Origin of the sequence: Allorhizobium pseudoryzae, from assembly GCF_011046245.1 — a bacterium.
Taxonomy (GTDB): Bacteria; Pseudomonadota; Alphaproteobacteria; order Rhizobiales; family Rhizobiaceae; genus Neorhizobium; species Neorhizobium pseudoryzae.
On record NZ_CP049244.1, the window covers coordinates 1036371 to 1267056 of the forward strand.

Sequence of the window (230686 nt, forward strand, 5' to 3'; positions counted from 1 at the left end):
CGCGCGTTGAACGGCGCCCTGCACGGGCTGGGACCTGGTACCAACGATACCGTCTTCGAGGTGATCCATCCGCGCGGACACCATGCGGTGGCCGTCGGCATCGACAGCCCCGTCACCGTCGAGGTGCGGGGATCGGTCGGCTATTATTGCGCCGGCATGAATGATGGCGGCACCGTCACCATTCATGGCTCCGCAGGGCCGGGGGTGGCGGAAAACATGATGTCCGGCACGGTCATCATCGAAGGCGACGCCTCGCAATATGCCGGGGCAACCGGACGCGGCGGACTGCTCGTCGTCAAGGGCAATGCGGCCTCACGCTGCGGCATCTCGATGAAGGGTATCGATATCGTCGTGCATGGCTCGATCGGTCACATGTCGGCCTTCATGGGCCAATCTGGCCATCTCGTCGTCTGCGGCGATGCCGGCGAGGCGCTGGGCGACAGTCTTTACGAAGCCAAGCTTTTCGTGCGCGGTTCGGTCAAGAGCCTCGGCACCGACTGCGTGGAAAAGCAGATGCGCCCGAAACACCTGAAGAAACTGGCGGAGCTTCTGGAAAAGGCCGGTGTCACGGATGCAAAGCCCGAAGAGTTCCGGCGCTATGGGTCCGCCCGCAAGCTCTATAATTTCCACATCGACAATGCCGACGCGTACTGAGGCGAGGATTTTTCATGAGCTATCACAATCCTCTCACCCCGCCGCGCAAATCCGCCACCTTTGACGATCATACGCTTGCCGAAATCCGCCGCGCGGCGGCGACCGGCATCTACGATATCCGCGGCGGCGGCACCAAACGCAAGGTGCCGCATTTCGATGACCTCCTGTTTCTCGGTGCCTCGATCTCCCGCTATCCGCTCGAGGGCTACAGGGAGCGGTGCGATACCTCCGTCACGCTTGGCACCCGCTTTGCGAAGAAGCCGATCGAACTGAAGATCCCGATTACGATTGCCGGCATGAGCTTTGGTGCCCTGTCGGGGAATGCCAAGGAGGCGCTCGGCCGCGGGGCGACGCTCGCCGGCACCTCTACGACGACCGGTGACGGCGGCATGACGGACGAGGAGCGTGGCCATTCGGAAAAGCTCGTCTACCAGTATCTGCCCTCGCGTTACGGCATGAACCCGAAGGATCTGCGGCGGGCCGATGCGATCGAGATCGTCGTCGGCCAGGGCGCCAAGCCCGGCGGCGGCGGCATGCTGCTCGGCCAGAAGATTTCGGATCGCGTCGCCGAGATGCGCACCCTGCCGAAGGGTATCGACCAGCGCTCCGCCTGCCGACATCCGGACTGGACCGGCCCCGATGATCTCGAAATCAAGATCCTCGAACTGCGCGAGATCACCGACTGGGAAAAACCGATCTATGTGAAGGTCGGCGGTGCGCGCCCCTATTACGACACCGCCCTTGCGGTGAAGGCCGGGGCCGATGTGGTGGTGCTCGACGGCATGCAGGGCGGCACGGCTGCCACCCAGGACGTCTTCATCGAACATGTCGGCATGCCGACGCTCGCCTGCATCCGGCCTGCCGTCCAGGCTCTGCAGGATCTCGGCCTGCACCGCAAGGTGCAGCTGGTGATTTCCGGCGGCATCCGCTCCGGTGCGGATGTCGCAAAGGCACTGGCGCTCGGCGCCGATGCCGTCTCGATCGGCACGGCGGCGCTGGTTGCGATCGGCGACAATGATCCGAAATGGGAGGAGGAATACAGACAACTCGGAACCACCGCCGGTGCCTATGACGACTGGCACGAGGGCAAGGATCCCGCGGGCATTACCACGCAGGACCCCGAGCTTGCCGCACGGCTCGATCCGGTGCTCGCGGGGCGGCGGCTTGCCAATTACCTGAAGGTCATGACGCTTGAGGCGCAAACGATCGCGCGCGCCTGCGGCAAGAACAAACTGCACAACCTGGAACCGGAAGACCTCTGCGCTTTGACGATGGAGGCCGCCGCCATGGCGCAGGTGCCGCTGGCCGGCACCAGCTGGTATCCGGGCAAGGGAGGATTTTGACGCTAAGGACGTCGCTCTCCAGCCGGAGCGGCATTCTGGACAAAAACATCGCTGATTGTGTCTCAAATCCATAAAAACAGGGGAACGGCGTGACACAGGATCTTGCAGGCTTCGCGCACGAGCGGGGCATTCGATATTTCATGATCAGTTATACCGACCTGTTTGGTGCCCAGCGCGCCAAGCTGGTTCCGGCGCAGGCGATCGCCGACATGCAGAGGGATGGCGCAGGGTTTGCCGGCTTCGCCACCTGGCTCGACATGACACCAGCGCATCCGGATCTCTTTGCCATGCCGGACGCGTCTTCGGTGATCCAGCTTCCCTGGAAGCGGGATGTGGCCTGGGTTGCCGCCGACTGCGCCATGGATGGCCAAGCGGTCGAGCAGGCGCCGCGCGTCGTCCTGAAACGGCAGGTGGCCAAAGCCGCCGCCGCCGGATTGCGGGTGAAGACGGGCGTCGAGGCCGAGTTCTTCCTGATCAACGCCGACGGCGATCGCATCTCCGATGACGCGGACATCGCGGAAAAGCCCTGTTACGACCAGCAGGCGCTGATGCGGCGTTACGACGTCATCGCCGAAATCTGCGATTACATGCTGGAGCTCGGCTGGAAGCCCTACCAGAACGACCATGAGGATGCGAACGGCCAGTTCGAGATGAACTGGGAGTTCGACGATGCGCTGGCGACTGCCGACAAACATTCCTTCTTCAAGTTCATGGTCAAGTCGGTGGCGGAAAAGCATGGACTTCGCGCCACCTTCATGCCGAAACCCTTCCAGGGGTTGACCGGCAATGGCTGCCATTGCCACATTTCCGTCTGGGATCTGGATGGCAAGACCAATGCCTTTGCCGATCCCGCCATGCCCTTCGGATTGTCTGCCAAGGGCAAGACCTTCCTCGGCGGCATCATGGCCCACGCGGCGGCCCTCGCCGCCATCACCAATCCGACGGTCAATTCGTACAAACGCATCAATGCGCCGCGCACCGTTTCCGGCGCCACCTGGTCGCCCAACACCGTCACCTGGACCGGCAACAACCGCACGCACATGGTGCGCGTGCCGGGGCCGGGACGGTTCGAACTGCGCCTGCCGGATGGCGCGGTGAACCCCTACCTGCTGCAGTCCGTCATCATCGCCGCCGGTCTCCGCGGCCTGGAAACGGATGCCGATCCGGGGCCGCACCACGATATCGACATGTATGCGGAGGGCCATCTGGTGAAGGATGCTCCGCGCCTGCCCTTGAACCTTCTGGATGCGCTGAGGGCCTATGCGGCGGACGATGCGCTGCAGGCGGCGATGGGCCGCGACTTCTCGGACGCCTATCTGAAGCTGAAGCACGGCGAATGGGATTCCTATTGTGCCCATTTCTCCCGCTGGGAGCGGCAGGCGACCCTCGACGTCTGAAAACCTCTTGCTGTTTCGATCACGAATTTTTTGGGAACAACAAAGTTCTTGCGGGCCTCCGTCAGGATCATTTTTTTGCCACGCGCGTTAACGATGAAGTTTCTGCAGGCTGTCGTCAGACTCGCCAGTCCGGCAGCGACAGCATCAAAGGAGTATTTCCATGAAGAAGATTCTTGCCGTGGCGCTTGCTACGCTCCCCGTTCTCTCCAGCGTTGGTGCAGCCTCTGCCGCTGACGTGATCTCGAGACGCGACGCCGTTCCGACCTATACGGAAAGCGATCAGCGCGGCGGCGTGCGCATCGGTTATCTCGATTGCAGCATCGGCGGTGGCGTGGGTTACGTTCTCGGTTCGGCCAAGGAAGCGGATTGCGTCTTCACCTCCACCATCGGCTCCGAACCGCTGGATCGATATACGGGCGTTGTCCGCAAGATGGGCGTCGATATCGGCTTCACCACCCGCAGCCGCATGATCTGGGCCGTGCTGGCGCCGACCGCCGGTTACCACCACGGTTCGCTCGCCGGCCTCTATCAGGGTGCCAGCGCCGAAGTGACGGTTGCGGCCGGTGCCGGCGTCAACGTGCTGATCGGCGGGACTGCCGGCTCGATCCATCTGCAGACCGTCAGCGTCACCGGCCAGCTTGGCCTGAACCTGGCTGCCACGGGCACTTCCATGACACTCACCCCCGCCTGATCCTCCAAACTTAGGCCCGGTCTTACCGCCTCGCCATCTTGGCGGGGCGGTCAAAGAGATGGCGGAGTGTGCTTGCCAGTTTCCGAGGAACGCAGGTTGTCCGCCGCGTCCCGCACGATCTCTGCAACCGCATTCAACTGCCGGGCAATCGCGCTCGACCGACGCCAGACCATGCCGATCCGGCGAGATGGCTGCGGCTCCTTGAAGCGGGCGACACAGACCCGCGCTGAGCGCGTTTCTACCGGGACCGCGATCTCCGGAATGAGCGTCACGCCAATGCCCGCCCCCACCATCTGCACGAGCGTCGAGAGCGAACTGCCATCCAGCAGTTCGCGCGGCTTCTGGCTTCCGCTGCCGACCTGGCAGAAAGACAGTGCCTGCTCGCGGAAACAATGCCCCTCCTCCAGCAGAAGCAGCCGCATTTCCTGAAGCTGTTCGCGTTCCGGCACCGGTTTTTCCTGATCCTCCCAGGCGCGGACCAGCAGGAAATGCTCATCGAACAGAGGCACTTCTTCCAGCGAGGCTTCGGAGACGGGCAGGGCGACGATGGCCGTATCGAGCCGCCCTTCCGAAAGCTCGTCGAGAAGTTTCGGTGTCACCGTTTCGCGCACATGGATGTCGAGAGCGGGGTTTTCGCGCGTCAACCTGCCGATCATGGCCGGCAGAAGATAGGGCGCAACCGTTGGAATGACGCCGATCCGAAGCCGCCCCGTCAGCATCTCCCGTGAAGCACGAGCGAGATCCCCCAATTCATCGACCGAACGCAGGATCTCCCGCACCCGGAGCACAAATTCCTCGCCAAAGGTGCTGAGACGCACCTGACGGGCCCCGCGTTCGAGCAGTTCCACACCCAGCGTCTCCTCCAGTTCCTTGACCTGCACCGACAATGCCGGCTGCGAGATGGAACAGGCCTCGGCGGCGCGCCCGAAATGGCCGTGCCGGGCCAGCGCGTCGAAATAGCGAAGCTGCCGCAGCGTCAGGTTCATGATAACCTTACCTTATCGATATCATCAGTTTATAATAATTACATTAATGGAACTTTTTTGCTAGAGCAGTTCTAGACAGCAACTGGCGCAGGGATCGGACAAGATTTCGCGGCGCGGATGCCGGATATTCAGCGGGGCGACCGTCGCAAAGACGTCGCAAACCCGGTTGATGATGAAGCTGAACCAGGCAAGGTTTCTAGGAGGATAAAATGGACGTGACGAAGCAGGCAGCCGGCAAATGTCCGGTGGCGCATGGCGCAACGAGCGTGAGCATGCGCGGCAATCGTGACTGGTGGCCGAACCAGTTGAACCTGAAGATCCTGCACCAGAACACGGCTCTGTCGAACCCGATGGACCCGACGTTCAACTATGCCGAGGCCTTCAAGTCGCTCGATCTCAAGGCCGTCAAGCAGGACCTCTATGCCCTGATGACCGAAAGCCAGGACTGGTGGCCGGCCGACTACGGTCATTACGGCCCGTTCTTCATCCGCATGGCGTGGCACAGCGCCGGCACCTACCGCACGGCCGATGGTCGTGGTGGCGCCTGCTCGGGTACCCAGCGCTTCGCGCCGCTGAATAGCTGGCCGGACAACGGCAACCTCGACAAGGCCCGCCGCCTGCTGTGGCCGATCAAGCAGAAATACGGCAATGCGCTCTCCTGGGCCGACCTGATGATCCTCGCCGGCAATTGCGCGATGGAATCCATGGGGTTCAAGACCTTCGGGTTCGGCGGCGGCCGCGCCGATGTCTGGGAACCGGAAGAAGACATCTACTGGGGTGCCGAAACCGAGTGGCTGGCGACCAGCGACAAGGAGCGCAGCCGCTATACCGGTGACCGTGTTCTGGAAAACCCGCTCGCTGCCGTTCAGATGGGTCTCATCTACGTCAACCCGGAAGGCCCGGACGGCAAACCGGATCCGCTTGCTTCCGGCCGTGACGTGCGCGAAACCTTCGCCCGCATGGCGATGAACGACGAGGAAACCGTGGCACTCGTGGCCGGCGGCCACACCTTCGGCAAGATGCATGGTGCTGGCGATGCCGCCCATGTCGGTCCTGAGCCGGAAGCCGCCGGTATTGCCGAAATGGGCCTCGGCTGGATCAGCACCTACAAGAGCGGCAAGGGTTCCGACACCATCACCAGCGGTCTCGAAGGTGCCTGGACGCCGAACCCGACCCAGTGGGACATGGGCTATTTCGACGTTCTCTTCGGTTATGAGTGGGAACTGGTGAAGAGCCCGGCCGGTGCCTGGCAGTGGCATGCGAAGGATCTGGCCGAGAAGGACCATGCTCCGGATGCCGAAAACCCGGCAAAGAAGGTTCCGATCGTCATGAACACCGCGGACATCGCGATGCGCATGGACCCGGCCTATGAGAAGATCTCTCGCCGCTTCCACCAGAACCCTGCGGAATTCGCCGATGCCTTCGCGCGGGCCTGGTTCAAGCTGACCCACCGCGACATGGGGCCGAAGGTTCTCTACCTCGGTCCGGAAGTGCCGGCGGAAGAGCTGATCTGGCAGGATCCGGTCCCGGCCGTCGATCATCCGCTGGTCGATGCCGCCGATCTCGTCAGCCTGAAGACGAAGCTGCTCAACGCCGGCCTGACGCCGGAAGAGCTGATCCAGACCGCCTGGGCGTCCGCCTCCACCTTCCGTGGTTCCGACAAGCGCGGCGGTGCCAACGGTGCCCGTATCCGTCTTGCACCGCAGAAGGACTGGGCCGCAAACCAGCCGCAGCAGCTCGCCAAGGTTCTCGGCGTGCTGGAAGCCATCAAGGCTGAGTTCGATGCGTCGGCGACAGGCGGCAAGAAGATCTCGCTGGCCGACCTGGTCGTGCTCGGTGGTTCCGCTGCGGTGGAGCAGGCTGCGCGGGCTGCCGGCCATGACGTCGAGGTTCCCTTCGCGCCGGGCCGCACCGATGCGACACAGGAGCAGACGGACGCTGCGTCCTTCGAGCCTCTGGAGCCGGAAGCCGATGGTTTCCGCAACTACCAGAAGACCGAGTTCACCATCTCGTCCGAAGAGATGCTGATCGACAAGGCGCAGCTTCTGACGCTGACGGCTCCGGAAATGACCGTGCTTGTGGGCGGCCTTCGGGTTCTCGGCAACACTGTCGGCGGTTCCATGCACGGTGTGCTGACCCGCCGTCCGGGTCTGTTGACGAACGACTTCTTCATCAACCTCATGGACATGAATGTTGCCTGGAAGCCTGTGACGCCGGCCGAAAACCTGTTCGAGGCACGCGACCGGAAGACCGGTGAGGTCAAGTGGACGGCAACCCGTGTCGATCTCGTCTTCGGCTCCAACTCGCAGCTGCGGGCTTTGGCCGAAGTCTATGCACAGGCCGATAACGGGAAGAAGTTCGTCAACGACTTCGTCGCCGCCTGGGTCAAGGTCATGAACGCCGATCGCTTCGATCTCGCCAAGGCCTGATCGCGCGAATGCGTGGTGGCCGGCACGTCCGGCCGCCGATGTGCTTTCCTGAAATGCACAAAGGCCGCGGGTTTGATCCGCGGCCTTTGTGCATGTCTCGATCGGGTCTGAGCTTCAGCTGGCGGGTGCATGCTCGCGGCTGCGCGCCAGCGATAGTTCCATCGTCGTGTGGTTCAGGCGGTCGGCCAAAACGCGCATGATCTCGACCGCCATGTCCGGGAAATCGTTCATCAGGTCGAGGAAGCTGTCCTTGCTGATCTTCAGCACTTCCAGCCGGGTCGTGGCGCGCACCGTCGCCGTCCTCGAGACGTCGCACAGGATGGCGATTTCGCCGACGATCGAATTCTGCTCGACCTCCGCCACCTTGATCTCGCTCTCGCCCGAATCGACAAGCACATCCGCCGTTCCCGACAGCACCACATAGGCCGCGTCGCCGGCATCGCCCTGGCGGAAAAGGTTCTGGCCTTCCCGGCACGTCAACCGTTCAGAGGCGAAGGCCAGAAGCTTCAGCTTGGCCGGCGCGATCTTGGCGAAGAGCGGCACGCGCCGCAACATTTCCACTTCGTCCTTCAACAGCATCGGCAGACCTTTCATGACCTGGCAAAAGATTAATACGAGACGAGTTGCTTGAACATACTCTTTTGATCGGCGAACTCGGCAAACGTCCCATTTTCGACAAGATTGCCATTCTGGAAAACCATGATCCGGTCAAAAAGTTCGCTCATCCGTGCGTTCGGCAGAACCCAGAGGATGGCCGGCTTGTGTCCCTCCTCGTGCAGATCGGTCATGATGTTGCGCGTGATGGCTTCCTGGGATCGCTGATCGAGCGCCGGCAGCGGCCGGTTGAAGATGAAATAGTCGGATCGTTTGAGAAGCGCGCGGGCGAGATTCAGCTTCTGTCGCTGGACATTCGTCAGCCGCCGTCCCTGCGCGCCAACCTGGAAATCCAGCCCGATCGACAGGACGTAGTCCTCAAGCTCCAGTTCGCGGAAAATGGACTGGATGATGCTGCGGATCTTGTCGCTCGTTTCCGCGTCCTGCAGGCTGATGCGCCCAAACAGAACATTGTCCATCAGCGATGCGGACGCCATGAAATGTTCGGGATCGTAGCGCTCGATGGCTTCGGCCAGTTCCGGCGGAATATCGGCGTAGAACTGCGTGCGGGCCTCGACGATCATCGCCATCAGATCGGCCGTCAGCAGGCCGAAGCGATGCCGGGGTTCGATATAGGCAAAGCTCAGGCGGATGATGTTGGCCCGTTCTTCCCCGCTGGCCTTTTCGAAGGAATGTTCCTTCAGTTTCGGCAGCAGCGACTCGTAGGCCGGAATGTCTTCCGCCTTCATGAAGGTCAGCTGCTGGAAGAACGGATGGCCGGGGGGAAGGTCGCGGAACAGTTCGACCATGTTCTCCGCAATCTCGAGCCCCATGTCGTAGAGCTTGGCGACCAGCCCGGTCTGGCGCAGGACCTGCCGGAAATAGGGATGTTCCGCAAGGTCCTGGCTGGTCATCAGTCCGGGTTTCATGACACCGAACAGGATGTTCTCACCGACGCTGGCCAGACTGTTGTAACTGCCGTCTTCGAAACTCTCGACCACGCCGTCCAGATCTTCGGCCACCAGGCGGTCGCGCAGTGCCGCGCGGACCATGACGATCTGGTCGGTCATGACGCCGTGGGTGTCGATATCCACCTGCGAGCGCAGGGCGAGGTAGAACAGATCCTGTGAAATGGTCACCGCATCGAGAACCGGACGGATGACCTTCAAGAGATCGTCCGGTCCGCTTGCGCCCGCGGCGCGATAATCGATCCAATCGCTGTTGAGGTCGAGGACCGGGTTTCCGGCACTGATCGTCTCGCCGATTTTTCTGCGGAAGGTGCGGGCATCGGCGCCCTCGTAGGTCACGTCCGTCAGCGGTGCATGTTTGAGCACATAGAGAAGGTTGTCGCGAAGCGTGCCGTGGAAGAAATAGGTGTCGGACGAGACGTAGGAGATGCGGCGTCCGGTAATCGCTTCCGGCACCTTGCGGATATCCTTTCCGTCGATCGTGATCTCGCCCGATGCCGGCCAGACGATACGACCCAGCGCTTCGGCCAACGCGTCGCCGCCCGAGCCGGGATCGCCGAGGATCGCCACGGTCTCGTCGGGGGCGATCTCCAGCGAGACATGGTGGAGGATCGGCGCATTGCTGTCGTCGGTCAGCACCAGGCCGGTGATCACCAGGGGCGAGAGAAGCCGCGGTACCGGCTCGCGGAACACCTCCTGGATTGTCCGGTCGCTCAACCCGTCCACATCGAATTGTTCGCTCACCTGCGCGTATTTGATCTGCACGTCCTGACGTGCCTGATCCCAGTCGATCAGCTCCTTGAGGGGGCCCGGAAGATCCTTGTAGGCGGCGATCACCGCCACCAGCTGGCCGATGTCGATCCGGCCCTGGAGCGCCAGATAGCCGCCGATGGCGTAGAACAGAAAAGGCGTCACCTGGGCCAGGAAGTTGTTGATGAACTTGACCAGGAATTTCCACTGGTAGAGATCGTAGCGGATCGCAAAGATCCGGCCCAACCGGTCGGCGATGTCGGCGCGCTCGAGGTTGGATGTGTCGTGGCCGCGGATGGTGTGGATGCCGTCGACGATCTCGCTGACGCGCCCGGACAGCTCGCGCGCGGTCAGCTGGCGCTCGCGCCCGAGGATCAGGAGACGCTTGCGCATTCTGGGGATAATGATCGCCTGCACCATCACGATTGCGAAGGCGATCATGCCCAGCCAGAAGTTCTGCATCAAGATGAAGGCGAGCGCCGTCAGCGCCTGGCCGCCCAGAAGCGCCGGCTGCACGAAGGCATCACCGGTAAAACCGCCGAGCGGCTCCACCTCGTCCTTGACCATGGTGGCGATCTCGGCCGCGCGCACGCGTTTGAAGTGCGAGGGCGGGAAGCGCAGCACACGGTCAACCAGTTCGAAGCGAATACGCCGCAACATCCGTTCGCCAAGCCTACCCTTGTAGGTGTTGATGTAGAACTTGAAGAGACCGTTCAGCACCACAAGGCCGAGAAAGACGCCGCTCAGCGCCATCAGCATCTGGACGCGATCAAGCTCCACCCCCTCGAAGAGCTGGATGTGACCGATCAGCGGCAGGTCGAAGGCAATCGGCATGAACAGCTGGGTGGCATCGGGAGCGCCAAAGCCGTCACCCTGGATCGGGCCGTTGACGATGCGTTTGGGCAGGTCGAAGGAGAGGAAATACGGGATCATCGACGCGGCGACGACCAGCAGGATCCACAGTTGCTGCTTGTAGGTGTTGACCCAGATGTAACGCGTGAGGCTTTTTTCCATCGTGCTCTTCATGTCGGCCATCAACGTTGGGGTAAACCGTCGATAGCGTCCGTCCCCTCTGCCTCGAACTGCTGCAGCTGAATATTACGGGGGAAGTGCCGAATGGCAATCGCGGGGTCAGCGTGAGGTGACATCCAGCGCAAACACGGCTGGAAAACCTCAGCCGGTGCGGGCTGTCTGTTCGGCGTCGAGCTTCATTGCAAGGTCGCGGGCAGCCAGAGCATACCCGCCATTGCCGCCATCGATGAAGTGCACGTGGTCCTTCGACATCGGGGTCAGCACGAAACAGGTCATCAGTGCACTGTCCTGGCGATGCATGCCGTAGTGGCAGATGCCCTTGGCCTCCGCATCGGCAAGCAGGACCTCAAGACGCCAACGATGAGCATCATCCACATCCACCGTCATCTTCAGTCCGTCGTCGAACTTGCGGAAATCGGAGTTTTCCGCCACTTCGCGGGCATAATCGCGCGCGTTAAAGCGGCCCATTGACAGGTTGAACTTGTAGAGCAGGACGGCAAGAAGGGCCTGCGTGAGGCCAGAAAGCCGCGCGCGCAACCGTTGTCCGGGCGGTGCGGCGGCGGTCTCCGCGTCGATGTTGCCCGCCCTGAAACGAAGGGGCGGTCCCTCGACCGGCACGGGATGGCCGTCCCGGTTCTGTTCGGCGGTCACGGCAATGATGGCGGCCACCAGCGCCCGAAACTCCGGCATCGTCGCTTCGGATACGGGTTTGGCGATAATGGAGACAACGTCGCCATTCTGCGCCGCGATCGGGTCCCAACGGCAGGAGAGGCCGGTCAAATCCGGGTGTGTGTCGGCTTTCCGGTCGATCCTGTAGCGGCCGGACTTCATCTGCTCTTCGGCCCAGCTTACGCCCCCGCCGCTGAACATCGCGTAGGAGACATGATCGCTGGCGCCGAACCGGGCCACGCGCACATCGAGGCCGGCCTCGCGAATGTCGATGAGCGGCACGAGCGCCACCCGCAGCTCGAGCTGTAGCTCCGCCGAGACCCAGTCCCGCACCGCCGCAAGGATCTGTGTGGCCTGCTCCTCCAGGGCGCCGGGCAGGGCAACAATCGCCCCGTCGCCGCCGAAGACGAACGGGTAGTCCTTCATGTCCATGCCGTTGAGAAGCGCCGAGATCACGCTGGCGCCGGCCATGTTGACCGTTTTGTAGCGGCCTTCCGCAATCGCCTTGGTGGAGCCGACGATATCGGCAACGGCCAGCACCCAGCCCTCCGGCAGCGGCGTATAGCTTGCCGTCTCCGCAACGCCTTCGAAGCGGGTGAGCAGCGGAAGCTGCTGGAAGAAACTGCCGGCTGCGTTGCGAGTATCCATGGCGGAGACGCTAGCATGGTTTGCGGGGCTTGGCATCAGGCCGTTCGCGTCTTCAGGGCTCTTCCCGGCGCCGTCGTCTGCAGCAGCATGCCGGTCATGGATTTGCCGAAGACGAAAATACGTAGCGGAATGGTCCGGCCGCGCACCACGATCTTGCGGGTCTCCGCCATGGTGACATCGACGTTGGACAATGTCGCAACCGGCTCCGACATCACGAGTGGCATGTCGATTTCCTTCGCAGTCGTTTCCAGGCGGCTCGCGACGTTCACGGTATCGCCGATTGCCGTCAGGTTGCGGGCGTTGCCGTAGCCGAGCGTGCCGACAACGGCGGAGCCCGCATGGATCCCGATCGCCACTCGAAGCGGTATCGTCAAGTCCTGCGACAGCTGCCGGTTCAGCTCGTCGATCCCTTCGATGATCCCGGCTGCGGCGCGAACCGCCTGACGGCAGCCATCCTCAAGAGATCCGTTGATGCCGAAGAGCGCCATCGCGCCATCGCCGATGAACTTATCGACGCGTCCGCCGGCGGCTTCCACCGCCGCGCCGACCACCGCGAAGTAGCGGTTCAACAGAAAAACAATATCGAAGGGCAAGCGTGCTTCCGAAATCGTCGTGAAGTTGCGGATGTCACAGAAGAGAACCGCGATCTCGCGTTCCCGTCCCGGAACCGCCTCGTAGGATTCCGAAACGCCTTGCGGGTCGGGAAATGCCACAAGCAGCGGCGACAAGGTGACACTGCCCGTCGGTCGAAGCTGGCAGGCGAGGCGCACGCCGGGCCCCGCCTCGATCCTGTCCAGTGTCCTTTGCTCGGCTGGGTCCGCGGCCGGCAGATGCTCTTCGCCGTCGATGATCTGCACGCGGCAGGTGGAGCATCGGCCCTTGCCGCCGCAAACGGCGTAATGGGGCTTGCCGGCAATCCGGCTCGCTTCCAGGACCGTGAAGCCGCGCGGCACGCTGATCGCCTCGCCTGTGACATAACGGATCGTGACGAGGTGGGCGCGCTCCCGGATCCAGCGGATGCCGCGCGCCGCAAAGATCAGGACGACGGCGGACACGAACACGCCATAGAGGATCACGCGCAGGTCTTGCAGTTGCTCCACGGCGCCCACCGGCAGGATCGTCGGGTCATAGGTTCCGCCCGGAAAGCCGCTCAACGGAAAGGTCGGGTTGGCGATCGTGCGGCCCATCTGCACGAAGCCGAGCAGCGACAGGATCGGAAGCAGGATCGCCAGCGTCAGCGCCCAGGGCCAGATGCCGGCATACCAGGAGCGATAGCGCAGCCAGAAATGGATCCCGATGCAGCCATGCGCCCAGATCACGATCAAAGCGAGGGACTGCTTGAAACCGTCTGCCGGGGATTTCGTCCACAGGCTGTGAACGATGGTTTCGTAGCTGTCCCGCAGATGGAAGAGATGCGAGGCGACGCGGGTCCCGAGGATATGGTCGATCAGCAGCAGCGGAACGGAAAGCCCGAGCACGACCTGCATCGCCTCGGACTTCGGCATGGCCAGGCTTCTTCGCACAAACAGCGTCCGGAGCACGAGAATGACGTGCACCAGGAAAGAGCCATAAAGCAGTGTCGTTCCGATCGGATGGCGCCAGATGGCGAGAAGCGCGGGGCGGGCATGATCTGCGGCCTGAACCGAAATGAGGCCGATACTGTGGTTGATGATATGCATCAGCAGGAACAGAAAGATGATCAGGCCCGACAGCAGGCGCGCACGACGCAGCTGCCGCTCCGAAAAAAGCCCCTTCAGGATATCCGCCGCCATGTTCCGCCGTTCTTGTTTGCCGCGGACTGTCCTCCGTCGGCTTCACGCGTCTTCCGTTTAACGGATATCGAGCACCATTCCGTCGAAGGCCGCCACGGTGTTCGGGAAGGCCTCCTGCGCCAGCCGTTCCAGCAGCGCCATTTCGCCGTCGGTGCGGGTGGGAGAGTGATGGAAAAGAACCAGCTTTTTCGCGTCGGCAGCCTGCATCAGTTTCACCCCTTGTTCCCAGGTGGAGTGGCCAAAGCCGCGGTAGCGCTGCATCTCCGCTTCGGTGAAGGCGGAATCGTAGACGACGACATCGGCGCCCTCCATCAGGGCAAGGGCTGTCGGATCCAGTTTTCCCGGTTCATGCTCGATGTCGAACACCAGTGCCAGAGCCTTCCCCTCCCATTCCACGCGGTAGCCGATGCAGCCACCCGGGTGATTGAGCGCAAAGGTCTTGATGACGATGCCGGGCTTTGGTGTGATGATCTCGCCGGCACGGAAATCTGAAAACCGTAACGTGGCATTGCAGATTTCGACGTTGATCGGAAAAAATGGCGGGCTAATGAACTTCTTGATCATCTCGCCCGTCGTCATGGCGCCGCACAGATGGCCGGACCAGAAGGTCACGGTGATGGCCGGGTTGTAGATCGGCTTGAAAAACGGCAGGCCGATGATGTGGTCGTAATGACAGTGCGTGAAGAAGACATTGATGTCGTCCACGCTCTGTCCGAGCAGCGACTGGCCGGCGCCCATGATACCGGACCCTGCATCGAAGATCAAAATATGCTCGCCGCACCGGACTTCGAGACACGGCGTATTGCCGCCGTATCGAACGAAGTCGTCGCCCGACACCGGAATGCTGCCGCGCGTACCCCAGAATTTCACGTAGAACCGCTGATCCGTCATCTGCCCAACACGCACACTCTTGTTGTATAAGATAGTGTGCAAACCTTACCGTTTCACGCAGCCAAGAGTGTTTTGCCCCGAAAGGCAAGCCCCTCACTGGACCTCCCGGCAAAAGCGCCTGCCGTTTCACAGGCAAACTCTTGCCGGCGGATCATCAGGCTGTCATCGGAAGTGCCTATTTGATGTCGCAATGCCGGATTTGGTCCGGCGCCTTCAATTCCAATCACGAGTACGAGATGAGCTCTTTGATCGCCGCTGGATTTGCCGTCGAAGCCGCCGATGGTCGGTTGTCCTCCCTGTCTGCAGATCTGCGAGCGGTCGTCGATCTCGGTGCGGATGCGGTGGAGCTGACGCTGACCAGTCTCGATCTGATCGCCGGCGGGCGCATGATCGAGGAGCGTGTCGCACCGCTCCTTGCGCTCACCCGGCAGTTCGACGTGACCTATACGGCCCACGGTCTTGTTTCGTCCAACTTCATGGATCCGGACACGCTGCCCTCCCAGTTGCAGGCCGCCAAGGCACTGGTGGAACTCTGCGACCGGATTGGCGCCAGGGTCCTGGTGCAGCATGGCGGTTTTCTTCGGGCGGACCAGATCCACCAGCGCGCTGATGCCGTGGACCGCGAGCGCGAGGCGCTTCACGAGCTCTGCGCATATGCCGCCCGGCACGGCGTGCGCATCGCGCTGGAAAACATCTTCAGCACGGCGCCCGGCCAGTATCGGCAAACGCCGGCAGAAATCGCCGGGACGGTGAAGGCCGTCAATCATCCCGCCCTTGTTGCGCTGATCGATTTCAGCCACGCCTATCTGGAAGCCACCTATCGCGGGCTCGACTTCATGGCCGAGATCGCCGCCATGGCGCCGGTGGCCGGCCATCTGCACGTGCATGACAGCTTTGGCCGGCCCAAGGGTTTCTACGAGGCCTTTTTCCCGCAGGAGGCCGTCGCGCTTGGCATCGGCGATCTTCACCTGCCGCTCGGCTGGGGCGATATCGCCTGGGAGCGGATCTTCTCCGAACTGCGTTTTCTGCCCGGAACGGTGCTGATGATGGAGATCGGCGAACGCTATCGGCAGGAACAGCCGGCAAGCCTTGCCTTTGCCCGGCAGTTGATGAGCCTAAGCGCCAAGGCCTGAGCAGGCTCACGGCTGCGACAGGGCCTCGGTCAACAGCGCTTTCACGGCACTCATCGGAACCTCACCCGCTGCGGGTGGATGCAGACCGTCCGCAAATCCCCGGCTTCTAAAGCGGTCCAGAAGTGCGGCGTCGCGGGTAATGACGTGCATCGGAACGGCGCGGGACGCATCCGGCCCGGTGACGATCGAAGCTGGCTGGTGGTCGCCGATGACGATGAACAGGTCGTCGTCGCCATAGGTTTCGATATAACTGCCGATCGTCTGCAGCGAATAATCGATGGTGCGGATATAGTGCTGGCGCACCCGTTCCGGGTCGGCCCAGACCTCTTGCGGAGTTGGCCCGCTCTGTGCCTCGGTGTCGAAGATCCGCCCATCGCCCACCGCGGCCCAGTCCACGAGAGAGGCGACCGGCGTCCAGGGCGCATGGCTGGAAATCAGCGCCACCTCCGCCATCACCGGCTTGCGGCCCGGCTTTTCCCGCACCATGCTTTGCAACGCCGATAGGGTATACTGGTCCGGCATCGTCACCCAGTTGTAGGGTTTGCCCCGGTAACCGAGATCCTTGGCGGCCAGCACCCGGTCGTAGCCGTAATAGGCGGCTTCCGGCCAGTCCATGGTGATGGCCGGCATCACCCCGACGCTCTGCCAGCCGGCCTCGGAGAACTGCCTGTTCAGCGTCGGCCAGTCGCTCATCATCAGCCGGTCATAGCGGGCCTGATTGTCAACCCAGAGGCCGGAGAGGAACGTGCCATGCGCCAGCCAACTGAGGCCGGCGACCGTGGGCGATGTGATCCAGCGGCTGGCTGAGCCAAAGCCCTTCGCCGCCAGTTTCTCCTCCAGTTCTGTCAGGCGCGGGCTGATGAGCGGCGCGTAGCGAGGGTCTTCCACGGCGCTGCGCCCATAGGATTCGACAAAGATGAGGATCACGTCGCGGCCTGCCACCTGTGCAAAGTCCGGCGCTGCCGGCGATGTGGGGGCCGGATCAGACAGCGTCCGCTCGAACGCCGCCATGTCGGCAATCGAGGTCGCGATCAGTGTGGTGCGGGCCTGCAGATAGGGCAGTGCACCCGCTTCTATGGCGAATGGCAGGCGCAGCGGCAGCGCCAGCGCGATCAAGGCTGCGACCGAAACGGCGGCGGATATGGGCCGCATTCCATCCCGTGCGGGAGGTGGTGTCGCGGCAACCCCGCGCAGGCTGCGGGCATAAAGGGCGAGAAAAACGAGAAAGGACAACAGGATGGCGATAATGCCGGCCGCTGCAATGCCGGTGCCGATCGCGCCCGAAAGAAGGTTCCAGCCGTCCAGCAGCATCTTGCCGTCGAGATAGGGATTGAACGGTCGCTGGAAGGCGCTCTGCGTTCCGATGTCGGCAAGCTTCAGAAACAGGATGAGGCCGAGTAGCAGCGTCACGATCCACCGGAAGACTGTGCCGATCCGGCCTTGAAAGACCATCAGAAACAGCGCGATCACTGGTACTTCCACCGGCAGGCGGAGGAAGGCGGCAAACCGCACGGCGTCCGGATGATCCGGCAGGTTGAGAATGACGGTCGTGAGCGTCAGAACGGTGATCCACGCAAGGATCGTGGGCAACAGCGCGCGATGAGCGCGCTGCCCGGTGCCCTCAATTCCGCGTCGACTGGTCTGCACCTTGTCATCCACCGTAGGTTCTCCTTACAACCATCCTGTCGCATCGCCTGATGAGCGGCAAACCCGAAAGTCATACCCTTGCGCTACATGCATCTGGCAGGAAGCCTTGCCGCTCTCGTCCTGGTTCCGGTTCTGATCGCCCATATCGATCGGGGTCCGCTGCTGAAAGCGCTGTCGGACGTCTCGCTGGTCGAGATCGCCATCGGTCTCCTGATCGTCCAGGCGCAGATCATCCTGTCCGCGCTTCGCTGGCGTTTTACCGCCCAACGGCTCGGCCAGGACATGCCGCTCGGCTGGGCCGTGCGGGAATATTACATTGCCACAGCGCTCAATCAGACGCTGCCGGGCGGCGTGGCCGGCGATGCGTTGCGTGCCTATCGAAGCCGCACCTCCGCCCCGTCGGGCATCAGGCTCGCGGCGAAAAGCGTGATTATTGAGAGGCTGTCCGGTCAGATGGCCTTCTTTGTCGTCTGTGCCTGCGGGCTGTTCTTCTGGCCCGGCCTGCTGGCGAGCGTCTTTCCCGTCGGGCTTCTTCCCGTTGCCCTGCTGAGTGCGGCCGCCCTCATCGTGATCCTCGTCCTCGCCTGGAAAAAGCTTGCCCCACTCCGCGACGATCTTGCCCAGGTCTTCGTGCGTGACGGCGCCTGGAAACGGCAGGCCGGTCTCAGCCTGTCGGCGGTTGGGTCCTATATCCTGCTCTTCTGGTTTGCTGCGCATGCCACAGGCGGCACGTTGCCGCTTTCCGGGCTCGTCACCGTCGTGCCGCTCTGTCTTCTCTCGATGCTGATTCCCACCGGTTTCGGCGGCTGGGGAACGCGCGAGGCGGCGGCTGCCGCGCTCTGGCCGCTGATCGGCCTCGCCAGTGCGCAAGGGGTTGCGGCGAGCGTCACCTATGGGGCTCTGGCCCTGATCGGCGCGCTTCCAGGGCTTCTGCTTCTCCTCGTCAGTCATCGCACGGCAGCAAAAGAGGCTCACCGGGAAAGCCGGGCATAGATGTCACCCGATGGGGCGTCGGGCGCAAGATGCTGGATCTTTGCCTGCAAGTCCGCAAGGCCGGTCCACTCCGGTTCGACAAACCGGTGGCTTTCCCCCACGACCCGGTTGAAACGGTAATCTCCCCGGCTCGCAAGCGCTGCCAGAGCCGCGTCCGTCAGGTGCGGCATGGAGGGAATATATTCGAACGCGACGAGCGGCAGCGGCTCGTCCACGCCGTTCAGAATATCGGCTTCGGCACCCTCGACATCGATCTTGCAGAAATCGGGCATTCCATAACGCTGAACGAGGTCCGCAAGCGTCACCATCGGTACCTTCAGCGTGCGGTCCCATTCGACAGAGGCAAAACCCGGCGTCTTGGCAGCCGTCTCGACGAAACTCGTGGAAATACTGGTCACGGTCGGGTGCCGGCTTGAAATATGAAGGTCGATCTCGCCGCTCTCGCGCCCGACGGCGACGCGTTCCAGCGCCACCAGATCCTTCTCCAGATGCTTGTGCAGGAAGTCGGCGAACAGCGGCTGCGGTTCGACCGCCACGACCCGTGCGCCGAGCTGCAGCAGGGTCCGACTGCGGCTTCCCACATGAGCGCCGATGTCGAAGACGAGATCGCCGGGCTTCACCAGTGCGCGATAGAAACGCTTCAGGCTGCTCCGCCGCCAGGGCATGCCGTAATAGATCGCAATGGAACGGGCGAGACCGAACGAGGCGGCGAGGTTTCCGGTCACGGAGCGCTGTCCTTGCGGGTGAGAAGCCAGATCGTATCGACGGCGAACGAATAGACGAGAAGCGCCAGGCACAGGGCAGAGAGCATGCCCGATGCCGGTTGCCCGAAGCCGGGCAGGATGACGAGACAGAGGGCCGCCACCTGCACCACACAGATGATCTTGCGCCGCAGGGAGGGGAAAAGCTCCTGGCGCAATTTTGGCAGCAGCCACTGGGCCAGGATGAAACCGTAGCGCATCAGGCCGATCAGCACCACCCAGAGCCCCGCCTTTCCGAGCACGGCGCAACCGATGGACAACATCAGGATCAGGAAGGCATCCACTTCCATGTCGAAGCGGGCGCCGAGGCGCGACTGCTGCCGGAAGCGTCGTGCGAGATAGCCGTCCACCCCGTCGAGCGACAGCGCAAGCACGGTCGCGCCGAAGACGGACCACAGGAGCAGGTTCACCTCATGCGCGGCAAACACGGAAGAGGAGAGGATGGTGGCGGCGATCAGGCTCACCAGACCCGCCCGGATCGCCGTCACGAGGTTGGCGTAACCGAAGCGCGGATGGTCGTGGTTCGGCAACCCGTAGAGCACGAAACCGAACATCACCGCCAGAATGAGCGCGGCCAGCAGGGGCACGTGCAGCTCGATCGGCAGATGCAGCGCCGCAACGGCCCAAACCGCAACCGACAAGCCATAGGCGCAGCACAGCGCCTTCAACGTGCTGGCCAGCAGCTTGCCCGCGTCTGGCCGCAGGCCCGGCGACTGCTCGCTCATCTCCGGCAGGGCTGCCATTGTTAAGTCCTCCCGGCCGTCATTCGGCGGCGATCAGCGTTTCGAGATCCATCATGTGGCCGGCCCGCAGTGTCTTGGTCCGCAGGTAGTTCTCGTTTTCGCGGGTCACGCGACCGAGCACAGCGGTTCTCTGATGCACCTTAATTCCGGCACGGCGCAGGCTGTCAATCTTCGTCGGGTTGTTGGTGAACACCGTCACCTCCGCAATGTCGAGCAGCTTCAGCATGGCAACGGCAGCCTCGTATCTCCGATGGTCCTCGGCAAAGCCGAGTTCCGCGTCGGCATCGATCGTGTCGAGGCCGCGGTGCTGATAGCCGTAAGCGCGCATCTTGGCGCCGATCCCGGTGCCGCGACCCTCCTGGTCGAGGTACAGCAGAACCCCGCCACCGGCCTGCTGCAGGAGATCAAGACCGTTGCGCAACTGGTCGCCGCAATCGCATTTCAGCGAGCCGCACAGATCGCCGGTGATGCAGGAGGAATGGATGCGGATCGGCACCGGCTTGGAAACGTCCGGCTTGCCGACGATGATCGCCACCTGATCCTTCTGAGCCACGCCGCCACGGAAGACGACGAAATCGGCATCGCCATACTCTTCCAGCGGTACCCGCGTGCGCACGACCTTCTGAAAATTGCCGCGCGCCGGCCTGTAGGTCGTCAGCGTGTTTGCGTGCAGGCTGCAGCAGCCGGAGAACAGGTCCTGGCGGCTGGTCACATCCGACACTATCATGGCTGGCAAAAGCAGCGAGACATGCGCCAGCTCGACGCTGTCCGAGCCAAGCTTCGGCGCCTTCACCCAGCGCTTCGGCCGTTCGACATCAAGCGCATAAGACAGTCTCGACGCCCGATCGAAGTCGAGGCCGGCAAGCGGCACCAGCACGTCTGACGTCGTCTTCAGGCCGAGGCGGGCGGCGCGTTTGCCGGTCAGCAGCAGGTGATGATCATTGTCCGTCACACGGGCAAATTCGTCGTAGACTTTAGGCTGCACGGCATCCAGCGCCAGAACCGCCAGGGTCTGCGCCTCGTTTCGCAGCAAAACCGGGCGGCCGTATCGAAGTTCGGACACGGCGCGTTCCACCTCGACGGCAGAATCAAACAGGGCGGTGGAAAATGGGCTTGGTGCTGTCATGCTAGCCTCCTGATGTCTTTAGCTGCGATTACGCGGGCACGTCCTCGACGGATCGTTGGAAACGGGTAAAAGAATTTTGATGGACAGAGGGCGTTCATTTTGCAGACGCTGCCCTATCTGATGCCAGTCAAGGCTTACCCAGTTGCAGGATGTCGTATGACGCTCTCCCATTTTCGCCACGAACCGAAAGAGGACATAACGCCGTCACGGGCCTTATGGTTCGAGGCGCCGGGAAAAGCAGTGTTGTGCGATGGGTCGGTCCCGGCGCCCGCGGCGGGGGAGGTTCTCGTGCGCACCAGCTTTTCCAGCATCAGCCGGGGGACGGAAGCGACGGTCTTTCAAGGCCTTGTCCCGGAAAGCGAGCGCGAACGCATGCGCGTGCCGTTCATGGATGGCGAATTCGGGTTTCCGGTGAAATATGGCTACTGCGCCATCGGCACGGTGGAAGAAGGCGAGCCGGATCTCATCGGGCGGTCAGTGTTCTGCCTGCATCCGCATCAGGAGCTGTTCGTCGTACCGGCCGCGGCCGTCACGCCGCTACCGCAGGATCTGCCGGCGAGCCGCGCTGTGCTGGCGGCCAACATGGAAACGGCGCTGAACATCATCTGGGATGCCGCCATCCTGCCCGGCGAGCGGATTGCCGTCTTCGGTGCGGGCGTGGTCGGCAGTCTCGTTGCCTATCTTGCGACCCGCATCACCGGCACGGAGGTCGTGCTGACCGATCCCAATCTGGAGCGTGCCAGCCTCGCCGAAGCGCTTGGGGTCGCCTTTGCCGTGCCGAACAGCCTGGAGGGCGAATTCGACGCCCTGATCAATGCCTCCGGCGCCTCCGCCGCCCTGTCGCAGGCAATCGACCTTGCGGGGCTGGAGGCGCGCATCGTCGAAGCCAGCTGGTATGGCGAACGGCCGGTCAGCCTGTCGCTGGGGGGTGCCTTTCATTCGCGGCGGCTATCGATCGTGTCGTCGCAGGTGGGGCATGTCTCTGGACGGATGCGTGCCCGCTGGAGCCATGCGCGCCGATTGGCCAAGGTCATGGACCTGTTGCGCGACGATCGACTGGAGGCGCTGATCTCGGGCGAAACCGCCTTTGCTGATCTGGCGGAGGATTATCCCCGTATCCTCCAGTCATCTGCCACGCTTCTCCACCGAATCCGATACTGAAAAAGGAATAGAATACGAATGTTTGCCGTCGAAGTCCGGGACCACATCATGATCGCCCACAGCCTGCCACGCCCGGTCTTCGGGCCGGCGCAAGGCATGCACGGCGCCACCTTCGTCGTCGATGCGGCCTTCTTCACGAAGGAGCTGGACGAGGATGGGCTGGCGGTGGATATCGGCCTTGCCACGCAGACGCTCTCCGAAGTGCTGAAGCCGCTGAACTACCAGAACCTCGATGAACTGGAAATCTTCAAGGGGCGGGTTACCACCACCGAGGTTCTGTCGAAACACATTTTCGACCGGCTGGCGGAGGCGGTGGCCGAAAAGAAACTCGGTCCCGGCAGCCACCGCATCTGCCGCCTTCGTGTTCTCCTGCATGAAAGCCATGCGGCGCGTGGCTGGTACGAGGCGGATCTTTGAACCGCCATCTGGTTTTTGCCTATCCGGGCTGCCTTGAGACCAAGACCGGCGGCTACGGCTATGACCGGCACCTGATCCGCGACCTGACCGATCTCGGCTGGTCGATCCAGACGATGAGCCTCGGCTCAGGATTCCCGGCGCCTTCCGCCTTGGTTCTGGCCGAGGCCGAACGGCAGCTTTCGGCGCTTGCGGATGGCACGCTGGTTCTGATCGACGGTCTTGCCTTCGGCGTGATGGCGGACTGGGCTTCACGAGAGGCAAGCCGTCTGCGGCTTGTCGCGCTGGTCCATCATCCCCTCGGCCTCGAAACGGGCGTCACCGCCGAGCAAAGCGAGCGGCTTCTGGCAGGCGAGGCACGGGCGCTGTCTGCGGTGCGCCACGTCTTCGTCACCTCGCACGCGACGGCGCGGCAGGTCTCTGCTCTTCTTTCGGTGCCGTCGGAAAAGGTCACCGCCGCCTTGCCGGGGACGGAACCGGGAGCCCCTGCCGCATCGGGGGAGGCCCAGCCGCACATTCTCTCCGTCGGGTCGCTGACGCGGCGCAAGGGCCACGACGTGCTTCTTCAGGCGCTTTCCCGCCTTACGCATCTCGCCTGGCGCGCCACCATCATCGGAAGCCCCGATCTTGATCCTTCGACGGCGAGGCAACTTGCGGCTCTCACTGAAGAGCTCGGGCTGACGGATCGGGTCACGCTGGCCGGCGAACGGCCGGACGTGCGTGCCGAGATGGCCAAGGCCGATCTCTTTGTGCTGGCCAGCCGTTACGAAGGTTACGGCATGGTGTTTGCCGAGGCTCTCGCGCACGGACTTCCCATTGTCGGTTGCCATGCCGGCGCCGTGCCGGATGTGGTGCCACAGGATGCCGGGCGTCTCGTCGGCGTGGATGATGTCAATGCCCTCGCGGACGCCATCGCAACGCTGGTGGCCGACGGGGAGCTGCGCCGGCAGATGGCTGCGGCATCGAGGAGGGCAGGCCTTGCCCTGCCACGCTGGCGGGATACCGCCATCACCGTTTCGAACAGGCTGGAGGAGATTTGAATGAGCGGCTTCGACACATCCTGGCTTAGCCTGCGCGAACCGGCGGATCGGGCTGCCCGCAACCCCGTTCTGCTGCGCAGGCTCGCGGCGGTGCTTGCCGAAGGCGAGCGCGCGCCCCACGTCATGGATATCGGCTGTGGCACCGGCTCGACCTATCGCACTCTCAGTGCCCGTTTGCCGCAGGCGACCGATTGGTTGCTGGTCGATTACGATCCCGCCCTTCTTGGCGAAGCCTCGCGGCTGATCGGCCGACCGGAGGTGAAAACCCTTCAGCAGGATCTCACCGATCTCGAGAGCCTGACCCTGGATGGCATCGATCTTTTGACCGCCTCTGCCTTCTTCGATCTCTGTTCGCTGTCGTTCTGTGAAGATCTGGCCGCACGGCTGGCGAAGCATAATGTCGCGCTCTATGCCGCGCTGAATTACGATGGCCGCATCATCTGGACCAACCGGCATGTGCTGGACATCCAGATCGTGCGCAGTTTCAACCGACACCAGGCGACAGACAAGGGGTTCGGCGAAGCGCTCGGCCCCATGGCGACACCGCATCTGAAAAGTGTGTTTCAGGGGTTAGGCTACGAAGTGTTGACGGGGGATAGTCCCTGGCGGATCGGCCCCGGCGAGGAGGCGCTGCATCGCGCCTTCGTCGAGGGCATGGTTGCCCCGGTTCTGGAGATGGGGGACGTGGATCGGGCCTCTGTCGAGTCCTGGCGCGACCAGCGTCTAGCCGATATCGACCAGGGCGGAAGCTGCCTGGTCGGTCACCTGGACCTTCTGGCTCTGCCGCCGCGCTGAGGCCACCGGCTGCTCGCGCAGTCTGCAGTCGAAGAGAACATCACTGCCGAGGCTGAAGACATTCGCGGAGGGGCGATGCGCTTCGGACAGGGTGCGGATCGGTGGCAGCGAAATGCCCTGCGGCCCCGACCCGATGATCAGCGGCGCGATCGACACGTGCAGATGATCGACCAGTCCGTGGTCGACGAAGCGGGCGATCGTCCGGGCCCCGCCTTCCACCAGGATGCGCTCCAGGTTCCGGTCCTCCAGTGCTTCCAGGATCTCGTTCGGACAAAGACCGTTCTCGCCGCGCGGCAGGCGGATCACATCGGCCGGATAATCCCGCTGTGGCGCCTTGTCCGACTGGATGAGGATGATCTGTGCTCCGCCGTCGTGAAACAGACCTTCCTCGCCGGTGAGCTCCGCATGGCAATCGATCACCACGCGCACCGGGTCCGGCCCCGTCACGGCGCGCACGGAGAGACGCGGATTGTCCGCTTTCACCGTGCCGATCCCGATGATCACCGCGTCCACAAGGGCGCGGCAGCGGTGCAGGTGTGCGATGCCGTCGGGGCCGGAAATGTCACGGGCGTCGCCGAACGGCGTTGCCACCCGCCCGTCAAGCGATTGTCCGACCTGCGCCAGCACAAAACGACCGCGGGCCGCGGCAATCGGTCCGTACAGCGCCAGCGCCGGTTCCGGCGCGCGGGCGGGCAGGGCCTGTTTCCGCTGCCGGATCGCCAGCAGGCGTGACCAGAGCATGTCGTTCATGTCGATACGGCGCATGGGGCAATCACATCCGTCAGAGTATTCGGTAAAGGGTGCCATCGCGACGGATCACGTGGTGAAAGATCACGCCAGCGATGTGTAACGCAAAAAGGCCAAGAAGGATCCACGAACTCCATTCATGGATCGCCGAAAAGACCGGCGCGATCTCCGGCGCCTTGCCGATCGGGCTCCAGATGGGAACGAGGTTGAACCAGTGCAGCGGAAAGCCGTGGGCATTGGTGGCAAGGAAACCGGACAAAGGCATCACGATCAGGAAAAGGTAGAGGAGGACATGCACGACATTGGCCACATGACGTTCGATCCCGTCTGTGAGAGCTGACGGCGCGCAGCTTGTCAGTCGCGCACCGATCCGCACCAGCATCAGCCACAACACGATGAAGCCAAGCGATTCGTGCAGCATGTAGAAATCGAGCTTCACCTCGTCGCGCACGAACTTGATCATGAACCCAAGCGGCCAGACCGATAGCACGAGCGTCGCCACCAGCCAATGCAGCAGGCGTAAGGTCGGCGCATATGCCGAGGCTTCCATTCAATTCTCCTCCCGGTGCTGCTTTTACGGAGCAGCTTAAGTCGCGGATTTCCCCACGTCCGCCGTGCTCCCGCGATTCCGACCATAGGCTGTGCCAAAATCAGAGAATACTCACATTTTAACGATCATTGATAATCATCGGTAATAGCTTTTGCCCTAGGGTCTGTCGAACCGGACGAGGATGCGTCTTGGCCTCCCAAGCGTATGGCTCCGACTGACGGACACATTTCAGTGATGACGACATCCATGCAGCAGGCGGACCTCCGTTCGGACCGTCTTCCCTCGACGACAGCCGGGCGCTCTCGCGCTCTTCGGCCCCCCATGCCAGGGCAGTTGCCTGCTGCCGAGCCCGTCGCCTTCGGTTTGTGCGCCGGCCGCTTCATGCCCGCGGGTGATCCGGAGGCTGCGAAAAAAACGGTCGTGCTGTTTGCCGCGCCCTGGGGGCTGGAGGAATTGTCGACCCGCAAGTTTTTCCGTGTCATTGCTGAGCGTCTCTCCGCCTTGGGTATCCCCAGCCTGCGGTTCGATTATCCCGGAACGGGGGATTCGCTCGATCCTGTATCCTTCGCAAGCGGCCTTGCCGGCTGGCGGGAGAGCCTTGTTCAGGCTGCCGCCTGGCTGAACAAAAGAGGGGTTGGCCGGATCATTCTGATCGGACAGGGCCTCGGCGCCTCGCTTGCGCTCCAGGCGTCGCCGGAGATCACCGACCTTGCCGGGCTCGCACTGTTGGCGCCGGTCCTCTCGGGGCGTGGCTATCTGCGTGAACTGTCTGTCTGGGCAAAGGTCGTGGACGACAGCCTGAACCTGAAAGCCGAAGACCGCCAGCCTTCGGGTGTGACCGCCATCGCAAGCCTTGTGATGCCGGCCGAAATCGCAAGCGAGGTCGGACGAATGAAGCTGACGGCGCCGGTGCCGCCGGCTGCCGTTCCGTGCCTGGTGTTGGAGCGACCAGGGCAGGTCGGCACCGATGGCTTTGCCGAAGACCTGGAAAGAAACGGCCTTGGCGTCGAACGTCATGCCTTTGATGGCTACGAGGCTCTGATCCCCGGTCCGATCAACGCCCGGATTCCGCAGGACACCGTCGATAGGCTGGTCGCGTGGATCGAGACCGAGGCGGCGGAGGATGCCGGTGCAACGGGACCGGCTCCCTCGATACCGCCACCCTCGACACCGCCAGCGGTGCTCCAGTCCGCCGCCTTTGTCGAGACGGGAGTGCGCTTTGGGGATGGTCACCGTCTTGCCGGCGTTCTGTGCCAGCCGAAACAGGCGACGAACAAGCCCGTGGTGCTGTTCTTCGGCTCGGCCTACGACCGTCACGCTGGCTGGGGGAGGTTGACGACTGAGACCGCTCGGCAGCTGGCTGCGGCCGGGATCCCCTCTCTGCGCTTCGATTGCGCCGGCGTGGCTGACAGCCCGCCGGCGATCGGCGCACCTCACCAGGTTCTGTATTCCCCGACGCAGGAGAATGATGCACGGGAGGCCTTGGATTTTCTCGGCACCTCGCTCCCGAACGCTCCGATCCTCGCCGTCGGACGTTGCAGCGGCGCCTATCTCGCCTTCCGAACCGGGCTTCATGACGATCGGCTGCGCGGCCTCGTTCTCGTCAATCCCTATTGTTTCGTCTGGGACGAGGACCGTCCCTTGCAGGAGGATTTGCGTGCCATGCCGCAGAGCCTTGCGACCTATCGTCGGAAGCTGCTCAACCCGAAGACCGTCCTGCGCGTCGTGCGCGGCGAGATCGACTTGGCAGGCTCTGCAAAGAATCTTGCTGCCACGCTTCTCCGCAAGGTCGAGGAGCAGGTGTCGTCGCGGACCGGCATCACCTTCCGCCGTCGAGCAGAACGCCGGGCGGTGCACGGCGCATTCGAATGCTTGGCCGCGCGCGAGGTGCCAGTCTCCTTGCTCTACAGCCGCGGCGATGTCGGGACGGACCATCTCCAGTATCATTTCGGCCCGGAGGGGCGCGATCTAGGCCGGTATCCAGAAGTCAGCCTCACCTTTCTTGAAGAGACCGACCACAACCTGACGCCCAGTGCCGCCCGCGCGATCTATGCCGACACGATCGTCCGCATGGTGCAGCGCCTGATGCCTGAAAAGTTGTAAATCCGCACAGATACGTTACGGGAGGTTAACCTTCTTCTTGCGATGAGAGCACAACCGTCATAGTTTCGGCATCGCTTGACAAGGGCTGCGTCAAATGAGGCGATGGGCCTCTCGGGCCGGGGGGGAGATCATGAGGAGACGCCTCGCTGCAGTGACGTTGACCGCCCTTTTGCCGGCCTTGGGCATGCTCGGATACAATGAGTTCAAGGTTCGCCAGGAACGTCACGACGAGGTGCATGAGCAGGCGATTCGCGCATCGCAGCAGGTTGCACTCGAACTCGAGACGGTGCTGGAAGGTGTCCGTGGTCTGCTGGTTGCCACCGCGGCCATTCCTGCCTTGACGGCAGGCCAGGGCGGCGATTGCCATGAGGCCTTGCTTGCGGTGTCGGAAAAGCTCGGCGCTTTCGTCGGCAACATCATCGTGCTGGACGAGAAGGGCCGGCTGACCTGCGATACGCTGAACTGGCAGCCCGGCACGGATTTCTCCGATCGAGACTACATCATGAGCGCCATGACATCCGATGACGTCGTCGTCGGCGGCTATACCATTGCGCGTGTTTCGAGCCAGCCCATCGTGCCGGTCGCCTTCCGTCTGACGCGTGACGGCAATACGGTAGGGGTCATTGCCACCGGTCTGCGGTTGAGTTGGCTGCAGCAGAGGATCACCGCGCGCACCATTCCGGAGGGCGCGTCGGTGACGATTGCCGATCGTCAGGGTGTCGTCATCGCCCGCAATCCCCATCCGGACAGTTTTGTCGGCACGACCATTCCGGAACGCTACCGCTATCTCGTCACGGCCGCGGCGCCCGGGAGCCTGGAAGTTACCAGCCAGGACGGAACGGTGCGGATCCTCGGCTATCAGCCGATCACGGCACACAACCCGCTTTATGCCAGCGTCGGGATTTCCAAGGACAGGGCGCTTGCTCCGGTGAACAGGGCGACGGTCACCGGCATTCTGATGATGCTCGCCGGCATTCTGCTCGCCTTCATGGCGGCCAGCCTGGTCGGCCGCCGGGTCATCCTGGAGCCGATCCAGAATATTGTAGAGGTCGTCGGGCGCTGGCGCGAAGGCGACAACAGCGCGCGGACTCGCATGGAAGGCAGCCACGGCGAGCTTGGGCTTGTGGGCGCTGCGGTGGACGGTTTGCTGGACGAGATCGAGGTGCGCCGCCAAGCCTCGGTCGCGGCGGACGAAAAACGTCGTCTGATGGCGCGGGAGCTTTCCCACCGGGTGAAAAACACCTTGTCCGTCATCCAGGCGATCGTGAGGCAGACCTTTCGCGGCCAGGATCAGCAGATCGTCTCCTTCCAGCGGCGCGTCGCAGCACTTGCCGGCGGTTATGATGCGTTGCTCTCGGACGACTGGAACAATGCCTCCATTCGCGAAGTGGCGGAACGGGTGATGCAACCGCTGCGCGCCGAGGACGACGGCACGATCACTCTGTCCGGTCCCCATTGCCTGTTGCAGCCGGATGTCGCGGTCGCGCTGTCGCTGGTGCTGCACGAGCTCGGAACCAATGCCCTGAAATATGGCTGTCTTTCTGTTCCGGAAGGTCGCCTGTCCATCTCCTGGGTCGAAGAGAACAGGCGATTATCGTTGATCTGGCGGGAACGCGGTGGCCCGCCCGTCACTGTTCCGGCGCGCGAAGGTTTCGGCTCGAAGCTCATCCGGCTTGCCTTCCCCGTTGCGTATGATCCGGAGGTGACCTCCGACTTCGCAGCGGAAGGCCTGGAGTTCAAGCTCAGCTTCCGCATGTCGCCTCAGGTCGAGGCAGACAAGGCGGCGGCCAGCTGATGGCTGGCCAGCCGCTCCGTCGTGGCGCCAAAGTATGTCCAAGCCTCGCGGTCAGCTCTCCGCGCTTCCGCCGGTGTTCTTCCGGCCCATCAGCTGGCGCGCCGCAATCGGTGCGACCAGCAGCAGTCCGATGATCGTTGCCGTCAGGTCCGGGGCCACAAGCAGGATGGCCGAAAAGACGAGCGCGATGCGTTCGAACCAGTAGAGCGGCGCAAACAGCCAGTTGGACACGGCCGCCGCAAGCGCGATGATGCCAAGCACGGTACCGCCGAACGCGAGGAAGAAATTGCCCCAGGTGAAGTCCGCCGTCACCAGCAGCAGCGCCGGCTGGAAGGCGAAGACGAAAGGCACCAGCGCCTTGCCCATGCTGAGCCGGAACGCCGTGTTGCCGGCCTTGAAGGCGTTGGCTCCGGCAATGCCGGCGCCGGCATAGGCCGCCATGGCGACGGGCGGAGTGACATCCGCCAGAACACCGTAATAGAAAACGAAGAAGTGGGCGACCAGCTGCTCGACGCCGAGCAGGCCGAGGATCGGTGCCGCCACCGCCACCATGATGATGTAGTTGGCGGTTGTCGGAATGCCGCAGCCCATCAGGATGCAGACGATGGCCGTCAGGATCAGCGTGAAGAGCAGGGTCAGAGTCGGGACGCCCATCACCTCGAAGGGCAGGACGCTCAGCAGGCCATGCACCGATCCCGCCCAATCCTGCGCAACGGTGGTGACCATGTAGGCAATCTTGAAGCCGACGCCGGTGAGCGTCACGACGCCGATGACGACGCCGACGAGGGCTGCCGCTGCCGTCACCGACAGCGACTGCTTGGCGCCCAGAACGAACCCTTCCCAGATCCCGTGCGCGGTTCCGGCCAGGCCGCCGAGCAGGCCTTGTGCACGCACCTGCTGGATCAGCAGCACGCAGGCGCAGGCGGTGATGGACCAGAACGCGGCGGCAAACGGCGTGCGTCCGGAGAGGAGCACCGCCACCAGGATGATCAGCGGAATGACCGTCAGCCAGCCTTCCTTCAGCACCTTCCAGGCATTGGGCAGTTCCGCGGCGGAAAGACCACGCAGGCCCAGGCGCTTGGCTTCGAGATGCACCTGCACCAGCACGCCGAAGAAATGCATGAAGGCTGGAACGAGGGCCGCCGTGAGAATGGTGGTCAGCGGCAGGCCGAGATATTCGATCATCAGGAAGGCGACGGCGCCCATGACCGGCGGCGTGATCTGCCCACCGGTAGAGGCGGCCGCCTCCACCGCAGCGGCGAAATGGCGGGGATACCCGATGCGGATCATCGCCGGAATGGTGAGCGCGCCGGTGGTCACGGTATTGGCGATCGAGGAGCCCGAGATCGAGCCCAGCAAGGCCGACGACAGCACGGACACCTTGGCCGGGCCGCCGGCATAACGGCCGGCGAGCGCCGAGGCGATGTCGATGAACAACTGTCCGAGGCCGATGCGCGTCGCCATCACGCCGAACAGCACGAAATGGAAGACATAGGTGGCGATGACGCCGAGCGCAGTTCCGTAGATGCCCTGCGAGGTGAGGTAGAGGTGGTTGACGATATTCGCCCAGCTCGCGCCCGGATGCACGAGAATGCCCGGCATCGACTTGCCGTAATAGGCATAGGCGATGAACAGGATCGCGATCACCGGCAGCGGCCAGCCCATGGAGCGGCGCACGGCTTCGAGCAGCGCCACGATCAGCACCGTTCCCATGATGATGTCGATCGGCAGCGGATTGCCGACGCGGAAGGCAAGCTCGCTGTAGATCCACGGCACATAGAGCGCGGTGACAAGACCGGCGATGCCGAGCAGCCAGTCGATCAGCGGCAGGCCGAACGGAGCGAGGGCGCCCGGCCGGATCTCCTTCTTGCCGAACGCGGAAAAGCTCAGGAACACGACGAGCAGGGTGACGCCGAGATGCAGACCCCGGTGAACCGTCGCCTGGGGAATGCCGAAGCCGGCTGTGTAGAAATGATAGCAGGACAGAAGGAACAGGATTGCCGCCGTCACGATGGTCAGTGGCCAGGCCAGTACCCGAAACCGCAGTTCGGGATCATAGGTCTCCTCGATCGCCTGCAGCTCGTCCGCCGACAGGTGACGGACCTCGTCCGCGGTCTCAACCTTGCTTCTATCGTTCGTCATGAGACCCATCTCCTGCTATCCAAAGACAAGCAGGGCCGCGCAGTTGCTGCACGACCCCATTTCCGTGAGATGCCGTTGCGGCATGCCTCATTGATTACTTGAGAAGCCCGGCTTCCTTGTAGAACTTCTCGGCGCCCGGATGCAGCGGAATGCCGACGCCGTTGAGCGCCGTTTCCTTGGTGATGGCCTTGCCCTTGGCATGGCCGGCGTCCAGCTGCTTGCGGGTGCTGTCGTTCCACAGCGCCTTGGTGATGCCGTAGATCAGCTCTTCCGGCTGGTCGGCGCTGGTGATCCACTGGGCGCCGACGGACAGGGTCTTTACCGCATCCGGATTGCCTTCATAGGTGCCGCCCGGCACCGTGTCGGAGGCGAAGAAGGTGTATTTTTCGCAGATCGACGGAGCTTCCTCGCAGGTGATCGGCACCAGCTTGACCTTGTGCTGGCTCGCCAGTTCGGCAATCGCGCCGGCGGGGAAGCCGCCCACGAAGAAGAAGGCATCCATGGCGCCGTCGCGCATGCGGTCGGCAGCCTGGTCCGGCTTCAGGAATTCGGCCGTGACGTCCTGCTCCTTGAGGCCATAGCCTTCGAGGATGATGCGCGCATCGACGAGCGTGCCGGAGCCCGGTTCGTCCAGCGAAACCCGCTTGCCCTTCAGATCCTTCACGCTGCTGATGCCGGACGCGGCGCTGGCCACGAGATGGATGCTTTCCGGATAGAGGTTGGCAATTGCGCGCAGCTTTTCAACGGCAGGCTTGCCTTCCCAGATGCCGGTGCCTGAATGGGCCCAGGTGGCCACGTCCGACTGGGCAAAACCGGATTCCAGCGTGCCGCCGGCGATGGCGTTGATGTTGGCAACGGAACCGTTGGAGGAGAGCGCCGAGGCGACCAGGCCCGGAACGCCGCAGGAACCGCCCTTGTCGCAGCTGCGCGAACCGGGCGGGCTGGAGATCGCGTTCGCCAGAAGCCCGCCGATCGGATAATAGGTGCCGGCCGTGCCGCCCGTGCCGATCCGGAAGAAGGACATCTCCTGTGCACTGGCCGACGCCGCCAGGCCGAGAGCGAGCACAGCGCCCGCGAGGAATTTAACGTGTTTCATGACCGTTCCTTCTCCTTGGATTGTTTGTTATGGGCGCAAAGTAGAACGTCCTGCTAGTTTCGGCAACCTTTTGAACATAATTTTGCCGAAATCCCAAACGCTGACGAAGTCTGATCTTGACCCGCCGTTCCGGTCTCCATGCTCGCTTCCGTGCCGTTCGACTATTCCCAGTGAACATCGCCGAGGAAGATATAGCCCGCACCGTAGATCGTCTTGATCAGCGCCGGGTTCTTCGGGTCCTCGCCAAGCTTGGTGCGCAGGCGGGAAATGCGCACATCCATGGCGCGATCAAAGCTGTCGCCGGCCGCGCCGCCCAGCGCCTCCTGCATCTGGGTCCTGGAAATCAGCCGGCGTGGACGCTCCAGAAACAGCCGCAGCACCTGGCCTTCCGCATTGGAGAAGGACACCTGCTCGCCTGTATCGGAAAGCAGCGTGTAGCTGTCGAAGAGGGCCGTCCAGCCGTCGAAGCGGGCGACCTGCGTCGTCCGTTCCGCGACCGGGCGGCCCTTGCGCAGCCGCGCCCGCACCCGCGCGACGATTTCTGCCGGTTCGAAGGGCTTGATGATGTAGTCGTCGGCGCCGAGCTCCAGGCCCATCACCCGGTCCTGCACCTGGGCTCTGCCGGAGATGATGATGATCGCCGCGCCGGAATCGAGTGCCAGGCGATGCACGAGCAGCAGCCCGTCGCGATCCGGCAGGCCGAGATCGACCAGGCAGACATCCGGAACGCAGCGTTTCAGCGAGGCCTCGAATTCGCTGGCGCGGCCAAAGGTCATGGTGCGAAAGCCGGCTTCGGCGAGCGCCTCCGAGAGCACTGCCCGGATCTGTGGTTCATCATCGAGGATCGCGACGAGCGGTTCGGTCATCCGTTCACTCCGGCCAGGAAATGGGCCAGCGCCCGGTCATCGAAGGGCTTGGGCAGAAGCGGGAAACGGTCTCCTGCAGCCTTGCGCAGCGGTGCAGCGGCGGGAAGCGAGGTCATGACGCCGACCGGCAGATTCTGGCGCATGCTGAGGCTTTGTGCGAGTTCCAGTCCATTGCGTGCTCCCTTGAGGTGAAGATCGGTCAGCACAAGATCGAGTTCCGGCAGGTCCGCGAGGCTTTCCGCCTCATCGGCATTCGCTGCCTCGACGACCGAATGACCGAGTGCGCGCAGCATGTCGCGCACGCTTTCGCGGATGTCGTCATTGTCTTCCACGAGAAGGACGAGCTGCGGTCGATCGGCGAGAATCGCTTCGCGGTAGGGCAGGCGAAGCTCGATCCTTGCGCCTCCTTCCGGCCGGTTCTCCAGCCGCACGGTGCCACCCGCGATCGTCGCCTGATCGTACACCATCGACAGCCCGAGCCCGGAACCCTCGCCCCCCTTGGTCGTGAAGAACGGATCGAAGGCATGGGTGAGCGCTTGAGGGGAAAAACCGGAGCCGGTATCCGAGACCGTGAACTCCACCCAGGTATCGTGAACCGTGCGGGCACGGATGCTGATCGTGCCGGGTGCAGCACCGATCGCATCCTTGGCGTTGAGGATGAGGTTCAGCAGCGAATCCTGCAACGCGCCGGCATCGAGAACCAGCGGTTTGGCGATCTCCGCGCTCTCGATGTCGAGTGAGATATGATCCGGCAAAGCGGGGCCGGCCAGCAGGCTAAGATCCTCGAGGAACCGCGGCACGTCCACCGGTCCGGGGCGCTGTACCTTCTGGCCGGACATTGAGGCGATGCGATCGATCAGCGTGCCGCCCCGGCGTGCGGCGGCAAGCGTCGAGGTGACGAGATCGGCGGCACCCGGCGGCAGGGTCATCTGCTCCAGCCGCGATTGCAGGCCGAGGATGACCGTCAGCAGATTGGCGAAATCATGCGCAAGTCCCGAGGTCAGCTGCGCGGCCAGTTCCCGCTTGCGCGTCTGCAGAACGGCGGTCCGCGCCTGGCTTTCCTCGGTAATGTCCGTCGAGAGGATATAGACGCCGTTGATCGGCCCGTCGCCGATCCGGTCGGGATTGAACGCGGTGCGGATGCGGCGGCCGGAATGTTCGTCGGTGAACTCGCAGACCGAGGATTCACCCTGAAGCGCCCGCAAAAGGTGCGGCTTGATCCTGGCGAAGGAGGCCTCGCCCAGCGCCTCGTAGCCGGTGAGCCCGATGATCTGCGATGGCCGTCCCGGAATGACGGAGGAAAGGCGCCGGTTGGTATAGGTGTAGCGCAGGTTGGTATCGACATGGGCGATATGCGCCGGCATCATTTCCGTGGTCAGGCGGGTGCGCGCCTCCATCTCCGCCAGCTGGGTCTTTGCCGCCTGCAGCGCCGTGTTGGCAGCGGAGAGCTCGCGAATGGTCTCGGAAAGATGTTCGGTGTTCGACAGCAGCTGTTCGGAGAGTTCCGCCGAACGAGTGCGCAGCATCTGCTGCTGGGTCCTCACCTCGGTGATGTCGGTATAGACCGTCACCCAACCGCCCTGCGGCAGGGGAAAGCCTTCCACCGAGACCCAGCGCCCGTTGGAGCGCAGCCGCTCCATATAGTGCGGCGCAAAGGCCTGAGCGGTCCGCACACGCAGGCGCACGGCCTCGTCCTCGTCATCCACCGGGCCATATTCGCCGCGCTGCACCAGAAGACGGATCGTCTTTTCGAAGCTCACCCCCGGCGTCACGTAATCGTTCGGCAGGTCGAACATCACCTGGTATCGCCGGTTGCAGACCGCAAGTTTGAGTTCGCTGTCGAAGATCGACAGCGCCTGATTGATCAGGTCCAGCCCCGTACGCATGAGGCCGTTATGTTCCTCCTCGGATAGCGGCATCCGAACTCTCCCTGACCCATCGCTAGCATTCGGGAACTCGCCGGGGAAGAGCCAATCCAAGACTGTTACAATTCGTTAGGTTTTGGAAAAACTGGCGAAACGCTTCGCCGTGAAGCTCCCCGCCATGAACGAAGACCGGCGCTAAGACCGGACACGCTCAGCCCGAACATCACGGGCTCCTGGGGAGGATAGTCATGATCGATCGAGCGCCCGTGGCGGGCCTTGTCTCCATTCCGGCCTTGATGGCCCGCAATGCGCGAAGTCTGCCAAACCGGGCGGCCTACCGCGAAAAGGAATTCGGCATCTGGCAGGTCTGGAGCTGGCAGGAGGCGCATGCCGAAACGCGGGCGATCGCCATGGGTTTTCTGGCGCTCGGCCTGAAGCGGGGCGATTTCGTCGCGGTCGTCGGTCGTAACCGCCCTTCGCTCTATTGGTCGATCGTCGCCGCCCAGATGTGCGGTGCCGTGCCTGTGCCGCTCTACCAGGATGCGGTCGCCGAAGAGGCGGAATATGTGCTCGAACATTGCGGCGCCCGCTTTGTCGTCTGCGGCGACCAGGAACAGGTCGACAAGGTCATCGAGGTGCAGGCGCGCATCAAATGCATCGACCAGGTTGTCTATGTCGATAAGCGCGGCATGCGCAAATACGACCATGCACGGATGAATGCGCTGTCCGACGTGCGGACCGAAGGCAAGGCGGCGCATCACCGTTTCGAGGCCGAACTCGATGCCCGCATCGCCGCTCTCACCTATGACGATCCTTGCGTCATGCTCTACACCTCGGGCACGACGGGCAAGCCGAAGGGCGTCGTTCTCTCCAACCGCAACATCATCGAGACCTCGCGCAACACCTGCGATTTCGACGGACTCACCTCGTCGGAGGAGATTCTTGCCTATCTGCCCATGGCCTGGGTCGGCGATTTCATCTTCTCCATGGGGCAGGCCATGTGGGCGGGTTTCTGCGTCAACTGCCCGGAAAGCGCCGCCACCATGATGACGGACCTTCGGGAAATCGGGCCGAGCTATTTCTTCGCGCCGCCCCGGGTCTTCGAAGGACAGCTCACCAACGTGATGATCCGCATGGAGGATGCCGCCCCCTTCAAGCAATGGCTGTTTCGCACCTTCATGGCGCATGCGCGCAAGGTCGGGCCGGCGATCCTCGACGGAAAGACCGTCTCGTTCACCGACCGGCTGCTTTACCGGCTGGGGGATCTGATGGTCTACGGGCCGCTGAAGAACACGCTCGGCTACAGCCGCATCCGCGTCGGTTACACGGCGGGCGAGGCGATCGGGCCGGAAATCTTCGATTTCTACCGGGCGCTCGGCATCAACCTGAAGCAGCTGTACGGCCAGACGGAGGCCAGCGTCTTCATCACCCAGCAGCCGGATGGCGAGGTGCGCTCGGATACGGTCGGCGTGCCGTCGCCGGGCGTCGAGGTGAAGATCGCCGAGAGCGGCGAGGTCTTCTACCGCAGCCCCGGCACCTTCGTCGAATATTTCAAGAACCCGGACAGCACCGCCTCCACCAAGGATCCGGAGGGCTGGGTGGCGACGGGTGACGCCGGCTTCTTCGAGCCGCAGACAGGGCACCTGCGCATCATCGATCGCGCCAAGGATGTCGGCCGCATGGCGGACGGCAACCTGTTTGCCCCGAAATACGTCGAGAACAAGCTGAAATTCTATCCCAACATCCTGGAGGCCGTGGTGTTCGGCGCCGGTCGCGACCGCTGCTGCGCCTTCATCAACATCGACCTGACGGCGGTCGGCAACTGGGCGGAGCGCAACAACATCGCCTATTCGAGCTATCAGGAACTCGCCGGCCACCCACAGGTCTACGAGATGATCCGCGGTCATGTGGAGGAGGTGAACCGCTCGGTCGCCGCCGACAGCATGCTGGCCGGCTGCCAGATCCATCGTTTCCTCATCCTGCACAAGGAACTGGATGCCGATGACGGCGAACTGACCCGCACCCGCAAGGTCCGCCGCAACATCATCGCCGACAAGTATGCCGACCTGATCGCCGCTCTCTACGACGGGTCCACCACCATCAGCACGGAAACCGAGGTTACCTACGAGGATGGCCGCAAGGGCGTTTTGAAGGCGACCCTGAAGATTGCCGATGCCGCAACCCTTGCCACCGTCGAGCGGAGGGCGGCCGCATGAACGCGCAGATCCCGCTTTCGAGCTACACCATGACCGCGGACGGTCGCAAGATCGGCGATGTCCTGATGGAGATGAAGAACATCACGCTGCGCTTCGGCGGCGTCAAAGCCATCACCAATATCAGCTTCGACATTCGCGAGGGCGAAATCCGCTCGATCATCGGCCCGAACGGCGCGGGCAAGTCCTCGATGCTCAACGTCATTTCCGGCTTCTACGTGCCGCAGGAGGGCGAAGTCTGGTTCCGCGGCGCACGCCGCCCGCAAATGAAACCGTATGAGGTGGCGCGCCAGGGCATTGCCCGCACCTTCCAGAACATCGCGCTGTTCGATGGCATGAGCGTGCTGGACAACATCATGACCGGCCGCCTGACGCTGATGAAGACCGGCCTCGTCGCGCAATCCTTCTGGTGGGGATCGGCCCAGCGCGAAGAGACAGAACACCGCGAGAAGGTCGAGAAGATCATCGATTTCCTCGAGATCCAGGCGATCCGCAAGACCCCGGTCGGTCGGCTTCCCTACGGTCTGAAGAAACGCGTCGAACTGGCGCGCGCGCTCGCTGCCGAACCGAAACTCCTGCTTCTGGATGAGCCGATGGCCGGCATGAATGTCGAGGAGAAGGAGGACATGTGCCGCTTCATCCTCGACGTCAATGACGAGTTCGGCACCACGATCGCGCTCATCGAGCACGACATGGGCGTCGTCATGGACCTGTCGGACCGGGTGGTGGTCATGGATTACGGCAAGAAGATCGGCGACGGCACGCCGGACGAGGTGCGCAACAACCAGGCGGTCATCGATGCCTATCTGGGGGTGTCGCATGAGTAAGCGGGGAATTGCACAGGGAGAATGGGTCCATGCCTGATACGGTCTTCTTCGCCCTCGAAGTGATGCTGAACGGCCTGATGGCCGGCATCATGTATGCGCTTGTTGCCCTCGGCTTCGTGCTGATCTTCAAGGCAAGCGGCATCTTCAACTATGCGCAAGGCGTGCTGGCGCTGTTTGCAGCGCTGACGCTGGTCGGCATCATGGAAGGCCAGGTGCCCTTCGCGCATCTGATCAATGCCATTTTCGGCACCAGTTTCCACACCTTCGGCTTTAAGGTGCCGGCGCTTGTCGCGATCCTGCTGACCGCCGCCGTGATGACGCTGCTCGCCGTGCTGGTGGAACGCTACATCCTGAAACACCTGGTCAACCAGGAGCCGATCATTCTGTTCATGGCCACGATCGGGCTCGCCTATTTCCTCGAAGGCTTCGGCGACGTGATGTGGGGGTCGGATCTGAAGTCGCTCGATGTCGGGCTTCCGAAGGGCATTGACGAGACCGTCGAGAACCTCACCGGTGAATGGTTCGGCTACGGCTTCTTCATCGACCGGCTGGACATCGTGGCGGCGATCGTCGCGGCCCTGCTGGTCACGGCGCTGACCCTCTTCTCGCAATATTCCAAGCAGGGCCGCGCCTTGCGCGCCGTGGCGGATGATCACCAGGCGGCGCTTTCCGTCGGCATCTCGCTGCGCTTCATCTGGGTGCTCGTCTGGTCGATCGCCGGCATCGTGGCGCTGGTCGCCGGCATCATGTGGGGCTCGAAATCCGGCGTGCAGTTCAGCCTGTCGCTGATTGCGCTCAAAGCCCTGCCGGTCCTGATGCTCGGCGGCTTCACCTCGATCCCCGGCGCCATCGTCGGCGGCCTGATCATCGGCATGGGCGAAAAACTCTTCGAATTCCTCATCGGCCCGCTCGTCGGCGGCGCCACCGAAAACTGGTTCGCCTACGTGCTGGCGCTCGTCTTCCTCGTCTTCCGGCCGCAGGGCCTGTTCGGCGAACGCATCATCGAAAGGGTGTGAGATCATGCTGTACCGTGAGGCCGGCGACTTCAAGACAAGCTATGTGGCCGACAGCCAGACCTTTCCGATCAAGTTCGACCGCATCCGCTATTACCTCGTGCTGGCGATCGCCTTCGGCGTGGTGCCTTTCCTCATCAACGACTACTGGGCGAACGCGGTCTTCGTGCCCTTCCTGATCTATGCGATTGCGGCGATCGGGCTCAACATCCTCACCGGCTATTGCGGCCAGGTGAGCCTTGGCACCGGCGGGTTCATGGCGGTCGGCGCCTATGCCTGCTATAAGCTGATGACCGCCATGCCGGATGTTCCCTTCGTCATCCATGTGGTTCTCGCGGGCTTCGTCACCGCAGGCGTCGGCGTGCTGTTCGGCCTGCCGAGCCTCAGGATCAAGGGCTTCTATCTGGCCGTTGCGACGCTTGCCGCGCAGTTCTTCCTGGTCTGGCTGTTCAACAAGGTGCCGTGGTTCTACAACTATTCGGCATCCGGCCAGATCACCGCTCCGGAACGCACGATGTTCGGCATCGCGGTCACGGGGGCCGGCACGCCCGCCTGGGCCAAATATCTCTTCTGCCTGATCATCCTCTTTGCGCTTGCCTGGCTTGCCCGCAATCTCACGCGCGGCTCGGTCGGTCGCCGCTGGATGGCGATCCGCGACATGGATATCGCCGCCGAAATCATCGGGGTGAACCCGCTCACGGCAAAACTGTCGGCCTTCGCCGTCTCGTCCTTCTATATCGGCATTGCCGGCGCGCTGTTCTTCTCCGTCTATCTCGGCGCGGTCGAAGTGGGCGAGGCCTTCGGCATCCAGAAGAGCTTTCTCGTGCTGTTCATGATCATCATCGGCGGTCTCGGCTCGATCTTCGGCAGTTTCGCCGGTGCCGCTTTCCTGGTGCTGCTGCCGGTGCTCCTGAAGAATATCCTGGTCGGCCAGTTCGGCTGGGCGACGGACCTTGCCGCCCATATCGAGCTGATGATCGTCGGCGGCCTCATCATCGTCTTCCTGATCGTTGAGCCGCACGGGCTGAACCAGCTCTGGCGGGTGGCGAAGGAAAAACTGCGTCTTTGGCCCTTCCCGCATTGAGCGGGGGCCGGATGGGAATGCCGCGGCTCGAGGGGCCACGGAATGGAATGTGAATTCATCTTTGTCTGGGAGGAAATGAGATGAAGAAAGCGCTTGCAGCCCTGGCGACCGCCACCATGCTGATGACCAGCGTGCCGGCCTCTGCCGATCTGATCGTACCCAACCTGTCGTACCGCACGGGACCCTATGCGCCCGGCGGCATTCCCTATGCCGATGGCTTCAACGACTATTTCACTCTGCTCAACCAGCGCGACGGTGGCATTGGCGGCGAGAAGGTGGTGATCCGCGAATGCGAAACGGCCTACAACACCGAAAAGGGCGTCGAATGCTATGAGGCGACCAAGGGCGGCGGCGCGCTCGTCTACAATCCGCTGTCGACCGGCATCACCTACCAGCTGATCCCGAAGATGGCCGCTGACGGCATCCCGCTCTATACGCCGGGCTATGGCCGCACCTCGGCGGCCAACGGCAAGGTGTTCGAATGGGTGTTCAACTACCCGTCCAACTACTGGGACGCGGCAAGCGTCGCCATCCGCTACCTGCTGACCGAGAACAAGGGGGACCTGAAGGGCAAGAAGATCGCGCTCGTCTACCACAACTCGGCCTATGGCAAGGAGCCGATCCGCACCCTGACGGAACTGTCCAAGAAGCACGGCTTCACCCTGACGCAGGTTCCGGTCGATCATCCGGGCCAGGAGCAGAAGAGCCAGTGGCTGCAGATCCGCCGTGAAAAGCCGGATTACGTCATCATGTGGGGCTGGGGCGTGATGAATGCCGTGGCGATCCAGGAAGCGGCCAACATCAACTTTCCGATGAAGAATTTCATTGGTGTCTGGTGGTCCGGTTCGGAAAACGACGTGCTGCCGGCGGGCATGGGCGCGGATGGCTACAAGTCGCTCGCCATGCACGGCACGGGCATGGAATACCCCGTCTACAAGGACATCAAGAAATACGTCCTCGACGCCGGCAAGGCGAGCGGCGCGGGGGATCAGGTCGGTTCCGTTCTCTATTCGCGCGGCATGTATGCGGCGCTGGTGATTTCGGAGGCGATCCGCAAGGCGCAGGCGATCGCCGGCAAGGCTTCGATCACCGCTGCCGACCTGCGCAACGGTTTCGAACAGCTGGAAATCACCGAGGCGCGCATGGCCGAACTCGGCCTGCCGAAGTTCGGCCAGCCGTTCAAGGCGACCTGCGCCGACCATGGCGGACCGGGAGCGGCGCTGATCCAGCAATGGGATGCCAAGGCCAAGAAGTGGAACCTGGTGACCGATTTCATCGCGCCGGACGACGATGTGCTGACGCCGCTGATCATGGAGGATTCCGCAGCCTACGCGAAGGAAAACAACATCGCCGAGCGCTGCAAGTAAGCGGCGCGCAAGCCATGACCGCCCCGGACATGTCTCCGGGGCGGTGTCTAGAACCTCTCGCCGGGACGACAGCCATGCTGAATGCCACCACCACCGACCAGACGCTTCTGGAGGTCAACAATATCGAGGTGATCTACAACCACGTCATCCTCGTGCTGAAGGGCGTCAGCCTGTCCGTGCCCAAGCGCGGCATCACGGCGCTTCTCGGCGGCAATGGCGCCGGCAAGACGACGACGCTGAAGGCGATTTCGAACCTGTTGAAATCCGAGCGCGGCGAGGTGACCAAGGGCTCGATCGTCTATCGCGGCGACCGCGTGCAGGACCTGTCGCCAGCCGATCTCGTCAGCCGCGGCGTCATCCAGGTCATGGAAGGGCGCCACTGCTTCGAGCATCTGACCGTCGAGGAAAACCTGCTGACCGGCGCCTATACCCGCCGGGATGGTAGCGCCGCGGTAAGGCGCGACCTCGACATGGTCTACACCTATTTCCCGCGGCTGAAGGAGCGACGCAAATCGCAGGCCGGTTACACCTCCGGCGGCGAGCAGCAGATGACGGCGATCGGCCGGGCGCTGATGAGCCGGCCGGAAACCATCCTTCTCGATGAACCCAGCATGGGGCTCGCCCCGCAACTGGTCGAGCAGATCTTCGAGATCGTCAAGGCGGTGAATGAAGGCGAGGGCGTTACCTTCCTGCTCGCCGAGCAGAACACAAATGTCGCGCTGCGCTATGCGCATTACGGCTACATCCTGGAAAGCGGTCGCGTCGTCATGGACGGGCCGGCGAAGGATCTGCGCGAGAACCCGGACGTCAAGGAATTCTATCTCGGCATGTCGGACAAGGGACGCAACAGCTTCCGCGATGTCCGAAGCTACCGTCGCCGCAAGCGGTGGCTGGCATGAGGACGGCAGAGGCAAGGACACTGACCATGAGCCATTTCGATCACCTCGAGACCCGTTCGCAGGATGAGCGCGAAGCCGATCAGCTGACGGCGCTGAACACGCTTTTGTCCCGTCACGGGCAGGCACCGCTGGCGGCGCTGTCGGAACTGTCGAACCTTCCGGTCCTCCGCAAGGCCGATATCTCGCAGCGGCAGAAGGCCAAGCCGCCCTTCGGCAACCTGCCCGTCGGCAATGTCGTGCATTATTTCCAGTCGCCGGGCCCAATCTATGAGCCGGGCGGCGTCAGCCATGACTGGTGGCGCATGGGCCGTTTCCTGCATGCGCTGGGTGTCGGCCCGGGCGATATCGTCCACAACTGCTTCGGCTATCATCTGACGCCCGCCGGCATGATCTTCGAAAACGGCGCGCGGGCGGTGGGGGCGGCGATCCTGCCCGCAGGGACCGGCCAGACGGAACTGCAGGTGCGCGCCGCCGCCGATATCGGCACCACCGTCTACGCCGGCACGCCCGATTACCTGAAGGTGATCCTGGAAAAGGCCGAGGAACTGGGCGAGACCCTGAAGATCCGCCGTGCTGCGGTCTCCGGCGGGGCGCTTTTCCCGAGCCTCCGGCAATATTACGCCGATCGCGGCATCACCTGCCTGCAGGTCTATGCGACAGCAGATCTCGGCAACATCGCCTATGAATCGCCCGCCATGGAGGGCCTCATCCTGGATGAGGGCGTGATCGTCGAGATCGTGCGACCCGGTTCCGATCGTCCGGTGCCGGATGGCGAGGTGGGAGAAGTGGTCGTCACCTCGCTCAACCCGGATTACCCGCTGGTGCGGTTTGCGACAGGGGATCTCTCCGCCATCCTCCCGGGAGCAAGTCCGTGCGGGCGCACCAACCGCCGCATCAAGGGCTGGATGGGGCGCGCCGACCAGACAACGAAGATCAAGGGCATGTTCGTGCGCCCCGAGCAGGTTGCGCAACTGGTCGCCCGCCATGACGAGATCGCCCGGGCCCGGGTGGTGGCGAGCCGCGAGGGCGAGATGGACATCATGACGGTACAGATCGAAACGCGGGCGACGAACCCGGCGCTCTACGAGCAGAGCATCGTCGCGACGCTCAAGATGCGCGGCCAGGTGGAGCTTCTGCCGCCCGGCGCGCTGCCCAATGACGGCAAGGTGATCGAAGACCGCCGCAGCTATGATTGAGCCGGTTTCTCGTGAGGGGAGGGGAGCGGCATTGCGCCGCCCCCCTGTTCGCATCGCTCAAAGGGGCATAGATCTGTCATCGGGAGATGAGACATGAGGCCTTCGGCGCTCATGGCAGGAGGAGAAGACCATGCGGCATGACGTGGTGATCGTCGGCGCGGCGAGAACCCCGATGGGCGGGTTCCAGGGCGCGCTCGGATCGAAAACGGCGGCGGAACTCGGCGCGGTTGCGATTTCGGCGGCGCTGGAGCGGGCTGGTGTCGAGACTTCCGGCGTCGATGAAGTCCTGATGGGCTGCGTCCTGCTCGCCGGCCAGGGCCAGGCGCCGGCGCGCCAGGCAGCACTCGGTGCCGGTCTGCCGGTCTCCACGCCCGCCTCCACCGTCAACAAGATGTGCGGCTCCGGCATGAAGACGGTGATGATGGCGCATGACGCGATCCTCGCCGGCCAGGCGGATGTGATGGTCGCCGGCGGCATGGAAAGCATGTCGAATGCGCCCTACCTGCTCGACCGGGCGCGCGGCGGCTATCGCATGGGCCATGGCCGGGTGATCGACCACATGTTCCTCGACGGGCTGGAAGACGCCTATGACCGTGGCCGGCTGATGGGCACGTTTGCGGAGGATTGCGCCGAGGCCTATCAGTTCACCCGCGAGGCACAGGATGCCTATGCGCTCCGGTCCCTCTCACGCGCAAAGGCTGCGATCAACGAAGGCCGGTTTGCTGGCGAGGTTGCCGCCGTGCCGGTGTTCGGCAAGGGCAGCGGCACCACGGTCTCCGTGGATGAACAGCCCGGCAATGCAAGGCCCGACAAGATTCCGCAGCTGAAGCCCGCCTTTCGAGCGGATGGCACGGTAACAGCAGCCAACTCCTCCTCGATCAGCGATGGCGCGGCGGCGTTGGTGCTGATGACGGCGGACGAGACGGAGCGCCGGGGCTTGTCGCCGCTTGCCCGCATCATTGGCCATGCCAGCTATGCCAACGAGCCGCGGCTTTTCCCGACGGCGCCGATCGGCGCGATGAACAGGCTTTTTGAACGCACCGGATGGTCGGCGGGTGAGGTGGACCTGTTTGAGATCAACGAGGCCTTTGCGGTGGTGGCCATGGCCGCAATGCGCGATCTCGATCTGCCCGCCGACCGGGTGAACGTGAATGGCGGCGCCTGCGCGCTTGGCCACCCGATCGGTGCGTCGGGTGCCCGTATCCTCGTGACGCTGCTCGCTGCCCTGAAGGCAAGCGGTGGCCGGCGCGGTGTCGCGAGCGTGTGCATCGGCGGCGGCGAGGCCACGGCCCTTGCCCTTGAGACAATGGATTGAGCCCAGGATAGACCCCATGGATTTTTCACTCACCGAAGAACAAGCCGCCATCCGCGAGATGGCCGAAAACTTTGCGCGTGACGAGATCGCGCCGCAGGCGCTGGAATGGGACCAGACGCGGCATTTCCCCGTCGATGTGATCCGCAATGCCGCAGCGCTGGGGCTTGGCGGCATCATGGTCTCGGAAGAACATGGCGGATCGGGTCTGGGCCGCATTGAGGCGGTGCTGATCTATGAGGCGCTGGCCAAGGGGTGCGCGGCGATTTCCGCCTATCTTTCGATCCACAACATGGTGGCGACCATGATCGACAAGCACGGCAGCGCGGCGCAGAAGACAAGCTATCTGCCGCGCCTCTGTGCCGGCGAGATTCTCGCCTCCTACTGCCTGACCGAGCCCGCCTGCGGCTCGGACGCGGCAGCGCTCACGACGCGCGCCGAACGGGATGGCGATGAATACGTGCTGACCGGCCAGAAGATGTTCATCTCCGGCGCCGGCGCCACCGATCTCTACGTGGTGATGGCCCGAACCGGCGGGCCGGGGCCGAAGGGCATTTCGGCCTTCCTGGTCGAGAAGGGCGCGGATGGCCTCACCTTCGGCGCGAACGAGAAGAAGATGGGCTGGAACGCCCAGCCGACCCGCACCGTGATGCTGGACCGCGTGCGGGTGAAGGCGGAGGCGATGCTGGGGCCGGAGGGCGCCGGCTTCAAGCTTGCGATGGAGGCGCTCGACGGCGGGCGCACCTCGATTGCCGCCTGCTCGCTGGGTGGCGCGCAATCGGCGCTCGACAAGGCGGTCGCCTACACCGCCGAACGCAAGGCCTTCGGCCAGAAGCTCAACGAGTTCCAGGCCCTGCAGTTTGCCATTGCCGACATGGCGACCGAGCTTGAAGTCTCGCGCACCTTCCTGTGGCGGGCGGCCGCGGCGCTCGACGCCAAACTGCCGGAGGCAACGCGGCTTTGCGCCATGGCGAAGAAGCATGTGACGGATGCCGGTTTCGAGGTTGCGAACCGCGCGCTGCAATTGCACGGTGGCTACGGGTATCTGGCGGATTACGGCGTGGAAAAGATCGTCCGCGACCTGCGCGTCCACCAGATCCTGGAAGGCACGAACGAAATCATGCGCCTCATCATCGCGCGCTCGGTCCTGTCCGAAGCGTGAGGAAGGCGGCAGAGGAGATCCCCATGACCTACGAGACCATTTTGACCGAACGGCGCGACCGCGTGCTGCTGATCCGCCTCAACCGGCCGGAAGCGCTGAATGCGCTGAACGCCAAGGTGACGCAGGAACTGATTGCACTGACTGCGGAGGCGGATGCCGATCAGGAGATCGGCTGCCTGGTGCTGACCGGCTCGGAAAAGGCCTTTGCCGCCGGCGCCGACATCAAGGAAATGCAGGCGCTGAGCTTCCAGGACGTGGCCGTGGCGGACCGTTTTGCCGAATGGTCGCTGTTTACCGGTCGTCGCAAGCCGATCATTGCGGCTGTTTCCGGTTTTGCGCTCGGCGGCGGCTGCGAGCTTGCCATGATGTGCGATTTCATCCTGGCCGGTGACACGGCCAAGTTCGGCCAGCCGGAAATCAAGCTCGGCACCATTCCCGGCATGGGCGGCTCGCAGCGGCTCACCCGTTTCGTTGGCAAGTCGAAGGCGATGGATATGGTGCTGACGGGCCGCATGATGGATGCGGCGGAAGCCGAGCGGTGCGGGCTGGTCAGCCGCGTTTTCCCGGCTGCCGATCTCATCGAGGAGGCGGTTAAGGTCGCGGCTGTCATCGCCGGCATGTCGCAGCCGGTGGCCGCCATGGCGAAGGAAGCCGTCAACCGCGCCTTCGAGACGACGCTCGCCGAAGGCCTGCTTCTGGAGCGCCGGCTGTTCCAGTCCACCTTTGCCTTGGATGACCGCGCGGAAGGTATGAAGGCCTTCGTCGAGCGCCGTCCGGCCGAGTTCAGGAACAGGTGATCCATGGAGATCGCGGGGAGGACATTCATCGTCACCGGCGCGGCCTCCGGGCTCGGCGCTGCCACGACGGAGATGCTGGTCGCATCCGGCGCCCGGGTGGTGATCGCCGACCGGGATGAGGCCGGGGGTGCGGCAGCGGCTGCCCGGCTGGGGGAGGCGGTGCGCTTTTCCCCGACCGACGTGACCCGCGAGGAGGATGGCCAGGCGGCAGTGGCGCTGGCACTCAGCGCCTTCGGCTCCCTGCAGGGCCTCGTCAATTGCGCCGGTGTCGCGCCCGGCGAGAAGGTGCTGGGCCGCGATGGCCCGCACCGGCTGGAAAGTTTTGCCCGCGCCGTCTCCATCAACCTCATCGGCACCTTCAACATGGCGCGGCTGGCGGCAGACGCGATGACGAAATCCGCGCCCAATACCGGCGGGGAACGCGGCGTCATCATCAACACCGCCTCGATTGCCGCCTTTGACGGCCAGGTGGGCCAGGCGGCCTATGCCGCGTCCAAGGCAGGCGTTGCCGGCCTGACGCTGCCGATGGCACGCGAGCTCGCCCGCCATGGCATTCGGGTCATGACCATCGCGCCCGGCATCTTCAAGACACCGATGATGGCCGGCATGCCGCAGGAGGTGCAGGATTCGCTCGGCGCCTCGGTGCCCTTTCCCTCGCGGCTGGGAGAGCCGTCGGAATATGCGGCGCTGGTGCGGCACATCATCGAAAATGCCATGCTGAACGGGGAGGTCATCCGCCTGGATGGAGCGCTCCGCATGGCGCCAAAATGAGGAGGATCTCATGTTTCACGCCACGATGCGCTTCGATCTCGGGGAGGATGTCGCAGCGCTTAGGGAGACCGTTCATGCCTGGGCGCAGGAGAGGCTGAAGCCGATCGCCGCCGAGGTGGATCGTTCCAACAGCTTTCCCAACAGCCTTTGGAAGGAAATGGGGGAGCTCGGCCTGCTCGGCATCACCGTCAGCGAGGCCTATGGCGGTTCCGGCATGGGCTATCTTGCCCATACGGTCGCGGTCGAGGAACTTGCCCGCGCCTCCGCCTCCGTCAGCCTGTCCTATGGTGCCCATTCCAATCTCTGCGTCAACCAGATCAAGCTGAACGGGTCTGAGGCCCAGAAGCAGAAATACCTGCCCGGTCTCGTCTCCGGAGATCATGTCGGGGCGCTGGCGATGTCGGAACCCGGCGCCGGCTCGGATGTCGTCTCCATGAAGCTGCGGGCCACCAAGCGCAACGGCTATTACGTGCTGAAGGGCAACAAATACTGGATCACCAATGGCCCGGATGCCGATACGCTGGTGGTCTACGCCAAGACCGATCCGGACGCCGGCTCGAAGGGGATTACCGCCTTCATCGTCGAAAAGAGCATGAAGGGCTTTTCTACCAGCCCGCATTTCGACAAGCTCGGCATGCGCGGCTCGAACACCGCCGAACTGATTTTCGACGATGTCGAAGTGCCGTTCGAAAACGTGCTCGGCGAAGAGGGCCGGGGCGTGCGCGTGCTGATGTCCGGGCTGGACTTCGAGCGCGTCGTGCTGGCCGGCATCGGGCTTGGCATCATGGCCGCCTGCCTGGACGAGGTCATGCCCTATGTCGCGACCCGCGAGCAGTTCGGCCAGCCGGTCGGCAGTTTTCAGCTGATGCAGGGCAAGATTGCCGACATGTACGTGGCGCTCAACACCGCGCGGTCTTACGTCTACGAAGTCGCCAAGGCCTGCGATCGCGGCGAGGTGACGCGGCAGGATGCGGCGGGCGCCGTGCTCTATGCCAGCGAACAGGCCATGGTGCAGGCGCATCAGGCCGTGCAGGCGCTGGGTGGCGCGGGTTTTCTTGCCGACAGCGTGGTGAGCCGCCTGTTCCGCGATGCCAAGCTGATGGAAATCGGCGCCGGCACATCCGAAATCCGCCGCATGCTGATCGGTCGTGAATTGATGGCCGCCATGGCCTGATAAGCGTCCGACATCCTTGCGTGCAACGGCTGGAGGAGCCGCATGAAACTGACATCCCATCATCTGGCCGGCTCCGACAGCGCCAAAGAGAATCGTGCCGCGCATCTGGCCATGCTGGACACGATTCGCACCGCCGCAGCGCTGGCCGCGGAGGGCGGCGGCGAAGAGGCCAGACGCCGTCACGCCGCGCGCGGAAAAATGCTGCCACGCGAGCGTGTGGCGAACCTCATCGATCCGGGCTCGCCGTTTCTCGAAATCGGCGCCACGGCGGCGCATGACATGTATGACGGCGCGGCCCCCGCCGCCGGCATGATTGCCGGCATCGGCCGTGTCGAAGGCCAGGAGGTGATGATCGTCGCCAATGATGCGACGGTGAAGGGCGGCACCTATTACCCAATGACGGTGAAGAAGCACCTGCGCGCCCAGGAGATTGCCGAGGCCTCGCATCTGCCTTGCGTTTATCTGGTCGATAGCGGCGGCGCCAATCTGCCGAACCAGGACGAGGTGTTTCCCGATCGCGATCATTTCGGTCGCATTTTCTTCAATCAGGCGCAGATGAGCGCCAAGGGTATTGCCCAGATCGCCGTCGTCATGGGCTCCTGCACGGCGGGCGGCGCCTATGTGCCGGCCATGTCGGATGTGTCGATCATCGTGCGCGACCAGGGCACGATCTTTCTCGCCGGCCCGCCGCTGGTGAAGGCGGCGACCGGCGAGGTGGTGAGCGCCGAGGATCTCGGCGGCGGTGACGTGCACACCAGGCTTTCCGGCGTGGCGGATTATCTCGCCGAAGACGATGCCCATGCACTGGCGCTGGCGAGACGGGCCGTCTCCCATCTCAACCGGCAGAAACCCCAGACGGTGACATGGCAGGCGCCGGAAGATCCGGCCTATGATCCCGACGAACTGCTGGCCGTCGTTCCGACAGACCTGCGCACGCCCTACGATATCCGCGAGGTGATTGCCCGCGTGGTGGATGGCAGCCGGTTCGACGAGTTCAAGGCGCGCTTCGGCGAAACGCTGGTCTGCGGTTTCGCGCATATTATGGGTTGCCCGGTCGGCATCGTTGCCAACAACGGCGTCCTGTTTTCCGAAAGCGCGCAGAAGGGCGCGCATTTCGTCGAACTCTGCTCGCAGCGCGGCATTCCGCTCGTTTTTCTGCAGAACATCACCGGTTTCATGGTCGGCCGCAAATACGAGAACGAAGGCATTGCCCGGCACGGGGCCAAGATGGTGACGGCGGTCGCCACCACCGCCGTTCCGAAGATCACCATGCTGGTTGGCGGCTCGTTCGGCGCCGGCAATTACGGCATGGCGGGGCGTGCCTTTTCGCCGCGTTTCTTGTGGAGCTGGCCGAATTCCCGCATCTCCGTGATGGGCGGCGAACAGGCCGCCGGCGTTCTCGCCACCGTCCGCCGCGAAGGGATCGAACGCAAGGGCGGTACTTGGAGCGCGGAGGAGGAGGCGGACTTCAAGCGCCCGACGCTTCAGATGTTCGAGCGCCAGAGCCATCCGCTCTATGCCTCCGCAAGGCTATGGGATGACGGGATCGTCGATCCGCGCAAGACGCGCGAGGTGCTTGCGCTGTCCCTCTCCGCCAGCCTCAACGCGCCGATCGGGGATACCCGTTTCGGCCTGTTCCGCATGTAACCGGGATCGGAGGACAAGACGATGTTTCGCAAGATCCTGATTGCCAATCGCGGCGAGATCGCCTGCCGGATCATCAAGACCGCCCGCAAGCTGGGTGTGGCGACGGTCGCCGTCCATTCGGATGCGGATCGCAACGCGCTGCATGTCACCCTCGCCGATCAGGCGGTGGCGATCGGCGGTGCTGCGCCGAAGGACAGCTATCTGAAGGGCGATGCCATCATTGCCGCAGCCCTTCAGACGGGCGCCGAGGCCATTCATCCGGGCTATGGGTTCCTCTCGGAAAATCCGGATTTCGTCGATGCGGTGGAAAAGGCCGGACTTGTCTTCATCGGCCCTTCGGCCAAAGCCATCCGCGCCATGGGGCTGAAGGATGCCGCCAAGGCGCTGATGGAGGAGGCGGGCGTGCCCGTCGTGCCCGGTTACCACGGCGACAACCAGGATGGTGGCTTCCTCGCGCAGCAGGCGGAAGCGATCGGCTATCCGGTGCTGATCAAGGCGGTGGCCGGCGGCGGCGGCAAGGGCATGCGCCGCGTGGAAAGCGCCGCGGAGTTTGCGGATGCGTTGCGGGCCGCCAAGGCCGAAGCGGCCAATGCTTTCGGCAATAATGCGGTGCTTATCGAGAAATACGTGGCCTCGCCGCGCCATATCGAGGTGCAGGTGTTCGGCGACGGGCAGGATGCCGTGCATCTCTTCGAGCGGGATTGTTCGCTGCAGCGCCGCCACCAGAAGGTGATCGAGGAAGCGCCGGCGCCGGGCATGACAGTGGAAATGCGGGAGGCAATGGGCTCGGCTGCGGTCCGCGCCGCCAAGGCCATCGGCTATTCCGGTGCGGGCACGATCGAGTTCATCGTCGATGGTTCCGACGGGCTGCATGCCGATCGCTTCTGGTTCATGGAAATGAACACGCGGCTGCAGGTGGAACATCCGGTCACCGAAGCCGTCACGGGTCTGGATCTGGTCGAATGGCAGTTGCGCGTGGCAGGCTGGGAGCCCCTGCCGCTCAAACAGGAGGAGATCCGCCTCTCCGGTCACGCCTTCGAGGCACGGCTCTATGCCGAGGATGTGGCAGCCGGTTTCCTACCGGCCACCGGCAGGCTGTCGCATCTTGCCTTTCCGGACGATTGCCGTGCCGATACGGGTGTGCGCAGCGGCGACGAGATCTCGCCCTGGTACGATCCGATGATCGCCAAGATCATCACCCACGGCCCGACCCGCGCCGTTGCCTTGTCAAAACTCGGCCGGGCGCTCGATGAAACGCAGGTGGCCGGCACCGTGACGAACCTTGCCTTCCTGTCGGCCCTGGCGCGGCATTCCGGTTTTGCCCGCGGCGCGGTGGACACGGGCCTGATTGCCCGCGATCTCGCCAGCCTGATAGAGCCGCCGGTGAATGACAGCCCGGTTGCCGCCATGGCGGCGGCCGCTGCCCTGCATGTCGCGGCACTGCCGGCAGATCCGCTCGCCGGCTTCTCGCTCTGGTCACCGCTCACCCAGCGCCTCACGCTGGAGACGGGAGCGGACCGCATCGACGTCGATCTGACGGTAGAGGGTCCAAAGACGGCGCGTCTCCGCGTCCGCGATCGCGACTGGCAGGCGGTGCGCGGGAAAGACGGCTGGCGGCTGGCGGGTGCGGTATCCATGACCGTCGTGGAAGCCGACGGCATTCATGTCTTTGCGCCGGGCGCGACGGTGAGCTTTCAGCGGCATGATCCCTTGAACCGTGATGCCTCTGCCGGCCTTGGCAGCGATGTGACGCTCGCCCCCATGCCGGGTCTGGTACGCGCTCTATTCGTGGCGGCCGGAGAAGATGTCGAAGCGGGCCAGCCGCTCTGCGTGCTGGAAGCCATGAAGATGGAGCATACGCTGAAGGCGGCGCGCGCCGGCCGTGTGGCGGAGGTCTTCGTGCAGGAAGGCGTGCAGATCGCCGCCGGTGACCCGCTGGTCCAGCTCGAGCCGCAGGATGTCCCCCATGGCTGAGGACGTGGAGATCTACGAGGTCGGCCCGCGTGACGGGCTGCAGAACGAAAAGCAGCTGATTGCCACGGCAGACAAGCTCGCGCTGATCGCAAAGCTAGCGGCCTGCGGTTTTCGCCGGATCGAAGCGACCAGTTTCGTCAGCCCGAAATGGGTGCCGCAGATGGCCGATGCGGCAGAGGTGATGGCGAGCCTGCCGCGTCGCGCGGGCCTTTCCTATGCCGTGCTGGCGCCCAATCTGAAAGGCTACGAGGCGGCGAAAGCCGCCGGGGCGGATGAGGTGGCGATCTTCGTCTCCGCCTCGGAAGGTTTCAGCCGTGCTAATCTAAACGCCACGATCGTCGAGAGCTTCGAACGGCTGGCACCTGTCGCGGAGGTGGCGCTGGCGGATGGGCTTCGCCTGCGCGGTTATGTCTCCGTTGTCACCGATTGCCCGTTTGACGGTAAGGTCGCGCCGTCTCAGGTGGCCCGGGTGGTGTGCGATCTTGCGGCGCTCGGCTGCCATGAAATTTCGCTCGGCGAAACGCTTGGCCGCGGCACGCCGGAAGCCGTGCGGGCCATGCTGGACGCAGTGCTCCAAGAGGTTCCGGCAACAAGACTTGCCGGTCATTTTCATGATACGGGTGGTCTGGCGCTGAAGAATATCGATGTGGCGCTCGACCGGGGCTTGCGGGTCTTCGATGCGGCGATCGGCGGGCTCGGCGGCTGCCCCTATGCGCCGGGTGCGGCCGGCAACGTGGCAACGGAACTGGTGGCCCGGCATCTGGCGGCGCAAGGAATTTCCACCGGCCTCGATCTCGCCGCGCTGGAGGAGGCGGCCCGGTTTGCTGAGGGCCTGAGGAGGGGCGCATGACGAACACGATCAAGGTCGAGGCGGATTCGCGCGGCATCGTCCAGCTTCGGCTCAACCGGCGGGAAAAACGCAATGCGCTCTCGGCGGAGATGATTGCCGACCTGACGGCCTTTGCCAGCATGGCGAACGAGCGGCGCGACTGGCGGGCGATCATTCTCTCCGGCGAAGGGGCTGCCTTCTGTGCCGGGGGCGATCTCGACTGGATGCGCCAGCAGATGGCGGCGGACCGTGCAACGCGGATCACCGAAGCGCGCAAGCTCGCCCATATGCTGGGGGCCTTGAACAGCCTGCCGCAGCCGTTGATCGGCGCCATTCACGGCAGCGCGTTTGGCGGCGGGGTGGGCATGGCCTGCATCTGCGATCTGGTCCTTGCCACCCCCGATACCCTGTTCGGCTTGACGGAGACGCGGCTCGGCCTGATCCCCGCCACCGTCGGCCCCTATGTGGTGGCGCGGATGGGCGAAGGATCTGCGCGGCGTGTCTTCATGTCGGGCAAGCGCTTTGCGGCGCCGGAAGCCGTTGAGCTTGGTCTCGTTTCGCGGGTGGTGGGTGATGGAACGCTGATGGCGGAGGCAATCGCGGAAGCGGAACTGTATCTCGCGACGGCCCCCGGTGCGGTGGCCTCCGCAAAAGCTCTGGTTCGCGCCTTGTCCGGCAGTGTTGATTCTGGAAAGATCGAAGAAAGTATTATTGCACTTGCCGACACCTGGGAACAGGATGAAGCCCGGGAGGGCGTTGCGGCATTCTTTGAAAAGCGCAAGCCCCGTTGGGATAGATTGACGTAAGAGATCACGGAGGGAGGACAAGGTGGTTGTGGCGGAAGAGGACTTGCGCGCGCGCGTCGAAGGCCGTGTTGGCTATATCACATTGACGCGGGGAAAGGTGCTCAATGCCGTTAACCGCACGATCGTGGACCGAATGACGGAGGTGCTTGCCGCCTGGGCCGAAGATCCGACCGTTGCCTTGGTCATGATCGATGCCGACAGCGAGAAGGCGTTTTCCGCCGGCGGCGATCTCTCCGCCATGTACCATTTCGGCAAGAGCGGCGACTACCAGTCCGGCAACGATTTCTGGCGCGACGAATACCGTCTGAACGCCATGATCGATCGCTTCCCGAAACCCTATGTGCCGTTCATGGATGGCATCGTCATGGGCGGCGGCGTCGGCATCTCGGCGCATGGATCGCACCGCATCGTTACCGAACATTCTGTGGTCGCCATGCCGGAATGCGCGATCGGCCTCATCCCGGATGTCGGCGGAAGCTATCTCCTGCGCCAAGCGCCCGGACGCCTGGGGGAATATCTGGGCCTCACCGGCACCCGGATGAACGGCGCCGATGCCGTCTATGCCAAATTTGCCGATCACTACGTTCCGCGCGAGCGGCTGGCCGACCTGAAGGCGCGGCTGATCGAGACCGGCGATGTCGGTGAAATCAGTCGCTTCGAGGTCGCCGCGCCGGCGTCTGACCTCGAAGCGCGGCTTTTCGACATTGCGCGCATCTTCTCCGGCCCGACGGTCGAAGCCATCCGCGATATGCTGGCCGAAGACGAGGCGGAGTGGGCGCTGAAGGCCCATGAGGCCATCAGCAAGGCCTCGCCCATCTCGCTGCTGTGCACCCTCTGGGCCGTCCGGGGAGGGCGAAGCCTGCCCGAAGCGCTGCGCAATGAATACCGGTTCGTCTCGAGGGTGCTGGAGCACGGCGATTTCGTGGAAGGTATCCGCGCCGTCATCATCGACAAGGATCGCAACCCGAAATGGCGTTATGCCGCGCTGGAGGCCGTGCCCCAGTGCACGCTCTGTCAGATGACCGCCGAAGCCGAGGGCGGCGATCCGGATTTCGGTTGATCAGAGCACAGGGCTTTCCAGCAGCCTGCCCGTCACCACGTCGGCAATGCCGCGATCGGTCTGGTGCGGGCCGGCATTGCAGGCGAGCGTGGCACCGAAACAGGCCTTGAACACCAGATAGGGCGGCTGCCAATCGACGACCGCATCCATGGCCGAGCGCAGTTCGGCAAAGCCGGCCGCCACCTCCTCCAGGGAGGCCTCGGAGACAAGGCCCGAAAGTGGCAGCGGCAGGCACGCCTGAACCTTGCCCTGCGCGGCGACCGCCATGCCGCCCCCGGCTTCAATCACCGCATTGGCCGCCACCGCCATGTCGTGCGGGTTGCCGCCAAAGACCGTGAGGTTGTGGCTGTCATGCGAAACGGAGGTGGCAAAGGCGCCGCGCCACTCTCCCCAGCCACGGAGGAACCCGACCCGCGGCCGGCTGTCGGCGCGTCCATGGCGATGGGCAACCGCAATCAGCGTCGTCTCCTCGGGTGGGACAACGAAACCGTCTGCGACCGAGGCGTCCATTTCGCCCCACTGCGTAAAGCGGGGCCGATCGATCGTTGCGATCCTGACGCGCTGCCCGATGGCGGGCACGCGGAAATCTTTTGCTGACACTGCGGCGATCTTCATCGATCCGGTGAGCGAGGATGTGTCCGCCGCCGGCAGGGGACGCAGCAAGGCGCCCTCCCGGGCGACGGGTACACCATTGACAATCACCATCGTCGCCCGAAAATCTGTCAGATCGGAGAAGATCGCAAGATCGGCGCGCCGCCCGACGGCCACCAGCCCCAGATCCTCGCGGCCCAGCCGACGGGCAGCATTCAGCGTTGCCGCCTGCAGCGCCCAGGCCGGCTTCAGGCCGTAACGCACCAGCCGCCGCACCACGTCATCCAGCCCGCCGCCATGGAGGAGGTCGTCCGGAAACACGTCGTCGGTGCAGAGCGTCACGGTCTGCGGCAGATGGCCGAGCCGGTTCAGAACCTCTACGAACTCGGGCAACAGGTGGTCGTGCGAGCCGCGCAGCTCGATCGTCAGTCCTGCACGCAGCTTTTCCATCAGGTCGTCGCCGGAGGTCAGTTCGTGGTCGGAGGTGATGCCCGCCGCCATGAAGGCCGCCAGCCGCTCGCCCGCCAATCCGCGCGCATGGCCGCAGACGAGCTTTTCTGCCGCGAGCCCAGCCTGCAGGATGCCGCTGATGCGCGGTTCCCGATCGATCACGCCCTGCATGGTCATGACCTCCGCAATGCCGCCGATCTCCGGCCAGGAGAGAAGCTCTGCGATGACGGAGGCGTCGAAATCGGCGCCGTTCAGTTCTAATCCGGGTGCAGATGGCACGCAGGAGGGGGCGAGCAGCACCATCCGCAAAGGCAGGCTGCGCGCCGCCTCCGCTGCAAACCGCACGCCGTCGATGCCATGCACATTGCCGAATTCATGCGGGTCCCAGACGATGGTCGTCACCCCGCGCGGCAATACGGCGGCGGCATAGTTCGCCGGTGTCACCATCGAGCTTTCGATGTGCATATGGGTGTCGATCAGACCGGGCGTGATGAAGCCGTCTTCGGCGTCGATCGTCTCTTCGGCGTCGCTTCGGCTGCCGGGCGCATGCACGCTCGCGATCAGCGGGCCAACGAGCCCGATATCGGCCTTGCGGCATTCGCCGGTCACCATATCGACGAGCGTGCCGTTGACGATCAGCCGGTCGAAAGCTCCGTCGCCACGTGCAGCGGCCACGGCGCGGCTGCGGAGGTTTTCATTGTTGAGGTCGGCCGGTTCGGTCCGGTTACTATGGCTCATCGCGCTGCCTCCTGGCGCAAAGCCTCAAGGATGGTGGCGCGCACGGCGGTCGCATCACAGTCGGCTGCAAATTCGGCATTGAAGCTGCCGTGGGTGGCGCGTGTTTCCACCACGGTTCTGCCGCGGGTCAGCGTGCCGCCACATTCGATGTCGATCCGCGCCTTCTGGAAGCGGACGAGTTCGGGATGAGCAAAGGCAACGGCGGCTGCGGGATCATAGAGAGCCATGGACGGTCGTCCTCGCGAAATGGCGATGTCGATGAAACCGCCCAGCATGTCGGCGATCAGGCCGGCATTCCGTCCACCGGCGCTGCGGACCGGCACCACGTCGGCGGGTGCGGCCAGAACTTTCCGGCAGAGGTCGAGATCGACCATGCGCAGTGGCAGGCCGTGTGCCAGGCAGATCGCCACGGCTTCCGGGTCGGCCAGCGCATTGAACTCCGCCGACGCCGTATGGTTGCCGCGGGTCAGGCCGCCGCCCATCCAGGTCAGATCATCGATGCGGGCGGCAAGATCCGGCCGCGCCAGCGCCAGCGCCGCAATGTTGGTGAGGGGACCAAGCGCCAGGATGCGGCGCGGCGCGTCGCTCTGTTCCAGCCAGTCGGAGAGCGCCGCAAAGGCCGGACCGTCCGAGGCAGGCTCGGTGTGCGGCAGGGTCAGGCCCAGCGTCGGAATGCCGGTCTCGCCGAGAATTGCCTGCGCCGTTTCGAGGTGGCCCATCACCGGCTGCGCCCGTCCGACATAGGTCTTGTCGTCCCAACGGAAGGTCTCAGCCGCGCCGGCGGCATTGCGGCACACCTGCTCCAGCGGCGTATTGCCGAAGACGAGCGAGATGCCGTCGATCTGAAGGCCGGCATGTTTGATCACCAGGATGGCCGCGATGTCATCGAAGCCCATGTCGGTGTCGATCCACACTCCCATCGGCCTCACCCGACCCTGTGGAGGGGAGCGGCCGACGAGACCGGCAGGTCGAAGGCCACGTCTTCGCCGAGCGCATAGGTCGGGCGCGTTGCATCGACTTCCGCGCGAAGGGTGCCAAGCGGGCTTCCGAGAACGTAACCCCTGATGTTGCCGGCAAAGGAGACGCCCTGAACCGTACCGGTGAACGGCCCCTCTCCGAGCGTCACCATGCCGGGGCGCCAGGCAAGACCGGGAGCGTCCGGAACAGTGCCGGAAAGCGCGAATTCGCCGCCATCGGCGACCAGATTTCCACCCCGCAGTTTGAAGATGTTCTCGAAGCCGACGAAATCGGCAACGAAATCCGTGGCAGGCCGATTGTAGATGTCCTCCGGCGTGCCGATCTGCTCGATCGCGCCGTTACGCATCACGACGATCTTGTCGGCCAGCGCCAGCGCCTCGACCTGGTCGTGCGTGACGAAGATCATCGTCATGCCCGTCTCCTTCTGCAGGCGCTGCAACTCGCTGCGCATGTCGAGCCTCAGACGCGCGTCGAGGTTCGACAGCGGCTCGTCCAGCATCAGGAGCTTCGGCTGCACCACCATCGAACGCGCCAGCGAGACACGCTGCTGCTGGCCGCCGGAGAGATCGGTCGCCTTGCGCTCGGCAAAGGAGAGGAGGCCGACGGATGTGAGGCCCGCCTCGACCTTCTGCCGCAGCTCCTGGCCGTGCACGCCCTTCATGCGCAGGCCGAAGGCGACGTTTTCGAACACCGTCAGGTGCGGAAAGAGCGCATAGGACTGGAAGACGAGGCCGATTTCGCGCTTGTTTGCCGCGACATGGGTGATGTCGCGCCCATCGAGAACGATTTTGCCGCCGACCGGGTTCATCAGCCCGGCAATGGCCCGCATGGTGGTGGTCTTGCCGCAACCGGACGGGCCGAGGAGCGCAAGCAGTTCGCCCTTCCTGATCGTCAGGTTGAGATCCTTGACGGCGATCGACTTGCCATAGGCAAGCGACAGGTTTTCGAGCGAGAGATAGGTCTGGTCAGACATAGCGGGAGAACCCCAGGAAACGTTCGGCGGCAAAAACGATGCCGATGGACAGGAAGGCGAGAAGCGAGGAGAGCGCGGCAATCGACGGGTCGAACACGTTTTCCATGTAACCCAGCATGTCGATCGGCAGTGTCCGCACACCCGGGCCCGACAGGAAGAGCGAGACCGGCACCTGGTTGAAGCTGGTGACGAAACCGAGGATGAAGGCCGAGAGGATGCCGCCGCGGATATTCGGTAGTACCACCCGGAAGAAGGCGCCGAGGCGCGACGACCCGAGAATGACGGCGGCCTCCTCGATATCGGCGCGCAGATTGGCAAGGCTCGCCGAGACGACCCGCACCGCATAGGGCAGGATCAGCGCGGTATGGGCAACGAAGAGCGCCAGCGTTACCGGCATGCCGACGGGGATGACGAAGTAGCGCAGGAGCGCCAGGCCGACGATGATGCCGGGCACTATGATCGGCATCGAGACGAGAAAACGCACCGTTTCGGCAAAGGGCAGGCGGTAGCGCGCCATGGCATAGGAAGCCGGAATGCCGAGGATGAGGGCGGCAAGCGTGCCGCCGATCGCGAGAAACATCGAAACGCCAAAACTCTGGCGGAAACTCTCGATGGTGAAGACTTTGACGATCCAGCGGAAAGAAAAGCCCTGCGGCGGGAAAGCCAGCGTCTCCCCGGCGGAGAAGGAGGCCGCGACGATGATGATGAACGGCCCGATGAGGAAGAGCATCACCAGGAAGAGCGTGAGAGGCGTGAACAGGCGACGGATCATTTGCCGCTCCTTCTGGCGCTGGCGATGCGTTTCAGCAGGATGTTGGCGGCAAAGCTCATGACGATCAGGATGAAGGCAATAACACTGGCGGCGACGAAATTGTTGGACACGGTGACCTGCTGGTAGAGCAGGGTCTCCAGCATCAGCACCTTGGAGCCGCCGAGAATGGCGGGCGTGATATAGGCGGTCATCGAACCGGTGAAGACCAGCGTGCCGCCGATGACGAGACCTTCCTTGGTGAGCGGCAGGATGATTTTCCAGAAGACGCTGAACCAGCCGGCGCCCAGCACCCGGGCGGCGGGCACCACGTCGCGCGGCAGGTTTTCCAGCGCCGAGATCAGCGAGATGATCATCAGCGGCAGGAACAGCTGCAGAAGGCCGATGAAGATCGCCGTTTCGGAAAACAGGATGCGGATCGGCTCGTCCGTCAGGCCGATCGCCTGCAGCGCCTGGTTGATGATGCCGGTGCGGCCAAGGATGACGATCCAGGCATAGGTGCGGGCGACCGGCGAGATCATCAGCGGCAGCACAACGAGACCGACCATGCGGCCCTTGGCGCCCGGTGGTAAGGAGACGATCGCATAGGCCGCCGCGTAGCCGATCACGGCCGCGACAAGGGTCACCAGCGCGGAGAGCTTCAGCGTGCGCAGGAACACCGCGCGGTTCAGCGGCTGCGAGAAGAAATCGACATAGGCCGAGATCGTCCACTGGTCGGCGTTTCGAAATCCTTCCGACAGCAAGAGCACGACGGGGACGAGGAAGACGAGCGCCGCAAACAGCGCTGCCGGCAAAGCCAGCGCCAGTCCTTCCGCGCGGTTCTGGAACATGGGGGTGCCTCAATGTGCGCAAGACGCGGGCTTTCGCACCGTCAGAGCTTGCGCGGATCGGGTTCAAATCACGCCATCCGCAGGGCTGCGGATGGCCGTCTTTCGGGGCAGCGCCGGGGTGCCGCTGCGGGGTCCCTTGCGGGACACAGCGAAGGCATTTGCGCTCTCACCGCGTCCCCAGCCTTGGGAGGCATTCGGGAAGGGACGTTGTCCCGCTTACTGGCCGACCTTGCTGTTCCATTCGGACAGCCACTTGTCACGGTAATCGAGCGCGACGTCGGACGGGATGAGCTTCAGGGCCTTGGCGGTGTCTGCGCCGAAGGTGATGTTGTTCGCCACGTCGTCCGACACCTTCACCTCGGCATTCGCCGGGCTGTCGATCAGCTTTTCGGCAAGCTTGGTCTGCACTTCGGTCGAGAGCCAGAAATCCATGAATTCAAGCGCCAGATCGCGGTTCTTCGAATTCTTGGTGACGACCATGACGTTCATGCCGCCGGTCTGGCCTTCCTTCGGGGTGGCCCATGCGATCGGCAGACCGAGCTTGGTGAACGGCGCCCAGGAGAAGCGGCCGACCGGGGCGGCCCAGATCTCTTCCTGCTGCATCAGCTGCACGAGCTGCGAGGATTTCACGTAGAAGGTCACGATCTTGTCCTTCTTGGCGCCGAGCGCCTCGATCGGCGCCTTCAGGTCCGGCGCGTCCGTGCCAAGCGCCTGGCCGAGCATGTAAAGCGCCGGCGGGCCCTGGTTCGTCGTCACGTTCGGGAAGGCGACGTGGGACACGATGTCGTCCTTCAGCAGGTCGCCCCAGGAGTCGATCTTCATCTTGTCGGTGCGGTAGACGATCGAGGTGGCGTAAAAGGTATAGCCAACGCTCATGCCGTCGCCGTTCGGGTCCTTGGCGATGTCATAGAGCTTGTTGAAGCTGGAAAGCTTGGCGGTATCGATCTTGTCGATCAGGCCCTTGCGCGAAGCGGCCAGCGCGTCGGCCATCGAGACCACAGCCATGTCGACGACAGGGCTTGCCTTGTGCTCTTCCATCTTGGCGAGGCGCTCGACGCTGTTGCCGGTCTCGACCACCAGCTTGCAGCCGCATTTCTTCTCGAAAGGTTCGTAGACGATCGACTTGAACTCGTCCTGGGCAAAGGCATAGACGGAGATCGTCAGCGTCTTGTCTTCGGCCTGCGCAACGCCACTCGCCAGCATGAGAGCGGAGGCGGTGGTCAGCAATGTCTTTTTCATGGGTGTTCTCCTTCTGGAAGCAGATCCATCGTGTGCGGTTTCAATCTTGTGCGCCCGGAGGTCTGACGGACGACAAGCGCCATCGGCACGCTTTTTTTCTCCGCGGTGACAAGCGTGCCTGATGTCGTCCGCAGTTGTTCGGTGGAAGCTTTGCTCTCGGTCTCGATGGCGCGCACAAGCGCGGCAATGGCGATGTCGGCAATCGTGCCCATGTCCATGCGCACCGTCGTCAGGCCAGGTGTGATCACCGAGGAAAACACGAGATCGTCAAAGCCGGTGACGCTCACCTGGTCGGGAACCGTAATGCCGGCGCCCTGCAGCTCGGTGAGCGCTCTCAGCGCCGGAAGATCCGAGACGGCGCAGACCGCCGTGACGCCCTGCTGGACCCTGTCCTTCAAGCCCAAAGGTGCGCCCTTGCCGTGATCCCTGTCATGGGTTTCGATCCAGAGAACCTCTGCGCGCCCATCGGTGGGCAGGCGCGATTTCATGCCGCCGATCCGGTCGTTCTGGACGTTGGAATCCGGGTTGTTGCCGATCAGCAGGAAGTGACGGTGGCCGAGCCCGACCAGATGCTCGACGATCGCCTGGCCGCCCTGCCAATGGTCTGCGGATACGGTATTGCCGGGCGTGGATGGACTGTCGATCACGGCGACGGGTCTGCCGATATCGGCAACGCGGGTGCCGCGCCGCGGCACGACCACGATGCCGTCCACCGCGCGCTCGACCAGCCGGCTGATGGCGGCCGTCTGAGCGGCGATGTCGCCATGCGAGTCGGCGATCAGTACGCCATATCCGGCCTTCGCCGCCGCCTGCTCGATCGCCTGGGCAATCTGGGGGAAGAGCGGGTTGGCGATGTTCGGCAGGACAAGGCCCAGAACCTGCGTGCGCCCGGTGCGCAGGGCCCGGCCCGTCAGACTCGGCGTATAGCCGAGCGAAGCGGCCGTTGATCGGATCTTGTCCGCCAGTTCCGCTGAAACGCGACCCTTCCCGGCCAGCGCATTCGACACCGTCGCCGACGAGACGCCGAGCAGAGTGGCGATTTCGTTGAGACTGGAGCCGGGGCGGCTGACGGACATAGATGACCTGTTGCTTAATCGTTTAAGCATTTTGGTACTGTATCAGGAGGCGTTTGTCGAGAGCCAGTGGCGAAAATTGCTTAATCTCTGGGCGCGCTCATATTCTGTGCGTATTCCCGTATTGTATGATTTTACCCAGGCCGCCTCCAAGTAAACGCCGTGCCTTTGCCGCGTCTTGCTGCAATTTACATTCCTATATTAGAAGATAGGTAACCAGCGTCGCCTAGTATTGGCGGAAGGGATGGCCTTTCTCGCACGCGCCAATCCTCTTCCGTCAAGAAAAGGAAAAGTGGAGCATGGACGGAAATATCTCATCTCCGCGTCAAAGAGGGGCTGCAACCGATGCCTCCGCGCTGAAGGCGGAGAATGCGATAATCCGGCAGCAATCAGGCACGCGTCTGGAGACAGAGCTTCTCCGCCTTGCCTACAAGAGCAGCCTCTCCAGCGTCTTCGTCAATCTCTTCACAGCGATCGGAGCGACACTCCTGGCCTGGCCGGTCATTGAGATCCCGTTGCTGTTACTCGCCTGGTTGTCGGCCCATGCCCTGGTGTGCGCCGGAAGGCTGACCAACTTCATGCAGAGCCGTCCGCTCTTCGCCTCTCATCTCGTCCTGCCGTCCGACATGGTTCGGAAGCTGCGCATCAGGCACACGATTGGACAGTCGCTTTCCTTCATCCTCTGGACCACCTTCACCTTCTGGGCCGTGCATCACGGGACGGATACCGTTCGATATGCGGGACTGGTCATCATATCGGCGCTTGCGGCCGGAGCCACGGGCACGTTGGCTGCCGAAATCCGGCTTGGACGATTTTATATTGCCGGCATGCTGCTGCAGGGGGCGGTCGCCCTGATGCTCGCAAGCAGACCGGATCCGGTGATGGCCTTTCTCGGGCTCGTTTTCACGCTGGCCATGCTGACGGTTCACCGCAGCAATCACCGCGTCCTCGCCGAATCGCTGACGTTGCGTTTTGCCAACCATGATCTCGTCGAGAACCTCCAGGCGGAGCAGCACGCTCTGGCGGAACTGAATGCGACGCTCGAAGCGCGCGTCAACCAGCGAACGACGGAATTGAAGACGCTCGCCGAACATGATGCGCTCACCAACGTGCTGAACCGCACCGGGCTTTTGCGCTGGTGCGAAAACCGCAAGGATCACCTGGGGCATAACGATGCCTTTGCCGCGATGTTCATCGATCTTGATCGCTTCAAGCAGATCAACGACGGTCTGGGGCACACCTTCGGCGATCGTGTCCTGGCCGATGTCGCCCGTCGTCTGATGCAAGGTGTGTCCGACGATGTTGCCGTGTGCCGTTGGGGTGGCGATGAATTCGTCATTGTGCTCAGCGGACCCGAGGCTGCGTTGAGAGAGACGACCGCGACTGTCGCCGACCATATCCGCTCTCTCGTCGAAATGCCGATGGACATTGCCGGACATGATCTGACCATCAGCTTCAGTGCCGGTATCGCCTTTGCGGCGCACACGGACGACGACATCAGCGAGGCCATCCATTGTGCGGATCTCGCCGCCGGGGCTGCCAAACGCCGGGGTCGGGGCATCACCGAACGGTATGACTGCGCGCTGCTGACGGAGCAGGAACGCAATCTCACGATCGCCCAGTCCTTCAAGAACGCGCTGGAACGCCGTGAGTTCAGCGTCGCCTTCCAGCCGATCGTCTCGGCTGGTTCCCATCGGGTCGAATGTTACGAGGCGCTCTGCCGCTGGGTCAGTCCCAAGCTCGGCCGCGTCAATCCCGACGAATTCATTGCCGTTGCAGAGGAGACGGGAGATATCGTCCGGCTTGGCGCGTTTGTGCTGAAGGAGGCGCTGGCGCGGGTCGTGTCGGAGGATCTGGTGCGCCGGGGCGTCAAGGTCGCCGTTAACGTCTCCGTCCGGCAGCTGGTGGCCCCCGGCTTTGTCGAGGAGGTCCACTCGGCCCTCGTCGCACACAGGGCGCCGCCCAGCTGCCTCGTGCTGGAAGTCACCGAATCCGTCTTTGACCCGCGCAACAGGTCGGTGATCCTGACGGTTCTGACGGCCTTGCGTGGGCTCGGCATCGAAATCCATGTCGACGACTTCGGGACCGGGTACTCGTCGCTGTCGCGGTTGCACGAAATGCCGATCAGTGCGTTGAAAATCGACAAGTCGTTCGTCCAGGCGCTGGACAGTCACGGGCGGGCGATTATCAGCGGCACCACGGTGATCGCGCGCGACCTCGGCATCGAGATCGTTGCCGAAGGCGTCGAGACCGAACGGCAGGCCGCACAGCTGGAAGAACTCGGCATCAATTCCCTGCAGGGGTACCTCTTCGGCAAACCCAGTGCTGAGATCGGCGCGCCAACAGAGGCGATGCCGCAGGCAAAGGCGGTTTAGGCAGCACCACTGTCCGGACGATGGGTTAGCGGATTGCGCTGAGCTCGGCCCGATGGCGCTGCATCATCAGAAAGCGCCGGTAGTCGCGATCATAATGGGCCCGGGCATCCGGATTGGGGACAAGGCGCCTGCCGCCCTGGTCCATGTCCGCCGCTGCGGCCAGCAGGTTCGGATGGATGCCTGCAGCGGTCGCAGCCGCCATCGCCGTTCCGAGCAGCACGGCATCGCGCGCTGCGGGTATCCGGACCGGCAGGCCGGTCACATCGGCATAGAGTTCCACCAGAAGCGGATTGAGCACATGGCCGCCCGCGGCATGCAGGGTGCTGACCGGATAGCCGCTCGCCTGCATCGTTTCCAAGATTTGACGGATGCCGAGAGCGAGCGCCACGCAGGCCCGCCAGTACAGGCGGCAAAGCCCGTCGAAAGACGTGTCGAGGGTCAGGCCAGAGATTGCCCCCGTCGCGCGCGGATCGGCCAGCGGCGCCCGGTTGCCGTGGAAATCCGGCAGGATGTTCAGGCCTTCGCCCAGGTGAAAGGGTGTCTCTCGCCGCAGCAGGCTGATGCGTTCGATGATCCGCTGGTGCATGGCAGGAACAGGCTCACCGCCCGCGGCATGCATGCGCACCACGTGGTCAAGCAGCGCACCGGCTGCGGACTGGCTTCCCTCGACCAGCCACAGGTCCGGCTGGAGCGCGCCGGAAAACGGTCCCCAGAGGCTCTTTGCCGTGATCGGTTCTGGCGACAGGGCGACAATGCAGCTCGACGTGCCGCCGATGAGGGCGAGATCGCCGGAGTGACCCGCTCCCCTCGCAGTGGCCCCCAGTGCGCCCAGAGCACCGGCATAGGCATCGATGATGCCGGGCGAGACGATGCAGGCCCTCGTCAGTCCGAGATCGGTTGCGGCGCTCTCTGTCAATCGTCCGAGTGCGGCGCCCACAGGACAGGACGTCTCCGGCAGGCCGGCGCGGTCCAGGAGATCCTCCAATCTGGCGGCTGCCAGGAAGTCCGCGCGCCATCCGCTGTCCTCGTGCGCCAGGTAGTTCCACTTGGCCGTCAGCGTGGAGCGCGATCTGGCGCTCGATCCCGTCGCACGCCAGGTCATGAAATCGGCAAGATCGAAGGCATGTCCCATGGCCTGCCAGAGGTCGGACCTGTGCCGCTTTAGCCACATCAGCTTCGGCATCTGCATTTCCGGCGAGACGCTGCCGCCGCAATAGTCGAGCACGGGATGGCCGGTGGCGTTCAGCGCCTCCGCTTCGTTGACCGCCCGGTGATCGAGCCAGACGATGGTGTCGAAGCGGCCTTCATCCGTGGCGGTCAGCGGAAGTGGGTTTCCCTTAAGGTCGCGCAGCACCAGCGAGCAGGTGGCATCGAAACCAAGGCCCGCCACCTCCTGCGGCTTGGCATTCGCTTCTGCCATCGCGGCCTTCACGGCCTGGCAGGCGGCGCGCCAGATGTCGTCGGAATCGTGTTCGGCAATGGCGTCGCCGTCGCGGCGCATGCGGATGGGGTGGCTGGACTTGGCAAGCAGCTCTCCGCCTGCGGTAAACACGCCTGCGCGGGCGCTGGCCGTTCCCACATCGACCGCCACCACAAGCTTGCGCATCAGGTACGTCTTCCCATCCTGTCGGACCGTCTTTGCGTCAGCCTCATCCGTCGCGTCACGGCGCAGGAGAGGACGAGCGGACAGCCGGTTGACTGCTCAGTTTTCGCACAAAGTGGAGCAAATCCGACATCGCGTCAAACGTCACGTCCGGAGAAAGTGCTGCAACCTCGTGACGGTACTCCTCCCGGTCCGCATGCGAGCCGCCGACAAAGGCAAACACCGTCATGCCGGCGCGCTTGGCGGCCAGGATGCCGGCAGGGCTGTCTTCGATGACGATGCAGTGTGCGGGATCGGTGGCCATCTGCTGGGCTGCGTGCAGAAAGAGATCCGGCGCCGGCTTTCCATTGTCGACCATGGTGGCGCTGAAGATGTTCGGCTCGAAGAAGGACAGCAGACCGGTCAGCTTCAGCGACAGCCGGATGCGTTCCGGCTGGCTGGAGGACGCGACGCAGCGGCGGAAGGGAAGGGTGGCCAGCGCGTCCGCAACCCCGTTTACCGGCAGCAACTCCCTCTCGAAGCGGTGATAAAGATCACGGCGCATCCGCTCCAGAAATCCTGCATCGGCGGCGATGCCATATTCGGAGCCGAGCACGCTCACCAGATTGGACAGACTGCGGCCGAGGAACTTTCGGTAGGCTTCCGCCTCGTCGAGATCCGCGCCGTGCATCCGCACGATATCGATCAGCACGCGGATCGACAGCGGCTCGCTGTCCACGAGAACCCCGTCGCAGTCGAAAATCACCAGAGGGTCGACAACCTGTTCCATCGCATCAGTCTAAACCGCCAGACGGTCGTCAAGATAGAGCTGCAGGGTCTTGGCGGTGCCTTCCGTCCACAGGGTTTGCAGAGCATGGGCAAAACGAGCGCGGAAATGCTCCGAGCCGGACACCGCGCCAAATATCTCGTCGAAGGCAAGGAAGGCCATCGGGTCGTCCTTGGCTTTCAGCGCCGCGGCCTGCAGTTTCTCGGCACTGGCGTCGTTGAAGGTGATCGTCTTGCCGCTGTCGGAGGTGCCGGCGAAATAACGGCACCAGAGCGCCGAGACCAGCGACAGGCCGATGACGTCCTCGCCCTTCGCCAGCCGGTCGGCGGTGGACGGCAGGATGAATTTCGGCTGCCGGTTCGAACCGTCCTGCGCCAGCCTCGGGATCGTATCGCCTATCTTCGGGTTCAGGAACCGGCGCTCGATCAGCTGGAAATAGGCGTCGAGATCGGTGTCCGGCACGGGCGGAACGATCGGGATGATCTCCTCCCGTTCCAGCTTGGCGAGAAACGCCCGGATCAGCGGGTGCTCCATGGCCTCATGCACGAAATGGATGTCGAGGAGGGCCGCCGGGTAGGCAATCGCTGCGTGGCCACCGTTGAGGATGCGGATCTTCATCAGTTCATAGGGCGCGACGTCCGTCACGAACTGCACGCCCGCCCGTTCGAGCAGCGGCCGGCCGGCGGGGAAGCGGTCCTCCATCACCCACTGCTTGAACTCCTCGCAGAAGACCGGCCAGTTATCCTCTATGCCGAAGTCATTCGCCAGAATGTCGATCTCGCGGCTGCCGGTTGCCGGCGTGATGCGGTCGACCATGGAGTTCGGAAAAGAGACGTTCTGATGGATCCAGTCGGCGAATGCCGCATCGGACAGGCGGGCAAGCCCGCAGATGGTGTTTTCGGTCACATGCCCGTTGCCCGGGATGTTGTCGCAGGACATGACCGTGAAGGGTGCAACAGCGCGCTCCCGGCGAAGCTTCAGGCCGGCAATGATCAGTCCGAAAACCGTCTTCGGCTCGGCAGGATTGGCGGCATCGGCTTCAATCGCCGGATGGACCGGGTTGAAATCGCCGTTGGCATCGATGAAATACCCGCCTTCGGTAATCGTGAGCGAGACGATGCGGATTTTGGGATTGGCGAGCGCCTCGATGATCGCCGCGGTATCGCCAACCGGCAGGATGTCGACCATCGGCGCCGTCACGCGAGCCGCCGTTCTGTTATTGTCCTGCTCCACGACGGTCGTCAGGAAATCCTGAGCGGCGAGCTTGTCGCGCATCGCCTGGTCGGACGGCAGGACGCCGGCGCCGATGATGCCCCAGTCGTGGTCGAGCCCCTCGTTGAACAGGTCATCCAGGTAAACCGCCTGATGCGCGCGGTGAAAGTTGCCGACGCCGAAATGGAGGATGCCCGGGATGAGGCGCTGCGGATCGTAATGCGGCACGGCCGCCGTCTTGGCCACTTCCGGCAGATTGGAGCGCGAGAGTTTGATCGTCATGGTCTGAGGTCCTCGAAGGGTCCAGGTCATTGAAATGGTTTCGGGTGGCTGGGCCGCGCCAAGGCAGCCCGGTCCATCAGGCGGTGCTGTCGCCGGCCAGCGAGAGCCCGCTGTCGTCGAAACGGTGCAGCTTGTCCTCGTCCGGTGTCAGGAACACCCGGTCGCCATGCCGGCAGGAAAATTCGCCGCCGGCCCGTGCCGTCAGCGAACCGATGCCCTTCACCTCGACATGCAGGAAGGTGTCGGAGCCGAGATGTTCCGCGACCGTCACCACCCCTTCCCAGGTGCCGGCCTCGCGCGACAGCGTCATGTGCTCCGGCCGGATGCCGACGGTCTTTGCTCCCTTCGACCGGGCGAATTCCCCCTCGATGAGGTTCATCCGCGGCGAACCGATGAAACCGGCGACGAAAAGATTGGCCGGACGGCGGTAGAGCTCGAGCGGCGAGCCGACCTGCTCGATGCGTCCGCGATTCAAAACGACGATCTTGTCGGCCATGGTCATGGCCTCCACCTGGTCGTGCGTCACATAGATCATGGTCGTCTTCAGCGTCTGGTGCAGCTCGCTGATCTCGAGACGCATGTTGACGCGCAGTGCCGCGTCGAGGTTGGACAGCGGCTCATCGAACAGGAAGGCCTTCGGCTGGCGCACGATCGCCCGGCCGATCGCGACGCGCTGGCGCTGGCCGCCCGACAACTGGCGCGGCTTGCGGTCGAGATAATCGGTGAGGTTCAGCACGCGGGCGGCATCGGTCACCTTCCGGTCGATCTCCGCCTTGTCGATGTTGGCCATCTTCAGCGGGAAGGCGATGTTGGAGCGCACGCTCATATGCGGGTAGAGCGCGTAGGACTGGAAGACCATGGCAAGCCCGCGCTGCGCGGGTGCCGCCTCGGTCGCATCCTTGCCGTCGATGATGATCTCGCCGCCGGAGACATCCTCCAGCCCGGCAATCAGCCTAAGCAGCGTGGACTTGCCGCAGCCGGACGGCCCGACGAAGACGACGAACTCGCCATCGTTGATATCGAGATCGATCGAGGGGATGACTTTGGCTTCGCCGAAAACCTTGGAAACCTTGCGCAGGGTGATGCTGCCCATTTTCGTGTTCCTTTATAAGCCCGTTATTTCACGGCGCCGAAGGTCAGACCGCGCACCAGCTGCTTCTGGCTGAACCAGCCGAGGATCAGGATGGGGGCGATCGCCATGGTCGAGGCGGCCGAGAGTTTTGCGTAGAAAAGACCTTCCGGGCTCGAATACGAGGCGATGAAGGTGGTGAGCGGTGCGGCCCTCGAGGTCGTGAGGTTCAGCGTCCAGAAGGCCTCGTTCCAGGCGAGGATGATGTTGAGCAACAGCGTCGAGGCAATGCCCGGGACCGCCATCGGCGTCAGCACGTAGACGATCTCCTTGGCCAGCGATGCGCCGTCCATGCGGGCCGCTTCCAGGATCTCGCCGGGGATCTCCTTGAAGTAGGTGTAGAGCATCCAGACGATGATCGGCAGGTTGATCAGCGTCAGCACGATCACGAGGCCGATGCGGCTGTCGAGAAGGCCCACGTCGCGGAAGATCAGGTAGACCGGGATCAGCGCGCCGACCGGCGGCATCATCTTGGTGGAAAGCATCCACATCAACACGTCCTTCGTCCGCTTGGTCGGCGAAAAGGCCATGGCCCAGGCAGACGGAATGGCGATCAGAAGCCCGAGGAAGGTCGAGCCGAGCGACATGATCACCGAGTTCCAGAAGTGCAGGAAGTAATCCGAACGGCTCTGGACCTCAGTGTAGTTCTCGGTCGTCCAGTGGAAGAACAGGAAGACGGGCGGCGAGGCGATCGCATCGCCTTCCGACTTGAAGCTGGTGAGGAAGGTCCAGAGGATCGGGAAGAAGATCAGGAAACCGATCGTCCAGGCAATCGCCGTCATGATGAGCTTGCGTTGGGTGGAAACCTTGCGTGCCATGGTGTCAGGCCTCCAGATTTTTGCCGATGAGGCGCACGAGGAAGATGGCGACGATATTGGCGAGGATGACCGCAACGATGCCGCCGGCCGAGGCTCCGCCGATGTCGAACTGCAGCAGTGCCTGCGCATAGACGAGGTAGGTGAGGTTCGTGCTTTCCGTGCCCGGCCCGCCATTGGTTGTGACGAGGATCTCGGCAAACACCGACAGCAGGAAGATCGTCTCGATCAGGATGACGACGGTCATCGCGCGGGCCATGTGCGGCAAAACGATGTAGATGAAGCGCGAGACGAAGCCGGCGCCATCCATCTCGGCCGCTTCCTTCTGCTCCTCGTCGAGCGATTGCAGCGCGGTCAGCATGATCAGCGTCGCAAAAGGCAGCCACTGCCAGGCGACGATGATGATGACGGAGAGCAACGGAATGGTCGCGAGAAAATCGATCGGGGCAAAACCGAGGCTGCGGGCGATCCAGGCGAACAGGCCGTTCACCGGGTTCATGAACATGTTCTTCCAGACGAGCGCCGAGACCGTCGGCATCACGAAGAACGGCGCGATCACCAGGATGCGCACGATCCCCTGGCCGAACATCGGCTGGTCGAGCAGAAGCGCAAAGGCAATGCCGCCGATTACGGTGATCAGGAGCACGCCGAGAACCAGCAGCAGCGTGTTCGTCAGCGCCGCAAAGAAGGCGGGGTCGCTGAGGAAGAACTGGTAGTTCAGGAATCCGGTGAACTCCTCCATGCCCGGCATCAGCAGGTTGTAGCGCAGGAAGGAGAAATAAATGGTCATGCCGAGCGGCACGATCATCCAGGCAAACAGCAGGATGACGGACGGCGCCATCATCAGGCGTGCTGCCGAACGGGTGTGGGTCGTCGCCATGGAAGCCCGCCTCTTGTTCTGTTGAACTTAGTCAGAACCTCCCCCTCTGGCTGCCGCCATCTCCCCCACAAGGGGGGAGAAACCTCACGGCATCCTCCTGCCCGAACGAGGGGCGCGGTGAGTGCTGCGGGTTAAGCCCCTCCCCCTTGTGGGGAGGGGTTGGGGAGGGGTCTTGTCTGCAAAATCAGGATCTTGCCGGTTCCCTCTCCCCGTTTGCGGAGAGAGGGCTAGAGTGAGCCGCATGGACTGCGGCTCATCAAGTACGCGAAGTCTTACTTCTTCGGATAACCGGCCTTGGCCATTTCACGCTCGGTCAGCTGCTGGGCGTTCTTCAGTGCCTGATCGACCGACACCTGGCCGGCCAGGGCCGCGGAGAACTGCTGGCCGACGGCCGTGCCGATGCCCTGGAATTCCGGGATCGCCACATACTGGACGCCTTCATACGGCACCGGCTTCACCGTCGGCTTCTTCGGGTCTGCCGCGTTGATGGAGTCGAGCGTCATCTTCGCGAAGGCTGCGGCCTTCTGGTATTCCGGGTTCTGGTAGAGCGAGGTGCGCGTGCCCGGAGGAACGTTGGCCCAGCCTTCCTTTTCCGCAACCAGGTTCAGGTAGTCCTTGCTGGTTGCCCAGGCGATGAACTTTTCCGCTGCTTCGACCTTCTTGGAGCCAGCCGGAATGGCGAGGTTCCACGACCACAGCCAGTTGCCGCGCTTGCCGAGACCGTTGTCCGGCGCCAGCGCAAAGCCGACCTGGTCGGCCACCTTGGATTCCTTCGGATTGGTGACGAACGAGGCCGCAACGGTCGCATCAATCCACATGCCGCATTTGCCGGTCTGGAACAGCGCCAGGTTTTCGTTGAAGCCGTTCGAGGAAGCGCCCGGAGGGCCGGCGTCCTTCATCAGCTTGACGTAGAACTCGAGCGTGTTCTTCCACTCGGGCTGGTCGAACTGCGGCTTCCAGTTCTCGTCGAACCAGCGGGCGCCGAAGGAATTGGCGGTCGCCGTCAGGAAGGCCATATTCTCGCCCCAGCCGGCCTTGCCGCGCAGGCAGATGCCGTAGGTTTCAGAACCCTTGTCGGTGATCTTGCGGGCAGCGTCGGCGATGAAGTCCCAGGTCGGCGCGTCCGGCATCTTCAGGCCGGCCTTGTCGAACAGGTCCTTGCGGTACATCACCATCGAGCTTTCGCCGTAGAAAGGCGCGGCGTAGAGCTTGCCGTCCACCGTCAGGCCGGAGCGGATCGGCGGCAGAAGGTCGTTGGCATCGTATTTGGCGTCGCTGGTCAACTTGTCGAGCGGCGCGAGCCAGCCCTGCTTGCCCCAGATCGGCGTCTCGTAGATGCCGATGGTCATCACGTCATACTGACCGCTCTTGGTGGCAATGTCGGTGGTGACGCGCTGGCGCAGGACGTTTTCTTCCAGCGTCACCCATTCCAGGTCAATGCCCGGGTTCTTCGCCTTGAAGTCATCCGTCAGCTTCTGCATGCGGATCATGTCGCCGTTGTTGACGGTGGCGATGGTGAGGGTCTCGGCGGAGGCAGCGCCGGAAAAAGCCAGCGCAGACACCGCGCCGAGCAGAATGGTTCTCAATGTCATGTCTTCCTCCCAGAAGAACTTAAAAACGAGCATTCGCCTTGCTCATGGGCAATTACTCATTTTATGCCGGCAAATGTCAAGCGGCATTCGTCGCTGCAGCGCAGCGGCACCGAGCTAGCTAATTGATATTATTGAGAAAATAATTTGCTCAGACGGCGAGCATATGCTCAGCTGTCTTCTCGTCGGTAATCAGGCCGTTGATCATGCCGCCCCTTAAGGCGGCCGCCATCGAGCGTTCCTTGCGTCGCCCGAGTGCCACGCCGATCACCGTTCCCCGCTCGCGCGGCGGAATGGGCACGCTCGCCACCCGGTCATTGACCGGGTCGGCGAGCAATGTGCCGTTCTTGTCGAACATCCAGCCGCAGATCTCGCCGACGGCGCCGCGGCCCATCAGAGCCGCCATGTCCTCCGGCGCCAGGAACCCATCGACGCAGAGCGGCGCATCTTCGCCCAGCTCACCGATGCCGACGAAGGTCACGTCCGCGGCCGCACCCAGCGTGAGGGTGGATTGAACGATCGGCTGGCCGTGCAGCAGAACCCGCTCTTCCGAAGAGGAGCACAGAACCGGAAGCGGCATCGGAAAATGCCGTGCCTTGATGGCGTCCGCCATCGAGAAGATGACGTTGTAATAGGCAGCCGAACCGTCCGGCGTGATATTGCCGGTCAGCGACACGATTCGGTGCTGCGGGCATTCCATGTAGGGCAACTGGTCCACCGCCGCCTTCAATGTGCGCCCGGTCCCGATGGCCAGCACGATCGGCTCCGGCTTTTTCAGCCAGCGTTCGATTTCGGCGGCTGCCGCCTCGGCAATGCCGACCGTGGACGACGTACCGACCGGATCGGAGGGCACGACATCAATATACCGCAGGTTGAATTTGTCACGCAACGCGTTGGAGAGTTCCAGGCAGGCGGAGATCGGATGGTCCAGGCGGACCTTGATCAGCCGTTCGGCGACGGCAAGCGAGACAAGCCGCTGGGCCGATTGGCGGGATATGCCCATGGCCGCGGCAATCTCGTCCTGCGTGCGACCGGCGACGTAATAGAGCCATCCCGCACGCGCCGCGTCATCCAATCTTCCCTGCGAATCAGACCGTCTTGCCATGTCGTTTCCTGAATGCTCTGCCACCGTGGTTGCTGACATGAATGGAATTGTGATGTCAATTTCAGGGACTGGAAAGGCAATTTGTCAGCATTCCGGTTCGCCGGCGCCGATTGCAGGTCCATAAATCCGCCGACCGGCAAGTGCGGCGCTCATTCGCCCGCCATGGAGATGCGCGGCGTAAAGGCCACGACCCGTTCCAGGGTCGGGCGCTCCTCGGTCATCGCCTGCAGGGCAAGGCGCGCCGCCGTCTCGCCCATCTGCCGCCGGGGCGAATGGGAGGTGGCGATGCTGAACGGCAGGGCCTGGGCGATGTCGAGCCCGTTGAAGCCTGCAAGCAGGATACGCTCCGGCACCGCGATGCCCTTTTCCATACAGGCAAAGGCGCCGCCCGCCGCCATGTCGTCATTGGAATAATAGAGGCAGTCGATCTCAGGTTCCCGCGCCAGAAGCCGCTGCGTCAGACGTTTGCCAAGGCCGAGCGAAGAAAGCTCCGGTGCGGTTTCTTTCGCAACAAAGGCCAGGCCAGCATCCTGGAGCGCCGCTTCGAAACCCGCCTTGCGTTTGGCGGCGCGCAAATCCCGGCCAAGGCCGCTTCCGACATAGCCGAACCGTGTCCGCCCGGCGGCAACCAGTGCCCGTGCCATCTCTTCGCCCGCCATCGTGTGAGACAGTCCGACACTGAATTCGACGGGTTCGCCATCGAGATCCATCACCTGGATGATCGGCACGGCCGCCTGCCGCAACAGGCGGATCGTCTCCTCCGGCTGGTCGAGACCCGTGACGATCATCGCCGCCGGTCGCCAGGAGAGCATGTTGCGGATGATATCCCGTTCCTTCGCCGCATCATATTCGGACAGCCCGAAGACCGCCTGCATGCCGGTGCCTTCCAACACGGCGCTGATTCCCGACAGGACTTCCGGAAAGACGACGTTGGACATGGTCGGCACCACGACGCCGATCAGGTTCGTATGCTGCGCCGACAAGGAGAGCGCCAGCTGATTGCCGACATAACCGATGCGTTCGGCGGCTGCGCGCACCTTCAAGATGTTATCCTTGGAGACGTCCCGCGCGCCCCGGAGCGCACGCGATGCCGTCATCTTGCTGACGCCGGCGGCGGATGCGACTTCTTCCAACGTGGGGCGGCGCATGGCTTTCTCATCCTGCGGGCACTTTCGGGCTTTTCACTCAGTGTATGGTTGCTGAGGAACGATTGACAAACCCGCATTCACCCTTTTACGTTACCGATACCGGTATCGATACCGGATTTTTAGCGCAACGACCAGAGGGAGGAATGGGAGTGGCGTTACAACAATCGGCAACCGTCATCGGGCTCGGTTCGATGGGGTGGGGTGCAGCGGTGTCCTTGCTGCGGGCAGGCTTCCGGGTGAGCGGCGTCGATATCCGTCCGGATGTGCTGGCGCGCTTCGAAGGCGAAGGCGGGCAAGCCTTCGCCCGTGCGAAGGACGTTCCGCCCAGCGACGTCGTCTTCGTCTTCGTCGTGAATTCCGATCAGGCCAAACAGGTGCTGTTCGGCGAGGACGGGGCGGTGGCGACAGCGAAACCCGGAACCGTGTTCCTGCTCTGCGTGACGATGGCGCCGAGCGTGACGGTCGACATTGCCGAGAGGCTTCTCGCGGCTCACATGCAGGTGATCGATGCGCCGGTCTCCGGCGGGCATCTGAAGGCCCTTTCCGGTGAGATCACCGTGATGGGCTCCGGCCCGAGTGCCGCTTTCGATGCGGCACAGGCGGCACTTGATGCCGTCTCCGCCAAGGTGTTCCGCCTCGGCGAGGAGATCGGCCTCGGCTCCAAGGTCAAGATGATCAACCAGTTGCTTGCCGGCGTGCATATCGCGGCCGCAGCGGAGGCGCTGACGCTGGCGGCAAAGGCCGGGCTCGACCTGCAGACGGTGTTCGACGTGATCCGGGTGTCCGCCGGCTCCTCCTGGATGTTCGAAAATCGCGGGCCGCATATCGTCGAGGGGGATTATACCCCGCGCTCCGCCGTCAACATTTTTGTCAAGGATCTCGGCATCGTCACCGACGAGGCGAAACGCGAGGGGGGTGAAACGCCCTTGAGTGCCACGGCTCTGGCTCTGTTCAAGGAAGCATCCGCAGCCGGTTTCGGCCTGGAGGACGATGCGGCCGTGGCAAAGATCCTGGCGCAGAAGAGCGGCCTCGTGCTGCCGGGCATGGAGTAGGCGGATGGGGATCGCGGTGGGCGCCATTGCCGACGATTTTACGGGAGCGACCGACCTTGCCGGGCTTCTCGCCCGCAGCGGTTATCCCGTCTCGCTGCGCATCGGCCTGCCGCGCGAAGGCGAGGATGCCGGCGAAATCTCACCCTTCGAGATCATCGCGCTCAAGTGCCGCACGACCGCCGTTAAGTCCGCCGTTTCCGAAACCCGGCAGGCGCTCGCCTGGCTGCGCGCTCACGGTGCGGACAGGATCTACTGGAAATACTGCTCCACCTTCGACAGCACACAGAAGGGCAATATCGGCCCGGTGGCGGAAGCCTTGATGGCGGATCTGGGCGCGACGCAGACGATCTATTGCCCCGCCTTTCCGGAGAATGGCCGTGCCATCTTCATGGGCCATCTCTTCGTTGGCGAACAGCCGCTCGATGAAAGCCCGATGAAGGATCATCCGCTCACCCCGATGCGGGATTCGAGCCTCGTGCGGCTTCTCGCCCCACAGGTGAAGGGCAAGGTCGGCCTTGCCAACCGGCTCGTCGTCGCCCGCGGCGTCGCGGCGCTGAAGGCGCGGCTTTCAGCTCTTCAGGCCGAGGGGACGTCCCACGTGATCGTCGATGCGGTGGCGGACGAGGATCTGGCCGTCATTGCCGAGGCGGTGCTTGACCTGCCGCTGATCACCGGCGGCAGTGCGCTCGCCATGCCTTTGCCGCGCCTTCTGGCCGCGGCCGGTCGGTTGACGGCTGAAAACGGGGAATTTTCCGCACCCCGGGTGGCCGGCGGACAGATCGTGCTCTCCGGCAGTTGTTCGGCGATGACGCGCAAACAGGTGGCGTCTTACAGCGAGAGCGCCACGAGTTTCCGCCTCGATCCCCTGCAGCTGTCCTCCGAGGGGATCGCCGAAGCCAGCGCTTGGCTGAAGACACAGGCGCCGGATGCGCCCAAACTGATCTATGCGACCGCCGAGCCGGAGGATGTGCGCCGCGCGCAGGAGGTGCTCGGCGTCCAGCAGGCAGGCGAGGTGGTGGAACAGGCGCTGGCAGCCCTGGCGCGCGAGGCTTTCGATCTCGGCATTCGCCGGTTTGTCGTCGCTGGCGGCGAAACGGCTGGTGCGGTCACCAGCGCACTTGGCGTTCACCGGCTGTCGGTCGGGCGCGAGATTGCGCCGGGCGTGCCGTGGACCTTCGCGCAGATCGACGGCGAGGCGGTGGCGATGGCGCTCAAATCCGGGAACTTCGGGGTTGAAACCTTCTTTGGCGATGCCTTCCGGCAGCTGGAGGGCGCATGAGCGAAGAGGCAAGACTGCGCGAAGATATCTGCCGGATGGCCAGGTCGATCTTCGACCGCGGCCTCACCGGCGGTTCGTCCGGCAACATTTCCGCACTTCTCTCGGATGGCCGGTTGCTCGTCACGCCCACCGGCAGCTCCTTCGGCACGCTCGATCCGGCACGTCTGTCGCTCTTTGACCCGCAAGGCCGGCTGATCGGCGGCGACAAACCGACCAAGGAGATGCCGCTGCATCTCGCCTTTTACGAAACCCGCCCGGTGAAAACCGGCGCCGTCGTGCACCTGCATTCCTGCCATTCGGTGGCGCTGTCCATGCTGCCGGAGGTCGATCCGGACAACATGCTGCCGCCGCTCACCGCCTATTCGATCATGAAGCTCGGCAAGGTGAAGCTCTTGCCGTATTTCATCCCCGGCGATCCGGCGATGGGGGATGCGATCCGCGGCCTTGCCGGCAAGCGCTCGGCGGTGATGCTCGCCAATCACGGGCCGGTCGTGGCCGGCAAGGATCTGGAAGCGGCGGTCTATGCGGTGGAGGAACTGGAAGAGACGGCCAAGCTCGCGCTTCTCACCCATGGCCGGAAACCGAAAGTCCTGACCGATGCGCAAGTTGGCGAGATCGTCCGAAGCTTTGATGTGGAGTGGGATTGAGATGACGCTGTTTTCCGCCAATCTCGGTTTCCTCTGGCAGGAACTCTCGCTGCCGGATGCGGTGCGCGCCGCCAAGGCCGCCGGGTTTGACGCTGTCGAATGCCACTGGCCATACGCCGTGGCGGTCGATGATCTGCGCCTCGCCCTGCAGGAGACGGGCCTCGTCATGCTGGGGCTCAACACCTCGCGCGGCAATCCGTCCGCCGGCGATAACGGTCTCTGCGCCATTCCGGAGCGGGTGGACGAGGCCCGCGCCGTGATCCGCCAGGCCATCGACTACGCGGTGGCGATCGGCACGCCGAACATCCACGTGATGGCCGGCAAGGCGGAAGGGGAGGCGGCACACCGCACCTTCCTCGATAACCTCGATTTCGCCTGTGGACTGGCCGCGGAGCAGGGCAAAACCATCCTCATCGAGCCGCTCAACACGCGCGATGCGCCGGGCTATTTCCTCAACACCTCGACCCAGGCCTGCGCGATCATCGAGGCGGTCGGTCGCGACAATCTGAAGCTGATGTTCGACTGCTACCATCTGCAGATCATGGAGGGCGATCTGACGCGCCGTTTGGAACGGCTGCTGCCGGTGATCGGCCATATCCAGATCGCCGCCGTGCCGGATCGTGGCGAGCCGGATCAGGGCGAAGTCGATTATCGTTTTGTGCTCAAGGCACTGGATGGGCTTGGCTATACGGCGCCGATCGGTGCCGAATACCGGCCGCGCAGCACCACCAATGCCGGCCTCGGCTGGATGGAGGCGCTGCGATGAGATCGTCTGCCGCAATGCAGCGACGAATTGCCATTGACGGTTTCGCCAAGGCTGGCTACCAACATATCCGCTGGTCCGTCCAGCAGACCAGTTGCGGGGAGGCAACGGCTGCGAAGCGACGGATAGGAGGGGGATGGCGGGGCATGAAGACCGACGGCATTCTGACTGAAGTTCCGAAACTCGGGCGGTCCATTACCCGCCAGACGGCCCGCGATGCCGTGGCCGACAAGCTGACGACGCTGATTGCGACGGGCATGCTGCGGCCGGGTGACGAACTGCCGGGTGAACGCGAGTTGGCAGGCGTCCTGCATGTCAGCCGCGAGACGGTGCGAGGCGCCATCCAGATCCTTGCTGCCAAGGGCTTCATCGAGGTGTCGCAGGGCAGCCGCAGCCGCGTTGCCGCCGTCGATCTCAGCCATCTGCCGATCACCATTGCCGCACCGAGCGCCATCGACCGCTACGATCTGGAAGCCGTGCACGGCGCACGCCTGCTCGTCGAACTGCATGTGGTCGACCAGGCCGTCGATCACGTGACGGACGAACTGCTCGCCAAGCTCGATGCGCTCCTGGAGGCGCAGCGCCAGGTGGGTGAGGATACGATGCGCTTCCTCATCTGCGACCGCGAATTCCATCTCGCCATCTACCGCGCCTGCGGCAATCCGCTTCTGACGGATTTCGTCGTCGATCTCTACGGTTACCTGATGGAGCAGCGTCGCCATGCGATGGCGGTGCCGGGCGCGACCGACAACAGTTACGCCGACCATGTGGCGATCGTCGATGCGCTGCGCCGCCGCGATCGGAACGCCGTGGTCGAGGCTTTCCGCGGTCATCTGACCCGCATTTACGAGACGACACGGGAGATGCGGGCACGATCGTCGCCGGAGGAGCGGCGGACGGTGCACAACGGACGCTAAGGCTCCGCTCAGGCGGAGAAAAAGGAACGGCAAGGAGGACAGCCGCACATGCATGTATTGGTCATCGGTGCCGCCGGAATGGTGGGCCGCAAGCTGGTGGAAAAGATCGCGGCAGAGCCGGCGATCCTCGGAGGCGACATTCACCGCCTGACGCTGGCGGATGCCTTCGAACCAGCCGTGCCGCAAAGCCTGCAGGGGGTCGCAACGGCGTTGACCATCGATCTCGCCGCTCCTGGCACGGCGGACAAGCTGGTCGCCGGGCGTCCGGATGTGATCATTCATCTCGCCGCCATCGTCTCGGGCGAAGCGGAAGCCGATTTCGACAAGGGTTATGCCGTCAATCTCGACGGAACACGTTGGCTCTTCGAGGCCATCCGCCAGGAGGGGCTTCGCGAGCCTTACGTGCCGCGCGTCATCTTCGCCTCATCCATCGCTGTCTTCGGTGCGCCCTTCCACGACGTGATCGGCGAGGAATTCTTCACCACGCCGCTCACCAGCTATGGCACGCAGAAGGCGATCGCCGAACTGCTGCTGGCGGACTATTCGCGCCGTGGCATTTTCGATGGCGTCGGCATCCGCCTGCCCACCATCTGCATCCGCCCCGGCACGCCCAACAAGGCGGCCTCAGGTTTCTTCTCCAACATCCTGCGCGAGCCACTGTCCGGCAAGGAAGCCGTGCTGCCGGTCAGCGAGGATGTCCGCCACTGGTTTGCCAGCCCGCGCGCCGCCGTCGGCTTCTTTGTCCATGCGGCCACCATGGATACGAGCCTCATCGGCCCGCGGCGCAACCTCACCATGCCGGGTCTTTCGGCCCTCGTCGGTGAAGAGATCGAGGCGCTGCGGCGTGTCGCCGGAAACAAGGCGGTGTCTCTGATCCGTCGCCAGTCCGATCCGGTGATCGAGAAGATCGTCGCCGGCTGGCCGACGAATTTCGATGCCCGGCGTGCCGAAAGCCTCGGTTTCAAGGCGGAAAAGACCTTTGACGAGATCATCCGCATCCATATCGAGGACGAACTCGGAGGGACGCTGGCATGACCGGTTCAGTCAATAAGTCCGGCAGTGTCGCGCTCGTCACGGGGGGCGGCACGGGCGTCGGGAAAGCCATCGCGCAGGCGCTGTCGGCTGCCGGCCATGCCGTGGTGATCTCCGGTCGCCGCGCCGATGTGCTGGAACAGGCAGCCCGGGAAATCGCCGCCGCAACCGGCGGGCGCGTCGAGGCGGTGGCAGCCGATGTCGGCGATCCGGCGTCGGTCAGGGCGCTGTTTGATGCCGTCATCGAGAAATTCGGCCGCCTGGATCTGCTCGTCAACAATGCCGGCATCAGCGCGCCGGGCGTGCCGATGGAAGAGCTGACCTTCGAGCAGTGGAACGCAGTCGTCGGTGCCAATCTCACCGGTGCCTTCCTCTGCACGCAGCAGGCGCTGCGCATCATGAAGGCGCAGACGCCGCGCGGCGGGCGCATCATCAACAACGGCTCGATTTCGGCCACCACGCCCCGACCGAATTCGGCGCCCTATACCGCGACGAAACATGCGATCACGGGGCTGACCAAATCGACCGCGCTCGATGGCCGTCCCTTCGATATCGCCTGCGGCCAGATCGATATCGGCAATGCCGGCACCGAGATGACGCAGAAGATCGCGACGGGCGTCATCCAGGCGAACGGCTCGATTGCCGCCGAGCCGACGATCGATCCGATGCATATTGCCAATGCCGTTGTCTACATGGCGAGCCTTCCGCTCGATGCGAATGTGCTGACCATGACGGTGATGGCGACCAAGATGCCGTTTGTCGGTCGCGGATAGCGGCCGAATGTCCGGTCCTGCCTTAAGTTTGTCGTGCGGAGGAGCACGCCAGACCGGCAGGGGACGGACCTGAAGTTTTACTGGATTGCACTCTGGGAGGAGACGCATGGCCACTGTTCAATTTGCCGAGGTGAAGAAATCCTTCGGCGCCTTTCCCGTCATCAAGGGCGTGAATATCGATATCCAGGATGGCGAATTCGTCATTCTTGTCGGCCCGTCCGGCTGCGGAAAATCGACCCTTCTGCGCATGCTGGCGGGACTGGAAAACATTTCCGGCGGCGAAATCCGCATCGGCGGCAAGACGGTCAATACCCTGCCGCCGAAGGAACGCGACATCGCCATGGTGTTCCAGAACTATGCGCTTTACCCGCATATGACGGTTGCCAAGAACATGGCGTTTTCGCTGATGCTGGCGTCCGCCTCGCAGGCGGAAATCGACAAGCGGGTGAACTATGCCGCCGGTATTCTCGGGCTCACCAATCTGCTCGACCGCTATCCGCGGCAATTGTCCGGCGGCCAGCGCCAGCGTGTCGCCATGGGCCGCGCCATCGTGCGCGATCCTCAGGTCTTCCTGTTCGACGAGCCGCTGTCGAACCTCGATGCGAAGCTGCGTGTCGCCATGCGCGCCGAGATCAAGGAACTGCATCACCGGCTGAAGACCACCACGGTCTATGTCACCCACGACCAGATTGAGGCCATGACCATGGCCGACAAGATCGTCGTCATGCATGACGGTCGCGTCGAGCAGGTCGGCACGCCGCTCGAACTTTACGACAACCCCAACAATCTCTTCGTCGCGGGTTTCATCGGTTCGCCGGCGATGAACATGATCAAGGGCCGCATCGATCCGGACAACCCGCAGGTCTTCCTCGCCGAGGACGGCAATCGCCTGCCGCTCGCCCGGGGCTTTCCGGGGGCGGTCGGCAAGGACCTGATCTATGGGCTCCGGCCCGAATATATCCGGCTGGATGGCACCGGCTATCCGGCGGAGGTCGTGGTGATCGAACCTACCGGCTACGAGACGCAGATCGTCGTCAATTTCGGCGGCGCGGAAGTCACCTGCGTCTTCCGCGAGCGTGTCGATGTGCGTCCGGGTGAAAAGATCACCATCGCCATTGATCCGGTGAACGTCCACCTCTTCGAGCAGAAGAGCGGGGAGCGGATCTCCGGCTGACGTAAGTGCAGGCGTGCCGGCGGAAGAGGAGCCGCCGGAGCGCAGACTTCAAGTGCAAGTGCGTGAAAACCGGCATTCGCCGCTCGGGACAGCGGATGCTTCGAAGGAGGGTCCCGATTTTGGAGGAGGAAAATCATGACCATCAAGAGAAGAACATTCCTGGCCGGCACCGCCGGCCTCGTCGGCGCCAGCGGCCTCACCGGGTTTGGCCTGTCGCCGGTCCAGGCGGCAGAGCCGACCTACAAGCCGGAAGCCGGCGCCAGCCTTCGCCTGCTGCGCTGGTCGCCCTTCGTCAAGGGTGACGAGGAAGCCTGGCTTGCCAACACCAAGAAGTTCACGGAAGCGACCGGCGTCGAAGTGCGCATCGACAAGGAAAGCTGGGAAGACATCCGTCCGAAGGCGGCCGTTGCCGCAAACGTCGGCTCCGGTCCGGATCTCGTCATGTGCTGGTTCGACGATGCGCACCAGTATCCGGACAAGCTGGTCGATCTTACCGAACTCGGCACCTATCTCGACGGCAAGTATGGCGGCTTCTATGACGGCGTGAAGGGCTATGCCACGCGCGAGGGCAAGTTCATCGCCATGCCGCTGACCGCGATCGGCAACGCCGTCGTCTACCGCGACAGCCACATGAAGGCCGCCGGTTTCAGCGAGTTCCCGAAGGATACGGCGGGCTTCCTGGAACTTGCCAAGGCAATGAAGGCCAAGGGCACGCCCGCCGGCTTCCCGCACGGCAAGGCCGTCGGCGACGGCAACAACTACGCCCACTGGCTGCTCTGGAGCCATGGCGGCAAGATGGTGGATGAAAGCGGCAAGGTGACGATCAACTCGCCGGAAACCATGGCCGCCATCAAATACGCCAAGGAGCTCTACGCGACCTTCATTCCGGGCACCGAAAGCTGGCTCGACATCAACAACAACCGCGCCTTCCTGGCCGGCCAGGTGTCGCTGACGGCAAACGGCGTCTCCATCTACTACGCGGCGAAGAACGATCCGAAGCTGGCGGAAATTGCGGCTGACATGCGCAGCACCAACTTCCCCGTCGGCCCGGTCGGCAAGAGCATCGAACTGCACCAGACCAGTTCGCTGCTTCTCTTCAAGCACACGAAGTATCCGGAAGCCGCCAAGGCCTACATCAAGTTCATGATGGAAGCCGACCAGATGAATGCCTGGATCAAGGGCTCCAGCGCCTATTGCTGCCAGCCGCTGAAGGCGTTCGCCAGCAACCCGGTCTGGACGGAAAACCCGATCCACGCGCCTTATGCGAAAGCCTCCGAGACCCTGCGTCCGAACGGTTATGCCGGCCCGCTGGGCTACGCCTCTGCTGCCGTGATGGCCGATTACGTGCTGGTCGACATGTTCGCCGCAGCCGTCACCGGTGCTGCCACGCCGGAAGATGCCATGGCCCAGGCGGAAAAGCGCGCCAACCGCTACTACCGCGTCTGACGTCCACGACATCGGGGCTGCGCGGGCAAATCCTCGCGCAGCTCCTTCAGGCCCTTCATTCTTGGAGTTCGGATGTCCATGACGATGACACCCATGACGGATTCTGCCCTGCCGGAGCGCTCGCTCTGGTCCCGGCTGACCAACAACCGCGACGTGCTCGGCTTTCTGTTCATGCTGCCGGCAGCCGTCTTCCTTTTGTGTTTCCTCACCTATCCGCTCGGGCTCGGCGTCTGGCTCGGTTTCACCGATACGACGATCGGCCGCGATGGCGTCTTCGTCGGGCTCGAAAACTACGGCTTCCTGTGGAGCGACCAGGTCTTCTGGCTCTCGGTGTTCAACACCATCCTTTATACGACGGTGGCCTCGGTCGCGAAGTTCGCGCTTGGCCTCTGGCTGGCGCTGCTCCTCAACCAGCACCTGCCGTTCAAATCCTTCTTCCGCGCCATCGTGCTGTTGCCCTGGGTCGTGCCGACGGTTCTCTCCGCGCTTGCCTTCTGGTGGATCTACGACTCGCAGTTTTCGATCGTCTCCTGGTCGCTGATCAAGATGGGGCTCATCGATACGCCGATCAACTTCCTGGGCGACCCGAACACGGCGCGCGCCTCCGTCATCGCTGCCAATGTCTGGCGCGGCATTCCCTTTGTGGCGATCTCGCTGCTCGCCGGTCTGCAGACCATTCCCGCGTCGCTGCAGGAGGCCGCCTCGCTCGACGGCGCCACCAGCTGGCAGCGCTTCCGCTACGTGACACTGCCGATGCTGACCCCGATCATCGCCGTCGTCATGACCTTTTCGGTGCTCTTCACCTTCACCGATTTCCAGCTGATCTATGTTCTCACCAAGGGCGGTCCGGTCAATGCCACGCATCTGATGGCGACCCTCTCCTTCCAGCGCGCCATTCCGGGCGGCCAGCTGGGCGAAGGTGCGGCGATCGCCGTGGCCATGATTCCCTTCCTGCTTGCCGCAATCATGTTCTCGTTCTTCGGGCTGCAGCGCCGCAAATGGCAGCAGGGCGGAGGTGACTGAGATGGAGACGTCCATGACCTCGAAGATGAAGCCTGAGAATACCGTCCTGACCGATGACAGCCAGGGCATGTCCTATCTCAACAGCCTGCCGCGCCAGGTGGTGACCATTTATCTGCCGATGGCGATCTTCGTCTTCGTGCTGCTCTTTCCCTTCTACTGGATGGCGATCACCTCGGTGAAGCCGAATTCGCAGCTGACGGATTACGACAATTACAGCCCGTTCTGGGTGGTGGGTGCTACGCTCGACCACATCAAGTATCTGCTGTTCGAGACCTCCTATCCGGGCTGGCTGTGGAACACCATGCTGGTGGCGGTCGCCTCCACCTTCCTGTCGCTGTTTGCCTCCGTGCTCGGCGCCTATGCCATCGAACGCATCCGCTTCACCGGCTCGCGTTCGGTCGGCCTTCTGATCTTCCTCGCCTATCTGGTGCCGCCGTCGATCCTCTTCATTCCGCTCGCCTTCATCGTCTTCAAGATCGGCATCTATGACAGCCGCATGGCGCTGATCTTCACCTATCCGACCTTCCTCATTCCCTTCTGCACCTGGCTGCTGATGGGCTACTTCCGCTCGATCCCCTTCGAACTGGAAGAAAGCGCGCTGGTGGATGGCGCAAGCCGGCTGCAGATCCTGACGAAGATCATCCTGCCGCTTGCGGTTCCAGGCCTGATCTCCGCCGGCATCTTCGCCTTCACGCTCTCCTGGAACGAGTTCATCTACGCGCTGACCTTCATTCAGTCGTCGGAGAACAAGACGGTTCCGGTCGGCGTGCTGACCGAACTGGTGCGCGGCGATATCTTCGAATGGGGATCGCTGATGGCCGGTGCGCTCTTCGGCTCTCTGCCTGTGGTCATCCTCTACTCGTTCTTTGTGGATTATTACGTCTCGTCGATGACCGGTGCGGTCAAGGAATAACACTATGAATCACTACGATCTGTCGGGCCAGCACGCCGTCGTCACCGGCGGCGCGCAAGGCCTCGGTTTCGCCATGGCAAAACGCTTCGTCGAATCCGGCGCCACGGTGACCCTCTGGGACATGAATGCCGGTCTTCTGGAGGAAGCGCGTTCGGCACTCGGCAGCGCTTCGCGCATCTGCATGGTCGATATCACCGATTACGCCGCGGTCGAGGCGGCCCATGCCGCCACGGTGGCGGAAAGCGGGCCGGTGTTGATCCTTGTCAATTCGGCGGGGATTGCCGGGCCTGCCGCACCGCTCGACACCTATGACATTGCGATGTTCCGCCAGATCATCGACATCAATCTGATCGGCACCTTTCATGTGAACCGGGTGGTGGTGCCCGGCATGAAGGCGCAGAATTACGGTCGCATCGTCAACATCGCCTCGATCGCCGGCAAGGAAGGTAACCCGAATGCCTCCGCCTATTCGGCCTCCAAGGCCGGTGTCATCGGGCTCACCAAGTCGCTCGGCAAGGAGCTGGCGGGGTTCGACATCGCCGTCAACTGCATCACGCCGGCGACCGCGCAAACCCGCATCCTCGAACAGCTGTCGGAGGAATTCATCGACTACATGCGCGGAAAGATCCCGCGTGGCCGGTTCCTGAAGGTGGAAGAGGCGGCCTCCATGGTGGCCTGGCTGGTCTCCGCGGAAAACAGCTTTACCACCGGCGCCGTCTTCGATCTCTCGGGAGGGCGCGCCACCTATTGATCTGGACGGGTGGGGGTGCGCACTCTATCTGTCACCGTCTGCAGTTCAGACCCGTGTCATCAGAGAATAAGTCCCTATGCAAAACCAAGCCGCCGCTCATCCTGCAACAGATCGCGCGGCGCGCCTGAAGGCCGAGACGCGGGAGGTGCATGAACGCCTGGACCAGGCGATCATGGCGCTCGACCCGTTCGGCAGCCGCGACAACTATGGCCGTTTTTTGAATGTGCAGTGGGCGTTCCATGCGATGATTGCGCCGCTCTACGCCGATGAAGATCTTGCTCGCCTGCTGCCGGATCTTGGCGAACGGTGCCGGTTTGCCTCGATCAAGGCCGACCTCGCCGATCTCGGCATAACCGCTCCTGCAGCCTTGTCTGGGGCCGGCCCGGTAGCTGCTCACACGGCGGAGGCTCTCGGCTGGCTCTATGTGGCGGAGGGTTCCAATCTGGGGGCCGCCTTCCTGCTGAAGGCGGCGCAGAAATCGCTCGGCCTTCGCGAAGATTTCGGTGCCCGGCATCTGGCGGGCCATCCGGAAGGCCGGGCGCTGCATTGGCGGCAGTTCACGGCAGCGCTCGATGCGGCAGACCTTGCGCCGGAGGATGAAGAGACCGTGACCGAGGGAGCTCGAAAGGCCTTTGCCTTCGTTCGCGCTCAGGTCGAAGCGGAAGCGTCCACCGCAGGGCCCGCGGCGAGATCCAGCGCCGGCATCTGAGGCAGCACGACGATCGGCGTGTAGACGTCGATCGTCTGCGACAAACCTCTCAGCGGAAAACTGCCCGTGCGTTCAACCCGGTCCTCGAACCCGCCCGAGCGCACGAAGGCTTCCGACAAAAGCACCGGCTGGTGGACCGTCTTCGTCAGCGCTTCCAGCCGCGAGGCGATGTTGACCGTCGGGCCGATCACGGTGAAATCCAGCCGCTTCTTCGAGCCAATATTGCCGTACATGACGTCGCCGCAGTGAACGCCGACACCGTAGCCGAGCTGCGCTTGACCGCTTTCGCGCCGCCTTTCGTTCAGGTCCGCCATGGCGCGCTCGACCTCCAGGATCGCGTCGAAGGCCTGTGCCGGCGCTTGTCCGTTTTCCATCGGAAACACCGCCAAAAGCCCGTCGCCCATGAATTTCAGGATCTCGCCGCCATGGCTCTCGATCGGGTCCGCCAGCGCGTCAAAACATTGGTTCAGCATCTCGATCACATCGTCGCGCGGCCACAGGTCGGAGATCTGGGTGAAATCGCGCACGTCAAAAATCATCACCACGGCCGACAGCGTCACGCCGCTGCCGCGCCGGGTGGCGCCGGCCAGGATCTTTTCGCCCGCATGCGGACCGACATAGGTCTGCAGCAGGGTGCGGGCGAGAATGTTCTTGATCCGCACCTCGCTCACCAGCGACAGCAGCGGCACGAGCGATTTCAGTCCCTCGACCTCGTGCTCGGAAAAGCCGCCCGGCGCATCGCTGGCAAAGGTCACGATGTGCCGTTTGCCGAGCGTGTGCAGCATCGGCCAGGCGACGTATTCGGTGAAACCCTCGGCGCGAAGATCCGCAAGGATCGGATAGGCGAGGGTATCTTCGGGGCGCAGCAGTTTCCGGCGCACCTCGTCTGCCCCGTTCATGATCTCGTACATGGGGCTCAACTGGTAGGATGTGCTGTCCTCGACACCGTGCTCGAAGAGCTCGATATCGGACTCGGCAAAGCCGGCGCGCCAGAGAATGCGGGCACCGCGCCATTGCGGATTGTTGATCCGGAAATGCAGCGTGCAGCGGGCAATGCTGACGCCATCCGCCCGCAGCCTTTCGCACAGTTCGACGACGAGGTTGTCGATATAGCGCTGTTCGTGGGTGTCTTCGATCAGGAAGCGCCGGGCCGCCGCAAACGCGCGTTGGCAAGGGTTGTCGCTGAGGTCGCTCGCCTCGGTCATGGTGCCTCTCCTTGATCGGCGTCGGCGCGTCCCCGTGCGGCGGCGCATGCGGCACTTAGATGTGTCTTCTCCCGCGCGGTTGCAATGCTCGTTTCGCGACATCTTCAACGGTGGCAGGAGGCTTTCCGCAGAGGCCATAAATCCGTCAGTTGCACACCATTTGTGCAGCGGGAAAAATGCCTAAGAGCTCGGCTTGACAAGGCGCAATTTTGGCGAAAAGATGAACCAATCGTCACAATGGTTCACCTTATGGTTCCTGATCGTACCCACCCGGACAATGCCAACTACGCGCTAGAAAAGCTGCGTGAGGTGCTGCGTGAGAGTGGCTTGGGAGCCGAGGGAAAGTTGCCGACGGAGCGGGAGCTTGCCGAACGTCTCGGTGTTGGCCGTCGTGCCGTGCGCCGCGCGCTGGAAGTTCTGGAGGGTGAGGGTGAAGTCTGGCGCCGGCAGGGGGCTGGAACCTTTGTCGGAAGGCGCCCTGGCGCGCTGGCCGCCGATGTCGGCGCGATTGTCGCCGGCACTGATTTCATGGAGATCATGGAGGTGCGCCTGCGCATCGAGCCGCAGCTCGCGCAACTGGCGGCCCTGCGCGCCAAACCGTCCGAATTGGTTCGCATGCGCGATCTCGCCCACAAGATCCGCGAAAGTGTCGATGCGGATGCGCGCGAGCTGTGGGATGGTGCGCTGCACCGCCAGATCGCCCAGAGTGCCCGCAACCAGCTGTTTCTCACCATCTTCGATGTCATCAACCATGTCCGACAGGATGAGGCCTGGCAGGCCATCCGCGAACGGGCCCGCAGCGGTGACGGCGTTTCCGTCGCCTATGCCCAGCACGAAGACATCATCGATGCCATTGCCGCGCGCGATCCTGCGCGTGCGGCCGAAGCCATGCGCCGTCACCTGCTGATGCTGCAGGAACGGTTGATCCGCGAAACCTCGCATGATGGTCCGCAGATCGCAGTGATGCCGGAGGAGGATGTTTCCCCGGCCTGAAACGCGGACGGGTGATGTCACCCGCCAAGGGAAAGCCGGAGGTCACAAGCCGGCGCCCATCAAGCAAAACCAGAGGATCAGAGGAGAATGATCATGAACCGATTGCTGCGCCTTTCCACGGCGCTTGCCCTTGGCGTGCTGACCGCCATGCCCGCCATGGCGGCCGAACTGAAGATCGGCCTGCAGGACGACGCCGATGTGCTCGATCCCGCCCAGTCGCGCACCTTCGTCGGCCGTATCGTCTATACGGCCATGTGCGACAAGCTGGTCGACGTCTCGCCCGAGCTGAAGATCGTGCCGCAGCTGGCCACCGCCTGGAAGTGGTCGGATGACGGCATGAAGCTGACGATGACGCTGCGCGACGGCGTCAAGTTCCACGATGAGACGCCGATGGATGCCGCAGCGGTCGTCGCCACCATCGAACGCAACATGACGCTGCCGGAATCGCGCCGCAAGAGCGAGCTGTCGTCGGTCGAGAAGGTCGAGGCAACCGGCCCGCTGGAAGTCACCTTCACGCTGAAGAAGCCGGATGTCACGCTTCTCGCGCAATTGTCCGACCGCGCGGGCATGATCGTGTCGCCGAAGGCCGCCAAGGAACTCGGCGCCAATTTCGGCTCCAAGCCCGTCTGCGCCGGCCCCTTCAAGTTCGTCGAGCGCGTCCAGCAGGACCGCATCGTGCTCGAAAAGTTCCAGGACTACTGGAACAAGGACAATGTCTTCATCGACAAGGTCACTTACCTGCCGATCCCGGATACGACCGTGCGTCTTGCCAACCTGCGCTCGGGCGATCTCGACATGATCGAGCGTCTGGCGGCCACCGATGCGGCAGCGGTGAAGGCGGATTCCAAGCTGAAATACGAGGCCGTCGTCAACATCGGCTACATGGCGCTCTACGCCAACATCGCCAACGGCCCGCGTGCCGACAATCCGTTCGGCAAGGACAAGCGCCTGCGCCAGGCCTTCTCGCTTGCGATTGACCGCGATGCGCTGAACCAGATCGTCTATGAAGGCACGGCCGTTGGCGGCAACCAGCCCTTCCCGCCGAACAGCCCCTGGTACAACAAGGCGATCCCGGTCCCGGCCCGCGATGTCGAAAAGGCCAAGGCGCTGGTCAAGGAAGCCGGTTTCGACCGCGTGCCGGTCGAAATGCAGATCCCGAACAACCCCGTTGCCCAGCAGATGATGCAGATCGTCCAGTCGATGGTGGCCGAGGCCGGTTTCGATGTCAGCCTGAAGTCGACGGAATTTGCGACGCTTCTCGATGAACAGACGCGCGGCAACTACCAGCTCAGCCGTTCCGACTGGTCCGGCCGTGTCGATCCGGATGGCAACATCCACCAGTTCATCACCTGCAAGGGCGGCATCAACGATACGAAGTATTGCAACCCGGACGTCGACAAGCTGCTCAACGAAGCGCGCGCCTCGACGGATGATGCGGTCCGCAAGCAGAAATATGATGCGGCAAGCGTGATCCTCAACGACGACATGCCGATCATCTATCTCGGCCATCAGTCGTGGATCTGGGCGCTCAACAAGTCCATCACCGGCTTCGTGCCTGCCCCGGACGGCATGATCCGCCTGGTTGGAATGAAGAAGGGCGGCTAAGGCCGTCCCGGCGCCGCAGAGTTCAGCCTGCGGCGCCTCCCTCGCTCAGTCCCCGAAAAGGATGGCGCAATGCCTGTATTCATCGGAAAGCGTCTGCTGGTCGCGATCCCGACGCTGTTGATCATTTCGATCTTCGTCTTTTCGCTGCAGAAGCTGCTGCCTGGCGATCCCGTGCTTGCCATGGCCGGTGAGGAGCGGGACCCGGCCGTTCTCGAAATGCTGCGGGAGAAATACCGCCTCAATGATCCCATTCCGGTTCAGTACGTGAACTGGCTTGGCGGCGTGCTCAAGGGTGATCTCGGCATTTCGCTGCGCACCAACCAGCCGGTCCTGGAACTGATCGGCGAAAAGCTGCCGGTCACCATCCAGCTTGCCGTCATGTCGATGATCTTCGCCTTCGTCATCGGCGTGCCGATGGGGATCCTCGCGGCGGTCAAGAAGAACACGGTTTTCGATTATGTCGCGAGCATCGTGGCGCTGTCCGGTCTGTCCGTGCCGAACTTCTGGCTCGGCATCATGCTGATCCTGCTGGTTTCGGTGAACCTCGGCTGGCTGCCGGCTTCGGGCTACGAGTCGATCTTCGTTGATCCGGTCCGCTCGCTGCAGACCATGATCATGCCCGCCTTCGTTCTCGGCACGGCGCTGGCCGCAACGCTGATGCGCCATACTCGCTCTGCCATGTTGAGCGTGCTGTCTGCGGACTATATCCGCACGGCACGTGCCAAGGGGCTTTCGCCGCGCGAGGTCATTCTCAGCCACAGTTTTCGCAATGCGCTTCTGCCGGTCGTCACATTGAGCGCGCTTCTGTTCGGGGAGCTTCTGGCGGGTGCGGTGCTGACGGAACAGATCTTCACCATTCCAGGCTTCGGCAAGCTCATCGTCGATGCCGTCTTCAACCGCGATTATGCGGTGGTGCAGGGCGTCGTCATGTGCACCGCCGTCGGCTTCATCCTGATGAACCTGATTGCCGATATCCTCTATGTTCTTCTCAATCCGCGTCTGAGGGCCAGCCTATGACCGTCATCGAACAGACCGCCGGCGCGGAGCAGCGCGAGAAGAGCAGGGCCTGGGGCAAGCTCAAAAAGAGCCGCAGTGCGCTGGCCGGGCTTGCCATCATTCTCTTCTTCACCGTGCTGGCCATCGCGGCCCCCATTCTGCCGATTCCCGATCCGGTGGCGACCAGCTGGTCGGCGATCCGCAAGGCGCCCTCCGCCGCCCATTGGCTCGGAACCGATGATCTCGGCCGCGACATCCTCTCGCGCATGATTTGGGGCGCCCAGGCCTCCCTGATGGCCGGCATCTTTTCCGTCGCGATCGCCATCGTCATCGGCGTTCCCTTCGGCATCCTCGCCGGTTATTTCGGCGGCTGGGTGGATCTCGTCATCTCACGCGTCACCGAGGCGCTGCTCGCCATGCCCTTCCTGATCATGGCGATCGCGCTCGCTGCCTTCCTTGGCCCGAGCCTCACCAATGCGATGATCGCCATCGGCCTCACCGCCATGCCCATCTTCGTGCGGTTGACGCGCGGCCAGGTGCTGGCGGTCAAGCAGGAGGATTATGTCGAAGGCGCACGCTCGGTCGGGCTCGGCCACGTCGATATCATGGTCCGCTACATCCTGCCGAACGTCACGGCGCCGATCATCGTCCAGGCGACGCTGACGGTCGCGACCGCCATCATCGCGGAAGCCAGCCTCTCCTTTCTCGGCCTTGGCCAGCAGCCGCCGGCCGCCAGCTGGGGCTCGATGCTCAACGTGGCGAAGAATTTCCTCTCCCAGGCACCCTGGATGGCCATGTGGCCGGGTGCGGCGATCTTCCTCGTGGTGATCGGTTTCAATCTTCTCGGCGACGGCCTGCGCGATGCGCTCGATCCGCGCGAACACTAGACAGCTATGACAAAGGCCTGACTTATGAGCGAATTTACAACGCGTCCCGAAATCCTCGGCACCTTCGGCGTCGTTACCTCCACCCACTGGATCGCCTCTGCCGTCGGCATGAGCATCCTTGAAAAGGGCGGCAACGCCTTTGATGCCGCCGTTGCGACCGGCTTCGTGCTGCAGGTGGTCGAACCGCATCTGTGTGGTCCGGGCGGCGATATGCCCGCCATCATCTATTCGAAGAAGACCGACAAGGTAGAGGTCATCTGTGCCCAGGGACCGGCGCCTGCCGGCGCCACCATCGAGCATTACACCGCGGAAGGCCTGAAGCTGATCCCCGGCGATGGACTTTTGTCCACCGTCATCCCCGGCGCCTTCGATGGCTGGATGCTGATGCTGCTGGAATACGGCACCATGTCGGTGCGCGAGGTTCTGGAGCCCGCCATCTATTACGCAGAACACGGTCATCCGGTCCTGCCGCGGGTCTCCGCCACCATCAAGGGATTGGCGGATTTCTTCGCGAAGGAATGGCCGACCTCGCACGAGACCTGGCTGCCGGGTGGTTCCGCTCCCGAACCGCATTCCAACTTCCGCAATCCGGTTCTGGCCGAAACCTGGAAGCGCATCATCAGCGAAGCGGAAGCCGTCACCGGCCGCGACAACCAGGTTCAGGCCGCGCGCGATGCCTTTTATCGCGGCTTCGTGGCGGAAGCCATCGACACCTACCTGAAGACCGCCGAGGTGATGGATGCCAGCGGACAGAAGCACAAGGGGGTTCTGACCGCCGACGACATGGCGAACTGGAGCGCCACCATCGAGGCGCCGCAGACCTTCGACTACCATGACTGGACCGTTGCCAAGACGCCCGCCTGGGGCCAGGGGCCGGTCCTCCTGCAGTCTCTGGCGCTGTTGAAAGGCTTCGATCTCGGCGCCATGGATCAGGCCGGCCCGGATTTCATCCATCACGTCGTTGAGGCGATGAAGCTCGCCTATGCCGACCGCGAGGTCTATTACGGCGATCCGGAATTCGGCCAGATCCCGACCGAAGTCTTGCTGTCGGAAAGCTACAATGCCGAGCGGCGCAAGCTGATCGGCGCGAACGCCTCGATGGAACTGCGCCCCGGCACCATTCCGGGTTACGAACGCCAGGTCGATGCGACGATGGCCATGCTTTCCGAATTCTCCGGCAAGGGCTCCGTCTACGAGCCGACCATGGCGCATCTCACCGAAAAGAAGGGCGATACCGTCCATATCGACGTCATCGACCGCTGGGGCAACATGGTTTCCACGACGCCGTCGGGTGGCTGGCTGCAGTCCTCGCCCATCGTGCCGGGGCTCGGTTTTGCACTCAATTCCCGTGCGCAGATGTTCTGGCTGAAGGACGGCCTGCCGACGTCGCTCGCACCGGGAAAACGTCCGCGCACCACGCTCACCCCGTCGCTGGCGCTCTACCAGGGCCGGCCGACGCTCGCCTTCGGCACGCCGGGCGGTGACCAGCAGGACCAGTGGCAGCTGCCCTTCTTCCTGCGGTATGTCCATCACGGCAAGAACCTGCAGGCGTCGATCGATGCGCCGCTGTTCCACACCACGCATTTCCCCGGCTCCTTCTATCCGCGCACATCCGAGCCTGGCCACATCATGGTGGAAGCCGGCTTCGGTGAAGCGACGATTGCCGATCTGCGCCGCCGCGGCCATCAGGTGACGGTGGCGGACCACTGGACGGTCGGGCGGCTCACGGCGGCACGGCGGGATGCGGATGGCCTGCTGCGGGCGGCGGCCACGCCGCGCCTGATGCAGGCCTATGCGGTGGGGCGCTGAGCCATGACCTGGTCCATCGTCGCCCGTGATCCTGACACCGGCCATCTCGGCATTGCCGTTGCCAGCCGCTTCTTCGCCGTCGGCTCCGCCGTCCCTTACATGCGCGGCGGCATCGGCGCCGTCGCCACCCAGGCCTTCGTCAGTCCTCTCTACGGAGTCGATGGACTGTCGATGCTGGGTGAAGGCAAAGCGCCTGACGAGATCATCGCTGCCCTGACGGGCCGCGATGACGGCGCGGAGCAGCGGCAGATGCATCTCATCGACGCGAAGGGCCGCAACGCCGCCTTCACCGGCGCCAAATGCATCGACTGGGCCGGCCATCTCGTCGATGACCAGGTCTCCGTCGCCGGCAACATGCTGGCCGGACCGCAGGTCCTGGATGCGACGCTCGCCGCCTACAAAAGCCTGTCACAGGCGCCGTTTGCCGAACGGCTTCTCGCCGCCATGGAAGCCGGTGAGGGGGCCGGTGGCGACAAGCGCGGCAAGCAGTCGGCGGCGCTCGTCATCTACCGCGACCAGGACTATGCCTGGCTCAGCATTCGCGCCGACGATCACGCCGACCCGCTGCAGGAGTTGTGGCGCCTCTACCGGGTGGCGCAGGAGCGTTACCTGCATGTGGCGGAAACCATGCCGACCCGCGCCAACCCGCATGGCCTGATCGACCGTCGCGAGATCGACCAGACAATCGCCAGCCTCGAGGCCGACCGCATCGCCAGCGGTCGCAAGAGCGCCTCCTTTGCCACGCCCTGGATCCCGACATGACCGATTCCCCCGTCCTCTCCGTCCGTAACCTCACCACCTCCTTCCGCTCCGATGGCGGCTGGAAATCCGTGGTGCGCAACGTCTCCTTCGATGTGGCGGCCGGTGAGACGGTGGCGATCGTCGGCGAATCCGGCTCCGGCAAGAGCGTGACTTCACTATCGATCATGCGCCTGCTCGCCGAAGGCAGCAGCCGGATCGAAGGCAACATCCGGCTGAACGGTCGCAATCTCCTGTCGCTTTCGGAAAAGGAGATGCGCGGCGTGCGCGGCAACGAGGTCGCGATGATCTTCCAGGAGCCGATGACGAGCCTCAACCCGATCTTCACGATCGGCCGGCAGATCTCCGAGGTGCTGACGCGCCACAAGGGCATGAGCCAGGCAGAGGCGCGCGCCGAAACCATCCGCATGCTGGAGCGCGTGCGCATTCCGAATGCCGCCAGCCGCTTCGATGAATACCCGCACCAGTTCTCCGGCGGCATGCGCCAGCGCGTGATGATCGCCATGGCGCTCGCCTCGCGCCCGAAGCTCCTTATCGCCGACGAGCCGACGACCGCGCTTGACGTGACGATCCAGGGCCAGATCCTCGAACTCATCAAGAGCCTGCAGGAAGAGGAGAACATGGCGGTTCTCTTCATCACCCACGATATGGGCGTCGTCGCCGAAATCGCCGATCGCACCGTGGTGATGTTCCGGGGTGACGCGGTGGAGGCCGGCCCGACGGAGGAGATTTTTCACCGCGGTGAGCATCCCTATACGCGCGCCCTTCTGTCTGCCGTGCCGAAGCTCGGCTCGATGACGGGCGAAGAGACCCCGCGTCGCTTTCCGGTCGTCGATACGGCAACCGGCATCACCACCCAGCCGGCGGCCTCCGAGCATTCGAAGGTGCAGTCCTCGCCGATCCTCGAAGTGCGCAACCTCGTCACCCGTTTTCCCGTCCGCTCCGGCCTGTTCAACCGGCAGACCGGCTCTGTGCATGCGGTGGAAAACGTCTCCTTCGATCTGAGGCAGGGCGAGACGCTGTCACTCGTCGGCGAATCCGGCTGCGGCAAGTCGACCACCGGTCGCTCGATCATGCGGCTGATCGAGCCGACCTCCGGCGAGATCCAGCTCGATGGCTTCAACGTGCGCAATCTCGGGACGCTCGAACTGCAGCGGATGCGCAAGAGCATCCAGATGATCTTCCAGGACCCGTTTTCCAGCCTCAATCCGCGCATGACGGTGGGTCAGGCGATCGCCGAACCCTTCCTCAAGCACAAGATGGGCACGACCCGCCAGGCGCGGGACAAGACCGCCGATCTCCTGGACAAGGTCGGCCTCTCCGCAGCGGTGATGAACCGCTATCCGCACGAGTTCTCCGGCGGCCAGCGCCAGCGCGTCGCGATTGCCCGGGCGCTCTCGCTCGACCCGAAAGTGATCGTCGCGGATGAAAGCGTCTCGGCGCTCGACGTCTCGATCAAGGCGCAGGTCTGCAACCTGTTGCTCGACCTGCAGGAAAGCCTGGACCTCGCCTTCCTCTTCATCAGCCATGACATGGCGGTGGTCGAACGCGTCAGCCACCGGGTGGCGGTGATGTATCTCGGCGAGATCGTTGAGATCGGCCCGCGCGCCGCCGTCTTCGAAAACCCGCAGCATCCCTATACGAAGAAGCTGATGGCCGCCGTGCCCGTGCCGGATCCGGCCCGGCGCGGCATCCGTCGCGGCATTTCGAACGACGAACTGAAAAGCCCGGTCCGCCCGCTCGATTACCGTCCGCCGCAGCGGCAGTACCGCGAGGTCTCGGCCGGCCACCTGGTGCAGGTGGCCTGAGGCAACCTTAAGGCTGGTGCGCGTGCAGGATAGCCCGGAGCGCGCGCACGTTCCCGGCATCCGTCTTCAGCATGTCGCGGGCTGCGAAGGAAAGCTCTATCAACTGGCTGTCGCTTTCGATGAAGCGTGCGGAACAGGAGGCGTGCAGTTCCGTCACGCCGAGCCTTGCCAAAAGTTCGGCGGCATTGCCGGGCCTGACGCCGGAGCCCGGCAGGATGGTGATCCGGTTTCCAGCGCGCTCGACGAGATGCGCCAGCCTCTCGATACCCTCGAGCGCCGTCGGTCGTCCGCCGGAAGTAAGAACACGCGAAAAGCCGAGCCGGATTGCCGCCTCCAGCGCCGCATCCATGTCCGGCACCACATCGAAGGCGCGGTGCAGGGTGCGGTCCAGCCCCGCCGCGTGCTGGGAAAGCGTCGTCAGCGTCGCGATGTCGAGCGGTCCTTCGGGAAGCGTTGCGCCGATCACGACCCCGGCCAGCCCTGCGGCGCGGGCGGTGTCGATGTCGCTTTTCATCATTTCCACCTCTTCCGGCGAAAAGACGAAGCTGCCGGGCCGAGGGCGGATCATCGCATAGACGGGCACGGCCTGGCGCCCCGCCAGCTCCATGAAACCGCGCGAGGGGGTAAGCCCCCCGACGGAGAGCGCCGAACAGAGTTCGATCCGGTCCGCCCCGCCTTCGATCGCGGCAAACAGGCCCTCTGCATTGTCGACGCAGATTTCCAGAACGGGCGAACCCTTTGAAAGCCTTCGGTTAGCGCCTGCCATGCGGTGTCCTTTTGCCGGTTTCGAGCACGAGAAGCAGAATGATGCCGAGGCAGCCGACCACGGCGCCGAGAATCGAGGCAAAGCTGTAATCGCCAATCCTTGTGCCAAGCGCAAAGATGCCGGCGCTCAAGCCCGCACTCAGGAAAATGTTGACCGCGATCAGCGAGCTGCCAAGGCCGGGGCGATCTGCGATCAGGTCCTGCAGATAGGTGATGGGCAGGCTGATGATGGCCGCCGCCGCAAAACCGCTGATCAGCGTCTGGGCGTAGACATGCCAGCGCTCCGTCGCCAGCCCCTGCAGGATCAGGTAGATGGCATAGAGCCCGGCGCCGATGGCCAGAGCGCGAACCGGCGTCAGCCAGCGCTCCGCCTTGCCCCAGAACAGGATGAAGACGATCTCGAGTGCTGCGACGATGCCGACGATGATGCCGAGATCGGCCACCGTGCCCTTGGCCTTGCCGGTGACGATCAGCGGCCGCACGGCATCGCTGATATGCAGCATCGAGCAGATCAGCGCGATGGCGGTGACGCGGAGCGCAACGCGGGGTTCGATCACTTCGCCGAGCGAAGCAAGGAAACGCGCCCGTTGCGCACCGCCCTCGATCTCAAGTTTCGGCGCGACCGGCAGGAAAAAGGCGCCGAGCACGAAACAGACGAGCGCGGCCACCGTGGCGATCAGATAGGCCGGCAGCATCGAGCTTGCACCCGCCAGCATCACCCCAACGATGCCCGGCATCAGCACCCAGGAGAGCGAGATGGTGGCCCGGATGGTGGAATTGACGCTGACGAGTTGCGCGGCGCTGAGCTTCCCGGAGCTCGCACGCACATTGGCAAAGATCAACGAGTTGAGCGCGCCGAAGACAGGAAGCAGCAAAAGCTTCGCCACCACGAAGGCCGGCACGTTCGCCGCCAAATAGATCAGTGCATAACCCGCGACCCCGACGAGCGACACGTAGATGATCGAGGTGCGGTAATCGCCCATCCGGTCGGCGAGAATACCCATCAGCACGCTCGCGGTAACATTGATCACGGCTGCGGCAAACATCAGCGTTGCATAACCGGAATTGGAAAGTCCCAGTTCCTGGATGCCGATCAGCGACTGGTAGGGGGACGTCGCCGCCCCCGTCGTGCCGAAGAAGAAGATGGCCAGCGCCGACACCCGAATGGACGGATTGGCAAGGGTCGCCTTGAGGGCGCTTGTCACGTTTCGCTCACCCATCGGCTGGAGAAGAAGACCTCGGGCGCGAAGTCGAAATCCTTGTCGAACGGAAAGCTCGGGCGCTTGCGCCGTGTGTTGGGAATGCGTTCGATATCCTGGTTGATCACGCCGTCGGTCAGCGCCATCAGGTTGGGATTGGCGATCGGCGCCAGTTCCGGCGACAGATAACCGGATTTCACCACCAGCAGCCGCACGGTCTTCGGATCGATGCCATGCCGGGTGAAGTCTGCAATGTTATGGTAGGGGCGCCGGCGCGCCGCGAGGATCAGCGTGATGCCGCCGATCCGGACGACCGCCTGCCGCTCGGCCTCCGCACCCGGATCGTCGAGGCTCAGGACATCGGCCTCCGTCTCGACGCTCGGGCTGTTCGGGTCGAGCGAACCGCCGATCGTCAGCCGCAACGTGGCGCCAACGCCGGCCTTAAAACAGGCCTCCACCGCCGTCCGGTCGGTGATGCCGCCAATCACGGCACCCTCGAACCCGCGCTCGATCAGCGCCTTCAGCACATCGGCGCGGTCGCCCACACCGCCGCCCGTCGGGTTGTCGCCGGAATCGGCGAGGATCACCGGCCGCGTCTCGGCCTTTTCCGCAAGATCCAGAACCTCATCAAGGGGGGCTGTCACCGAACCGAACTGGAAGTCGTTGCGCGCATCCCAGTAGGATTGCGCGATGGCTTCGGCAGCACGCCTGGCTGCCGCCTTGTCGGTCGCCGTCACCACGGCGCAGGCCGTGCCGCGTGGCTCGTCCGCCCAGACATAGCCCACCATCAGATTGGCATCCCAGATGCCGTCCACCGTGTCATGATCGGGAAGTTTTGCGTAGAGGCTTTTTGCCGGCTCGTCCTCGGTGGAGGTCCGCTCTCCCGGCAGCAGCACCGGAACCGGCGCCCAGGCCACTCCCGGCGTTGCGCCGGTCGTGAGCGTCTTCACCAGCATCGACCAGGCACGTACCATCGTCTCGCGCACGTCGATATGCGGCGCGGTGCGGTAACCGGCAAAGATGTCGAGTTGGTCGATGATCTTCTGGGTCACGTTGCCGTGCAGGTCATAGCTGGCGGCAACCGGAACATCCGGTCCCACGATGGCGCGGGCGGCGGCAATCCAGTCGCCCTCGGCATCGTCCATGCCCTCCACATTCATTGCGCCATGCATGGCGAGATAAAGCCCGTCGAGCGGCAGGCTGGCCTTCAGGAGATCGAGAAACTCCGCCTTGAACGCCTCGTAGGTGTGGCGCGCCACGGGACCGCCCGGCACGGCGCGGGCATGCAGCAACGGCAGATGCTCCACGCCATCCGCTTCAAGGAAGTTGAAATATTCGGCGCCCAGCAGGTCCGGCCCCCGCAGCACGCGAAAATCCTCGGGCTGCATCAAAACGGGGGAGGAGGTGGAGCACTCGGTATGGATACCGCTGACGGCAATGCGCAATGTCATGGTGTCAGGTCCTCAAAGCTTCGGCATCAGCGGGCTGATGGCGGCAAAACGCAGCCAGTCCTTGTTGTCCTTCGGTGTCCAGGCCGCCTCGGCAATGGCGCCGAGACGGGGGAAGACGAGATGGTTGAAATAGTCGCGGTTGAGGAAATGTTCGGACCAGATGCAGGCCTGCACGCCGCGCATCCGCGGCTTCAGGTCTTCCGGGAATTCGCCGACCGCCTCGTAGGTGTAGGTGTGTTTCGGCGGCACGGTGCCTGCCCAGCTGGCGCCCGGCTCCTGAAAGGCCTCGTCCTGCACCATGTCGAGATAGTAGGCTTGGCCTGGCGTCATCACCACGTCATAACCCTGACGCGCCAGCTCGACGCCCACCTCAGGCTTCTGCCAGGCCATCAGCAGCGTGCCGTCGGGATCGACGCCGCCGCCATGGCTGACCTCGTCCCAGCCGGCAAGCTTCCTTCCCCGCTCCAGAAGCATGGTCTGGATGCGTTTCATGAAATAGCTCTGCAGGCCGAACGTGCCCTCAATGCCTTGCTCGTCCATCCGTTTGCGGGCGAGCGGCGAGGCCATCCAGGTATTGGCCGCCACCTCGTCGCCGCCGATATGGATGAGTTTTGACGGGAACAGCTCGACCATCTCGTCGAACACCTTGCCCAGAAACTCGTAAGTCAGCTCGATCGCCGGATTGAGCGCATTGTTGGGATATCCCTGCACGGAACGATAGCTGTCCGGCGCCTCCTGGCCATCCACCAGCTCCGGCAGTGCCACCAGCGTTGCCGTGCTGTGGCCGGGAATGTCGATCTCCGGCACCACCTCGACATTCAGCTGTGCCGCGTGGGCGACGATCGCCTTCACCTCGTCCTGGCTGTAGAACCCGCCGACGGGTTCCGCGCCGTTACCAAGCTGCGGCAGCATCGGCTCGTCCGGCCCGCGCAGCACGCCCTTGGTGGTGAGTGTCGGATAGGCCTTGATCTCCAGCCGCCACGCTTCATCGTCGCTCAGGTGCCAGTGGAAGATGTTGAGCCGCATCCAGGCCATGATGTCGATGAGACGGGTGATGTCGGCGGTCGGATAGAACTGCCGCGACACATCCAGATGGCAGCCGCGCCAGCCATACCGCGGCGCATCCTCAATCGTGCCTGCGGCAGGAAAACGAAAAGTCTGCGATTCGGTCCGCGCACCGTGCAGCAGATGTGCCAGCGCCGTCAGGCCATATTGCCGGCCGGCGGGACCGGAGAAGGTCAGCGTCACCTGTTCTCCGAAATGCAGCTGAAATGCCTCGGCGGCAAGGCTGGTGTCGGAGACGAAGCGGATCGCCTTGCCCGCATGCACCGGCGTCAGCGCAAACGGCTGGTGGCCGATCTGGAATAGGCGGCGATAGAGCGCACCCACGGATTGCATGGCCTGCTTGTCGGCAAGCGCCGTGCCCTCTGCCGGGTAAAGTGCCACCGGCACACTCTCGCCCGCCTCTAGCTTGGCCGGAACCGGCCAGGGCAGCAGCGAAAAGGGCTCGTCCACCTCGCCCTTCGGCATCAGAACGGGCGCCGGTTCGGGTGCGCGACCGGCGAGCAACGTGTCATCGACGCTGACCGGATGATGGCTGCCGTCCGACAGGGTCACGTAAGCGGATTTCGCGCCGTCCGTGCGGTGACGAGCCGGGCGCCAGAGGGGAGCGACTGTGAAGCGCCAAGCCTCTCCCGGGGCCAGAATGAAATCGGCCGGCGGCGCATATTGGTGGAAATTGGCGTTGCGGATAAGGAAGGTGGCGTTCTCGCAGCGCGGCTCCTCGGCATCCTTGATGCGGGTGAGCGAGGTATAGGCGAGCTTGAAGCCGCTCTGCGGCACGTCGGACAGGTTCACCAGCGTGAAGACGAAGCGGCCGCACGGATCGCCCTCCACCGGTTCCCAGGAATTTTCGAGACGAAAAACAGCATCGGCCATCATGGTTCCCCTTCGGCTCTTGTCTTTGGAAGGCTCAGTAGTGTTCGGATTGCGAGAAGGTGCGGGCAAGCTCCGCCTGTCCGGCGGTCAGTCCGCAATCGACAGGCAGGCATACGCCGGTAATGGCGGCAGCCTGGTCGCTCGAAAGGAAAAAGACCGCATTCGCCACGTCCTCGGCGGTCGCGATGCGGCGCAGCGCATACCAGCGTTTCGCTTCCTCGAAGACCTGCGGATTGGCGGCGGCGCGCGCCTCCCAGGCCTGCGTGCGCACCGTGCCGGGCGCCACTGCATTGGCGCGAATGCCGAATTTTCCGTATTCCACGGCAATCAGTTTGGTGAAATGGATGAGGCCCGCCTTGGCAGCGCTGTAGGCCGGGTGGCCGAACACCGCCATGCCGTTCACCGAAGCGATGTTGATCACGCTGCCCTGTGAGGTTTTCAGGCCATCCTCCAGCGCCCGGAAGGTGAGGAAGGCCGCTTCGAGATTCAGCGCCGAATCCTGCCGCCAGATCTCCGCCGTCGTATCATGCAGCGAGACCGCGCGGGCGGCGCCGGCATTGTTGACGAGTGTCCTCGCTGTTCCGAGTGCCGCGACCTGGCCCGCCATGGCAGCGACGCTAACCACATCCGTGACATCACAAGCGATCGTCGCATAGCGCCCGGACCCTTCCAGATCCGCGAGGCTCTTCTCCAGCGCCGCCTCATCAATGTCGATGAGCGCCACCACGTCATGCGACTGCGCAAGGCGCTTGGCAATGGCGCGGCCAATATCGCCGGCGGCTCCGGTCACGACGGCAACGGAGGAGGGCATGGGATCAGTCTCCGAGGATCTGCCGGTCGTCGGCGCCATCGCGGTGCTCGACCAGCTGCTGTTTGATATGGCGAAGGGTGACGGTGGAAAGCTTGCGGTTGCGATAGGCAACGAGGCTGGCCAGCACATCGACCACGGCGAGGAAGGCAAACCGCGTCGAGGTCGGGCGGTAGATGTTGTCGCCCTCGGGCAGGTCGATCCCGATGACGACTTCCGCGGCGTCTGCCACCGGGCTTTCGCTTTGGGTCAGCGCAATCGTGCTGATGCCGTTTTCGGCCGCCAGCTTGAAGCAGCGCACCAGTTCCTGATTGCGGCCGGAAAAGGAGGAACCGATCAGCACGTCGTTGGAATGGGCACCGGCGGTGAACATCAACTGCATGTTGTGGTCGCTGCTGGCCGTCACGCGGGAGCCCAGCCGGAACAGCCGGTTCTGGAATTCTGCCGCGATCATCGAGGAATTGCCCCCCGAACCGAAGGCATAGATCATGTCGGCGCGCGACAGCCGGTCGGCTGCCTTTTCCAGCACAATTGGATCAAGTGCCCGGTGGATCTGGTAGAGCGCGTTCTGCGCCTTGGTGATGACGTCTTCCGCCACATCGGCGGGTTCGGTGCTCTTTGCCTCCGGATTGAGGTAGCGCAGGCCGACAAACCCGGTCTTGGCAAGGCGTACCTTGAAATCCGCAAAATTCTGGCAGCCCAATCTCCGGCAGAAGCGCGTCACCGTCGGCGGCGAGACGTCTGCCTTGTCCGCCAGCTCGATGATCGAGGCCTTCACCGCAAAGTCGAAGTCGCCGAGCAGGATGTCGGCAATCTTCTGTTCGGCGGTGGAAAACTGGCTGCGCTCGTCCTGCAGGATCGCGAAGATGTCCATCAGCGTCTCCGCTCACCCCTTCGGCTTGTAGGCGATGCAGTCGATCTCGACCTTGCAGTCCACCATCATGCTGGCCTGCACGCAGGCGCGCGCCGGCGGGTGTTCGCCGAAATAGCCCTGGTAGATCTTGTTGAAGCTCCAGAAATCGCGCGGATCATCCAGCCAGACGCCGCAGCGCACCACATGTTCCACGCCGTAGCCCGCCTCGTGCAGAATGGCGATCAGGTTCTCGATCGCCTTGTGGCTCTGTTCCACGATGCCGCCGGAAATGATCTCGCCATTCTCCATCGCCACCTGGCCCGAGACATGCAGCCAGCCATCGGCTTCGACCGCTCTTGCAAAGGGCAGGCGCTGACCGCCGGCACCGGCCTTTTCGGCCCCGTAACGTTTGATCGACATGACACTCCATGGAAATTATTTTCTTGGATCGTTGACATTCGACCATAGTCGCGGGAATTTGACCAGAGTTTTTCCGTGATCATGAAAAGAATTTAGACGAGTGCCCGCCCATGCGTGATCCCTACCGTAATCCCTTCCCCGAAAGTGATGCCGCCCGCCACGCCATCTGGGACATGCTGGTGACGCGCGACATCGACGCCTTCCTCGCCGCCGACTGGGGCATGGTGGAAGGCGACTTCATCGAGGATGGTTTTCTGGGCATTTCCGGCAACCGCGATCCCAACCCGGACAAATGGAGCCTCGCCTTTCCGACGCTTGCCGCCTACCGCGACGAATGGCTCTCCCAGGCACGCGATTTTCAGTCCCAGCCCTATGGCGAGGACCCGCGCAACGCGATCTTCACCACCACCCGGCTGGAAGAGATCGAGATTGCCGGCGACACCGCGCTGGTGCGCAAAAAATTCGACGGCGGCATCATGAAGCGCGACGGCACGCTGGACGTCATGAAGTGGCAGACGCTCTATTACTGCCGCCTCAACGAGGGGCGCTGGAAGATATCCGGCTTCACCGGTTACCTGCCGAACCCGATGGGCTGAGCGCCCCTTCCGACCAGACGAAAGCAGACCCGCCTTGCGCATTTTCACCGCCGCCCTTGCCACCGAAACCAACACGTTCTCGCCGATCTGCATCGACCGCCGCGCCTTCGAGGAATCGCTCTACGCGCCGCCGGGCGAGCATCCGGAGACGCCGACGCTCTGCACCGCGCCAATCACCGTCGGCCGCAAGGTGTGCCGGGAGAAGGGCTGGACGCTGATCGAGGGCACCGCCGCCTGGGCAGATCCCGCCGGCCTCATCAACCGTCAGGCCTATGAAAGCCTGCGCGACGAGATCCTCGACCAGCTGAAAGCCGCGCTGCCGGTGGATGCGGTGGTGATGGGCCTGCACGGCGCCATGGTGGCGGATGGCTATCTCGATCCGGAAGGCGATCTGCTCACCCGCATCCGCGACATCGTGGGTCCCGACGTGCTCGTCTGTGCCGAACTCGATCCGCACAGCCACCTGACGGCAAAACGTGTCGCGGCGGCGAATTTCTTCGTCGTCTTCAAGGAATTTCCGCATACCGATTTCGTCGATCGTGCCGAGGATCTGTGGGCGATCGCGGTCGATACCCTGGAGGGCCGAGTTCAGCCGGTCATGTCCGTGTTCGACTGCCGCATGATCGACGTCTTTCCCACCTCGCGCGAGCCGATGCGCTCCTTCGTCGATAAACTGAAGGCGATCGAGGTAAGCGATCCGGACGTGCTGTCGCTTTCCGTCATCCACGGCTTCATGGCCGGCGATGTGCCGGAGATGGGCACGAAGACGATTGCCATCACGAATGGCAAGCGGGAAAAGGGCGAACAGCTGGCGCAAAGCCTCGGCCTCGAGCTTTATGCCAAGCGCGGCACCTTCATGATGCCCTCGATCGATGAGAAACAAGCCGTCTCGCAGGCGCTCGGTCTCGTCCGCTCCGGCGCAAGCGGTCCGGTCGTGATTGCCGATATGTGGGACAATCCGGGCGGCGGCACGGCGGGGGATGCGACCGTCATCCTCGAAGAACTGCTCGCCCGCGGTGCCACCCATGTCGCCGTCGGCATGATCTGGGATCCGATTGCCGTGCAGATCTGTTTTGCCGCGGGCGAGGGGGCGGAAATCCCCTTGCGCTTCGGTGCCAAATCCGCACCCGGCACCGGAAACCCGGTGGATGGTCTGGTGACGGTCGTCAAGCTCACGCCGAATGCCGAGATGCGGTTTGGCGATAGCATCGCCCCCTTTGGCGATGCCGCGCATATCCGGCTTTCCGGCATCGATATCATCCTCAGTTCGGTCCGGGTGCAGAGCTACGATCCCTCGCTGTTTACCGCGCTCGGGCTTGATCCGCTGGAAAAGGATATCCTGGTCATCAAGTCGACCAATCATTTTTATGCTGCCTTTTCGAAGATCGCCTCCGAAATCCTTTACTGCTCGGCCGGCACGCCCTATCCCAATCAGCCGGCGACCAATCCCTATCGGCGGGTGCGGCGCGATATCTGGCCGATCATGGCCGATCCGCATGGCATAGAGGCAGCCTGAGTGATGGACTTTGCAAGCATTCCCCCGTTGAGCCTGCCGAAGCCCGGCGACCGGCTGGAGCAGCTGTCGACGCCGCTGCCGGTGATCGACGAGGATCGGCTTGCGGCCAATATCGCCCGCGTGCAGTCCTATATGGACAGCCATAACCTCGCCTTCCGCCCGCATATCAAGACGCACAAGATCCCGGCGCTCGCGAAAGCCCAGGTCGAGGCCGGCGCCAAGGGCATCAACTGCCAGAAGATCACCGAGGCGGAAGTCTTTGCCGCAGCCGGCTTCGATGACATCCTGATCACCTTCAACATCTTGGGCGAAGACAAGCTCGCCCGACTGGCGGCGCTGAACGAGCGCATCGCCGGCCTGAAGGTGGTGGCGGACAGCATCGTCACGGTCACCGGCCTTGCCGCCTTCTTCACGGGCAGAAAGCCGCTCACCGTGCTGGTGGAATGCGATACCGGCGGCGGGCGCTGCGGCGTGCAGAGCCCGGATGAAGCGGCAGCGCTCGCCCGCAGCATCGTCGCCAGCAAAAGCCTCACCTTCGGCGGGTTGATGACCTATCCGAAGGCGCACACGGAAGCGGCGGTCGATCACTTCTTCCTCGCGGCCATGGCCTATCTCGCAGTCGATGGCATCGATTGCCCGATCCGCTCGAATGGCGGCACGCCCAGCCTCTTTTCCGCCCATCTGGTGCCGAACGCCACGGAACACCGGGCTGGCACCTATATCTATAACGACCGCGCCATGGTGCGCGCCGGACATTGCGGGCTCGACGATTGCGCCATGCACATCCTCGCCACCGTCGTCTCGCGCCCGACGCCCGACCGCGCCGTCCTGGACGCCGGTTCGAAGGCGCTCACCTCCGACCTCCTCGGCCTTGCCGATTTCGGCCACATCGTCGAATATCCGGACGCCCGCATCACCTCGCTGTCGGAAGAACACGGCACCGTGGATCTCAGCCATGTCGAAGGCCCCCGCCCGGAGATCGGAGAACGCCTGCGCATCATTCCGAACCACACCTGCGTGGTCTCCAACCTCTTCGACACGATGACCTTTCACCGCGCAGGCGTGGTGACGCGGGTGGAAGAGGTTGCCGCACGCGGACTGGTGTGGTGAGGCGGCAGGTGGTTTGAGGGCGGCTTCACGCCGTCTCTCTCTCCAGCACCGAACGCCGATCTCGCATCCTGCCTCATCGGCAAGGTCGAAGGACGTCGCGCCATAGACGTCGGATCGGGCGTCTCGTTGGACTTTTTCGAAGCGGCGCCTATGTCTCGTCAAAAGTGGCAGGATCAGGGCACGAAGACGTGCCTCCCTGATCCGCCGGTACGAGCGTAGGAGGACACATCCGAGCGATGAAAAGCTTTGTCATCAACCCCCCGGTGTTTTACGGATCCATCATTCTCATTGGCCTGTTTCTGGCCGTCGGCGTGGTGATCCCTGGTCAGGCGGGCGCTCTTTTTGGCGCCATGCAGGCCTCGATCCTGGGTGCGTTCGGCTGGTTCTACCTGCTTTCGGTCGGCATCTTCCTCGTATCGGTGCTGTTGCTCTGTTTCGGCCGCTTCGGACAGCTCAAACTTGGTCCGGACGATTCTGTTCCTGATTTCCGCTTCGTGTCCTGGATCGCCATGCTGTTTGCCGCTGGCATGGGGATCGGACTGATGTTCTATGCCGTCGGCGAACCGATGACGCATTTCATGGCGCCGCCGACTGCCGAGCCGCGCTCGGTCGCAGCCATGCGGGAGGCAATGACCGTCACCTTTTTCCATTGGGGAATTCATGCCTGGGCAATCTATGCCGTGGTCGGCCTGTCGCTTGCCTATTTCGGCTATCGCTATAACCTGCCGCTGACGATCCGTTCCGGCCTCTATCCGCTGCTCAAGAGCCGTATCGACGGTCCGATCGGTCACGCGGTGGATATTTTCGCGATTGTCGGCACCATGTTCGGCATTGCCACGTCGCTCGGTGTCGGCGTCTCGCAGATCAATGCGGGTCTCAACCATCTCCTCGGCGTCCCGATCGGCGTCGCCGTGCAGTTGCCGTTGATCGCCGTCGTCACCGCCATGGCGACCGTCTCGGTCGTGACCGGCCTCGACAAGGGCGTCCGCATCCTGTCGGAAACCAACCTGATCGTTGCCATCCTGTTGATGATCTTCGTTCTCGTGATTGGCCCGACCAGCCAGTTGTTCCGGGATTTCGTACAGAACCTTGGTCTCTATTTCGACACGCTCGTGCTTCGCACCTTCAACATCTACGCCTATGAACCGACCCCCTGGGTGGATGCCTGGACCCTGTTCTACTGGGCCTGGTGGATCTCTTGGTCGCCCTTTGTCGGCATGTTCATCGCCCGCATTTCCCGCGGCAGAACCGTTCGTGAATTTGTCGTCGCCGTCCTGTTCATTCCCGCCGGCTTCACCTTCTTCTGGATGACGGTGTTCGGCAATACGGCGATGTTCATTGATACCGGCATCGCCAACGGTGCCCTGGGTACGGCGATCGAGAATGACGTGTCAGTCGGGCTGTTCCGGTTCTTCGAGTATCTGCCGCTGCCGGCCATTACCTCGACACTCGTGGTTCTGCTGGTCTCGATCTTCTTCATTACCTCGGCGGATTCGGGTGCGCTGGTCGTGGATTCCATTGCAGCCGGCGGGGAAACGAAAACGACAACAGGACAGCGGGTGTTCTGGTGCGTTATGGAAGGATTCGTCGCGGGCTGCCTGCTGCTCGCCGGTGGCCTGACGGCGCTGCAATCGGCCACGGTCGCGAGCGCCTTGCCGTTTGCCGTGATCATGCTCGGTCTCGTCGTGTCGCTGTATCTGGGCATGCGAGAGGATTTTGCGCAGCGCGATGCGCACCACGGCAACAACGTGCCGGCCGCCCAGCCGGCATCCGGCCAGACCTGGCAGCGGAGACTGGCTCTGATCCTCAGCACCGCCACTGAAGCCGATGCGCGCCGTTTCATCGACACGCATGTCCGCCCAGCCCTTCATCAGGTGGCGCAGGAGTTGACCTCCAGGGGACGGCATGCCCAGGTGGTCGATGAAGCGGATGGCGCGGTTGTCCTGCGCTCACCCGCGGAAGACGTCCGTGACTTTGTCTACGGTGTCACACCCACAAAGCAGCGCGTCGCGAGCTTTACGCCCTTGCGGGCCGGAGAGCCTGAGTTTCGCTTTGAGGCGCGCACCTATTTCTCAAGCGGCAATCGCGGCTATGACGTGATGGGCATGTCACGCGATCAGCTCATCAGCGACGTGCTGGCGCAGTTCGAACGCTATCTCCACCTGGTGCATTCGCCCGACTTCCAACTCGTCCACAGTGCTCCGGAACATCCATCGGGCATATAGCGGGCAGGGGCTGGATTGCCGAAGTGCAGTCCACGCCCCCGCGTGCCCCTCTACCCTGCCTGAATTACCGGGATGAGCCACGGGCCTCACCCGACGACATCAGGCGCTCTCGCTCAGGCCCCCCGTGCCTCATCACGGAAGAGCCTCATGCCGCCTCGCGAATGGTCACAACGATCTGTTTGCCAAGCACACGCAAGGCATCCTGAATCAGGCCGAGCTTGGTGCCATGATCGGGGTCGAGAATCCGGCGGGCTTCCGTCTCGCGCTTTCCGAGCCGCCGGGCGAGTTCGGTCTTGCTGATGCCGGAAGTCTTGAAGGCGGAGATGACGGCAAGTTTCAGGGCATCCTCGGCATCCACACTGATGGGCGTGCCAGTGCTTGTTGCCGGTTGCGGCAGGTCTCGGTCCTCTGCGAGATAACCCCGCAGGGCAAGTCCCAGCGCTTCCGAGCCGGAGCGCAGGGCGTCCGGCCAGTCGGCGCCATGGGTGATGGCTTCGGGCACATCCGGAAAGGTCACCAGCCATCCGCCATCCGGATCTTCGATGATCTCTGCATGATAGACGAATTCCATGGGTCAATCCCTTGCGCTGCCTAAGGTCTTGCCTGAGAGGCTGGACTTCATTCGATTCCCAACTGTTTCTTGATCAGCCGCACATAGCCGGGCGTCAACTCGCCGGACTTGATGGTCGTCTTGCGTCCGTCATACTCTACGCGGTAGCGAGCCTTTGCCCTCGTTCTCGAAGATGGTGAAGGTCACGCCGTTCAATTTGGCGATCTTCCGTAGCTCCTGGAGAAGCTGCTCGCGCTTCATGCTCTCGCATCCTCCAGTGGTGCACGCCGGATTTTATGCACCTTCTCGCAATGTGGCGGCTGCCGGATAGTGTCGCACAATTTTGTGCGTTTTCAAGTGGCTTATATATTCGTCTCTCTGGCCAGCAAAGTCCGCCAGTTCCTTACCACGAGCGAGAAGGGGTATCCCCTTGGGAGAGCCCCCCTCTGCCCTGCCGGGCATCTCCCCCACACGGGGGGAGATGCCCGGCACGCTAACAGCGACCGTCGAAGGATAAAGACCCCTCCCCATCGTGCCCACAAGGGGGAGGGCTTTAACCCAGCCGACCCGCCTACGCAGATCGAAGCACCGGCGGTCGCCGCCTGCGGTCTCCCCCCTTGTGGGGGAGATGGCGGCAGCCAGAGGGGGTGTTTTGCCAAAGCGCCGATTTTGTCAACCCGCTGTTCCACCTCATCTTTCCGCAGCCCCTCGGCTCACACCCGAGCACGACGACAAAAAAATTGCCCCCGCAATTTCCCCACCCCCTACACCATGCCTACAATTCTCTCGTCTCGCAGCGGATACACCGGCAGGCGTGCCGGCGATGCGGGGCCGGTTCGGGTCATGGGGACAAGACGCAAAGCCTCATGATCCGGGTCCGCCAACAGGGTCCCCCTCCGGCGACCGGGTGGAGGCAATGCGCGTCGGACGTCAGCGCAGTGTCTCCAGAGTTCCCAGCGCAGCGCGCCGGACGTGCCTCATGTGGCACACAAGGGGGTGGAGGTCGAAGGGCGCATCGCCCGTTGTCCGCCCGCGTCGTCCGATGAGGAATGACGCCGGGAACGGCGATGGCAAACGTCACCCGCCCATCCATCCAGTCAGAGGGACCAAACCGGCGGATAAAAATGCCGAACGGGGCGCTGAGAGGTGTCACCTATAAAAATTACTTACGAGGCAGCTTTCAGCGCCCCGGCCGACTGAACCATCCCCACGGGCGCATTGGCGCCGCGTGGGTGGTCGTGTTGGCCGTGCGTTTCTGGGCTGCGTCACCCGCGGCGGTGGCCGGGCAGGCGCGGCAGGAGCACCGTCAAAAGGCCGAGCAGCGGCAGGTAGGAGCAGAGATTGTAGACGAACTCGATGCCGTGCCGGTCGGCAAAAAGGCCGAGCACGGCGGCGCCGATGCCGCCGAAGCCGAAGGCAAAGCCGAAGAACAGGCCGGCGATCATGCCCACACGCCCCGGCACAAGTTCCTGGGCAAAGACAACGATGGCGGAAAAGGCCGAGGAGAAGATGAAGCCGATTACCACCACCAGAACGGAGGTCCAGAACAGGTTGGCATAGGGCAGCGGCAGGGCGAACGGAATGACGCCGAGGATCGAGAACCAGATGACGCTGCGCGAGCCGAAGCGGTCGCCGATCGGCCCGCCGAAGAAGACGCCGGCGGCGGAGGCGCCGAGGAAGAGGAAGAGCAGGATCTGCGCCTCTTGCACATCCACGCCGAACTTGTGGATCGTGTAGAAGGTGAAATAGCTGGAGAGGCTGGCGAGATAGGCGTTTTTCGTCGCCACCAGGATGACGAGGATAATGAGCGTCATCGCCACCTGCCGGCCTGGAAGCGGCAGCGTGCGGCTCGGCTGCGGCCGGCCAGCGGTCGAACGGCGGTGGCGCATGTACCAGACACTGACGCCGGAGAGAACTGCGAAGCCCAGAAGAGCGATCAGCGAGAACCAGCTAAGGATGGACTGGCCATGCGGAATGACGATGAACGCGGCGAGCAGCGGGCCGATCGCGGTTCCGGTATTGCCGCCCACCTGGAAGAAGGATTGCGCCAGGCCGTGGCGACCGCCGGAGGCAAGCCGGGCGACGCGCGAGGCTTCCGGGTGAAAGATCGCCGAACCGATACCAATCAGGCAGGCGCCGAGCACGAGCACGGAAAAGTGGTGGGCGAAGGCAAGGGTGATCAGCCCGGCGCAGGTCGACAGCATCGCCGCCGGCAAAGAGAAGGGCATCGGCCAGCGGTCGGTGATGACGCCGACGGCCGGCTGCAAGAGCGAGGCCGTCACCTGGAAGGCAAAGGTCAAAAGCCCGATCTGGACGAAATCGAGCGCGTAGTTTTCCTTGAGTAGCGGGTAGAGCGAGGTCAGCAGCGACTGCATAATGTCGTTCAGCATATGGCAGAAGCTGGCGGCAAAAATGATGGTAAAGGCGGTCCGTTCGACCGGGTGCCCCGTGGCGGCTATCGTGGCCATCCTTGTGTTCCTCGTCTTGTCTGTTTTTCGCCGTGGCGCAAAAGCCCAGCCGATTTTGCATTTGTCATATTCGGCTTGTGGCTGGCCCGCATTTGTGTTGTGGTCGATTTCTTTCGTGAGTGGGCCAAATGCGGATTGTCGATCTCACCACATCGGATGGAGATGCCGAACAGGCGTTTCACCGGCAGAGCCTCGACTGGGTGGAACAGGCGAATGAACCAGTCGTGGCGCTGGCGCGCACCTATCCGGCGGGTCTGGCCGTGCCGCGCCATTCGCATTCGCGCACCCAACTCTGGTTTGCCAGCCGCGGAATCGTGCTGGTCGCGACGGGGGATCGGCGCTGGATGATCCCGCCCGGCCATGCGCTGATCATTCCCGCCGCAACCGAGCATTCGGCGGAAATGATGAGCCCGGTCACCATGCAGTCTGTCTATGTGGATCTGCCGGAGGACGTGGCCGGCCAGCCGCGGGTGGTGGAGGTCACAGCCTTGGCGCAGACCCTGATCGGCGAGCTGGTGGCGGCGGACGTGCGACCGATGACGGAGCGGCGGCTGGCGCTGGTCAGCGAACTGCTGCTCGACGAGTTTCCGCATCTGCCCGTCCGGCCGCTGGGGCTGCCGTTTCCCACCGATCGGCGGCTTGCCAGGCTCTGCCGGGAATTCTTGAAGGCGCCGTCGGCGCGCACCAGCATCGATGAATGGGCAAGAAAGCTTGGGCTCGCGCGGCGCTCCTTCACCCGGCTTTTCCGGGCGGAAACCGGCATCAGCTTCGTCACCTGGCGCCAGCAGGCCTGCCTGCTCGCCTCGCTTCCGCGGCTGGCGGAAGGCGAACCGGTGACGACGGTGGCGCTCGATGCCGGTTACGACAACATCGCCGCTTTCTCCACCATGTTCCGGCGCATGCTCGGCAGGCCGCCGAGCACCTATCTGAAACCCGCTTCGTCCTGACCCAGGCGAGGCGGGCGGGGACACGGTCAGGCGGCGGAGACCGCCGGGGTCTCCAGCGTCTGCCAGTCCACCCGCCGTTCGAGCGCCTGGCCCTTGCCGTCGAACAGATGGCAGTCGCCGGCGCGGATCCCGGTCGACATCGGCGTGTTGACCCGGACGGGTGCGGATCCCGGCAGGAGCGCGCAATAATTCTCGCCGGTGGGCAGTGCGGCATAGGCGACCGTATTGACGCCGAGGCGTTCGATCACCGAGGGCGTGACCGTGACGGTCAGATCGCCGCTTCCCAGCGTCAGGTGTTCGGGGCGGATGCCGAGCGTCAGCGTCTGGCCGACGAGATCCTCACGAGAGGCGACCGGCAGCGTCACGCTTTCTCCGGCATAGGAGACCGTCACACCGCGTTCATCGGCGGCAGTGCAGGTGACCGGCATGAAATTCATCTTCGGATTGCCGATGAAACCGGCAACGAACAGGTTCTGCGGCTTGTGATAGAGCTCGAGCGGCGCGCCCACCTGGGCAATCTCGCCGGCATTCAGCACCACGATCCGATCGGCCATGGTCATCGCCTCCACCTGGTCGTGGGTGACGTAGATCATCGTGGCCTTCAGGTCCTGGTGCAGCTTGGAGAGCTCGATACGCATGTCGGCGCGCAATGCTGCGTCGAGGTTCGACAGCGGTTCGTCGAACAGGAAGATTTTCGGCTCGCGCACGATCGCCCGGCCGATCGCCACACGCTGGCGCTGGCCGCCGGAGAGCATGCCGGGCTTCTGCTGCAGGCGCTTGTCGAGCTGCAGGATCTTGGCCACCGCCTCGACCTTCTCGCGGATCGTCTCTTCCGCAAGCCGTTCGACGCGCAGCGGAAAGGCGATGTTTTCGAACACCGTCATGTGCGGATAAAGCGCATAGGACTGGAAGACCATGGCAATGCCGCGCTGGACCGGCGGCTTGTCGTTGACGCGCACGCCATCGATCAGGATGTCGCCGGTGCTGGTCGAATCGAGCCCCGCGATCATGCGCAGCAGGGTGGACTTGCCGCAGCCGGAGGGGCCGACGAAGACGACGAATTCGCCTTCCTTCACCTCAAGGCCAATGCTTTTCAGGACTTCGAAGTCGCCGTAGAACTTCTGGATCTTATCGAGTTTGAGCTGTCCCAAGATATCTTCTCCGTTCGCCGGAACGAGCGGCCTTTCGCGAAAGCAGGGAAGGGAAAAGGCGTGGGGGTTGCGAGGGGTGACGCAACCCCACGCCCTTGTCCTCAAATGTTACTTGTACTGCTCCAGATCGGCGGCCGCTTTCTTCAGCGCGGCTTCCGGTTCAGCCTTGCCGGTGACGACCGACTGGACCATCTCGATCACGACGTTCTGGAAGCCCTTGTAGTCCTTGAAGAGCGGCTCAGGACCACCATAGGTGATGCCGTTGATCAGCGGCTTCCAGAAGGGGTCCTTGGCGACGAAGGCATCGACCTGCGCGGAGGGGCGCAGCGGCGTGAGGCCGGCATCGCCCTGCAGTTCGTATTCGCCTTGCGGGCCGGGCGAAGTGATGAACTTGGCAAATTCGATCGCCTTTTCCTCGACGCCGGAACCCTTGAACACGGCCAGGCTGTCGGTGATCAGAAGCGTGCCTTCACCCTTGGCGGACGGGCCGAGCGGCAGCGGTGCGATGCCCCAGTTGATGTTGGTCTTCTTCAGGCGCGAGGCAGCCCCCGAACCGGACTGGATCATGCCGACCTTGCCGTCGAGGAAGATGGCGCGGATTTCGTTCTGCTCGTAGGCGGTGGCACCTTCGACGGAATAGGGCGTGATGTCCTTGTAGGCCTTCAGCGCCGCCAGAACTTCAGGGCTGTCGGCAACGATCTTGTCGCCGTCGATCAGCTTGCCATTGTTGGTATACACCCAGTGCATGAACTGGTGCATGGTGTTGTCGAAGGTCTTGGCCGGCAGGCCGTAACCGGCAATGCCGGTCTTTTCCTTGATCTGCTTGGCAAAGGCGATTTCTTCCGCCCAGGTCTTCGGCGGGGTTTCCGGGTCAAGGCCGGCCTGCTTGAACAGGTCCTTGTTCCAGTAGAGCGCCTTGGTGGAGAACGCCACCGGCACGCCCCACTGGGTGCCGTCGAAGGTCACGGTATCGACGATGTTCGGATAATAGGTCTTCTTTTCGGCATCCGTCATCGGAACCGGAACGATCAGATCGTTTTCGGCGAATTCCTTCAGCGTGCGCGAACCGACATAGGCCATGGCGACCGGCGTGCCGGCGGCGGCCAGCGTGGTGGCCTTGTCCTGGCACTGCGCCCAGCCAACAACTTCCGGCGTGACCTTCCAGCCGGCGTTCTTGCCTTCCCATTCCTTGATGTATTTCTCGTGGATCGGGTCGATCTTGTCGCCGCAATAGATCCAGGAGATTTCCTTGTCGGCGGCATGCGCCGCCATGGCGCTCAGCATGGTGGTGCCGACGAGCGCTGCTGCATAGATCCCAGTCTTGATGGAAAGTGTCACGGTTATGCTCCCATTCTTAGAGGTTGTTTATTGTTTCACCGCGCCGGCGGTCAGGCCGCTGACGAGATAGCGTTGCAGGAAGAAGATCACGATCATGGCCGGCGCGATGCCGACGAAGCTCGCCGCCATCAACTCGTTCCAGACCACTTCCTGGCGGCCGAAATAGGCAAACAGCCCGACCGGCAAAGGCATGTATTCGCTCTTGGCATTGAAGGTCAGCGCGAAGATGAACTGCTGCGCGTAGGAGCCGATGAAGGTGGTGATGGCGACCACCGTGATGCCCGGCATGGCGATCGGCAGGATCACCCGGCGCAGCGTGTAGAAGTGGCTGGCGCCATCCACATAGGCCGCTTCATCGAGTTCGCGCGGAATGCGCATGATGTAGGTGCGCAACAGCCAGATCGCCGAGGGGATGAGGAAAGCAACGCCGGGCACGATCATGGCGAAATAGGTGTTCAGGACGCCGAGCGTGCGCATCAGCCGGAAAAGCGGGATCAGCAACACGGCGCCGGAGAACATGTTGACCGCCAGAAAGGCGGCGAGCAGCGGGCCGCGCCCCTTGAACTCGAAGCGGGCAAAGGCATAGGCCGCCGGCACCACCATGCAGAGCACGACGGTCGTCACAATCGTGGAGATGAAGAAGGAGTTGAAGATGTAGCGGGCAAAGCCCGGCACGCTCTCCCACATGGTGCGATAGGCTTCGAAGGAGCCATTTTCCGGAATGAAGCGGTAGGGCGAGGAAAACAGCTGGCTGAGCGGCTTCAGCGAAACGAGGAAACCTTCGACGAAGGGCGACAGCACGAAGGTGAGGAACACCGCGATGCCGCAATAGATGCCGACGATCTCGTACCAGCGGTACCGGTTGATCAGCTGGGCTGGCTCTTTCATTGTTTCTCTCCAGACGAAAGCCGGCTCGTGACGCGGAAGTAGCAGAGGCAGAAGATCGACAGGAAAATGCAGATCAGCACGGCGCGCGCCGCCCCTTCGCCGTACTTCTTCGAGCCGATCGCGGTGCGATAGGTGTCGATGATCATCGTCGTGGTTTCGCCGTTCGGGCCCCCCTGCGTCAGGATCCAGATGATGTCGAAGGAGTTGAAGGTCGAGATCAGCGACAGCATCGACATGGTGATCATCGAGGGAACGAGCAGCGGCAGCGTGATGCGGCGGAAGCGGTAGAAACGACCGGCGCCATCCGTCCAGGCGGCCTCATAGAGATCCTGCGGGATCGCCTGCATGGCGGCCAGCATGTAGAGCGTCACCATCGGCACGCCGATCCACACATCGGTGATGACGGTGGCCCAGAAGGCGGTGGAGCCATGCGCCAGGAACGCAACCGGGCCATCGACGATGCCAAACCGCTGCAAAAGGCCGGAAATCATGCCGAACTGGCCGTTATACATCCAGCCCCACATGAAGATGCCGATGGCCATCGGCACGATCCAGGGCGGCATGGTGAGCACCCGAAACAGCGCACGGCCGGGCACCGCGGCATTCAGCATGGTTGCGCCGAAGGTGCCGATGATCATCTTGATCGAGACCGAGAAGAAGGTCCACACGAAGGTGCGGATGATGACTTCGGCAAAGGTCTCGTTGAAGATCTTGTCGTAATTGTCCCAGCCGACCCAGTTGGTCGTCTTCTTCAGCGAGGCATCGGTGAAGGAGAGGATGAAGGTATCGATGAGCGGGTAGGCGACGATGGCGCAGACATAGAAAAAGGCTGGCGCCAGCAGGATCCAGGCAAACAGGACGGCGCTGCGTTTGGCGTGCATCTTCTCGCCTCCTCAGGCCGTCTTCGCCTGTCGCGACGGGGACGTGCCATGCAGGCAGGCATCATAACGCTCCCAGACCGGTGCCAGATCGATGACCTTCCGCTCAATGCGGGCCTCGTCCATGGCAAGTGCCAGAATGCCGGCCTCGATCGCATCGAGCGCGGAGACGGGCAGCGCTGCGCCCGTCTGAATATGCGCAAGCACATCGGCGGCCATCTGTTCGTCCGCGCCGTAATGGTGGGAGGCGGCAGACGGGGCGGAATAGGTATTGGCGATGCGTTTTTCGCTGGTATGGGCGTCGTGAACGTCAAGGAAACCACGAACGAAGTCACCTTCCGCCATGCCCTTCGCGCCGATGACGCAGAAGCGGCGGAACTCGTCCGGCACGTTCAGATTGGTGTGGAAGGTCATCGAGGCGCCAGACTCGTATTCGACGATCGCGGTCTGGTAATCGATGATGTCGCCGTCGCTGTCGAACACCTTGTCGGCGCCCATCCAGCCGCTCGGCTTGCGATGGTAGACGTCGAGATCGTTGACGCCGGCCTGCTGCGGCGCATTGCCGGGAACGAAGCTCTTGCGTCCGCCGAAACTTGCGACGAAGCGCGGGCGCGAGCCCATGACGCCGTTGTAGAGGTCGAGGTCGTGACAGCATTTCTCCAGCATGAAGCCACCGGCATAACTGCTGTAGCGGCGCCAGTCGCGCATGAAGAACGCGCCATGATAGGGAGCGATATGCTCGGACGCCTCGATTGAGGCGACATCGCCGAGAAGGCCGTTCGCCTGGGCCTCGCGCAGGTCGCGGTAGAGCGGCGAATAGCGCAGCACGAGCCCGACGAGCAGGCGGTCGTGGCCGTAGCGGTGGAGGAGCGCTGCGAGCGCAAAGCTCTCCTCGATCGAGATGACGATCGGCTTCTCGGTAAAGACTGTAAGGCCTGCTTCGAGTCCGATGCGGATGTGTTCGAGGTGAAGATGGTTCGGCGAACCGATCATCAAAAGATCAAAGGTTTCTGCGGCAATCAGCGCTTCCGGCGTCTCATAGGAACGACCGGGTGAAATGCCGGCTTCCTTCAGCCGATCCATGCCGGCAGGTGCCGGGTCCACATAACCGACGATCTCGAAATCCGGATCGATTTGGCTGAACACCTGGCCGAGATAGCCCAGGCGAAAGCCCAGCCCGATGATGGCGACCTTCATTGACGATCAATTCCCCGTTTTCGTAATTATTTTTCACAGACTGTTTCAGTTGTGCCGCCACGTCAACATGAAAAGCGGAAAGCACCCGTAATGATGAAATTCCTTTTCATGCGATCGTGCCGGGCCGATGCGAAGCCGCAGGAGGCAACCGAAGCCAGACCGATTGTTAATATCTAATACCAAACAGATGCCAATCGTCCAGCCGTCGAGCAAGATTTTGCATGAGCCTTCGCCTAAGCAATTGATAAGACGCTCTAAAAAATGAAAAGCCAAGTTTCTGCTCTTAAAGTTTTCAAAACCAATTGCGCCGATGGCCTCATATTGGTATTTTCCGCGCTCACTCGGAGGGGTCCCACGCCATGATGCTCTGCCTGCACATTGGGAAGATGCGTGCCGCGTTTGCGGCGGATGGTTCTATCCACGGCGGGCGCGTGGGTTGCTCATGAACGAAAATGCGCTTCCCCTGTCGCAATTGCAGGCGGTCCGTGGCGGGCCCCTGTATGTGAAACTGAAGAAGATGATCGAACAGGCCATGTCGGACGGACGTCTGAAGCATGGCGATGCTTTGCCGGCGGAGCGCGACATCGCCGATGCCGCGGCTATCTCCCGGGTGACCGTGCGCAAGGCGATCGATGAACTGGTGGATGAGGGGCTCCTGGTGCGCCGACGCGGATCTGGAACCTTCGTCGTCAAACCGGTCCCCCGCATGCAGCAACCGCTGACGCGCCTGACCTCGTTTTCCGAGGACATGCGTCGGCGCGGCATGGTGGCAGGCTCCCGCTGGCTGGGCCGCGGCCTGTTTCATCCGACGCCGGAGGAGACGATGACGCTTGGTCTCTCCGGGCAGGCGCGGGTCGCCAGGCTCGCGCGTCTGCGCACCGCCAACGATATGGCGATCGCGCTCGAGCGGACGAGCCTGCCGGACGACATCCTGCCCGATCCGGACGGCGTGGAGAATTCGCTCTACCAGGCGCTGCTTCAGCGCAACATTCGCCCGGTTAGGGCAAACCAGCGGATTTCCGCCGTGCTTCTCAAGGAGGACGAGTGGGAATCGCTGGGCGTGCCGCCGGGCTCGGCCGCGCTCTGCGTCCAGCGTATCGCCTATCTGGACTCCGGCCGCGTCATGGAAGTCTCGACCGCCCTTTATCGCAGCGATGCCTATGACCTCGTTGCGGAACTCACCATCGGCAGCTGATGCCGACAGCATGGAAAGGCTAAAAAGCTCATGACTTCGATCATGCGACAGGAGATCGACGAGATCCCGCATGTGGCAGCAAGACTGCTGAACGACCAGGCAAGCGCGCTGGAAGCGGCCGGCAAGGCGCTGAAGGAGCGGGACCCGGCGGTGGTTGTCACGATCGCCCGCGGTTCTTCCGATCATGCGGCGCATTTCCTGAAATATGCGATCGAGCTGGAGCTCGGTCTGCCGGTCGCCTCGCTCGGACCGTCGCTGGCCTCGATCTACGACACGCCGCTGCGCCTTTCGCGTGGCGCTGCCCTGGCCGTCTCGCAATCCGGTGCCAGCCCGGACATCGTGGCACTTGCCAAGGCGGCGGTCGATGGCGGGGCGCTGACGATTGCGCTCGCCAACACCGTGCCTTCGCCGCTGAGCGACGCGACGAGCCTCGCGATCAACGTCGATGCTGGCCAGGAAATCGCGGTGGCGGCAACCAAATCCTTCGTCAACTCCATCGTCGCCGGTCTCTCGATCCTCGCGCACTGGAAGGACGATGCGAGCCTGAAGCAGGCGGTCCAGGCGCTGCCGCAGCAGTTTGAACGGGCTTTGGCGCTCGACTGGAGCGGTGTCATCGACACGCTGGCGGACGCCGATTCGCTTTATATGCTCGGCCGTGGCCCGTCGCTCGCCATCGCCTCGGAAGCGGCGCTGAAATGCAAGGAGACCTGCGAACTGCATGCCGAGGCCTATTCCTCGGCAGAAGTGCTGCACGGGCCGGTGTCGCTGGTGGCTGCGTCCTTCCCGGTCATTGCCTTTGCCGCGCGCGACAAGGCGGAAGCCTCGATTGTCGCGACCGCCTCGAAGCTGGTGGAAAAGAACGCCGCCGTTTACGCAACCTCTGACCTCGCGCGAGACAAGGGGCCGGGCGGGCTTCCTTTCGTCGCGACGGGCCATCCCTTGACGGATGCGCTCTGCCTGATCATTCCCTATTACGGCATGGTGGAACAGCTCTCCCGGCGAAGAGGCTTTAATCCTGACAAACCCGCCGCGCTTCAGAAAGTGACCGTGACCCGATGAGTGAGGCTTTTGCGCTTGCCAGCCAGCGCATCTTTGATGGCGAACAGCTGTTCTATGAGCACGCCCTGCTGGTCGAGCAGGGCCGTGTGGTGGAGATCGTGCCACGCCAGGACGTGCCGGCCGGCCATGAGATCCGCGATGTGGGCGATGCGCTGGTGGCGCCGGGCTTCGTCGATCTGCAGGTAAATGGCGGCGGCGGCGTCCTGTTCAACAATGATCCGTCCGTCCGCGGGATCGAGACGATCTGCCGGGCGCATGCCGCCTATGGCACGACCTCGGTGATGGTGACGCTGATCACCGACACGCCGGAGATCCGCGACACGGCACTGGCAGCTGGCCGCAATGCGCGGGCGGCCGCAACGCCCGGTTTCCTGGGCCTGCATCTCGAAGGGCCGCATCTGTCGCTCGCCCGCAAGGGGACGCATGATCCGGATCTCATCCGGCCGATGGACGCGTCCGATCTTGCGGCTCTTTGTGCGGCATCGGGCAAATTCGGTCTGGCGCTGACCACCATTGCCCCGGAAAGCGTGACGCCGGAGCAGGTGTCGCGGTTGAAGGCGGCGGGGTATGTCGTCAGCCTCGGCCATACCGATGTCGCGGCCTCCGTGGTCGCGCCCTATGCGGAAGCCGGTGTGACCATGGTGACGCATCTCTTCAACGCGATGAGCCAGATGGGCAACCGCGAGCCGGGCGTCGTCGGCGCGGCACTCGATGACGGCCGGATTTTCTGCGGCCTGATCGCCGATGGCTTCCACGTCGATCCGGTCGCGATGCGCGTTGCGCTGCGGGCGAAGAACGGTCCGGGCCGGATCTTTCTTGTCACCGATGCCATGTCGACCATTGGCACGGACGATGATGGCTTCGCGCTGAACGGCCGGCGGGTCTTTCGTCGGGGTGGGCGCCTGACGCTGGCGGATGGCACCCTGGCGGGGGCGGATATCGACATGCTCTCCTGCGTGCGCTTCACCCATGAGCGGCTGGGTCTTTCGCTCGTCGAGGCCCTCCGGATGGCCTCGCGCTATCCGGCAGAGGCGATCGGCGCCGAGACGAAAGGCATGCTCAAACCTGGTTTCGACGCGGACATGGTGGTGCTGGACGGCGCGCTGGACCTGCATTCGACCTGGATCGGCGGTGCGGTGGTGGCGGGACGCGGCCTGGCGGACTGGGGGCCGCGGCATCGGTCGATGGCTCGCGCGGTGGCGTCATGATCGTCTGCTTCGATATCGGCGGCACGGCGATCAAGGGCGCGCTCGCCTATGCGGTGGACGATGTGCGGCCCGTGCCGCGCCAGCCGACGCCGATCCACGATTTCGCAGCCTTCGTGTCCGTGCTGCAAGCGGTGATCGACCAAGCGGGCCAACGGCCCGAACGGGTTGCTCTGTCGATTGCCGGCATCATCGATCCGGACACAGGCCGGGCCGTGGTCGCCAATGTGCCGTGCATTCACGGCCGGCCGCTCCGGCAGGATCTGGAGGCCGCCCTTGGCTTGCCGGTTCTCGTTGCCAATGATGCGGATTGTTTCGTGCTGGCCGAAGCCGGTGTCGGTGCAGGCTGCGGCCATCGCGTGGTGTTCGGCGTGATCCTCGGGACCGGCGTTGGCGGCGGGCTGGTGATTGACAGCCAGTTGATCAATCGCGAGGGCGGTTTTGCCGGCGAATGGGGGCATGGTCCTGTTGCGGCGACGCAGGCCGGCAATCCACCGGTGCAACTGCCGCGCTTCCAGTGCGGCTGCGGGCTGTCCGGCTGCATCGATGCGGTCTGCAGTGCCCGCGGGATGGAGAAGTTGCATGCGCATCTGCTCGGCACGACGCTCACCAGCGAGGAGATCGTCAGCGCCTGGCAGGCGGGCGATGCGGCCGCAAGCCGAACCATCGACGTCTACGTGGACGTGCTGACGGGGCCGCTGGCGCTGGTCGCGAATGTCACCGGCACGACGATCATTCCGGTCGGCGGCGGGCTCTCCAACGCCGAGGCGCTGCTTGTCGCCATCGACAAGGCCGTCAGGAGCCGGATCCTGCGCAAGTTCGACCGACCGCTGGTCGTGAAGGCGGAATGTTCGGTCGAGCCGGGCCTGATCGGGGCCGCGCTCCTGGGCCTCAATGCAGACTGAGCTCAGGCGGGCAAGACGCCCGCGTCGGAGCGGTCAGGAGCCTGGTGTGGCCACAAGATCGGACGGCCGCACAACGGCATAATTGAAGCGCAGGGTTTTCCCTTCGGTCGGGAACGACATGGGCATATCGACCCATCGGATCCCGGGCAACTTTACCCGAAGCCCGTAATTCGTCTCCAGCCATTCCAGCATTTCCGGGAACTTGTCCCGGCCGGTGATTTGCACGAGAAGGATCGGACGGTCCGGCAGAAGGCCGATCTGCGGCGCGAAATCGTCATAAGTCGTGGTGACAACAGGCGTGTCGCGGAACAGGAAGCGCAGATTGCCGCCGGTGCGCCAGTCCCCGGTCACGATGAGCGATGGCGCGAGCTTTTCCTCGACACGCAGCTTTTCGGCAAAGCCCTGCCAGTCGTAGTTGGAACTAGTCCGCAGGCCGAGCATTGCCATCACCGGCTGCGAGGCGATGAGGGCAACCGGAATGACCAGCATGGTGACCAGTCCGACCGGAACCAGACGCGGGACGAAACGGGCAAGGCTGACATGTTTCTGCTCCAGCCACAGGGCGATGAACAGGGGCAGGGGCAGGAAGAGCGGCAGCAACCAGCGATCGCGTATTTCCGTCAGCGTCAGGGTCGAGATGACCAGCAGCATCACCAGTGCGATCGCGGCGAAATAGGTGCGGAAGAAGCGGTACCAGTTCCGGTTCACGCCTGTGTCGATGCGTGATCTCAGCCCCACCAGAGACAGTCCGGTCAACAGCACCGGCACGCAGGCGATCACCAGGGCACCGCCGACAAAGGTGGCAAAACCGAACGCGACCTGTGACAACCGCCCGTCCGGCGCATTTTCCGCCATCCGTTTGAGCGTGATCTCCGAGGCGAGCGCGAGGTTGTCGAACAGCCACAGGGCGTGCGGCACGCACAGGATGAGCGCGATGGCGAGCGACAGAAGCAGGCGGCGGTCCAGGATGCGGGCGCGACCCTCTGGATGCGAAGCGGCCGCCGCCAGAATGGCCGGCAGAATGATCAGGCTGTTGTATTTCGACAGAAGCGCCATGCCGATACACACGCCCAAGGCCAGGTAGCCCGGCGTGCTCGGCTGGCGAAACAGGCGCGCGGTGACATAAAGGAGCATTGTCATGCTGAGCATCAGCATCGTGGTATGGGTGAGGTCGCGCTGCGCCTGCCAGAAGACCTGGGGAATGACGAACAGCAGAACGGCAGCGACAGCGACCAGCCGCCGGTCGGTGAGGACCAGTTCCGCCGTCTTGACGTAGAAAAAGAAGATCAGGAACAGGACGAGATTCTTCGCAGCCCCGATGGCGAGGAGACCTGGGCCGAAGAGCGCAAAAAAGATCTGCTGGTACCAGTTGTAGAGCGGAGGCTGTGCGTCATATCCCAGCGCAAGCCATTGCTGAAACAGCACCTGCTGCGCCTCGTCCACTCGGAGCGCCGTCGGAAGGAAGAGCCGGATCAGCGTCTGCAGGAGAAAATAGACGGCAAAGGTGATGATGAGGGTGCGCGGGCTTTCTGCAAGCACGCCGGAATAGGCCCGGAAGATCTTGCCGGCTTTGACGCTCATATCCGATCTTGCCGAAGTCACGACCGTCTGCATGCGTGGGTGTCTTTCCCCTGTTTCATCTCGTGACCGGGAGATAGGTCATGATCGCCCCTGAACCATCGGTTTTCCCGCCGATAGAGCAACTTTCGGCTGGGTCTGCTTGTCGGATCATCTCACACGCGTCTGTCGTGGGCCTTGCTTAGGATTGCGTCATTTTCGCGGTCTCTGATGGATCGTGCGCCAGCCTCCGGTCGAATCCCTATACATCGAAGCAATACTGATTAGTACTCGAATTTATCCACATTTTTGACGCGGATCAATTCAGGCTCTGCATGCCCTCGCTAACGTCGAGAGCAGGTTGAAGAGACCGGTCCGCAGTATTGGCCCCGTTCCGCAGCCGCACCCCCGGCGTCGGGATGCAGACGGCACCATACTCTTTTCATGTCAGACATGCGCCGGAGAGCGAGATGAACAATCGGATGAGAAGCCTGGCAACCGTGGCGGTGTTCGCCCTTCTGGCTGGCGGCGGCTACTATGCCTGGACAACCTATGGCGCCGCCGGGCTGCCGGAAGGCATTGCCTCCGGCAACGGCCGCATCGAGGCGACCGAAGTGGACGTTTCCACCAAGACGGCCGGTCGCATCCGGGAGATCATGGCCGGCGAGGGCGATTTCGTCAAACCCGGGGCGGTTCTTGCCCGGATGGACACAGTGCAACTGGAAGCCCAGCATGCCCAAGCGGAAGCGACGTTGCGCCAGGCGATCATCGGCATCGACACGGCGAAAAGCCTGGTGGTGCAGCGGCAGGCGGAACGGGAGGCCGCCGCGGCGACCGTCGCGCAGCGCGAAGCCGAACTGGACGGCGCCAGCCGAAAGCTCGCCCGCACCGAACAACTGGCAACCTCGAATGTGACGAGCCAGCAGGTGCTGGATGAAGACCGGGCGGCTGCGAAGGCGGCGACGGCAACGGTTGCGGCGGCGAAGGCCCAGCTGGCCGCTTCCGAGGCCGCCATCAGTGCGGCCAAGGCGCAGGTGGTCGATGCGGAGGCCTCTGTCGAGGCGGCGCGCGCGGCGGTCGCCAGTGTCGTCGCCGATATCAATGACAGCACGCTGACCGCTGCCCGGCCGGGCCGCGTGCAATACCGCGTGGCGGAACCGGGCGAGGTGCTTTCGGCAGGCGGTCGGGTGCTCAACCTCGTGGATCTGAGCGACGTCTACATGACGTTCTTTCTGCCGACCGCCGAGGCCGGGCGGGTGGCGATCGGCAGCGAGGTGAGGCTCGTGCTGGATGCCGCCCCGCAATTCTCCATTCCGGCCCGTGTTGCGTTCGTCGCGGATGTGGCGCAGTTCACGCCAAAGACGGTTGAAACCGACGAGGAGCGTCAGAAGCTGATGTTCCGCGTCAAGGCGAAGATCCCGCAGGCGCTTCTTGAAAAGTATATCCAGCAGGTCAAGACGGGTTTGCCCGGAAGGGCCTATGTGAAACTTGACCCGCAGGCCGTCTGGCCGGCCGATCTGGCGGATGTGGTTCAATGAAAACGCCCGCGTTGGAACGGCACGGAGAGGCGGCCGAACCATTGGCGCCGGTTGTGACGCTGGCCTTTGTCAGCCTGCGCTACGGCAAGAGGGAGGCTCTGCGCGACATCAACCTCGACGTTCCTGCCGGTTGCATGGTCGGACTGATCGGCCCGGACGGTGTCGGCAAGTCCAGCCTCCTCTCGCTGATTGCAGGCGTGCATAAGATGCAGCGGGGCAAGGTCGAGGTGCTGGGCGGTGACATCGCCTCCCGCCGCCATCGTGACAATATCTGCCCGCGTATCGCCTACATGCCGCAGGGTCTCGGCAAGAACCTCTACCCGACCCTCTCCGTGACCGAGAATGTCGATTTTTTTGCCCGCCTGTTCGGCCAGGACCGGAACGAGCGACAGCGCCGTATCGATGATCTGCTGCGGCGAACGGGGCTTTCGCCCTTTCCGGATCGCCCTGCCGGAAAACTCTCCGGCGGTATGAAACAGAAGCTCGGCCTCTGCTGCGCCCTGGTGCATGATCCGGATCTGCTGATCCTGGACGAACCCACCACCGGCGTCGATCCCCTGTCGCGACGCCAGTTCTGGGAGCTGATCGACCACATCCGCAGCGACCGGCCGTGGATGAGCGTCATCGTCGCGACCGCCTATATGGAAGAGGCGGAACGGTTCGACTGGCTGGTGGCGATGGATGGCGGCCGTGTGCTGGCCACCGGCTCTCCGGCTGAACTCCTCGCCAGGACGCACACCAAGACCCTGGATGCGGCCTTCGTGGAACTGCTGCCGGAGGAAAAGCGCCAGGGGCACCAGACACTCGTCATTCCGCCGCGCGCGCTGAGCACAGGCCCGGACGACATCGCGATCGAAGCGGATAACCTGACCATGCGGTTCGGCGATTTTACCGCCGTCGACACTGTCAGCTTCCGAATCCGCAAGGGCGAGATCTTCGGGTTCCTCGGCTCGAACGGCTGCGGCAAGACGACGACGATGAAGATGCTGACGGGCCTTCTGCCGGCGACGGAAGGAACGGCGCGGCTGTTCGGCAAGCCGGTCGATCCGAAGGACATGGAGGTGCGCCGCAGGGTTGGCTATATGAGCCAGGCCTTTTCCCTCTATTCGGAACTGACGGTGCGCCAGAACCTCGATCTGCATGCGCGTCTGTTCCGCATGGAGCCCGCCCGGATCGGAGCGCGGATCGAGGAGATGCTGGCGAGGTTCGATCTGTCCGAAGTGGTCGACAGTCTGCCGGATGCCCTGCCGCTCGGCATCCGCCAGCGCCTGTCGCTGGCGGTCGCGATGATCCACGGGCCGGATATCCTGATCCTCGACGAACCGACCTCCGGTGTCGATCCGGTGGCGCGCGACGGCTTCTGGCAGATCCTTGCCGACCTGTCGCGCAAGGACAATGTGACGATCTTCGTCTCGACGCATTTCATGAACGAAGCGGAGCTGTGCGACCGCATATCCCTGATGCATGCGGGCAAGGTGCTGGTCAGCGATACGCCGAAGGCGATCGTGGACCAGCGACAGGCAGCGACCCTGGAAGAGGCCTTCATCGGCCATCTGGAGGATGCGATCGGCGATCGGCCCACCGCACCAGACGCGACGGAAAAAGTCATTGCCGAGGAACAGTCCGTGCCGCCTCCGGCGACACCAACCCGCCGTCCGCCGGTCTTCGATGTCCGGCGCATGCTCGCTTATTCGCAGCGCGAGGCGTTGGAACTGAAACGCGATCCCATCCGGGCGACGCTTGCCATCATCGGCAGCGTCATCCTGATGTTCGTCATCGGCTACGGCATCAATCTCGATGTCGACAACCTGACCTATGCGGTGCTCGACCGCGACGATACGACGGTGAGCCGCGATTACGCGCTGCAGATCGCCGGATCGCGCTACTTCATCGAGAAACCGCCGATCCGCGACTACGAGGATCTCGACCAACGCATGCGCAGCGGCGAACTCAGCCTCGCCATCGAAATCCCGCCGGGATTCGGCCGGGACATCGCGCGGGGCACAGGTCCGGTCGAGATCGCCGCCTGGATCGATGGCGCCATGCCCGCTCGCGCCGAAACGGTCCAGGGCTATGTGCAGGGCATCCACGCGGCCTGGCTGGCGCAGAAGGCGCGCGAGCTCTACGGCGATGCCGCAACCCGAGGCAAGTTCACGTTGGAAATCCGTTACCGTTACAATCCCGGCATCGAAAGCCTGATTGCCATGGTCCCGGCCGTCATTCCGCTTCTCTTGATGCTGATTCCGGCCATGCTGACGGCCCTCAGCGTGGTGCGCGAGAAGGAACTCGGCTCGATTCTCAATTTCTATGCGACCCCGGTCAGCCGACTGGAATTCCTTCTCGGCAAGCAGTTTCCCTATGTCGTGCTGGCGTTTCTCAACTACCTGATGCTGGTGGCTTTTGCCGTCTTCATCTTTCGCGTTCCGTTGACGGGCAGTTTCCTCACGCTCTCGGCCGCAGCGCTTCTGTATGTCCTCGCATCGACGACCATCGGCCTGCTGATCTCAAGCTTCATCAAGTCGCAGATCGCAGCGATTTTCGCGACGGCGCTGATCACCCTCATTCCGGCTGTCCAGTATTCCGGCATGATCGATCCCGTCTCCTCGTTGCAAGGCGCGGGCGCCATTATCGGCCGCATTTATCCGACCGCCCATTTCGTCACCATCGCCCGCGGCACCTTCTCCAAGGCGCTCGATTTCGGCGACCTTGCCGGCTCCTTCCTGCCGCTGCTCCTGGCCGTGCCCGTCCTGCTCGGGCTCGGCACCATCCTCCTCAAGAAGCAGGCGGGTTGAGCGATGCGCATTGCCAATATCATTCAGTTGGGGATCAAGGAATTATGGGGGCTGGCCCGGGATCCCGTCATGCTGATCCTGATCGCTTATTCCTTTACGCTGTCGATCTACACCGCCTCGAAGGCATTGCCCGAGAGCCTAAACAATGCGGCGATCGCCGTGGTGGACGAGGACCAGTCACCCGTCTCCTCGCGTATCGTCACGGCGTTCTATCCTCCGTATTTCGTGCCGCCGAAACTGGTTACCCAGCTTGAGATGGACCGGCGCATGGATTCGGGGCTCGATACGTTCGTCCTCGACATCCCGCCGGACTTCCAGCGTGATCTTCTGGCCGGTCGCTCTCCCGCCATCCAGCTCAACGTTGATGCAACCCGCATGACGCAGGCCTTCACTGGCGGCAATTACGTGCAGTCGATCGTCTCCGGTCAGGTCAGCGAATTCCTGGACGGCTATCGCGGCGAGAACGCACCGCCGGTGGATCTCGTCCTGCGCTCGCGCTTCAACCCGGAACTCAACAAGGGCTGGTTCGGTGCGATCAATGAGGTGATTTCGGCCGTCACCATGCTCTCGATCATCCTGACGGGCGCCGCGCTGATCCGCGAACGGGAACACGGGACGATCGAACATCTGCTTGCCATGCCCGTGACGCCCGTCGAGATCATGCTCAGCAAGATCTGGTCGATGGGGCTCGTCGTGCTGGTGGCGACGGCGATCTCCATCGTCGTCGTGGTGCAGGGGGCGCTACATGTCCCGGTGCAAGGGTCGCTGGCCCTGTTTCTGCTGGGGGCGGCCCTGCAGCTTTTTGCCACGACCTGTATCGGCATCTCGCTCGCCGTCATCGGTGGTACCATGCCGCAGTTCGGCCTGCTGCTCATCCTCGTGCTTTTGCCGCTCGACGTCCTGTGCGGGGGCATGACGCCGCGGGAAAGCATGCCGGAGATCATCCAGACCATCATGCTGATCGCGCCCAACACGCATTTCGTCATTCTGGCGCAGGCGGTGCTGTTCCGCGGTGCTGGCCTGAGCGTCGTCTGGCCGCAATTGCTTGCGCTTCTGACGATCGGCTCGGTGCTGTTTGCCTTCTCGCTGCAGCGTTTCCGCAAGTTCCTGCGATAGAGATGCGGCCCATATGCCGGCCCTTGTGAGGGCGGGGAGGCGACCCTAAGATGAACGCGAATCGGATCAGGGTTCGCGCGGAGGTGGCGCAAATGCGCGCCGCACCCGGTCCCGACAACGGAATTGGCTCTTGTGGTGATCAGGAACGTCTTGGCCGGCCTCATGGCACTCAGTCTTGCTTCGTCTGCCGTGGCCGCCGATGGCGCCTGCCTGCGCGGCATCAATCTCGCCGGCGCCGAGTTCGGGACGCTGCCCGGGAAGTACGGTGAAAGCCATCTCTACCCCAGTGACCGGACGATCACCTATTTCGCCGAAAAGGGCTTTAACACCGTGCGGCTTCCCTTCCTCTGGGAGCGACTGCAGCCGAAGCTCTTGCAGCCCTTTGCCAAGGAGGAAGCGGGCCTGTTGGTCGAGACGGTGCGCAAGATGCGCGTGCTGGGCCTCAAGGTCGTGCTCGATCCGCACAATTACGCCCGCTACAATGGCAAGCTGATCGGGTCGGCGGCAGTGCCCGTTGCCGCCTTCGAGGATTTCTGGAAACGTCTCGCCGAGCAGTTCGGAGAGGATCCCGGCGTGATGTTCGGCCTGATGAACGAACCGCATGATATGTCGGCGGCGGACTGGCTGAAGGCGGCGAATGCCGCCATCGCATCGATCCGGCGGGTCTCCGGGCAGAACCTCATCCTGGTTCCGGGCACGGCCTGGACCGGCGCGCACAGCTGGTTTGACGACTGGTATGGTGGCGCCAATGCGGCGACCATGCTTAGCGTGAAGGACCCGGCCAATTATGTCGCCTTCGAATTCCATCAGTATTTCGACGAGGATTTCTCCGGCAAAAAGGATAGCTGCAGCCGCGCCGCCGAGGCGATTGCCTCGGTTGCCAAACTGTCTGCCTGGCTGCGGCAGAACGGGCGGCAGGGTTTTATGGGCGAATTCGGTGTGACCCGTGAACCGGCCTGCATCGACGCGGCCGCCGAGATGACGGCGGCGATCGACCGGGACCGTGACGTCTGGCTCGGCTGGGCCTACTGGGCGGCGGGCGACTTCTGGCCGGAAGACGAGGCGCTGAACATCCAGCCGACCAAGAAGGGTGACCGCCCGCAACTCGCGGGCCTCAGGGCCGCGCTGGACAGGCCGCTCGATCCGGCGGCCTGTCGTTTCCTCCAGAAATAAACCTCGCTGGCCTCAGCCGTCCGGCAGCGGAACGCTGACGAAGGCCGGGGCCTTTTCGGCAGCGTCGCTTCGGGCCTTCACTGATGTTGCGGCGCTGACCGTGCCGGTGGTCGCCGCCGCTTCTGCATGGTGGGTTTGCGACGAGGCGGTGCGCCGTTGCGTCTTGACCGAGTCCGTCTCCGGTTCCTGCGCGAGCGAAACGGCGGGTGCGAGCGGCGCCGCATACCCATAGACGCCGCCGGTCAGCGAAAGGGTGGCTAGAAGATTGGCAAGTGCCTCCTTGGAGGTACCCGGTGCGCAGTAGCGCAGCCGGACCGTGCCGGCCTCCTTGGCCTTGCCCGTCACCACGGGCCAGTGCTGGATCGTCTGCCAGGCAAAGACGCAGCTGCTGCCATCGGCGAGCGAACCGGTGGCCACACCATAGGGGCCATAGGCGTTGGTGCGGAACACCTGTTCCGTGCTCATCGCAACGCCGGGCAGAGCGGCACGCATCTCGGCGGCAAGGGCGGCGCGGCTTGGCGCCGTGCGCAGCCGGTCGAGATCAGCCCGACCTCTTTCCACCGTCAGCCTGTTTTCCCCCGGTTCCGTCGTCCGGTTGGGGTAGATCACCTGCTGCACCTGACTGCCTTCACTGGAAAGGCTGCGGGCGGAAATCGGCTTGCGGTCGATGCCGCTGAGACGTGCCCAGGCCAGCTCTGGCGGGATGGAGCGATTGCCGCCGCCGACCACAGCCGCCGAGAGGCTCGTCGTCGTCCCGGCCTGCCGCGCAAGCCAGGGGTCGTCATCCTCCGTCACGCAGCCCGCGAGCGGCAGAAGGCATGCAAGAAACAAGGGCCAGGTCTTCATCGCGGACGTCATCGCTCGATCCCCATCCGTTCGTTGATCGTCGCCAGGCCCCGCTGGTTGGCCGGGTCCTGCACCACCTTGTTCAGCTCTGCGAAAATTGCCTTCGACTGGCCGAGATTGCCGAGGTGATAATGCGCCCAGGCGCGCATCTGGCTCATGCCGACACTTTCCGGTGCCATCTGCAGACGCTGGTTGAGGGCAGCCAGCACATCGGGGAAGCGCTTCTGGTCGAAGGCGGAGCGCGCCCGCTGCCAGAGGACTTCGGCCCTGAGTTCCCGCTCGCGGGCGGGCGTCAGGCTGTAGCGGGCGAGCACCTGATCGGCGTCTTCCGTCAGCCGGGCACGCAGCAGGGTCAGGCCGAGCCCATAGGCGGCGTCATCCTTCTTGGTCCCGGTGGCGAGCGCCGTTTCGAACGATTGGCGCGCTTCCGCCAGCCGATCGAGGCCGAGCGTGCACCAGCCGCGGGCCAGCTGTTCATCGCCGTTGAGAGCCTTGCGGTTTTCCAGGCGGGCGAGATCCGCCAGGCACGCGCTGTAGCGCTTGGCGCGCAGATTGGCGACGTAACCCGGCACGGACTGGCTGGAGGGCGCCGCGACGGACTGGCCGGGAGCACCGGATGGTGCAGCGGCCGTTTTCAGTTCGGCAAACACCTGCGGATAGATCCCGGCATAGCTGTTCTGCAACTGCTCCAGGCCCTTGCGGTCCTTCTGCTGGATCAGCGTCAGCGCCTTGCCCTTGAGACTGCCGGCTGCCGGTTTCCAGTCGAAGGACTTGTCGAACCAGGCGCTTGCGGCGTCGAGCTGGCGGGAGTTGTAAGCATACCAGCCGAGGATTTCCGCGTGCTCCGGCGATTGCGAGGACTGAATGGCCTCCGCATAGGCGTGTGCCACATCCGGTGCCACGGTGGCATTCGTCTTGTCTTGGAAACCGAAGGAGAGGCTTGCGAGGAAACTGTCCCAATCGCCGGCAGCCAGATCCAGATGGCGGGTCACCTGCTGGAAGGCCTCATCCTGATGGCCGTTGGCCGTCTGGGCGAGAACGAGGCCCTTCAGCGCCTCCGTCGATGGCGCGGCAGTCAGGGCGCGGCTGAACCACGTCTCGGCCTCGGCGCTCTGTTTTGCCTTCAGATAATACCAGCCGAGCAGCACGGAATCCTTCGGCTCTGTTCCGGTTTCGGCAGCGCGGCGGACGGCGATCAGCGTCGCCGGCTGCGGCTCGGCGGCACCGGCAAGACCGGCGGCATAATCGGCGATCTCGCGCCGCATCAGGTCCAGTGTCAGGCTCTGCATGCGTAAAGCAAGACCGGGCGATGCGGACAGAATGCGGATGACCTGGCGAAGCTCGGAGGCCGGGAAATCCTCGACCGCCTTCTGCAGCGTGATCATGAGGGCATCGTCGCTGAAGCGGTTCGCGTCCTTGCGGAACAGGATGCCCCGGTAGAGGGGGGCGGCGGCGGTGCCCGTCTGGTTTTCCTTGTAGGCGTCGATCAGCATCCACAGGAGGTCGATCTCCGGTTCCGTGCCCGGATCGAGGTCCTTGCCGGCAGCGACCACCGCGGTCCAGTCGCGGGCTGCCGTGGCCTCTGTCATGTCGTGCCGGAGTTTGCGGCGGAACAGCTTGTCGCGGAAATCCGCCGATGGCTCCCAGCCCGGATTGTCAGCGGCAAGCCGGCTGATCTCGTGCTCGATGCCCGCATAATCATCCGCCTCGTAGAGCCGCCACAGCGGGCTTTCATCGACCCGCTTTTCGTCCGGCGACCGGTAGAGATCATCCGGCACGGTGAAGTCCGGGAATTTCAGGCTGATGCGCTGGATCTCGCGCTCGACGCGCTGCTTCTCACCCTGCTGGGCGTAATAATAGAGCGCGGCGAGTTCCACCGCATCGGGTTCCGGCGTCTGCTTGTCTGCGGTAACGGGAAGTGGGGCGGCCAGGGGCGTGTCGAGCGGCAGCAGGCTCGCAGCACTGGCGGCATCGGCAAGCATGACGAGCATCAGCGCCGTGCAAAGCCGACCGGAGCGGATTGTCTTCTGCGACATCATCGAACTGTCCTCACGCCTTTGCGGGGAACGATATAGCCAAGCCAGAGGCCGAAACTTCCGATCAAAAGGAGGATCAGCCCGACATAGACGAGAAAATGGTCGGAGAGCCAGGCGGCGGTCAGCCGTCGCAGGTTGCCGATGCTGGTGTCCGTCAGCGGATAAAAGCTGTAGGACGGAGGCTCGGCCGTGACGACCGACAGATCTGAGCGCCGCACGAGGGCCGAGCCGCCGCGCAGCGTCTGCCAGGCGGAGGGTTCCGTCAGGGCATCGACGCCCTGGGCAAGATCCTCTTCCGTGGCGGCCGTGACGGTGGTGACGCTGGCCAGATGTGATCCGTTGCCGGTCTGGCTGATCGTTGCCAGCACTTCGTCCGGGCGATAATGCGGCGGCTGATCGGCCACGTCGCGATATTCGAGCCATCGGCCGACCATATCCGAACCGCGCTGAAGCCCGTTCATGATACGCGCCAGCACCGATGGATCGCTGCGTTCGTCGGCCGTGCGTTGCTGGAAGGCCTGCAGCAGGGCCTGCATCTCCGAACCTGCGTCCGAACCCGGCACGCCGAGCCTTTCCGTGACCGACCCGGTTGTCATGCTGTCGAAGCCGGCTGCGGCAAAGCGCGCCGTCCTCAGGTTTTTGCCGTCAAGTTCGGTCATCTCACGGCCGCCCGCGGTGACGACCAGTGCCGTCGACTGAAGATCGCCGGTGGGCGCGCCGAGCCTGAGGTCGGCGGCCAGAGGATGGCGGGCACTCAGCGCCAGGCGCGTCAGGATGGTGGCCGCTGATCCGAGCCGGAGCGGGCTTGCGCGATCGACATAGACGTCCATCCTGTCGCGCTGGTTGAAGGGGTATGCCCGTCCCGCAAAGGCCGCCAGGTCCGGCAGGCGGCCGGCGCGGGCAAGGGCTGGAATGTCGAAGGCCGTGTCCGACAAGAGAAGGAAACGCGGGCGCTCCTCGTTGCGGGCGGTGAGGTCGCAGGTCTTGTCGTCTTCGCGCGGCAGTTCGGCCAGGATATCGACCTTGTTGACGCCCGGATGGAAGGCGCGGAGCGGCAGGTCGATCGGCTTGTCGCGCAGGGTTGCACCGTCCGGCGCGTAAAGCGCGTGGCTGGTGACCGCCTTGTCATTGACACGCACGAGCAGCTGCGCGCCAGGTGCAAGCTTGGGTGCGGTCGCAGCGCTCAGCCGGAGCGCGATCGAGGCATAATCGCCGGGGTAGAAATCCTCCGGCATCACCATGGCCACGCTCGTGCGGAAAAGCCGGCCCGCAAACGGCTCCGAGGTATAGCCGAGGTCGGCGAGTCTGGTGCGGCCCGGCTGATCCGTGGTGATGACGGAGGTCTGGCGCAGTGCCTGCGCGCCGGAGAGGATCGGCTGGAAGGGACCGTTGACGGAATGCACCAGGGCCGTTGCGACGGCCTGTTCCGAGCTGCCGCGCAGGACGACGCGAACGGCGCCGTTGCCCCTGTCCTGAATCGATAGGCCACCTGGAGCGGCCGCGAGGACCGCCCGGGTTTCCGCTGATTGAATCTTGCTGGAGGGGTCGCCGAGATAGAGGTCGATGCCGGGCTTGCCGCTGGACGCCTCTGCAAAGACCACCTTCAGATCGTTGCGACCCAGCAGCAGCGCGAGAGACTGGATGACCGGCATTGCCTGCCGCGCGAGGTTTTCGACCGACGCCGATGGTCCGATCACCCGAAGCTCCGTGCTGCCTGCCGCCGTCCGTCCGGCCGTCATCAGCACGGCAGGGTCGCCGTCGGGGACCTTCGTGGCGGCCATGAAACCGCTTTGCACGGCATCGATCTGCGTCCACAATTCATAAACGGCATCGAGCGAGCAATCCACCCGGTGATGCTGGCGGGCGCGCAGCGTCACCGTGTTCCACCCCGGCTGGAGAAGGGCCGGCTCGACCTTCATGTCCTGCGTGGTGATGCCCTGCGGCGAGCGGATCGGCAGGCTCGACACGGGATGACCGTTGACGCTGACCGCAAGACTTGCGCCGTCCGGCAGGACGGAGACAGCATTGGTGTAGGCGATACGCAGCGTTCCGGCCTTCGCCGCCTGGTCGGCTGCGAGGTAGAAGCTGAGCCGTCGCGTGTCGTCCTCCCCGATCAGCCGCATGGCCGATGCCGCTTCGACGAATGGCGTCATCTGCACCGCGCTCTGCACGGCGGATGCCGGTGTGGCCAGGGCTATCCCTGCCGTGTCCGTCACCATGTCCGCCGGCAGAAGCGAGGTGTCGGCGTTTGCCATCGACGCTTGGAGAGAGAAAGAGACGACGGCCGCGCCCAGAAGAGCAAGGTTACGCATAGCTCACCTCCTTCACCGCTGCCGGCGGCGGTTCGTCGCCCGTGTGACCTGGGCCTGTCGGGCCGAAGGCTCGCAGATCCAGTTCGGCATCCGGGCGTGAGGGGGCACTGGTCTCGCGGATGGCGCCGAGCGCGTATCCGAACGCCCGCACGGTCTGGCGCAGCGTACAGAATGCAAATTGGATCGTCCCGACAAAGAAGCCGATGGGCTTCTGGCGGCGTGTGATCCGCTCCTGCAGGCGGGCCTGCTCGGCATACATCATTTCCGCGATCATCACGAAGGTCTCCGGCGTGCGTTCGCTGAAGGCAAAGCCGAAGATCGGATGAGCGTCACCGTCACGGATGACGCGGCAGACGATCTTCGTTTTCATCGCCTTGCCCTGGCGTCGTAGTTCGAGCGTTGCCGTGTCATCCGGCCGGATACCCTGCGGCACGCCTTCGAAGAACTCGATGCCGACGCCACCGCTGGAGACGTCCCGGACGATGACAGCGTGCGGCTTCTGGTCGATGTGCACGAGGGCATGGCGCTGGACGGAAAGCCGCTGGTTGCGGCGGCGTTCGCGCCGTTCCGAGACGACACCGAGGGCTGCGCCGGCAAGACCCGTGTTGATCAGGTTCCAGCCGATGACGATGAGGAGCAGTTCGGACGGCATCGGTTCCGTCAGGTAACGCCAGACGGCATAGCCGGTGGCGCCGAGCAGGAGCAGGAAGATGGCGAAATAGGCACCTGCCAGCGGCGACAGCTTGCTGGTTTCCAGTGTCTGGCCCTTGGCGGTCACGTTGAAGGTCGGCTTGCGTGGATTGCGCACCACGCTAATGATAGCGCCGAACAGCATGACCGACTGCACATATTCGTACAGCTCGGAGATCCACGGCCAGCGGACACGCCCGAAGAGATAGGACTGCATGGCGAAGGAGGAGACGAGGTAGGTGAGCGTGTAGCAGACGAACTCGACGATATTGGCCTGGAAGATCTGCAGCGAGAAGAAAATGTAGAGAAGCGGCGCGAACATGAAGGTGAGCCGCGTCATCGGGAAAAGCCAGAACAGGTTCGTACCGGCATAGCAGATACGCTGCGCCATGGTGAGGCCGCGCTGCAGGAAAGGACGGTTGAGCGTCAGGATCTGCAGCATGCCCTGGGCCCAGCGCACCCGCTGGCCGATGAAGGAGACGAGCGTTTCCGGCTGCAGGCCCGCGATCAGCGGCTTGTCGACATAAACGCTGTGCCAGCCGCGGCAATGCAGCGCCAGTGCGCTTTCGCAATCCTCGGTGATCGACTGGCCGGAGAAACCATCGGTCTCTTCGAGCGCCTTGCGGCGCAGAACCGCAGCCGAGCCGCAGAAGAAGGAGGCGTTCCACTTGTCGAGCCCGCGCTGGACGATGGAATAGAACATCTCGTTTTCCGACGGCATGCTGCCGAAGGTGTTGAGGTTCTTTTCCAACGGGTCCGGGTTCAGGAAGAAATGCGGCGTCTGCACCAGGAAGAGGCGCTCATCCTGTGCGAAGAAACCGACCGTTTCCCTGAGGAATTCCCGCACGGGGGCGTGGTCGGCATCGAAGACGACGACGAGCTCGCCTGAAGATACCTTTAGCCCGGCATTGAGATTGCCGGCCTTGGCGTGGTCGTTCTTGGCTCTTGCGTGATAGCGCACGCCGAGCGCCTGGCAGAGCGATTGCAGCTCCAGCCGGCGGCGGCGGGCGGCATGCGCCACGCGCGGATCGCTGTGGCCGCATTTGGCATCGGTTCCGCCATCGTCCAAAAGGTAGATGGCAAGCTTGTCCTTCGGATAGTCAAGCGCCTTGGCGGCGGCCAGCGTCAGCGCCAGAAGGTCCGGCGCTTCGTTGTACGAGGGAACGAAGACATCGACCGTCGGAAGGTCAGCCTCGGCCGGCATATCCGGCCGCTCCCGCTTCAACGGGTCGGCGACGATGAAGAAATTCACCGCCAGCATGATGAGGCAATACATTTCGGCCACGTAGAGAATGAGGCCGGGAATGAAATTGATCGGCTCGGCAAAATCGGGAAGCGTCTCCGTCGTGCGCCAGTAGGCGTAGCGGAGCGCGATGATGCCGGCGAAGACGAAGCTGAGTTGCCGAAGCGTCTTGCTGTCTGGCCGCGTCATAAAGAGCAGCATCAACGCAAGGATCGTCAGGCTCAGCACCAGCTGCGCCTGCAGGCTCATCGGGAGCCACAGAAGAAATAGACCAATCACGCCCGCAATGATTGCGGGCATCGAGACGCACATCATGTCGTCAGACCCCATTTTTCATTACCAGGGCGATCATTGCCGAGGGCCCCCGCCAGGAGACAGCCGGAAGCTAGAAAGCAGGGGTTAGCAATTCGCTAATGAGCGTTCAGGGGTGTTCTGGTCAGAACGGGAAGGGTATCCGAAGGGTGATTGGAAATGTCGAACTAATTCAGTCCGTTAGAATGTCTCGCCAAGGCCTTAAGTCTCTGTTTGTGACCTTATGTCAGATATGCCAAAATGGGACATGCTTAACCGATGGTTAGGATTGATGGCCTTGAGGCGTCGGATTTGCGGTTGTCCGGCCGTGGCGACGGCGACCGAGAGTTTCGTTCCATGGTTCTCCGGCGTGCGGAATAGATCAAAACCGGCAGAAACAACGTTCGGAAATTTCACGGCCGCACCGCTACACTGCTCTTCAGCCATTCTGACATGAAGTACCCTTGGGAGGGGGTCGATATGTCGAGACATGACGATGCCTGGAGGAGATGGTGCGGCCGCTCATTCGCACGCTGGTGCGGGCAAGGCCGTCAAACTGCACGTTCCACCGTCGTCCATACGCCATACGTGAGCTGCCGCTGATGCCCGCTGACTGCTGACACGCAGTTGTCCGACCACACGTCTTTGGAGGAGAAGACCGTGAGTTCGCATACCAAACTGAGCTTTGCCCATCCGCCGGCGAGACCCGGCGAAACGCCGGACTTCTCCGCGCTGGAGATCCCCGCTGCCGGGGCGCTTCCCGTGCCGCGGCTCGATATCGCCGCGCAGGACTGCGTCGAACACGCCAATTCGCTGATCCGGGTGATGGATGATCGTGGCGAGGCGGTCGGACCCTGGGCCGACTATCTGTCGGACATGGAGCCGGAAGCCTTGCGCGAAGGTTTGCGCCACATGATGACCTCGCGGATCATCGACATGCGCATGATGAATGCGCAGCGCCAGGGCAAGATGTCCTTCTACATCCAGTCGGTCGGAGAAGAGGCGATCGCCTGCGGTTTCCAGCGGTGCCTGAAGCCGGGCGACATGAATTTCCCAACCTATCGCCAGCAGGGGCTGCTGATTGCCGGCGGTTATCCGCTTGAAAAGCTGATCGGGCAGTTCTATTCCAACGCCTATGATCCTCTCCAGGGCCGGCAGTTGCCCACTCTGCATTCCGCCCGCGACTACGGCTATTTCACCGTTTCCGGCAATCTCGGCACGCAATATGTGCATGCGGTCGGCTGGGCGATGGCGAATGCGCTGACGGGCAAGGACAATATCGCGATCGGCTGGATCGGCGACGGCTCGACGGCGTCGAACGATTTTCACACGGCGCTTCTCTCCGCCTCCTCCTACTGGCCGCCGGTGATCCTCAACGTCGTCAACAATCAGTGGGCGATCTCTACCTATACCGGCGTGGCGCGCGGGCATGGGCGCACCTATGCGGCGCGGGCGCTCGGTTACGGCATCCCGGCGCTGCGCATCGACGGGAATGATTATCTCGCCGTCCTGGCGGTCACCCGCTGGGCCACCGAGCGGGTGAGGGCGGGCCACGGGGCGATCCTCATCGAATGGTACACCTACCGGGTCGGCGCGCATTCCTCCTCGGACGATCCGAGCGCCTATCGACCGAAGGACGAGGCCAAGGCCTGGCCGCTCGGCGATCCGATCGAGCGGCTGAAGCAGCACCTGATCCTCAGCGACGAATGGAGCGAAGCACGGCATGTGCAGGCGGAAGCGGAGATCCTCGCCGAGGTGATCGAGGTGCAGAAGCGCGTCGAGGCGGCCGGCACCATGATCGATCCGAAACCCATCCCCGGCGCCAGCATCTTCAAGGGCGTCTATGCCGACATGCCGGAGCATATCCGCCGGCAGCGCCAGGAAATGGGGGTCTGACATGCCGCATCTGACCATGATCGAGGCGCTGCGGGACGCGATGGACGTCATGCTGGCGCGCGACCCGCAGGTCATCCTCTTCGGCGAGGATGTCGGCTATTTCGGCGGTGTCTTTCGTTGCACCTCCGGCCTGCAGAAGAAATATGGCGAGGAGCGCGTCTTCGATACGCCGATCAATGAAAGCGCCATCGTCGGGCTCGGCATCGGCATGGCGGCACAGGGGATGAAACCCTGCGTCGAAATCCAGTTCGCCGATTATGTTTTCCCCGCCTACGACCAGATCACCCAGGAGGCGGCGCGCATCCGCCACCGCTCGAACGAGCAGTTTTCCTGCCCGCTCGTCATCCGCATGCCGACGGGCGGCGGCATTTTTGGCGGCCAGACGCACAGCCAGAGCCCGGAGGCGCTGTTTACCCATGTGGCCGGCCTCAAGGTGGTGCAACCGGCCACGCCTTACGATGCCAAGGGTCTGCTGATCGCTTCGATCGAATGTCCGGACCCGGTGATCTTCCTGGAGCCGAAGCGTCTCTACAACGGTCCCTTCAATGGCGACCACAAGGCGCCGGCGCAAAGCTGGAAGACCCATGCTCTGGGGGATGTGCCGGAGGGGCACTATGCGATCCCCCTCGGCAAGGCACGCATCCACCGGGAGGGTGAGGCCGTGACGATCCTCACCTACGGCACGATGGTTTTTGTTGCGGAAGCGGCGGTGGAGAAAGCCGGCATCGACGCGGAAATCATCGACCTGCGCTCGCTGCTGCCACTCGATCTGGAGGCGATCGAGGCCTCGGTGAGGAAGACCGGCCGCTGCATCGTGCTGCATGAGGCGACCAAGACTTCAGGGCTTGCAGGCGAAATCATCGCCTGTGTGCAGGAGGCCTGCTTCTACCACCTGGAAGCGCCGATCCAGCGCGTGACGGGCTGGGATGCGCCTTATCCGCATGCGCTGGAATGGGACTACTTTCCCGGCCAGGACCGTGTCTGCCGGGCGCTTGAAGCGGTGATGGAGGTCTGACCATGGCAATCCGAACAATCAGGCTGCCGGATGTCGGCGAAGGCGTGACCGAGGCGGAAGTCGCCGAGATCCTGGTGAAGCCCGGCGATCTGGTGCGCGAGGACGATCCGATCGCCGCGGTGATGACCGACAAGGCGACGGTCGAGATCACCTCCGCCTATAGCGGCAAGGTGGTCTGGATCGGCGGTGAGGTGGGAAAGACGCTCGCCATCGGCTCCGATCTCATCCGCATCGAGGACGATACGGCCGCAGGCGCCGAAGAGGAGCCGAAAGCTGTGCCGGTTGCGGAGCCGGCGACCGTAGCGCAAAGCGTCACGCCTGTTGAACCTGCCAAGCAGACGACGCCTTCACCCATTTCGGCGGTCGATTCCGGCACGCGGACAGCCGTCTCTTCTCCGCAGCCGATGCCGCCGAACGCGGCCATTCCGCCACGCGCGGAGGGCGCTCCGGTTCTGGCCTCGCCCGCCGTGCGCCAGCGGGCGCGCGACGGTGGCATCGATCTGCGCCAGGTGTCCGGAAGCGGGCCGGCGGGGCGGATCACCCATGCCGATCTCGATTCGCTGTTTCAGCAGGCAGGGCAGGGGGGAGGTGCTGCGACGTCCTCTCTCCAACCGCAGCCGGAGACGGTGGAGACGGTCAAGGTTGCCGGTCTGCGCCGGATGATCGCCCGGCGGATGAGCGAGGCGAATGCCAGCATTCCGCACATCACCGTGGTCGAGGAGGTCGATGTCACCGAGATCGAGGCGCTCAGGGTCAAGCTCAACGAGACGCGCGGCGACAGGCCGAAGCTGACGCTTCTGCCGCTGATTGCTGCGGCGCTGGTGAAGGCCAAACAAAGCAATCCCAAAATCTTCGCGCGCTATGACGACGAGGCCGACGAGGTGCAGTATTCGAGCGCCGTCCACATCGGCATCGCCACGATGACCGACGGCGGGCTGATGGTGCCGGTCCTGCGGCATGCGGAGGCGCTCGATCTCTTCGGCATGGCGACCGAAATCGGGCGGCTGTCGGAGGCCTGCCGGAAGAACAAGGCCAAACGCGAGGAGCTGTCCGGCTCCACGATCACCATCACCTCGCTCGGGCCGCTCGGCGCGATTGCCACGACGCCGATCATCAACAAGCCAGAAGTGGCGATCCTCGGCATCAACCGCATGGCCGTGCGGCCGAGTTGGAACGGCACGGCCTTCGTGCCGCGTACGATGATGAACATATCCGCGAGCTTCGATCACCGTGTCATCGATGGCTGGGATGCCGCTGTCTTCGTCCAGAAGATGAAGGTGCTTCTGGAAACGCCCGCCATGATCTTCATGAAGGATTGAGCGATGACGGATCTCTCCTGCAACGTTCTGGTGATCGGAGCCGGGCCCGGCGGTTATGTGGCGGCCATCCGCGCCGGCCAGTTGGGTCTTGAGACGATCATCGTGGAGCAGAAGGCGCACGGCGGCACCTGCCTCAACATCGGCTGCATTCCCTCCAAGGCGCTGATCCACGCCGCGCAGGAGTTCTTTGCGGTGCGCGAGGCCTCCGGCGGGCACTCGAAACTCGGCATCCGCACCTCGGACGTGCGCATCGATCTGGCAAAGACAGTTGCCTGGAAGGATGGCATTGTGCGGCAACTGACCGGCGGGGTCTCAGGCCTCTTGAAGAAGGCCGGGGTGCGGTCCGTTCAGGGGCGGGCACGCATCGTGGACGGCAAAACCGTTGCGGTGGAGACGGCAGACGGTGTCGTGCGGATCTCCTGCCGCAACCTGGTGATCGCCACCGGCTCCCGACCGGTCGAGGTTCCGTCACTGCCCTTCGGAGGCAACATCCTGTCATCCACCGAGGCGCTGTCACTGACCGCCGTGCCCGAAACCTTGGCCGTGGTCGGGGGCGGTTATATCGGTCTCGAGATCGGTACGGCCTATGCGAAACTGGGTGCCAAGGTCTCGATCTTCGAAGCCAAGCCGCACATCTTGCCGCAGTACGACGAGGAACTGTCGCGGCCGGTCGTGGCGCGGCTGAAGGCGCTTGGCGTGGCGGTGCATGTGAACGCCATGGTGGAGGGCTACGATTCGGATCAGTCGATGTTGCGCGTGCGGACAGGCTCGGAGGTCACGGAAAGTGCAGCTGAGAAGGTACTGGTCACGGTCGGGCGCCAGCCGGCGCTGGAAGATCTGGGCCTTGATCAACTCCGCCTTGACATGGAAGGCCGCTTCATCCGCACCGACACGCGCGGGCAGACCTCCATGCGTGGCGTCTATGCCATCGGCGACGTGACCGGCGAGCCGATGCTGGCGCATCGGGCGATGGCGCAGGGGGAGATCGTGGCGGACGCCATGGTCGGGCATGGCGGCGGGTGGGACAAACGCGCGATTCCCGCCGTCTGTTTTACCGATCCGGAACTGGTCGTCGCGGGCCTTCTTCCGGATCAGGCCCGTGATACTGGTCGGGATGTCGGCGTCGCGACCTATCCGCTGCAGGCGAATGGCCGCGCGTTGACGCTGGAGCGTCCCGATGGCTTCGTGCGGATCGTCTTCGACAAACCATCGGGCCTTGTCCTTGGACTTCAGGCGGTCGGCGCCGGTTGTTCGGAACTTGCCGGCGAGTTTGCGCTGGCGCTCGAAATGTGCGCAACGCTGACGGATATCGCTGCAACCATTCATGCCCACCCCACACTGGGGGAGACCGTGCAGGAGGCGGCGCTGATGGGCCTTGGCAAGGCGTTGCACGCCTGAACGGCGCTCCGAAATTCGCCGCATTCCTCCGCGACTCTGTCCTTAACGGCTGAACCGGATCGCCTTCGCACCTCCGCGCGTGACAGGTGTTTTTTTTGGGCGGCGCAGCAATTCCTGCCGCATCATGTCGTTTTCGCGGCGGGATGACAGACGGAACGCCGCCGGATCTGGCGCGAAACTGCCGCTAATTCCCTGAATAAACACGCAAATGTGATAATCTATCATTTTCTTCTTGCGCGATACCGCGAACCATGCTGCATTGCACATATGCATAGCCGCTCAGATATTGAGGGAGCGCTTCCAAGATTTTTTCAACCGCGGGGCATGACGCCTCTGCCCATTTGGAAGGACTAGCAATGCGGATCACCATCTTCGGTATAGGGTATGTGGGTCTCGTGCAGGCGGCAGTTCTGGCCGAGACTGGTCACGACGTCCTGTGCGTCGACATCGATCCCGACAAGATCGAGAACCTTAAGAAAGGGATCATCCCGATCTATGAGCCGGGCCTCGAGCCGATGGTCAAAGCCAATTTCAACGAAGGCCGGCTGCTCTTCACCACGGACATCGGCGCGGGCGTCGATTTCGGCGCGATCCAGATGATCGCGGTCGGCACGCCGCCCGGCGAGGATGGTTCGGCGGATCTTCGGCATGTGCTGAAGGTGGCTGCATCGATCGGTCAGGCGATGAACGAGGACAAGATCGTCGTGACGAAGAGCACGGTGCCCGTCGGCACTGGCCAGAAGGTGGGTGAGGCCATTGCCGCCGAACTTGCCAAGCGCAGCCTTGCAGATAGCCTGTCGGTCAGCATCGTCTCCAATCCGGAATTTCTGAAGGAAGGATCGGCGGTTGCCGATTGCTCGAAGCCGGACCGGATCATCGTCGGTTGCGACGATACAGAGACGATCGAGGTGATGCGCGAGCTTTACGCGCCCTTCAACCGCAACCGTGACCGCATGATCGTGATGGACCTGCGCAGCGCGGAATTCACCAAATATGCCGCCAACTGCATGCTGGCGAGCCGCATCAGCTTCATGAACGAGATGGCAAACCTCGCCGAACTGGTGGGGGCGGACATCGAGCGCGTGCGTGTCGGCATCGGCAGCGATCCGCGCATCGGTTACGATTTCATCTATGCCGGCATCGGCTATGGCGGCTCCTGCTTCCCGAAGGATGTCTCTGCCCTCATCCGCACCGCCGAAAGCGTGTCCTACGAACCAACGATCCTGAAGGCGGTGGAGAGCCGCAACCGTGCCCAGAAGGGCGTGCTGTTCGACAAGATCAGGGATTACTTCGAAGGTGACCTGAAGGGGCGGCGTTTGGCGCTCTGGGGTCTCGCCTTCAAGGCGAATACCGATGACATGCGCGAATCCCCGGCGCGCGTGCTGCTCGAACAGCTCTGGGCGGTCGGTGCGACGGTGCAGGCGTTTGATCCGGAAGCCATGGTGCAATGCCAGGAGATCTACGGCCAGCGCGACGACCTGGTGCTCTGCGGTACCAAGGAAGGGGCGCTTCGCCATGCCGACGGCCTGATCGTTGCGACCGAATGGAAGAATTTCCGCTCGCCTTCCTTCGATCTGATCCGCCAGGCGCTGAACCATCCGGTCATCTTCGACGGTCGCAACATGTATGCGCCGGCAACCGTTGCCCAGCACGGGCTCGACTATTTCTCGATCGGCCGTGCGCCGGTGCGTGTGTCGGGCGAGGCGCTTCAAACGGCCAGGTCTGTTTCCGCAGCCGAGGCGGTGCTGCACCGGCTCTGATCGTGATCCGTGCTGCCGTCCTTGTTGTGCGGCGGCAGTGCCCAAGCTTTTGCAGGCGGTTTACCCGCCCACCTGACACCTGAGGTTCTGTATGATCAACAGCAACACGGCGCCGGTCACGGTCATCATCCCCACCTACAATCGCGCGGACCTGATCGCCCAGTCGATCGACAGTGTTCTCGACCAGACCTGGCGTCCGCACGAGATCATCGTGGTGGTGGACGGCTCCACCGATGACACGGTGGCACGGCTTCAACCCTATGCCGATCGCGTAAAGGTCGTTGTCAAGGAAAACGGCGGCAAGTCGAGCGCCTTGAACCTCGGGCTTTCGATGGCAAGCCAGCCCTATGTCTGGATCTTTGACGATGACGACATTGCCACGCCCGATGCGCTGCGGCGCCTGGTGCTGGCGCTCGAGGACAATCCGGAGGCCGGCTTCTCCTATGGCCTGCTCGACAAGTTCTATGGCGGCTGGCCGGGCGAGGTGACCGAGCCGCTGATCTGCTACCGGTCGTCGGACCAGCGGGCGCTTTATCTGAAACTGATGCAGGATTTCTTTATCTGGCAGGGCGCCATGCTGGTGCGCAAGAGCTGTTATGACAGCGTCGGCCCCTTTGACATCCGTTTTTCGCGCTCGCAGGACTACCAGATGCTGCTGAGGCTCGCCCGTCGTTTCGCAGGCGTCGGCGTGCCGGAGGTGATGTTCCACCAGCGCCACCATGAGGGTGAGCGCGGCCCGCAGCATGCCCGCTTCAAATCGAAGGATGCCGAGGCCGTCTGGGCGCGCTTCAACCGGCTGATGTTCGACGAGATCTACGAAAGCCACGGGCTGGACGAGTTCTGCATCGGCGCCGTGAGCCCGGATCTCGATGCACGGGCGCAGCTGACCGCGCTTCTGCAGCGGGCGGCGATCATGGCGCGCAAGGGCATCTGGCCACGCGCGATCGCTGACATGATGGCCGCATCCACCCGGGCCGCCTTCCTGGAGACCACCGGCGTACCCGTACACCTTCAGGCACAGGAGATGTCGGCGCTGCGGGCTGTTTTTGAGCACGGTGCTCGCTCCGCCTTTCCGAGTTTTGCCGAGGCGAAGGGGTTTCGCCGCGCGCTTGCCAATTTCACACCCGAGCTTCGGTCGCAGATCATCGGCAACCTGCTTCTGCCCGTCACCAACCGCATGAGGCTTTTGCCAAGCCGCGTGAACAAGGCAGAAGAAGCGCGTCAGATCGCATACCAGTTGACCTGCCTCGCACAGCCTGCAGCACTTCCGGTCTATCTTGCGGCCCGACGGACCGAATACCGTCTCTATGGCGTGGAGCGGCTGAACCCTTCCGCGGACGATACCGCCCTGCGCCTGCGGCGTCCCTCCGGCCCCTCGGGCGACCTGTCGATGTCCGGTTCCGCTCCATGAGTGCGGAAACGCCCGTTCGCAGCGAGTTCGACCCCGACCAGACCAGCTATCGCCGATCGGTGCAGGCGGGGGCGATCGTCACCGGCTCCTCGCAGGCAGTGGTGGCGCTCTGCCAGATCGTCTCCGTGATCGTGCTGTCGCGCCTGCTGTCGCCATCAGATTTCGGCATCGTCGCCATGAGCTGGCCGGTGATCGGTCTTCTGTCGATCTTCCAGGATTTCGGCCTGACCCAGGCGACCGTGCAGCGACCGGGCATTACCCGGCAGGATGTCAATTTTCTCTTCTGGCTGAATGTCGGCATCAGCGGGCTGGTGGCACTGGCGATCTTTGCGACGGCACCGCTGGCGGCGGCCTTCTATAGCGAACCGAAGATCGCGGCCCTTCTGATGGCGATGAGCTGCCTTGTCCTGATCCAAGGGCTCGGCGCCCAGCATACGGCGCTTTTGAACCGCCGCATGCGCTTTCCGGCCCTCTCGGCCATGGAGGTCGCCGGTGCGCTGGGCGGTCTTGGTACTTCCGTCACCTGGGCGCTGCTGTCGCCCTCCTACTGGGCGCTGTTCGGCGGCTCGCTGGTGACGGTGCTTTTGCCCGTCATTCTCGCCTGGACGCTGAGTGGCTGGCGGCCCGGTCTGCCGCGCCGTGCCGAGGGCGCGCGGGCGCTCGTCAATTTCGGCGCCGGGCTGACCGGCTTCAACCTGGCGAATTTCGTCGCCCGCAATGCCGACAATGTGCTGATTGGACGTTTTCTCGGCGGTGCGCAGCTTGGCCTCTACGACCGTGCCTACAAGCTGATGCTGATGCCGCTTCGCCAGGCGACCAATCCGCTGGCGCGTGTGATGGTGCCGACGCTCGCCAGGCTCTCGGACGAGCCGGCACGCTACCGGCAGGCCTATCTGACCGTCGTACCGCTGCTGCTGATTGCACTGGTGCCCGGGATTGCGGCGCTGATCATCGTGGCGCCGACCTTCATTCCTTTTCTGCTCGGGCCGGAATGGCAGGAAAGTGCGCTGATCTTCAGCGCGCTTGGGTTCGCCGGCCTGCTGCAGCCGCTCAACAACCCGGCGGGCTGGCTGTTCATATCGCAGGGGCGCTCGCGCGATTTCATGATCTGGGGTGTGGTGACCGCCACCACCTCGGTCGCCGCCTTCGTCATCGGTCTGCCCTACGGCGTTTACGGTGTCGCGGTCTGCTACACGATCAGCGAATATCTGCGCACACCTTTTCTCTGGTGGTTCATTGGCCGCAAGGGCCCTGTGCGGGTCCGCGACATGCTGAGTGCTGCAGGCCCGACGCTCATTGGGGCGCATCTGGCGATCGGCGGATTTTTCTGGCTGGACCCGGCGCTGCCGGGCAATCCGATCGCCCAGGCGGCGATTGCCGCATCGCTGACCTATTCCGTCTCCATCCTGATCGCGCTGATCTTTCCGTCCGGGCGAGATGCCGCACGCAACCTCTTGGGCATGATCCCCCGCCGCCTGCAGCGCAAGAGCAGTTGATCCCACCTATGCCATCGATCGTCGAGGACACCATGCATTACCGCTCCATCTACGACCTGAACGCCACGATTGCCCGGCATGCCTCCCGGCTTCCGGCGGATATCGACCTCGTGGTCGGCATTCCGCGCAGCGGCTTGCTGGCGGCGAACCTCCTCAGCCTGCTCACCAATCTGCCGCTCGCCGATCTCGACGGCTATCTCGCCGGGCGGCTGACCTCCTCGGGCAAGACGAAAAGCCAGGCGAAGCTGAATGTGACGATGGAGAGCATCCGGCGGGTCCTGATCCTCGATGACAGCATCAATGTGGGGAGCGCCATGCAGGAGGCGCGCGCGCGCATTGCCGCTGCCGGCTTTGGTCACGAGTGCACCTATGCCGCCGTTTACGGCCAGCGACCGGAGCATCAGGGCTGCGACTTCATCTTCGAGGTGCTGCCGCAGCCGCGCATCTTCCAGTGGAACCTGATGCACCACAATTTCCTCGCCCGCGCCTGTATCGATATCGATGGCGTGCTGTGCCAGGATCCGACCGAGGCGGAAAACGATGACGGCGAGCGTTACGTGGAGTTCCTGCTGAATGCCCCGCCGCTGCACCGTCCGACCAAACCGCTCGGCACGCTGGTGACCAGCCGGCTGGAAAAATACCGGCCACAGACCGAACGGTGGCTGGCGGCGCAGGGCATCGTCTATGATAAACTGGTGATGCTGGATCTGCCGAGCGCCGAAGAGCGCCGCCGGCAGGGCGCGCATGGCAGCTTCAAGGCGGAGTATTACCGTCGCTCCGATGCCATCCTGTTTCTCGAAAGCGAGCTGCCACAGGCGCGCAAGATTGCCCAGATCTCGAGGAAGCCGGTCCTGTGTCTCGAAACGCATACGCTGTTCGACCAGTCGAACGCGTTTGACGAAGGGCTGCAGGTGGCGCGCAACCTTCAGGCCGCCGCCTATCGGCCCCCGCTCGGGCGGCAGGTGAAGCAGGCGCTGAAGGCCTCGATCGGGGCAAGCCAGTACGAGAAACTGAAGCGGTTTCGCGCTCGGCTGCAGTTCTGACGACAGCCGAGGTGCTGCCGGCGCTGTTCTGTCGTCCGGCGCCCTCCGCTATCTGCAGAAAAACGGAAAAAATAGGTAATATCATTGTTTTAGGGGAAGGCAAGCGGCGCGGGGGTGACCCCCTATCCCCTAAAATATGAAGGCCCGGAGGGCCGGTCGAAAGGAGCCATTAACCTTTATTTTCTATTTCATAGACCTGCCAAATGAGTATGTGGTCGGTATCATGCAGTTTCCCAGAACGAACTTTCATCAAGCCTCCCAAAACCCGTCCGAGGATGCGCCGGAGGCCACGGGAAACACACAACCGGCCCAGCAGAGGCCGGTGGTCGATCCCAATGCCGCAACGATTGAACAGGCGCCCTGGCAGGCGGCCTTCAAGCTTGCGCCGAATGTGCGGTTCACCCGCACCCCGGAAGCCGTGATTGCCCGTCCGCGCACGCGTGACCAGGTCCAGCCCGTGGCACCGGAAGAGCGTGTGCCGGCGGCAGCCGGGCGGCTGGTCGAGCCGGTTGATGTGGTGGCACCGGCAGATGCCAACCCGGCGCTCGCACCCGAACTCCTGGTGCAGGCACTGCAGGGGGCAGCTTCTGCCATGCAGGCGCCGCAGACCGCGCCGATGGCGCCGCAGCCCAAGGTGAAACCGCAGCCGTCGCCACGCGCCTTGATCTTCAAGCGTGCCCGCCCGCAGGACGAGGGGAAACCCGACAGCCCGGCAGCTCCGATCGAAACGGTCGCTCCCGTCGCGATGGTCGCTGCGTCCGTGGCACCCATGGCACCCATGGCGCCATCCGCCGCTCAGCTGCCCGGGCCGGCAATACAGGGTCACCTCGAACAGCCGGTTGCCGCGCCGAGCGGCCCCGTGTCGCCCTCCACGCGTGTCTGGCTCTCCGACTTTGCTTTCTTTGAAGGCGGGATCGTTCCCGATCTACCGCCGCTGGTTCCGCAGACCGTGGCGCCGGTGCAGGCCGCCGCTGCAGCGCCGACACCCCCTACGGCTCCGAAACCGATATTCGGCCGTCCCGCCGAAATCATTCGCCAGCAGAAGCCGCTGACCGTATCCTCGATTACGGCGCTTTACCGCGAAGTGCGGACTGCGGCTCGGCCGGTGGCTGTCAGCCAACCGCTGCAGGTGGAGGCCCAGCCTCAGCTTTCCTCGCCGGTCACGCCGCCGTTGTCGGTCGCGCCGGGCGAGATGGAAACCATCGAGGCGATCGTCGCCCATGCCATGCATGCGCCCGTTGCCGCGCCAGCACCGATCCAGAATGCCACGCTGCCCCCCGCCGTTTCGCCCGTCGCCCGGCCCGTGACGGCGGCAGCCGAACCGGCTGTTTCTGCGCCAATGCCGGCGCCGGTGGTCGAGGAAGTAACCGTCGCGCCTGTGGCCCAAGTGGCCGCACCGGTGCAGCCGGTGCAGCGCGGCGTGATCCCGGTCTCGCGCCGCAAGGCAGAGGGGCTGCTGGGTCTCGGTGGCGCGATGACTGTTCGCCCGAGCGACGATCAATACGATTTCCCGCCGATTTCCCTGCTGCAGGAACCCTATGGCCAGCAGACGGAAGCCATGCAGCCGGACACGCTGCAGCAGAGCGCCGGCCTGCTCGAAAGCATCCTGGAAGATTTCGGCGTCAAGGGCGAGATCATCGATGTGCGCCCCGGCCCGGTCGTCACGCTCTATGAATTCGAGCCGGCACCGGGGGTCAAATCCTCGCGGGTCATCGGCCTTGCCGACGACATCGCCCGCTCCATGTCGGCGCTCTCGGCCCGCGTGGCCGTGGTGCCCGGCCGCAATGTCATCGGCATCGAGCTGCCGAATGCGGTGCGTGAAATGGTGTTCTTCCGCGAACTCATCGAGTGCGAGGATTACTGGGAGACGAAACATCGCCTGCCACTCTGCCTCGGCAAGACGATCGGCGGAGAGCCGGTGATCGCCGAGCTTGCAAAGATGCCGCATCTGCTCGTCGCCGGCACCACCGGTTCCGGCAAATCGGTCGCGATCAACACGATGATCCTGTCGCTGCTCTACCGGCTGCGCCCGGAGGAATGCCGCCTGATCATGATCGACCCGAAGATGCTGGAGCTTTCAGTGTATGACGGCATCCCGCATCTGTTGACCCCCGTCGTGACCGATCCGAAGAAGGCCGTTCTGGCGCTGAAATGGGCCGTGCGTGAGATGGAAGACCGCTATCGCAAGATGTCGCGGCTCAGCGTGCGCAACATCGACGGTTACAATGCCCGTGCCGCTCAGGCCCGTGAAAAGGGCGAGACGATCACTGTCAGCGTGCAGACCGGTTTTGACCGCAACACCGGCGAGATCGTCTACGAGGACCAGGAACTCGATCTGTCGCCGATGCCCTACATCGTCGTCGTCGTCGACGAGATGGCCGACCTGATGATGGTCGCGGGCAAGGAGATCGAAGGCGCGATCCAGCGTTTGGCGCAGATGGCGCGCGCCGCCGGCATTCACCTGATCATGGCGACGCAGCGTCCGTCCGTTGACGTCATTACCGGAACGATCAAGGCGAACTTCCCGACGCGGATCTCCTTCCAGGTCACGTCGAAGATCGACAGCCGCACCATTCTCGGCGAACAAGGCGCCGAACACCTGCTCGGCCAGGGCGACATGCTGCACATGGCCGGCGGCGGGCGCATCAGCCGCGTCCACGGCCCCTTCGTCTCGGATGCCGAAGTGGAGCACGTCGTCACCCACCTGAAGGCGCAAGGGCGTCCAGATTATCTCGGCACCGTCACCGAAGACGAAAACGAGGTGGATGCCGAGGATGAGGGCGATGCCGCTGTCTTCGACAAGACCGGCATGGGCGCGGAAGACGGCGATGATCTCTATGAAAAGGCCGTCAAGGTGGTGATGAAGGATCGCAAGTGCTCGACCTCCTACATCCAGCGCCGCCTGTCGATCGGGTATAACCGCGCCGCGTCTCTCGTCGAACGCATGGAGCAGGAAGGTCTTGTCGGCCCGGCCAACCATGTGGGCAAGCGCGAGATCATTTCCGGCAAGGGCGGCGGCTCGCAGAGCGAGGATTGATCGTCACGCAGTCGCAGGCGTTCTCCCTCCCTCGCCCCGCTTGCGGGGAGAGGGTTGGGGTGAGGGGCTAATTTTCTGAAGTGTTTGCGGGTCTGCCCCTCATCCCGCTGCCGCGACCTTCTCCCCGCAGGCGGGGAGAAGGGACATGACGCGCTGGCCCACTCCATCATCATCGCCTTTTTGTTAAGGCGGCAGGATACGTATTACTCACCCCTTGCGGGCAGCCGCATAACGGTTGACCGGCATGGAAATGCCGAGGTTTTCGCGCAGGGTCGAGCCTTCGTATTCGTCGCGAAACAGGCCGCGGCGGCGCAGTTCCGGCACCACGAGCTCGACGAAATCGGTGAGGCTGGCGGGTAGCGTCGGGCACATCAGGATGAAGCCGTCGGCGGCGCCCGCCTCGAACCATTCCTCCATGAAATCGGCGATCTCCGTTGGCGTGCCGGTGATGCCGTTGCCGGTGCTCTTTTCCGCGTAGTGGCGGATGAGGTGGCCGAGCGTGTGGCCCTTGCGGATGTAGTCCGTCAGTTCCTCGAACAGCGCCTTCGAGCCCTTCGGTTCGGCGGGAAGCCGCTCCATCGGGAAGGGCTCATCGAGCGCCGCACCGGAGAGATCCGTCTCGAGGAACTCGCCCAGCATCCAGCGGCCGACATCCGGATGCAGATTGTCGATGAGGAAATCGACCTTGGCCTGCGCCTCCGCCTTGGTTTGTCCGACATTGATGACGACGCCCGGCATCATCTTCAAATCGCTCGTCTGGCGGCCATATTTCGCCATGCGGCCTTTGACGTTTTCGGCAAAGGCCTTGTTGCGTTCCAGGTTCGAGGCAAGGCTGAAGACGATTTCGGCGGTGCGGGCGGCAAGCTCCATGCCGGGTTCAGAGCCGCCGGCCTGGGCAATGATCGGTCGTCCCTGCGGCGAGGCGGCGATATTGAGAGGGCCGCGCACCTGAAAATGCTTGCCCTTGTGGTTGAGCGTGTGCAGCTTGTCCTTATCGTAATAGAGGCCGGACGCCTTATCGAGCACCAGCGCATCCGGTTCGAAACTGTCCCAGAGGCCGAAGACGACATCGACGAATTCCGCACCGCGCTCATAACGCCAGCTGTGCGGCGGCAGCCCGTCGAAATTGTAGTTGTAGCCCGTTTCGTCGTGATCCGAGGTCACGACGTTCCAGCAGGAGCGCCCGCCGCTCAAGTGATCGATCGAGGCAAAGATACGGGCGATGTTGAAGGGTTCGTAGAAGCTGGTGGAGGCCGTCGCGACAAAACCGAGCTTCTCGGTCAGCACCGACAGCGCCGAAATCAGCGAAAGGGGCTCGAAGCGGTTCATCTTGGTCGGCGAGCGAGACAGGGCTTCGGGATCACCGATCGCCGCGGCCGGTGAATCGGCCAGGAACATGAAGTCGAACTTTGCCGCTTCCGAAATCTTTGCCACCTTCAGAAGGTGGTCGATCTTGTTGGCGCCGTTGACATCGACATCCGGATGCCGCCAGGCGGCCGGGTTGAAACCGAAGGTGTAGACGAATGTGCCAAGCTTGAGCTTGTCGGGGCGGGCCATGACGGCATCCTTTCAGGGCGATGTTTTGGAATTCAATGGGTGGAGCGGTTTGAAGCGGGCCGTCAGCGCGTGGCTTCCTCCGGGATAGCTCAGGTGGACGCGGGTCACAGTCTCCTCGAGGCGCCAGGTCTGGCGCTCGACGACAAGGATCGGTGCTCCGGACGAAAGCCCCAGAAGGTCTGCCCGCCGGTCGGAGGCCGCATCCGCCGAAATATGATGTTCCGCCGCGTTCCAGGGCACATGATTGACCAGCCAGCGACCGGGTGCGAGATCCTCAAATGCCTCCGCCTCGGCGTGCGGCGCTGCAGACAGATTGATGATCCGCTCTTCGAGGCAGAACGGGGCGTCATTGCCGAGATGCAGGACGGTGAGCGCGAGAAGCCTGCAGCGGGCGGGAAGGCTCGCAAGCTGACGCTCGGTCTTGGTCGGCGGACGCACAATTCGTTCGATGACCGTGAAGCGATAAACGAGATTCTGCGCACGCACCTCGTCGCCGATATCGTAGATTTCGAGGATCGCGCTGTGGGATTCCTGCGGCATCACGACACTGCCGGTCTTGCGTCGGCGCAGCAGCAGTCCGGCGCGCGCAAGCTCCGTCAGCACCTTGTTCACCGTCATCCGCGAGCAGCCGTAGGTCTCCGTCAGCGCTTGTTCGGACGGAATGCGGTGGCCGGCCGGCCAGCGTCCCGAGAGGATGTTGCTTTCGATATCCCGCAGAATGCGCCGATGCAGCGAGACCGGCGCCGCAGAACCGCGATCGGTTGGGTACGACATCGGTGTCTGCGGGGGGCTATCCATCGATCAGGCCAGCATGGAGGCGCCGCGATCCAGATAGGTATCGAGGAACTGTTCGAGGCGCGGATGGCGGGGCTTGGCAAAAATCTCCGACGGCGGGCCGGTGAAGAGCAGACGCCCTTGGTCGAGAAAGCTGATCTGGTTGCCGACGGTGGCCGCAAAGCCGATCTCGTGGCTGACCACCACCATGGTCATGCCTTCGGCGGCGAGATCCCGCATCACGTTCAGCACTTCGCCGGTCAATTCCGGATCGAGCGCCGAGGTGGGCTCATCAAACAGCATGATCTTCGGCGAAAGCGCAAGGGCGCGGGCGATCGCCACACGCTGCTGCTGTCCGCCGGAGAGCTGCGACGGGTAGTGACCGGCGCGGTTGGACAGCCCCACCTTGGTCAGTTGCACCATGGCCCGGTCTTCGGCCTCGGATTTCGGCATTTTGTGGACCGTCTTCAGCGCCTCCGAAACATTGCCGAGTGCCGTCATGTGCGGCCAGAGATTGAACTGCTGGAAGACCATGCCGATCTGCGCGCGGACCGCGCGGATCTGGGCGGCCGGCAGGCGTTCGCGGTCCCCCTTGGCATTCTCGAAGAAGCCGAGGGCTTCGCCGTTGACGGTGATCATGCCCTCGCTTGCCTCCTCCAGAAACGCGAGGCAACGCAAAAGCGTGCTTTTGCCGGAACCGGAGGGGCCGATGAGGCAGGAGACCTTGCCTTCCGGTACGTCGAGATCGATCTCCTGCAGCACGGTGGTGGTGCCGAAACGCTTGACGAGGCTGCGGACGGAAATGGCGGGAAGCGTCATGATGCGGCAAACCTGAAGGTGGAGAGACGGGCTTCGGCCAGGCGGCCGAGGCGGGCGGCGGCCTCGACAATCACCCAGTAGATGATGGCGAGCAGGAAGATGGCTTCCAGGAAGGCGTATTCCTGCGATCCGATGGCGCTGACGGTCGTGGTGAGTTCCGGCACCGTGATGATCGACAGGACGGCGGATTCCTTCAAGAGGATCACCGCGAGGTTGACGGACGGCGGCAGCACGATGAGCGCCATTTCGGGCAGAAGGATGCGCCGGATGATCTGGAAACGCGTGAGGCCGAGGCATTCGCCGGCCTCCACATGGCCATGCGGCACGGAGGCATACCCGGCGCGGAAGATTTCCGAATAATAGGCGGCGGCATAGATGCTGAGGCCAAACAGGCCGCAGGGGATCGGATCGAGCGAGATTCCAATGAACGGGCCGCCGTAATAGACGAGAAAGATCTGGATCAGGAACGGCGTGCCGCGCAGAACCTCCACCGCAAGCCCGAGCGGCAGGTCGATCAAGCGGCCGCCATAGCGGCGCAATGTGGCGACGACGAAGCCGATGAGGATGCCGAGCACCATGCCGGCAATCCAGAGCGCCAGCGTGACGCCGGTCCCGCTGATGATTTCCGGAAGATGGTTCAAGATGACGTTGGGATCGAAGATCATTTGGCGGCTCCCGGCAGGGACCGTTCGCCATAGCGCCCGGCGAGCGCCACGGCCCAGCAGATCACGAGATAGATCAGAGCCGCGGAGGAAAAGATCTCGATCGGCATGTAGGTCGATGAGGCGAGATCCTGCGCCATGCGGGTGATCTCGATAATGCCGACGACCGAGACGAGCGAGGACGATTTCAGGATCATAATCGCCTCGTTGACCAGCGCCGGAAAGGTGAGACGCAAAGCGATCGGCACCTTGATCCGGAGAAACACCTGCCGGGCGGAAAAGCCGGCCATGTCGGCGGCCTCGATCAAGCCCTTCGGCACGCTTTCGAACCCGCCGCGCAGGTTTTCCGCCTGATAGGCGGCGGTGCAGAGCGACATGCCGATGATCGCCGCGACGATGCTCGGCACGTTGAGGCCGATGAAGGGCAGGAGATTGTAGATGAGCAGCAACTGCACCAGAAGCGGCACGCCGCGGAAGAAGCTGATGAAGAACTCCGCCGGTCGCCGGTAGAGAGCTTTGCCGGACAGGAGCGCGGCCGACAGGCCGATGGCGATCAGGAAACCGAGCGCAATCGAAATGACGCTGATGCCGATCGTCCAGACGGAAGCCTGGACCAGCAGGGAGAAAAGTTTAAACGACATCAAGATGATCCGTCGCGGCGAATGTGACCGGAGCGTGAGGCGCGCGGCCGGGCGGCGGGATCAGGCCGACCCTGTGGGCCGGCCTGACGGGACGGTTCAGATGGCCGGTTCCTTGACCGAATCCGGGGTGTCGAACTTCGTGCCGAACCACTTTTCCTGCAGCTTGGCCATGCGGCCATCGCCCTTCATCTTGATGAGCGCGGCATCGATCGCATCCATCAGCGAGGCGTAGTCCGCATCCTTGCGGCCGACATAACCGAAATAGGTCTTCTTGCCGAAAGGCGGCAGGACCAGTTCGAACATGCCCGCGCGCTGCTTGGCGACGAAGGCGATGTTCGGCAGCGAATTGGCAACGGCGACGATGCGGCCGGCGGCCATGTCGGCATAGGCGTCGTTGAAGGCCGGGTATTCGCGGATGTCGACCTTGGAGGGCAGGGTGGCGGAATATTCCGTCAACTGAGCGAGCTGGGCGGTGGCCTTTCCGACGCCAACCGCCTTGCCGGCGATGTCTTCCGGCTTGCTGATCGGAGCGCCGGCCTTCTTGAGGATTGCAACGGTCGCTTCGGCGATCGGCGACGAGAAGCGGTAACGTTCCATGCGCGCCTTGGTGATGGTCGCAGGGCCGGCGACCACGTCGAACTTGCCGGCTTCCAGACCCGGAAGCACGCCTTCCCATGGCAGCGTGACCCATTCGATCTTCACGCCCAGTTCCTTGCCGATCTCGTCGAACAGATCGACATTGAGGCCGGCATGCGTGCCGGCGTCAATGAAATCGAAGGGTGCGAAGGCGGTTTCCGTTCCGACCTTCAGAACGCCTGCCGTCTTGGCCTTGGCGAGAATGTCGTCCGCATGGGCGGAAAGCGTGGCGCCAAACAGCATGGCTGCGCCAAGTGCTGCCTTGAGGAAATGTCTTTTGTGCATCATGGTGGACTCCCGTTCCTTCGATGTGTCCGCGGCTGTTCCCGTTACCGACCGTTTGTCGGTCGCTTATGACTATACAAATAGAGCCAGCCGCAGGGCGCGTGTCAACGGGATATGTTTACTTTTTCTGCATGCATGTTTTTTGATCATGTTCGCCACGATTGTCTGTGGATGACCTCACGACACAGGCGGCCTTGGAAATGTCACGCAGGCGTGGTCTGACGCGTCCGGCTGTGCCGACGGGGCGCACGCCGCTCGGGCAAATCGAATATGAAGCACTTGTGACACACCACCTGAAACTTTGACGTCGGTTGCCTCGCAGCATCCCTCGGTTTGTTTGCGGCGCACCACGGATTTCGTATATCTTCAAACGTTGAACCTCGGCCCTCCCCAGCGGGTCTGCCGCGGCCTCGCGGAACGCTGATGACTGTTTGCTGATGGAACCCAACCTACTTCGATATATCTGGAATCATACCCGCAAGCAGCAGATCTGGATTCTCGCGATCGTGCTCTTGTCGATGATTCCCTATTTCGCGGCGTTCGATCTGCCGAAACAGATCATCAATGGCCCCATCCAGGGTGAAGGTTTCGACACGCCGGATTCGACCGCGCTGTTCATGGCGTTCGATTTCCAGGTGCCGGTTGTCGGCTGGACGATCTCGTATGAGGGGATCGAGCTGGACCGGTTGTCGATGCTGATGGCCCTCAGCGGCGTCTTCCTGCTGCTGGTCGTCATCAACGGCCTCTTCAAGTTCTACATCAACACCTACAAGGGGCGCCTCGGCGAGCGGCTTTTGCGGCGCATCCGCTACGAGCTCGTCGACCGGGTGCTACGCTTTCCGCCGAGTGCGCTGAAGCAGGTGCACGGCGCGGAAGTCTCGACGATGGTGAAGGACGAGGTGGAGCCCTTCGGTGGCTTTACCGGCGATGCCTTCGTACAACCGGCAATGCTGGGCGGACAGGCGGCCGCGGCGCTGTTCTTCATCTTCCTGCAGAATTTTTCGCTCGGCATGATTGCCGCCGTCATGGTGGCGATCCAGGTCGGTATCATTCCGAAGATGCGCCGGCGCCTGATCGATCTCGGCCGCCAGCGCCAGATCACCGCGCGCCATCTGGCAGGCAAGGTCGGTGAGATCGTCGATGGCATCGAGACGATCCATGCCTTCGATACGTCGAACTACGAACGCGCCGACATCGCCCATCGTCTCGGGCAGATCTACAAGATCCGTTTCGACCTCTACCAGTGGAAGTTTCTCGTCAAGTTCGTCAACAACTTCCTGTCGCAGCTGACGCCCTTCCTGTTCTATTCGATCGGCGGATATTTCGCCTTGCGCGGTTCGCTCGACGTCGGGCAGCTCGTCGCCGTCATCAACGCCTACAAGGATCTGCCGGGACCGCTGAAGGAGCTGATCGACTGGGACCAGGCGCGCCAGGACGTGCAGGTCAAGTACGAGCAGCTTCTCGAGCAGTTCGATCCGGGACAATTGATCGATGCGAGCCTGCATCAGCCGAGTGCCATGATGCCCGTACAGGCTGATGGTCCGCTCTGCGCCCACAATGTCACGATCGTTGACGGCAGCGGCGTGAAGATCGTCGAGAACACGACGCTCAGGATCGAACCCGGCGAAACGATTGCGATCATCGACAATGCCGGCAGCGGCGCCGAAGGCATCGCCAAGGCTTTCGGACGGCTTGTCTGGCCGGTGTCCGGGCGCATCACGCTCGCGGACGAGGATATCCTGGAACTGCCGGAATCGGTGTCCGGCCGACGGATTTCCTACGTGTCGCCGGACAGCTATTTTTTCCACGGCACATTGAAGGACAATCTCCTCTACGGCTTGAAGCACGCGCCCACCTCGACGGTCAGCTACGAGGGGCGTGATGCGCTGACGCGCCGCTGGGAAATCAGCGAAGCGAAGCTTGCCGGCAACCCGGATCTCGATCTCAATGCCGACTGGATCGACCGTCGCTCGACCTCCATCCTGCGCGGGTTCGATGATGACCTGAAGCAGTCGGTGATGCGGGCGCTCGATGCGGTTCAGCTGACTGAAGATGTCATGGAACTGGCGCTGCATTCCTTCCTCGATCCGGAAGAGAACCCTCTTCTGGCCGAGCGGGTGGTTGCGATGCGCCACGCGTTGCGCCAGACGCTGGAGGAAGAGGGGCTTGCGCATATCGTGGCGCATTTCGACCCGGTCGATTACAACAGCGAGGCAACGGTCGGCGAAAACCTCTTCTTCGCCGCGACGCGTGGCGCCGGAAACGGTGACGCCGACATCACCGAAAGCCCCGAGGTGTTCGATGTCCTGGACACCACGAAACTCTCCGACATGCTTTACGGCATGGGGCTGACGATTGCGGAAAACCTGGTCGAAATCTTTGTCGGGCTGCCGCCGGATCATCCGTTCTACCAGCAGCTGGAACGGATTACGGCGCAGGATGTCACCTTCTACCAGCAATTCCTGCAGCGCCTGTCGTCGCGCACGGAGAAGGGCGTCTCCGAGGAGGAGCGGCGGGCGATCATCCGGCTCAGCCTGCATTACATCGAGCCGCGCTACCGTCTGGGTGTGCTGACGCCGGAGGTGATGGAGACGATCGTTGCGGCTCGCGACCGCTTCTACGACAACCTGCCGTCCGCGATCCGCAACCGGGTGGAGCGTTACGATCCGCACCGCTACATGGCGGCTGCGACACTGCGCGAGAACGTGTTGTTCGGCAAATTGTCTTATCGTGTCGCCGACGCGCCGGCGAAGATCCGTCCCGTTGCCGCCCGCATCATGGAACAGCAGGGCCTGTTCGAAAGCTTTATCGCTCTCGGCCTCAGCTTCGACGTCGGCTCGGGCGGGCGTCGTCTGACAATCGCCCAGCGTCACAAGCTTGCATTGGCCCGCGCTCTGGTGCGTCGCTCGGATTTCTACATCCTCAATCGAGCCCTACCGGGCCTGGATCGGCGTGTCCAGGAAGAGATCGTCGCGACAACCATGCAGTTTCTGCACGAGCAGAACTCGCGAGCGTCCGTCGTGTGGGTTCTTTCGAACACATCGCTGTCACGATTGTTTCATCGGGTGATCGTATTCGACCGGGGTCAGATCGTTGAAGACGGCACGTTCGAAACGCTCGACAAGGAAAGTGGTATTTTCAAATCGCTGGTGGCGTGATTGAATAACGTCCAGCGCAATAGATATGGTGGACGCCATGCTGCTGAACGACGAGGTCACGCTTCTTCGCCAGGTTCCCTACTTCAGTAGGATCGACCCGTGCAAGCTGAAGCTCCTCGCGTTTACATCCGCGAGGGTCTGTTATCGTCCGGGCGAGGCGATCTTCCAGTGTGGTGACGCCTCCGACAGCGCCTATGTGATCATCGATGGCACCGTGGAGCTGGTCGTATCCGGGCCATCCGGCGAAAATGTGGTCGGTTCTGCCGCGCGCAATTCCATCATTGGGGAGATGTGCCTGTGGGGTGATGCGCCGCGGCGCGGCCATGCGCGCGCCGTCACCGATGTGGAGGTTCTGCGCATCGGCAAGGACTGTTTCCTGAAGGTGATGGCGGACAATCCGCGCATGGGCATCGAAGTCAGCCGCGCGCTGGCGGAAACGCTCCGCGACCGGGCAAACGGCATCGGGAAACGGCCTGTCGCGGTGCTTGAACCGGCGGACTGACGCTTTTCCACAGATTTGTCATCCGAAAACGGAGCCCGCTGCGTCTACCGCCGGCGATAGTGGAAATAGCGACCTTCCTGTACCGTCGGCAGGCGCGGAAGCTCTTCCAGGTCCGGGTGGCTCAGCGGCAGGCCACTGACGGCATAGCCGCCGGAGGCCAGCATGCCGGCCACCATCTGTGGCAGCCAAGTGAGCGTCACCGCATCCTTCTCGTCGTATCCCGTGCCGATATCGGCATGAACGAGCGCGGCCTCGGCGCCAATGAGGCCCTGACCGGTCTCGCGAATTTCGCCCTCGATGAAATCCTGCGGGTCCGGAGTCCCTCCGGCATGCGAGGCGAGCTTGCGGTCGAATGCGATGATCCGCCGATTCGGAAAATTTTCGCGCAGGTGGCTGTACGTGCGCCCATTGCCGAGGCCGATCTCGACGATGATGCCGCTGTCTGGCAGCACGCACGTGTCACGCACATGGTTCAGCATGTCACGCTGCGCGCTCATGCGGTTGATGAAACTGTCGAGTCTGCTCACATCCGTCTCCTGGCCGCGGCCGTTCTTCTCAAGCCTTGACGACCTTGTCCGACGCGATGGCGCGGCGGGCAAATACATTTCGGGTATCGACGATCAGCGACGAGTCTTGCGCGAGTGCCGCGTAATCGATCCGGTCGTGGTCGGTCGCGATGACCACCGCATCGAAGCCCGCAAGGGTGTCTGCCGAAAGCGCGACGGAGCGTCGCCCCTTCAGGTGGCCGTATTCACGGGTGCGCGGCACCTCCGCAATGAAGGGGTCGTGATAGGAAACATCCGCGCCGCGCTCCAAAAGCAGTTCCATCAGCCGAAGCGATGGGCTTTCGCGGATGTCCGGAACGTTCTTCTTGTAGGCGAGGCCGATGATCAGCACCTTCGAGCGGCTGAGCGCCCGGCCGAGACGGCGATCCAGGGCTTCCGCCAGCTTTTCGACGACGTGCCGCGGCATCGCAGTGTTGATCTCGCCGGCAAGCTCGATGAAGCGCGTCGGCTGCTCAAACTCGCGCGATTTCCAGGTGAGGTAGAAGGGATCGATGGGGATGCAGTGCCCGCCGAGTCCCGGCCCCGGATAAAAGGGCATGTAGCCGAAGGGTTTGGTCTTCGCCGCGTCGATCACCTCCCAGACGTCGATGCCCATCGCGTCGTAGACGAGCTTCAATTCGTTGACGAGTGCGATGTTGACCGCGCGAAAAATGTTTTCCGTCAGCTTCACGGCTTCGGCCGTTCGGGTACAGGAGACCGGCACGATGGTCTTGACCACGGCGCCGTAGAAAGCCTGCATCAGCGCAGAGGCATAGTCGCCATCGCCGGCGACAACCTTTGGAATGGTCGAGGTCTCGAAATCACGGTTGCCGGGATCTTCGCGTTCGGGCGAATAACCGAGATAGAAATCTTGGCCGGCTTTCAGCCCGGTCTTTTCCAGGATCGGCTTCATCACCTCTTCGGTGGTGCCGGGATAGGTGGTCGATTCCAGCACAATGAGCTGGCCGGGCCTCAGGCGCTTGGCGATGTCCCGGCAGGTGTTTTCCACATAGGTGAGGTCCGGATCGCGGTAGCGCGTCAGCGGGGTGGGCACGCAGATGGCAATCACATCGCATTCGGCAAGCCGGTCGAAATCGCAGGTCGCGGCAAACCGTCCCTCGCCGTGCTCCTTGGCAAGAACGGCATCCGATACGGCATCAATATAGCTCTTGTGGCGATCGATCTCGGTGATCTTGTCCGGGTCGATATCGAAACCGAGCACGGAAAAGCCGGCGCGCGACATGCTCATGGCAAGCGGCAGGCCGACATAACCGAGCCCGATGACACCGGCCTTTGCGGTTTTGCTCTGAATGGCGGCCAGAAGATCCGTCCGGCTGTTCTGTTCCTGGTCCACGCGCGCATCACCTTTTATCAACCTGTTCCGGCTGCTCAGTTGAGTGGCCGAGGCCCGCCTGTCAAGATCACGGTGTGTCACGGCTGCTCGACCGGGCGTGGCAGATGCGGTTGGTTGACGAGGATACGGCGCGGGAAAAATGGGGGCGGCCCTTGCATTCTGCCCCTTGCCTCCCTCTATCTCTGCGGCATGAAGATCGCCTTTTACGCTCCCCTGAAATCGCCCGAGCATCCGGTTCCCTCCGGTGACCGGCTGATGGCGCTCCAACTGCTGCAGGCTCTGACGCTCGCCGGGCATAGGGTGGAGGTGGTCTCGCAGTTGCGCGCCTACTCTGCGTCGCCCGACGTGCCGCCGGACCACGCGGCGGATGCGGCGGCGGAACGCCATCGCATCGCGGCGGACTGGGAGACGGCTGGTCCGCCGGATCTCTGGTTCTGCTACCATCCCTATTACAAGGCGCCGGATCGGCTTGGTCCGTCCCTCTGCCGGGACTTCAACATACCCTATGTGACGGCAGAATGTTCCTATTCGCACAGACGCAACATCGGCGGCTGGGCGGTATCCCAAGCGCTGGTTCGCGACGGCGTGCGGCAGGCAGCGGTCAACATCTGCCTGACGGAGCGGGATCGCCGCGGGTTGGAAGATGCCGTACCGGAGGCGCGCCTCGCCGGACTTCCCCCCTTCATCGACGCGACCCCGTTCCTTGCCACAGATCCGCGGCCGCAAGCCGGTCATCTCGTGACGGTCGCGATGATGCGGCCGGGCGACAAGCTGAGCAGCTACAGCGCCTTGGCGGCAGCACTCTCGCGGCTTCTCGACGAAGACTGGAGCCTGAGCCTGATTGGCGACGGGCCGGAACGGGAGGCGATCGGGGCCTTGTTTTCGCACATCCCGGCCGGTCGGCTGCGCTGGCATGGTCAGCTGAAGCCGGCGGAGATTGCTGCGGTTTTCTCCTCTGCATCCCTCTATGTCTGGCCGGGGCACGGCGAGGCCTACGGGCTTGCCTATCTCGAAGCCCAGGCGGCGGGGCTTCCCGTGATTGCCGAGGCGGTTGCCGGCGTGCCGGAAGTGGTCGTGCATCAGCGCACCGGCCTTCTGACGGCGCCGGGAGATCCACAAGCGTATGCGGAAGCCATCCGCACGTTGCTGCGTGACACGGCGCGACGCAAGACCTATGCCGAGGCGGCGCGGCAGTTTGTGGCGGGCGAGCACTCGCTGGCATCCGCCACCAAGAGGCTCGATACCATTCTCCGCTCGGTCGTGAAGGAGTGACGATGTCTGAAACCCAGGTAATGGCCCTGCTCGACCACCTCGCCGATCAGGGCAAGGTCGTGAATTTCTGGCTGCGTGACGATGATGCTGTCTTGCCGACCCCGGCGCTCGACCGTCTGCTGACCCTGACGCGCACGGCCGGCGTGCCGCTGACTTTGGCGGTGATCCCCGAACAGACCGGGCAGCCGCTCGTGGACTGCCTGAGGGGAGAGCCGCATGTGGCTGTCGCCGTGCACGGCTGGTCGCACCGGAACCATGCGCCGCCACAGGCCAAGAACCAGGAGCTCGGCCTCCACCGGCCGATCGATGAGGTTCTGGGCGAGTTGAAGCACGGCCTTGAAAAGCTTGACGCGCTCCATGGCCCGCAGTTCCTGTCCATGCTGGTTCCGCCCTGGAACCGGATCGCGCCGGAGATAGTCGAACGACTGCCGGCTTTGGGCTTCGGCAGCCTCTCTGTCTTCGGTCGCGAGAAGCCGGCGCCATTACCCGTGCTCAACACCCACATCGATATCATGGACTGGCGCGGAACCCGCGGAGGCCATCCGTCGGAGGTGCTTTTCGGCGACATCCTGGCCTATCTGGAGAGCGATCAGCCGGTGCGCGCCATCGGCGTGCTGACACACCATCTGGTGCATGACGAACAGGCCTGGGCCTTTCTCGAACGGCTGTTTGAACGAACCGCCGGACACCCGGCGTGCCGCTGGGCTGCCGCCGCGGATCTGATCGGCAACTGACCCCGCCCTACCAGGATTTCCAGCCGATCAGCAGGCCGAGATCCCGATCCTGCGCGTCCTGCCGTGCGCGCTCGACATCGGCGACATCCGCGCGGCGGGGCAGGTTGGCGGCGACGAACCGGGCATCCGGCACGTGGAACGTCGTGCCGCGGAAGAGCAGCGTCATGATCAGCGGTCCGGTGGACCACCAGGCCGGGCCATCCGGCAGAAGCCGTGTCACGTCCGGCAGGATGGCGAGCATTCGCTCGAAGACCGGGTGAGCGGCGGGCGTGGCGATGAAGGAATTCGTCAGCAGCAGGCTGCCCATGCCCGTCTCGCGCGACGTATCCTCGGCAAGCGCCGATAGCCCCGTGAGCGGCAGGAGATCGGCAAAGCTCAGGTCGTCGCGGGCGGGGTACCAGTCGCAGTCGACATAGATGCCGCCCTCTTTTGCCAAAACCGCATAACGGGCGATATCGACGGCGCCCGGATAATCGCCCGCCGCCAGCATGTGCGCGAAGGTCGGGTGATCGTGGATGCCGATCGCTTCGAGGTCCGCTTCGCGCCACAGCCGGTATTGCAGGCCATGGCGTTGCGCATGAGTGCGCCAGGCTTCGATGCCAGGGGGCAGGGGAAGGGTGCCGATCCAGATCTGGTGGAGGACGGGCGGCACGGCGTCGCGATTGCGCGCGTTCATGGCCCGCCGTTCTGCACTGGAAAAGCCGACGAAGGGCGCCAGGAGATCGGGCGGCGGCACCAGCGTCTGCTGCAGGCCCATGCGCTCCACCATGCGCTTCTCGGCCTTGGCGAGCTTCAGGTAGGCCGAGTGCAGCTTGCGCGGGAGGCCGAGCAGCGTTGTGTGCCCCAGTTCGCCATCGTTGTGCGCTTCGGCGGCGAGGGCATCGAGTCTCGTGCGCGCCAGGGCATGATCACCGGCTGCGATCGCCGCGCGGATCTCCAACAGTCTCTGCCGTGGTGTCATCTGGCTATGTCTTCCTGTGTCATCCCGTGTCCTGGCCCTTGTTCACCCGGTTCATGTCGCAATTGCGCACAAATTGACAAGCTTTGCCCGAATTTCTCGGGAACTGTCATCTTCCGGATAGGGTTTTTGAATCAGATCAATACGTTGATGGACCGGACGGTGATGTAGTCGTTGATCATAGACATGAGCAAGACGCTGCGATACGGTCTTGAAAAACAGTGGGGACAGGCCTGCCTGAGCAAGATGCCGGGCGGTTTCGGGAACATACTTGATGACTGAACGCTCGGATCTGCTCCGTGTCGATGATCTTGCGGTCTCCTTTCCGGTGATGGGCGGAGAGATTCGCGCCGTGCGGGGCATCAGCATGCGCCTGAGGCCGGGCAAGGTCACGGCGCTGGTGGGCGAATCTGGTTCGGGCAAATCGGTGCTTGGCCGCAGCATCATCGGCATCGAATCCGAAGCGGCCCGGGTGGTCGGCAGCGCCGTGTTCACCGATCCGGAGACGGGCGAGCAGATCGATCTTCTGAAGCTTCCGCGAGGCGGCCGCAAGATCCGCGCCATTCGCGGCAACCGCATCGGCATGATCTTCCAGGAGCCGATGACCTCCTTTTCGCCCATGCATACCGTGGGAAACCAGATCGAAGAAAGCCTGAAGATCCATTCGGTTCTCTCCCCAAAGGAGCGACGGGAACGCTGCGAGGAAATGCTGGGACTCGTCGGCTTTACCGACCCCGCGCGTGCCTTCGACATGTATCCCTTCGAGCTGTCCGGCGGCATGCGCCAGCGTGCGATGATCGCAATGGCGCTGATCTGCAAGCCGTCGCTTCTGATTGCCGACGAGCCGACGACGGCGCTCGACGTCACCATTCAGGCACAGATCCTCAAGCTCCTGCGGGAGTTGCAATCCAAGCTCGGAATGGCCGTGCTGCTGATCACGCACGATCTTGGCGTGGTGGCCAGCATGGCGGACGAGGTGGTCGTCGTCTATCGCGGCGAGGTGATGGAGGCTGGACCGGTGGAGGCGATCTTCCGCAATCCCAGCCACGCCTACACGCAAGGGCTGATGAATGCCGTGCCGGATTTCGATATGGCCCGCGACGAGCGGTTGAAGCCGCTGCGCGAAATCCGCGTCGAGACAGCCGGGCTTCTGGAGAAATGCGAGGTCATGGCCGGCGCATCGCCCGTACTGCTGAGCGTGCGCCATGTGACGAAATCCTTCCACTCCAAACGGGGTGGCGGCTTTGGTCTTGCCCCCCCGCCGCCCACACTTGCGGTCAACGATGTCAGCTTCGATATCCTGCGTGGGGAAACCCTTGGTCTCGTCGGTGAAAGCGGCTGCGGCAAGACGACCCTCAGCAAGATCCTGATGCGTGGCGTGACCGCGGATTCGGGCGAGATTTCCTATCTCGGTGAACAGCGCCCGATCGACGTGCTGAAGGCCGAGGGGGACGATCTCGAGACGCTGCGCAAGCGCATCCAGATGGTGTTCCAGGACCCGGTCTCGTCGCTCTCGCCGCGCATGACGATCCGCAACATCATCGCCGAGCCGCTGGAAATTCATCGCCGTGGCGACAGCCGGGCCCGCCAGGATGCCGTCAACCGACTGGTGCGGGCGATCGGCCTGCCGGAAAGCACGCTTTCGCGGTATCCGCACAGTTTTTCCGGTGGCCAGCGCCAGCGGATCGGCATCGCGAGAGCCCTGGCGCTCAGCCCCAACCTGTTGATCTGCGACGAACCCGTGTCGGCGCTGGATGTGTCGATCCAGGCGCAGATCCTCAACCTGATGAAGGATCTGAAGCGGGATCTGGGGCTGACCTACCTCTTCATTTCGCACAATCTCGCGGTGGTGAACTACATGGCGGATCGGGTGGCGGTGATGTATGCCGGTCGGATCGTCGAGATCGCACCCTGCGACGTGATCATGCGCCAGCCGGTGCATCCCTACACGAAAAAGCTTCTGGCGGCGGTACCGGTGCCAAATCTTGACCATCCACTGGATTTTGCCGCTGTCGGCACGCCAAGTTCGGTGGCGAAAAAGGAATGGGCACGGCAGTTCCTGGCAGAGGACGCCGGCGATCTGACCCATGCCGATCTCGGCGGCGGACACCTGGTGCTGGCGCGTCGCAATGTCGATGCGCGGGAGTTGCGGCCATGATCACACGACGCCAGGCGCTGGCCCTCTTGGCCGGCACCTTCCTTCCGAAACAGGCGTTTTCCGCCTATCTGGAATCCGACTATCTCGAGACGATGGAAGCGGGAGGGGCGCTTCCGCCGATTGGCGAGCGGCTGCCGAAAAACCCACGGGTCGTCGATCTTGCCGCGAACGGCAAGCTGACCGGCCGTTTCGGCGGTTCAATCCGCATGTTGATCGGCGGGCAGCGTGACATCCGCTATATGCCGGTCATCTCCTATGCCCGCCTCGTCGGGTTCAACGAGCGGCTGGAATTCGAGCCGGACCTCGCGGAAAGTTTCGAGGTTCAGGACGAGCGCGTCTTCACCTTCAAGCTGCGCGAGGGGCATCGCTGGTCGGACGGGACGCCGTTCACCGCGGAGGACTTCCGGTTCGTCTGGGAGGACATGTTCAACTTCAAGGAACTCTACAAGGGCGGCATTCCGGCCAGTCTCAAGCTGCACGGCAAGGGCCCGCGCTTTGAGATTCTCGATCCGCTCACCATCCGCTATTCCTGGGACGAGCCCAATCCGGATTTCCTGACCGACGTCGCCTCGGCCTCGCCGCTTCGCCTGATGATGCCGGCGGCCTATCTCCGGCAGTTCCACAAGAAGTACCAGACGAAGGAAAGACTGGACGAACTGGTGGCGCGGGAGCGGGTGAAGGACTGGGTGGCGCTTTTCCAGCGCATGTCGCGCACGGTGCGGCCGGAAAACCCGGATCTGCCGTCACTGGACGCCTGGTGCAACCGCACGACGCCGCCTTCCGGTCGTTTCGTCTTCGAGCGCAATCCCTATTATCACCGGGTCGATGAAAAGGGGCAGCAACTGCCCTATGTCGATCGCATCCTGATGGATGTCGGCTCGCCCGATCTGATCGCGGCAAAGACCGGCACCGGCGAAAGCGATCTGCAGTTCTCCAACCTCGATTTTTCCGACTACACGTTTCTGAAGAATGCCGAGCAGCGCTATCCGCTGACCGTCGATCTGTGGAAGCGTATCCAGGGATCGCGCGTCTGCATGTTCCCCAACCTCAACTGCAAGGATGAGGTCTGGCGCTCTCTCTGGCGGGATGTGCGGGTGAGACGGGCGCTGTCGCTCGCCATCAACCGCATGGAAATCAACAAGGCGGTGTTCTTCGGTCTTGCCAAGGAAAGCGCCAACACTATCCTGCCCGCAAGTCCGCTCTTCCGGCCCGCGTACCGCGATGCCTGGGCGATGTTCAATCCGGCGGAAGCAAACCGTCTTCTGGATGACGTGGGGCTGACCGAACGGGACAGTTACGGCACGCGAATCCTGCCGGATGGCCGCCCGGCGAAGGTGACGGTGGAATCGGCCGGCGAAAACACCGTCGAGGGTGATGTCCTCGAACTCATCCGCGATTACTGGGCCGAGATCGGCATCAAAATCTTCGTGCGGGTGTCGCAGCGCGAACTCCTGCGCCGGCGCCTGAAGGGCGGCGACACGATCATGACCGTCGGCCAGGGTATCGACAACGGCATTCCGACCGCCGACATGTCGCCGAAGGATCTGGCGCCCACCAGCGACGATCATCAGCACTGGCCGCTCTGGGGCCTGCACGCCATGTCCGGCGGAAGCGATGGCCATGCGCCGGATCTGCCGGAAGCGGTGCAGCTTCTCGACCTGCTGAAGGCGTGGCAAAGGGCGCCGAACGCCACCGAACGCACCGGTCTCTGGCACCAGATGCTGGCCCTTTACACCGACCAGGTCTTCACCATCGGCACGGTCAATGCCACGCTTCAGCCGATCGTTCATGCCGAACAGCTGCGCAACGTGCCGAAGGACGGCCTCTACGGCTACGATCCGCTCTCCTATCTCGGCGTCTATATGCCCGACACATTCTGGTACGACCGCGATGCGTGAATTCATCCGTTACATCCTCTGGCGCATGCTGGTGATGATCCCCACGCTGCTGCTGATTTCGATGCTGATCTTCACGATCATCGAATTGCCGCCGGGCGATTATTTCGAAAGCTATGTGGAGGAGCTGAAGGCGATCGGCGAAAAGGCCGACATGGAGCAGATCGAGCAGTTGCGGGCGCAATATGGCTTCGATCAGCCGCTGCCGATCCGCTACCTGAACTGGGTCGGCGGCATGTTTGTCGGCGATTTCGGTTATTCCTTCGAATACCGGCTGCCGGTCTCAGACGTCGTCGGCGACCGGTTGTGGCTGACGATCCTGGTCTCCACCGTCACCATCATCCTCACCTGGCTGATCGCCTTTCCGATCGGCATCTATTCCGCCACCCACCAGTACAGCTGGGGTGATTACGGGCTGACGCTTCTCGGGTTGATCGGCCTTGCCGTGCCCAATTTCGTGCTGGCACTGGTGCTGATGTACCTCGCCAACATCTGGTTCGGCACGTCCATCGGCCATCTGATGGACCAGAGATACCTCAATGAACCGATGAGCTGGGACAAGTTCAAGTCGATCCTGGAGCATTTGTGGATCCCGGTGATCATCATCGGCACCGCGGGAACGGCGGCAATGGTGCGGCGGGTGCGGGCCAATCTTCTGGATGAATTGCACAAGCAGTATGTGATGACGGCGAAGGCGAAGGGCCTTCACCCCTTCCGCCGCCTCGTCAAATATCCGCTGCGCATGTCCTTGAATTTCTTCATCTCCGACATCGGCTCCATCCTGCCGGCGGTCATCTCGGGTGCGGAAATCACGGCGGTCGTGCTGTCGCTCGAAACCACCGGCCCGATGCTGATCCGCGCCCTGCAAAGCCAGGACATGTATCTCGCCGGCTCCTTCCTGATGTTCCTTGCCTTCCTCACCGTGATCGGCGTTCTGATCTCCGACATCGCCCTTGCGCTGCTTGACCCGCGCATCCGTCTGCAGGGAGGAAGCACGAAGTGAACACGCGCACGCCGGAGACATCGGATACGTTGCCGCATTTTGTGCGGCAGGACCCGTTCGATCCCTATGCCGATGACCTGGCGAGTTCCGGTTCGCTCGCGGATCAGGCGTCGCAGCTGAAACTGATGTGGTGGCGCTTCAAGCGGCATCGGCTGGCGCTCATCTCCGGCATCGCGCTGCTGATTGCCTATCTGATGATCGCGGTTGCCGAGTTCCTGGCGCCCTACAAGGTGCATACGCGCAACATGGATTTCATCTATGCACCGCCGCAATCGGTGCATCTCTTCCATGACGGCGCGTTCATCGGCCCCTTCGTCTACGGCCAGGCGATGACGCTCGACATGCAGACGCTCCGGCGCGTCTATACCGACGACAAGACCGACATCCAGAAGCTGCGTTTTTTCTGTTCCGGCGAAACCTACCGGTTCTGGGGACTGTTCGAGGCAGATCTGCACTTCGTCTGTCCCGCGGAAAACGGCCATTTCTTCCTGCTCGGAACGGATCGCCTGGGACGCGACATCTTCTCCCGCATTCTCTATGGCGCGCGGATTTCGCTCACCATCGGCCTGCTCGGCGTGATGACCAGCTTCGTTCTCGGCATTGTGATCGGCGGCCTTGCCGGTTACTGGGGCGGCTGGTTCGACCTCGTCGTTCAGCGCATCATCGAGGTCTTGCAGTCCATTCCGACGATCCCGCTGTGGCTGGCGCTCGCCGCCATCATGCCGGTCGATTGGAGCCCGTTGTTCGTCTATCTCGGCATCACCTTTATCCTGGGGTTGCTGGACTGGACGGGGCTTGCGCGTGCAGTCCGCTCCAAGCTACTGGCGCTGCGCGAAGAGGACTATGTGCTGGCCGCGCAACTGATGGGGGCGGGGAGTGCCCGCATCATCGGGCGCCACCTCGTGCCCGGCTTCATGTCGCACCTGATTGCCAGTGCCACACTCACAATTCCGGGAATGATCCTTGGCGAAACCACCCTCAGCTTCCTAGGTTTGGGCCTGAGGCCGCCGATCACCAGCTGGGGCGTGCTTCTGACGGAGGCCCGATCGGTGAGCGTTCTTGCTCTTTATCCGTGGCTTCTGTTCCCGGTTATACCGGTCATTTTCGTGATCCTCGCCTTCAATTTCCTGGGCGATGGTCTTAGAGATGCCGCCGACCCGTACAAATGAGATACTCGGATTGCGCGGGGGAGCGTGTCCGGCACTTGGAATTCGAAGGAGAAGACAGAGTATGCCGAGACGAAACGCCCGTATTCTGATGTACAGCCATGACACGTTCGGGCTTGGTCATCTGCGCCGCTGTCGCACCATTGCGCATTCGCTCGTCGAGGATTTTCGCGGACTGAATGTATTGATCATCTCCGGTGCGACGATTGCCGGCGCGTTCGACTACCGGGCGCGCGTGGATTTCGTGAAGATCCCGAGCGTCATCAAGTTGCGCAACGGCGAATACACGTCGATGGACCAGCATATCGACCTTCAGGAAACCCTGAAGATGCGTCAGTCGATCATTCGCCACACGGCCGAAACCTTTGAGCCGGATATCTTCATCATCGACAAGGAGCCGCTTGGCCTGCGCGGTGAGGTGGAGGATACCCTTGCCTACCTGAAGACCCGCGGCACGACGCTGGTGCTGGGTCTTCGCGACGTGATGGACGCGCCGCACCTGCTTGAGGCGGAATGGAAACGTCATGATGTGCTGCCGAAGATCGGCAACCTTTATGACGACGTGTGGATCTACGGACCCCCGGATTTCTACGATCCGCTGACCGGCATCGATGTGCCGGCGAGCGTGCGCAACAAAATGAATTTCGTCGGGTTCCTGCAGCGGAAATCCTATGCCGAAGCGGTGGAGCCGGGGTCGGATGCGGGTGATTACATCCTCGTGACCACCGGCGGCGGTGGCGATGGCGCAGACTTGGTGCGCGACGTGATTGCCGCCTACGAGGCCGACCCGACGCTGACGCAGAAAGCGGTGATCGTGCTGGGTCCGTACATGTCGGCGGAGCAGCGTGCCCATTTCCGGGAGGCATCCCAGCGCCACCCGTATCTGGAAATCCTCGAATTCGACAACCGCCTCGAAGATCGTATCGCCGGCGCCAAGGCGGTGATCGCCATGGGCGGCTATAACACCTATTGCGAGATCCTGTCCTTCGACAAACCGGCGCTCATTGTGCCGCGCACGCAGCCGCGCGAGGAGCAGTTGATCCGCGCGACCCGGGCACAGGAACTCGGCCTGATCAGCATGCTGTCTGCCGAGGATTCCGCCGACAGCATCCGTTTTGCCGCCGCGATCAAGGATTTGTTGAAGCGAGATCCTCCCTCCGTCAGCGCGCCCGGACTGCAGCTGGAAGGCCTGCCGACGATTTCCCGGATCGTCGAAGGGTTGTTGCGGCAAAAGGGAAACCCGCATCTCTATCTGGCGCAAGGCTAGAACCCGCATGCCCTCCATGAAGAAGATCGTGGTTCTCCTGAAAGGTTATCCGCGCCTTTCGGAGACCTTCATCGCGCAGGAACTGCTCGGCCTGGAACGGGCCGGTTTCGACCTCGAGCTGGTGGCCATGCGCCGGCCGACCGACAAGAAACGCCATCCCATCCACGACGAGATCCAGGCGCCTGTCTGGTACCTGCCCGAATATCTGCATGAGGAACCGCTTAGGGTGCTGAGGGCGCTGACAAAGGTGCGCAGGATGCCCGGCTTTTCGGCGGCGCTGGCCGCATTCTGGAAAGACCTGAAGCGGGATGTCTCCCGCAACCGGTTCCGGCGGTTCGGCCAGGCCGCGGTGCTGGTGGCCGAGTGGCCGAAGGATGCTGGCTGGCTGCACGTGCATTTCATCCACACCCCCGCCTCCGTCGCAAGATATGCGGCGATGATGAATGGCCTGTCGTGGACCGTGTCGGCGCATGCCAAGGACATCTGGACCTCTCCGGATTGGGAGCTTCAGGAGAAGCTCGCCGATGCCGACTGGGCGGTGACCTGCACCCGCGTCGGGTTCGATCAGCTGACGACACTGTCCCGTGGGCGCAACAACGTGCACCTCAGCTATCATGGGCTTGATCTCGACCGGTTTCCCCATTTTACCGCCGAACGACCGGCGCGTGACGGATCGGACCCAGCCGATCCGATCCGGATCGTGAGCGTCGGACGGGCGGTCAAGAAGAAGGGCTATGACGTTCTCTTGCAGGCGCTGGCCAGACTGCCCAGGGAAATCGCCTGGAATTTCACGCATATCGGCGGCGGTGACGAATTGCCGCGGCTGAAGCAGCTGGCGGAAACGCTGGGCTTGTCCGGGCGCATCACCTGGAAGGGCGCGCTCGACCAGAAGGACGTGCTGCAGCATTACCGCGACAGCGACCTTTTCGCGCTGGCCTGCCGCATCACCGCGGATGGGGATCGGGACGGTCTGCCGAATGTGATGGTCGAGGCCGCAAGCCAGGGGCTTCCCGTCGTCTCGACTACCGTTTCGGGCATCGTGGAACTGTTCACGGATCAGGAGAACAGTCTTCTCGTGGAACCTGAGCAGCCAGCCGCGCTGGCCTTTGCGCTCGAGAAGATGATCCGCGATCCGGAGCTGCGCCGTCGGTTGGCGACAAAGGCCGAAGAACGGGTGCGTCGCGACTTCGACCACCAGAACAGCATTCGCGACCTCGATCGCCTGTTCACGGCAAGCTGGTCGCGCGGGAGCTGAGCCGAGAGCCTGAGCAATGACGGATACACCGCCGATGAAAAAACGCGTCTTCTTCTATGTCCAGCATCTGCTGGGCATCGGCCACATCGTGCGCGCAAGCCGCATTGCCGAGGCGATGCAGGCGACCGGCCTGGACGTGACGATGGTGACCGGTGGAAAGCCTGTCGATGGGTTTCCGGGGCCTTCGCTGAAGCACATCGCACTGCCGCCGGTGATTGCCTCCACCGCCGGCTTTTCCGGCCTTGCGGATATCGACGGCGTATCCGTGGATGAAGCCTTCCTCACGCAGCGACGAGACAGGCTTTTGTCCGCCTTCCGCGACTGTGAGCCGGACGTCGTGGTGATCGAGGCCTTTCCATTCGGCCGGCGCCAGATGCGTTTCGAACTCCTGCCATTGCTGGATGCGATCAAGGCCGCGCCACGCCGGCCGCTGCTGTTCAGCAGCGTGCGCGATATCCTCCAGGAAAACCGCAAGGCCGGACGCGACGCGGAAACGGTGCAACTGCTGGAAGACCATTTCGATGGTGTGCTGGTGCATGGCGACCCGCAATTCGTCCGGCTCGAAGAGACATTCCCGCTGGCAGAGCGGATCGCGGAGAAGGTACATTACACCGGTCTTGTGGCACCCGAACCGCCGGAGCCCGCTAAGGATCGCTTCGACTTGATCGTTTCGGCCGGCGGCGGTGCGGTCGGGGCGGCACTCATCGATGCGGCCATCCAGGCGCAGGCTCTGCTGCAGGATCCGCGCAGCTGGTGCCTGATCACCGGGCCAAATCTGCCGCAGGAGGATTTCGATCGCCTGTCCCGCCAGACGCCTGCGCATGTCACCTTGGTGCGCTTCCGGCGCGATTTCCCCAATCTGCTGATGAATGCGAGCTTGTCCATCTCGCAGGCCGGCTACAACACCGTGGGCGACCTCCTGAGGGCGCACTGCGCTGCCGTGCTGGTGCCTTTCGCGTCCGGCGGGGAAACCGAGCAGACGGTGCGGGCGGAAAAACTATCGGCGCTCGGTTTCGCCGAGGTGGTGCCGGAGGATGGCTTGAACGGCGACCGTCTGGCCGCGGCCATTCGCAACGCGGATCGGATGACACGCCGCCCGTCGGTTGCCATTGCCGCCGATGGCGCCCGGCAGACCGCGGCCTTGATCCGAGATATGCTTTCGTCACGCGGGTGAGGCGTGCGGCAAAGTTAATACATCGTCGGAATATGCTAAGTCGTTAAGTGTTTTCATGCTTTAGTTTGCAAACATGATTCGGCCGCTTGCCTTGGGGTGGCGGCGCTCTCCATATTGAGTTTGATATATGACGACGCATCTGACTTCCGAGATTTTCAACCTCGCACCCATTCCGATGTGGATCGAGGACTTCAGCGGGGTAAAGCGTCAGTTCGAGGAATGGCGGGCGGACGGCGTGACCGATATCCGCGGGTTCCTGCGGGCCGATCTCCGTCGTGTCGCCGACTGTGCGAGCCGTATTCGTGTCATCGACGTCAATCGCAAGACGCTCGATATTTTCGAGGCGCAGGATCGTCAGCATCTGACGGACAATCTCGGTCGGATCTTCCGCGACGAGATGCTGGAAAGCCATATCAACGAACTGTCCGCTTTGTTCGACGGGCGCACCGAGTTCGAAAGCAGCACGGTGAATTATACGCTGTCGGGCAAGCGTATGGACATTCAGTTGCGCGGAACCGTGATGCCGGGCTTCGAGGCCACGCTCGGGCAGGTCCTGCTGACGACGGAGGATGTGACGGAGCGCGAGGAAGCGCGCCGGGCGGAAGCCAGCAACCGACGCTATGCCGAAGGTATCTTCGAACATTCTCCGGTCTCTCTCTGGGTCGAGGATTTCAGCCGCATCAAGCAGATGCTGCAGGACGTGCGCGTTTGCGGCATCGTCGATTTCCGCGTGTTTACCGATGTCCATCCAGAATTCGTGCGCCAGTGCATGAGCGAGATCCGCGTCATCGACGTGAACCAGGCGACGCTCGATCTGTTCTGCGCCGCCGACCGGCAGACGCTGTTCCACCGTCAGAACGAGATCTTCCGCGACGAGATGGAAAAGCATTTCAAGGAACAGCTGATCGAACTTTGGAACGGCAATCTTTTCCACCAGCGCGAAGTCATCAACTATGCACTGGATGGATCGGAACGCTACGTGCTGTTGCAATTCTCGGTCTTGCCGGGACATGAGCACGACTGGTCGCTGGTTCAGGTTGCGCTGACCGATATCACGGCCCGTAAGAAGGCCGAGGCCTATCTCGAATATCTCGGCAAGCACGACGTGCTGACGAAGCTGCATAACCGCGCCTTTTATATCGACGAAATGAACCGGCTGGAGCGCAAGCCGTTGCGTCCGGTCTCGGCGATCGTCATCGATCTGAATGGGCTCAAGGAAACCAATGACAACCTGGGCCACGACGCCGGCGACGCACTGTTGCGGCGGCTGGGAGAGGTGCTGAACGGTGCTGTGCATCTTCCCAACCATGCGGCCCGCATCGGCGGCGATGAGTTCGCGGTGCTGATGCCGGGCGCAGACCGACAGGCGACCCACGCCATGGCGGATACGATCCTCGAACTCCTGAAGATCAACAACCAGTTCTATTCCAGCGCGCCGCTCAGCATCTCCATGGGGCTGGCGACCAGCGAGGACGGCGAAACCGTCGAGGCCGTGGTGAAGCGCGCCGACATGATGATGTACGAACACAAGCGGGCTCAGCATCTTCCGGGCGGCTCGCTGATGCGCAAGGGGTAAGTCTGGACCATCAGGCTTGCTTGCCGATATCTGAAAAAAATTTCACTTGTGGAAGTGGCCGCTCGGGGCTCACTCAGAGCCGCTTGTGCAGAATTTTGGCTTGAAACGAGGAATATTTGGGCTACTACTTCGCTGAACTGCCTTTCGGACAAGAAGCGGAGGAAAAACCTTGCCCATTAATGAAAATATATTCATTGCGCAGGCCGGCCTTTGTACGCACGCTTTGCAACAGGCGTTGAACGATTGTGCTGCGCAGGGCCTTCGCCTCGTCCTGGGGCCGGGCGTGCATCTGTGCGGCGCGCTTCGCCTGCCGACCGGCACCGATCTCCACCTGACTGATGAAGCCGTGCTCCAGTTCGTGCCGGACTACGATGCCTATCGCGACAACCGCATCGACGTGATTGCGGAAGCCTCCGATACCGCCATGATCCTCGCGGAGGGCGCCTCGAATATCCGCATCGGCGGCAAGGGGCGGATTCTTGGTCCGGGAGCTGATTTCATCGTCGGGCGGCTGGAGGATATGGGAACCCATGTTCCGGCGGCGCTGCGCCCGCGCGTTCTGGTGCTGAAGGACTGCGAGAATGTCCGGCTTGAGGATTTTCGCATCCAGTCATCGCCGATGTGGACGATCCATCTGATTGCCTGCCGCAATGTGGAGGCGCAACGCCTGTCCATCGACAATGACCGGGAAATGCCCAACACCGACGGAATCGTTGTCGATTCCTGCGATAACGTCCTGATCCGTCATTGCACGATCGCGACCGCCGACGATGGCGTCGTACTGAAGACGAGTGACGGCCCGGATGGGTCTGCCGTCGGCAGCTGCCGCAATGTCATTGTGGAACACTGTGAGATCGAAAGCCGCAGCTGCGCGCTGAAGATCGGCACGGAAAGCCATGGCGACGTCGAAAACATCCGCTTCAGTGATTGCAGGCTGCCGCGTTCCAACCGCGGCATCGGTCTGTTTTCGCGCGACGGCGGGCTGATCCGCAATGTCGAGGTGCTCCGCATTAACGTCGAGACGCATGAGACGCCGGACGGTTTCTGGGGGTCGGGCGAGGCGATCACGATGAATGTGGTGGATCGCCGTCCGGGAAAGCCGGCGGGCCGGATCGAGAATGTCGTCTTCGAGGACATTACAGGCCGGATGGAAGGTGCGATCAATCTGGTGGCCGACAGCCCGTCCGGCATTGCCCATGTCCGGCTGAACCGTATCGCCATTGCGCAGGTGGATGGTCCGCACCGGGGCCACACTTATGACGTTCGTCCCACGCATTTCGATCTGGCGCCTTCGCCGGATGCGGCTGGCCGCGCCAATGCCTGGGTGAAAGACGAAAACGGCAAGGTGATCGGCCTCGTTGCCTATCCGGGTGGCATGCCGGCGCTCTTTGCCTCCAACGTCGAAGATCTTTCCGTTGCGGATGTCGCGTTTTCGCGGCCATCGCCGTTGCCGGCGGGCTGGAATGCCGAGGCCACCGTGATCCTGGATGGTCAACCGGTCGTCTGGTCGGCCAAATAGCATCCCTTGATGGCTCTGGAGGAGGGGCCGCCTGATGAAGCGTATCCGTAAACTCGACAACTTGCTGGCTCGCCTGCAGGAGCGCATTTTTGTGCCGCTTCAGGTGGAGGTGCCGCTGGTCTATGCGCCGGCAGCCGCAAGCGAACGGCCCGTCATGGTCGCCTCCGATCGCGCCGGCTGGACGCCGGTCAACCGCGACCTCATCTGGGGGGAGCCGGATGGCTATTACTGGTTCGGCGGTCGGGCGCGTCTGCCGGATGGCGTCGATGGCAAGCGCATTGTCGTGCATGTGGAAGCCGCCTTCGGCAGCGTCATGGGCCGCAGCGACCCGCAATGCCTGGTGCGGGTCGATGGCGCGATCCGCCAGGGGGTGGATGGCAATCACCGCGAGTTCCTGCTGACGAATGACGGGCGTCCTAGCCGGGAATTCGATATCCTGATCGAGGCCGGCACCATCGAGGACCGTCGCCAGCTGGGCTTCGGCTGCCATCTTCAGGTGCATGACCTTGAGGTGGATGACCTTTATTATGATCTGCGCGTACCGCTCGATGTGGCGCGCCTGCTGGCGGACGATGACCCGCGCCGGCACTTCATCCTGAATGCGGTGGAGGCGGCGATTGACGTTGTGGATCTGCGGCCGGGCAGCGATGCGCGCTTCCGGGCCTCGCTGGCGGATGCCAAGGCCAAGGCGGCGGCGATCTACACCGCGCAGGATTTTGAAGACAAGCCGGTGATCGTGGCGACCGGTCATACGCATATCGACGTTGCCTGGCTGTGGCGGGTGCGCGAAACCCGGCAGAAGATGGCGCGTTCCATGGCGACCGCCCTGTCCCTGATGCAGGACTTTCCGGACTATCGCTTCATGTACAACCAGTGCGTCCTGCTCGACTATTTGGCGGAGGACTACCCGGAACTGTTCGACCGGATTTCTGCCGAAGTCAAAACGGGACGCTTCGAGATCGAAGGGGCGCTCTGGCTGGAGCCGGATGTCAATATCGCTGGTGGCGAGGCATTGGTGCGCCACATTCTCTACGGCGTCGACTATCACCGCAAGACGTTCGGCGTCAGGCCCAAAATGATCTGGCTGCCGGATACGTTCGGTTACTCGGCATCGCTGCCGCAGTTGATGGAAAAGTCGGGCCTCGATACGTTCGTCACCCACAAGCTGTCGTGGAACGATACGAACCGCATGCCGAACGAAACCATGTTCTGGCAGGGTATCGATGGCACGAAGGTCGCCGCCTATTTCCTCACCACCCAGCCGTATGATTCAAAAAGCATCGGCACGACCTATTGCCCGAACCTGAAGCCGACGCATGTGATGGGCACCTGGCGACGGCATGGGCAGCAGGCACTGAATTCCGAACTCTTTCTGGTCTACGGCCACGGAGATGGCGGCGGCGGGCCGACGCGGGAGATGCTGCAGAACATCCGCCGCATGGAGCGCGGCATTCCGGGCTGCCCGAAGGTGGACCACGCGCCGATGCGGCCCTTTTTCGAGCGTCTGCTTGCGCGGATGGAAGCGGAGCCGGAGCGTTTTCCGATCTGGGTCGGCGAACTCTATGCCGAATTCCACCGCGGCACGCTCACCTCCGTTGCCAAGAACAAGCGCAACAACCGTCTGGCGGAAATTGCCCTGCGGGACGTCGAGACGCTGGCGGTGATGGCGGAACAGTTCGCCGGTGTGGCCTATCCGGCAGAGGAGATCCGCAGGCTCTGGGATATCGTCATGCTGAACCAGTTCCACGACATCCTTCCGGGATCGTCGATCGGCGCCGTTTACGATGACAGCGACGAGGACTACGCCCGCTTCTTTGCGGCGATCGATGCGCTCACGCAATCTTTGGCGGATGCGCTCGTCAAGGCCGGTGACCAGCGACTGCTGAATGCGGCGGGACGGAGCCGTGACGGATGGCTGGTGAGCGGGGAGGCGCCCGCAGAAGGGCAGGGACAGGCGATTATGCGCGCCGATGGCTCGACCGCCCACCTTCTGGCGGTACGCGCGGTTCCGGCGCTGTCACTGTCCGATCTTCGTCAGCACCTCGCAACCGTGGCTGACGGGCTTTCGGTGTCCGAGACACATCTCGAAAACGACCGGCTGTCGATCCGCTTCGACGCGCTTGGCCGGATGACTTCGATCCTGGATCGGAAGAACGGGCGGGACATCCTGCCACCGGGCGGGCTCGGCAACCAGCTGCAGATCTTCCGCGACATGCCGGCGCAGTTCGATGCCTGGGATATCGATGCGGATTTCGAAGACCACCCCTATGCGCTCGATCGACCGGCGAGCGTCACGGTGGTCGAGCGCGGCCCCTTGCGCGCCGCCATCCGCTTCGAATGGCATTACGAGCGCTCGCGCATCGTCCAGGTGGTTTCGCTGGCAGCCGGGGCGGCACAGGTGGAGATCGACTGCTTCATCGACTGGCATGAGCACAACACGCTGTTGAAGGCGGCCTTCCCGGTCGCGGTCAATGCCGCGTCCGTCGATGCGGAAATCCAGTTCGGCCATGTCCGGCGGGCAAGCCATCGCAACACGTCCTGGGACAGTGCACGCTTCGAATGTTCGATGCAGCGCTGGGTCGATGTGAGCGAACCGGGCTTTGGCGTCGCGCTGCTGAACGACTGCAAATACGGTTATGACGCCAAGGGCAGCACGGTGCGGCTGACGCTGTTGCGCTCGCCGACCTATCCGTGGACCGAGGCCGACCAGGGCGAACACCGGTTCCGCTATGCGCTGATGGTGCATGACGGCGACAAGCAGGCCGTGCACGATGCCGCGGAGGACTTCAACTTGCCGCTTCGGCTGGTGCAGGGCAGCGGGGATGTGGCTTCGAAAGAAGCGTCGCTGGTCGAGATCGAAACCGAGGGTGTGTCTCTGGAGGCGATCAAGCGGGCGGAAGACGGCGATGGCGTGATCGTTCGCCTGTGGGAAACGCAAGGACGCCGCCGCGAGGCATCGGTGAGGCTGCACCCGTGTTTCGGCGAGGCGCACCTGGTCGATCTTCTGGAAGAGGGCGGCGATCCGCTCGATCTGCAGGGCGGCCGTTTGAAACTGTCCTTCAAGCCATTTGAAATCATGACCTTGAGACTGAGGGGGAGCCGATGAGCGGCGGGAACCAGCATTTCACCTATGTGATCGACAGCTTTCCGGAGGGAGAAAAATCGTTCGTCGAGATCCCCTTCGAGGTGGGCGCGGACATCGAGCGGATCGAGGTGAGCTATCACTTCCCCTTCGGTGGCGGCGGAAGCGTGATCGATCTCGGCGTCGCGCAGAATGGGCGCATGCGCGGCTGGACCGGTTCCGAGCGTGGCCACATCACCCTGGAGGAGGACCGCGCCACGCCGGGCTACGATCGAGGGCCGCTTGCCGGTTCCTGGCATGTGGTGCTCGGCATCGTGAAGATCGGCCCGAACTGCAAGGTGGATCTCGACATCCGGCTTGTCGCCCGCACGCCCCGCTGGGTGGTGGGCGACCTGCACAGCCATTCGGAACATTCCGATGGCGGCGTGACGGTGCTGGATGCCATGTACCGGGCACGTTCGGCAGGGCTGGATTTCGTGGCGATCACGGATCACAACACGGTTTCGCAGAACACGATCCGTCCTGACGATCCGGGTCTTCTGGTCATTCCGGCGATAGAACTGACCTCGTTTTACGGCCACACCAACTTCTTTGGCCTGGAAAAGCCGGTGGCGGACTGGCGTTGCCGCTCGCCGAAGGACGTGGCCGACAAGATGGCCGAAGCGCGGGCGAATGGCGCGACGATCATCATCAATCACCCGTTCCAGAATTCCGATGGCGGCCGCTGGCAGGCAGGCTTCGAGGTGGATTTCGATGCCTACGAGATCTGGAACGGCAACTGGTCCGTGATGAATGAGCAGGGGCTCGCCTTCTGGCAGGAATTGTTGTCCTCCGGGCGAAAGATCCCGGCGACCGGCGGCAGTGATTTCCATCTGAAGAACCGCCGGCGACACGGCAGCCCGGCCAACCGTCTCCATGTGGAGACGTGTTCCATCCGGGGCGTGCTGGAAGCGGTTCGCAAAGGCCGCAACGTGATCACGTTCCAGCCCGATGAGACCATGGCCATGCCAGCGGCAGACGATCTTCCGATGTTTGGCGACAGCGTGGCTGCAGGGCAGGTGATCGGCGTGCAGTTTTCGGGCCTCGTCGCCGGCGATGAAATCCGCACGATCACGGAAAACGGCGTGGTGGCCAAAGAGCAGGTGACGGAGGCACGGCATATTCTGGAGAGACGCTTCGAGGGGCGTTTCGTGCGCTTCGAAGTCTGGTACGGTGATCGTCCGAAACTCTTCACCAATCCGTATTATGCCGAGTAGGAGCAGCACGTGGACAAGCGGTCGGACCGTAAGGTCGGCATCAAGGATGTCTCCCGGGAAGCGGGCGTGGCGCTCAGCACGGTCTCGCATGTTCTGAATGGCACGGCACCCATCTCGCAGGAGGTGCGGGTTCGGGTGCTCGAGGTCGCCCGTCGTTTGGGCTATCTCGCCAAACGGCAGCAGAAGGGCGCGATTGCCTCGCTGACCACGCTTTACCTTGTCGTGCCACCGGCAAACCTGCCGCACAACGATCTCAACCTCGTCTCATGGACGCTTCTGACGGCGCTCTCGCGTGAATGCGAGCGGCGGGGCGTGCGAATCGTGGCGCATAACGGCGCGCCGGACCTGAGCGGCGCGGAGGTGTTGGCGGGTGCGCGAGCGGCCGGTGCGGAAGGCATCGTCATTGTGTACGACGACAATCCGAAATTGCTGAAGTCCGTGCGCCAGTCGGATATCGCAGCCGTGCTTCTCAATGGCGAAGACCCGACGATGAGCATCGACACCGTGGCGCCCGCCAATCGATATGCGGCACGGCTCGCCACCGACTGGCTGATCAGCCGCGGGCACCAGAAGATCCTGCATCTCACCTGGCGGGGGCGCAGCACCATCCAGCGGCGTCTGGACGGTTTCTACGACGCTTACGAACAGCGCGACCTGCCGCGCGAACAGGCAGGTGTGCTCTATGCGCGCGGCTACGAGCCCAATCACGGCCGCGAAGCCCTTCGGCAGTTCCTTGCCGAGCACAACGGCCTCGACGGCTATACCGCCATCTTCTGTGCCGCGGACAACCTGGCAATCGGGGTTCTGGCCGAATGTCATGCACAGGGGCTGAAGGTGCCGGATGACCTGGCCGTCGTTGGTTTTGATGGCGTCGCGCCCGTCGATCTCACGGTCCCGTCGCTCACCACCGTCCGCGTGCCGCTGGAGGCGCTGGCTGCTGCCACCGTCCAGGCTTTGGAGAAGCGTCTGTCGATCGGCGCTGCCGACCAGCCGACCTGCCGTATCGAGCTAGGATGTCGCCTGGTGGAGCGGGAGAGCGGCGGAATTTGATCAATTCCTCCCATTAAATGAAAATATTTTTTTGACTTGATTTTTCAGGCCGCCTGACCAATCGTCGTTTTTGAGGCGGATGTGATGAGAAATAAGGCGGACATCCGCATGTTCTCAATCAAAGGGAGGATGAGCATGCAAAGAAGAGAAAATATTTTCATACATTCGATTGGTGTTCTGCTGGCCACGTGTGTGGCAACGTCAGCCTTCGCATTCCAGGAGTCGCCGATGTTGAGCGCGCTGGTGAAGGAGGGAAAGCTGCCTGCGGTTGATCAGCGGCTTCCGGAAAAGCCGACCGTTGTCGAGGTGCCGGAAATCGGTCAGTACGGCGGCGACTGGCGTCGCGCCTACAAGGGGCCGGGCGACCGCTGGGGCCCGACCAAGCTGATGGAAGAGCGCGTCGTGAAGTGGTCGCAGCAGCCGGGCGGTCCGCTGAAGCTGAAGCCGGGTTATATCTCGTCCTATTCCGTGAGCGAGGATTCGCGCGAATTCACCTTCACGCTTCTCAAGGGCCTGAAATGGTCCGATGGCCAGCCGGTGACCACCGAGGATGTCCGCTTCTGGTATGAGGACGTGTTCCTCAACAAGGCGATCCTCGCCAATATCGACCAGACACTGGCGCCCGGCGGCAAGCCGATGCAGCTGGAGATCGTCGATGAGCAGACCTTCAAGGTGAAGTTCGACCAGCCTTACGTCTACTTCCTCGAAATCCTGGCAAAGGATTCGACCGGCGACCCGAGCCTCGACCGCCCGAGCTTCCTGTTTCCGAAGCACTACCTGAAGCAGTTCAACAACAAGTACGCCTCCGAAGACGAACTGAAGGCGGCTGCGGCCAAGTTCGGCGTCGCGAAGTGGACCGATCTCTGGGGTTCGAAGGGTGCGGCAACCGCCTGGTGGCAGAACCCGGATCTGCCGGTCATCACGGCCTGGAAGATCGAGAAGCCGGCCCCGTCGGATGTCGTGACGATGGTGCGCAATCCGTATTATTATGCGGTGGACCAGGCCGGCAACCAGCTGCCCTATATCGACCGCATCTCGCATCGTCTGTTCAGCGATCAGGAAGCGTTCAACCTGATGATCGTGCAGGGCCAGGTCGACATGCAGATGCGTTATGTCGAGCCGCAGGACTTCACCTTCTACAAGGAGAACGAAAAGAAGGGTAACTACGCGGTGCACCGCTGGACGCAGGCACAGACCTGGTCGCTCGTGCCGAACCTCAACATGAAGGACGAGGCGCTGCGCGGGCTCTTTGAAAAGAGCGACTTCCGCCAGGCGCTCAGCATCGGCATCGACCGCGAGACGATCAACGAGCTGATCTTCTCCGGCCTTGCCGAAGCCCGTCAGGCCTCACCCGTCACCGGTTCGCCGAACTACGATGCCGAGCTGGAAAAGCACTGGGCCGAATACGACCCGAAGAAGGCCAATGCCCTGCTCGACAAGGTGGGGCTCGACAAGCGTGACAGCGAAGGCTTCCGTCTGCGTCCCGATGGCAAGCGCGTGCAGATCGTCGTGGAGATGCAGCATGCCAACGGCCCGAAGACGATGGAAATCATCGCGGCCAACTACAAGGACATCGGCATCGAGCTTCTGCCGCGCATCATCGACCGGACGCAGTGGGATGCCAACCGCGACAACAACTCCTTCCAGATGCAATGGTATCCGTTCGACCGCTTGTCGGTCGTGGCGGCCGACCCGCGCATCATGATGGGCAATGACAGCTACGCGCACCAATACTATCTCTGGTACTCGACCAAGGGTTCCTCGGGGATCGAGCCGCCGGCCGATCATCCCATTCGCCGTGTCTTTACCGACTGGGACAAGGCCTCCAAGGCGTTGAACCGCGAGCAGGCCGATGCGGCGCTGAATGACCTCATCAAGACCTTCGTCACGGAAGGCTGGGTTATCGGTGTCGTCGGCGAATCTCCGGCGCTCTCGATCGTCAAGACGAACTTCAAGAACTTCCCGGACAACCTGATCGAGGACGACATCACGCGCGGCATCGGCCTTGGTGCTACGCAGCAGATGTGGATGAAGCAGTAAGTCTGCTGATCTGTCACACGACCCGGTGCCCGCCATTCCCGCTTCTTCCGGACGGTGGGCACCGGATTCATCCCCGCACATTCATTCTGGTTCCTGACGAACGACGGTCTTGATCTGCAAGATCGGATGGTTGCTCAGGCCCGGAGGGTTCGAAATGCTGAGTTATATTGGCCGGCGTCTGTTGTGGGCCATCCCCACGCTGATCTTCGTGTCGTTCATTTCCTTCGTCATCATCCAGCTGCCGCCGGGTGATTTCGTCACGGCCTATGCGGCCCAGCTGCGCAACAGCGGTGACTACATCACCGAGGCGCAGGAAGCCGCGCTTCGCGCCGAATGGGGCCTGAACGATCCGCTTCTCGTGCAATACTGGCGCTGGATCTCCAACATCATTTTTTACGGCGACTTCGGACGCTCGCTGGAGTGGAATTCCGCCGTCAGCGACCTGATCTGGGAGAGGCTGGGGCTGACGCTCGCCATCTCGACGCTCAGCATGGTCTTCACCTGGCTGATCGCTATTCCCGTCGGCGTCTATTCCGCCACCCGCCAATATTCGGTCTTCGACTACGTCTTCACCGTTTTCGGTTTCCTCGGAAAGGGTGTGCCGGATTTCCTGCTGGCGCTGATCCTGATGTGGATGACCTTCGTCTGGCTCAACATGGATGTCGGCGGTCTCGTGTCGCCGCAGTTTGAAGGCCAGCCATGGGATCTGGCGAAGTTCGGCAACATGCTGACCCATATCTGGATTCCGCTGGTGGTGCTGGCAACCGGCGGTGCTGCTGGCCTCATCCGTGTCATGCGCGCCAACATGCTGGACGAATTGCGCAAGCCCTATGTGGAAACTGCCTATGCGCAAGGTTTTGGCGAACGCACGGTGGTGTGGCGTTATCCGGTGCGCGTTGCGCTCAACCCCTTCATCTCGACGGTCGGCTGGGCCCTGCCGGCGCTGTTTTCCGGCGATGTCATCACCGCCGTCGTTCTCAACCTGCCGACCACCGGCCCGCTGCTTCTGCAGGCGCTCAAGATGCAGGACATGTATCTGGCCGGCAGCTTCATCCTGATCCTCAGCGTCTTCACCGTCATCGGGACGGTGCTCTCCGACATCCTTCTTGCGCTTTCCGATCCGCGCATCCGGTTCTCATGAGGCGCCCATGACCGATATTCAGATCCTTCCTCCGCAATCCTTCAGCCCGCAGGTGCCGCCCTTGGCGCCGAAGGAGCAGTTCAACGCCGACGCGACCTATACTGCCAAGCCCTGGACACTGATCTGGTGGCGCTTTCGCAAACACAAGCTGGCGGTCGTCTCGCTGGTCTTCATGGCAATCCTGGCATTCCTGGCTGTCTTTGCAGATGTCATGTCGCCTTATACGCCGAACACTATCAGCCGGCTCAACACCTTTGCGCCGCCAACGGTGGTGCGGATCTTCCATGAGGGACAGCTGCACCGTCCGTTCATCTACCCGATGAAGCGGGCGCGCGACATTGAAACGGCCCGCGTTGTCTATCAGGAGGATCGCAGCAAGGTTCTGCCGATCCAGTTTTTCGTCTCCGGCGAGACCTACAATCTGCTGGGGCTGGTCGAGACCGATCTCCACTTCTTCGGCATCGACGACAACCGCCAGCAGATCAACATTCTCGGCACGGATTCGCTTGGCCGCGATCTCTTCACCCGTCTGCTCTACGGCGCACGGGTGACGCTTTCGGCAGGTCTGATCGGCGTTGCCTTCTCCTTCGTGCTCGGCCTCGCGCTCGGCGCCATCTCGGGCTATTACGGCGGCTGGCTGGATTCCATGATCCAGCGGCTGATGGAGTTCATCCGCTCCATCCCGACGATCCCCCTGTGGATGGGGCTTGCGGCGGCACTGCCGATCGCCTGGGATCCGCTCTTCGTCTACGTGCTGATCACCATCATCCTGTCGCTGATTGGCTGGACCCATCTGGCCCGTGTGGTGCGCGGTCGCTTCCTGTCCCTGAAATCCGAGGATTATGTTCTGGCGGCGCGGCTCGCCGGTGCATCGGAGTACCGCATCGTCACCCGCCACATGCTGCCTGCCATGACGAGCTACATCATCGCCGCCGTCACGCTGGCGATCCCGGAAATGATCCTCGGCGAGACGGCGCTCAGCTTCCTCGGCCTCGGTCTTCGCCCGCCCGTCGTCAGCTGGGGTGTCCTTTTGCAGGACGCGCAGAACCTGCGCACCATTTCGCTTGCCCCCTGGCTACTGGCGCCGGGTGTCGCCGTCATCCTGGTGGTGCTCGCCTTCAACTTCATCGGCGATGGCCTGCGCGACGCCGCAGACCCCTACGGCCAGTGACGGATACTGATCATGACGTATAATTCGAACTCTTCCATGCCGCCGGATCGCCTGCTGCAACTTGATGATGTCGGCGTGCATTTCCCCACTCGTGATGGGCTGGTCAAGGCGGTCAACGGGGTCTCCTACCACGTCAACAAGGGCGAGGTACTGGGCATCGTCGGCGAAAGCGGCTCCGGCAAATCGGTGACTGCGCGCTCCATCATGCGGCTGCAGCCGAAGAATGCCATCAATGCCAGCGGCACGATCCGCTTTCGGCGCAAGAGCGGCGAGGAACTGCTGATCAACGAGCAGGACCGGTTGAGCCGCACCATGCGCGACCTGCGCGGCAACGAGATCGGCATGATCTTCCAGGAGCCGATGACGGCGCTGTCTCCGGTGCACACGATCGGCACGCAAATTGCCCGCACCGTCATGCTGCATCGCAAAGTCTCGAAGGCTGCCGCCCGTGCCCGTGCGGTCGAACTGCTCGGCAAAGTGCAGATGCCGCGGCCGAACGACATCGTCGATCGCTATCCGCATCATCTCTCCGGCGGCATGCGCCAGCGCGCCATGATCGCGCTCGCCCTGGCGTGTGATCCGGCGCTGCTGATCGCCGACGAGCCGACCACCGCGCTCGACGTGACGACGGAGGCACAGATCCTTGAGCTTCTGAAGCAGTTGAAGGATGAGATGAACATGGCGATCGTGTTCATCACCCACAATTTCGGGGTCGTCGCCGATATCGCTGACCGCGTCGCCGTCATGTATCTCGGTCGTGTGGTGGAGACGGGAACGGTCGATGAGATCTTCTATGAGCCCAAGCATCCCTACACGCAGGCGCTTCTGCAATCGATCCCGCGTCTCGGCCAAAGCCATGGACGCCGACTGCGCACCATCGCCGGCATGGTGCCCGATCCCTACAATGTGCCAACCGGCTGTTCCTTCCATCCGCGCTGCATGAACGCGGTCGGCGGCGTCTGTGATGTGCAGGCGCCGGACGATGTTGCGTTTGCAAGCGGCCAGCGTGCCCGCTGTCATTTTGCGGGTCAGATCAACGTCGCGGAGGCCGCCCAATGACCCATCCGTCTCAGACCGCGCCCGCTGTCATGCAGGACGATACGATCATTTCTGTACGCAGTGCGCGCAAGTATTTCCCGGTCCAGGAAGGCTGGCTTCGCACAGTCAAGGGTTACGTGAAGGCCGTCGATGACATTACCTTCGACATCAAGAAGGGCGAGACCTTCGGGCTTGTCGGCGAAAGCGGCTCCGGCAAATCCTCGATCGCCCGCCTGATCCTGCGCGCCTATGACCTGACGGGCGGCGAGATCCTTTTTCGTCGCGCGAATGGCGAGGTGGTGGACGTCTCGACGCTGTCGGATCGCAGCCTGCGCGACATTCGTCGCGAAATGCAGATGATCTTTCAGGACCCGTATTCGTCGCTCAATCCGCGCATGACCCTGCTCGATCTGGTCGGCGAGCCGATGGTGATCCATGGTGTGGGCAACGAAAGAGAGATCCGCGACCGTGTCGCCGAGCTGCTGCGTCTCGTCGGCCTACGTCCGGAATATCTCAACCGCTACCCGCATGCCTTTTCCGGCGGCCAGCGCCAGCGCATCGGCATCGCCCGCGCACTTGCGCTCAACCCGAGCTTCATAGCGGCGGATGAGGCGGTCTCCGCGCTCGACGTGTCGGTCGCGGCGCAGAATATCAACCTGATGCAGGACCTTCAGGAACAGTTCGGGCTGACCTATCTCTTCATCACCCACGATCTCGGCATGGTGGAGCATATCTCCGACCGCATCGGCGTCATGTATCTGGGCCGGCTGATGGAAGTCGGCCCGACGGACGAGATGTTCGCCAAGCCGCTGCATCCCTATACCGAAGCGCTGCTGGCCGCCGTTCCGCAGCCGGACCCGCGCGGTAACCGCACCCGCAAGCGCGTGCCCCTGAAGGGCGAGATTGCCGATGCGATGAATATCCCCGCCGGCTGCCCGTTTCATCCGCGTTGCCCCTATGCCGTTGCCAAGTGCCGGGGCGAGGTGCCGGAACTGCGCATGCTGCCATCTGGCCGGCAGGTGCGTTGCCATTACGCGGAGACGCTGGATCTCGTCGGAGTGGCAGCGGCATGACGATGGCAGATAATTGCACAGGTGCTCTGGCCGAGCTTCGTGTCGAGGGGCAGGATGACGATGCGCGTCTTGCAGAACGGCATCGGCCGCTGTTGATGCTGGACGCGGCAGAGCCCTTCCGGCCTCTCGCGGCAGGCTTTGCCATCTATCGGCAGGAGGCGCAGTCGGTGTCCTCGAAATTCCGCATCCGACCCGTGGCGGATCGCGTTATCGAATATGCGATCTGGTACGACTGGGACATCCAGCATCTCTATGACCTCGAACATGTCTGGGTGCATGTGGATGCGGCGGGCGACGTGGTGAAGGTGGAAGCCTCGCGCCACGGTTCGCGGCGGGCGATGATCCGTCCGGATGGGACGCTGCCGGTGCGTTCGGGACGACCGGTGCTCTATCTGGAGCCGGGCAAGCACGCGCACTGGGCGGATGGCGGGGAGATGCAGGCGAAAGGCGGCACGCTGATTGCCGCCATGTGCGGCGCCTTCGCCGGCGACCAGGGTATCCATCTCTCGAACCGCTTTTCCGATGCCGGTCGCATCGGCGCGACCCCGCATGAACAGCGGCTGGCACGGCTGAAGATGAAGCGGATGGCCTTTGCGCCGCGCTTCGATTTTACCCGCACCAGTGACGAAGAGGGCGGGATGGTGCTCGTTTCCTGGTCGCGTCTCGACAGCTGGATTCCGCGTCGGGTGGCGTCGCTGGTGCGCGATCTGCCGCGCGAGGTTCCGCATCTGGCCGCCGTCTTCCTCGATTGCGGGGATACGCTCGCCAACGAGGCGACGGAAGAAAAAATCCCCGGCACCGAGATCGTCACCCGGGCGGAGATGATCCCAGGTGCGACCGAAACGGTGCACCGGCTTGCAGCCAGCGGTTACCGGCTGGCGCTGGTGGCGGATGGCCCGCGGCAGACCTTCGAGAATATCCTCGGTGCCCACGGGCTTTGGGAGTGTTTCGAGGCGCATGTGATTTCCGGTGATGTCGGCGAGCTGAAGCCATCGGCTAAAATGTTCGCCGCCGCTGCCGAGGCGCTCTCACTGAGCGAGGAGGATCGCGCCCGCACCGTCATGGTCGGGAACAACCTCGAACGGGACATTCTCGGCGCCAACCGCTTCGGCCTGATCAGCATTTTCCTCAGCTGGTCCAAGCGCCGCAGCCACAAGCCGCGTCTCCGCCGCGAGCGGCCGCGGCTGTCGATTGCCCATATCTGGCAGCTCCCCGAACAGCTCGAACGGATCGAGCTGAGCCTGCCTTTGCCAAATGCACCTGCCACCGAAGCCGGGCGCAGGAAGGACATGCCATGACAGGATTGAAGAAGGCTGCAGACAGCGCGGCAGGAAGCGGATTTGTTGTTCGACAGGACCAATCGGTCACGGCCTGGGTGATGTCGTCCGTCCATGCGCAATATTATCCCGGCGAGCCGGCTCTCGCGGAAGATCGCGTCGGCTACCGCTTCATCAACGGCTTCGTTGATGTGGGCGATCTGCCCTGCCGCGTGGCTCTGTGGAAGGACGTGAAGACGCGCAGCGTCGCGCTCGAAGAGTTTGCCGTCGAGGCGCTGAACCTGCCGGGCTTCAACCGCCGCGTCGAATTTTCCGGATTCTGGCACAGGCCGACACGATTGTCCCGCTGGCTGAAAAACCGGATCATCGCGCCCAAGGACGGTAATTATCGCTTCCGCCTCGCCACCTGTGGCGGCGTGCATATCTGGGTGGATGGGGTGCTGAAGACGGCATTCGAGCCGTTCAAGCGCAACAAGGAAGGCGTCACAGAAATCGTACTGCCGATGACCGCACGCGGCTCAGAGGTGGTTGTTCTCTGCGAGGAACTCGCGGAGCGCGACGCACTCTGGTATTTCGAGCTGGCGCTTCTGTCCGAGGCAAGCCTTCTCGTTGATCTGCCGGTCGAAAGCAGCGAGGAGACGCTGGATCTCCTGAAGGCGCTGGCGACCAGCGTGCGCCCCGCACCGCTGCATGTGCGGGACGGCAAGCTGAGGCTCCTCTTCGAACAGGCCGCGACAGTGGATGTCACGGTCGAGGGCAGGATCCTGCCGAGCGTCCACATGCGCGACAAGCCGCCGCTCCTGGATGCCAGGGCCGTGCTGAGAGCCGGCGAGCGGATGCTTGATCTCGCCGATGTGCTTCATCTGCCGGATGGCTTCCACCCGCTCGATCTGACCTTCCGGATCGACGATGTCAGCATCGCGCGGCATATCGGCTTTGCGACCTTGCGCGAGGAAAAGCGTGACCTGCGCCGGCAGTCGCTCGATGCGCGCAAGACGGCGGCGCTGCAATTTGCGGCAGAGCATGGCGAACAGCGGGCCGGCAAGGCGATTGCGACGCTCCACCTCGGTCGCCCTGTCGATGACGGGCTCCGCGAGGTGATCGGCAATACCCTGGCGTCGATCAACGAGCGGCGCGATTGCTCGGATTTCGTCATGGTGCCGCTGCTATGGGTCTATGGCTCCTATCAGGATCGATTGCCGCAGGACCTGCAGCAGGCGATCCGAGCGGCCATTCTCGATTACCGCTACTGGGTGGATGAGCCCGGCAATGATGTGATGTGGTTCTGGAGCGAGAACCACGTCCTGTGCTTCCATGTCTCACAATATCTCGCAGGTCGGTTGTTGCCGCGGGCCGGTTTTGCCTGCTCTGGCCGCACGGGCCGGGAACAGGAGCGGCTTGCCACGGAACGGCTGATAAAGTGGTTCGACAGCGTGGAAGCCCATGGTCTCGCCGAATGGAATTCGGCCGCCTATTACCCGATCGATTTCATTGGCCTGCTGGCGCTCGAACATCTGGGGGATGGCGACATCAAGAAGCGCGCCAGGGCGCTGCTCGACCGCCTGTTCACGATGATTGCGTTGCATACGCTGGGCGGCGTGCCGGCCGGTTCCATGGGCCGCGCCTATGACAAGGAACTGCGCGCCGGGCCGCTGACCGAACTTGCGCCCTTTGCGACGGTCGGCTTCGGCGAAGGCTGGTTCAACCAGGGCGTCGCGGCTCTCACCATGTTCGCAGCCGGCAGCTACGCGCCGCCGGAGAGGCTGGCCGCTTTGACATCACCGCCCGCTGGCGAGGCTTTGACGGCCCATTACGTGCAGGGACACGACGAGGCGGCACGGCTCGTGCTCTACAAGACGGCGAATGTGCAGCTATCATCCATGATGGACGGTAAGCCCGGCGGTCGCGGTCACCAGCAGCATGTGGTGGACCTTCGCTTTGCCGGCGATCCCTTCGCGCGGGCCTGGGTCAACCATCCCGGTGAAGACGATCCATGGGGCAGTCAGCGTCCTTCCTATTGGGCGGGCAACGGTTCGATGCCGCGCGCCGCGCAATACAAGAATATCGCCCTGCTGCTCTATGATCTCGGCGAAAATCCGCGGATCGGCTTTACCCATGCCTATGTCGAGGCCGATGCCTTCGACGAGGTTCACCTGGAGAACAACTGGCTGATCCTGCGCAGCGGCAAGGGCTATGCCGCTCTCACCGCCACAGGAGAGATCGAACCCGTGAGCGGCGGACCGGGTGCCGGCATCGAGTATCGCGTTGCCGGCACCAGAAGCGGCTGGGCCGTTCTGGTGGGCGAGGGGACGGATGAGGCCGCCTTCGCCCGCTTCCGCGAAAGCCTGGCCGGCTACCGGCTGTCGCTCGACGTCGATCTGCCCCGGTTGCGCTTCAGCCAACCGAAGACCGCCACCCTTTCGCTCGACTGGCACGACGGCCTGTCGATCGATGGGGCTCCGTACACGTTCCCGAACCGCACGCTCGAACCCGCCATACGGGTGCTGGATGCCGTCCGTTTCTGACTGCGATTTGACATTACAGGATCCTTGCCATGCTGATGCAGCCCGATCTTCTTTCCCAGACCCTGTCCCGCGTCGCCGTGGGGCTCGCCCGCCTGAAGGGCATCAATGAAACGGCTGCGGTATCCGACGGCTCCTACGATCTGCAGTTCGATGAATGGGACTGGGAAGTCGGCGTCGGCATCTACGGCCTCATCCGCCACGCGGAAGCCGTCGGCGACCGCTCTCTGATCGAGGCGATCGCCCGCTGGTACGACTGGCAGATCGGCCGCGGCCTGCCGCCGCGCCAGGTGAACTCCTCGTCTCCCATGCTGCCGCTCGCGGTGTTGATCGACCATGTCGATCGGCCGGACTGGGAGGAGCTGGTGAAGGACTGGGCCGACTGGCTGATGACGAAGCTCGCCCGCACAGAGGACGAGGGGTTCCAGCACGTGGTGAAGGAGCGCCCGAACGAGGGCGAGCTCTGGGACGACACGCTGTTCATGACGTGCCTATTCCTCGCCCGTGCCGGCCAGCGTTTCGGCCGGCAGGACTGGATCGAGGAGGCCTTCTACCAGTTCATGGTGCATGAGCGGTTCCTCGCCGATCCGGTCACCGGCCTCTGGTATCACGGCTGGACCTTCAACGGTCGGCACAATTTCGCCAATGCCTTCTGGGCGCGCGGCAATTCCTGGATCACCGTCGCAATCCCCGAGCTGTTCAGCCTGGTCAACGAGATCCCGGACCACCTGCGCCGGCACCTCACCTATATCCTGCGCGCACAGGTCGCGACGCTTGCCAAGCATCAGCGCGCGAACGGCATGTTCACAACGCTCGTCTGCGATCCGGACTCGCCGGAAGAGACCTCGGCCACCGCCGGCATCGCTTATGGCATCCTGCGCGGCATCGACCTTGGCCTGCTTGATCCTGAGCTGAAGCCGGTGGCGCGCAAGGCGCTTGCCGCCGTGCTGCAGCGCATCGACGAAACGGGCATCGTGCTGGAAGTCTCGGACGGCACGCCGATGGGCCATACGCTGGATTTCTACCGGCAGATCCCCAACGTGCCGGCTCCCTATGGTCAGGCGCTGGTGATGCTGCTTCTGGTGCGGGTGATGGCCGAGAAGGAAGGGCTGGAGGGCTGAGCCCTCCAGATAAGTTCAGGCCGCGTAACGGCTGATCGCCAGATCCTTCGTCTCGATATCGGCTTGTCTGCCGCTGACGATATCGGCCAGCACCTTGGCCGAACCGCAGCTCATGGTCCAGCCAAGCGTGCCGTGGCCGGTGTTGAGATAGAGGTTGCGGACCTTGGTGGCGCCGATCACCGGCGTCCCGTCCGGCGTCATCGGGCGAAGGCCCGACCAGAAATTGGCCTTCGAGACATCGCCGCCCGGGAAAAGGTCGGTGACGGAATGTTCCAGCGTCCGGCGGCGCGCTTCGCCAAGATCATTGGTGTAGCCGGAGATTTCCGCCATGCCGCCGACGCGGATACGGTCGCCGAGACGGGTGATCGCGATCTTGTAGGTTTCGTCCATGACAGTCGATTCCGGCGCGCGCGAGGCATCGGTGATCGGGATCGTCAGCGAGTAGCCCTTCACCGGATAGACCGGCAGGTTGATGCCGTGCGGCTTGACAAGGAGCGGTGAATAGCTGCCGAGTGCCACGACCACGGCATCCGACGCGATCGTGCCGCGATCGGTCACGACGCCCTTCGCTTCGCCGCCCTGGACGTCGAGCCCCTTGATGTTGACGCCCCATTCGAAACGGACACCCATGCCGGTGGCCTTTTCTGCAAGGATATTGGTGAACTTGAAGCAGTCGCCGGTTTCATCCTTGGGGGTGAGGAGGCCGCCGACGATCTTGTGGCGGACATGGGCGAGTGCGGGCTCGACGCGGATGCAGCCTTCCGGATCGAGCACTTCGAAAGGAATACCATCGGCGGCGAGCGCCTTCACGTCCTTGGCAGAGGCTTCGAGTTGGGCTTCGGTCCGGAAGAGCTGCAGCGTTCCCTGCATGCGCTGGTCGTAGTCCACATTGGTTTCGGCGCGCACCTCGGCGAGCGCGAGGCGGCTGTAATCGGCAAGCCGCAGCATACGACTCTTGTTGATGGCATAGCGCTCCGAGGTGCAGTTCATCAGCATTTTCAGCATCCAGGAGAGCATCGGACCATCGAGCTTCGGCCTCAGGATCAGCGGCGCGTGCTCCATGAAGATCCACTTTAGCGCCTTCTGCGGAATGCCAGGCGCAGCCCAGGGCGAGCAGTAACCGAAGGAAACCTCGCCGGCATTGGCAAAACTCGTTTCCAGCGCCGGGCCCGGCTGGCGATCGACGACGGTCACCTCGTGGCCGGCCTTGGCGAGATAATAGGCGGATGTGACGCCGATGACGCCTGCGCCGAGAATGGTGATCTTCATGATGGTCTTCCCCGTCTTCTTGTTCTGTCGTCAGAGATAGGTGCGGTGATACCGCTGGCCGATGCTGGTCAGCACTTCCCAGGAAATCGTGCCGGCACATTCCGCCACGTCTTCCAGGGACTGGTGGGGTCCAAGAAACTCGACTGTCGAGCCGAGTTTGAGCGTCCCCTCCGGCAGGTCGCTTATATCGATGATGGTGCTGTCCATGGAGACGCGACCGACGATCGGCAGCCGCACATTGTCGTGGAAGAAGGCGCCGCGATTGCTGAGCGCCCTCAGGATACCATCGGCATAACCGAGCGCCACGGTGGCGAGACGACGCTCCTGCGGCGCCACATAGGTGGCTGAATAACCGACCGCCGTACCGGCGGGCACGGTGCGCGTCTGGATGACGGCGGCTTCGATCCGGACCACCGGTTCCATCGGTTTGTCGAGAAGATCGGTCGGACGTCCGCCGTACAGCGCGATACCGGGACGCACGAGCGCGCCTCGGTAGGCTTCGCCGAGAAACGAGCCGGCAGAATTGCCGAAGGAGATCGGCACGCCGGGGAAGATGGAAGAAAACCGCCGCATCGCTTCTGCTTGGAGGGCATTGTGCGGGTCTTCCGACTCATCCGCACAGGCAAGGTGGCTCATGATGTAGCGGAGGGCAATGCCATCGAGGAGTGCGGGATCGGCGGCCAGGGCTTCGGCTTCTTCCGCCGACATGCCGAGGCGCGACATGCCCGTATCGAACTGCAGCAGCGCCGGAAGGACCTTGCCCGACAGCTTCCCCGTGCTGCGCCAGCGACCCACCTGTTCCAGCGAATTCAGCACCGGGATGATGCCAAGCGTCGCGCAATCGCCTTCGGTGCCCGGCTGCAACCCGTTCAGCACGTAGATCTGGGCGTCGGGAGCCAGGAGCGGGCGAAGCGACAGGGCTTCGGCATATTGCGCCACGAAGAAATGCCGGCAGCCTTCATCATAGAGCGCCGGTGCGATCCGTTCAGCGCCGAGCCCGTAGGCATTGGCCTTCACCACTGCCGCGGCTTCGGCGGGAGCCGCCGTTAGGGCAATGCGGCGATAGTTGCGGAGCAGAGCGGCAAGATCGATCGAAACGAAACCCGGCGCGCCGGCCTTCTCCCAGTTCTGTGTGGAACGCATGTCCATGGCCCAACCCCGCAAGGCTTGTCGTTGAGAACAGGATATGACTAAGATCATGCGTGAATTGCGCATCATTTGCATGATTTGTGCGAATGTGCTCGTATTGCTCAACAATACCTCAAATTCACGAAGGAAACGGGCGTGTCGGCTTCCCTGGATGCGATCGATCGCAACATCATCCGGCTTTTGCGGCTGGATGCACGCATGAGCAGCGCCAAAATGGCAGAGTCCGTTGGCCTGTCTGCGTCGGCCTGTCTGCGACGTATTCGCACGCTCGAAGAAACCGGCGTCATCCGCGGCTATACAGCGCTGATCGGCTCGGCGGAGGAGGGGGCGACGCTGGCCGTGATGATCAACATCACGCTCGACCGGCAGACGGAGGATTATCTGAACCGCTTCGAGGACGCGGTGCGCAAGCATCCGGAAATCCGCGAATGCTACCTGATGACCGGCGACTGGGATTATTTCCTGCGCGTCGAGGTGGAAAGCCCGCGCGAGTTCGAGCGGATTCACACGGAAATCCTCTCCAAGCTGCCGGGCGTCAGCCGTATCCATTCAAGCTTTTCAATCCGCAATGCGCTGACGGCGCGCGGTCGCCGGCGCTGACCATTCGGCGCGGATATTCGTCAGGGCCATTCGTGATATTGAAACTGCGGGGCGGATGCCGGCTGCTCGGCGGTTTTGCGCAAGGACAGCCTGTACTGCGCCGGTGCCTGGCCGGTCCGGCGTTTGACGAAACGGCTGAAATGCGCGGGATCCTTGAAATTCAGGCTGTCGGAGATCGCCTGAATGGAGGCTGGAGAGCGCTCCAGCCGCTGCAGCGCCTCCTGCAACAGTCTGTCATGGACCAGGTCGAGCGGTGACCGCTGAAGATGCCGGGTCGCGATGGCATGCAGACGGTCGGTGGTGATGCCCAGCCGTTCTGCATAATAACGGATCGGACGGTGGCGGCGGAATTCGGCCTCCACCACCTGCCGGAAACGCTGCAGGATCGTCAGCCCATCGCCGTTGACGCCGGGGTTGGCGTCGAACCGTCCGGCCACGCGCCAGAGCGACAGGCATAGGAGCCGCAGCAAGGCGTCCGTGGCCATGTTGGAGGCGGGGCGATCCTCGTCCTGTTCATCCGCAAGAAGGCTGACCAAGGTCTCCAGCCGCGTCAGCAGTGGTCGCTCGATATCCGGCGCAAGGGTGAGGCTTGAGAGCGTGGTGCGGAGCGCGGGCGTCTCCGGCTCGTCGCCGAGCGCCGACGACAGTTGCTCGCCGGAGGCGCTGAGCAGATCACCACGTGCACCCGCCTGCACAGTGAGCCGCCGGTGTTCGGCGGGAGGCATCAGAACCAATGCCGGAGCCTCCATGCGCAGTTCCTCGCCGTCGAAGGAGAGGGTTGCGCGACCGGAGCGCAGGAGAAGGACATGCGTCATCCAGCGCAGCGGCTGCCCGCTCAGTGCGAGCGTACGCTGCTGGAGCGCCGGTTCGAGCTGCAAGATCCGGACGCCCGGCAGTCGAATAGCCTGTGGCATCCAGACTTCCTCCCATCGTGATGACCAGAAAGCGATCAGAGGAGACCATATAATGATATTCCTCTCGCGTCCAAAATAGTTAGTGTCGTCTACAGCCTGGGAGGAGGCAATCGGAATGGCAGAGGCAGTCAGCCGTGCAGATGCGCGTGATATCGCGCCGCGCGAACCCGTTTTCGCCGACCTGCTGATCGAAGGGCATTCGATCGCAGCGCGCTCGGGTGCCGTTTTCCAGCGCACCAATCCGATCACCGGCGAAGTGGTGACGATCGCAGCAGCAGCGGACACACAGGATGTGGATGATGCCTGCTGCGCTGCTGCCGCGGCATTTTCCGCCTGGTCCGCAACACCTCCGCACAGGCGCGCGGCGATCCTTCGCCAGGCAAGAACAATTCTCCAGGCGCGTGCCGACGATATTGCCGCCATCATGTCGTTGGAAACCGGCGGTACGCTGGACTGGTGCCATTTCAACGTGACACTGGCCGGCCAGATCCTGGAACAGGCTGCCGCCGTCGCGGGTAAGGTTGACCGACCCGAACTTCCGGCACCTCTGTCGGATACCGCTTCCTTCGTCGTGCGCCAGCCGGCGGGTGTCTGCCTTGCCATCGCGCCGTGGAACGCCCCGATCGTGCTGGGCGTGCGTTCCTTCGCCTTTGCCATCGCCTGGGGCAATACCGTCGTTCTGAAAACCTCCGAACTTTGCCCTGCGACGCAGCGGTTGCTGGGCGGCATCATGACGGAGGCCGGTTTGCCGGCGGGCGTCCTCAACATCCTGTCGCATGCGCCCGAGGCCGCGCGCGATATCGTGGAAGCGCTGATTGCCCACCCGGTGGTGCGGCGGATCAATTTTACCGGCTCCACCCGCGTCGGACGCATCATTGCAGAGATCAGCGCGCGGCACCTGAAACGCTGCCTGCTGGAGTTGAGCGGCAAGGCACCTCTCGTCGTGCTGGCCGATGCCGATCTTGATGCGGCAGCCGATGCTGCGGTTTTCGGCGCCTTCTTCAACCAGGGCCAGATTTGCATGTCGACCGAGCGGATCATCGTCGAGGACAGCGTGGCCGACGCGCTGCTGGACCGGATGATCGGCAGGGCAGAGAAGCTGAAGGCGGGAGATCCGGCCTTTGCGCCCCAGCCACTCGGTGCATTGATCTCAGAAAACGCCGGACGACGCCTCGCCGGTTTGATCGACGACGCCACGCGCAAAGGCGCGCGCGTCTGCCTGGGCGGCAAGGTGCGCGGTACATTGATGGACGCGACGATCATCGATGGCATCACACGCGACATGCGTCTCTACAGCGAAGAGATCTTTGGTCCAGTTGCGGTCGTCATCCGCGTTGCGGATGCGGATGAGGCGGTCACCATCGCCAATGATTGCGACTATGGTCTCTCCGGCGCCGTCTTCAGCCAGGATCTCGCCCGTGCCTTCGACGTGGCAATGCGCATCGAAACCGGCATCATGCACATCAACGGCGCGACGGTGACCGATGACCCTGCCATGCCCTTCGGCGGCGTCAAGGGTTCCGGTTATGGCCGCATCGGCGGGCTTTCGGCTCTCGATGAGTTTACCGAGCAACGCTGGGTGACGGTCTCCACGACCCGACACCCCTACCGCATGTGAGCGGGCGGACCATTACTCAAAACAACAACCACAGAAGAGGAGATACCATGTTCGACATTCAGCAGATCATCGGCGGCAAGAAGGTCGGTGCGATTTCCGGCAAGACCTTCGATCGCATCGATCCCTTCACCGGCAAGGTTGCCACTCGTGCGCCGGCCTCGGGCATCGAGGACGTGAAGGTTGCCGTAGCCGCGGCGCAGGCGGCGTTCCCGGCCTGGTCGCGCACGGGACCCGGTGCCCGCCGCGCGCTGCTTCTGAAAGCCGCCGACGTGATGGAAACGAAGGCCGGCCAGTTTTCCGAACTGATGATCGCCGAAACCGGCGGCACAGCGCCGTGGGGTGGTTTCAACACGATGCTGGCCGCGGGCATGTTGCGCGAAGCGGCATCCATGACCACCCAGATCCAGGGCGAGGTCATCCCGTCCAACAAGCCCGGCACGATCGCCATGGGCATCCGCCAGGCTGCCGGCGTGTGCCTCGGCATCGCCCCGTGGAATGCACCGGTCATCCTGGGTACGCGCGCCATTGCCATGGCGATTGCCTGCGGCAACACGGCAATCCTGAAGGCGTCGGAAGCCTGCCCCGCCATGCATGTGCTGATCGGTGAGGTGCTCGTCGAAGCCGGTCTGCCGGATGGCGTCATCAACGTGCTCACCAATGCGCCGGAAGATGCCGCCGCCGTCGTTGAAGCGCTGATCGCGGCACCGGAAGTCCGCCGCGTGAACTTCACCGGTTCCACCAAGGTCGGCCGCATCATCGGTGAACTGTCCGGTCGCCATCTGAAGCCGGCTCTGCTCGAGCTTGGCGGCAAGGCACCGCTGATCGTGCTGGAAGATGCCGATATCGATGCCGCCGTGAATGCCGCCGTCTTTGGCTGCTACATGAACATGGGCCAGATCTGCATGTCGACCGAACGCCTGATCGTGCACGAAAAGGTGGCCGACGAGTTCGTCCAGAAGCTGTCCGCCCGTGCCGCATCGCTGCCGGCTGGCGATCCCCGCGGCCATGTGGTGCTGGGTTCGCTCGTCAACCCGGAAGCTGCACACAAGATGCAGGCCTTCATCGATGACGCGCTGGCCAAGGGGGCAACGCTCGCCGCAGGCGGCAAGATCGAAGGCAGCGTCGTCTCCGCCACGCTGCTCGATAACGTCAAGGAAGGCATGCGCTCCTTCGACGAGGAGAGCTTTGGTCCGGTGAAGCCCGTCATCCGCGTCAAGGATGAGGAAGAAGCGCTGAAGATCGCCAACGACACCGAGTATGGCCTCTCCGCCTCGATCTACAGCCGCGACGTGAAGCGCGCCATGGAGCTGGCATCGCGTCTGGAATCCGGCATTTGCCACATCAACGGCCCGACGGTGGCCGATGAGGCGCAGATGCCGTTCGGCGGCGTCAAGGGGTCCGGTTACGGCCGCTTCGGCGGAAAGGCGGCGATTGCCGAGTTCACCGACCTGCGCTGGATCACCATCGAGGACCCGCATCAGCACTACCCGTTCTGAGCTTGTGTCTGACAGCCATCCGATCAACAATCCCTGCGGCGGAACAATCGTTCCGCCGCAGGTGGTTCGGCGTACCGGATTCCTCGATTGTGGTGTGGCGGCTTTCCCGTGTGGGTGCTAATCCGAACACGGGATGGAGTCTGGAACCATGCAAGCTGGCAAAGCGCGAGGCGCGGCAAGGCAGCAGCCGGAATCTCTGGAACAATGACTGTTCTTGTGGGGTAAAGGAATGAAGATCGGATCACCGAAAGAGACGTATGCGGGTGAGGCGCGGGTGGCGCTGACACCGGACAGCGCGCTGCAACTGCAGAAGCTGGGACATGAATGCCTGGTGCAAGCGGGCGCCGGAAAAGCAGCAGGCTTTTCCGATGAGGCCTATGCCAAGGCCGGTGTGACGGTGGTCGATGACGCGGCTTCTCTGTTCGGCATGGCCGATGTGATTGCCAAGGTCCGCCCACCGGAGCCATCCGAGGTGGATCGCCTCGGCCCCGGAAAGACGCTGATTTCCTTCTTCTATCCCGCGCAGAACAAGGCGCTTCTGGAGCAGGCGAAGGACAAGGGCGCAACCGTCATCGCCATGGACATGGTGCCGCGCATTTCGCGCGCCCAAAAAATGGATGCGCTTTCCTCCATGGCCAACATTGCCGGCTACCGCGCGGTGATCGAGGCCGGCAACAATTTCGGCCGCTTCTTCACGGGCCAGGTGACGGCAGCGGGCAAGATCCCGCCGGCCAAGGTGCTGATCATCGGCGCCGGCGTGGCCGGTCTGGCCGCCATCGGCACGAGCGTGTCGCTCGGCGCCATCACCTACGCCTTCGACGTGCGCCCGGAAGTGGCCGAGCAGATCGAAAGCATGGGTGCCGAATTCGTCTTCCTCGACTTCGAGGCGAGCCAGGATGGGGCTGCGACCGGCGGTTATGCGGCTCCGTCTTCGCCGGAATTCCGTGAGAAGCAACTGGCCAAGTTCCGCGACCTGGCGCCTGAGATCGACATCGTCATCACGACGGCGCTGATCCCCGGCCGGGATGCGCCCAAACTTTGGCTGGCGGACATGGTGGCCGCCATGAAGCCGGGCTCGGTGGTGGTCGATCTTGCCGCCGAACGGGGCGGCAACTGTGATCTCACCGTCGCCGATCAGAAGATCGTCTCCGAGAATGGCGTGACCGTGATCGGTTACACCGATTTCCCGAGCCGCATGGCAACCCAGGCGTCGACCCTCTATGCAACGAATATCCGTCACATGATGACGGACCTGACGCCGGCCAAGGACGGCGTGATCGTCCACAACATGGAAGACGATGTCATCCGCGGGGCGACCGTCACGCGGGACGGCGAGATCACCTATCCCCCACCGCCGCCGAAAATCCAGGCGATTGCGGCTGCCAAACCGAAGGAGAAGGTGAAGGAGCTTTCACCGGAAGAAAAGCGCGCGGCAGAAGCCGCCGCCTTCAAGGCGCAGACGAAGAGCCAGGTGACGATGCTGGCTGCCGGCGGCGCGCTCATCCTGCTGGCCGGGCTTTACGCGCCGGCGAGCTTCATGAGCCATTTCATCGTCTTCGTGCTCTCCTGTTTCGTCGGTTTTCAGGTCATCTGGAACGTGTCGCATTCGCTGCACACGCCGCTGATGGCCGTCACCAATGCCATCTCCTCGATCATCATCCTGGGTGCCCTGATGCAGGTGGGCTCCGGCAGCATCCTCGTGATCCTGCTCGGCGCACTCTCGGTCTTCATGGCCGGCATCAATATCTTCGGCGGCTTCATGGTGACACGGCGCATGCTCGCCATGTTCCAGAAGTCCTGAGCGCGGGGGAGAGACAATGGATTACGGTTTCACGACGGCCGCCTATGTGGTTGCGGCGGTTCTTTTCATCCTCTCGCTCGGCGGGCTCTCCGGCCAGGAAAGCGCCAAGCGGGCCGTCTGGTACGGTATCGCCGGCATGGCGCTCGCCGTCCTTGCCACCCTGTATGGCCCGGGCGCCGGCAACTGGTTCCTGTCGCTGGTGCTGATTGCCGCCGGCGGTGCGATCGGCTGGGTCGTCGCCAAACGCGTGCAGATGACCGAAATGCCGCAACTGGTTGCGGCCATGCATTCGCTGGTTGGCCTCGCGGCGGTCTTCATCGGCTTCAACGCCCATATCGAGCTTGGCCGTGTGCTCTCGATGGACGAGGCGACGCGCGCAACGCTGGAAGGCTTTGCCGCCATCCTCGCGCACAAGAGCCCGGTCGAGCAGGTCATCCTGAAGGTCGAGGTTTTCCTCGGCGTCTTCATCGGCGCCGTCACCTTCACCGGTTCCGTCATCGCCTTCGGCAAGCTGGCCGGCAAGGTGGATGGCAAGGCGAAGAAGCTGCCGGGCGGCCATGCGCTGAACGCGACCGCCGCACTCCTCTCGCTGCTGCTCCTGGTGCTTTACGTCAACGGCGCCGGCATCTGGGCGTTGATCCTGATGACCCTTGTCGCCTTCTTCATCGGCTATCACCTGATCATGGGCATCGGCGGCGCCGACATGCCGGTGGTCGTCTCGATGCTGAACAGCTATTCCGGCTGGGCGGCGGCAGCCATCGGCTTCTCGCTGTCGAACGATCTTCTGATCGTGGTCGGCGCGCTCGTCGGTTCGTCCGGTGCGATCCTCTCCTACATCATGTGCAAGGCGATGAACCGCTCCTTCATTTCGGTCATCCTCGGCGGCTTTGGCGGCACGACAGGCCCGCAGATGGAGATTGCCGGCGAACAGGTGGCTATCGACGCCGATAACGTCGCCAATGCGCTGAACGAGGCCGACAGCGTGATCATCGTGCCGGGTTACGGCATGGCGGTGGCACAGGCGCAGCAGGCGGTTTCCGAACTGACCCGCAAGCTGCGGGCCGCCGGCAAGGAGGTGCGTTTTGCGATCCACCCCGTCGCCGGTCGCCTGCCGGGCCACATGAACGTGCTGCTCGCCGAGGCCAAGGTGCCCTACGACATCGTGCTGGAAATGGACGAGATCAACGAGGACTTCCCGAACACGGACGTCGTCATCGTCATCGGCTCGAACGATATCGTCAATCCGGCGGCGCAGGAGGATCCCAACTCGCCGATCGCCGGCATGCCGGTTCTGGAAGTGTGGAAGGCCAAGCTCGTCATCGTGTCGAAACGCGGTCAGGGCACCGGTTATTCCGGCATCGAGAACCCGCTGTTCTACAAGGACAACACGCGCATGTTCTACGGCGATGCCAAGAAGTCGGTGAGTGAACTGCTGCCGATGATCAAGTGATCTGAAGAGGGCAGGACGGGCGCTCAGCGTCCGTCCTGCATCCGCCTCTCAACCGTCGTTCGGAATGTTGAGGAGATAGCCGCATGCCTTGCAATGGACGGCATCGGCATCATGGCGTTGAAGGCCGCATTGCGGGCAGGGGAAATTGACCTTGTAGGGTCGGAATATCGCCTGTGCCAACCGAACGAACAGCGAAATTCCAATGATCATCGTCACGACAGAGGTGAGCTTGCCTAGCGTGCCCGGCAGGGTGATGTCGCCGAAACCGGTTGTCGTGACCGTTGCGACGGTGAAATACAGCGCATCGACAAACCCTTCACCGGGCTCCTGCCGATAGAAGAAGGCGGTGTAGACAAAGCCGGTGACGAGAAACAGGAAGACGACGAAGTTGAGACAGGCGCGCACGACATCCTGATACGCACGCCAGCCGGCCCGACGCAGCCCCTCGTGCACCAGCGGACTGTTGCCGATCGCCCAGATGCGCATGGCGCGCAGGAAGGCGAAGTTGAAGAGCACGTCCGGAAACAGCAGCGTGACGAGGATGACGAGATCAATCCAGGTCATCGACCGCAACAGGAACGCGCGCAAGGACTTTGCGGAGAGGGCGCGGGCGAACAGTTCCGTGCCGATCCAGCCGGCGATCGCGTAATCGATGATGAGATAACTCGGTCCCTCGCGCAGGTAGGGGCCGACGAGGAAAAACACCAGGATGGCCAGATCGACACCCGCAAACAGCGCCTGCCAACGCAGGGCCCAGCCATCCCGACCCCGTTCAATCCGCTGCAAGGTCCGGCGCAGCCGGTTCCAACGCGTTTCAGGCAGGGCGATTTCGGCGGTTTGACGGCTATCCATGGGGTCGAACTTAGCGGCGCCGCCGATGGCTTCAAGCGGCATGCCGGCAGGATGCCAGCTCGTATAAACAAAACGGGAGCAGGCTCGACCCCTGAGCCCACTCCCGTTCACGCGCCAGTGGCGGTGGATTGCGGTTTACGTGATGAAAAGTCTCAGCAATGACCAAGCGTTGCAGCTGCGAGCCGCTTCACTCCGTCATCAGAAATATTGCTTGGAAATTCCGTCTGAAGCGCTGCGACCAGTGTCTGTCTGGCACTATCGACATGCGTGGCCGCCGATGCGGCACCCAGCGTGCGTGCGATGCCTTGCGCATAACCAAGCATATTGATCAGAGCGAGATACTCATCGCGTCTGTCCTGCGTATGCACGTCAAGTTCCCGCCGCTTCATGTCTGCCCCCAGATGCACATGTCGCATATTCATCGCACAGACGAGCGTTGCATGCGCGTTGCAAAATCGTTGCACACGCAAAAGGTGACGTAACGGTAGGCGGTCACCATGAGACTTTATGATGGGTTTCCATAAAGTCTTCGCCATAAGGGCGTCCCGTTGAATTTCCAGTGTTTCTCTGCGCTCTGCATCATCTCGGTGGTCGAAAGTGCCTGAACGAGGGCGAGGGCATCCAGTCGTTTCTGATCGGTGGCTGCGGCCTTGAGCGCCAAGGCAACCTCATCCCACTCCAATCCGGCGGTTGTGGCGATCTTTCGCCAAGTGCGTTCCTTGTAGAAAATGGAACGGGCGGAGGCGAGAAGTTGATGCGTCACGTCAGGATGCAACACGGCCAGCTTCGCCGCACACGCCAAAGTTGCCTCCACATTGACCATCGGCACGGACACGGCCGCATAGTTCATCTCTGGCGGACCGTGCAGGAGGGCAACGTCCGAATCATCGACCCTTCGGCCGTCCGCATATTGCGCGAAAATCTCGCCGATGCCGATCATGCCGAAGGGCGCGCATTCCGCTGCCCGCAGCGCACCCATGCTGGCGGCCCCGAGAACCGGAATGCCTTTCGAGAGCGCAAACAGGATCTCCTTGTGCCAGATGGGTGCGACGTTTTCGAACAGGCCGTCGATCAGGCCGATGGCGGTTGCGCCATCGGCAATCGCGCGCATGACATCGCCCTGGCGGGCCGGCGGGCGCAGAATAATGTCCGGGCCGATATGGGTGGCCGCATCCGGCAGGCTGGGGCCGACAAACAGAATTTTCATGAGAGTGCTCGCGACAGCGCCCGCATGCCAAAGCGCTGGCGGCGGTCGCCATCCGGATTTTCCAGCTGCGGCACGATGACCTTGGCGACGGCGGCGGGCAGCCAGTCGGGTGCCAGATCGACCGCATAGAGGCGGGTGACGGATCTTTCCGCAAGGTGGCGCACGAGGAAAGCCAGGCCCTCCGTTGCCGTTTCGGCGGCATGGCGCGGCAGGTCCGCGAGCGCCACATGCGGTTCGGCGGCAAAGGCCTGCAGCGTTTCGGCGGACACCGTCTGTTCGAACAGGTCCGGCAGCAGATCGTCGCGCGCGCCACCGATGAAGGTCATGCGGGATTGCACCGCCTCGCTGATCGCCCGCGAGGCGGCAAGTTCCGGCTGGAGGGCCGCGCCGCAGCCGAGCGTCACCTCGACATGCCGGACCGGTGGAACGGCGGGGCGATGTCCGGGCGCCAGGATGGCGACGATACAGGCGAGGCCGAGATCGCTGGTGATATCGAAGAGCGCGATGTCGAGATCGGCGCGGGCAATCCGCTCCAGCATCTGGCACAGCTCCGGTTCCGCGATCTGCGCCGGATCGAGGCGGCGGGCATGGCGACGGGCCGGAGAGGCGACCTGCCACAGCGTCAGCGCGTCGCGCTCCACCCGCTCCATCAGGCCGTGAAACAGCGCCTCATCGCGCGTATTGCCGGAGGCGAGCCCATCGGACGACTGCCAGTACCGCCGGTCGTCCTCGGTGCGGTCGAGATGCACCGCCTCGAAGGGCAGCCAGACCGGGTCGCCGGTGACAAGATCGCGGCCTTCCACCCAGTCGATGGCCTCTGTTTCGGTCAGCGGTTGTTTGCACAGCGCCAAAAGGCTCTGCAGCGTGTCATGCCGCTGGCCGCGTGCCTGGAGATCGGCAAGGCTGGCGGAAATGACCGTACAACTGGGTCTGGTTGCGACAGAACGCTCGATGGCTTCCATCGCCGCCGAGGTTTTCGCCGCCTCGTCGGTCAGGCCCTTGCCCTGGGCGATGACGATCGCCCGTGCATTGGGCGCAAAGGCGCACCAGACGGGAATGCCGATCTTGTCGAGCCCGGTCTGGCTGGAGAGCCGCGTAATGCCGAGGCGCAAGAGAAAGGGCGAGACCCGTTGCAAGGTCTCGCCCGCAGAGCAGAGGCGATAGGAGGCAATGGCCACCTCGGGCTCAGCGCTCCAGAAAGCCGCCGGCAATGTCGGAACCGCTGCCGATGGCAACGGCCATCTTGACGCCGCGGATGACGGGGGCATCTTCGCCCGCCGTCAGCGCCAGTTCCTCGCAGAGGGCGGCGTCAACGGGGGTAACCGTACCGGCGTCGAGATCGGCCATCCAGAGGCCGTCTTCACCGGGAATGCCAATGACTACGATGCGTGACATGATGATTTCCCTCTCTATTAAATTCTTCAGGCTTGTCCAGCGAAGCACATATCAGCCTTCGAAGTGTCCTTGTGCGATATCTTCCATAGAGGAAACCGCCACTGCGAAGTCTACTCCTTTCGATACTACAGCACCAGCAGAACGAAGCGCTACTGCTTTGCCAAGCTCACCTTCAACTGGATCCGCAACTTGGGAAACAGTCAGATTTTCCAGATCAACGAACCAAAGAGAGGCCTCACCAGAAATTCCCAGGACTACAACTTTTGACATTTTCAGTTCCTTTCTAAAATCCTGCTGACTTCAGGCTCGAATGATACAAGTCGCGCTGCCACTGTTCTTTTATCGGAATTAACTGTAGCCAACGCTCCAAGTCGAACCCTGGATTATCCTTTAGAACGCGATTGCGACATCTGCGTGCGCGCGCAATGTCACCCAACATTCCCCAACAGGCCGCCGCGAGGCGATCTGCTGCACTCGAATCGCGCATACGTTGAATATAGCCGACTGCCTCCTCATAGGAATGGAGAAAAAACGAGGCGCCGGCCGCCGTCCAGAGGTAGGCATCAGGGGCGGCCGGGTTGAGATCCATCGCGTGAAGGATCTTGTCGAGCGATGCCTTCGGATCACCTGCATGCACAAGGCTATCTGCATGACTGTAAAGTACATCCGCATAATGGGGGCTCAGGAGCTCAGCGCTACTCAACGCCTCCACGCTCTCATCGATCTTGCCCAGATACAACCGGCTGACGCCGAGTTCCTTGTAGGCGTCGGCCAGCTCGTTGTTCTTCTCCATGGCCTTAAGAGCCAGGGTCTCGGCCTGCCTTAGCAGGTCCTCGTCACCGCGTGCGGTCAGGATCCATTCCAGGCTGAGGGTCCGCGATATGCCGGCGAGCGCCATGCCGAAATGCCGTTCCTGGTCGAGTGCCTCGCGAAAATGCCGGCGCGCCTTGCGCACGGAGGGCAGAGTCAGGTCGGTGAGGCACTGAATGCCGCGCAGATAGGCGAAATAGGCCTCCGGCCGTTCGGTGAAATGTTCGGCGCGGTGGGCGTGGTTGTGCACGAGGCGCGAGACGGCGCCCTTGATCGCTGCGGCCATTTCGTTGCGCTGCGTGCTGACCGAGTGCGGATCGAGAGGAAAGCGGGTGGCCCAGACCACCTCGTCCGTCGGCATGAAGATCAGCTGCACGAACAGCATGTCATCGCGGCGTTTGGTGTCGAGCGCATAGATCACCTTGTGGCGCTCCAGAAGCCCCGCCTTGTCGTTCGAGGCGCGGATCTGCTCCGAGGTATAGGGGGCGACGACCGAGACGGCGCGGCTGGCGCAGAGATCGATCGTCAGGTCCTCGATCAGCGCATTGGCGACAGAGCCGGCCTTCATCGCCGCGCCATGGGTTTCCGGCGGCAGCAGGGCCACGCGCGGCGGCGTGACGGTGGGCGGTTGCAGCGCATCGACGGGAAGCGTGCTGGCTACGGGCGATACAATCGTTGCCGGCATCGCTTCAACGGTCGGTCGGGCGGGCGCCAGGTGTCGGCGCACCTCCTCGTCATGCGGATCATGTTCCAGCAGCAGGATGACGGCGCGATGGATATCGCCGCGCGCGTCTGCGGCGCGATCCGAGCCGGCAATCGCGAAGGTGAGGTCGCGCAGGTCCGCCGTCAGCCGGTCCCGCGTCCGGCGCACCCATGCGGAGAAAGGCAGAGTGCCCTGTGCTTCCATTGGCAGAAACTGGCGCGCGACGGCATCACAGGCAGCCTTCAGCCGGGCCAGCGGTTCGCCCGCCCGTCCGCTCTCCAAATCGCAGGAGACGAGATTGCGATTGAGAGCAAGCGTTGTGCCATCTGCCAGGATCAGCGGTGCTGGCGCATCCGGCACAGCCTTGGCCAGCCGCAGCAGCGTGGAGCGCAGGTTGGTGTTTGCCGCCTCCGGATGTGCCGGCCAGAAGAGGCGCGCCAAATCGCGCCGGGCCACCGGCTGGTCGCTTTCATGCAGGTAGGCAAGAAGGTGAAGCGCAATCAGGGGCGCGCGCACCACCTTGTCCTGCTGATCCGTCAGCTGGCACGTGCCCAAGGTGGTGAGCGTATAGATCATGCGCCCTCAGTGGGAGATGTGCAGAGCACCCTTGCCGTCCCGCGAGGCGGCCTGATCCGAGGCCAGCGACTGGACAAGGCCCAGAATGCTCTGGCGAACGCGCTTGTCCTCGATCGAGGCGAAGGCGGTGGCGAGCGCCACGCATTCGCGCGAACCCATGAATTCGCTGGCGGCGTCGCCCGTCAGTTCCGGCGTTTCGGTCGTCGCGCCCGGTACGCCTTCGAAGAAGAAGGGGATCGGTACATTCAGAACTTCGGCAATGTGCTGAAGCCGGCTGGCGCCCACGCGGTTTGCGCCTTTTTCGTACTTCTGAACCTGCTGAAAGGTGATGCCAAGGCTTTCGCCCAGTTTTTCCTGGCTCATGCCGAGCATCGTGCGGCGAAGCCGAATGCGCGAACCGACATGAACATCGATCGCATTAGGAGACTTTTTCAATCGTGTCACTCCAAGTACCAAATCTAGGATAGAACTTGCTCCAAAAATAAAGAAAGAGCAATGGTCTTGCCTTTCCATCCACCGGCGTTGTTCATGAAGCGCTAAGGTAGGAACCGGAAATTGCAGTTGCACGCTATGATTTTTTTAATCTTATGAGGGCGCGAGCCGCTCCGCTTTCAACCCGCAAGGGTCGCAAGCAAAGCGTTTGATTCTCTGATGAAGACCATAGCGCGCTCCGTTCGGCCGCTTCGTCAACCGGCCGGCAGACCAAGCGCCGGTTGTGCCGGCACTCTCCCCTCCGTCACATAGCCATTGTCGATGACCACGCGGCCACCACGGGCGCGTGAAACACAGGCGCAGATTCGCGGATCTTCCTGTCGTTCCTCCTCGGAGAAAAACACGTCGCGATGGTCGAGATCCGAGGTCGAGGAGACGATCTTGACGGCGCACAGTCCGCATTCGCCGCGGCGACAGTCGAAGATCATTGGCACGCCGGCCTCCTGCAGGGCTTCCAGCATGGTCTGGTCGGCGCGCACGGCAACCGTGGTGCCGAAGCCTGCGACGTCCACTTCGAACGGCTCCTCGGCGAACCGTCCGTTGTCGCCAAAAACCTCGTAGCGCAGGCGGCTGGCGGGACGACCGGCGGCGCGCCAGGCCCGCTTGGCGGCCTCCAGCAAGCCGAGCGGCCCGCAGATATAGGCTTCGGCATCTGCCGGCAGGGCGGCAAATTCCGCCGCCAGGTCGAAGGCCTCTCCGTCATCATGCGAGAAGGTGGCAAGCCGCTCGCCGAGGAGGTCTTTCAGTTCCGGCGCAAAGGCCATGGAGGCGGCGTTCCTTGCGCCATAGACCATGCGCAGCGACTGGCCCCGCGCGGCCAGCGCCTTCGCCATACCGTAGATGGGCGTGACACCGACGCCGCCGGCGATGAGAAGATAGTGAGAGGCGCGCCAGGAGAGTTCGAAGCGGTTTTCCGGTTCGGTCATCTCCGTCACGTCGCCGGGTTTCAGCGTCCAGACATAGGCGGAACCGCCGCGGCTGTTCGGATGCAGTTTCACGGCAATGGCAAGCGTGCCCGGAGGGCTGGGAATGACCGTATAGGTGCGGATCGCCGGTGCGCCGTTGATCACCACCTTGATATTGGTGTGCGATCCCGGATCGAAACCGCTTGTCAGCCCATCGACGGCAAACGTGACCAGCCGGATGTCGGGTGCCGGTGTTTCAATCTCCGCGACCTTTGCGCGGCGCCATTCCTGTTTCGAACGCATTTTGTCCTCCCTGCTCTTGCCCCGTTTGCCGCATGCCTCCCTGCCTGCAACCGGCGCCTTGTCCTTCATCCGTATGGGTTGCCGTCAGCCTGCCATCAGGGCGAGCGCAGCCACCTTGTCCTTCAGCTCCGGCCGTTCCTGCAGAACGAAATCGAGGTTCTGCCGGGCAAGCCGCGCATGTTCCCGTGCCAGTGCCTCTGCTCGCGATCCTTCCCGGAGCTCGATGGCCGACAGGATCGCCTTGTGCTGTGCCTGTCCGACGATCAGCGTCTGCTGGAAGGCGGGCGCATGGCCTTCCGCGCCGACAAAGGCATTGGGGCTTGCAAACGGCAGGCTGCGGGCCCGCTCCAACTCCCGCACCAGCAGGCTGCTGCCCGACAGTTCGGCCAGCAGCGCGTGGAAACGGCCGTTGAGCGCTGCATAACGATCGAAATCCATCTCCAGTGCGGAGGGCTCGAACGCCTCGTCCAGCTTGCGGACCACCTCGTGGATGGCCTTGAACTTGATAGGTGCCACGCCCCGCTCGGCCGCCAGCCGCGCCGCGGTTCCCTCCAGCACGCCGCGAAGCTCGATCGCGTCGATCACGTCGTCCTGGCTGAAACGCCGCACCTGATAGCCGCCGGAGGGAATGAGATCGACCAGCCCCTCCAGTTCCAGCTTCTGCAGAGCGGCCCGTAGCGGCGTGCGCGATACTTTCAAACGCCCGGCGAGCAGCACCTCGGACAGACGTTCGCCGGCGGCGATCTCGCCCTTCAGCACGAGATCGCGCAGGCCCGACAGGGCCTTTTCCGTCTGTTGCCGGCCAAGCCCCTGTTCGCCCGCCATGGCTATTCCGCCGCGGCCGGATAGCGTGTGGCGGCGCCAAGCTCCGCATCAATCATCTGATCGATCAGCCGGCGTGCCCACATCGATCCGGCATCAATGTTGAGGTTGTAGAACTGGTGGTCGGGATTGGCGTCGATGGCGCGCTGCTGTGCTTCGAGTACCACCTCGTCCTCCCGGAAGACGCCGGCCACGCCTTCGCGCAGTTCATGGGTACGGGCCTGATTCTTCAAGTCGTAATTGCGGGCAAACGCCCAGAAGTAAAGACAGGTCTTCTCTGTCGACGGTGTGATCGTGTTCAGCACATAGCCGTTGACGCCCTTCGAGCGGTCGCCCGCTTTGGCGCCGGTTCCGGCTTCGGCCACGCCGACATCAATGGTCACGGTGCAGGGTGCCTCGAAGCGAATGATCTGCCAGCGGTCGACCTTGCCCGGCTTGGCATACTGTTTGCGCCAGAAGGGCGGCGGATCGATGTTGTCCATCCAGCGGGTGATGTAAGCGAACCGGTCCGAATGGGTGGCTTCGAAAGGAGACTCCGCCACCGCACGGTCGCCGATCGAGGAACCGTGCACGAAGGTTTCGTGCGTCAGGTCCATCAGATTGTCGACCACGAGGCGATAATCGCAGGCAACCTCGATCAGCTTGCCGTCGGCGGCCCAGTCCGGGTCCTGGTTCCAGTGGAGGTCAGGGATAAGCGCCGGATCGGCGAGTGCCGGATCGCCGGGCCAGATCCAGACGAAGCGATGCTTTTCGGCGATAGGATAGGATTTGACGCAGGCCGAGGGATTTATGGTGTGCTGCGAGGGCATGTATACACAGCGACCGGTATCGTCGAATTCCAAGCCGTGGTAACCGCAGATGACATTGTCGCCGTCAAGCCGCCCGAGCGAGAGCGGAACCAGGCGGTGCCAACAGGCATCGGCAAGCGCGACCGCAGAGCCGTTTTCCTTACGGTATAGCACAACCGGCTTGCCACAGATGGTGCGCGGCAGAAGCGCGCGCTTCAAGTCCACGTCATAGGCAGCGGCATACCAGGCATTCAGCGGGAATGTGGGCTTCGTCATGATCTGTCCTCCTCAGATGGAGGCTATTTGAACTGCCTGTATACAGCTTGTCAAGATATGGGGCGCATGTCTGCGTTTTCGGTGTTCACAGCCTGCATTTTCGCCGATGACGCGTGGTTCTGTATACAGGCCGGGATGTCCTGGAAAACGACGATCCCCAGTCTCGTGATGCCGAGACTGGGGATCATTTACGATCGGATGACGGGCGTCAGTGGATGGGCGCAGGGTGCACGGGCGCGTCCTCCACGCTGTGTCCATGCTGGCGAAGCGGACGGTTTCCGGTCAGGAGTCGCGCCAGGATGTAGAAGACAGGCGTCATGAAGATGCCGAAGAAGGTCACGCCGATCATGCCGGAGAAGACGGCGACGCCCATGGCCGCGCGCATCTCGGCACCCGCACCGGTGGAAACCACCAGCGGGATGACGCCCATGATGAAGGCCATGGATGTCATCAGGATCGGGCGCAGACGCAGACGGCTGGCCTCAATGGCCGCCTCGACCGGCGTTCGTCCCTCAAACTCCAGCTCGCGGGCGAATTCGACGATCAGGATCGCGTTTTTCGCCGAGAGCCCCACCAGCACCACAAGACCGATCTGGGTGAAGATGTTGTTGTCGCCGCCGGTGTACCAGACGCCGGTGAGTGCTGCGAGCACGCCCATCGGCACGATCATGATGATCGACAGCGGCAGGGTCAGGCTCTCGTACTGCGCGGCAAGCACGAGATAGACCAGCAGCAGCGCCAGCGGAAAGACGACGATGCTGGAATTGCCGGCCAGGATCTGCTGGTAGGTGAGGTCCGTCCACTCGAAATCGATTCCCGCCGGCATGGTTTCCCGAAGAATCTTCTCGATGGCGGCCTGCGCCTGTCCGGAAGAGAAGCCGGGTGCCGGCCCGCCATTGATATCGGCCGCCAGGAAGCCGTTGTAACGGGTGGTCCGCTCCGGCCCGGTCGAGGCCTCCACCTTCAGAAGGGCGGAGAGCGGAATCATCTCGCCGCTTTGCGAGCGCACCTTCAGCTGGCCGATATCCTCCGGCTTGGCGCGGTACTGCGCATCGGCCTGCACCCGCACGCTGTAGGTGCGGCCAAAGGCGTTGAAGTCGTTCACATAAAGAGAACCTAGATAGATCTGCAGCGTCTGGAAGACGTCCGTCACCGACACCCCGAGCTGCTGCGCCTTGACACGGTCGAGGTCGGCAAACAGCTGCGGCACATTGACCTGGAAGCTGGAGAAGATGCCGGCAAGCTCCGGCGTCTGGTAGGCCTTGGCGATGACCGCCTTGGTCGTCTCATCGAGTGTCTGGTAACCGAAGCCCGCGCGATCCTCGATCTGCAGCTTGAAGCCGCCCGTCGAGCCGAGCCCGTTGACGGGCGGGGGCGGGAACATGGCGATGAAGGCATCCTCAATGCCAGCATATTTCTGGTTGAGCGCCATGGCAATCGCGCCGCCCGACAGAGACGGGTCCTTGCGCTCCTCGAAGTCATCGAGCACGGCAAAAACGATGCCGGCATTCGAGCCGATGGTGAAACCGTTGATCGACAGGCCCGGGAAGGCGAGCGCGTTCTTCACGCCCGGCTCAGCCAGCGCGATGTCGCTCATCTTGCGAATCACCTCTTCGGTGCGGTCGAGCGTCGCCCCATCCGGCAGCTGGGCAAAGCCGATCAGATACTGCTTGTCCTGCGCCGGCACGAAGCCGCCAGGCACCGCATTGAACATGCTGTAGGTGGCAGCGACCAGTGCGATATAGATCACCATCACCAGGCTCTTGCGTCCGAGGAGCCCGCCGACCGTGCGGCCATAGCCCCGCGAGGCAGCGCCGAAAGCGCGGTTGAAGCCGCGGAAGAACCAGCCGAACAGCCGGTCCATGATGCGGGTCACCACATCCTTAGGCGCGTGGTGGTCCTTCAGCAGCAGGGCGGCGAGTGCCGGCGACAAGGTGAGCGAGTTGATCGCCGAAATCACCGTGGAGATGGCGATCGTCAACGCGAACTGCCGATAGAACTGGCCAGACAGGCCGCTGATGAAGGCGAGCGGCACGAAGACCGCGACGAGAACGAGCGCAATCGCGATGATCGGCCCGGAGACTTCGCGCATCGCGCGATAGGTGGCTTCCCGTGGCGAATGGCCGTTTTCGATGTTGCGCTCGACGTTTTCAACAACGACGATCGCATCATCCACGACGATGCCGATCGCGAGCACCAAGCCGAACAGCGTCAGCGCGTTGATCGAGAAGCCGAAGGCATACATCACCGCAAAGGTGCCGACGACGGAGACCGGCACGGCGATTAGCGGAATAATCGAGGCGCGCCAGGTCTGCAGGAAGAGGATGACGACCAGCACGACGAGAGCGACGGCTTCCAGCAGCGTATCGACGACCTTCTCGATGGAGGAGCGGACGAACTTCGTCGTATCGTAGACGATCTCATAGCGCACGCCGTCCGGCATCGCCTTCTGCAGGTCCTGCATCGTCGACTCGACGGCATCCGAGATGGCGATGGCGTTGGAACCCGGTGCCTGGAAGATCGGCACCGCGACAGCCGGCTTGCCGTCGAGCAGCGAGCGCAGCGAATAGTCGGCAGCGCCAAGCTCGATGCGGGCGAGATCCCGCAGGCGGGTGATCTCGCCATTCTCGCCGGTCTTCACGACGATCGCGCCGAATTCCTCCGGCGTCTGCAGGCGCCCTTGGGCGTTGACGTTCAACTGCAGATCGACGCCGGGCAGGGACGGAGAGGCGCCGATGATGCCGGCGGCGGCCTGGACGTTCTGCTGGCCGATCGCATTGGTGATGTCGCTCGCGGCAAGTCCGCGTTCGGCGACCTTCTGGGGGTCGAGCCAGATGCGCATGGAATAATCGCCAGCGCCGAAGACCTGCACCTGGCCGACGCCATCGATGCGGGCCAGCCTGTCCTTGACGTTCAGCGTCGCGTAGTTGCGCAGGTAGGTCAGATCGTAACGGTCGCCGGTGGAGACCAGATGCACGACCATCATCAGGTCGGGCGAACTCTTGACGGTGGTCACGCCGAGTGCGCGCACCTCCGCCGGAAGCCGCGGCTCGGCTTGAGAAACGCGGTTCTGCACGAGCTGCTGCGCCTTGTCCGGGTCGGTGCCCAGCCGGAAGGTGACGGTCAACGTCAGGACTCCGTCGGAGGTCGCCTGGCTCGACATGTAGAGCATGTCTTCGACGCCGTTGATCTGCTCTTCGAGAGGCGTGGCGACCGTCTGGGCAATCACGGTCGGATTGGCGCCCGGATAGGTGGCGCGCACGACGACGGAGGGCGGCACCACTTCGGGATATTCCGAAATCGGTAGGGCGCGCAGCCCGATCAGGCCGGCGACCAGGATCAGGATCGACAACACGCCCGCAAAGACGGGCCGATCGATGAAGAAACGGGAAATATTCATGGGGGGAGACCCTCACGGAGGACAAAGGAAGGTATGGCCCGCGGCCTGAAGGCCGCAGGTTTTGAAGAGATTGGATTAGAAGATCCGGCGAAACGTCAGTCGTTCAGCGCCGTCTGCTCCTGCGGTTGGACAAGGGCGCCCGGGCGAATGCGCTGCAGGCCACTGACGACGATCCGGTCACCGGCGGCGAGACCTTTTTCAACGATGCGCTCACCATCAACCGGTGCGCCGAGTTCGATCTGCCGGTAGGCAACGGTATTGCCGCCATCGACAACGAAGACGAACTTCTTGTCCTGATCGGTGCCCACGGCACGCTCGCTGATGACGAGTCGGTTCTCCGTGTTCGGCTGACCCATGCGGATGCGGACGAACTGTCCGGGGATCAGGCGACCATCCGGATTATGGAAGACGGCGCGAACGCGGATCGTGCCGGTTGCGGCGTCGATCTCGTTGTTGATCAGTTGCAGGCGACCGGTCAGAGGCTGCTCCGCACCCGGCAGGCTGATCTCAACGGGGATCTGTTCAAGCGCGGCAAAGCGGTCCTTTGCCGGCAACACGGACAGGATCTGCTGCAGGTAACTCTCGTCGATGGTAAAACCGGCATAGATCGGATCGACAGAGACGAGTGTGGTGAGCGCCTGGGAGGTGGAACCCGCGGCGACCAGATTGCCGACCGTGACTTCAAGGCGCCCAAGGCGACCGGCGATCGGCGCACGGATCTCGGTGTAGCCTAGGTTGAGTTCGGCAAGCCTCAGAGCGGCCTTCGACGACTGCAAGGCGGCGAGAGCAGAGGCATGGGAGGACTGGCGCTGGGCAAGCTCGCTCTCGGAGATCGTGTTCCTCGCCATCAGCGTCGTTCCGCGGTCGAGTTCGGTCCTGGCGAGGTCAAGCTTCGCCTGTGCGGATCCGACCTCGCCGCGCGCCTGCTCGACCGCTGCCTTGAAGGGCTCCGGATCGAGGCTCACCAGCAGGTCGCCCTGCTTTACCAGCCCCCCTTCGCGGAAGTGGACCGCCTGAATGGCGCCGGCGACGCGCGGGCGGATCTGCACGCGATCAACAGCTTCGAGCCGGCCGGAAAATTCGCGCCAGACGGTGACGGAACGCGGTTCGACGGTGGCAACGGTGACCGGTACGGCCGGCGGAGCGGCGACCGTTGCGGATGCCGCATGCGCATCGCGCGGCTGATCGAGATAAAGGGTACCACCGGTAACTGCCAATGCAGTGGCGATTGCGGACGCCCACAGCGCCGCATTCCTGATCCTTGCGGTCATGACACTCTCCTTGGGTTCAAAACGAACCCCACTGTGATGAAGGGCGGGCCTTCTGCCCGCCGGCTAAGTCGGCAGTTCCTTAAGGAACCGCGAAAATTCCACCGAGACCTCAGCACGCCAAGTGCCGTCCCGGCCGCTGTAGATCCCCGTCCAGCCACAGCTTTCCGGAAGGATCCTGGTTGTGACTGGCACCTCGGCCGCTGCGAGGCGGGCGGCGTAGTCCAGGGTTTCGTCGCGCAGCGGATCGTCATCCGATGTCACGATGAGAGCAGGGGCCACGCCCGTCAGCCGCGAACAGAGGCAGGGCGCCGCATATGGGTGCTGGTAGCCGCAGGCGGTCGCCAGGTAGTGGTTCCATCCGTCGGACCAGCGTGTTCGCATGCCGATGCCATCGGCCCGGTTGAACGATGCCGTGGCCATGCGCGGGTCGATCATCGGCGACAGCAGAACCTGGCCGGCCAACTCGTCTCGCAGGGCATCCCGTGCCTTCAGCGCCAGGCTCGCCGCCAGGTTTCCGCCGGCCTCGTCACCGGCCAGCAGCAGCGGCGAACGCGCGGCCGCAAACCTGTTGCGTTTGGCGACCAGATATTTCAACGCACCGAAGCCGCATTCCAGCGTCCGCGGAAAGATGTTGCCCGAGGGTCCGCTGTAATCGGCCTCGACCACAAACGCCCCGGCGTCGGACAGGGCCAGGGCCGCGGACGAGTCTTCCTCCGATCGATCCGCTGCGGCAAAGGCATGTCCTCTGAAATAGAGGACAAGCGGCTGCTTGCGCGTCTCAGCCTTCCCCTCATAGACCCGGAAGGGGAGCGGGAAACTCCTCTCGTGATCTTCAGGAAATTGCCATTGCCGTGCCATGGGTCCACTTTCGTCCAGCCAGCGACGGATTGCTCTATCGCTTCGTTCGTACTTATATTATTGTTCGATTTATCCGCACAAGCCTGGCTTCCAGGATAACTCTGTTCCAAAATTATGGATAATTGTGCGCTGCATGAGGAAGGACGGTCGAGGATGGACCAACTGACAGCCATGAGGGTTTTCACCCGGGTCGTGGAGACCGGCAATTTCTCCAAGGCCGCGCTCTCGCTGAAAATGCCCAAAACCACGGTGACCAATCTGGTTCAGGGGCTGGAGGGGCATCTTGGAACGAAGCTTCTCAACCGCACGACGCGCCAGGTGGTGGTCACAAATGACGGCGCGCTCTACTATGAACGCGCATCCCGGCTTCTGGCTGACCTGGATGAGCTGGATGGCAGCGTGTCGAGCTCGCAGGCCCAGCCGTCCGGCAAGGTTCGCGTGGCCTTATCGGGGGCATTTGCCGACCAGATCATCATGCCGGCGCTCTGTGATTTTCACAGCCGGTATCCCAAGATCCAGCTGGAACTGGATATCGGCGACCGGATCGTCGATTACATTGCCGAGAACGTCGATTGCGCCCTGAGGGGAGGAACGCCCAATGACCAGTCGTTGGTGGCGCGAAAGGTGGCGGAACTCGAACTGCGGACCTATGCGGCGCCACTTTATCTCGAGAAGCGGGGCATGCCCAAGCATCCGGATGATCTGCGAAGCGGTCACGCCGGCATCGGTTATATGAAGGCCTATGCCGGTCGCAATTTTCCGATGGTCTTCCGGCAGGACGACACCGTGATCGAAGTCCAGCCCGATTATGTCATCTCCGTCAATGATGCGCGCAGTTACGTGGCGGCTGCGACCGCCGGTATCGGCATCGCGCAGGCCGCATGCTTCATGGCGCGCGATGCCGTCGAGCGCGGCGAACTGGTCGAGATCTTGCCGGAGTGGCGACGCGACCCCATTCCGCTTTACATCGTCTACCCGCAGACCCGGCATCTCAGCAACAAGGTGCGGGTCTTTGTCGACTGGCTGGCGAAGCTGTTGCAGGATGTGGAGCGGGCTCAGCGCAATGGCAATGCCGTGTGTCTTCGACCGCCAGAGGCCGCAGAGATCGAGATCATGTCTGCAACCCAAAGATTGTCCGCTTGATGGCGACCCGGCGAAGCGCAAGGCGGCGCCGGGTCATGTCGCAGAGGCTGTTGGGTCAGGCGACGTTCTGGGCCGGTCCGAAACCGGCGAGCGCCGCACCGGAATCGGAGAAGAGCCGGGCGAGGTCGATGATGACGACGAAACCGCCATTGCGGCGCACGACGCCGGCAATGTAATCGGAGCGCCAGCGGATGCCGATGTCCGGCGCGTTCTCGATCTGGCCGCTCTGGAACGGCACCACCTCATAGACGCGGTCCGCCACCAGGCCGAGGGCCAGAACCCGCCCCTCGACCGGCACGTCCAGCACCAGGATGCGGGTATGTGGTGTCTTTTCGGTGCGGCTCATGCCGAGCCTCAGGCGCAGATCGATGACAGGCACGCCCTGGCCGCGCACATCCCGAAGACCCAGAAGATAATCCGGCCCATGCGGGATCTTGAACGGCTCCTCGTGGTCCAGGATCTCCCGGACCACATCGACCGGCACGGCAAAGATTTCCTCGCCGAGGCTGAACGTCACGAACTGCGCTTCTGAGGCTGTCGACATGGGTTAGGCACTTTCCCGAAAGTTGATGTCATCGTCATCCGGTCCGCCCATCGACAGATCGAGGGCAAACCCTTTTACACGCGCCTGCTGGGCAGAGACGGTTGCATCGGGTCGACGCTGCGACGGCGATTTTTGCGAGACCGGTTTGTAGGATTGGCTCTTGGCAGCCGAACTCGTCCGGCTCCCCCCTGCGCGCTCAAGGCGGAAGAAGGCGATGGACGCCTGCAGTTCTTCCGCCTGCGCCGCGAGCTCTTCGGACGTCGCCGACATTTGTTCAGACGCAGAGGCGTTCTGCTGCGTCACGCGGTCGAGCTGCTGGATGGCTTCGTTGATCTGGCTCGCACCGACATCCTGCTCGCGGCAGGCGGCGGAGATTTCCGACACGAGTTCCGCCGTCTTCTGGATGTCCGGAACCAACCGGTTCAGCATCTCGCCGGCCTCGGTCGCGACCTGGACGGTGGTGCCGGACAGGGCCGAGATTTCGGCGGCAGCGGCCTGGCTGCGTTCGGCCAGCTTGCGCACTTCCGATGCCACGACCGCAAACCCCTTGCCGTGTTCGCCGGCACGGGCGGCTTCCACCGCCGCGTTGAGGGCGAGTAGATCGGTCTGGCGGGCGATTTCCTGGACGATGGAGATCTTTTCGGCGATCGTGCGCATCGCGCCGACAGCCTTGTTGACGGCCTGGCCCGAGCCTTCCGCATCCCGCGAGGACTGGCGGGCGATCTTTTCCGTCTGGGAGGCGTTTTCGGCGTTCTGCTTGATATTGGCCGCCATCTCTTCCATCGAGGCGGAGACCTGCTCGGCGGCAGAGGCCTGTTCGGTGGCACCCTGGGAGAGCTGCTCGGAGCTTGCCGAGAGTTCCTGGCTGCCGGAGGATACGTTGTCCGCGGCCGAAAGTGCATCGCCGACGACGCCGCGAAGGCGTTCGATCATCGCTTCCAACGCGATGCCCAGCGAGTCAGCATCCGATTGACGGCGCGCATCGACCGTCAGATTACCTTCCGAGATAGCCGTGGCGATAGCCGCCGTCTGCTGGAGGTATCGGCTCATATTCTGCATTGACAGGCCGAGCGTATCCTTGTCCGACAGGACCTTGATCGCAACGCTCACGTCGCCGATAGCGATACGATCCGCGACGTTTGCAGTTTGACGCAGGTTTTCCGTCATCAGGTTCACGGTCTCGATGACGTCCTTGATCTCATCATTGGAGGTGACGGCAAGCTTGGCATCGAGGTCGCCGATCGCGATAGCGCTTGCCGCGGCCTGAATCTGTCCGAGTCCTCGGCGTATCCCGCGGAGGATGACATAGGAGGCGATCAGTCCGATGACCAAGGCCACGATCAACAGGGCTGCGATGGTGACGGTGGCAGCCTGCTTGGTGGCGACGGCGTGCTCCTCGGCCGTCACCATCTGCGTCTTGTTGGTCGCCATTCGGGTGGAAAGCGTGGCTTCCACCTTGGACATCAGCGGCTCGCTCTTCTTCTCGAAAACGGCGACGGCCTCCTGCTGTCTGCCGGCCTGGACCAGAGCCCTGATCTCGTCATCGATGCGGGCGATCTCGTCGGCGATGACCACAAGCTCGGCATAGGCTTTCTTGCCGGCCTCGGTTTCAGCGCGCTCGGCAGCCCAAACAGCGCTATCCTTGAAGGCCTTGCGGCTGGCATCACTGATCTCGATCTGGCGGGCTGCCTCGTCCGTCGATTTGGCTTCAACCAGGGCCATCTGGGCCTCGGCAATTTTCATCTGGTCGATCACCATGCCAAGCCCATTGGCCTGTCGGGCTACAGGTCCGCCAATGACATCGTGCAGCGTTTCGCCGGCGTCATTAACGGCATAAACGCTGTAGCCACCCATGCCGAGCATCAGGGTGAGAAGCAGGGCGAATGTCGCTGTCAGTTTCGTCTTGATGGTTAGGCGCATCACAATTCTTCCTCACGCGTGAGCGGTTCTGGTATATCCGGTCCCCCCAGAACGGAATTGCTTACGTCAGATCGGCAGAGCGCTGCTGCGCTCTGCCCTGGCAGTCATTTACGCACTCTGCCGGAAGGCCGCATCGTCCTCGTCCGGTCCGCCCATGGAAAGATCGAGGGCAAAGCCCTGGACCCGTGCCTGCTGGGCTGCAACATGATTGCTCTGTGGAGCGCGTGGCGCGGATGCAGCGGGACGGGCGCCCGCCGCCTTTTGCCTCGACGGGCTGCTTGCTGCTTTGCCCGTGTGGCTGCGCGGCGCGGACTTCGCCCGCTCGACGCGGAAGAAGGCGATGGAGGCCTGCAGCTCTTCCGCCTGGGCGGCGAGTTCTTCCGAGGTCGCGGACATCTCTTCCGAGGCCGAGGCATTCTGCTGCGTCACGCGATCAAGCTGCTGGATCGCCTCGTTGATCTGGCTCGCGCCGACATCCTGTTCGCGGCAGGCGGCCGAGATTTCCGACACGAGTTCCGCCGTCTTCTGGATGTCCGGAACCAACCGGTTCAGCATCTCGCCGGCTTCGGTCGCGACCTGCACGGTGTCACCGGAGAGGGCCGAGATTTCCGCGGCAGCGGCCTGACTGCGTTCGGCCAGCTTGCGGACTTCGGAGGCGACGACCGCAAAACCCTTGCCATGTTCGCCGGCACGGGCGGCTTCCACCGCCGCGTTGAGGGCGAGCAGGTCGGTCTGGCGGGCAATTTCCTGAACAATCGAGATCTTTTCGGCGATCGTGCGCATTGCGCCGACGGCCTTGTTGACGGCCTGGCCCGAGCTTTCCGCGTCGCGCGAGGACTGGCGGGCGATCTTTTCGGTCTGGGCGGCGTTTTCGGCATTCTGCTTGATGTTGGCGGCCATTTCTTCCATGGCGGCAGACGCCTGCTCGGCGGCGGAGGCTTGTTCGGTGGCACCCTGGGAGAGCTGCTCGGAGCTTGCCGACAGTTCCTGGCTGCCGGACGAAACATTGTCGGAGGCAGACAGCGCGTCGTCAACGACACCGCGCAGGCGTTCGACCATCCGGCCGAGCGCGATGCCGAGCGTATCCTTATCGGAGAGGGCCTTCGGCTGCACCATCAGGTCTCCACCGGCGATCTGATCGGCGACCGACGCGGTTTCCCGCAGGTTGGACGTCATCTTCTGAAGCGACTGGACCAGGTCCCGAATTTCATCGTTCGACGGATGGCTGACGTCTTGGTTCAGGTCACCGATCGCAACCGCATCAGCCAGACCGACAGCGCGGCGAAGACCGCGGCTGATGTTGAGCGAAATCCAGATCGCGGCGATTGCGGCAAAGATGATCGATGCGGCGACAATGCCAAGCAACAGGGTGCGCGATTGATCATACTGCGCGTTGGTTGCTTGGTCGGTGGCGCTGAGATCGGTTGCAATGGCTTGGTTGAGGCGACCCAGGGCGGCCAGCAACGTGTCGGTGGCTTTTGCGCCTTCACCCATGGAAATCTCGCCGGCGCGTGCATTGGACTCCGTTGTATTCTCGCGGGCGAGCACAAGGATCTGGTCCTGGACCAGCAGCCAGGCGGGATAGCTGGCGCGGAATTCGGCAATACGGTCCTTCACACCCTGCGCCTGTTCCTTGTCCAGTTCAGACAGCAACTCCTGGATACGCTGGCGTGCCGTGACGATTTCCTGGCTATAGCCACTGATCTTGCTTGGATCCGTATTCAGGATGGCGTTCTTCTCGGCCCGGATCGAAATGTAGACAGTGTCGGACAGGTCGCTGGAATTGCGCAGATTGGCGGCCGGGCCCTGAATGATGTCGGTGATCGAGCTATTCAGGCTTGAGAGGTTGGTGATCGCAACAACGGCCATTCCCACCATGGCGGCTAGGATAGCGCCAAAGATCAATGCCAGTTTGAGTTTGATGGTGAACCGCATTTTGAGTCCCTTCAATGAGCAGATTCAGTCTGTTGAGGACGATACATCCGTCCAGTTGCCATGCCGCCCGGCATGGCGAGATCTCGCTCATGAGACCCTTGCGTGGTTCGTTCCTGCCGTCCCCTTATCGACTTGTGCGATCGACAGGCCCGTCGGACCGTTCTCTTCGCTCGCTCTGAGCGGAGAAGATTGTTTTGAGGTTTGGAATGATGATGAACTCGCCGTGTCGTCGGACGAGGCAGTCGATGAAGTCGGGCCTCCAGCGCATGCCGACGCTGGGCGGCGGTTCGCCGTGGGATTTTTCGAGCGTGGTGACCTCGTGCACCTTGTCGGTGCGGATGCCGGTCAGCGTCGGCTCGTCGTCGATGTCGAGTTCCAGCACGATAATGCGGCTGTCGATGGTGGTGGTGGTCGCCTCCATGCCGAAGGCGAGCCGGATGTCGGCGAGCGGAATGACCTTGCCGCGGAAGTTGATGACGCTGCCGACGAAGGGTTTGGCCCCGGGCACCGGCGTTTCCGGCAGGAGATCGAGGATTTCCTGGACATGGACCGCTTCGAGCGCGAACATTTCTCCCGCGATCTCGAAGGTGAGGACTTCCAGTTCCTCGCGACCGTCCCAGAGGTGTTCGGGTAGCTTGCGCAGTGCTTCACTCATCCTGCCGCGCGCAAATGCGCCTCCTGTTGCTGGCCGGCCGCCACCAAATGGGCGACATCGAGGATCAGGGCGACGCCGCCGTCGCCGAGGATCGTGGCGCCCGAGAAGGTCACCACGTCATGATGCAGTTTGGACATCGCCTTGATCACCGTCTGGTGGTCGCCGATGATCTGGTCGACGACGAGGCCGACCCGTTCGGCCCCC

General features: G+C 63.1%; 187 protein-coding genes (2 of these 187 only partly in view). 103 read left to right on the forward strand and 84 right to left on the reverse strand.

Translation table 11 applies throughout. The features are described from left to right. The 4 genes from G6N78_RS23645 to G6N78_RS23660 all read left to right on the forward strand — a co-directional run. Positions 1 to 654 carry the 3' portion of a GltB/FmdC/FwdC-like GXGXG domain-containing protein gene (locus tag G6N78_RS23645; protein WP_165224749.1) on the forward strand. Its footprint begins 33 nt before the window's first position, so only the last 654 of its 687 coding nucleotides appear in the window; its start codon lies beyond the left edge, outside the window; its stop codon occupies positions 652 to 654. A gap of 14 nt (positions 655 to 668) precedes the next feature. Further along, entirely contained in the window at positions 669 to 1997 is a 1329-nt protein-coding gene (locus tag G6N78_RS23650) for an FMN-binding glutamate synthase family protein (protein ID WP_165224752.1), read from the forward strand. 89 nt (positions 1998 to 2086) lie between these two features. Then, a complete protein-coding gene (gene glnT / locus G6N78_RS23655) occupies positions 2087 to 3394 on the forward strand; it encodes a type III glutamate--ammonia ligase (RefSeq protein WP_165224755.1) in 1308 nt (435 codons plus the stop codon). Between the two features lie 160 nt (positions 3395 to 3554). After that, positions 3555 to 4085, forward strand: a complete 531-nt coding sequence (locus tag G6N78_RS23660; RefSeq protein WP_165224758.1) for a DUF992 domain-containing protein — start codon at positions 3555 to 3557, stop codon at positions 4083 to 4085. 50 nt (positions 4086 to 4135) lie between these two features. On the opposite strand, the gene G6N78_RS23665 is transcribed toward G6N78_RS23660, so the two are convergent. Next, complete coding sequence (locus G6N78_RS23665) at positions 4136 to 5074, reverse strand: LysR substrate-binding domain-containing protein (RefSeq protein ID WP_165225451.1); 939 nt, start codon at positions 5072 to 5074, stop codon at positions 4136 to 4138. A 206-nt stretch (positions 5075 to 5280) separates the two neighbouring features. Between G6N78_RS23665 and katG the strand changes: the two genes are divergently transcribed. Next, positions 5281 to 7500, forward strand: coding sequence for a catalase/peroxidase HPI (gene katG / locus G6N78_RS23670; protein WP_165224761.1), 2220 nt, complete (start codon positions 5281 to 5283; stop codon positions 7498 to 7500). 114 nt (positions 7501 to 7614) lie between these two features. On the opposite strand, the gene G6N78_RS23675 is transcribed toward katG, so the two are convergent. The 5 genes from G6N78_RS23675 to G6N78_RS23695 form a co-directional block, all read right to left on the reverse strand. Continuing rightward, the gene (locus G6N78_RS23675; RefSeq protein ID WP_165224764.1) at positions 7615 to 8079 is read right to left on the reverse strand and encodes a cyclic nucleotide-binding domain-containing protein; all 465 of its coding nucleotides are present in this window, start codon (positions 8077 to 8079) and stop codon (positions 7615 to 7617) included. A 29-nt stretch (positions 8080 to 8108) separates the two neighbouring features. Then, positions 8109 to 10826: an ABC transporter ATP-binding protein gene (locus tag G6N78_RS23680; RefSeq protein ID WP_165224766.1), complete on the reverse strand. Its 2718-nt coding sequence runs from the start codon at positions 10824 to 10826 to the stop codon at positions 8109 to 8111. 159 nt (positions 10827 to 10985) lie between these two features. Continuing rightward, positions 10986 to 12161 carry a DUF3095 domain-containing protein gene (locus tag G6N78_RS23685; RefSeq protein ID WP_165224769.1) on the reverse strand — a complete coding sequence of 392 codons (1176 nt, stop codon included), beginning with the start codon at positions 12159 to 12161 and terminating at the stop codon, positions 10986 to 10988. A 35-nt stretch (positions 12162 to 12196) separates the two neighbouring features. After that, positions 12197 to 13933: an adenylate/guanylate cyclase domain-containing protein gene (locus G6N78_RS23690; RefSeq protein WP_165224771.1), complete on the reverse strand. Its 1737-nt coding sequence runs from the start codon at positions 13931 to 13933 to the stop codon at positions 12197 to 12199. Positions 13934 to 13990: 57 nt separating this feature from the next. Continuing rightward, positions 13991 to 14824 carry an MBL fold metallo-hydrolase gene (locus tag G6N78_RS23695; protein ID WP_165224773.1) on the reverse strand — a complete coding sequence of 278 codons (834 nt, stop codon included), beginning with the start codon at positions 14822 to 14824 and terminating at the stop codon, positions 13991 to 13993. 236 nt (positions 14825 to 15060) lie between these two features. On the opposite strand from G6N78_RS23695, the gene G6N78_RS23700 reads away from it, so the two are divergent. Beyond that, positions 15061 to 15957: a TIM barrel protein gene (locus G6N78_RS23700; protein ID WP_165224775.1), complete on the forward strand. Its 897-nt coding sequence runs from the start codon at positions 15061 to 15063 to the stop codon at positions 15955 to 15957. Positions 15958 to 15963: 6 nt separating this feature from the next. On the opposite strand, the gene G6N78_RS23705 is transcribed toward G6N78_RS23700, so the two are convergent. After that, the gene (locus tag G6N78_RS23705; RefSeq protein ID WP_234906028.1) at positions 15964 to 17616 is read right to left on the reverse strand and encodes an alkaline phosphatase family protein; all 1653 of its coding nucleotides are present in this window, start codon (positions 17614 to 17616) and stop codon (positions 15964 to 15966) included. 75 nt (positions 17617 to 17691) lie between these two features. Between G6N78_RS23705 and G6N78_RS23710 the strand changes: the two genes are divergently transcribed. After that, the gene (locus G6N78_RS23710; protein WP_165225457.1) at positions 17692 to 18597 is read left to right on the forward strand and encodes a lysylphosphatidylglycerol synthase transmembrane domain-containing protein; all 906 of its coding nucleotides are present in this window, start codon (positions 17692 to 17694) and stop codon (positions 18595 to 18597) included. Here the strand turns inward: G6N78_RS23710 and G6N78_RS23715 are convergent. From G6N78_RS23715 to ribA, 3 genes are read right to left on the reverse strand one after another with little or no spacing between them, the layout of a single operon-like run. Further along, positions 18576 to 19322 (reverse strand): FkbM family methyltransferase, encoded by a 747-nt coding sequence (locus G6N78_RS23715; RefSeq protein WP_234906029.1) that lies wholly within the window; start codon positions 19320 to 19322, stop codon positions 18576 to 18578. The genes G6N78_RS23710 and G6N78_RS23715 overlap by 22 nt on opposite strands. Beyond that, on the reverse strand, positions 19319 to 20101 hold the full coding sequence (locus G6N78_RS23720) for a CDP-alcohol phosphatidyltransferase family protein (protein ID WP_234906030.1): 783 nt from the start codon (positions 20099 to 20101) through the stop codon (positions 19319 to 19321). Before G6N78_RS23720 ends, G6N78_RS23715 begins: the two co-directional genes overlap by 4 nt. 19 nt (positions 20102 to 20120) lie before the next feature. Then, positions 20121 to 21227 carry a GTP cyclohydrolase II RibA gene (gene ribA / locus G6N78_RS23725; RefSeq protein ID WP_165224777.1) on the reverse strand — a complete coding sequence of 369 codons (1107 nt, stop codon included), beginning with the start codon at positions 21225 to 21227 and terminating at the stop codon, positions 20121 to 20123. A 156-nt stretch (positions 21228 to 21383) separates the two neighbouring features. Between ribA and G6N78_RS23730 the strand changes: the two genes are divergently transcribed. From G6N78_RS23730 to G6N78_RS23745, 4 genes are read left to right on the forward strand one after another with little or no spacing between them, the layout of a single operon-like run. Continuing rightward, positions 21384 to 22388 carry a zinc-dependent alcohol dehydrogenase gene (locus G6N78_RS23730; RefSeq protein WP_165224779.1) on the forward strand — a complete coding sequence of 335 codons (1005 nt, stop codon included), beginning with the start codon at positions 21384 to 21386 and terminating at the stop codon, positions 22386 to 22388. An 18-nt stretch (positions 22389 to 22406) separates the two neighbouring features. Then, positions 22407 to 22805, forward strand: a complete 399-nt coding sequence (locus G6N78_RS23735; protein ID WP_165224782.1) for a 6-pyruvoyl trahydropterin synthase family protein — start codon at positions 22407 to 22409, stop codon at positions 22803 to 22805. Beyond that, positions 22802 to 23842, forward strand: coding sequence for a glycosyltransferase family 4 protein (locus tag G6N78_RS23740; RefSeq protein WP_165224786.1), 1041 nt, complete (start codon positions 22802 to 22804; stop codon positions 23840 to 23842). Before G6N78_RS23735 ends, G6N78_RS23740 begins: the two co-directional genes overlap by 4 nt. After that, entirely contained in the window at positions 23843 to 24637 is a 795-nt protein-coding gene (locus G6N78_RS23745) for a class I SAM-dependent methyltransferase (protein ID WP_165224789.1), read from the forward strand. Here G6N78_RS23745 and G6N78_RS23750 read toward each other — a convergent pair. Continuing rightward, positions 24566 to 25402, reverse strand: coding sequence for a RibD family protein (locus G6N78_RS23750; protein WP_165224792.1), 837 nt, complete (start codon positions 25400 to 25402; stop codon positions 24566 to 24568). The two genes, G6N78_RS23745 and G6N78_RS23750, sit on opposite strands and share 72 nt — an antisense overlap. Before the next feature lie 16 nt (positions 25403 to 25418). After that, the gene (locus G6N78_RS23755; RefSeq protein WP_165224795.1) at positions 25419 to 25934 is read right to left on the reverse strand and encodes a cytochrome b; all 516 of its coding nucleotides are present in this window, start codon (positions 25932 to 25934) and stop codon (positions 25419 to 25421) included. A gap of 234 nt (positions 25935 to 26168) precedes the next feature. On the opposite strand from G6N78_RS23755, the gene G6N78_RS23760 reads away from it, so the two are divergent. Further along, positions 26169 to 28037 (forward strand): serine aminopeptidase domain-containing protein, encoded by a 1869-nt coding sequence (locus G6N78_RS23760; RefSeq protein ID WP_165224798.1) that lies wholly within the window; start codon positions 26169 to 26171, stop codon positions 28035 to 28037. A 130-nt stretch (positions 28038 to 28167) separates the two neighbouring features. Further along, positions 28168 to 29832 carry a sensor histidine kinase gene (locus tag G6N78_RS23765; RefSeq protein ID WP_165224800.1) on the forward strand — a complete coding sequence of 555 codons (1665 nt, stop codon included), beginning with the start codon at positions 28168 to 28170 and terminating at the stop codon, positions 29830 to 29832. Between the two features lie 51 nt (positions 29833 to 29883). Here the strand turns inward: G6N78_RS23765 and G6N78_RS23770 are convergent, their stop codons facing one another. The 4 genes from G6N78_RS23770 to G6N78_RS23785 all read right to left on the reverse strand — a co-directional run bounded on the left by G6N78_RS23770 (position 29884) and on the right by G6N78_RS23785 (position 35855). After that, positions 29884 to 31974: a TRAP transporter permease gene (locus G6N78_RS23770; RefSeq protein WP_165224803.1), complete on the reverse strand. Its 2091-nt coding sequence runs from the start codon at positions 31972 to 31974 to the stop codon at positions 29884 to 29886. Positions 31975 to 32068: 94 nt separating this feature from the next. Continuing rightward, positions 32069 to 33070 (reverse strand): TAXI family TRAP transporter solute-binding subunit, encoded by a 1002-nt coding sequence (locus G6N78_RS23775; RefSeq protein WP_165224806.1) that lies wholly within the window; start codon positions 33068 to 33070, stop codon positions 32069 to 32071. A gap of 161 nt (positions 33071 to 33231) precedes the next feature. Then, a complete protein-coding gene (locus tag G6N78_RS23780) occupies positions 33232 to 33936 on the reverse strand; it encodes a response regulator transcription factor (RefSeq protein WP_165224809.1) in 705 nt (234 codons plus the stop codon). Then, positions 33933 to 35855 (reverse strand): PAS-domain containing protein, encoded by a 1923-nt coding sequence (locus tag G6N78_RS23785; RefSeq protein WP_165224812.1) that lies wholly within the window; start codon positions 35853 to 35855, stop codon positions 33933 to 33935. Before G6N78_RS23785 ends, G6N78_RS23780 begins: the two co-directional genes overlap by 4 nt. Before the next feature lie 194 nt (positions 35856 to 36049). Between G6N78_RS23785 and G6N78_RS23790 the strand changes: the two genes are divergently transcribed. The 17 genes from G6N78_RS23790 (at position 36050) to G6N78_RS23870 (ending at position 55932) form a co-directional block, all read left to right on the forward strand. Next, positions 36050 to 38017, forward strand: a complete 1968-nt coding sequence (locus tag G6N78_RS23790; RefSeq protein ID WP_165224815.1) for an AMP-binding protein — start codon at positions 36050 to 36052, stop codon at positions 38015 to 38017. Continuing rightward, on the forward strand, positions 38014 to 38841 hold the full coding sequence (locus G6N78_RS23795) for an ABC transporter ATP-binding protein (RefSeq protein ID WP_165224818.1): 828 nt from the start codon (positions 38014 to 38016) through the stop codon (positions 38839 to 38841). The genes G6N78_RS23790 and G6N78_RS23795 overlap by 4 nt, the downstream gene beginning before the upstream one ends. Positions 38842 to 38870: 29 nt before the next feature. After that, positions 38871 to 39857, forward strand: coding sequence for a branched-chain amino acid ABC transporter permease (locus G6N78_RS23800; protein WP_165224821.1), 987 nt, complete (start codon positions 38871 to 38873; stop codon positions 39855 to 39857). A gap of 4 nt (positions 39858 to 39861) precedes the next feature. Continuing rightward, positions 39862 to 40938, forward strand: coding sequence for a branched-chain amino acid ABC transporter permease (locus tag G6N78_RS23805; protein ID WP_165224824.1), 1077 nt, complete (start codon positions 39862 to 39864; stop codon positions 40936 to 40938). An 80-nt stretch (positions 40939 to 41018) separates the two neighbouring features. Further along, positions 41019 to 42305: an ABC transporter substrate-binding protein gene (locus G6N78_RS23810; RefSeq protein ID WP_165224827.1), complete on the forward strand. Its 1287-nt coding sequence runs from the start codon at positions 41019 to 41021 to the stop codon at positions 42303 to 42305. Between the two features lie 74 nt (positions 42306 to 42379). Continuing rightward, positions 42380 to 43204, forward strand: a complete 825-nt coding sequence (locus G6N78_RS23815; RefSeq protein ID WP_165224830.1) for an ABC transporter ATP-binding protein — start codon at positions 42380 to 42382, stop codon at positions 43202 to 43204. Between the two features lie 26 nt (positions 43205 to 43230). Further along, a complete protein-coding gene (locus G6N78_RS23820; RefSeq protein WP_165224833.1) occupies positions 43231 to 44400 on the forward strand; it encodes a phenylacetate--CoA ligase family protein in 1170 nt (389 codons plus the stop codon). A 130-nt stretch (positions 44401 to 44530) separates the two neighbouring features. Continuing rightward, positions 44531 to 45715 carry an acetyl-CoA C-acyltransferase gene (locus G6N78_RS23825; protein ID WP_165224836.1) on the forward strand — a complete coding sequence of 395 codons (1185 nt, stop codon included), beginning with the start codon at positions 44531 to 44533 and terminating at the stop codon, positions 45713 to 45715. A gap of 16 nt (positions 45716 to 45731) precedes the next feature. Beyond that, positions 45732 to 46874: an acyl-CoA dehydrogenase family protein gene (locus tag G6N78_RS23830; RefSeq protein ID WP_165224839.1), complete on the forward strand. Its 1143-nt coding sequence runs from the start codon at positions 45732 to 45734 to the stop codon at positions 46872 to 46874. Between the two features lie 23 nt (positions 46875 to 46897). Next, entirely contained in the window at positions 46898 to 47671 is a 774-nt protein-coding gene (locus G6N78_RS23835) for an enoyl-CoA hydratase (protein ID WP_165224842.1), read from the forward strand. 3 nt (positions 47672 to 47674) lie between these two features. After that, complete coding sequence (locus G6N78_RS23840) at positions 47675 to 48442, forward strand: 3-hydroxyacyl-CoA dehydrogenase (RefSeq protein ID WP_165224845.1); 768 nt, start codon at positions 47675 to 47677, stop codon at positions 48440 to 48442. Positions 48443 to 48452: 10 nt separating this feature from the next. Next, positions 48453 to 49616: an isovaleryl-CoA dehydrogenase gene (locus G6N78_RS23845; protein WP_165224848.1), complete on the forward strand. Its 1164-nt coding sequence runs from the start codon at positions 48453 to 48455 to the stop codon at positions 49614 to 49616. A 42-nt stretch (positions 49617 to 49658) separates the two neighbouring features. Further along, complete coding sequence (locus G6N78_RS23850) at positions 49659 to 51263, forward strand: carboxyl transferase domain-containing protein (protein ID WP_165224850.1); 1605 nt, start codon at positions 49659 to 49661, stop codon at positions 51261 to 51263. Positions 51264 to 51284: 21 nt separating this feature from the next. Continuing rightward, positions 51285 to 53237: an acetyl/propionyl/methylcrotonyl-CoA carboxylase subunit alpha gene (locus G6N78_RS23855; protein ID WP_165224852.1), complete on the forward strand. Its 1953-nt coding sequence runs from the start codon at positions 51285 to 51287 to the stop codon at positions 53235 to 53237. After that, on the forward strand, positions 53230 to 54087 hold the full coding sequence (locus G6N78_RS23860) for a hydroxymethylglutaryl-CoA lyase (RefSeq protein ID WP_165224854.1): 858 nt from the start codon (positions 53230 to 53232) through the stop codon (positions 54085 to 54087). Before G6N78_RS23855 ends, G6N78_RS23860 begins: the two co-directional genes overlap by 8 nt. Continuing rightward, entirely contained in the window at positions 54084 to 54872 is a 789-nt protein-coding gene (locus G6N78_RS23865) for a crotonase/enoyl-CoA hydratase family protein (protein WP_165224856.1), read from the forward strand. Before G6N78_RS23860 ends, G6N78_RS23865 begins: the two co-directional genes overlap by 4 nt. 22 nt (positions 54873 to 54894) lie before the next feature. Then, entirely contained in the window at positions 54895 to 55932 is a 1038-nt protein-coding gene (locus G6N78_RS23870; protein ID WP_165224858.1) for an enoyl-CoA hydratase/isomerase family protein, read from the forward strand. Here G6N78_RS23870 and G6N78_RS23875 read toward each other — a convergent pair whose 3' ends face one another. The 7 genes from G6N78_RS23875 to G6N78_RS23905 form a co-directional block, all read right to left on the reverse strand. After that, on the reverse strand, positions 55933 to 57711 hold the full coding sequence (locus tag G6N78_RS23875; RefSeq protein ID WP_165224861.1) for an adenine deaminase: 1779 nt from the start codon (positions 57709 to 57711) through the stop codon (positions 55933 to 55935). After that, positions 57708 to 58631, reverse strand: a complete 924-nt coding sequence (locus G6N78_RS23880) for a nucleoside hydrolase (protein ID WP_165224864.1) — start codon at positions 58629 to 58631, stop codon at positions 57708 to 57710. Before G6N78_RS23880 ends, G6N78_RS23875 begins: the two co-directional genes overlap by 4 nt. A 5-nt stretch (positions 58632 to 58636) precedes the next feature. Continuing rightward, complete coding sequence (locus G6N78_RS23885; RefSeq protein WP_165224867.1) at positions 58637 to 59662, reverse strand: ABC transporter ATP-binding protein; 1026 nt, start codon at positions 59660 to 59662, stop codon at positions 58637 to 58639. Next, a complete protein-coding gene (locus G6N78_RS23890; RefSeq protein WP_165224870.1) occupies positions 59655 to 60434 on the reverse strand; it encodes an ABC transporter permease in 780 nt (259 codons plus the stop codon). Before G6N78_RS23890 ends, G6N78_RS23885 begins: the two co-directional genes overlap by 8 nt. After that, entirely contained in the window at positions 60431 to 61261 is an 831-nt protein-coding gene (locus tag G6N78_RS23895; RefSeq protein ID WP_165224873.1) for an ABC transporter permease, read from the reverse strand. Before G6N78_RS23895 ends, G6N78_RS23890 begins: the two co-directional genes overlap by 4 nt. Before the next feature lie 216 nt (positions 61262 to 61477). Further along, positions 61478 to 62500, reverse strand: coding sequence for an ABC transporter substrate-binding protein (locus tag G6N78_RS23900; protein WP_165224876.1), 1023 nt, complete (start codon positions 62498 to 62500; stop codon positions 61478 to 61480). Next, positions 62497 to 63576: a LacI family DNA-binding transcriptional regulator gene (locus G6N78_RS23905; protein WP_165224879.1), complete on the reverse strand. Its 1080-nt coding sequence runs from the start codon at positions 63574 to 63576 to the stop codon at positions 62497 to 62499. The genes G6N78_RS23900 and G6N78_RS23905 overlap by 4 nt, the downstream gene beginning before the upstream one ends. 296 nt (positions 63577 to 63872) lie before the next feature. On the opposite strand from G6N78_RS23905, the gene G6N78_RS23910 reads away from it, so the two are divergent. Next, positions 63873 to 65948 carry a putative bifunctional diguanylate cyclase/phosphodiesterase gene (locus tag G6N78_RS23910; protein WP_165224881.1) on the forward strand — a complete coding sequence of 692 codons (2076 nt, stop codon included), beginning with the start codon at positions 63873 to 63875 and terminating at the stop codon, positions 65946 to 65948. Between the two features lie 25 nt (positions 65949 to 65973). On the opposite strand, the gene G6N78_RS23915 is transcribed toward G6N78_RS23910, so the two are convergent. The 9 genes from G6N78_RS23915 to G6N78_RS23955 form a co-directional block, all read right to left on the reverse strand. After that, positions 65974 to 67554, reverse strand: coding sequence for an FGGY-family carbohydrate kinase (locus G6N78_RS23915; protein ID WP_165224883.1), 1581 nt, complete (start codon positions 67552 to 67554; stop codon positions 65974 to 65976). A gap of 55 nt (positions 67555 to 67609) precedes the next feature. Then, a complete protein-coding gene (locus G6N78_RS23920) occupies positions 67610 to 68320 on the reverse strand; it encodes an HAD family hydrolase (RefSeq protein WP_165224885.1) in 711 nt (236 codons plus the stop codon). A gap of 9 nt (positions 68321 to 68329) precedes the next feature. Beyond that, positions 68330 to 69811, reverse strand: coding sequence for a mannitol dehydrogenase family protein (locus G6N78_RS23925; RefSeq protein WP_165224887.1), 1482 nt, complete (start codon positions 69809 to 69811; stop codon positions 68330 to 68332). Positions 69812 to 69887: 76 nt separating this feature from the next. Continuing rightward, positions 69888 to 70904 carry an ABC transporter ATP-binding protein gene (locus G6N78_RS23930; protein ID WP_165224889.1) on the reverse strand — a complete coding sequence of 339 codons (1017 nt, stop codon included), beginning with the start codon at positions 70902 to 70904 and terminating at the stop codon, positions 69888 to 69890. 23 nt (positions 70905 to 70927) lie between these two features. Further along, a complete protein-coding gene (locus G6N78_RS23935; RefSeq protein ID WP_165224892.1) occupies positions 70928 to 71758 on the reverse strand; it encodes a carbohydrate ABC transporter permease in 831 nt (276 codons plus the stop codon). A 4-nt stretch (positions 71759 to 71762) separates the two neighbouring features. Continuing rightward, positions 71763 to 72635 (reverse strand): carbohydrate ABC transporter permease, encoded by an 873-nt coding sequence (locus G6N78_RS23940; protein ID WP_165224895.1) that lies wholly within the window; start codon positions 72633 to 72635, stop codon positions 71763 to 71765. A 272-nt stretch (positions 72636 to 72907) separates the two neighbouring features. Further along, positions 72908 to 74227, reverse strand: a complete 1320-nt coding sequence (locus G6N78_RS23945) for an ABC transporter substrate-binding protein (protein WP_165224898.1) — start codon at positions 74225 to 74227, stop codon at positions 72908 to 72910. A gap of 148 nt (positions 74228 to 74375) precedes the next feature. Beyond that, positions 74376 to 75329: a sugar-binding transcriptional regulator gene (locus tag G6N78_RS23950; protein WP_165224901.1), complete on the reverse strand. Its 954-nt coding sequence runs from the start codon at positions 75327 to 75329 to the stop codon at positions 74376 to 74378. 149 nt (positions 75330 to 75478) lie between these two features. Continuing rightward, positions 75479 to 76477 (reverse strand): LacI family DNA-binding transcriptional regulator, encoded by a 999-nt coding sequence (locus tag G6N78_RS23955; RefSeq protein ID WP_165224904.1) that lies wholly within the window; start codon positions 76475 to 76477, stop codon positions 75479 to 75481. A 143-nt stretch (positions 76478 to 76620) separates the two neighbouring features. Here G6N78_RS23955 and ltnD point away from each other — a divergent pair, with 143 nt between their 5' ends. The 13 genes from ltnD to G6N78_RS24020 all read left to right on the forward strand — a co-directional run bounded on the left by ltnD (position 76621) and on the right by G6N78_RS24020 (position 88956). After that, complete coding sequence (gene ltnD / locus G6N78_RS23960; RefSeq protein WP_165224907.1) at positions 76621 to 77529, forward strand: L-threonate dehydrogenase; 909 nt, start codon at positions 76621 to 76623, stop codon at positions 77527 to 77529. Positions 77530 to 77533: 4 nt separating this feature from the next. Beyond that, positions 77534 to 78808, forward strand: coding sequence for a 3-oxo-tetronate kinase (gene otnK, locus G6N78_RS23965; RefSeq protein ID WP_165224909.1), 1275 nt, complete (start codon positions 77534 to 77536; stop codon positions 78806 to 78808). After that, on the forward strand, positions 78805 to 79455 hold the full coding sequence (gene otnC / locus G6N78_RS23970) for a 3-oxo-tetronate 4-phosphate decarboxylase (protein ID WP_165224912.1): 651 nt from the start codon (positions 78805 to 78807) through the stop codon (positions 79453 to 79455). The genes otnK and otnC overlap by 4 nt, the downstream gene beginning before the upstream one ends. A gap of 1 nt (position 79456) precedes the next feature. Beyond that, positions 79457 to 80221: a hydroxypyruvate isomerase family protein gene (locus G6N78_RS23975; RefSeq protein ID WP_165224915.1), complete on the forward strand. Its 765-nt coding sequence runs from the start codon at positions 79457 to 79459 to the stop codon at positions 80219 to 80221. 143 nt (positions 80222 to 80364) lie between these two features. After that, positions 80365 to 81135 (forward strand): FadR/GntR family transcriptional regulator, encoded by a 771-nt coding sequence (locus G6N78_RS23980; RefSeq protein WP_165224918.1) that lies wholly within the window; start codon positions 80365 to 80367, stop codon positions 81133 to 81135. Positions 81136 to 81183: 48 nt separating this feature from the next. Continuing rightward, positions 81184 to 82170, forward strand: a complete 987-nt coding sequence (gene denD, locus G6N78_RS23985; RefSeq protein WP_165224921.1) for a D-erythronate dehydrogenase — start codon at positions 81184 to 81186, stop codon at positions 82168 to 82170. Further along, the gene (locus G6N78_RS23990; RefSeq protein WP_165224925.1) at positions 82167 to 82940 is read left to right on the forward strand and encodes an SDR family oxidoreductase; all 774 of its coding nucleotides are present in this window, start codon (positions 82167 to 82169) and stop codon (positions 82938 to 82940) included. The genes denD and G6N78_RS23990 overlap by 4 nt, the downstream gene beginning before the upstream one ends. Positions 82941 to 83046: 106 nt before the next feature. Continuing rightward, on the forward strand, positions 83047 to 84114 hold the full coding sequence (locus G6N78_RS23995; RefSeq protein ID WP_165224928.1) for an ABC transporter ATP-binding protein: 1068 nt from the start codon (positions 83047 to 83049) through the stop codon (positions 84112 to 84114). Between the two features lie 135 nt (positions 84115 to 84249). After that, entirely contained in the window at positions 84250 to 85560 is a 1311-nt protein-coding gene (locus G6N78_RS24000; RefSeq protein ID WP_165224930.1) for an ABC transporter substrate-binding protein, read from the forward strand. A gap of 84 nt (positions 85561 to 85644) precedes the next feature. Continuing rightward, on the forward strand, positions 85645 to 86583 hold the full coding sequence (locus tag G6N78_RS24005; protein ID WP_370691551.1) for a carbohydrate ABC transporter permease: 939 nt from the start codon (positions 85645 to 85647) through the stop codon (positions 86581 to 86583). 13 nt (positions 86584 to 86596) lie between these two features. Then, complete coding sequence (locus G6N78_RS24010) at positions 86597 to 87496, forward strand: carbohydrate ABC transporter permease (RefSeq protein WP_165224932.1); 900 nt, start codon at positions 86597 to 86599, stop codon at positions 87494 to 87496. 4 nt (positions 87497 to 87500) lie between these two features. Next, complete coding sequence (locus tag G6N78_RS24015) at positions 87501 to 88247, forward strand: SDR family NAD(P)-dependent oxidoreductase (RefSeq protein WP_165224934.1); 747 nt, start codon at positions 87501 to 87503, stop codon at positions 88245 to 88247. A gap of 76 nt (positions 88248 to 88323) precedes the next feature. Next, positions 88324 to 88956, forward strand: a complete 633-nt coding sequence (locus G6N78_RS24020) for a biliverdin-producing heme oxygenase (protein WP_165224936.1) — start codon at positions 88324 to 88326, stop codon at positions 88954 to 88956. Here G6N78_RS24020 and G6N78_RS24025 read toward each other — a convergent pair. Further along, positions 88896 to 90161 carry an adenylate/guanylate cyclase domain-containing protein gene (locus G6N78_RS24025; protein ID WP_165224938.1) on the reverse strand — a complete coding sequence of 422 codons (1266 nt, stop codon included), beginning with the start codon at positions 90159 to 90161 and terminating at the stop codon, positions 88896 to 88898. The genes G6N78_RS24020 and G6N78_RS24025 overlap by 61 nt on opposite strands. A 249-nt stretch (positions 90162 to 90410) precedes the next feature. Between G6N78_RS24025 and G6N78_RS24030 the strand changes: the two genes are divergently transcribed. From G6N78_RS24030 to G6N78_RS24060, 7 genes are all read left to right on the forward strand, one after another. Further along, positions 90411 to 91154 (forward strand): FadR/GntR family transcriptional regulator, encoded by a 744-nt coding sequence (locus G6N78_RS24030; protein ID WP_165224940.1) that lies wholly within the window; start codon positions 90411 to 90413, stop codon positions 91152 to 91154. Between the two features lie 93 nt (positions 91155 to 91247). Next, on the forward strand, positions 91248 to 92759 hold the full coding sequence (locus tag G6N78_RS24035; RefSeq protein WP_165224943.1) for an ABC transporter substrate-binding protein: 1512 nt from the start codon (positions 91248 to 91250) through the stop codon (positions 92757 to 92759). 69 nt (positions 92760 to 92828) lie between these two features. After that, positions 92829 to 93776 (forward strand): ABC transporter permease, encoded by a 948-nt coding sequence (locus tag G6N78_RS24040; protein ID WP_165224946.1) that lies wholly within the window; start codon positions 92829 to 92831, stop codon positions 93774 to 93776. Further along, positions 93773 to 94642, forward strand: a complete 870-nt coding sequence (locus G6N78_RS24045) for an ABC transporter permease (protein ID WP_165224949.1) — start codon at positions 93773 to 93775, stop codon at positions 94640 to 94642. Before G6N78_RS24040 ends, G6N78_RS24045 begins: the two co-directional genes overlap by 4 nt. A 24-nt stretch (positions 94643 to 94666) precedes the next feature. Continuing rightward, positions 94667 to 96451 (forward strand): gamma-glutamyltransferase family protein, encoded by a 1785-nt coding sequence (locus G6N78_RS24050; RefSeq protein ID WP_165224952.1) that lies wholly within the window; start codon positions 94667 to 94669, stop codon positions 96449 to 96451. Between the two features lie 3 nt (positions 96452 to 96454). Next, a complete protein-coding gene (locus G6N78_RS24055; RefSeq protein WP_165224955.1) occupies positions 96455 to 97213 on the forward strand; it encodes a DUF1028 domain-containing protein in 759 nt (252 codons plus the stop codon). Further along, entirely contained in the window at positions 97210 to 99018 is a 1809-nt protein-coding gene (locus G6N78_RS24060; protein ID WP_165224958.1) for an ABC transporter ATP-binding protein, read from the forward strand. Before G6N78_RS24055 ends, G6N78_RS24060 begins: the two co-directional genes overlap by 4 nt. A 7-nt stretch (positions 99019 to 99025) precedes the next feature. Here the strand turns inward: G6N78_RS24060 and G6N78_RS24065 are convergent, their stop codons facing one another. Genes G6N78_RS24065 through G6N78_RS24095 form a run of 7 tightly spaced genes read right to left on the reverse strand, consistent with a single transcriptional unit; the run spans position 99026 to position 106452 of the window. Then, positions 99026 to 99784: a copper homeostasis protein CutC gene (locus G6N78_RS24065; protein WP_165224961.1), complete on the reverse strand. Its 759-nt coding sequence runs from the start codon at positions 99782 to 99784 to the stop codon at positions 99026 to 99028. After that, the gene (locus G6N78_RS24070; RefSeq protein WP_165224964.1) at positions 99771 to 100988 is read right to left on the reverse strand and encodes an MFS transporter; all 1218 of its coding nucleotides are present in this window, start codon (positions 100986 to 100988) and stop codon (positions 99771 to 99773) included. Before G6N78_RS24070 ends, G6N78_RS24065 begins: the two co-directional genes overlap by 14 nt. Then, a complete protein-coding gene (locus tag G6N78_RS24075; protein WP_165225468.1) occupies positions 100985 to 102427 on the reverse strand; it encodes a M81 family metallopeptidase in 1443 nt (480 codons plus the stop codon). Before G6N78_RS24075 ends, G6N78_RS24070 begins: the two co-directional genes overlap by 4 nt. Before the next feature lie 18 nt (positions 102428 to 102445). Further along, a complete protein-coding gene (locus G6N78_RS24080) occupies positions 102446 to 104371 on the reverse strand; it encodes a beta-N-acetylhexosaminidase (protein ID WP_165224967.1) in 1926 nt (641 codons plus the stop codon). Between the two features lie 34 nt (positions 104372 to 104405). Further along, positions 104406 to 105182: an SDR family oxidoreductase gene (locus G6N78_RS24085; RefSeq protein WP_165224970.1), complete on the reverse strand. Its 777-nt coding sequence runs from the start codon at positions 105180 to 105182 to the stop codon at positions 104406 to 104408. 4 nt (positions 105183 to 105186) lie between these two features. Then, the gene (locus tag G6N78_RS24090) at positions 105187 to 106053 is read right to left on the reverse strand and encodes a MurR/RpiR family transcriptional regulator (protein WP_165224974.1); all 867 of its coding nucleotides are present in this window, start codon (positions 106051 to 106053) and stop codon (positions 105187 to 105189) included. Between the two features lie 12 nt (positions 106054 to 106065). Then, entirely contained in the window at positions 106066 to 106452 is a 387-nt protein-coding gene (locus tag G6N78_RS24095; RefSeq protein WP_165224977.1) for a RidA family protein, read from the reverse strand. Positions 106453 to 106562: 110 nt separating this feature from the next. On the opposite strand from G6N78_RS24095, the gene G6N78_RS24100 reads away from it, so the two are divergent. The 4 genes from G6N78_RS24100 (at position 106563) to G6N78_RS24115 (ending at position 111899) form a co-directional block, all read left to right on the forward strand. Further along, positions 106563 to 107048: a hypothetical protein gene (locus G6N78_RS24100; RefSeq protein ID WP_165224980.1), complete on the forward strand. Its 486-nt coding sequence runs from the start codon at positions 106563 to 106565 to the stop codon at positions 107046 to 107048. Positions 107049 to 107082: 34 nt separating this feature from the next. Further along, entirely contained in the window at positions 107083 to 108564 is a 1482-nt protein-coding gene (locus tag G6N78_RS24105) for a M81 family metallopeptidase (RefSeq protein ID WP_165224983.1), read from the forward strand. Positions 108565 to 108567: 3 nt separating this feature from the next. After that, positions 108568 to 109674 carry a D-TA family PLP-dependent enzyme gene (locus G6N78_RS24110; protein ID WP_165224986.1) on the forward strand — a complete coding sequence of 369 codons (1107 nt, stop codon included), beginning with the start codon at positions 108568 to 108570 and terminating at the stop codon, positions 109672 to 109674. 236 nt (positions 109675 to 109910) lie between these two features. Then, positions 109911 to 111899: a BCCT family transporter gene (locus G6N78_RS24115; protein WP_165224989.1), complete on the forward strand. Its 1989-nt coding sequence runs from the start codon at positions 109911 to 109913 to the stop codon at positions 111897 to 111899. A gap of 145 nt (positions 111900 to 112044) precedes the next feature. Here G6N78_RS24115 and G6N78_RS24120 read toward each other — a convergent pair whose 3' ends face one another. Beyond that, positions 112045 to 112470, reverse strand: a complete 426-nt coding sequence (locus G6N78_RS24120) for a type II toxin-antitoxin system HicB family antitoxin (RefSeq protein ID WP_165224992.1) — start codon at positions 112468 to 112470, stop codon at positions 112045 to 112047. Positions 112471 to 113714: 1244 nt separating this feature from the next. Then, positions 113715 to 114917 carry an MFS transporter gene (locus G6N78_RS24130; protein WP_165224995.1) on the reverse strand — a complete coding sequence of 401 codons (1203 nt, stop codon included), beginning with the start codon at positions 114915 to 114917 and terminating at the stop codon, positions 113715 to 113717. 128 nt (positions 114918 to 115045) lie between these two features. Between G6N78_RS24130 and G6N78_RS24135 the strand changes: the two genes are divergently transcribed. Then, positions 115046 to 115864 carry an AraC family transcriptional regulator gene (locus tag G6N78_RS24135; protein ID WP_165224998.1) on the forward strand — a complete coding sequence of 273 codons (819 nt, stop codon included), beginning with the start codon at positions 115046 to 115048 and terminating at the stop codon, positions 115862 to 115864. A gap of 26 nt (positions 115865 to 115890) precedes the next feature. Here G6N78_RS24135 and G6N78_RS24140 read toward each other — a convergent pair whose 3' ends face one another. The 5 genes from G6N78_RS24140 to G6N78_RS24160 all read right to left on the reverse strand — a co-directional run bounded on the left by G6N78_RS24140 (position 115891) and on the right by G6N78_RS24160 (position 121316). Further along, positions 115891 to 117015 carry an ABC transporter ATP-binding protein gene (locus G6N78_RS24140; RefSeq protein ID WP_165225001.1) on the reverse strand — a complete coding sequence of 375 codons (1125 nt, stop codon included), beginning with the start codon at positions 117013 to 117015 and terminating at the stop codon, positions 115891 to 115893. Positions 117016 to 117123: 108 nt separating this feature from the next. Continuing rightward, the gene (locus G6N78_RS24145) at positions 117124 to 118299 is read right to left on the reverse strand and encodes an extracellular solute-binding protein (protein ID WP_206531695.1); all 1176 of its coding nucleotides are present in this window, start codon (positions 118297 to 118299) and stop codon (positions 117124 to 117126) included. Between the two features lie 81 nt (positions 118300 to 118380). Then, positions 118381 to 119241 (reverse strand): carbohydrate ABC transporter permease, encoded by an 861-nt coding sequence (locus G6N78_RS24150; RefSeq protein ID WP_165225007.1) that lies wholly within the window; start codon positions 119239 to 119241, stop codon positions 118381 to 118383. Then, a complete protein-coding gene (locus G6N78_RS24155) occupies positions 119238 to 120122 on the reverse strand; it encodes a carbohydrate ABC transporter permease (protein WP_165225010.1) in 885 nt (294 codons plus the stop codon). Before G6N78_RS24155 ends, G6N78_RS24150 begins: the two co-directional genes overlap by 4 nt. A 12-nt stretch (positions 120123 to 120134) precedes the next feature. Then, entirely contained in the window at positions 120135 to 121316 is a 1182-nt protein-coding gene (locus G6N78_RS24160) for a Gfo/Idh/MocA family protein (RefSeq protein WP_165225014.1), read from the reverse strand. Positions 121317 to 121758: 442 nt separating this feature from the next. On the opposite strand from G6N78_RS24160, the gene G6N78_RS24165 reads away from it, so the two are divergent. The 4 genes from G6N78_RS24165 to G6N78_RS24180 are packed head-to-tail and all read left to right on the forward strand — an operon-like array spanning position 121759 to position 125680. Then, positions 121759 to 122511, forward strand: a complete 753-nt coding sequence (locus G6N78_RS24165; RefSeq protein WP_165225017.1) for a GntR family transcriptional regulator — start codon at positions 121759 to 121761, stop codon at positions 122509 to 122511. A 30-nt stretch (positions 122512 to 122541) separates the two neighbouring features. After that, positions 122542 to 123570, forward strand: a complete 1029-nt coding sequence (locus G6N78_RS24170) for an SIS domain-containing protein (RefSeq protein ID WP_165225020.1) — start codon at positions 122542 to 122544, stop codon at positions 123568 to 123570. Then, entirely contained in the window at positions 123567 to 124778 is a 1212-nt protein-coding gene (gene nagA / locus G6N78_RS24175) for an N-acetylglucosamine-6-phosphate deacetylase (RefSeq protein WP_165225023.1), read from the forward strand. Before G6N78_RS24170 ends, nagA begins: the two co-directional genes overlap by 4 nt. After that, positions 124775 to 125680 carry an ROK family protein gene (locus G6N78_RS24180; RefSeq protein ID WP_165225026.1) on the forward strand — a complete coding sequence of 302 codons (906 nt, stop codon included), beginning with the start codon at positions 124775 to 124777 and terminating at the stop codon, positions 125678 to 125680. Before nagA ends, G6N78_RS24180 begins: the two co-directional genes overlap by 4 nt. A gap of 33 nt (positions 125681 to 125713) precedes the next feature. Here the strand turns inward: G6N78_RS24180 and G6N78_RS24185 are convergent, their stop codons facing one another. After that, positions 125714 to 127261: a glycosyltransferase family 39 protein gene (locus G6N78_RS24185; RefSeq protein WP_165225028.1), complete on the reverse strand. Its 1548-nt coding sequence runs from the start codon at positions 127259 to 127261 to the stop codon at positions 125714 to 125716. A 446-nt stretch (positions 127262 to 127707) separates the two neighbouring features. On the opposite strand from G6N78_RS24185, the gene G6N78_RS24190 reads away from it, so the two are divergent. From G6N78_RS24190 to G6N78_RS24205, 4 genes are all read left to right on the forward strand, one after another. Further along, on the forward strand, positions 127708 to 128775 hold the full coding sequence (locus tag G6N78_RS24190; protein ID WP_165225031.1) for an HlyD family secretion protein: 1068 nt from the start codon (positions 127708 to 127710) through the stop codon (positions 128773 to 128775). After that, positions 128772 to 131567, forward strand: coding sequence for a ribosome-associated ATPase/putative transporter RbbA (gene rbbA, locus G6N78_RS24195; protein ID WP_165225034.1), 2796 nt, complete (start codon positions 128772 to 128774; stop codon positions 131565 to 131567). The genes G6N78_RS24190 and rbbA overlap by 4 nt, the downstream gene beginning before the upstream one ends. Positions 131568 to 131570: 3 nt before the next feature. Next, positions 131571 to 132683 carry an ABC transporter permease gene (locus tag G6N78_RS24200; RefSeq protein WP_165225036.1) on the forward strand — a complete coding sequence of 371 codons (1113 nt, stop codon included), beginning with the start codon at positions 131571 to 131573 and terminating at the stop codon, positions 132681 to 132683. Positions 132684 to 132845: 162 nt separating this feature from the next. After that, positions 132846 to 133856, forward strand: coding sequence for a glycoside hydrolase family 5 protein (locus tag G6N78_RS24205; RefSeq protein ID WP_165225039.1), 1011 nt, complete (start codon positions 132846 to 132848; stop codon positions 133854 to 133856). A gap of 12 nt (positions 133857 to 133868) precedes the next feature. Here G6N78_RS24205 and bcsN read toward each other — a convergent pair whose 3' ends face one another. Genes bcsN through bcsA form a run of 4 tightly spaced genes read right to left on the reverse strand, consistent with a single transcriptional unit; the run spans position 133869 to position 141313 of the window. Further along, complete coding sequence (bcsN, locus tag G6N78_RS24210) at positions 133869 to 134687, reverse strand: cellulose biosynthesis protein BcsN (RefSeq protein ID WP_165225042.1); 819 nt, start codon at positions 134685 to 134687, stop codon at positions 133869 to 133871. A 23-nt stretch (positions 134688 to 134710) separates the two neighbouring features. Further along, on the reverse strand, positions 134711 to 136738 hold the full coding sequence (locus G6N78_RS24215) for a tetratricopeptide repeat protein (RefSeq protein ID WP_165225045.1): 2028 nt from the start codon (positions 136736 to 136738) through the stop codon (positions 134711 to 134713). Continuing rightward, on the reverse strand, positions 136738 to 139050 hold the full coding sequence (locus G6N78_RS24220; RefSeq protein ID WP_165225048.1) for a cellulose biosynthesis cyclic di-GMP-binding regulatory protein BcsB: 2313 nt from the start codon (positions 139048 to 139050) through the stop codon (positions 136738 to 136740). The genes G6N78_RS24215 and G6N78_RS24220 overlap by 1 nt, the downstream gene beginning before the upstream one ends. Next, positions 139043 to 141313: a UDP-forming cellulose synthase catalytic subunit gene (bcsA, locus tag G6N78_RS24225; protein WP_234906033.1), complete on the reverse strand. Its 2271-nt coding sequence runs from the start codon at positions 141311 to 141313 to the stop codon at positions 139043 to 139045. Before bcsA ends, G6N78_RS24220 begins: the two co-directional genes overlap by 8 nt. Before the next feature lie 621 nt (positions 141314 to 141934). On the opposite strand from bcsA, the gene G6N78_RS24230 reads away from it, so the two are divergent. Genes G6N78_RS24230 through lpdA form a run of 4 tightly spaced genes read left to right on the forward strand, consistent with a single transcriptional unit; the run spans position 141935 to position 146902 of the window. After that, a complete protein-coding gene (locus G6N78_RS24230) occupies positions 141935 to 143170 on the forward strand; it encodes a thiamine pyrophosphate-dependent enzyme (protein ID WP_165225051.1) in 1236 nt (411 codons plus the stop codon). Position 143171: 1 nt separating this feature from the next. Next, positions 143172 to 144185 (forward strand): alpha-ketoacid dehydrogenase subunit beta, encoded by a 1014-nt coding sequence (locus G6N78_RS24235; protein WP_165225054.1) that lies wholly within the window; start codon positions 143172 to 143174, stop codon positions 144183 to 144185. 2 nt (positions 144186 to 144187) lie between these two features. Continuing rightward, the gene (locus G6N78_RS24240; RefSeq protein WP_165225057.1) at positions 144188 to 145504 is read left to right on the forward strand and encodes a dihydrolipoamide acetyltransferase family protein; all 1317 of its coding nucleotides are present in this window, start codon (positions 144188 to 144190) and stop codon (positions 145502 to 145504) included. A gap of 3 nt (positions 145505 to 145507) precedes the next feature. After that, positions 145508 to 146902, forward strand: a complete 1395-nt coding sequence (lpdA, locus tag G6N78_RS24245; protein WP_165225060.1) for a dihydrolipoyl dehydrogenase — start codon at positions 145508 to 145510, stop codon at positions 146900 to 146902. A gap of 42 nt (positions 146903 to 146944) precedes the next feature. Here lpdA and G6N78_RS24250 read toward each other — a convergent pair whose 3' ends face one another. Continuing rightward, the gene (locus G6N78_RS24250) at positions 146945 to 147169 is read right to left on the reverse strand and encodes a hypothetical protein (protein ID WP_165225063.1); all 225 of its coding nucleotides are present in this window, start codon (positions 147167 to 147169) and stop codon (positions 146945 to 146947) included. A gap of 89 nt (positions 147170 to 147258) precedes the next feature. On the opposite strand from G6N78_RS24250, the gene G6N78_RS24255 reads away from it, so the two are divergent. From G6N78_RS24255 to G6N78_RS24275, 5 genes are all read left to right on the forward strand, one after another. Further along, complete coding sequence (locus G6N78_RS24255) at positions 147259 to 148662, forward strand: UDP-glucose dehydrogenase family protein (protein WP_165225066.1); 1404 nt, start codon at positions 147259 to 147261, stop codon at positions 148660 to 148662. Positions 148663 to 148753: 91 nt separating this feature from the next. Beyond that, positions 148754 to 150073: a glycosyltransferase family 2 protein gene (locus tag G6N78_RS24260; RefSeq protein WP_165225069.1), complete on the forward strand. Its 1320-nt coding sequence runs from the start codon at positions 148754 to 148756 to the stop codon at positions 150071 to 150073. Further along, positions 150070 to 151569 (forward strand): lipopolysaccharide biosynthesis protein, encoded by a 1500-nt coding sequence (locus tag G6N78_RS24265; protein WP_165225072.1) that lies wholly within the window; start codon positions 150070 to 150072, stop codon positions 151567 to 151569. Before G6N78_RS24260 ends, G6N78_RS24265 begins: the two co-directional genes overlap by 4 nt. Before the next feature lie 32 nt (positions 151570 to 151601). After that, positions 151602 to 152612, forward strand: coding sequence for a phosphoribosyltransferase family protein (locus tag G6N78_RS24270; RefSeq protein WP_165225474.1), 1011 nt, complete (start codon positions 151602 to 151604; stop codon positions 152610 to 152612). Between the two features lie 223 nt (positions 152613 to 152835). After that, entirely contained in the window at positions 152836 to 155649 is a 2814-nt protein-coding gene (locus tag G6N78_RS24275; RefSeq protein WP_165225075.1) for a DNA translocase FtsK, read from the forward strand. A 207-nt stretch (positions 155650 to 155856) separates the two neighbouring features. Here the strand turns inward: G6N78_RS24275 and G6N78_RS24280 are convergent, their stop codons facing one another. The 6 genes from G6N78_RS24280 to G6N78_RS24305 all read right to left on the reverse strand — a co-directional run bounded on the left by G6N78_RS24280 (position 155857) and on the right by G6N78_RS24305 (position 161023). Further along, positions 155857 to 157206 (reverse strand): LLM class flavin-dependent oxidoreductase, encoded by a 1350-nt coding sequence (locus tag G6N78_RS24280; protein ID WP_165225079.1) that lies wholly within the window; start codon positions 157204 to 157206, stop codon positions 155857 to 155859. Between the two features lie 12 nt (positions 157207 to 157218). Next, on the reverse strand, positions 157219 to 157980 hold the full coding sequence (gene hutC / locus G6N78_RS24285; protein ID WP_165225082.1) for a histidine utilization transcriptional repressor HutC: 762 nt from the start codon (positions 157978 to 157980) through the stop codon (positions 157219 to 157221). A 27-nt stretch (positions 157981 to 158007) separates the two neighbouring features. Next, positions 158008 to 158799: an amino acid ABC transporter ATP-binding protein gene (locus tag G6N78_RS24290; RefSeq protein WP_165225085.1), complete on the reverse strand. Its 792-nt coding sequence runs from the start codon at positions 158797 to 158799 to the stop codon at positions 158008 to 158010. Beyond that, the gene (locus G6N78_RS24295) at positions 158796 to 159464 is read right to left on the reverse strand and encodes an amino acid ABC transporter permease (RefSeq protein WP_165225089.1); all 669 of its coding nucleotides are present in this window, start codon (positions 159462 to 159464) and stop codon (positions 158796 to 158798) included. The genes G6N78_RS24290 and G6N78_RS24295 overlap by 4 nt, the downstream gene beginning before the upstream one ends. Next, positions 159461 to 160102 (reverse strand): amino acid ABC transporter permease, encoded by a 642-nt coding sequence (locus tag G6N78_RS24300; protein WP_165225092.1) that lies wholly within the window; start codon positions 160100 to 160102, stop codon positions 159461 to 159463. The genes G6N78_RS24295 and G6N78_RS24300 overlap by 4 nt, the downstream gene beginning before the upstream one ends. Before the next feature lie 96 nt (positions 160103 to 160198). Then, entirely contained in the window at positions 160199 to 161023 is an 825-nt protein-coding gene (locus G6N78_RS24305) for a transporter substrate-binding domain-containing protein (protein ID WP_165225476.1), read from the reverse strand. 437 nt (positions 161024 to 161460) lie between these two features. Between G6N78_RS24305 and G6N78_RS24310 the strand changes: the two genes are divergently transcribed. Continuing rightward, positions 161461 to 164181 carry an ABC transporter ATP-binding protein gene (locus tag G6N78_RS24310; protein ID WP_165225094.1) on the forward strand — a complete coding sequence of 907 codons (2721 nt, stop codon included), beginning with the start codon at positions 161461 to 161463 and terminating at the stop codon, positions 164179 to 164181. 37 nt (positions 164182 to 164218) lie between these two features. Next, entirely contained in the window at positions 164219 to 164683 is a 465-nt protein-coding gene (locus G6N78_RS24315; RefSeq protein ID WP_165225097.1) for a cyclic nucleotide-binding domain-containing protein, read from the forward strand. A gap of 44 nt (positions 164684 to 164727) precedes the next feature. Here G6N78_RS24315 and G6N78_RS24320 read toward each other — a convergent pair whose 3' ends face one another. Beyond that, on the reverse strand, positions 164728 to 165210 hold the full coding sequence (locus G6N78_RS24320; RefSeq protein WP_165225100.1) for a class I SAM-dependent methyltransferase: 483 nt from the start codon (positions 165208 to 165210) through the stop codon (positions 164728 to 164730). Between the two features lie 28 nt (positions 165211 to 165238). Next, positions 165239 to 166582, reverse strand: a complete 1344-nt coding sequence (locus G6N78_RS24325) for a nucleotide sugar dehydrogenase (protein ID WP_234906034.1) — start codon at positions 166580 to 166582, stop codon at positions 165239 to 165241. Positions 166583 to 166771: 189 nt separating this feature from the next. On the opposite strand from G6N78_RS24325, the gene G6N78_RS24330 reads away from it, so the two are divergent. Next, positions 166772 to 167854 (forward strand): glycosyltransferase family 4 protein, encoded by a 1083-nt coding sequence (locus tag G6N78_RS24330; protein ID WP_165225105.1) that lies wholly within the window; start codon positions 166772 to 166774, stop codon positions 167852 to 167854. 2 nt (positions 167855 to 167856) lie between these two features. Next, positions 167857 to 168588, forward strand: coding sequence for a polysaccharide deacetylase family protein (locus G6N78_RS24335; protein ID WP_165225107.1), 732 nt, complete (start codon positions 167857 to 167859; stop codon positions 168586 to 168588). A 7-nt stretch (positions 168589 to 168595) separates the two neighbouring features. Here G6N78_RS24335 and G6N78_RS24340 read toward each other — a convergent pair whose 3' ends face one another. Next, positions 168596 to 169549 (reverse strand): glycosyltransferase family 32 protein, encoded by a 954-nt coding sequence (locus G6N78_RS24340; protein ID WP_234906035.1) that lies wholly within the window; start codon positions 169547 to 169549, stop codon positions 168596 to 168598. A gap of 271 nt (positions 169550 to 169820) precedes the next feature. Between G6N78_RS24340 and G6N78_RS24345 the strand changes: the two genes are divergently transcribed. From G6N78_RS24345 to bglB, 20 genes are all read left to right on the forward strand, one after another. Next, positions 169821 to 171704, forward strand: coding sequence for an ABC transporter ATP-binding protein (locus G6N78_RS24345; protein ID WP_165225109.1), 1884 nt, complete (start codon positions 169821 to 169823; stop codon positions 171702 to 171704). Continuing rightward, the gene (locus G6N78_RS24350) at positions 171701 to 173602 is read left to right on the forward strand and encodes an ABC transporter substrate-binding protein (RefSeq protein ID WP_165225111.1); all 1902 of its coding nucleotides are present in this window, start codon (positions 171701 to 171703) and stop codon (positions 173600 to 173602) included. Before G6N78_RS24345 ends, G6N78_RS24350 begins: the two co-directional genes overlap by 4 nt. Continuing rightward, positions 173595 to 174602 carry an ABC transporter permease gene (locus tag G6N78_RS24355; RefSeq protein ID WP_165225113.1) on the forward strand — a complete coding sequence of 336 codons (1008 nt, stop codon included), beginning with the start codon at positions 173595 to 173597 and terminating at the stop codon, positions 174600 to 174602. Before G6N78_RS24350 ends, G6N78_RS24355 begins: the two co-directional genes overlap by 8 nt. Further along, the gene (locus G6N78_RS24360; protein ID WP_165225114.1) at positions 174599 to 175771 is read left to right on the forward strand and encodes an ABC transporter permease; all 1173 of its coding nucleotides are present in this window, start codon (positions 174599 to 174601) and stop codon (positions 175769 to 175771) included. Before G6N78_RS24355 ends, G6N78_RS24360 begins: the two co-directional genes overlap by 4 nt. A gap of 61 nt (positions 175772 to 175832) precedes the next feature. Continuing rightward, positions 175833 to 177035: a glycosyltransferase family protein gene (locus G6N78_RS24365; RefSeq protein ID WP_165225116.1), complete on the forward strand. Its 1203-nt coding sequence runs from the start codon at positions 175833 to 175835 to the stop codon at positions 177033 to 177035. Between the two features lie 7 nt (positions 177036 to 177042). Then, on the forward strand, positions 177043 to 178290 hold the full coding sequence (locus G6N78_RS24370; RefSeq protein ID WP_165225118.1) for a glycosyltransferase family 4 protein: 1248 nt from the start codon (positions 177043 to 177045) through the stop codon (positions 178288 to 178290). 16 nt (positions 178291 to 178306) lie between these two features. After that, a complete protein-coding gene (locus G6N78_RS24375; protein ID WP_441397990.1) occupies positions 178307 to 179464 on the forward strand; it encodes a glycosyltransferase family protein in 1158 nt (385 codons plus the stop codon). A gap of 127 nt (positions 179465 to 179591) precedes the next feature. Further along, on the forward strand, positions 179592 to 181040 hold the full coding sequence (locus tag G6N78_RS24380) for a sensor domain-containing diguanylate cyclase (protein WP_165225125.1): 1449 nt from the start codon (positions 179592 to 179594) through the stop codon (positions 181038 to 181040). Between the two features lie 169 nt (positions 181041 to 181209). Beyond that, entirely contained in the window at positions 181210 to 182559 is a 1350-nt protein-coding gene (gene pglB / locus G6N78_RS24385) for a polygalacturonase PglB (protein WP_165225128.1), read from the forward strand. A gap of 34 nt (positions 182560 to 182593) precedes the next feature. Continuing rightward, entirely contained in the window at positions 182594 to 185665 is a 3072-nt protein-coding gene (locus G6N78_RS24390; protein ID WP_165225130.1) for an alpha-mannosidase, read from the forward strand. Further along, a complete protein-coding gene (locus G6N78_RS24395; RefSeq protein WP_165225134.1) occupies positions 185662 to 186897 on the forward strand; it encodes a CehA/McbA family metallohydrolase in 1236 nt (411 codons plus the stop codon). Before G6N78_RS24390 ends, G6N78_RS24395 begins: the two co-directional genes overlap by 4 nt. A 9-nt stretch (positions 186898 to 186906) precedes the next feature. Next, entirely contained in the window at positions 186907 to 187947 is a 1041-nt protein-coding gene (locus G6N78_RS24400; protein WP_165225137.1) for a LacI family DNA-binding transcriptional regulator, read from the forward strand. A 228-nt stretch (positions 187948 to 188175) separates the two neighbouring features. Beyond that, positions 188176 to 189987, forward strand: coding sequence for an ABC transporter substrate-binding protein (locus G6N78_RS24405; protein ID WP_234906037.1), 1812 nt, complete (start codon positions 188176 to 188178; stop codon positions 189985 to 189987). 154 nt (positions 189988 to 190141) lie between these two features. Then, positions 190142 to 191128: an ABC transporter permease gene (locus G6N78_RS24410; RefSeq protein ID WP_165225143.1), complete on the forward strand. Its 987-nt coding sequence runs from the start codon at positions 190142 to 190144 to the stop codon at positions 191126 to 191128. Between the two features lie 7 nt (positions 191129 to 191135). Next, complete coding sequence (locus G6N78_RS24415) at positions 191136 to 192299, forward strand: ABC transporter permease (RefSeq protein WP_165225146.1); 1164 nt, start codon at positions 191136 to 191138, stop codon at positions 192297 to 192299. A gap of 12 nt (positions 192300 to 192311) precedes the next feature. Beyond that, a complete protein-coding gene (locus G6N78_RS24420) occupies positions 192312 to 193358 on the forward strand; it encodes an ABC transporter ATP-binding protein (protein ID WP_234906038.1) in 1047 nt (348 codons plus the stop codon). Beyond that, positions 193355 to 194410, forward strand: a complete 1056-nt coding sequence (locus G6N78_RS24425; protein ID WP_272955643.1) for an ABC transporter ATP-binding protein — start codon at positions 193355 to 193357, stop codon at positions 194408 to 194410. The genes G6N78_RS24420 and G6N78_RS24425 overlap by 4 nt, the downstream gene beginning before the upstream one ends. Continuing rightward, complete coding sequence (locus tag G6N78_RS24430; RefSeq protein WP_234906039.1) at positions 194407 to 195708, forward strand: HAD family hydrolase; 1302 nt, start codon at positions 194407 to 194409, stop codon at positions 195706 to 195708. The genes G6N78_RS24425 and G6N78_RS24430 overlap by 4 nt, the downstream gene beginning before the upstream one ends. Then, entirely contained in the window at positions 195705 to 198212 is a 2508-nt protein-coding gene (locus tag G6N78_RS24435) for a PA14 domain-containing protein (RefSeq protein WP_234906040.1), read from the forward strand. Before G6N78_RS24430 ends, G6N78_RS24435 begins: the two co-directional genes overlap by 4 nt. Before the next feature lie 29 nt (positions 198213 to 198241). Then, on the forward strand, positions 198242 to 199330 hold the full coding sequence (gene bglB / locus G6N78_RS24440) for a beta-galactosidase BglB (protein ID WP_165225150.1): 1089 nt from the start codon (positions 198242 to 198244) through the stop codon (positions 199328 to 199330). A 15-nt stretch (positions 199331 to 199345) separates the two neighbouring features. Here bglB and G6N78_RS24445 read toward each other — a convergent pair whose 3' ends face one another. Both G6N78_RS24445 and alr read right to left on the reverse strand, forming a co-directional pair. Next, positions 199346 to 200599: a D-amino acid dehydrogenase gene (locus G6N78_RS24445; RefSeq protein ID WP_165225155.1), complete on the reverse strand. Its 1254-nt coding sequence runs from the start codon at positions 200597 to 200599 to the stop codon at positions 199346 to 199348. A gap of 30 nt (positions 200600 to 200629) precedes the next feature. Next, positions 200630 to 201748, reverse strand: a complete 1119-nt coding sequence (gene alr, locus G6N78_RS24450) for an alanine racemase (RefSeq protein WP_165225157.1) — start codon at positions 201746 to 201748, stop codon at positions 200630 to 200632. Positions 201749 to 201946: 198 nt separating this feature from the next. Between alr and G6N78_RS24455 the strand changes: the two genes are divergently transcribed. Next, a complete protein-coding gene (locus G6N78_RS24455; RefSeq protein WP_234906105.1) occupies positions 201947 to 202348 on the forward strand; it encodes an Lrp/AsnC family transcriptional regulator in 402 nt (133 codons plus the stop codon). A 20-nt stretch (positions 202349 to 202368) separates the two neighbouring features. Here the strand turns inward: G6N78_RS24455 and G6N78_RS24460 are convergent, their stop codons facing one another. Beyond that, positions 202369 to 203262, reverse strand: a complete 894-nt coding sequence (locus G6N78_RS24460; RefSeq protein ID WP_165225160.1) for an AraC family transcriptional regulator — start codon at positions 203260 to 203262, stop codon at positions 202369 to 202371. A gap of 115 nt (positions 203263 to 203377) precedes the next feature. On the opposite strand from G6N78_RS24460, the gene G6N78_RS24465 reads away from it, so the two are divergent. From G6N78_RS24465 to G6N78_RS24480, 4 genes are all read left to right on the forward strand, one after another. Beyond that, a complete protein-coding gene (locus tag G6N78_RS24465) occupies positions 203378 to 204880 on the forward strand; it encodes an aldehyde dehydrogenase family protein (RefSeq protein WP_165225163.1) in 1503 nt (500 codons plus the stop codon). A 47-nt stretch (positions 204881 to 204927) separates the two neighbouring features. After that, the gene (locus tag G6N78_RS24470) at positions 204928 to 206376 is read left to right on the forward strand and encodes an aldehyde dehydrogenase (RefSeq protein WP_165225166.1); all 1449 of its coding nucleotides are present in this window, start codon (positions 204928 to 204930) and stop codon (positions 206374 to 206376) included. Positions 206377 to 206605: 229 nt separating this feature from the next. Further along, positions 206606 to 208177, forward strand: coding sequence for a Re/Si-specific NAD(P)(+) transhydrogenase subunit alpha (locus G6N78_RS24475; RefSeq protein WP_165225169.1), 1572 nt, complete (start codon positions 206606 to 206608; stop codon positions 208175 to 208177). Between the two features lie 16 nt (positions 208178 to 208193). Then, on the forward strand, positions 208194 to 209627 hold the full coding sequence (locus G6N78_RS24480; RefSeq protein ID WP_165225172.1) for an NAD(P)(+) transhydrogenase (Re/Si-specific) subunit beta: 1434 nt from the start codon (positions 208194 to 208196) through the stop codon (positions 209625 to 209627). Positions 209628 to 209675: 48 nt separating this feature from the next. Here the strand turns inward: G6N78_RS24480 and G6N78_RS24485 are convergent, their stop codons facing one another. From G6N78_RS24485 to G6N78_RS24550, 14 genes are all read right to left on the reverse strand, one after another. Further along, complete coding sequence (locus G6N78_RS24485) at positions 209676 to 210479, reverse strand: potassium channel family protein (protein WP_165225494.1); 804 nt, start codon at positions 210477 to 210479, stop codon at positions 209676 to 209678. Between the two features lie 152 nt (positions 210480 to 210631). After that, positions 210632 to 210868 (reverse strand): hypothetical protein, encoded by a 237-nt coding sequence (locus G6N78_RS24490; protein WP_165225175.1) that lies wholly within the window; start codon positions 210866 to 210868, stop codon positions 210632 to 210634. A 116-nt stretch (positions 210869 to 210984) separates the two neighbouring features. Continuing rightward, entirely contained in the window at positions 210985 to 211686 is a 702-nt protein-coding gene (locus tag G6N78_RS24495) for a TfuA-like protein (RefSeq protein ID WP_165225178.1), read from the reverse strand. Beyond that, a complete protein-coding gene (locus G6N78_RS24500; protein ID WP_234906041.1) occupies positions 211683 to 212864 on the reverse strand; it encodes a YcaO-like family protein in 1182 nt (393 codons plus the stop codon). Before G6N78_RS24500 ends, G6N78_RS24495 begins: the two co-directional genes overlap by 4 nt. 7 nt (positions 212865 to 212871) lie before the next feature. Beyond that, on the reverse strand, positions 212872 to 213081 hold the full coding sequence (locus tag G6N78_RS24505; protein ID WP_165222528.1) for a hypothetical protein: 210 nt from the start codon (positions 213079 to 213081) through the stop codon (positions 212872 to 212874). A 51-nt stretch (positions 213082 to 213132) separates the two neighbouring features. Beyond that, complete coding sequence (locus G6N78_RS24510) at positions 213133 to 213351, reverse strand: hypothetical protein (RefSeq protein ID WP_165225184.1); 219 nt, start codon at positions 213349 to 213351, stop codon at positions 213133 to 213135. A 13-nt stretch (positions 213352 to 213364) separates the two neighbouring features. Continuing rightward, positions 213365 to 215170, reverse strand: coding sequence for an AfsR/SARP family transcriptional regulator (locus G6N78_RS24515; RefSeq protein ID WP_165225187.1), 1806 nt, complete (start codon positions 215168 to 215170; stop codon positions 213365 to 213367). 6 nt (positions 215171 to 215176) lie between these two features. Continuing rightward, positions 215177 to 215614, reverse strand: a complete 438-nt coding sequence (locus G6N78_RS24520; RefSeq protein ID WP_165225190.1) for a helix-turn-helix domain-containing protein — start codon at positions 215612 to 215614, stop codon at positions 215177 to 215179. 242 nt (positions 215615 to 215856) lie between these two features. After that, positions 215857 to 216870 (reverse strand): PDR/VanB family oxidoreductase, encoded by a 1014-nt coding sequence (locus G6N78_RS24525; RefSeq protein ID WP_165225193.1) that lies wholly within the window; start codon positions 216868 to 216870, stop codon positions 215857 to 215859. Between the two features lie 84 nt (positions 216871 to 216954). Continuing rightward, complete coding sequence (locus tag G6N78_RS24530) at positions 216955 to 217695, reverse strand: GntR family transcriptional regulator (RefSeq protein ID WP_165225196.1); 741 nt, start codon at positions 217693 to 217695, stop codon at positions 216955 to 216957. Between the two features lie 2 nt (positions 217696 to 217697). Beyond that, the gene (locus G6N78_RS24535) at positions 217698 to 218756 is read right to left on the reverse strand and encodes an aromatic ring-hydroxylating dioxygenase subunit alpha (protein ID WP_165225199.1); all 1059 of its coding nucleotides are present in this window, start codon (positions 218754 to 218756) and stop codon (positions 217698 to 217700) included. Between the two features lie 208 nt (positions 218757 to 218964). Further along, the gene (locus G6N78_RS24540) at positions 218965 to 222156 is read right to left on the reverse strand and encodes an efflux RND transporter permease subunit (RefSeq protein ID WP_165225201.1); all 3192 of its coding nucleotides are present in this window, start codon (positions 222154 to 222156) and stop codon (positions 218965 to 218967) included. A gap of 95 nt (positions 222157 to 222251) precedes the next feature. Then, entirely contained in the window at positions 222252 to 223427 is a 1176-nt protein-coding gene (locus tag G6N78_RS24545) for an efflux RND transporter periplasmic adaptor subunit (RefSeq protein WP_165225203.1), read from the reverse strand. 63 nt (positions 223428 to 223490) lie between these two features. Next, positions 223491 to 224285 carry an alpha/beta hydrolase fold domain-containing protein gene (locus tag G6N78_RS24550; RefSeq protein ID WP_165225205.1) on the reverse strand — a complete coding sequence of 265 codons (795 nt, stop codon included), beginning with the start codon at positions 224283 to 224285 and terminating at the stop codon, positions 223491 to 223493. 153 nt (positions 224286 to 224438) lie between these two features. Here G6N78_RS24550 and G6N78_RS24555 point away from each other — a divergent pair, with 153 nt between their 5' ends. Continuing rightward, positions 224439 to 225428: a LysR family transcriptional regulator gene (locus G6N78_RS24555; RefSeq protein WP_165225207.1), complete on the forward strand. Its 990-nt coding sequence runs from the start codon at positions 224439 to 224441 to the stop codon at positions 225426 to 225428. 55 nt (positions 225429 to 225483) lie between these two features. Here G6N78_RS24555 and G6N78_RS24560 read toward each other — a convergent pair whose 3' ends face one another. The 5 genes from G6N78_RS24560 to G6N78_RS24580 form a co-directional block, all read right to left on the reverse strand. Beyond that, positions 225484 to 225972, reverse strand: a complete 489-nt coding sequence (locus G6N78_RS24560) for a chemotaxis protein CheW (RefSeq protein WP_165225208.1) — start codon at positions 225970 to 225972, stop codon at positions 225484 to 225486. Between the two features lie 3 nt (positions 225973 to 225975). Then, positions 225976 to 227892: a methyl-accepting chemotaxis protein gene (locus G6N78_RS24565; protein WP_165225210.1), complete on the reverse strand. Its 1917-nt coding sequence runs from the start codon at positions 227890 to 227892 to the stop codon at positions 225976 to 225978. Between the two features lie 108 nt (positions 227893 to 228000). Continuing rightward, entirely contained in the window at positions 228001 to 229827 is a 1827-nt protein-coding gene (locus G6N78_RS24570) for a methyl-accepting chemotaxis protein (RefSeq protein WP_165225213.1), read from the reverse strand. A gap of 124 nt (positions 229828 to 229951) precedes the next feature. Beyond that, positions 229952 to 230482: a chemotaxis protein CheW gene (locus tag G6N78_RS24575; RefSeq protein ID WP_165225216.1), complete on the reverse strand. Its 531-nt coding sequence runs from the start codon at positions 230480 to 230482 to the stop codon at positions 229952 to 229954. Continuing rightward, on the reverse strand, positions 230479 to 230686 hold the final stretch of the coding sequence (locus G6N78_RS24580; RefSeq protein WP_165216321.1) for a chemotaxis protein CheA. The gene runs 1916 nt beyond the window's last position; only the last 208 of its 2124 coding nucleotides appear in the window; its start codon lies off the right edge, out of view — the gene reads right to left on this strand; the stop codon is at positions 230479 to 230481. The genes G6N78_RS24575 and G6N78_RS24580 overlap by 4 nt, the downstream gene beginning before the upstream one ends.

Bases quoted from the DNA above. Each gene is read 5' to 3' on its own strand.
- G6N78_RS23650 (WP_165224752.1), top strand. From the start codon at position 669: ATGAGCTATCACAATCCTCTCACCCCGCCGCGCAAATCCGCCACCTTT.
- G6N78_RS23660 (WP_165224758.1), top strand. From the start codon at position 3,555: ATGAAGAAGATTCTTGCCGTGGCGCTTGCTACGCTCCCCGTTCTCTCC.
- katG (WP_165224761.1), top strand. From the start codon at position 5,281: ATGGACGTGACGAAGCAGGCAGCCGGCAAATGTCCGGTGGCGCATGGC.
- G6N78_RS23675 (WP_165224764.1), bottom strand. From the start codon at position 8,079: ATGCTGTTGAAGGACGAAGTGGAAATGTTGCGGCGCGTGCCGCTCTTC.
- G6N78_RS23680 (WP_165224766.1), bottom strand. From the start codon at position 10,826: ATGGAAAAAAGCCTCACGCGTTACATCTGGGTCAACACCTACAAGCAG.
- G6N78_RS23685 (WP_165224769.1), bottom strand. From the start codon at position 12,161: ATGGATACTCGCAACGCAGCCGGCAGTTTCTTCCAGCAGCTTCCGCTG.
- G6N78_RS23690 (WP_165224771.1), bottom strand. From the start codon at position 13,933: ATGGCGGCGGATATCCTGAAGGGGCTTTTTTCGGAGCGGCAGCTGCGT.
- G6N78_RS23695 (WP_165224773.1), bottom strand. From the start codon at position 14,824: ATGACGGATCAGCGGTTCTACGTGAAATTCTGGGGTACGCGCGGCAGC.
- G6N78_RS23700 (WP_165224775.1), top strand. From the start codon at position 15,061: ATGAGCTCTTTGATCGCCGCTGGATTTGCCGTCGAAGCCGCCGATGGT.
- G6N78_RS23710 (WP_165225457.1), top strand. From the start codon at position 17,692: ATGCATCTGGCAGGAAGCCTTGCCGCTCTCGTCCTGGTTCCGGTTCTG.
- G6N78_RS23720 (WP_234906030.1), bottom strand. From the start codon at position 20,101: ATGGCAGCCCTGCCGGAGATGAGCGAGCAGTCGCCGGGCCTGCGGCCA.
- ribA (WP_165224777.1), bottom strand. From the start codon at position 21,227: ATGACAGCACCAAGCCCATTTTCCACCGCCCTGTTTGATTCTGCCGTC.
- G6N78_RS23730 (WP_165224779.1), top strand. From the start codon at position 21,384: ATGACGCTCTCCCATTTTCGCCACGAACCGAAAGAGGACATAACGCCG.
- G6N78_RS23735 (WP_165224782.1), top strand. From the start codon at position 22,407: ATGTTTGCCGTCGAAGTCCGGGACCACATCATGATCGCCCACAGCCTG.
- G6N78_RS23745 (WP_165224789.1), top strand. From the start codon at position 23,843: ATGAGCGGCTTCGACACATCCTGGCTTAGCCTGCGCGAACCGGCGGAT.
- G6N78_RS23750 (WP_165224792.1), bottom strand. From the start codon at position 25,402: ATGCGCCGTATCGACATGAACGACATGCTCTGGTCACGCCTGCTGGCG.
- G6N78_RS23755 (WP_165224795.1), bottom strand. From the start codon at position 25,934: ATGGAAGCCTCGGCATATGCGCCGACCTTACGCCTGCTGCATTGGCTG.
- G6N78_RS23760 (WP_165224798.1), top strand. From the start codon at position 26,169: ATGACGACATCCATGCAGCAGGCGGACCTCCGTTCGGACCGTCTTCCC.
- G6N78_RS23765 (WP_165224800.1), top strand. From the start codon at position 28,168: ATGAGGAGACGCCTCGCTGCAGTGACGTTGACCGCCCTTTTGCCGGCC.
- G6N78_RS23770 (WP_165224803.1), bottom strand. From the start codon at position 31,974: ATGACGAACGATAGAAGCAAGGTTGAGACCGCGGACGAGGTCCGTCAC.
- G6N78_RS23775 (WP_165224806.1), bottom strand. From the start codon at position 33,070: ATGAAACACGTTAAATTCCTCGCGGGCGCTGTGCTCGCTCTCGGCCTG.
- G6N78_RS23780 (WP_165224809.1), bottom strand. From the start codon at position 33,936: ATGACCGAACCGCTCGTCGCGATCCTCGATGATGAACCACAGATCCGG.
- G6N78_RS23785 (WP_165224812.1), bottom strand. From the start codon at position 35,855: ATGCCGCTATCCGAGGAGGAACATAACGGCCTCATGCGTACGGGGCTG.
- G6N78_RS23790 (WP_165224815.1), top strand. From the start codon at position 36,050: ATGATCGATCGAGCGCCCGTGGCGGGCCTTGTCTCCATTCCGGCCTTG.
- G6N78_RS23795 (WP_165224818.1), top strand. From the start codon at position 38,014: ATGAACGCGCAGATCCCGCTTTCGAGCTACACCATGACCGCGGACGGT.
- G6N78_RS23800 (WP_165224821.1), top strand. From the start codon at position 38,871: ATGCCTGATACGGTCTTCTTCGCCCTCGAAGTGATGCTGAACGGCCTG.
- G6N78_RS23805 (WP_165224824.1), top strand. From the start codon at position 39,862: ATGCTGTACCGTGAGGCCGGCGACTTCAAGACAAGCTATGTGGCCGAC.
- G6N78_RS23810 (WP_165224827.1), top strand. From the start codon at position 41,019: ATGAAGAAAGCGCTTGCAGCCCTGGCGACCGCCACCATGCTGATGACC.
- G6N78_RS23815 (WP_165224830.1), top strand. From the start codon at position 42,380: ATGCTGAATGCCACCACCACCGACCAGACGCTTCTGGAGGTCAACAAT.
- G6N78_RS23820 (WP_165224833.1), top strand. From the start codon at position 43,231: ATGAGCCATTTCGATCACCTCGAGACCCGTTCGCAGGATGAGCGCGAA.
- G6N78_RS23825 (WP_165224836.1), top strand. From the start codon at position 44,531: ATGCGGCATGACGTGGTGATCGTCGGCGCGGCGAGAACCCCGATGGGC.
- G6N78_RS23830 (WP_165224839.1), top strand. From the start codon at position 45,732: ATGGATTTTTCACTCACCGAAGAACAAGCCGCCATCCGCGAGATGGCC.
- G6N78_RS23835 (WP_165224842.1), top strand. From the start codon at position 46,898: ATGACCTACGAGACCATTTTGACCGAACGGCGCGACCGCGTGCTGCTG.
- G6N78_RS23840 (WP_165224845.1), top strand. From the start codon at position 47,675: ATGGAGATCGCGGGGAGGACATTCATCGTCACCGGCGCGGCCTCCGGG.
- G6N78_RS23845 (WP_165224848.1), top strand. From the start codon at position 48,453: ATGTTTCACGCCACGATGCGCTTCGATCTCGGGGAGGATGTCGCAGCG.
- G6N78_RS23850 (WP_165224850.1), top strand. From the start codon at position 49,659: ATGAAACTGACATCCCATCATCTGGCCGGCTCCGACAGCGCCAAAGAG.
- G6N78_RS23855 (WP_165224852.1), top strand. From the start codon at position 51,285: ATGTTTCGCAAGATCCTGATTGCCAATCGCGGCGAGATCGCCTGCCGG.
- G6N78_RS23860 (WP_165224854.1), top strand. From the start codon at position 53,230: ATGGCTGAGGACGTGGAGATCTACGAGGTCGGCCCGCGTGACGGGCTG.
- G6N78_RS23865 (WP_165224856.1), top strand. From the start codon at position 54,084: ATGACGAACACGATCAAGGTCGAGGCGGATTCGCGCGGCATCGTCCAG.
- G6N78_RS23875 (WP_165224861.1), bottom strand. From the start codon at position 57,711: ATGAGCCATAGTAACCGGACCGAACCGGCCGACCTCAACAATGAAAAC.
- G6N78_RS23880 (WP_165224864.1), bottom strand. From the start codon at position 58,631: ATGGGAGTGTGGATCGACACCGACATGGGCTTCGATGACATCGCGGCC.
- G6N78_RS23885 (WP_165224867.1), bottom strand. From the start codon at position 59,662: ATGTCTGACCAGACCTATCTCTCGCTCGAAAACCTGTCGCTTGCCTAT.
- G6N78_RS23890 (WP_165224870.1), bottom strand. From the start codon at position 60,434: ATGATCCGTCGCCTGTTCACGCCTCTCACGCTCTTCCTGGTGATGCTC.
- G6N78_RS23895 (WP_165224873.1), bottom strand. From the start codon at position 61,261: ATGTTCCAGAACCGCGCGGAAGGACTGGCGCTGGCTTTGCCGGCAGCG.
- G6N78_RS23900 (WP_165224876.1), bottom strand. From the start codon at position 62,500: ATGAAAAAGACATTGCTGACCACCGCCTCCGCTCTCATGCTGGCGAGT.
- G6N78_RS23905 (WP_165224879.1), bottom strand. From the start codon at position 63,576: ATGTCCGTCAGCCGCCCCGGCTCCAGTCTCAACGAAATCGCCACTCTG.
- G6N78_RS23910 (WP_165224881.1), top strand. From the start codon at position 63,873: ATGGACGGAAATATCTCATCTCCGCGTCAAAGAGGGGCTGCAACCGAT.
- G6N78_RS23915 (WP_165224883.1), bottom strand. From the start codon at position 67,554: ATGCGCAAGCTTGTGGTGGCGGTCGATGTGGGAACGGCCAGCGCCCGC.
- G6N78_RS23920 (WP_165224885.1), bottom strand. From the start codon at position 68,320: ATGGAACAGGTTGTCGACCCTCTGGTGATTTTCGACTGCGACGGGGTT.
- G6N78_RS23925 (WP_165224887.1), bottom strand. From the start codon at position 69,811: ATGACGATCAAACTCTCGCGCTCCAATCTGCCGGAAGTGGCCAAGACG.
- G6N78_RS23930 (WP_165224889.1), bottom strand. From the start codon at position 70,904: ATGGGCAGCATCACCCTGCGCAAGGTTTCCAAGGTTTTCGGCGAAGCC.
- G6N78_RS23935 (WP_165224892.1), bottom strand. From the start codon at position 71,758: ATGGCACGCAAGGTTTCCACCCAACGCAAGCTCATCATGACGGCGATT.
- G6N78_RS23940 (WP_165224895.1), bottom strand. From the start codon at position 72,635: ATGGCGACGACCCACACCCGTTCGGCAGCACGCCTGATGATGGCGCCG.
- G6N78_RS23945 (WP_165224898.1), bottom strand. From the start codon at position 74,227: ATGACATTGAGAACCATTCTGCTCGGCGCGGTGTCTGCGCTGGCTTTT.
- G6N78_RS23950 (WP_165224901.1), bottom strand. From the start codon at position 75,329: ATGGCAAGACGGTCTGATTCGCAGGGAAGATTGGATGACGCGGCGCGT.
- G6N78_RS23955 (WP_165224904.1), bottom strand. From the start codon at position 76,477: ATGCGCCGCCCCACGTTGGAAGAAGTCGCATCCGCCGCCGGCGTCAGC.
- ltnD (WP_165224907.1), top strand. From the start codon at position 76,621: ATGGGAGTGGCGTTACAACAATCGGCAACCGTCATCGGGCTCGGTTCG.
- otnK (WP_165224909.1), top strand. From the start codon at position 77,534: ATGGGGATCGCGGTGGGCGCCATTGCCGACGATTTTACGGGAGCGACC.
- otnC (WP_165224912.1), top strand. From the start codon at position 78,805: ATGAGCGAAGAGGCAAGACTGCGCGAAGATATCTGCCGGATGGCCAGG.
- G6N78_RS23975 (WP_165224915.1), top strand. From the start codon at position 79,457: ATGACGCTGTTTTCCGCCAATCTCGGTTTCCTCTGGCAGGAACTCTCG.
- G6N78_RS23980 (WP_165224918.1), top strand. From the start codon at position 80,365: ATGAAGACCGACGGCATTCTGACTGAAGTTCCGAAACTCGGGCGGTCC.
- denD (WP_165224921.1), top strand. From the start codon at position 81,184: ATGCATGTATTGGTCATCGGTGCCGCCGGAATGGTGGGCCGCAAGCTG.
- G6N78_RS23990 (WP_165224925.1), top strand. From the start codon at position 82,167: ATGACCGGTTCAGTCAATAAGTCCGGCAGTGTCGCGCTCGTCACGGGG.
- G6N78_RS23995 (WP_165224928.1), top strand. From the start codon at position 83,047: ATGGCCACTGTTCAATTTGCCGAGGTGAAGAAATCCTTCGGCGCCTTT.
- G6N78_RS24000 (WP_165224930.1), top strand. From the start codon at position 84,250: ATGACCATCAAGAGAAGAACATTCCTGGCCGGCACCGCCGGCCTCGTC.
- G6N78_RS24005 (WP_370691551.1), top strand. From the start codon at position 85,645: ATGACACCCATGACGGATTCTGCCCTGCCGGAGCGCTCGCTCTGGTCC.
- G6N78_RS24010 (WP_165224932.1), top strand. From the start codon at position 86,597: ATGACCTCGAAGATGAAGCCTGAGAATACCGTCCTGACCGATGACAGC.
- G6N78_RS24015 (WP_165224934.1), top strand. From the start codon at position 87,501: ATGAATCACTACGATCTGTCGGGCCAGCACGCCGTCGTCACCGGCGGC.
- G6N78_RS24020 (WP_165224936.1), top strand. From the start codon at position 88,324: ATGCAAAACCAAGCCGCCGCTCATCCTGCAACAGATCGCGCGGCGCGC.
- G6N78_RS24025 (WP_165224938.1), bottom strand. From the start codon at position 90,161: ATGACCGAGGCGAGCGACCTCAGCGACAACCCTTGCCAACGCGCGTTT.
- G6N78_RS24030 (WP_165224940.1), top strand. From the start codon at position 90,411: ATGGTTCCTGATCGTACCCACCCGGACAATGCCAACTACGCGCTAGAA.
- G6N78_RS24035 (WP_165224943.1), top strand. From the start codon at position 91,248: ATGAACCGATTGCTGCGCCTTTCCACGGCGCTTGCCCTTGGCGTGCTG.
- G6N78_RS24040 (WP_165224946.1), top strand. From the start codon at position 92,829: ATGCCTGTATTCATCGGAAAGCGTCTGCTGGTCGCGATCCCGACGCTG.
- G6N78_RS24045 (WP_165224949.1), top strand. From the start codon at position 93,773: ATGACCGTCATCGAACAGACCGCCGGCGCGGAGCAGCGCGAGAAGAGC.
- G6N78_RS24050 (WP_165224952.1), top strand. From the start codon at position 94,667: ATGAGCGAATTTACAACGCGTCCCGAAATCCTCGGCACCTTCGGCGTC.
- G6N78_RS24055 (WP_165224955.1), top strand. From the start codon at position 96,455: ATGACCTGGTCCATCGTCGCCCGTGATCCTGACACCGGCCATCTCGGC.
- G6N78_RS24060 (WP_165224958.1), top strand. From the start codon at position 97,210: ATGACCGATTCCCCCGTCCTCTCCGTCCGTAACCTCACCACCTCCTTC.
- G6N78_RS24065 (WP_165224961.1), bottom strand. From the start codon at position 99,784: ATGGCAGGCGCTAACCGAAGGCTTTCAAAGGGTTCGCCCGTTCTGGAA.
- G6N78_RS24080 (WP_165224967.1), bottom strand. From the start codon at position 104,371: ATGGCCGATGCTGTTTTTCGTCTCGAAAATTCCTGGGAACCGGTGGAG.
- G6N78_RS24085 (WP_165224970.1), bottom strand. From the start codon at position 105,182: ATGCCCTCCTCCGTTGCCGTCGTGACCGGAGCCGCCGGCGATATTGGC.
- G6N78_RS24090 (WP_165224974.1), bottom strand. From the start codon at position 106,053: ATGGACATCTTCGCGATCCTGCAGGACGAGCGCAGCCAGTTTTCCACC.
- G6N78_RS24095 (WP_165224977.1), bottom strand. From the start codon at position 106,452: ATGTCGATCAAACGTTACGGGGCCGAAAAGGCCGGTGCCGGCGGTCAG.
- G6N78_RS24100 (WP_165224980.1), top strand. From the start codon at position 106,563: ATGCGTGATCCCTACCGTAATCCCTTCCCCGAAAGTGATGCCGCCCGC.
- G6N78_RS24110 (WP_165224986.1), top strand. From the start codon at position 108,568: ATGGACTTTGCAAGCATTCCCCCGTTGAGCCTGCCGAAGCCCGGCGAC.
- G6N78_RS24115 (WP_165224989.1), top strand. From the start codon at position 109,911: ATGAAAAGCTTTGTCATCAACCCCCCGGTGTTTTACGGATCCATCATT.
- G6N78_RS24120 (WP_165224992.1), bottom strand. From the start codon at position 112,470: ATGGAATTCGTCTATCATGCAGAGATCATCGAAGATCCGGATGGCGGA.
- G6N78_RS24130 (WP_165224995.1), bottom strand. From the start codon at position 114,917: ATGGCCACGATAGCCGCCACGGGGCACCCGGTCGAACGGACCGCCTTT.
- G6N78_RS24135 (WP_165224998.1), top strand. From the start codon at position 115,046: ATGCGGATTGTCGATCTCACCACATCGGATGGAGATGCCGAACAGGCG.
- G6N78_RS24145 (WP_206531695.1), bottom strand. From the start codon at position 118,299: ATGCTGAGCGCCATGGCGGCGCATGCCGCCGACAAGGAAATCTCCTGG.
- G6N78_RS24150 (WP_165225007.1), bottom strand. From the start codon at position 119,241: ATGAAAGAGCCAGCCCAGCTGATCAACCGGTACCGCTGGTACGAGATC.
- G6N78_RS24155 (WP_165225010.1), bottom strand. From the start codon at position 120,122: ATGCACGCCAAACGCAGCGCCGTCCTGTTTGCCTGGATCCTGCTGGCG.
- G6N78_RS24160 (WP_165225014.1), bottom strand. From the start codon at position 121,316: ATGAAGGTCGCCATCATCGGGCTGGGCTTTCGCCTGGGCTATCTCGGC.
- G6N78_RS24165 (WP_165225017.1), top strand. From the start codon at position 121,759: ATGAACGAAAATGCGCTTCCCCTGTCGCAATTGCAGGCGGTCCGTGGC.
- G6N78_RS24170 (WP_165225020.1), top strand. From the start codon at position 122,542: ATGACTTCGATCATGCGACAGGAGATCGACGAGATCCCGCATGTGGCA.
- nagA (WP_165225023.1), top strand. From the start codon at position 123,567: ATGAGTGAGGCTTTTGCGCTTGCCAGCCAGCGCATCTTTGATGGCGAA.
- G6N78_RS24180 (WP_165225026.1), top strand. From the start codon at position 124,775: ATGATCGTCTGCTTCGATATCGGCGGCACGGCGATCAAGGGCGCGCTC.
- G6N78_RS24185 (WP_165225028.1), bottom strand. From the start codon at position 127,261: ATGAGCGTCAAAGCCGGCAAGATCTTCCGGGCCTATTCCGGCGTGCTT.
- G6N78_RS24190 (WP_165225031.1), top strand. From the start codon at position 127,708: ATGAACAATCGGATGAGAAGCCTGGCAACCGTGGCGGTGTTCGCCCTT.
- rbbA (WP_165225034.1), top strand. From the start codon at position 128,772: ATGAAAACGCCCGCGTTGGAACGGCACGGAGAGGCGGCCGAACCATTG.
- G6N78_RS24200 (WP_165225036.1), top strand. From the start codon at position 131,571: ATGCGCATTGCCAATATCATTCAGTTGGGGATCAAGGAATTATGGGGG.
- G6N78_RS24205 (WP_165225039.1), top strand. From the start codon at position 132,846: ATGGCACTCAGTCTTGCTTCGTCTGCCGTGGCCGCCGATGGCGCCTGC.
- G6N78_RS24215 (WP_165225045.1), bottom strand. From the start codon at position 136,738: ATGTCGCAGAAGACAATCCGCTCCGGTCGGCTTTGCACGGCGCTGATG.
- G6N78_RS24220 (WP_165225048.1), bottom strand. From the start codon at position 139,050: ATGCGTAACCTTGCTCTTCTGGGCGCGGCCGTCGTCTCTTTCTCTCTC.
- bcsA (WP_234906033.1), bottom strand. From the start codon at position 141,313: ATGGGGTCTGACGACATGATGTGCGTCTCGATGCCCGCAATCATTGCG.
- G6N78_RS24235 (WP_165225054.1), top strand. From the start codon at position 143,172: ATGCCGCATCTGACCATGATCGAGGCGCTGCGGGACGCGATGGACGTC.
- G6N78_RS24240 (WP_165225057.1), top strand. From the start codon at position 144,188: ATGGCAATCCGAACAATCAGGCTGCCGGATGTCGGCGAAGGCGTGACC.
- lpdA (WP_165225060.1), top strand. From the start codon at position 145,508: ATGACGGATCTCTCCTGCAACGTTCTGGTGATCGGAGCCGGGCCCGGC.
- G6N78_RS24250 (WP_165225063.1), bottom strand. From the start codon at position 147,169: ATGTGCAATGCAGCATGGTTCGCGGTATCGCGCAAGAAGAAAATGATA.
- G6N78_RS24255 (WP_165225066.1), top strand. From the start codon at position 147,259: ATGCGGATCACCATCTTCGGTATAGGGTATGTGGGTCTCGTGCAGGCG.
- G6N78_RS24260 (WP_165225069.1), top strand. From the start codon at position 148,754: ATGATCAACAGCAACACGGCGCCGGTCACGGTCATCATCCCCACCTAC.
- G6N78_RS24265 (WP_165225072.1), top strand. From the start codon at position 150,070: ATGAGTGCGGAAACGCCCGTTCGCAGCGAGTTCGACCCCGACCAGACC.
- G6N78_RS24270 (WP_165225474.1), top strand. From the start codon at position 151,602: ATGCATTACCGCTCCATCTACGACCTGAACGCCACGATTGCCCGGCAT.
- G6N78_RS24275 (WP_165225075.1), top strand. From the start codon at position 152,836: ATGCAGTTTCCCAGAACGAACTTTCATCAAGCCTCCCAAAACCCGTCC.
- G6N78_RS24280 (WP_165225079.1), bottom strand. From the start codon at position 157,206: ATGGCCCGCCCCGACAAGCTCAAGCTTGGCACATTCGTCTACACCTTC.
- hutC (WP_165225082.1), bottom strand. From the start codon at position 157,980: ATGTCGTACCCAACCGATCGCGGTTCTGCGGCGCCGGTCTCGCTGCAT.
- G6N78_RS24290 (WP_165225085.1), bottom strand. From the start codon at position 158,799: ATGACGCTTCCCGCCATTTCCGTCCGCAGCCTCGTCAAGCGTTTCGGC.
- G6N78_RS24295 (WP_165225089.1), bottom strand. From the start codon at position 159,464: ATGATCTTCGATCCCAACGTCATCTTGAACCATCTTCCGGAAATCATC.
- G6N78_RS24300 (WP_165225092.1), bottom strand. From the start codon at position 160,102: ATGTCGTTTAAACTTTTCTCCCTGCTGGTCCAGGCTTCCGTCTGGACG.
- G6N78_RS24305 (WP_165225476.1), bottom strand. From the start codon at position 161,023: ATGCACAAAAGACATTTCCTCAAGGCAGCACTTGGCGCAGCCATGCTG.
- G6N78_RS24310 (WP_165225094.1), top strand. From the start codon at position 161,461: ATGGAACCCAACCTACTTCGATATATCTGGAATCATACCCGCAAGCAG.
- G6N78_RS24315 (WP_165225097.1), top strand. From the start codon at position 164,219: ATGCTGCTGAACGACGAGGTCACGCTTCTTCGCCAGGTTCCCTACTTC.
- G6N78_RS24330 (WP_165225105.1), top strand. From the start codon at position 166,772: ATGAAGATCGCCTTTTACGCTCCCCTGAAATCGCCCGAGCATCCGGTT.
- G6N78_RS24335 (WP_165225107.1), top strand. From the start codon at position 167,857: ATGTCTGAAACCCAGGTAATGGCCCTGCTCGACCACCTCGCCGATCAG.
- G6N78_RS24340 (WP_234906035.1), bottom strand. From the start codon at position 169,549: ATGACACCACGGCAGAGACTGTTGGAGATCCGCGCGGCGATCGCAGCC.
- G6N78_RS24345 (WP_165225109.1), top strand. From the start codon at position 169,821: ATGACTGAACGCTCGGATCTGCTCCGTGTCGATGATCTTGCGGTCTCC.
- G6N78_RS24350 (WP_165225111.1), top strand. From the start codon at position 171,701: ATGATCACACGACGCCAGGCGCTGGCCCTCTTGGCCGGCACCTTCCTT.
- G6N78_RS24355 (WP_165225113.1), top strand. From the start codon at position 173,595: ATGCGTGAATTCATCCGTTACATCCTCTGGCGCATGCTGGTGATGATC.
- G6N78_RS24365 (WP_165225116.1), top strand. From the start codon at position 175,833: ATGCCGAGACGAAACGCCCGTATTCTGATGTACAGCCATGACACGTTC.
- G6N78_RS24370 (WP_165225118.1), top strand. From the start codon at position 177,043: ATGCCCTCCATGAAGAAGATCGTGGTTCTCCTGAAAGGTTATCCGCGC.
- G6N78_RS24375 (WP_441397990.1), top strand. From the start codon at position 178,307: ATGACGGATACACCGCCGATGAAAAAACGCGTCTTCTTCTATGTCCAG.
- G6N78_RS24380 (WP_165225125.1), top strand. From the start codon at position 179,592: ATGACGACGCATCTGACTTCCGAGATTTTCAACCTCGCACCCATTCCG.
- G6N78_RS24390 (WP_165225130.1), top strand. From the start codon at position 182,594: ATGAAGCGTATCCGTAAACTCGACAACTTGCTGGCTCGCCTGCAGGAG.
- G6N78_RS24395 (WP_165225134.1), top strand. From the start codon at position 185,662: ATGAGCGGCGGGAACCAGCATTTCACCTATGTGATCGACAGCTTTCCG.
- G6N78_RS24405 (WP_234906037.1), top strand. From the start codon at position 188,176: ATGTTGAGCGCGCTGGTGAAGGAGGGAAAGCTGCCTGCGGTTGATCAG.
- G6N78_RS24410 (WP_165225143.1), top strand. From the start codon at position 190,142: ATGCTGAGTTATATTGGCCGGCGTCTGTTGTGGGCCATCCCCACGCTG.
- G6N78_RS24415 (WP_165225146.1), top strand. From the start codon at position 191,136: ATGACCGATATTCAGATCCTTCCTCCGCAATCCTTCAGCCCGCAGGTG.
- G6N78_RS24420 (WP_234906038.1), top strand. From the start codon at position 192,312: ATGACGTATAATTCGAACTCTTCCATGCCGCCGGATCGCCTGCTGCAA.
- G6N78_RS24425 (WP_272955643.1), top strand. From the start codon at position 193,355: ATGACCCATCCGTCTCAGACCGCGCCCGCTGTCATGCAGGACGATACG.
- G6N78_RS24430 (WP_234906039.1), top strand. From the start codon at position 194,407: ATGACGATGGCAGATAATTGCACAGGTGCTCTGGCCGAGCTTCGTGTC.
- G6N78_RS24435 (WP_234906040.1), top strand. From the start codon at position 195,705: ATGACAGGATTGAAGAAGGCTGCAGACAGCGCGGCAGGAAGCGGATTT.
- bglB (WP_165225150.1), top strand. From the start codon at position 198,242: ATGCTGATGCAGCCCGATCTTCTTTCCCAGACCCTGTCCCGCGTCGCC.
- G6N78_RS24445 (WP_165225155.1), bottom strand. From the start codon at position 200,599: ATGAAGATCACCATTCTCGGCGCAGGCGTCATCGGCGTCACATCCGCC.
- alr (WP_165225157.1), bottom strand. From the start codon at position 201,748: ATGGACATGCGTTCCACACAGAACTGGGAGAAGGCCGGCGCGCCGGGT.
- G6N78_RS24455 (WP_234906105.1), top strand. From the start codon at position 201,947: ATGAGCAGCGCCAAAATGGCAGAGTCCGTTGGCCTGTCTGCGTCGGCC.
- G6N78_RS24460 (WP_165225160.1), bottom strand. From the start codon at position 203,262: ATGCCACAGGCTATTCGACTGCCGGGCGTCCGGATCTTGCAGCTCGAA.
- G6N78_RS24465 (WP_165225163.1), top strand. From the start codon at position 203,378: ATGGCAGAGGCAGTCAGCCGTGCAGATGCGCGTGATATCGCGCCGCGC.
- G6N78_RS24470 (WP_165225166.1), top strand. From the start codon at position 204,928: ATGTTCGACATTCAGCAGATCATCGGCGGCAAGAAGGTCGGTGCGATT.
- G6N78_RS24475 (WP_165225169.1), top strand. From the start codon at position 206,606: ATGAAGATCGGATCACCGAAAGAGACGTATGCGGGTGAGGCGCGGGTG.
- G6N78_RS24480 (WP_165225172.1), top strand. From the start codon at position 208,194: ATGGATTACGGTTTCACGACGGCCGCCTATGTGGTTGCGGCGGTTCTT.
- G6N78_RS24485 (WP_165225494.1), bottom strand. From the start codon at position 210,479: ATGGATAGCCGTCAAACCGCCGAAATCGCCCTGCCTGAAACGCGTTGG.
- G6N78_RS24490 (WP_165225175.1), bottom strand. From the start codon at position 210,868: ATGAAGCGGCGGGAACTTGACGTGCATACGCAGGACAGACGCGATGAG.
- G6N78_RS24495 (WP_165225178.1), bottom strand. From the start codon at position 211,686: ATGAAAATTCTGTTTGTCGGCCCCAGCCTGCCGGATGCGGCCACCCAT.
- G6N78_RS24505 (WP_165222528.1), bottom strand. From the start codon at position 213,081: ATGTCACGCATCGTAGTCATTGGCATTCCCGGTGAAGACGGCCTCTGG.
- G6N78_RS24510 (WP_165225184.1), bottom strand. From the start codon at position 213,351: ATGTCAAAAGTTGTAGTCCTGGGAATTTCTGGTGAGGCCTCTCTTTGG.
- G6N78_RS24515 (WP_165225187.1), bottom strand. From the start codon at position 215,170: ATGATCTATACGCTCACCACCTTGGGCACGTGCCAGCTGACGGATCAG.
- G6N78_RS24525 (WP_165225193.1), bottom strand. From the start codon at position 216,870: ATGCGTTCGAAACAGGAATGGCGCCGCGCAAAGGTCGCGGAGATTGAA.
- G6N78_RS24530 (WP_165225196.1), bottom strand. From the start codon at position 217,695: ATGGCGGGCGAACAGGGGCTTGGCCGGCAACAGACGGAAAAGGCCCTG.
- G6N78_RS24535 (WP_165225199.1), bottom strand. From the start codon at position 218,756: ATGACGAAGCCCACATTCCCGCTGAATGCCTGGTATGCCGCTGCCTAT.
- G6N78_RS24540 (WP_165225201.1), bottom strand. From the start codon at position 222,156: ATGAATATTTCCCGTTTCTTCATCGATCGGCCCGTCTTTGCGGGCGTG.
- G6N78_RS24545 (WP_165225203.1), bottom strand. From the start codon at position 223,427: ATGACCGCAAGGATCAGGAATGCGGCGCTGTGGGCGTCCGCAATCGCC.
- G6N78_RS24550 (WP_165225205.1), bottom strand. From the start codon at position 224,285: ATGGCACGGCAATGGCAATTTCCTGAAGATCACGAGAGGAGTTTCCCG.
- G6N78_RS24555 (WP_165225207.1), top strand. From the start codon at position 224,439: ATGGACCAACTGACAGCCATGAGGGTTTTCACCCGGGTCGTGGAGACC.
- G6N78_RS24560 (WP_165225208.1), bottom strand. From the start codon at position 225,972: ATGTCGACAGCCTCAGAAGCGCAGTTCGTGACGTTCAGCCTCGGCGAG.
- G6N78_RS24565 (WP_165225210.1), bottom strand. From the start codon at position 227,892: ATGCGCCTAACCATCAAGACGAAACTGACAGCGACATTCGCCCTGCTT.
- G6N78_RS24570 (WP_165225213.1), bottom strand. From the start codon at position 229,827: ATGCGGTTCACCATCAAACTCAAACTGGCATTGATCTTTGGCGCTATC.
- G6N78_RS24575 (WP_165225216.1), bottom strand. From the start codon at position 230,482: ATGAGTGAAGCACTGCGCAAGCTACCCGAACACCTCTGGGACGGTCGC.